Origin of the sequence: Rhodococcus globerulus NBRC 14531, assembly GCF_001894805.1 — a bacterium.
GTDB lineage: Bacteria > Actinomycetota > Actinomycetes > Mycobacteriales > Mycobacteriaceae > Rhodococcus_F > Rhodococcus_F globerula.
On sequence record NZ_BCWX01000001.1, the window covers coordinates 56,213 to 286,898 of the forward strand.

At 62.7% G+C, this 230,686-nt stretch carries 179 protein-coding genes and 2 pseudogenes (2 of these 181 cut by a window edge); 81 read left to right on the plus strand and 100 right to left on the minus strand.

The window, feature by feature from the left end; genetic code table 11:
- A protein-coding gene (locus RG2_RS00290) for an AMP-binding protein (protein ID WP_033231756.1) crosses the window boundary here: on the minus strand, positions 1 to 429 show its 5' portion. The gene continues 1,104 nt to the left of window position 1, outside the view; only the first 429 of its 1,533 coding nucleotides appear in the window; its start codon is at positions 427 to 429; its stop codon lies off the left edge, out of view.
- A 90-nt stretch (positions 430 to 519) separates the two neighbouring features.
- On the opposite strand from RG2_RS00290, the gene RG2_RS00295 reads away from it, so the two are divergent.
- Both RG2_RS00295 and RG2_RS00300 read left to right on the plus strand, forming a co-directional pair.
- Positions 520 to 1,284, plus strand: coding sequence for an enoyl-CoA hydratase/isomerase family protein (locus tag RG2_RS00295; protein WP_045064706.1), 765 nt, complete (start codon positions 520 to 522; stop codon positions 1,282 to 1,284).
- Positions 1,285 to 1,346: 62 nt separating this feature from the next.
- Positions 1,347 to 2,981: an FAD-dependent oxidoreductase gene (locus RG2_RS00300; protein WP_033231857.1), complete on the plus strand. Its 1,635-nt coding sequence runs from the start codon at positions 1,347 to 1,349 to the stop codon at positions 2,979 to 2,981.
- Positions 2,982 to 2,987: 6 nt separating this feature from the next.
- On the opposite strand, the gene RG2_RS00305 is transcribed toward RG2_RS00300, so the two are convergent.
- The 3 genes from RG2_RS00305 to RG2_RS00315 all read right to left on the minus strand — a co-directional run bounded on the left by RG2_RS00305 (position 2,988) and on the right by RG2_RS00315 (position 5,117).
- Entirely contained in the window at positions 2,988 to 3,608 is a 621-nt protein-coding gene (locus tag RG2_RS00305; RefSeq protein ID WP_033231754.1) for a superoxide dismutase, read from the minus strand.
- The gene (locus RG2_RS00310; protein ID WP_051730287.1) at positions 3,605 to 4,162 is read right to left on the minus strand and encodes a flavin reductase family protein; all 558 of its coding nucleotides are present in this window, start codon (positions 4,160 to 4,162) and stop codon (positions 3,605 to 3,607) included. Before RG2_RS00310 ends, RG2_RS00305 begins: the two co-directional genes overlap by 4 nt.
- A 109-nt stretch (positions 4,163 to 4,271) precedes the next feature.
- On the minus strand, positions 4,272 to 5,117 hold the full coding sequence (locus RG2_RS00315; RefSeq protein ID WP_033231753.1) for an LLM class F420-dependent oxidoreductase: 846 nt from the start codon (positions 5,115 to 5,117) through the stop codon (positions 4,272 to 4,274).
- Positions 5,118 to 5,329: 212 nt separating this feature from the next.
- Between RG2_RS00315 and RG2_RS00320 the strand changes: the two genes are divergently transcribed.
- Positions 5,330 to 5,557, plus strand: a complete 228-nt coding sequence (locus RG2_RS00320; RefSeq protein WP_033231855.1) for a hypothetical protein — start codon at positions 5,330 to 5,332, stop codon at positions 5,555 to 5,557.
- A 3-nt stretch (positions 5,558 to 5,560) separates the two neighbouring features.
- Here the strand turns inward: RG2_RS00320 and RG2_RS00325 are convergent, their stop codons facing one another.
- The 3 genes from RG2_RS00325 to RG2_RS00335 all read right to left on the minus strand — a co-directional run bounded on the left by RG2_RS00325 (position 5,561) and on the right by RG2_RS00335 (position 7,772).
- On the minus strand, positions 5,561 to 6,079 hold the full coding sequence (locus RG2_RS00325) for a GNAT family N-acetyltransferase (protein WP_033231752.1): 519 nt from the start codon (positions 6,077 to 6,079) through the stop codon (positions 5,561 to 5,563).
- A gap of 107 nt (positions 6,080 to 6,186) precedes the next feature.
- Positions 6,187 to 7,158 carry a hypothetical protein gene (locus tag RG2_RS00330; RefSeq protein ID WP_033231751.1) on the minus strand — a complete coding sequence of 324 codons (972 nt, stop codon included), beginning with the start codon at positions 7,156 to 7,158 and terminating at the stop codon, positions 6,187 to 6,189.
- A 2-nt stretch (positions 7,159 to 7,160) separates the two neighbouring features.
- Positions 7,161 to 7,772, minus strand: coding sequence for a hypothetical protein (locus RG2_RS00335; RefSeq protein WP_133637935.1), 612 nt, complete (start codon positions 7,770 to 7,772; stop codon positions 7,161 to 7,163).
- 110 nt (positions 7,773 to 7,882) lie between these two features.
- Here RG2_RS00335 and RG2_RS00340 point away from each other — a divergent pair, with 110 nt between their 5' ends.
- Positions 7,883 to 8,263: a DUF1801 domain-containing protein gene (locus tag RG2_RS00340; RefSeq protein ID WP_033231749.1), complete on the plus strand. Its 381-nt coding sequence runs from the start codon at positions 7,883 to 7,885 to the stop codon at positions 8,261 to 8,263.
- Positions 8,264 to 8,268: 5 nt separating this feature from the next.
- Here RG2_RS00340 and RG2_RS00345 read toward each other — a convergent pair whose 3' ends face one another.
- The gene (locus RG2_RS00345; RefSeq protein ID WP_033231748.1) at positions 8,269 to 9,336 is read right to left on the minus strand and encodes an alpha/beta hydrolase; all 1,068 of its coding nucleotides are present in this window, start codon (positions 9,334 to 9,336) and stop codon (positions 8,269 to 8,271) included.
- Between the two features lie 127 nt (positions 9,337 to 9,463).
- Between RG2_RS00345 and RG2_RS00350 the strand changes: the two genes are divergently transcribed.
- The 4 genes from RG2_RS00350 to RG2_RS00365 are packed head-to-tail and all read left to right on the plus strand — an operon-like array spanning position 9,464 to position 12,428.
- Positions 9,464 to 10,384 (plus strand): tyrosine-protein phosphatase, encoded by a 921-nt coding sequence (locus RG2_RS00350; protein WP_051730286.1) that lies wholly within the window; start codon positions 9,464 to 9,466, stop codon positions 10,382 to 10,384.
- A 33-nt stretch (positions 10,385 to 10,417) separates the two neighbouring features.
- Entirely contained in the window at positions 10,418 to 11,182 is a 765-nt protein-coding gene (locus RG2_RS00355; RefSeq protein WP_033231747.1) for an MBL fold metallo-hydrolase, read from the plus strand.
- Positions 11,179 to 11,835 (plus strand): alpha/beta hydrolase family protein, encoded by a 657-nt coding sequence (locus RG2_RS00360; protein ID WP_033231746.1) that lies wholly within the window; start codon positions 11,179 to 11,181, stop codon positions 11,833 to 11,835. Before RG2_RS00355 ends, RG2_RS00360 begins: the two co-directional genes overlap by 4 nt.
- 41 nt (positions 11,836 to 11,876) lie before the next feature.
- Positions 11,877 to 12,428, plus strand: a complete 552-nt coding sequence (locus tag RG2_RS00365) for an SRPBCC family protein (protein WP_033231745.1) — start codon at positions 11,877 to 11,879, stop codon at positions 12,426 to 12,428.
- Here RG2_RS00365 and RG2_RS00370 read toward each other — a convergent pair.
- The gene (locus RG2_RS00370; protein ID WP_033231744.1) at positions 12,395 to 13,453 is read right to left on the minus strand and encodes a LacI family DNA-binding transcriptional regulator; all 1,059 of its coding nucleotides are present in this window, start codon (positions 13,451 to 13,453) and stop codon (positions 12,395 to 12,397) included. The two genes, RG2_RS00365 and RG2_RS00370, sit on opposite strands and share 34 nt — an antisense overlap.
- A 135-nt stretch (positions 13,454 to 13,588) precedes the next feature.
- Between RG2_RS00370 and RG2_RS00375 the strand changes: the two genes are divergently transcribed.
- Both RG2_RS00375 and RG2_RS00380 read left to right on the plus strand, forming a co-directional pair.
- Positions 13,589 to 14,761 carry an acyl-CoA dehydrogenase family protein gene (locus tag RG2_RS00375; protein ID WP_033231743.1) on the plus strand — a complete coding sequence of 391 codons (1,173 nt, stop codon included), beginning with the start codon at positions 13,589 to 13,591 and terminating at the stop codon, positions 14,759 to 14,761.
- Positions 14,758 to 15,906 carry a CaiB/BaiF CoA transferase family protein gene (locus tag RG2_RS00380; RefSeq protein ID WP_033231742.1) on the plus strand — a complete coding sequence of 383 codons (1,149 nt, stop codon included), beginning with the start codon at positions 14,758 to 14,760 and terminating at the stop codon, positions 15,904 to 15,906. Before RG2_RS00375 ends, RG2_RS00380 begins: the two co-directional genes overlap by 4 nt.
- Here RG2_RS00380 and RG2_RS00385 read toward each other — a convergent pair.
- Positions 15,875 to 16,873: an NADP-dependent oxidoreductase gene (locus RG2_RS00385; RefSeq protein WP_033231741.1), complete on the minus strand. Its 999-nt coding sequence runs from the start codon at positions 16,871 to 16,873 to the stop codon at positions 15,875 to 15,877. The two genes, RG2_RS00380 and RG2_RS00385, sit on opposite strands and share 32 nt — an antisense overlap.
- A 112-nt stretch (positions 16,874 to 16,985) precedes the next feature.
- Here RG2_RS00385 and RG2_RS00390 point away from each other — a divergent pair, with 112 nt between their 5' ends.
- The gene (locus RG2_RS00390; protein WP_033231740.1) at positions 16,986 to 17,888 is read left to right on the plus strand and encodes an alpha/beta fold hydrolase; all 903 of its coding nucleotides are present in this window, start codon (positions 16,986 to 16,988) and stop codon (positions 17,886 to 17,888) included.
- Here the strand turns inward: RG2_RS00390 and RG2_RS00395 are convergent.
- On the minus strand, positions 17,885 to 18,481 hold the full coding sequence (locus RG2_RS00395) for a phosphoribosylanthranilate isomerase (protein WP_033231739.1): 597 nt from the start codon (positions 18,479 to 18,481) through the stop codon (positions 17,885 to 17,887). The genes RG2_RS00390 and RG2_RS00395 overlap by 4 nt on opposite strands.
- Before the next feature lie 109 nt (positions 18,482 to 18,590).
- Between RG2_RS00395 and RG2_RS00400 the strand changes: the two genes are divergently transcribed.
- The gene (locus RG2_RS00400) at positions 18,591 to 19,892 is read left to right on the plus strand and encodes an alpha/beta hydrolase (protein WP_033231738.1); all 1,302 of its coding nucleotides are present in this window, start codon (positions 18,591 to 18,593) and stop codon (positions 19,890 to 19,892) included.
- Between the two features lie 103 nt (positions 19,893 to 19,995).
- Complete coding sequence (locus RG2_RS00405; protein ID WP_033231737.1) at positions 19,996 to 21,225, plus strand: acyl-CoA dehydrogenase family protein; 1,230 nt, start codon at positions 19,996 to 19,998, stop codon at positions 21,223 to 21,225.
- Here RG2_RS00405 and RG2_RS00410 read toward each other — a convergent pair.
- From RG2_RS00410 to abmR, 3 genes are all read right to left on the minus strand, one after another.
- Positions 21,222 to 22,013: an alpha/beta fold hydrolase gene (locus tag RG2_RS00410; protein WP_033231736.1), complete on the minus strand. Its 792-nt coding sequence runs from the start codon at positions 22,011 to 22,013 to the stop codon at positions 21,222 to 21,224. The two genes, RG2_RS00405 and RG2_RS00410, sit on opposite strands and share 4 nt — an antisense overlap.
- Positions 22,014 to 22,043: 30 nt before the next feature.
- The gene (locus tag RG2_RS00415; RefSeq protein WP_033231735.1) at positions 22,044 to 23,651 is read right to left on the minus strand and encodes an ABC-F family ATP-binding cassette domain-containing protein; all 1,608 of its coding nucleotides are present in this window, start codon (positions 23,649 to 23,651) and stop codon (positions 22,044 to 22,046) included.
- A 181-nt stretch (positions 23,652 to 23,832) separates the two neighbouring features.
- On the minus strand, positions 23,833 to 24,387 hold the full coding sequence (abmR, locus tag RG2_RS00420; RefSeq protein ID WP_033231734.1) for an ATP-binding transcription factor AbmR: 555 nt from the start codon (positions 24,385 to 24,387) through the stop codon (positions 23,833 to 23,835).
- 86 nt (positions 24,388 to 24,473) lie between these two features.
- Between abmR and RG2_RS00425 the strand changes: the two genes are divergently transcribed.
- From RG2_RS00425 to RG2_RS00445, 5 genes are all read left to right on the plus strand, one after another.
- Complete coding sequence (locus RG2_RS00425; protein ID WP_033231733.1) at positions 24,474 to 26,279, plus strand: penicillin-binding transpeptidase domain-containing protein; 1,806 nt, start codon at positions 24,474 to 24,476, stop codon at positions 26,277 to 26,279.
- 107 nt (positions 26,280 to 26,386) lie between these two features.
- Entirely contained in the window at positions 26,387 to 28,066 is a 1,680-nt protein-coding gene (locus RG2_RS00430) for an NTF2-like N-terminal transpeptidase domain-containing protein (protein ID WP_033231732.1), read from the plus strand.
- A gap of 81 nt (positions 28,067 to 28,147) precedes the next feature.
- Positions 28,148 to 29,050, plus strand: a complete 903-nt coding sequence (locus RG2_RS00435; protein WP_033231731.1) for an LLM class F420-dependent oxidoreductase — start codon at positions 28,148 to 28,150, stop codon at positions 29,048 to 29,050.
- Entirely contained in the window at positions 29,047 to 29,907 is an 861-nt protein-coding gene (locus RG2_RS00440) for an SDR family NAD(P)-dependent oxidoreductase (protein WP_033231730.1), read from the plus strand. Before RG2_RS00435 ends, RG2_RS00440 begins: the two co-directional genes overlap by 4 nt.
- A gap of 45 nt (positions 29,908 to 29,952) precedes the next feature.
- Positions 29,953 to 30,690, plus strand: coding sequence for a sulfite exporter TauE/SafE family protein (locus tag RG2_RS00445; protein WP_033231729.1), 738 nt, complete (start codon positions 29,953 to 29,955; stop codon positions 30,688 to 30,690).
- Positions 30,691 to 30,710: 20 nt separating this feature from the next.
- Here the strand turns inward: RG2_RS00445 and RG2_RS00450 are convergent, their stop codons facing one another.
- The 4 genes from RG2_RS00450 to RG2_RS00465 all read right to left on the minus strand — a co-directional run bounded on the left by RG2_RS00450 (position 30,711) and on the right by RG2_RS00465 (position 35,069).
- Positions 30,711 to 32,183, minus strand: coding sequence for a peptide MFS transporter (locus RG2_RS00450; protein ID WP_033231728.1), 1,473 nt, complete (start codon positions 32,181 to 32,183; stop codon positions 30,711 to 30,713).
- Positions 32,184 to 32,240: 57 nt separating this feature from the next.
- The gene (locus tag RG2_RS00455) at positions 32,241 to 32,618 is read right to left on the minus strand and encodes a DUF3054 domain-containing protein (RefSeq protein WP_033231727.1); all 378 of its coding nucleotides are present in this window, start codon (positions 32,616 to 32,618) and stop codon (positions 32,241 to 32,243) included.
- A 71-nt stretch (positions 32,619 to 32,689) separates the two neighbouring features.
- Complete coding sequence (locus tag RG2_RS00460) at positions 32,690 to 33,244, minus strand: YceI family protein (protein ID WP_033231726.1); 555 nt, start codon at positions 33,242 to 33,244, stop codon at positions 32,690 to 32,692.
- A 28-nt stretch (positions 33,245 to 33,272) separates the two neighbouring features.
- Positions 33,273 to 35,069 (minus strand): 2-isopropylmalate synthase, encoded by a 1,797-nt coding sequence (locus RG2_RS00465; RefSeq protein WP_080711613.1) that lies wholly within the window; start codon positions 35,067 to 35,069, stop codon positions 33,273 to 33,275.
- Between the two features lie 165 nt (positions 35,070 to 35,234).
- Between RG2_RS00465 and RG2_RS00470 the strand changes: the two genes are divergently transcribed.
- Complete coding sequence (locus RG2_RS00470; RefSeq protein WP_080711612.1) at positions 35,235 to 35,915, plus strand: FadR/GntR family transcriptional regulator; 681 nt, start codon at positions 35,235 to 35,237, stop codon at positions 35,913 to 35,915.
- On the opposite strand, the gene RG2_RS00475 is transcribed toward RG2_RS00470, so the two are convergent.
- Both RG2_RS00475 and RG2_RS00480 read right to left on the minus strand, forming a co-directional pair.
- The gene (locus RG2_RS00475) at positions 35,912 to 37,018 is read right to left on the minus strand and encodes a lysylphosphatidylglycerol synthase transmembrane domain-containing protein (protein ID WP_051730285.1); all 1,107 of its coding nucleotides are present in this window, start codon (positions 37,016 to 37,018) and stop codon (positions 35,912 to 35,914) included. The genes RG2_RS00470 and RG2_RS00475 overlap by 4 nt on opposite strands.
- Positions 37,019 to 37,027: 9 nt before the next feature.
- Positions 37,028 to 38,506, minus strand: a complete 1,479-nt coding sequence (locus RG2_RS00480) for an adenylate/guanylate cyclase domain-containing protein (RefSeq protein ID WP_033231724.1) — start codon at positions 38,504 to 38,506, stop codon at positions 37,028 to 37,030.
- Between the two features lie 224 nt (positions 38,507 to 38,730).
- Between RG2_RS00480 and RG2_RS00485 the strand changes: the two genes are divergently transcribed.
- From RG2_RS00485 to RG2_RS00505, 5 genes are all read left to right on the plus strand, one after another.
- On the plus strand, positions 38,731 to 39,924 hold the full coding sequence (locus tag RG2_RS00485; RefSeq protein WP_033231723.1) for an AI-2E family transporter: 1,194 nt from the start codon (positions 38,731 to 38,733) through the stop codon (positions 39,922 to 39,924).
- Entirely contained in the window at positions 39,917 to 41,122 is a 1,206-nt protein-coding gene (macS, locus tag RG2_RS00490; RefSeq protein ID WP_033231722.1) for a MacS family sensor histidine kinase, read from the plus strand. The genes RG2_RS00485 and macS overlap by 8 nt, the downstream gene beginning before the upstream one ends.
- Before the next feature lie 28 nt (positions 41,123 to 41,150).
- Positions 41,151 to 41,783: a response regulator gene (locus tag RG2_RS00495; RefSeq protein ID WP_051730303.1), complete on the plus strand. Its 633-nt coding sequence runs from the start codon at positions 41,151 to 41,153 to the stop codon at positions 41,781 to 41,783.
- Positions 41,784 to 41,822: 39 nt separating this feature from the next.
- Entirely contained in the window at positions 41,823 to 42,560 is a 738-nt protein-coding gene (locus RG2_RS00500) for a DUF1707 SHOCT-like domain-containing protein (protein ID WP_033231720.1), read from the plus strand.
- Between the two features lie 86 nt (positions 42,561 to 42,646).
- Entirely contained in the window at positions 42,647 to 44,494 is a 1,848-nt protein-coding gene (locus RG2_RS00505) for a DUF2339 domain-containing protein (RefSeq protein WP_033231719.1), read from the plus strand.
- Here RG2_RS00505 and RG2_RS00510 read toward each other — a convergent pair.
- From RG2_RS00510 to trmB, 3 genes are read right to left on the minus strand one after another with little or no spacing between them, the layout of a single operon-like run.
- Complete coding sequence (locus RG2_RS00510; RefSeq protein WP_033231718.1) at positions 44,469 to 47,375, minus strand: MMPL family transporter; 2,907 nt, start codon at positions 47,373 to 47,375, stop codon at positions 44,469 to 44,471. The genes RG2_RS00505 and RG2_RS00510 overlap by 26 nt on opposite strands.
- A 10-nt stretch (positions 47,376 to 47,385) precedes the next feature.
- Entirely contained in the window at positions 47,386 to 48,093 is a 708-nt protein-coding gene (locus tag RG2_RS00515) for an NYN domain-containing protein (protein ID WP_033231717.1), read from the minus strand.
- Complete coding sequence (trmB, locus tag RG2_RS00520) at positions 48,090 to 48,848, minus strand: tRNA (guanosine(46)-N7)-methyltransferase TrmB (protein WP_033231716.1); 759 nt, start codon at positions 48,846 to 48,848, stop codon at positions 48,090 to 48,092. Before trmB ends, RG2_RS00515 begins: the two co-directional genes overlap by 4 nt.
- Positions 48,849 to 49,020: 172 nt before the next feature.
- Here trmB and RG2_RS00525 point away from each other — a divergent pair, with 172 nt between their 5' ends.
- The 6 genes from RG2_RS00525 to epsC all read left to right on the plus strand — a co-directional run bounded on the left by RG2_RS00525 (position 49,021) and on the right by epsC (position 55,704).
- Entirely contained in the window at positions 49,021 to 49,965 is a 945-nt protein-coding gene (locus RG2_RS00525; protein ID WP_230590007.1) for a hypothetical protein, read from the plus strand.
- A complete protein-coding gene (locus RG2_RS00530) occupies positions 49,962 to 51,317 on the plus strand; it encodes a GTPase Era family protein (RefSeq protein WP_033231715.1) in 1,356 nt (451 codons plus the stop codon). Before RG2_RS00525 ends, RG2_RS00530 begins: the two co-directional genes overlap by 4 nt.
- A 122-nt stretch (positions 51,318 to 51,439) precedes the next feature.
- A complete protein-coding gene (locus tag RG2_RS00535) occupies positions 51,440 to 51,805 on the plus strand; it encodes a DUF6802 family protein (RefSeq protein WP_051730283.1) in 366 nt (121 codons plus the stop codon).
- Between the two features lie 352 nt (positions 51,806 to 52,157).
- On the plus strand, positions 52,158 to 53,987 hold the full coding sequence (locus tag RG2_RS00540; protein ID WP_033231714.1) for a phosphoenolpyruvate carboxykinase (GTP): 1,830 nt from the start codon (positions 52,158 to 52,160) through the stop codon (positions 53,985 to 53,987).
- Between the two features lie 197 nt (positions 53,988 to 54,184).
- A complete protein-coding gene (cysK, locus tag RG2_RS00545; protein ID WP_033231713.1) occupies positions 54,185 to 55,120 on the plus strand; it encodes a cysteine synthase A in 936 nt (311 codons plus the stop codon).
- Positions 55,121 to 55,125: 5 nt separating this feature from the next.
- Positions 55,126 to 55,704, plus strand: a complete 579-nt coding sequence (gene epsC / locus RG2_RS00550) for a serine O-acetyltransferase EpsC (RefSeq protein WP_033231712.1) — start codon at positions 55,126 to 55,128, stop codon at positions 55,702 to 55,704.
- Positions 55,705 to 55,762: 58 nt separating this feature from the next.
- Here the strand turns inward: epsC and RG2_RS00555 are convergent, their stop codons facing one another.
- The 7 genes from RG2_RS00555 to RG2_RS00585 form a co-directional block, all read right to left on the minus strand.
- Positions 55,763 to 56,071, minus strand: a complete 309-nt coding sequence (locus tag RG2_RS00555) for a hypothetical protein (RefSeq protein WP_033231711.1) — start codon at positions 56,069 to 56,071, stop codon at positions 55,763 to 55,765.
- Between the two features lie 16 nt (positions 56,072 to 56,087).
- Entirely contained in the window at positions 56,088 to 57,035 is a 948-nt protein-coding gene (locus RG2_RS00560; RefSeq protein ID WP_033231710.1) for a cation diffusion facilitator family transporter, read from the minus strand.
- A gap of 119 nt (positions 57,036 to 57,154) precedes the next feature.
- On the minus strand, positions 57,155 to 58,603 hold the full coding sequence (locus tag RG2_RS00565) for an aldehyde dehydrogenase (protein ID WP_033231709.1): 1,449 nt from the start codon (positions 58,601 to 58,603) through the stop codon (positions 57,155 to 57,157).
- Positions 58,603 to 59,760 carry an Rv3169 family protein gene (locus RG2_RS00570; protein ID WP_033231708.1) on the minus strand — a complete coding sequence of 386 codons (1,158 nt, stop codon included), beginning with the start codon at positions 59,758 to 59,760 and terminating at the stop codon, positions 58,603 to 58,605. Before RG2_RS00570 ends, RG2_RS00565 begins: the two co-directional genes overlap by 1 nt.
- Before the next feature lie 2 nt (positions 59,761 to 59,762).
- Positions 59,763 to 60,926, minus strand: coding sequence for a phosphotransferase family protein (locus RG2_RS00575; protein ID WP_033231707.1), 1,164 nt, complete (start codon positions 60,924 to 60,926; stop codon positions 59,763 to 59,765).
- Between the two features lie 133 nt (positions 60,927 to 61,059).
- Positions 61,060 to 61,950 (minus strand): ROK family protein, encoded by an 891-nt coding sequence (locus RG2_RS00580; RefSeq protein ID WP_072782238.1) that lies wholly within the window; start codon positions 61,948 to 61,950, stop codon positions 61,060 to 61,062.
- A gap of 1 nt (position 61,951) precedes the next feature.
- Positions 61,952 to 62,758: a class I SAM-dependent methyltransferase gene (locus tag RG2_RS00585; protein WP_051730282.1), complete on the minus strand. Its 807-nt coding sequence runs from the start codon at positions 62,756 to 62,758 to the stop codon at positions 61,952 to 61,954.
- Between the two features lie 153 nt (positions 62,759 to 62,911).
- Here RG2_RS00585 and RG2_RS00590 point away from each other — a divergent pair, with 153 nt between their 5' ends.
- On the plus strand, positions 62,912 to 64,132 hold the full coding sequence (locus tag RG2_RS00590) for a glycosyltransferase family 4 protein (RefSeq protein WP_033231706.1): 1,221 nt from the start codon (positions 62,912 to 62,914) through the stop codon (positions 64,130 to 64,132).
- On the opposite strand, the gene RG2_RS00595 is transcribed toward RG2_RS00590, so the two are convergent.
- The gene (locus RG2_RS00595; protein ID WP_033231705.1) at positions 64,073 to 65,806 is read right to left on the minus strand and encodes an MmpA family trehalose lipid delivery protein; all 1,734 of its coding nucleotides are present in this window, start codon (positions 65,804 to 65,806) and stop codon (positions 64,073 to 64,075) included. The genes RG2_RS00590 and RG2_RS00595 overlap by 60 nt on opposite strands.
- A gap of 33 nt (positions 65,807 to 65,839) precedes the next feature.
- Between RG2_RS00595 and RG2_RS00600 the strand changes: the two genes are divergently transcribed.
- Positions 65,840 to 67,036 (plus strand): polysaccharide biosynthesis protein, encoded by a 1,197-nt coding sequence (locus tag RG2_RS00600; protein WP_033231704.1) that lies wholly within the window; start codon positions 65,840 to 65,842, stop codon positions 67,034 to 67,036.
- A gap of 104 nt (positions 67,037 to 67,140) precedes the next feature.
- On the opposite strand, the gene pgfA is transcribed toward RG2_RS00600, so the two are convergent.
- Positions 67,141 to 68,265: a cell envelope lipid trafficking protein PgfA gene (gene pgfA, locus RG2_RS00605; protein WP_033231703.1), complete on the minus strand. Its 1,125-nt coding sequence runs from the start codon at positions 68,263 to 68,265 to the stop codon at positions 67,141 to 67,143.
- 219 nt (positions 68,266 to 68,484) lie between these two features.
- On the opposite strand from pgfA, the pseudogene RG2_RS00610 reads away from it, so the two are divergent.
- Positions 68,485 to 69,531 (plus strand): annotated as a pseudogene (locus tag RG2_RS00610) (acyltransferase family protein); the annotation flags it as partial.
- A 23-nt stretch (positions 69,532 to 69,554) separates the two neighbouring features.
- Here the strand turns inward: RG2_RS00610 and RG2_RS32595 are convergent.
- The 4 genes from RG2_RS32595 to RG2_RS00630 all read right to left on the minus strand — a co-directional run bounded on the left by RG2_RS32595 (position 69,555) and on the right by RG2_RS00630 (position 75,782).
- The gene (locus RG2_RS32595) at positions 69,555 to 73,853 is read right to left on the minus strand and encodes an alpha-(1->3)-arabinofuranosyltransferase (protein WP_033231701.1); all 4,299 of its coding nucleotides are present in this window, start codon (positions 73,851 to 73,853) and stop codon (positions 69,555 to 69,557) included.
- Positions 73,854 to 73,899: 46 nt separating this feature from the next.
- Complete coding sequence (locus RG2_RS00620) at positions 73,900 to 74,073, minus strand: DUF2613 domain-containing protein (protein WP_072782243.1); 174 nt, start codon at positions 74,071 to 74,073, stop codon at positions 73,900 to 73,902.
- A 118-nt stretch (positions 74,074 to 74,191) separates the two neighbouring features.
- Positions 74,192 to 75,280, minus strand: coding sequence for an isochorismate synthase (locus tag RG2_RS00625; RefSeq protein ID WP_033231700.1), 1,089 nt, complete (start codon positions 75,278 to 75,280; stop codon positions 74,192 to 74,194).
- Between the two features lie 34 nt (positions 75,281 to 75,314).
- The gene (locus RG2_RS00630; RefSeq protein WP_033231847.1) at positions 75,315 to 75,782 is read right to left on the minus strand and encodes a universal stress protein; all 468 of its coding nucleotides are present in this window, start codon (positions 75,780 to 75,782) and stop codon (positions 75,315 to 75,317) included.
- A 102-nt stretch (positions 75,783 to 75,884) separates the two neighbouring features.
- On the opposite strand from RG2_RS00630, the gene RG2_RS00635 reads away from it, so the two are divergent.
- The gene (locus RG2_RS00635; protein ID WP_033231846.1) at positions 75,885 to 77,066 is read left to right on the plus strand and encodes a glycoside hydrolase family 3 N-terminal domain-containing protein; all 1,182 of its coding nucleotides are present in this window, start codon (positions 75,885 to 75,887) and stop codon (positions 77,064 to 77,066) included.
- A 71-nt stretch (positions 77,067 to 77,137) separates the two neighbouring features.
- A complete protein-coding gene (locus RG2_RS00640) occupies positions 77,138 to 77,737 on the plus strand; it encodes a TetR/AcrR family transcriptional regulator (protein ID WP_033231699.1) in 600 nt (199 codons plus the stop codon).
- 89 nt (positions 77,738 to 77,826) lie between these two features.
- Here RG2_RS00640 and RG2_RS00645 read toward each other — a convergent pair whose 3' ends face one another.
- Positions 77,827 to 78,690 carry a MaoC/PaaZ C-terminal domain-containing protein gene (locus RG2_RS00645; protein WP_033231698.1) on the minus strand — a complete coding sequence of 288 codons (864 nt, stop codon included), beginning with the start codon at positions 78,688 to 78,690 and terminating at the stop codon, positions 77,827 to 77,829.
- Complete coding sequence (locus RG2_RS00650; RefSeq protein WP_033231697.1) at positions 78,690 to 80,036, minus strand: 3-oxoacyl-ACP reductase; 1,347 nt, start codon at positions 80,034 to 80,036, stop codon at positions 78,690 to 78,692. The genes RG2_RS00645 and RG2_RS00650 overlap by 1 nt, the downstream gene beginning before the upstream one ends.
- Before the next feature lie 131 nt (positions 80,037 to 80,167).
- Between RG2_RS00650 and RG2_RS00655 the strand changes: the two genes are divergently transcribed.
- Together RG2_RS00655 and RG2_RS00660 are read left to right on the plus strand one after the other, a co-directional pair.
- Positions 80,168 to 81,511, plus strand: coding sequence for an acetyl-CoA C-acetyltransferase (locus RG2_RS00655; protein WP_033231696.1), 1,344 nt, complete (start codon positions 80,168 to 80,170; stop codon positions 81,509 to 81,511).
- A gap of 284 nt (positions 81,512 to 81,795) precedes the next feature.
- Positions 81,796 to 83,898 carry a VanW family protein gene (locus RG2_RS00660; RefSeq protein WP_051730281.1) on the plus strand — a complete coding sequence of 701 codons (2,103 nt, stop codon included), beginning with the start codon at positions 81,796 to 81,798 and terminating at the stop codon, positions 83,896 to 83,898.
- A 7-nt stretch (positions 83,899 to 83,905) separates the two neighbouring features.
- Here RG2_RS00660 and RG2_RS00665 read toward each other — a convergent pair whose 3' ends face one another.
- Positions 83,906 to 84,889 (minus strand): LLM class F420-dependent oxidoreductase, encoded by a 984-nt coding sequence (locus RG2_RS00665; RefSeq protein ID WP_033231695.1) that lies wholly within the window; start codon positions 84,887 to 84,889, stop codon positions 83,906 to 83,908.
- A gap of 93 nt (positions 84,890 to 84,982) precedes the next feature.
- Here RG2_RS00665 and RG2_RS00670 point away from each other — a divergent pair, with 93 nt between their 5' ends.
- The 3 genes from RG2_RS00670 to RG2_RS32135 are packed head-to-tail and all read left to right on the plus strand — an operon-like array spanning position 84,983 to position 89,360.
- The gene (locus RG2_RS00670; RefSeq protein ID WP_072782368.1) at positions 84,983 to 87,541 is read left to right on the plus strand and encodes an AMP-binding protein; all 2,559 of its coding nucleotides are present in this window, start codon (positions 84,983 to 84,985) and stop codon (positions 87,539 to 87,541) included.
- A complete protein-coding gene (locus RG2_RS32130) occupies positions 87,538 to 88,470 on the plus strand; it encodes a glycosyltransferase (protein WP_033231693.1) in 933 nt (310 codons plus the stop codon). The genes RG2_RS00670 and RG2_RS32130 overlap by 4 nt, the downstream gene beginning before the upstream one ends.
- Positions 88,467 to 89,360 (plus strand): glycosyltransferase family 2 protein, encoded by an 894-nt coding sequence (locus tag RG2_RS32135; RefSeq protein ID WP_033231692.1) that lies wholly within the window; start codon positions 88,467 to 88,469, stop codon positions 89,358 to 89,360. The genes RG2_RS32130 and RG2_RS32135 overlap by 4 nt, the downstream gene beginning before the upstream one ends.
- Before the next feature lies 1 nt (position 89,361).
- On the opposite strand, the gene RG2_RS00685 is transcribed toward RG2_RS32135, so the two are convergent.
- Genes RG2_RS00685 through RG2_RS00695 form a run of 3 tightly spaced genes read right to left on the minus strand, consistent with a single transcriptional unit; the run spans position 89,362 to position 92,007 of the window.
- Positions 89,362 to 90,237 (minus strand): ABC transporter permease, encoded by an 876-nt coding sequence (locus RG2_RS00685; RefSeq protein WP_033231844.1) that lies wholly within the window; start codon positions 90,235 to 90,237, stop codon positions 89,362 to 89,364.
- Positions 90,234 to 91,049, minus strand: a complete 816-nt coding sequence (locus tag RG2_RS00690; protein ID WP_371851287.1) for an ABC transporter permease — start codon at positions 91,047 to 91,049, stop codon at positions 90,234 to 90,236. Before RG2_RS00690 ends, RG2_RS00685 begins: the two co-directional genes overlap by 4 nt.
- Positions 91,042 to 92,007: a daunorubicin resistance protein DrrA family ABC transporter ATP-binding protein gene (locus RG2_RS00695; protein WP_033231690.1), complete on the minus strand. Its 966-nt coding sequence runs from the start codon at positions 92,005 to 92,007 to the stop codon at positions 91,042 to 91,044. Before RG2_RS00695 ends, RG2_RS00690 begins: the two co-directional genes overlap by 8 nt.
- 259 nt (positions 92,008 to 92,266) lie before the next feature.
- Between RG2_RS00695 and RG2_RS00700 the strand changes: the two genes are divergently transcribed.
- Positions 92,267 to 109,534 (plus strand): non-ribosomal peptide synthetase, encoded by a 17,268-nt coding sequence (locus RG2_RS00700; protein ID WP_051730279.1) that lies wholly within the window; start codon positions 92,267 to 92,269, stop codon positions 109,532 to 109,534.
- Positions 109,531 to 110,442, plus strand: a complete 912-nt coding sequence (locus RG2_RS00705; protein ID WP_051730278.1) for a glycosyltransferase family 2 protein — start codon at positions 109,531 to 109,533, stop codon at positions 110,440 to 110,442. Before RG2_RS00700 ends, RG2_RS00705 begins: the two co-directional genes overlap by 4 nt.
- 3 nt (positions 110,443 to 110,445) lie before the next feature.
- On the opposite strand, the gene RG2_RS00710 is transcribed toward RG2_RS00705, so the two are convergent.
- From RG2_RS00710 to RG2_RS00750, 9 genes are all read right to left on the minus strand, one after another.
- Positions 110,446 to 111,336 carry a glycosyltransferase family 2 protein gene (locus RG2_RS00710; RefSeq protein ID WP_033231689.1) on the minus strand — a complete coding sequence of 297 codons (891 nt, stop codon included), beginning with the start codon at positions 111,334 to 111,336 and terminating at the stop codon, positions 110,446 to 110,448.
- Between the two features lie 116 nt (positions 111,337 to 111,452).
- Positions 111,453 to 111,941, minus strand: a complete 489-nt coding sequence (locus tag RG2_RS00715) for a hypothetical protein (RefSeq protein WP_033231688.1) — start codon at positions 111,939 to 111,941, stop codon at positions 111,453 to 111,455.
- Positions 111,938 to 112,165: a helix-turn-helix transcriptional regulator gene (locus tag RG2_RS00720; RefSeq protein ID WP_033231687.1), complete on the minus strand. Its 228-nt coding sequence runs from the start codon at positions 112,163 to 112,165 to the stop codon at positions 111,938 to 111,940. The genes RG2_RS00715 and RG2_RS00720 overlap by 4 nt, the downstream gene beginning before the upstream one ends.
- Before the next feature lie 52 nt (positions 112,166 to 112,217).
- Positions 112,218 to 114,230 (minus strand): YhgE/Pip domain-containing protein, encoded by a 2,013-nt coding sequence (locus RG2_RS00725; protein ID WP_033231686.1) that lies wholly within the window; start codon positions 114,228 to 114,230, stop codon positions 112,218 to 112,220.
- Positions 114,231 to 114,235: 5 nt separating this feature from the next.
- On the minus strand, positions 114,236 to 114,967 hold the full coding sequence (locus RG2_RS00730; protein WP_033231685.1) for an ATP-binding cassette domain-containing protein: 732 nt from the start codon (positions 114,965 to 114,967) through the stop codon (positions 114,236 to 114,238).
- 184 nt (positions 114,968 to 115,151) lie between these two features.
- Positions 115,152 to 116,987 (minus strand): acyl-CoA dehydrogenase, encoded by a 1,836-nt coding sequence (locus RG2_RS00735; RefSeq protein ID WP_033231684.1) that lies wholly within the window; start codon positions 116,985 to 116,987, stop codon positions 115,152 to 115,154.
- A gap of 98 nt (positions 116,988 to 117,085) precedes the next feature.
- The gene (locus RG2_RS00740; protein ID WP_033231683.1) at positions 117,086 to 117,694 is read right to left on the minus strand and encodes a class I SAM-dependent methyltransferase; all 609 of its coding nucleotides are present in this window, start codon (positions 117,692 to 117,694) and stop codon (positions 117,086 to 117,088) included.
- Positions 117,695 to 117,715: 21 nt separating this feature from the next.
- Positions 117,716 to 120,172, minus strand: a complete 2,457-nt coding sequence (locus RG2_RS00745) for an ABC transporter permease (RefSeq protein WP_230590006.1) — start codon at positions 120,170 to 120,172, stop codon at positions 117,716 to 117,718.
- Positions 120,173 to 120,174: 2 nt separating this feature from the next.
- Entirely contained in the window at positions 120,175 to 120,969 is a 795-nt protein-coding gene (locus tag RG2_RS00750) for an ABC transporter ATP-binding protein (RefSeq protein WP_033231681.1), read from the minus strand.
- 109 nt (positions 120,970 to 121,078) lie between these two features.
- On the opposite strand from RG2_RS00750, the gene RG2_RS00755 reads away from it, so the two are divergent.
- The 3 genes from RG2_RS00755 to RG2_RS00765 all read left to right on the plus strand — a co-directional run bounded on the left by RG2_RS00755 (position 121,079) and on the right by RG2_RS00765 (position 124,124).
- Positions 121,079 to 122,305 (plus strand): sensor histidine kinase, encoded by a 1,227-nt coding sequence (locus tag RG2_RS00755; RefSeq protein ID WP_080711609.1) that lies wholly within the window; start codon positions 121,079 to 121,081, stop codon positions 122,303 to 122,305.
- The gene (locus RG2_RS00760) at positions 122,293 to 122,934 is read left to right on the plus strand and encodes a response regulator transcription factor (protein WP_033231679.1); all 642 of its coding nucleotides are present in this window, start codon (positions 122,293 to 122,295) and stop codon (positions 122,932 to 122,934) included. The genes RG2_RS00755 and RG2_RS00760 overlap by 13 nt, the downstream gene beginning before the upstream one ends.
- A gap of 161 nt (positions 122,935 to 123,095) precedes the next feature.
- The gene (locus tag RG2_RS00765) at positions 123,096 to 124,124 is read left to right on the plus strand and encodes a beta-ketoacyl-ACP synthase III (protein WP_033231678.1); all 1,029 of its coding nucleotides are present in this window, start codon (positions 123,096 to 123,098) and stop codon (positions 124,122 to 124,124) included.
- A 66-nt stretch (positions 124,125 to 124,190) separates the two neighbouring features.
- On the opposite strand, the gene RG2_RS00770 is transcribed toward RG2_RS00765, so the two are convergent.
- The 3 genes from RG2_RS00770 to RG2_RS00780 all read right to left on the minus strand — a co-directional run bounded on the left by RG2_RS00770 (position 124,191) and on the right by RG2_RS00780 (position 127,435).
- Positions 124,191 to 125,345 (minus strand): alkaline phosphatase family protein, encoded by a 1,155-nt coding sequence (locus RG2_RS00770; RefSeq protein ID WP_033231677.1) that lies wholly within the window; start codon positions 125,343 to 125,345, stop codon positions 124,191 to 124,193.
- Positions 125,346 to 125,474: 129 nt separating this feature from the next.
- Complete coding sequence (locus RG2_RS00775; RefSeq protein WP_033231841.1) at positions 125,475 to 126,233, minus strand: VOC family protein; 759 nt, start codon at positions 126,231 to 126,233, stop codon at positions 125,475 to 125,477.
- A 47-nt stretch (positions 126,234 to 126,280) separates the two neighbouring features.
- A complete protein-coding gene (locus tag RG2_RS00780; protein WP_033231676.1) occupies positions 126,281 to 127,435 on the minus strand; it encodes a M20 family metallopeptidase in 1,155 nt (384 codons plus the stop codon).
- 70 nt (positions 127,436 to 127,505) lie between these two features.
- Between RG2_RS00780 and RG2_RS00785 the strand changes: the two genes are divergently transcribed.
- Positions 127,506 to 128,516: an Lrp/AsnC family transcriptional regulator gene (locus tag RG2_RS00785; RefSeq protein ID WP_033231675.1), complete on the plus strand. Its 1,011-nt coding sequence runs from the start codon at positions 127,506 to 127,508 to the stop codon at positions 128,514 to 128,516.
- On the opposite strand, the gene RG2_RS00790 is transcribed toward RG2_RS00785, so the two are convergent.
- On the minus strand, positions 128,506 to 129,450 hold the full coding sequence (locus RG2_RS00790) for an alpha/beta fold hydrolase (protein WP_051730277.1): 945 nt from the start codon (positions 129,448 to 129,450) through the stop codon (positions 128,506 to 128,508). The genes RG2_RS00785 and RG2_RS00790 overlap by 11 nt on opposite strands.
- A 363-nt stretch (positions 129,451 to 129,813) precedes the next feature.
- Positions 129,814 to 130,575, minus strand: coding sequence for an SDR family NAD(P)-dependent oxidoreductase (locus RG2_RS00800; RefSeq protein ID WP_033231674.1), 762 nt, complete (start codon positions 130,573 to 130,575; stop codon positions 129,814 to 129,816).
- A gap of 205 nt (positions 130,576 to 130,780) precedes the next feature.
- On the opposite strand from RG2_RS00800, the gene RG2_RS31665 reads away from it, so the two are divergent.
- Positions 130,781 to 130,927 (plus strand): hypothetical protein, encoded by a 147-nt coding sequence (locus RG2_RS31665; protein ID WP_155276676.1) that lies wholly within the window; start codon positions 130,781 to 130,783, stop codon positions 130,925 to 130,927.
- 96 nt (positions 130,928 to 131,023) lie between these two features.
- On the opposite strand, the gene RG2_RS00805 is transcribed toward RG2_RS31665, so the two are convergent.
- Entirely contained in the window at positions 131,024 to 131,845 is an 822-nt protein-coding gene (locus tag RG2_RS00805; RefSeq protein WP_033231838.1) for a glycosyltransferase family 92 protein, read from the minus strand.
- A 93-nt stretch (positions 131,846 to 131,938) separates the two neighbouring features.
- Between RG2_RS00805 and RG2_RS00810 the strand changes: the two genes are divergently transcribed.
- Both RG2_RS00810 and RG2_RS00815 read left to right on the plus strand, forming a co-directional pair.
- Positions 131,939 to 133,171 (plus strand): cytochrome P450, encoded by a 1,233-nt coding sequence (locus tag RG2_RS00810; protein ID WP_033231673.1) that lies wholly within the window; start codon positions 131,939 to 131,941, stop codon positions 133,169 to 133,171.
- Complete coding sequence (locus tag RG2_RS00815) at positions 133,168 to 133,716, plus strand: TetR/AcrR family transcriptional regulator (protein ID WP_033231672.1); 549 nt, start codon at positions 133,168 to 133,170, stop codon at positions 133,714 to 133,716. Before RG2_RS00810 ends, RG2_RS00815 begins: the two co-directional genes overlap by 4 nt.
- A gap of 10 nt (positions 133,717 to 133,726) precedes the next feature.
- Here the strand turns inward: RG2_RS00815 and RG2_RS00820 are convergent, their stop codons facing one another.
- From RG2_RS00820 to RG2_RS00835, 4 genes are read right to left on the minus strand one after another with little or no spacing between them, the layout of a single operon-like run.
- Positions 133,727 to 134,107, minus strand: coding sequence for an SdpI family protein (locus RG2_RS00820; RefSeq protein WP_033231671.1), 381 nt, complete (start codon positions 134,105 to 134,107; stop codon positions 133,727 to 133,729).
- Between the two features lie 13 nt (positions 134,108 to 134,120).
- Positions 134,121 to 134,741, minus strand: a complete 621-nt coding sequence (locus RG2_RS00825; RefSeq protein WP_033231670.1) for an L-threonylcarbamoyladenylate synthase — start codon at positions 134,739 to 134,741, stop codon at positions 134,121 to 134,123.
- 14 nt (positions 134,742 to 134,755) lie between these two features.
- Positions 134,756 to 135,154: a MerR family transcriptional regulator gene (locus RG2_RS00830; protein WP_033231837.1), complete on the minus strand. Its 399-nt coding sequence runs from the start codon at positions 135,152 to 135,154 to the stop codon at positions 134,756 to 134,758.
- Between the two features lie 16 nt (positions 135,155 to 135,170).
- Positions 135,171 to 136,673 carry a SulP family inorganic anion transporter gene (locus tag RG2_RS00835; RefSeq protein WP_033231669.1) on the minus strand — a complete coding sequence of 501 codons (1,503 nt, stop codon included), beginning with the start codon at positions 136,671 to 136,673 and terminating at the stop codon, positions 135,171 to 135,173.
- 100 nt (positions 136,674 to 136,773) lie between these two features.
- Between RG2_RS00835 and RG2_RS00840 the strand changes: the two genes are divergently transcribed.
- Complete coding sequence (locus RG2_RS00840; protein ID WP_051730275.1) at positions 136,774 to 137,070, plus strand: hypothetical protein; 297 nt, start codon at positions 136,774 to 136,776, stop codon at positions 137,068 to 137,070.
- 20 nt (positions 137,071 to 137,090) lie between these two features.
- Here RG2_RS00840 and RG2_RS00845 read toward each other — a convergent pair whose 3' ends face one another.
- Positions 137,091 to 138,041 (minus strand): GmrSD restriction endonuclease domain-containing protein, encoded by a 951-nt coding sequence (locus RG2_RS00845; RefSeq protein WP_033231668.1) that lies wholly within the window; start codon positions 138,039 to 138,041, stop codon positions 137,091 to 137,093.
- A 229-nt stretch (positions 138,042 to 138,270) separates the two neighbouring features.
- Entirely contained in the window at positions 138,271 to 138,639 is a 369-nt protein-coding gene (locus tag RG2_RS32140) for a hypothetical protein (RefSeq protein ID WP_207787497.1), read from the minus strand.
- Positions 138,640 to 139,275: 636 nt separating this feature from the next.
- On the opposite strand from RG2_RS32140, the gene RG2_RS00855 reads away from it, so the two are divergent.
- On the plus strand, positions 139,276 to 139,665 hold the full coding sequence (locus RG2_RS00855) for a hypothetical protein (RefSeq protein ID WP_033231666.1): 390 nt from the start codon (positions 139,276 to 139,278) through the stop codon (positions 139,663 to 139,665).
- A gap of 20 nt (positions 139,666 to 139,685) precedes the next feature.
- Here the strand turns inward: RG2_RS00855 and RG2_RS00860 are convergent, their stop codons facing one another.
- Together RG2_RS00860 and RG2_RS00865 are read right to left on the minus strand one after the other, a co-directional pair.
- Positions 139,686 to 140,609, minus strand: a complete 924-nt coding sequence (locus tag RG2_RS00860; protein ID WP_033231665.1) for a DUF2797 domain-containing protein — start codon at positions 140,607 to 140,609, stop codon at positions 139,686 to 139,688.
- 71 nt (positions 140,610 to 140,680) lie between these two features.
- Positions 140,681 to 141,445: an SDR family NAD(P)-dependent oxidoreductase gene (locus tag RG2_RS00865; RefSeq protein WP_033231664.1), complete on the minus strand. Its 765-nt coding sequence runs from the start codon at positions 141,443 to 141,445 to the stop codon at positions 140,681 to 140,683.
- Positions 141,446 to 141,560: 115 nt separating this feature from the next.
- Between RG2_RS00865 and RG2_RS00870 the strand changes: the two genes are divergently transcribed.
- Positions 141,561 to 142,688, plus strand: a complete 1,128-nt coding sequence (locus tag RG2_RS00870) for a GIY-YIG nuclease family protein (RefSeq protein WP_033231663.1) — start codon at positions 141,561 to 141,563, stop codon at positions 142,686 to 142,688.
- A 58-nt stretch (positions 142,689 to 142,746) separates the two neighbouring features.
- On the opposite strand, the gene RG2_RS00875 is transcribed toward RG2_RS00870, so the two are convergent.
- The 4 genes from RG2_RS00875 to RG2_RS00890 all read right to left on the minus strand — a co-directional run bounded on the left by RG2_RS00875 (position 142,747) and on the right by RG2_RS00890 (position 146,541).
- On the minus strand, positions 142,747 to 143,949 hold the full coding sequence (locus RG2_RS00875) for a Dyp-type peroxidase (RefSeq protein WP_033231662.1): 1,203 nt from the start codon (positions 143,947 to 143,949) through the stop codon (positions 142,747 to 142,749).
- A complete protein-coding gene (locus tag RG2_RS00880) occupies positions 143,942 to 144,442 on the minus strand; it encodes a copper chaperone PCu(A)C (RefSeq protein WP_033231661.1) in 501 nt (166 codons plus the stop codon). Before RG2_RS00880 ends, RG2_RS00875 begins: the two co-directional genes overlap by 8 nt.
- A 22-nt stretch (positions 144,443 to 144,464) precedes the next feature.
- On the minus strand, positions 144,465 to 145,895 hold the full coding sequence (locus RG2_RS00885; protein ID WP_033231660.1) for a PepSY-associated TM helix domain-containing protein: 1,431 nt from the start codon (positions 145,893 to 145,895) through the stop codon (positions 144,465 to 144,467).
- A gap of 115 nt (positions 145,896 to 146,010) precedes the next feature.
- Positions 146,011 to 146,541, minus strand: coding sequence for a hypothetical protein (locus RG2_RS00890; protein WP_033231659.1), 531 nt, complete (start codon positions 146,539 to 146,541; stop codon positions 146,011 to 146,013).
- Between the two features lie 322 nt (positions 146,542 to 146,863).
- On the opposite strand from RG2_RS00890, the gene RG2_RS00895 reads away from it, so the two are divergent.
- Entirely contained in the window at positions 146,864 to 148,045 is a 1,182-nt protein-coding gene (locus tag RG2_RS00895; protein WP_033231658.1) for a MinD/ParA family ATP-binding protein, read from the plus strand.
- A 9-nt stretch (positions 148,046 to 148,054) separates the two neighbouring features.
- Here RG2_RS00895 and RG2_RS00900 read toward each other — a convergent pair whose 3' ends face one another.
- On the minus strand, positions 148,055 to 149,089 hold the full coding sequence (locus RG2_RS00900) for a baeRF2 domain-containing protein (protein ID WP_033231657.1): 1,035 nt from the start codon (positions 149,087 to 149,089) through the stop codon (positions 148,055 to 148,057).
- 147 nt (positions 149,090 to 149,236) lie between these two features.
- On the opposite strand from RG2_RS00900, the gene RG2_RS00905 reads away from it, so the two are divergent.
- Complete coding sequence (locus RG2_RS00905; RefSeq protein ID WP_051730274.1) at positions 149,237 to 149,578, plus strand: hypothetical protein; 342 nt, start codon at positions 149,237 to 149,239, stop codon at positions 149,576 to 149,578.
- A 174-nt stretch (positions 149,579 to 149,752) separates the two neighbouring features.
- On the opposite strand, the gene RG2_RS00910 is transcribed toward RG2_RS00905, so the two are convergent.
- On the minus strand, positions 149,753 to 149,956 hold the full coding sequence (locus RG2_RS00910; RefSeq protein WP_033231655.1) for a hypothetical protein: 204 nt from the start codon (positions 149,954 to 149,956) through the stop codon (positions 149,753 to 149,755).
- A gap of 149 nt (positions 149,957 to 150,105) precedes the next feature.
- Between RG2_RS00910 and RG2_RS31670 the strand changes: the two genes are divergently transcribed.
- Positions 150,106 to 150,261, plus strand: coding sequence for a DUF6131 family protein (locus tag RG2_RS31670; RefSeq protein ID WP_092803415.1), 156 nt, complete (start codon positions 150,106 to 150,108; stop codon positions 150,259 to 150,261).
- 350 nt (positions 150,262 to 150,611) lie between these two features.
- Positions 150,612 to 151,394 (plus strand): SDR family NAD(P)-dependent oxidoreductase, encoded by a 783-nt coding sequence (locus tag RG2_RS00915; protein ID WP_033231653.1) that lies wholly within the window; start codon positions 150,612 to 150,614, stop codon positions 151,392 to 151,394.
- Between the two features lie 7 nt (positions 151,395 to 151,401).
- On the opposite strand, the gene RG2_RS00920 is transcribed toward RG2_RS00915, so the two are convergent.
- Positions 151,402 to 152,298: a class I SAM-dependent methyltransferase gene (locus tag RG2_RS00920; protein WP_033231652.1), complete on the minus strand. Its 897-nt coding sequence runs from the start codon at positions 152,296 to 152,298 to the stop codon at positions 151,402 to 151,404.
- A gap of 202 nt (positions 152,299 to 152,500) precedes the next feature.
- On the opposite strand from RG2_RS00920, the gene RG2_RS00925 reads away from it, so the two are divergent.
- On the plus strand, positions 152,501 to 152,971 hold the full coding sequence (locus RG2_RS00925) for a sigma factor-like helix-turn-helix DNA-binding protein (RefSeq protein WP_051730273.1): 471 nt from the start codon (positions 152,501 to 152,503) through the stop codon (positions 152,969 to 152,971).
- A 6-nt stretch (positions 152,972 to 152,977) separates the two neighbouring features.
- Here the strand turns inward: RG2_RS00925 and RG2_RS00930 are convergent, their stop codons facing one another.
- Complete coding sequence (locus RG2_RS00930; protein ID WP_051730300.1) at positions 152,978 to 154,621, minus strand: (2,3-dihydroxybenzoyl)adenylate synthase; 1,644 nt, start codon at positions 154,619 to 154,621, stop codon at positions 152,978 to 152,980.
- A gap of 62 nt (positions 154,622 to 154,683) precedes the next feature.
- On the opposite strand from RG2_RS00930, the gene RG2_RS00935 reads away from it, so the two are divergent.
- The 3 genes from RG2_RS00935 to panD are packed head-to-tail and all read left to right on the plus strand — an operon-like array spanning position 154,684 to position 156,558.
- Positions 154,684 to 155,439: a 2,3-dihydro-2,3-dihydroxybenzoate dehydrogenase gene (locus RG2_RS00935; protein WP_033231651.1), complete on the plus strand. Its 756-nt coding sequence runs from the start codon at positions 154,684 to 154,686 to the stop codon at positions 155,437 to 155,439.
- 41 nt (positions 155,440 to 155,480) lie between these two features.
- The gene (locus tag RG2_RS00940; RefSeq protein ID WP_033231650.1) at positions 155,481 to 156,146 is read left to right on the plus strand and encodes an isochorismatase family protein; all 666 of its coding nucleotides are present in this window, start codon (positions 155,481 to 155,483) and stop codon (positions 156,144 to 156,146) included.
- 4 nt (positions 156,147 to 156,150) lie between these two features.
- On the plus strand, positions 156,151 to 156,558 hold the full coding sequence (gene panD, locus RG2_RS00945) for an aspartate 1-decarboxylase (RefSeq protein WP_033231649.1): 408 nt from the start codon (positions 156,151 to 156,153) through the stop codon (positions 156,556 to 156,558).
- 13 nt (positions 156,559 to 156,571) lie between these two features.
- Here the strand turns inward: panD and RG2_RS00950 are convergent, their stop codons facing one another.
- Complete coding sequence (locus RG2_RS00950) at positions 156,572 to 157,447, minus strand: siderophore-interacting protein (RefSeq protein ID WP_033231648.1); 876 nt, start codon at positions 157,445 to 157,447, stop codon at positions 156,572 to 156,574.
- Between the two features lie 144 nt (positions 157,448 to 157,591).
- Between RG2_RS00950 and RG2_RS00955 the strand changes: the two are divergent.
- From RG2_RS00955 to RG2_RS00990, 8 genes and pseudogenes are all read left to right on the plus strand, one after another.
- Positions 157,592 to 166,942: pseudogene (locus RG2_RS00955) on the plus strand (amino acid adenylation domain-containing protein); the annotation flags it as partial.
- A 1,388-nt stretch (positions 166,943 to 168,330) separates the two neighbouring features.
- A complete protein-coding gene (locus RG2_RS00960) occupies positions 168,331 to 180,420 on the plus strand; it encodes a non-ribosomal peptide synthetase (RefSeq protein WP_051730271.1) in 12,090 nt (4,029 codons plus the stop codon).
- Positions 180,417 to 181,469 (plus strand): ABC transporter substrate-binding protein, encoded by a 1,053-nt coding sequence (locus RG2_RS00965; protein ID WP_033231647.1) that lies wholly within the window; start codon positions 180,417 to 180,419, stop codon positions 181,467 to 181,469. Before RG2_RS00960 ends, RG2_RS00965 begins: the two co-directional genes overlap by 4 nt.
- Positions 181,470 to 181,471: 2 nt before the next feature.
- A complete protein-coding gene (gene entS / locus RG2_RS00970) occupies positions 181,472 to 182,755 on the plus strand; it encodes an enterobactin transporter EntS (protein WP_051730270.1) in 1,284 nt (427 codons plus the stop codon).
- A complete protein-coding gene (locus RG2_RS00975) occupies positions 182,752 to 182,982 on the plus strand; it encodes a phosphopantetheine-binding protein (protein WP_033231646.1) in 231 nt (76 codons plus the stop codon). Before entS ends, RG2_RS00975 begins: the two co-directional genes overlap by 4 nt.
- The gene (locus RG2_RS00980) at positions 182,972 to 183,994 is read left to right on the plus strand and encodes an endonuclease/exonuclease/phosphatase family protein (protein ID WP_230590004.1); all 1,023 of its coding nucleotides are present in this window, start codon (positions 182,972 to 182,974) and stop codon (positions 183,992 to 183,994) included. Before RG2_RS00975 ends, RG2_RS00980 begins: the two co-directional genes overlap by 11 nt.
- Before the next feature lie 71 nt (positions 183,995 to 184,065).
- Complete coding sequence (locus tag RG2_RS00985) at positions 184,066 to 185,040, plus strand: glycosyltransferase family 2 protein (RefSeq protein WP_116538784.1); 975 nt, start codon at positions 184,066 to 184,068, stop codon at positions 185,038 to 185,040.
- 8 nt (positions 185,041 to 185,048) lie between these two features.
- Positions 185,049 to 185,945, plus strand: a complete 897-nt coding sequence (locus tag RG2_RS00990; RefSeq protein WP_051730269.1) for a glycosyltransferase family 2 protein — start codon at positions 185,049 to 185,051, stop codon at positions 185,943 to 185,945.
- Here RG2_RS00990 and RG2_RS00995 read toward each other — a convergent pair.
- From RG2_RS00995 to RG2_RS01020, 6 genes are all read right to left on the minus strand, one after another.
- Positions 185,942 to 187,282, minus strand: a complete 1,341-nt coding sequence (locus RG2_RS00995) for a lipopolysaccharide biosynthesis protein (protein ID WP_051730268.1) — start codon at positions 187,280 to 187,282, stop codon at positions 185,942 to 185,944. The genes RG2_RS00990 and RG2_RS00995 overlap by 4 nt on opposite strands.
- A complete protein-coding gene (locus RG2_RS01000; protein ID WP_051730267.1) occupies positions 187,279 to 188,169 on the minus strand; it encodes a beta-1,6-N-acetylglucosaminyltransferase in 891 nt (296 codons plus the stop codon). Before RG2_RS01000 ends, RG2_RS00995 begins: the two co-directional genes overlap by 4 nt.
- Positions 188,166 to 190,694, minus strand: coding sequence for a non-ribosomal peptide synthetase (locus RG2_RS01005; protein ID WP_033231643.1), 2,529 nt, complete (start codon positions 190,692 to 190,694; stop codon positions 188,166 to 188,168). The genes RG2_RS01000 and RG2_RS01005 overlap by 4 nt, the downstream gene beginning before the upstream one ends.
- Positions 190,687 to 191,829 carry an LLM class flavin-dependent oxidoreductase gene (locus RG2_RS01010; RefSeq protein WP_033231642.1) on the minus strand — a complete coding sequence of 381 codons (1,143 nt, stop codon included), beginning with the start codon at positions 191,827 to 191,829 and terminating at the stop codon, positions 190,687 to 190,689. The genes RG2_RS01005 and RG2_RS01010 overlap by 8 nt, the downstream gene beginning before the upstream one ends.
- Positions 191,830 to 191,834: 5 nt before the next feature.
- A complete protein-coding gene (locus tag RG2_RS01015) occupies positions 191,835 to 193,019 on the minus strand; it encodes a 3-dehydroquinate synthase II family protein (RefSeq protein ID WP_033231641.1) in 1,185 nt (394 codons plus the stop codon).
- 66 nt (positions 193,020 to 193,085) lie between these two features.
- Positions 193,086 to 193,922, minus strand: a complete 837-nt coding sequence (locus tag RG2_RS01020) for a 2-amino-3,7-dideoxy-D-threo-hept-6-ulosonate synthase (protein ID WP_033231827.1) — start codon at positions 193,920 to 193,922, stop codon at positions 193,086 to 193,088.
- A gap of 77 nt (positions 193,923 to 193,999) precedes the next feature.
- Between RG2_RS01020 and RG2_RS01025 the strand changes: the two genes are divergently transcribed.
- On the plus strand, positions 194,000 to 194,842 hold the full coding sequence (locus tag RG2_RS01025) for an arylamine N-acetyltransferase family protein (RefSeq protein ID WP_051730265.1): 843 nt from the start codon (positions 194,000 to 194,002) through the stop codon (positions 194,840 to 194,842).
- A gap of 41 nt (positions 194,843 to 194,883) precedes the next feature.
- On the opposite strand, the gene RG2_RS01030 is transcribed toward RG2_RS01025, so the two are convergent.
- Positions 194,884 to 196,071, minus strand: coding sequence for a 4-hydroxybenzoate 3-monooxygenase (locus tag RG2_RS01030; protein WP_033231640.1), 1,188 nt, complete (start codon positions 196,069 to 196,071; stop codon positions 194,884 to 194,886).
- Positions 196,072 to 196,380: 309 nt separating this feature from the next.
- On the opposite strand from RG2_RS01030, the gene RG2_RS01035 reads away from it, so the two are divergent.
- Positions 196,381 to 197,187, plus strand: a complete 807-nt coding sequence (locus tag RG2_RS01035; RefSeq protein ID WP_230590013.1) for a glycosyltransferase family 2 protein — start codon at positions 196,381 to 196,383, stop codon at positions 197,185 to 197,187.
- On the plus strand, positions 197,184 to 198,527 hold the full coding sequence (locus tag RG2_RS01040) for a lipopolysaccharide biosynthesis protein (RefSeq protein ID WP_230590003.1): 1,344 nt from the start codon (positions 197,184 to 197,186) through the stop codon (positions 198,525 to 198,527). Before RG2_RS01035 ends, RG2_RS01040 begins: the two co-directional genes overlap by 4 nt.
- Here RG2_RS01040 and RG2_RS01045 read toward each other — a convergent pair.
- From RG2_RS01045 to RG2_RS01080, 8 genes are all read right to left on the minus strand, one after another.
- Complete coding sequence (locus tag RG2_RS01045) at positions 198,512 to 199,417, minus strand: glycoside hydrolase family 16 protein (protein ID WP_033231639.1); 906 nt, start codon at positions 199,415 to 199,417, stop codon at positions 198,512 to 198,514. The two genes, RG2_RS01040 and RG2_RS01045, sit on opposite strands and share 16 nt — an antisense overlap.
- On the minus strand, positions 199,414 to 199,611 hold the full coding sequence (locus tag RG2_RS01050; protein ID WP_033231638.1) for a hypothetical protein: 198 nt from the start codon (positions 199,609 to 199,611) through the stop codon (positions 199,414 to 199,416). Before RG2_RS01050 ends, RG2_RS01045 begins: the two co-directional genes overlap by 4 nt.
- A complete protein-coding gene (locus tag RG2_RS01055; RefSeq protein ID WP_230590001.1) occupies positions 199,608 to 201,893 on the minus strand; it encodes a hypothetical protein in 2,286 nt (761 codons plus the stop codon). The genes RG2_RS01050 and RG2_RS01055 overlap by 4 nt, the downstream gene beginning before the upstream one ends.
- A complete protein-coding gene (locus tag RG2_RS01060; protein WP_033231637.1) occupies positions 201,890 to 203,905 on the minus strand; it encodes a glycosyltransferase family 2 protein in 2,016 nt (671 codons plus the stop codon). The genes RG2_RS01055 and RG2_RS01060 overlap by 4 nt, the downstream gene beginning before the upstream one ends.
- A gap of 98 nt (positions 203,906 to 204,003) precedes the next feature.
- Positions 204,004 to 205,245, minus strand: a complete 1,242-nt coding sequence (locus RG2_RS01065) for a hypothetical protein (RefSeq protein ID WP_033231636.1) — start codon at positions 205,243 to 205,245, stop codon at positions 204,004 to 204,006.
- A gap of 3 nt (positions 205,246 to 205,248) precedes the next feature.
- Positions 205,249 to 206,241: an NAD-dependent epimerase/dehydratase family protein gene (locus RG2_RS01070; protein ID WP_051730264.1), complete on the minus strand. Its 993-nt coding sequence runs from the start codon at positions 206,239 to 206,241 to the stop codon at positions 205,249 to 205,251.
- A gap of 126 nt (positions 206,242 to 206,367) precedes the next feature.
- Positions 206,368 to 207,264, minus strand: coding sequence for a glycoside hydrolase family 16 protein (locus tag RG2_RS01075; RefSeq protein WP_080711608.1), 897 nt, complete (start codon positions 207,262 to 207,264; stop codon positions 206,368 to 206,370).
- Between the two features lie 321 nt (positions 207,265 to 207,585).
- Positions 207,586 to 209,046 (minus strand): MFS transporter, encoded by a 1,461-nt coding sequence (locus tag RG2_RS01080; RefSeq protein ID WP_033231635.1) that lies wholly within the window; start codon positions 209,044 to 209,046, stop codon positions 207,586 to 207,588.
- A gap of 160 nt (positions 209,047 to 209,206) precedes the next feature.
- Between RG2_RS01080 and RG2_RS01085 the strand changes: the two genes are divergently transcribed.
- From RG2_RS01085 to RG2_RS01095, 3 genes are all read left to right on the plus strand, one after another.
- Positions 209,207 to 209,881, plus strand: a complete 675-nt coding sequence (locus tag RG2_RS01085; RefSeq protein ID WP_116538785.1) for a TetR/AcrR family transcriptional regulator — start codon at positions 209,207 to 209,209, stop codon at positions 209,879 to 209,881.
- Positions 209,882 to 210,045: 164 nt separating this feature from the next.
- Complete coding sequence (locus RG2_RS01090) at positions 210,046 to 211,434, plus strand: HNH endonuclease signature motif containing protein (RefSeq protein WP_033231633.1); 1,389 nt, start codon at positions 210,046 to 210,048, stop codon at positions 211,432 to 211,434.
- A gap of 161 nt (positions 211,435 to 211,595) precedes the next feature.
- Positions 211,596 to 212,369 carry a class I SAM-dependent methyltransferase gene (locus tag RG2_RS01095; RefSeq protein WP_116103544.1) on the plus strand — a complete coding sequence of 258 codons (774 nt, stop codon included), beginning with the start codon at positions 211,596 to 211,598 and terminating at the stop codon, positions 212,367 to 212,369.
- Between the two features lie 4 nt (positions 212,370 to 212,373).
- Here RG2_RS01095 and RG2_RS31215 read toward each other — a convergent pair whose 3' ends face one another.
- Positions 212,374 to 212,700, minus strand: coding sequence for a gas vesicle protein K (locus tag RG2_RS31215; RefSeq protein ID WP_080711607.1), 327 nt, complete (start codon positions 212,698 to 212,700; stop codon positions 212,374 to 212,376).
- A 119-nt stretch (positions 212,701 to 212,819) separates the two neighbouring features.
- Between RG2_RS31215 and RG2_RS01105 the strand changes: the two genes are divergently transcribed.
- Positions 212,820 to 214,433, plus strand: a complete 1,614-nt coding sequence (locus tag RG2_RS01105) for an amidohydrolase (RefSeq protein ID WP_033231632.1) — start codon at positions 212,820 to 212,822, stop codon at positions 214,431 to 214,433.
- A gap of 43 nt (positions 214,434 to 214,476) precedes the next feature.
- On the opposite strand, the gene RG2_RS01110 is transcribed toward RG2_RS01105, so the two are convergent.
- A complete protein-coding gene (locus RG2_RS01110) occupies positions 214,477 to 215,124 on the minus strand; it encodes a TetR/AcrR family transcriptional regulator (protein WP_033231631.1) in 648 nt (215 codons plus the stop codon).
- A gap of 159 nt (positions 215,125 to 215,283) precedes the next feature.
- On the opposite strand from RG2_RS01110, the gene RG2_RS01115 reads away from it, so the two are divergent.
- From RG2_RS01115 to RG2_RS01135, 5 genes are all read left to right on the plus strand, one after another.
- Positions 215,284 to 216,783, plus strand: coding sequence for an APC family permease (locus RG2_RS01115; RefSeq protein ID WP_033231630.1), 1,500 nt, complete (start codon positions 215,284 to 215,286; stop codon positions 216,781 to 216,783).
- A 122-nt stretch (positions 216,784 to 216,905) separates the two neighbouring features.
- The gene (locus RG2_RS01120) at positions 216,906 to 217,415 is read left to right on the plus strand and encodes a putative immunity protein (protein WP_033231629.1); all 510 of its coding nucleotides are present in this window, start codon (positions 216,906 to 216,908) and stop codon (positions 217,413 to 217,415) included.
- Between the two features lie 85 nt (positions 217,416 to 217,500).
- Positions 217,501 to 218,697: a DUF6745 domain-containing protein gene (locus RG2_RS01125; protein WP_033231628.1), complete on the plus strand. Its 1,197-nt coding sequence runs from the start codon at positions 217,501 to 217,503 to the stop codon at positions 218,695 to 218,697.
- Positions 218,698 to 218,767: 70 nt separating this feature from the next.
- Positions 218,768 to 219,223 (plus strand): DUF8820 family protein, encoded by a 456-nt coding sequence (locus RG2_RS01130; protein ID WP_033231819.1) that lies wholly within the window; start codon positions 218,768 to 218,770, stop codon positions 219,221 to 219,223.
- Positions 219,224 to 219,256: 33 nt separating this feature from the next.
- Positions 219,257 to 219,931 carry a dihydrofolate reductase family protein gene (locus RG2_RS01135; RefSeq protein WP_230590000.1) on the plus strand — a complete coding sequence of 225 codons (675 nt, stop codon included), beginning with the start codon at positions 219,257 to 219,259 and terminating at the stop codon, positions 219,929 to 219,931.
- 25 nt (positions 219,932 to 219,956) lie between these two features.
- On the opposite strand, the gene RG2_RS01140 is transcribed toward RG2_RS01135, so the two are convergent.
- From RG2_RS01140 to RG2_RS01155, 4 genes are all read right to left on the minus strand, one after another.
- The gene (locus RG2_RS01140; protein WP_033231627.1) at positions 219,957 to 220,574 is read right to left on the minus strand and encodes a maleylpyruvate isomerase family mycothiol-dependent enzyme; all 618 of its coding nucleotides are present in this window, start codon (positions 220,572 to 220,574) and stop codon (positions 219,957 to 219,959) included.
- Between the two features lie 136 nt (positions 220,575 to 220,710).
- A complete protein-coding gene (locus tag RG2_RS01145; protein ID WP_033231626.1) occupies positions 220,711 to 222,081 on the minus strand; it encodes an HNH endonuclease signature motif containing protein in 1,371 nt (456 codons plus the stop codon).
- A 137-nt stretch (positions 222,082 to 222,218) separates the two neighbouring features.
- A complete protein-coding gene (locus tag RG2_RS01150) occupies positions 222,219 to 222,542 on the minus strand; it encodes a DUF1330 domain-containing protein (RefSeq protein ID WP_033231625.1) in 324 nt (107 codons plus the stop codon).
- Between the two features lie 166 nt (positions 222,543 to 222,708).
- Positions 222,709 to 223,548, minus strand: a complete 840-nt coding sequence (locus RG2_RS01155) for a helix-turn-helix domain-containing protein (protein ID WP_033231624.1) — start codon at positions 223,546 to 223,548, stop codon at positions 222,709 to 222,711.
- Positions 223,549 to 223,650: 102 nt separating this feature from the next.
- Here RG2_RS01155 and RG2_RS01160 point away from each other — a divergent pair, with 102 nt between their 5' ends.
- Complete coding sequence (locus RG2_RS01160) at positions 223,651 to 224,331, plus strand: SDR family NAD(P)-dependent oxidoreductase (RefSeq protein WP_033231817.1); 681 nt, start codon at positions 223,651 to 223,653, stop codon at positions 224,329 to 224,331.
- Between the two features lie 24 nt (positions 224,332 to 224,355).
- Here RG2_RS01160 and RG2_RS01165 read toward each other — a convergent pair whose 3' ends face one another.
- From RG2_RS01165 to RG2_RS01195, 5 genes are all read right to left on the minus strand, one after another.
- The gene (locus RG2_RS01165; RefSeq protein ID WP_051730263.1) at positions 224,356 to 225,330 is read right to left on the minus strand and encodes an HAD family hydrolase; all 975 of its coding nucleotides are present in this window, start codon (positions 225,328 to 225,330) and stop codon (positions 224,356 to 224,358) included.
- 42 nt (positions 225,331 to 225,372) lie between these two features.
- Complete coding sequence (locus RG2_RS01170; protein WP_033231623.1) at positions 225,373 to 227,730, minus strand: arylsulfatase; 2,358 nt, start codon at positions 227,728 to 227,730, stop codon at positions 225,373 to 225,375.
- Between the two features lie 370 nt (positions 227,731 to 228,100).
- On the minus strand, positions 228,101 to 229,021 hold the full coding sequence (locus RG2_RS01180) for a DUF6226 family protein (protein WP_230589999.1): 921 nt from the start codon (positions 229,019 to 229,021) through the stop codon (positions 228,101 to 228,103).
- Between the two features lie 36 nt (positions 229,022 to 229,057).
- Complete coding sequence (locus RG2_RS01185; protein WP_033231622.1) at positions 229,058 to 229,543, minus strand: nuclear transport factor 2 family protein; 486 nt, start codon at positions 229,541 to 229,543, stop codon at positions 229,058 to 229,060.
- A 357-nt stretch (positions 229,544 to 229,900) separates the two neighbouring features.
- Positions 229,901 to 230,686: the 3' portion of a PrsW family intramembrane metalloprotease gene (locus RG2_RS01195; protein WP_033231620.1), read on the minus strand. 411 nt of this gene lie beyond the right edge of the window; 786 of the gene's 1,197 nt are visible here — the last part of the coding sequence; its start codon lies off the right edge, out of view; the stop codon is at positions 229,901 to 229,903.

The following is a 230,686-nucleotide window of genomic DNA, read 5'->3' on the forward strand; positions in this document are numbered from 1 at the left end:
GTTCGCGCACAGATCCGGCTGGTACTCGGTGCGTCCGAACTTCTCGGCCGTGATGAAGACCTTCGGCTTCGTCTCGTCGAGGATGTAGGCAACTTCCTTGCGGCCGTAGAAGTGAACGATGGGAACAACCGTTGCGCCGAGGAAGGTCGAGGCCCAGAAGACCGCTGCTGCTTCCATCCAGTTCGGAAGCTGGAACGCGACGACATCACCCGCGCCGACGCCCCGTTCGCGCAGGCCGCCGGCCAACCTGCGTGCCACCAGGTCCACGTCGGCAAAAGTTCCGGTCCACGGACGGATCTTCGAGTGGATACGAAATTCGGTGTCGGGGGCGGCAGCGAGGCCTCGGGTGAGCATCGTGCCGATCGTGTCCTGAGTCCACCAACCCTCTTCGAGGTACCGGGTGGCAAGCGTGGTGGGAATGTGCCGCATATGAGCTCCAATGCAGGTAACCGGGCCGCTCCTAGGCCGAACTGCGGCACGAGACGGGAGCGGTCGAACTGGCTTCTGCCAGTCGTGAATATGTTATTCTCACAAAACAAGAATGCCAATATCGTAACGGAGAACATCTTGGTTATCGTTGAAATGGACGGCGAGTTGGCGATCATCACCATCGACCGTCCACAAGCACGCAATGCCATCGCGCCGGAAACGATGGACCAATTGGACGAGGCACTCGACTCGGTTCGCGGGGCCCGCGCCCTGGTGATCACCGGCGCTGGTGATCGTGCGTTTGTCTCCGGTGGCGATCTCAAGGAACTGGCCAAACTCCGGACGCTGGAACAGGCGGCGGACATGGCCCGGCGGATGCGGTCGATCTGTGACCGCATCGCACAATTCCCCGGACCCGTCATCGCTGCCTTGAACGGGCATGCGCTCGGCGGCGGCGCCGAAGTTGCCGTGGCGGCAGATATTCGAATTGCCGCGCACGACATCAAGATCGGCTTCAATCAGGTGAGTCTCGGAATCATGCCCGCGTGGGGTGGAGCCGAGCGGCTTGCCGCACTTGTCGGGCGCGGTCGGGCATTGATGCTGGCCGGTTCCGGAACGATCATGGGTGCTGCTGACGCGGAATCGCTCGGACTCGTCGATCGCGTCCTGCCCCGAGAATCCTTCGACGAGGGCTGGCGCTCACTGGCGAAGTCTCTTGCCAACGCTCCGGCCGAGAGCATCAAACGGGTGATGTCCGGGGTTGCTCCTCCCGAAGCCATCGACGCTTTTGCGCGCTTGTGGATTACCGACGAACACTGGGCAGCAGCAGACCGGGTTATGAACCGCAACAAGTGAACTGAAATCCTACGAGTGCGTGCGAATCGGTGCCGCACTTTCCGACCAGTTACGGACTCCACATGACTTTTGTGATCACTCAACGATGCTGCAACGACACCAGTTGCGTAGCGGTGTGCCCGGTCGACTGCATCCGTCCGCGGCCCGGAGACCCCGGATACACCACCGCTGAGATGCTGTACATCGATCCGGACACCTGCATCGACTGCGGGGCATGCGTCGACGCGTGTCCGGTGGATGCGATCTACTCCGAATACGATCTCAGTGAGTCGATGAGTCGGTACACGGAGATCAATGCGGCGTACTTCGAGCAGAATCCATTGGACACCGATGACGTTGCATTCCCCACTCCGCCGAAACGCCCGTCAGCGGATCTGCCTCGAATACGTGTTGCGATAGTCGGATCCGGTCCGGCAGCGTGCTACTGCGCTGCCGAACTGCTGGCGCGGGGATCAGTGGAGGTCGAGATGTTCGACCGCTTGCCCTCGCCTTGGGGGTTGGTGCGCAGTGGAGTTGCGCCGGATCATCAGGAAACCAAAGGCGTCGTGAGTGTCTTCGGATCTTCGTTCAAATCGGAGTCGTTTCAGTTCTACCTCGACGTCGAAGTGGGCAAGCATATTTCGCACGACGAGCTACTGCGGCACCATGATGCCGTGATCTATGCCGTTGGCGCCGCAACCGATCGCAAACTGGGCATCCCCGGAGAATCATTGCCCGGCAGTCATTCCGCGACGGAATTCGTGTCCTGGTACAACGGGCATCCGGACTTTTCGGATCGTGAATTCGACCTTTCGGGGGAGCGCGCGGTTATCGTCGGAAACGGCAACGTGGCACTCGATGTCGCGCGTGTTCTCACGTGCGATGTCGACGAACTCGCAAGAACCGACATTGCCGATCACACGCTGGATGCCCTGCGCAACAGCAATATCCGTGAGGTTGTTGTTCTCGGACGACGGGGCCCACTCCAGGCCGCGTACTCCGCCCCGGAGTTTCTCGCGCTGGGTCACCTGAACGGTGTCGACGTCGTGATCGACCAACAGGACGTCGTGCTGGACGCGGCAAGCGCAGCAGCCCTGGATGATCCCGATGCGCTGCTGTCCGACAAACTCAAAGTTGACCTTGCACGTGAGTACGCACAGAAGCCGGCGGACGGAGGCAATAAGCGAATCGTCTTCCGGTATCTCGTCGCGCCCACCGAACTGCAGGGCACCGACCGCGTCGAATCGGTGACGTTGGTGCACAACACACTTGACGACGACCTTGCGGCATCGGCGACCGAGAAGGTCGAGACACTGGAAGCGTCGCTTGTTCTGCGGTCGGTGGGTTATCGCGGCGAACCAGTCGCTGACGTTCCGTTCGACGAAGCACGGGGAATCATTCCCAACCATCAGGGCCGGGTGGACGGCGCGGTCGGCGTCTACACCAGCGGCTGGATCAAGCGGGGCCCGCGCGGTGTGATCGGCACCAACCGAGTCGACGCGAAGGAAACCGTCGCGCAACTACTGGCAGACTTCGACGCCGGATTGCTGACCGCGCCTGAACTCGACCGGACATCCTTGGTCGAACTGGTGACGGAACGTCAACCCGACATGATCGACAAGGCGGGGTGGGCGGCCCGGGACGCACAAGAGAAGGCGGCCGGTAAAGCTGCCGGCCGCCCTCGCATCAAGATCACTGCACGGACTGTAAGTCGTTAAGGGGGGTTACTTTCCGGAACCCAGGACCGACGTGGCGTCGGCGTAGCGCTGCGCCACGTCGTCCCAGTTGATGACATTCCAGTATGCCTTCACGTAGTCGGCCTTGACGTTCTTGTACTGAAGATAGAAGGCGTGCTCCCACATGTCGAGCATCAGGAGCGGGACAATGCCGATGCTGATGTTTCCCTGCTGATCTGTGAGCTGCTCGATGATCAGACGCTGACCGATCGTGTCGTAGGCCAGTACGGCCCAGCCGGAGCCCTGCAAAGTGGTTGCGACCGCGGAGAAGTGCGTCACGAACGCGTCGAATGACCCGAAATGTTCGTCGATGGCAGCAGCCAGTTCTCCTTCAGGTCGCTCACCACCGTTGGGGGAGAGGTTCTTCCAGAAGATCGAGTGATTGGTGTGGCCGCCGAGGTGGAAGGCGAGGTTCTTACTGAGTTGCGGAGCCTTGGCTGCGATCGTGCCGTCTTCTCGTGCGGCGGCCAACTGCTCGATTGCACTGTTTGCGCCGGCGACGTAGGTCGCGTGATGCTTGCTGTGGTGCAGCTCCATGATCTCGCCTGAGATGTGAGGTTCGAGGGCTGCGTAATCGTAATCGAGCTGGGGCAAGACGTATTCGGTCATTGTGGTGTGCCTTTCGATCGGTGATGAGTCGCTGGGGTGAGATGGTGGTACGCCCGGTTGTGGTAGACGAGTGGGGAGAGAGCACGCGTCGGCGCGATGACCTCGACAACTTCTGCCGTGACGATGAGCGCCGAACCACAAGCGGTGGCGCCGAGTGGGACCGCGCGGAGAGCATGCGCCGTTCCGTGTAGGAACGGTTCACCGGTCGACAGGAACGACCAGTCCATGTCCGCGCCGAATCGGACGGCGCCACGCGTGGCAAATGTTTCTGCCAGCTCTACATTGTCGGAATGCGCAAGGTGAACAAGGAAACTGGACGCGGCCGCGATCGCTGCAGCAGATCCTCGCAGGGATTGTAGTGAGAACGCGAGTACAGCGGGGTCGGCACTGATCGACATCACCGACGACGACGTAATCCCGACCGGGCCGTCTTCGCCGGCGGCAGTGATAATGGCGACGCCCGCAGGATGTCGACGGAAGGCATCGACAAAAGACTTACGAATCGACGGTTCCGGTATCGAATCGGTATGCGGTCCAACTAGTTCCGTCGTCACGTGAGAGTTCACCTTCCGCTACTCGGGTAATTCCGCCGATGCACGTGGCCTGTGCTGTATTGACGGTAAAACCTCGAGCGCGCTTGAGATCAAGGTGATGTGACGGGGTTCACCGTCCTAGCTTGGCGGCCAATCTCTTGATGTATTCCACAACGTCGGTGGGAGCGGCGTCCGGCGTGCCGAACATTGCCTCGGTAACTCCGATGCTCTCCCAGTGAGCGAGCTTGTCCGCCTCGGGCTTTCCGGCGAGGACAGTGATTTCAGGTTCGCCGACTCGACCGGCTTCGGACCAGATCTTGCGAAACAGCTCTACGTTTTCCTCGATCTCTTGCTGGATCGGCGTCGTGATCCAGCCGTCGGCGGACTGTGCGATCCACTTGAAGGTCTTTTCGCTCGCACCGGCGCCGAGGAGGATGGGTGGACGCGGTTTCTGTACGGGCTTGGGCCATGCCCAACTGGCCCCGTACTTCACGAACTGGCCCTCGTAGGATGCCTCGTCCTTCGACCAGAGTTCACCCATTGCTTCGAGGTATTCGCGCAGAGCCGTACGACGTTTGTTCGGGGGTACCCCGTGATCGGCGAGTTCCTCTGCATTCCAGCCGAATCCGACACCGAAGACAACACGTCCATCGGACAGGTGATCCAGCGAGGCGATGGTTTTTGCCAGAGTAATCGGATCATGTTCGAGGGGGAGTGCCACCGACGTGCCCAGGCGGATGGTGCTGGTGACCGATGCTGCAGTGCCGAGCGCAACCCAGGGGTCGAGGGTGCGCATGTAGCGGTCGTCCGGAAGTTCCGCGGATTTGGTCCCCGGATGGTCCGACGCCCGTGATGCCGGGATGTGCGTGTGCTCGGGAACGTAGAAGGCGTCGAACCCGGCAGCTTCGGCGGCAACGGCCGCATCAGCAGGGCGAATGCCGCGGTCGCTGGTGAACAAGCTGACTCCGTAGCGCACAGGCTTCTCCTTCGGTGGTCCGTCGAAAAACTGTAACTTGTTGCAGGTTCGTTCGGGGTGGTTTTGGGCCTTCGGCCCTGTGCGCCTTTCTGGTAGTCGGCGCTACCAAAAAGGCGCACGGGGCGAAGCCCTACCCTGCGCGTCTGCCGCTACATGGTCACGTCGATAATGTGAAGGAGAACGTGCAGGACACGAGGAACTAAGGAGTGGTCATGGCAACTGAGGTGGAGTCCGGTGACCTCGTACAGGCGGCCGACCATGCGGGTCCGTGGACGGTAGTCGAAGTCCGGCAGGGTATGGCGTTGCTCGAACATGGTGACGGGCACAGGCTGTCGTTACGGACGACCAGTCTGACTGTCGTGCGTAAGGGTGGCGGCAAGAAGATCGCTCCCGCCGAAGGTGCTTCCGACGAGGGCGTGTCACCGACACTGTTCGACTGACGGTCAGGGCATATCGAACGGTGCCGCGTATTTGAACGTGCCCACCTGATCTGGGGTGTGCGCAGACAGGGTGCGAATCTGGAAATGGGCACCCCATTCGGCTTCCGGTGATTCGACGCCCACCTTCGTGCTGGTCACAAACCCGAACCGTGGGTAGTACTCAGTGCTGCCCAGTAGCGCGAGCAACGGCACGTCCAGAGCGTCCGCTGCGCCGATGACCGCGTGCATCAACGCAGAGCCGACGCCGGACCGTTGGTTTTCGGGTGTCACTGCCAGCGGGCCTAGGCCCACAGCCTCCACCTCGCCGACCCATCCCCGGGTTCCGATGACGAAGCCGAGAATCTCGCCGTCTGCCTCGGCCACCAGGGACAACTTCGGCAGGTACTCGTCGGACGCAAAGAGTTGGCGCGTCAGTTCGATTTCGTACGGCGTTTCGCCCGGCGGTGCCTGATCCGCAAATGCAGCGTCGAGAAGTGAGTAGACGGCGTCACGGTCGGACGGGCATTCGCGGCGGATGTACATGGAGTACGAAGCTACCCGGGGTAGCTGCCGTCGTGCGACTCTATATTCCGCGTTCACCAACTATTTGGCTCGAAATACACAGTGATGCAATGGCTTTCTCAATGGCATCATCGCGACAGCAGTTCGGTGATCGATGTGGGTATCTGGCGGTATCCGCCGAATCTGATGCGTTGGCAACCGTCGAGTTCGGCAAGAACTTGGGTTCCCCCGGAGCCGTCAGCTCGACGGAGATCGATCGACGCCACCTGTTGCGCGATCAGATCGCACGGTGGGGCGATGGGTGCTGCGGCCGCGGCATGCATCAGCTCGGCACTGTCTGTCAAGGTCAGGCGGATATGCGGGGATTCCCGGCCCAGGTTGTAGCGGCATACCTGCAGTCGGCCGACGTCGTCGACGGGTGTGGCCAACGGACTGTCGAGAGGTGAGTATCCGGTGTTCTCGGAACGCACTGATCGCTCGACGTCGTCGGGGGTGGTGAGATCGAACAACGATCCGATCGACGTTGTGCAGATTCCCGGTTCGTCCGCCGATATGGCGTCGATCGGGTGCTGCTGACGGCTGACCTCATGCAAGGTGTCCAGCGTTTCGAGAGGTGCGTCCTGGAATCCGCACGGCGCTGACGGCCAAGCTGGACGAAATGCGTTACCCGACGCGTCGACGAACCACAGGCCGACGGGGACGATTTCCCGTATCGCGCAGTCAGCAGAGATGTTGTCGCGGAACCGGTGCGAGTCGGTTCGGAATGCTTCGGCTACTGCAGATACGTCGCCTTCAAGGCGAACCGCGTCGATAGTCAACCCACCGGCGGCGTTTTCCCCGCGTTCGCACCGGATGAGCGCTACCGGTTCGAAATCCGATGGCGGATAGCCGGGTTCGGTTGTTGGCGGGAATTGTGAATCCATCTGAGCGAGCCCGCTGAGCGGCACGGAGATATCGGGCGTAGTGCATTCCGCATGGTCGACTACGGACGCCACCGCAGGAGTGAACGAGACGCTATCGCCGCGCACGGAAAGGTACATCGCTGCCACTGCGAACACGCTCACCGCGACAATGAACGTGACAACCAGGAATTTGCGCATTCTCAGATCAGTCCGGCGCGTTCGAGGAATGCCTTGGCGGTTACCGCATTCGGAAAAACGGCGCTCGAGGTGATGTGGAGCCCGCTGTCGGAGTTGGCGTACTCCGTGGTGCTGACGGCGTCTCGATACTCGATGCGGGCGGCTGCGGTACGCGAGCGGTTCTCGGTGATGAGTTCGGGCCGCTCGTTCTCGCGCCAGTCGACGAGTGTTTTACCAGCTTCGGTCTGGTTCACCCAGGTGATGAATGCGATGTTGTAGTCGGTTGAGACGCTCTGGGCGAGAGCTGACCCGGAGTCGACCGTGCAGAGTAGGTACAAGTCGCCGGTCGAGTTGAGCGAGCCCGGCGAGCAGATGCTCGCCTCGGCAAGGGCCGGCGGGAACGTCCCGACGATGGCTTCGGCGCTGTTGTGGGTTCCACCATTCGTAGCGGTGAGTGATCCTGATGCGGTGCCGGCTTCACGGTTGTCACCGCCGAGTGAGAGGACCGCGGAGATGACTACGCCGACGGTGGCGACTCCCATGAGTGCGGACCGGACCAACAACCCGCTTCGCGTTTTCGCCGACAGGGTAGTTGCTACTCGCGTTCCGAGTGGTGCCATCGCTGCATTATTCATCACGAAATTCTGGATGCGGGCACACGCAACATATTTGCCGCACGGTGCAAAGACGATCGGGCATACTCGAGTGACTTGGAGCGAGTCGATCGTGGAGAGGGTGACCGACCATGAAGAAGGACGCAGCAGGGGGTACCCCCTCGGAATTGATCGACGCGAGGATCGAGGAACTCGGTGACTGGCGAGGGGAGATGCTCGCTCGGATCCGGACTTTGGTCAAGGAAGCCGACCCCGATGTGGTCGAGGAGTGGAAATGGCGTGGAGTTCCGGTGTGGGAACACGACGGCATTCTCTGCACCGGTGAGACGTACAAGAAGGCTGTGAAGGTGACGTTCTTCAAGGGGGCCGCATTGGATGACCCGACGGGAATGTTCAACTCCAGCCTCGAAGGCAACACCAGGCGCGCTATCGACTTCAACGAAGGCGACACCATCGACGAGAAAGCCTTCACGGCCCTCATTCACGCCGCGATTGCGCTCAATACGGCATAGGTGCTCTAGCTCAACAGTGCTCGGAGCATTCCGCCTATTTCGACAACCGCCGCACGCGATCGGGCACTGGGGCCGAGAACATTCACGAACCCGTGGATGAATCCGGGATAGCGCCGCGCGACAACGCGAACTCCGTTGTCGCGCAGCAGCTGTGCGTATGCTTCACCTTCGTCGCGCAGTGGATCGAATCCAGCTGTCACCACAATTGCCGGTGGAAGATCGTTGTGGCTTTGGGCACGCAATGGAGACACCCACGGGTCCAGCCGATCCGAGTTCTCGCCGAGGAAACTGCGCTCGTAGAAGTTCATATTTGCCTCGGTCAGAAAGAATCCTTCGCCGAACGTCGTTCGGGACGGCCTTCTCTCGTGAAAGTCGGTGGCCGGATAGATCAGCAACTGGGCTGCCGGTGACGGATATCCGTCATCGCGGGCGCGGAGTGAAACAACAGCCGACAGGTGTCCACCCGCGCTGTCGCCACCCACCGCAATGCGAGCAGGGTCGACGGCGAACTCGGCTGCCCGAGAAACAATATCAAGATACGACGCATAGGCGTCGTGTACCGGTGTGGGGAAAGGGAATTCGGGTGCAAGTCGATATTCGACAGCGACGATTCTGGCCCCTGAGGTTTCAGCCAACAGTCGGCACGGTGCGTCATGTGATTCGAGATCACCCTGAACCCAGCCGCCGCCGTGGAAGAACACCAGCAGTGCCCCGGACTCGTGGGTGGGCACGTAGAGGCGAGCGCGAAGTGGGCCGTCGGCGCCTTGTACGGAGATGTCTTCCGTGTGCGCCGACGCCGGTCGGCCGGCCATCAACATCGCCGTTCGCGTCAATTCGGCGCGCGCGGCGGAAAGTACATGTGGCTCCGACGACAGTGCGGGCCGTGGGCGTGCCTTGGCGAGAGTCAACAACATGTGCGCGTCGGCGTCGAGAGTGTGCCCGTCTCTGTGCACCGGCGGTCCGGTGATGCGGCGTTTTACGGCTGCAGGCAGTGCGAATGCTGCTGCGACCAGACCTGCTTCGGCGAGGCCCCGAACTGTGCGATCACTGGCGCTGTTCCACGATTCCGGCACGTGGCGCACACTACCAACCAATGTTCAAGAATAACGTTCTTCTTAATTGATATTGCATTTACGAATTCAAGAATTGAGATACCGTCACTGATGTCCGTGCAATGACGATGCTCGAAGGGAAACTTTGATGACAGGCTTGTCAGTAAGCACCACAGTTCGCAAAAATCGTTTGGCAGTCACGCTCGCAGTTGCTGGAGCCCTGGTTTTTGCGGGATCAACTGTCGCTGTTGCTGATCCGACGGGGGCGCTGGGATTCGGCTCGTCCGCTCTGGGGTCGAGTCAGGAGCTTGTGGCGCCGACACCCCGATTGGCGTCCGTCGACAATTTTCGGGATGTCGCGGGGGACGGTGCCGGATATCGGGGCGTCGGTGGAGTCCAGATGAATCGCGGCGTGTTCTACCGTTCGAATGCCTTGCTGCCAAACGATGCCGACCTCGCTGCTCTCGACGGGCTCGGAATCACGGCGGTGTACGACCTTCGGACCGAACCGGAGATTGTTGGCAAGGAAGATCGTCTGCCCGCCAAGGCGACTTACACCTGGTTGCCCACGTTGTCCGGCAATTTGGGCGGTATATCGGGCAAACTGAAGAGCCCAGCGGACGCGGTGGCCTTCATGCAAGATCTCAACCGATCTTTTGTAACGGACGCGGCGGTGCGAGCGAGTTTCGCGACGCTATTCAATTCTCTCGCAGATACGTCCGGTGCCCAGATCGTTCATTGCACCTCCGGAAAGGACCGCACCGGATGGACTTCGGCACTTTTGCAGTCCATGGTAGGAGTGCCGTGGGACACGATCATGGCGGACTACCTACTGACCAACGAGTACTCGCGCCTATCGATTGATCGTCAACTTGCGGGTGCTGCGGCGGCGAGTGGGCCGGAAATGGCAGCGATCTACTCTCCGATTCTGCACGTCGATGCGAGCTATCTCGAGGCTGGATTTGCGCAACTCGAAGCTGATTACGGCACTGTGTACAACTATCTGCTCACGGGCCTGAACCTGTCTCCGCAGACAATCGCTGTACTGGTGAACAAGCTCGTCGGCTGAGTTTCCGGGGCTCAATGCCGCAGACTGTCAATCATGAGTACCAAGGCATTGTCGATCACGCGGGTCGACAACACACACCTCGTTCAATGTGGGCACGCAAATTGGGTTCTCGTCGAGGAAGGCTCCGATCTCACTCTGATTGACGGTGGGTATCCCGCCAACGGCGGTGACGTTGAACGGTCGATCGAGCAGATCGGTCACAGCATCGGCGATGTGCGCGCCGTGCTTGTCACTCACGCCCATATCGATCACATCGGCGGGATCGCGGACATACTGACCCGCCACGACCTACCAGTATTGATGGACCCGTTGGAAGTACCGCATGCGCGACGCGAATACCTGCAGCAACTCGGGCCGGTCAAAGTTCCGTTACTGCTGTGGCGCCGGGGCGCGCCGAAGTGGCTGTTCGACGTGATCGGCGCCGGCGCGCTGAAGGGAGCGAAACTGCCTCAGGCACAGGCTTTTGCGGAGGGTAGCGCCTTGGATGTTCCCGGCCGTATCGTGCCGATTCCCACGCATGGGCATACCGATGGACACAGTGCGTACCTGATTCCCGGTGCCGGCGTCGTTGCTTCGGGTGACGCTCTGGTGACTGGCCATGCCACGTCCCGGCAGACGGGGCCGCAGTTCCTGGTGTGCCCGTTCAATCACCACCGGGAAGCAACGGACGAGGCGTTGGACGCCATTGCGGAAACCCCGGCCGGTGTCATTTTCCCGGGGCACGGGCCCGCGTACGAGGGGACGATGACGGCGGCAGTCGAGCAGGCCCGCGCGGGCCGGACAAGGATGCGACCATGACCACCTTCGAGACCGTCGACCGCGGTGAGCTGCAAGGATTCCTGCATCGGCCGGATACGGACCCGATCGCGACCGTGGCTCTGACACACGGCGCCGGAAGCAACTGCGACACGGTGCTCCTTCGCGCTGTTGCCGATGGTTTTGCCGAAGCCGGAGTGCAGGTTTTGCGATTCGATCTTGCCTACCGGGTGCGCCGCCCGAAGGGGCCACCGCACCCGTCCCGTGCCGCCGAAGACCGATCGGGAATCGCTGATGTTGTTGCGACACTGCGTAAGGACTACCCGAGCGATGGACCTCTACTTCTCGGTGGACATTCGTACGGTGGACGCCAGTCCTCGATGGCGGCGGCCGAGAACCCTGGTTTGGTGGATGGGCTGATCTTGCTGTCCTACCCATTGCATCCGCCGAAGAAGCCGGAGAAACTGCGCACCGAGCACCTTCCGGCACTGACCACCCCCACGGTGGTGGTCCACGGTTCGAAGGACGAATTCGCGACGACGGACGAGATGCAGTCGGCACTTGACTTGATCCCCGCAGCAACGACGTTGGTGGAGTTCGACGGCGCCAAACACGACCTCGGGGTGACCAAGTTTCCCGTGGTCGAACAGACTGTCGCGGCGGCATTCGGGCTCTTCGGAATCAGGCCACGCTGACGCCGGTTGCTCCAGTCGGTGGCACCTGGTGAGATCGAACAATGAGTGCCCAGCAATATCAGCCCAGTGCCCTGTCCGACGTGACGGTAACCGTCGACGGCGACGACACGGTTGTCACCTTCCCGAGAACGTTGCCTTATCCCGTGGATCAGGTGTGGGCGGCGGTGACCGATCCGGAAATGTTGGCCCAGTGGACTCCGTACACGGCTGATCGCAACTTGGGCAGCGTCGGCGAAGTGGTCATCGCCATGCTGTCTGAGGAAGGCGATCCGGAGATGTCGTTTCCGGCGTCCGTCCGCGTGGTCGACGAAGCTCGTCGACTCGAACACGAATGGGGCCCGGACGAATTGATCTGGGAGCTCACTCCGGTCGAGGGCGGAACCAGGGTGGTTCTGACGCAGCGTTCGCGCGCCGAAGGAATGGCGTCCGCGTTGGCGGCGGGGTGGCACCTGTGTTTCGACGTTCTCGACGGGCTGCTTGCCGGTTCGCCGTTCGGTCCGATCGTGGGAGCGAAGGCGCGCGAGTACGGCTGGGACGATCTCAACTCGCGCTACGCCCGTCAGTTGGGGATCGAGGAATCCGAAGTCTGGTAGCGCGTCGATGCCCGCACGATCAGTTCGACCGGCAGCTTTACAGATTCGACGCTCCGTCCTGCCATGAGGGCGAGCAGATTCTGCACCCCGGTTGCGCCGATCTTGCGGGCGGGTGAGCGAACCGTAGTCAGTGGAACCGGAAGTTGCGAGACCACGGGAATGTCGTTGTAGCCCACCAGCGCAAGGTCGTCCGGAATACTCAGTCCCAGATCGCGGGCAACACCGAGAACGCCGATGGCGATGGTGTCGCTGACGGTGAAGATGGCGTCGGGACGCGTCGGGGTGCTCAGCAGTTGTGTTGCTGCTCGAACGCCGCCCTCCACTTCGAAATCGGAGGCAACGATCCGGTGCGGCGGTAATTCCAGGCCTGCTTCGGCGAGTGCGTCGCGGAATCCGGCGACGCGTTCGCGCGAGGTGCTGGCGTGATCCGGCCCCGCGATCACGCCGAGGTCGCGATAGCCGCAGTCCAGCAGGTGTCTGCCCGCGAGGTACCCACCGCGGCGGTCGTCGCCGCTGACATAGGGGAGCCCGACGTCGATGTGGCGGTTGAGGAGCAGAACCGGGAGCGAACGGATGGGGAGCGAACTGACAAAATCGGTGCCGGGCAGGTGGATGCTGCTGAGCATGAGGCCGTCGACCTGACGGCTGATCAGGAACTCGACGGCTTTGCGCTGGGCATCGAGATCGTCGGGTGGGCTGGACAGCAGAACCGAATAACCGGCCGCAGTCGCGGCTTCCTCGATGCCGCCGAACATGGTGGCGACGACGCCATCGGTGAGTCTCGGCATGACCACACCGATCGTTGTGGTCTTGCGCGTTCGTAGACTTGCTGCCCACAGATTTGGCTGGTAGCCGAGTTCTTCGGCGACCTGGCGCACACGCTGAGCCGAGTCCGACCAGCCGTCGACGGGTTCGGGTTGGCGCAGGACGCGCGATGCCGTCGAGATGTGGACGCCCGCCTTGTCTGCGATCTCACGCAGCGTCGGTGGGCGTCCGCTGCTGCGGGTCGACGGGTCCGGCGACATCAACTCGGGGGCTCCTGAGACTCATTTCGGGGATTGACGTAATGCTAGGTCGGTCCCTACTCTAGGTGATGCAAACGATTGCACAATCGTTCTCGCATACCTGATGAATCCCGTACGTACATCCTTGGAGGCAACGTGAACACGCCGCAGTCCCTGTCCGAACTGTTTTCCATCGACACGCTGCTCGACGCCGAGGAAATCGCGATCCGCGACACGGTGCGCGCGATGGTCGACAGCCGTATCCGCCCGAACATCGGTCAGTGGTTCGAGGACGCGGCACTGCCGGTGCGCGAGTTGGCTCAGGAACTCGGATCGTTGGGTGTGCTGGGAATGCACCTCGAGGGATATGGCTGCGCCGGAACGAGTGCAACCGCCTACGGTCTGGCGTGCCAAGAACTCGAAGCCGTCGATTCAGGTATCCGCAGTCTGGTTTCCGTTCAGGGTTCGCTGGCGATGTTCGCGATTCACCACAATGGCAGCGAAGAGCAAAAGGAAGAGTGGCTTCCGCGGATGGCGGCGGGCACGGCCCTCGGCTGCTTCGGTCTCACGGAACCCGACTTCGGTTCCAATCCCGGCGGTATGCGCACCAACGCCAAGCGCGACGGTGACGACTGGATTCTGAACGGCACCAAGATGTGGATCACCAACGGATCCGTCGCTGACGTCGCCGTGGTCTGGGCGCGAACCGAGGACGGTGTGCGCGGATTTGTAGTTCCGACAAACACTCCCGGGTTCTCGGCCCCCGAAATCAAGAACAAGATGTCGCTGCGTGCGTCCGTTACCTCCGAACTCGTGCTCGAGGATGTACGACTGCCCGCGTCTGCGATGCTGCCCAAGGCCCGCGGACTGTCCGGGCCGCTCGGGTGCCTCAACGAGGCCAGGTTCGGCATCATCTTCGGCGCGATGGGCGCTGCCCGCGACTGCCTCGAAACTGCAATTGCCTACGCCCGCGATCGACAGGTTTTCGACAAGTCACTGGCGGCTTACCAGCTCACGCAGGCCAAGATCGCCGACATGGCAGTCGAATTGGGTAAGGGGCAGTTGCTCGCGATTCATCTCGGACGCCTCAAGGATGCCGGCACAGTACGTCCCGAGCAGGTCAGTACCGGCAAACTGAACAACGTGCGTGAAGCCATCAAGATTGCCCGACAGTGCCGAACGATCCTGGGCGCCAACGGCATCACCTTGGAGTATCCGGTCATCCGTCACGCCAACAATCTCGAATCCGTGCTCACGTACGAAGGCACCTCCGAGGTTCACCAGTTGGTGATCGGCCGGGCACTGACGGGTGAGGAAGCATTCCGGTGACAACGCCTGGCGCACTGGACGGACTGGTGATCGCCGACTTCGGCCGGGTACTCGCCGGACCGTACGCCACCATGATCCTGGCGGATCTCGGCGCCGAGGTGATCAAGATCGAGCGTCCCGGTGTTGGTGACGACACCCGCAGTTGGGGTCCACCGTGGGTGGGTGAGGAGTCGAGTTACTTTCTCTCCGTGAACCGCAACAAGAAGTCGGTAACCTTGGACTTGCGCGACGCTCAGGACCTGGAAGTTGCACAGGACCTGGTGCGCACGGCGGATGTTGTGGTGCAGAACTTCCTTCCCGGGACCATGGACCGGCTCGGATTGGGTTACGACGCTGCGCGAGAGATGAATCCGTCGATCGTGTACTGCTCGATCAGCGGATTCGGTGGAAACAACTCACTACCGGGATACGATTTGTTGATTCAGGCCGTCGGCGGGTTGATGAGCATCACCGGGCCGGACCCGCGCTCGCCTACCAAGGTCGGTGTTGCGGTGGTGGACGTCATCACCGGACTGCATGCCAGTGTCGGAATCCTTGCCGCGCTGCGTCATCGGGACCGGACGGGTGAAGGTCAACACGTCGAGGTCAATCTGTTGTCCTCCTTGCTGTCGGCACTGGTCAATCAGTCGTCCGGCTACGTCGCTGCCGGGGTGGTTCCGCAGGCGATGGGTAACCGTCACCCCAGTATCGCGCCCTACGCACTGTTCGACACGGCTGATCGGCAGCTCGTCTTGGCGGTGGGAAACGATCGTCAATTCGCTTCTCTGGTAGACGTTCTGGGAAGGCCTTCACTGGCGACCGACGCACGTTTTATGACCAACCGTGAGCGGGTTGCGCATCGCGAGGAACTGTTCGACGCGTTGACACTCGCGTTGGCGTCTCACACCGCCGACTACTGGTTCGAGAGATTGACGGCGCGCGGTGTTCCGTGCGGTCCACTCAACAACATTGCCGACGCGATGGCGCTGGCCGAACGCCTGAACCTCGATCCGGTTGCCACTATCGATGATCCGCGCCGTGCGGCACCGATCCGGCAGGTGGCCAATCCGATTCGGCTCAGCGCCACTCCGGCCACCTACCGCACCGCGCCGCCGCGCCTGGGGGAGGATTCGGCTACACCCGCAGAACCAGCTTTCCCGTGTTAGCCCCTGCGAAGAGGAGATTGAGGCTGTCACCAAACGCATCGATGCCACCGTCGACGATGTGTTCGCGAGCCGTCAACTGACCGCTCTTGATCCACTTCCCGATCTGTTCCTGGGCTTCGGAGTACCGATCGAGATAATCGAAAACCACGAATCCGGCCATGGTTGCCCGGTTTACGAGAAGCGACAGATAGTGCGACGGGCCCGGCTGCGGCTCGGTGGCGTTGTAGCCGGCAATGGCGCCGCAGATGACAACGCGAGCGCCCAGACGCAGGCGGGAGAGTGCGGCGTCGAGGATTTCACCGCCGACGTTGTCGAAGTACACGTCGATTCCGTCGGGCGCCGCAGCGCGTAGGGCCTTGTAGACGGATTCGTTCTTGTAGTCGATCGAGACGTCGAATCCGAGTTCGTCGGTGAGCCAGGCGCACTTCTCGGGGCCACCGGCGATGCCGATCACCTTGCAGCCGTGGATCTTTGCTATCTGGCCGACGAGACTGCCGACGGCACCAGCGGCGCCGGAAACGACCACGGTGTCGCCGTCTTTCAGCTTTCCGACCTCGAGGAGGCCGAAATAGGCTGTCACGCCAGGGAATCCGAGTGCGCCGAGCCAGGTGGGCATGGGTGCGATCGATTCGTCGACCCGCGTGACGTCGGTACCGTCGGAGAGTCCGTACTCGGCTGCGCCGAAAGCTCCGGCGACAACATCTCCGACCTTGAACTCGGGATGCTGAGTTTGCGTGACGTGGCCGACGCCGTGAGCGCGCATGACGGAACCGAGTTTCACCGGCGGAACATACGACTTGACGTCGTTGAGCCAACCACGCATAGCTGGGTCGAGCGAGAGGTATTCGACCTCGACGACAAACTCGCCCGGCCCGGCAACGGGGATGTCGGCGTCGACGTATTCCCAGGTGGAAGCGTCGGGGAGTCCCGTCGGTCGGGCGGCGAGGCGTACTTGGCGGTTCGGCATGTGTCCCTCTCGGTTGAACAATTGAACTTGAGACCGGATTCAATATAGGTGATGGTGTGGTTACAGGGGAAGGGCTCCGAAGGGATCGAGACGGGTGGGTTATGTTCAGGAAATGAGCAACACGAGCGTCGAAGAGGCGCAGCAGGCGCCGGAGTGGTTCACGAAGGCGTTGTCGACGCCCGCGGAAACAGGCTCGGTTGATGTCGAGGGTGTAGCCGTACGATTCCGCGCCTGGGGGCCCGTCGGGCCGGGAATCGTGCTGGTTCACGGCGGCGCCGCCCACAGTCGGTGGTGGGATCACATCGGCCCGCAGCTGGCTGCCGATCGCCGAGTTGTCGCACTCGACCTGACCGGGCACGGAGACAGCGGCACCCGGGAGAGTTACGGACTGGCGATGTGGGCGCGCGAGATTGTCGAGGCCGCGCGAGCCGGCGGGATCGAGGGAAAGCCGATCCTGGTGGGGCACAGCATGGGCGGGATCATCTCGTTCGTGGCCGCGGACCTCCACGGCGACGAACTCGGTGGTGTCGTCATCATCGATTCGCCGGTGCGGGCATTGACCCCGGAAGAAGAAGCCAGCCGAAAAGAAAACGCCTTCGGTCCGAAGAAGGTTTATCCGACTCGTGAGGACGCGAAGGCGCGCTTCCGCTTTGTTCCGGCACAAGACACCGGATTGCCGTGCATCCGAGACCACGTTGCCGAGACCTCGATGGAAGCCGTCGACGGTGGTTGGTCGTGGAAGTTCGATCCGAGAGTGTTTGTGCGCGAGGGTACGGGCAACGTCACCGATCACCGTCCACGTTGCCGCACAGCATATTTCCGAGCGGAGAACGGAATTGTCTCCGAGGAACTGATGGCCGACATCCGAATCCTGTTGGGACCGGAATCCATCGTCGCGGAGATTCCCGAGGCCGGCCACCATGTGATGATCGATCAGCCACTTCCGTTGGTAACCGGAGTGCGGACCGTGCTCGGGGCGTGGGCTGCGGCCGACAGATCGGCAGCTCCGATCTAGGCCCGCGCGGCTGCTACGAATCTCTCGATCAACGCGTGGTCTTTGACCCCGCGCGAGGACTCGACGCCACTGGACACGTCGACTCCCCAGGCTCCAGTGGCGTCCAGCGCGGCACGGACGTTGTCGGGGCCGAGACCGCCGGCCAGAATCCACTGGCCGGCGGGCCTGGACTGCTGCTGCGCCCAATCCCAGGCCACCCCGGAACCGGCATCGGCTCCGTCGATGAGGAGTTCGTCCTCGCCCAGGTCGAGGCTGTAGCCGTCGCGAACCCGGCCGGAGACGACGGCACGAATCACCGTGAGACCCGCGTCGTGTAGTTGCTTCACCTGCTCGGGTGCCTCGAGATCATGGACCTGGACATACTTCAGCCGGGTGGACTTGGCGATCTCGAGGATTTGTTCGAGCGGGTTACCGAGAAACACGCCGACAGCTCTGATGGTGTCGGGAACTCGGGCAATGAGGTCGGCCGCAAGCTCGGTGTCGACTTTGCGGACGCTCTCGGCAAAGACAAAACCAATGGCGTCGACGCCGAGCCGGACGGCGAGATCGACGGTATCGGCGTCGCGGAGGCCACAGATCTTGATGAAAGTCACCTGCTTCAGGGTACTAGCCGTACCCGAGAACCCCTCGATCGTGGCGAACCCTCGATTACGGCTCTAGGCTTTCGACGGACAGGCGTAGCGGCATTACGAGAGGCGACACGTGGACTGGCTCTACCGGACGAGTGTGATCTCTGGACCCGTGCCTGTGGTCCTGACGATTCTGGGCGTACTCGGCGGAGTGTGGTTGCTCAGCGGGAAGCCTCGGTGGTTCTACCGCTACGCGATCCCGGTGTGCGGTGTTGCCGCGCTGGTGATCATGGTGGCGGCATGGATTCTGGTGGAGAAGGTGATCGTGCCTTTCCCTGATCCGATTGCGATGTCGATCTACGTGTGGATCGGTTTTGCCGTGTACGGGCTGTTGCTTCTCGGCCCGCGCATCAAAGCCGGGGGCAGTATCGCTAGCGCAGTGCTGTCCGTGGTGGCAGCGCTGCTGATGGTGCTTACGGCCGCGGTACAGATCAACCTCGAATTCTCCGCATATCCGACCGTGGGAATTGTGTTGGGCCACGACGATTTCGACCGGATCGAGCTCGCGGACGTACCCGGTCCGACCGATCCTGTTATCAGCGGTGATCCCACGGATTCGGTCTGGAAAGCCCCGGAAGACATGCCGAATCGTGGCCGGGTGACGACTCTGCCTGTCCCCGGCACGATTTCGGGATTCAGTGCGCGCGACGCCGAGGTGTATCTGCCACCGTCGTACTTCACGAATCCTCGTCCGCTGCTTCCCGTTCTGGTTCTGATGGCCGGGCAACCCGGAAGCCCGCAGGACTGGCTGCAAGGCGGGAAGATCACCGCCACAATGGATTCCTTTGCCCGCGAGCATTCCGGGCTGTCGCCGATCGTCGTGATGACGGACGCCACCGGGACGCAGTTCGCCAATCCTTTGTGCACCGACTCGCCGGCAGGAAATGTGGCGACGTATCTCGCCAAGGATCTGCCCGCGGCAGTGACCTCGGCATTCCAGGTCGATACCGATCCCAAAGCCTGGGCCATCGGCGGACTCTCGTACGGCGGGACATGCTCGCTCCAGATGGCGACCAATTTCCCGGAAATCTACCCGACGTTCCTGGACTTCTCCGGGCAGGTCGAGCCATCGCTCGGTGATCGGCAAAGGACAGTCGATCAGATCTTCGGCGGCAACGAGGCCGCGTTCGAGAAGGTCAATCCGATGGACATCATGGCGAACCGGAAGTTCCCCGATTCTGCCGGCATCGTGGTGGTCGGAACCGACGACAACGACTTCAAGTCCGGGCAGCAGAAGATCTACGACGCGGCCAAGGCAGCGGGAATGAACGTCAAGTATCTGGAACTGCCCGGAGCCCACAGTTTTGTCGTGTGGTCGGCCGCTATGAAGCAGGAATTGGAGTGGCTATCGCAGCGGATGGGACTGATCGGCTGAGTTTCATCCACTCAGTTCTACCCCACCAATTGGAACGTGTTCTATATTCGGAGTGAGGCTGCTTTTCCGGCAGCCAACCGTTCAGCGAGTGGAGTGCACGCACATGTACGAGTGGTCCGACACCGACCTGATGTTCCGCGACGCCTTGCGGGGCTTTATCGACAAGGAGGTACGGCCTCACGTCGACGAACTCGAAAGCGGAGCGCTCCCGCCCTTCGACATCATCCGCAAGCTGTACGCGACCTTCGGTTTGGCCGACATGGCACGCGAGGGCCTCGAGAAATCATTTGCCCGTGAGCGTGGCGACGCACCAGTCGGTGACGGTGAGAAGGGCAGCGCCTTCAGCGGGGCCGGGAGCATGGGCGTCGTGCTCAACAGTGAACTGGCCGGCGTAAGCCTCGGCCTGGTCGCGTCGCTTGGCGTCAGCCTCGGGCTCGCGGCCGGAACGATCCGCAGCCGCGGCACCCTCGCTCAGAAGGAACGTTGGCTGCCCGGACTGGTCACCTTCGAGACCGTCGGCGCCTGGGCGATCACCGAACCCGACTCGGGATCCGACGCTTTCGGCGGCATGAAATCCTACGTTCGCCGCGATGGCGACGACTACATCCTCAACGGCAACAAGACGTTCATCACCAACGGACCGTACGCCGACGTCACCATCGTCTACGCCAAACTCGACGAAGGTGACGCCTCCGTCGACCGTCGTGACCGCAAGGTGCTCGCGTTCATCCTCGACAAGGGCATGGAAGGGTTCACCCAGAGCCCGCCCTTCAAGAAGATGGGCATGAACTCCTCACCCACCGGCGAGCTGTTCTTCGACAACGTCCGCATCACCAAGGACCGCCTGCTCGGCGAAACAGAGGACAGCGGAAAATCCGACGGAAAGTCCAGTGCCAAGGAAAGCTTTGCCGCCGAACGCATCGGCATCGCATCCCTGTCCCTCGGAATCATCAACGAATGCCACCGGCTCTGCATCGACTACGCGAAGTCCCGCAAACTGTGGGGCCGCGAAATCGGACAGTTCCAGCTCATCCAACTCAAGCTCGCCGAGATGGAAGTGGCTCGAATCAATGTGCAGAACATGGTCTTCAACGCGATCGAGCGAACCGCAGCAGGCGACAAGGTGACCCTGGCGGAGGCGTCGGCGATGAAGCTGTACTCCTCGCGCGCGGCAACCGAAGTTGCCATGGAGGCCGTCCAGTTGTTCGGCGGAAACGGCTACATGGCCGAGTATCGCGTCGAGCAGTTGGCTCGCGACGCGAAGTCGCTCATGATCTACGCCGGCAGCAACGAAATCCAGGTAACGCACATCGCAAAGGGACTGCTCGGCTAGTGCCGGCGCAGAAACGGAATCAACGACGCTAGAACGGCGTCAGACGCCACGACGGCGCTGGCGTGGTCGGTGCCGTCGATGACAGTCAACGAACAATCCGGGATCAGGGATGCGGCGTGCTCGGTATCGGGCCGCCGCTCCCGGTCTTTGGACCCGACGAACATCAATGTCGGAGTGATCATCTCGCGAAGCACGGTGTCGTCGATACCTGGTTCGACGTCGGACCGTCGCATGTACGCGGCCAGGGCGAGCGGATCGTTCCGACGAAACGCTGCCGCGGTCTGCGGATCAACCGGCCTGCCCCGCCTAGCGCCCCATCCGTCGAGAAAGCCCTCGATCCCACCCTGCTCGAGGGCGTCGACGCAGCCTGGGAAGAACAGTGCGTCGAACGCGCCGGTCATGGGTCGGCTGCTCCCACCGCCGACGGTCAACGACCGCACCCGTTCGGAGTGCTCGATTGCCAACGACAGTGTGGCGCGCCCACCGAACGAATACCCCAGGACGTGGGCGGGTTCGAACGGCGACTCGGTGTCGAGGATCTCGAGGAGATCGCCGACCACCAGATCCATCGCGTACGAATCGGGCGTGTGCGGCTTCTCGCTGCGACCGTGCCCGCGCATGTCGACCAGGATCATCCGGTACCGATCCTGCAGGGCTTTGACATAACCGAAGCCGCGCCAGATCGAATGTGACAGAGCACTGCCGTGAACCATCAGCAGGGGGATGCCCGTCCCCACAACCTGATACGCGATCCGGGTACCGTCAACGGGGTTTCTCGCGTCCTGCATCACCGATCCATTATGGACGTGTGAATGGCGTCATTGCCATTCGGGATCGATTTCCTGAATTCCGTTCTCGTCCATCCTGATCCATCGGGTGATGTTGATCTCCCGCAGAAACGGCAGATCGTGACTGACAACAACGAGTGCACCCCGGAAATCGTGAAGCGCTTGCGTGAGATGGGCAAGGCTGGGGAGATCCAGATTGTTGGTCGGCTCGTCCAGGATCAGGAGTTTGGGTGCGGGCTGCGCGAGGAGGATGGTCGCCAGCGCTGCCCGGAGACGTTCGCCGCCGGACAGGGCGGAGGCTGTCACGTCGGAATCTGTTCCACGAAAAAGGAATCGAGCCAGTTGGCCACGAATTTCCTCGCTGGTTGCGTGTGGCGCCGCCAGTGCAACGTTGTCCGCAATCGACAGATTTTCGTCGAACACGTCTAACCGCTGACGCAGTGCGCGGCAGGGAACAAATGGCTTTTTCTCCACCAGGGCGTCGAGAAGGGTTGTCTTCCCAATTCCGTTGGGCCCCACAATCGCGATCCGTTCGGGACCGGTGACATGCAGCGACACAATCTGGCCGCTGCGCAGCACGACATCCTCGAGCGTCACTACCTGCTGGCCCGGATGTACCTGTGTATCAGGAAGATCCAATCGTATTTCGCGATCGTCGCGAAGCAGCTTCTCCGCATCGGCAAGAGCGGACTTCGCGTCGTCGACCTTGCCGATATGGTTGACCGACAGTTTTCCCGCTGAAACTTCGGCTTTTCGCTTGCGGGTCTGCGCCAGGATCGGCGGTAGCCGCTTCTCGTCTTGAATCTTCTGGCCGTATCGCTTGCGCCGATCCAGTTTGGTTCGCGCCTCGATCAATTCGCGGTTCTGCTTTGCCAGATCGGTTTTGGCGTCGCGAACCGCAGCCAATGCGTTTTCCTGTTCCGCCGTTGTCGCCTCCTGGTACAGCGAGTAGTTGCCGCCGAATGTCCGAAGATTGCCGCGACGCAGTTCCACGGTGGATTCCATGCTGTTCAACAACTCCCGGTCGTGGCTCACCACCACGACGGTGCCGGGGAATTGTTGGACAGCGGCGTGAACCCGGGCGCGTGCCATCCGGTCCAGATTGTTGGTCGGCTCGTCCAGTAGCAGTACCTGCGGATTTTTCAGCAGGGTCGCGGTGAGGCCGAGGAGTACCGTCTCGCCACCGGACAGCGTGCCGACGGTGCGTCCCAAGGCTTCGATGTCGGGCACAACGCGTTCGAGTCCAAGGCGGTGCAGCGTCGAAATCGCGCGTTCCTCGATGTCCCAGTTGCCTTCGGCCACAGCGAAGTCTTTCTCTGTGCCCTCGCCGGATTCTATGCGGTGCAAGGCAATACGTAGATCACCGATATCCAGGATGTCGTCGACTCGAACATTCGGGTCGAGGGTGATGTCCTGGCGCAGATAGCCGATCTCGCCGGAAGCGTGGACGGAACCGGCATCGGGTGTCAATCGACCGGCGATCAGGCGCAACAGCGTGGACTTCCCGGATCCGTTCAATCCCACCAGACCGATTCGGCCGCTGGGGAACACAAAGCTCAGACCGGAGAAGACAGGCTCGCCGTCGGGCCAGGTGAACGTGAGGTCGGACAGAGACAGAGAGGAATGAGAGTGGGTCATGTGAACTCCAGAGGGTGCGGGGACCACCCGGCTCAGCCGCAACTGATGGGTGTGGATGCCTTCGCGTAATGAACCTCTAGATGAGCAACGGCCCGTTTCCTGTTCGTCGGGGATGATTCGACGTCGACGCTACTCGATGACCGTTGACGTAGGCAATCGAATTAACGTGTGATGTGCATCGTCAGATCTTCGGTCCCTCCGTCCGCAGATCGTCGACCTTCTTCATCGCGTCCCGCAGTTCCGCGAGCCACTGTTCGCTGTGCTGACCGGCCAGGCGGACAGTCCACTTGAGTGCGTCGGCCCGCGACCTGGCAACACCCGCATCCACCAACGTGTCGAGTACCTTGCGCTCGGGTTGACGCAATCGCGTCATCACCGGCACCGCGAGATGTGTGAACAGGACCGTCTTTTCGTCCAGTTTCACACCCCATGCCACCTTCCGGCCGTATCGGGCCTCGGCCTCGTCGGCGATGCGCATGCGATCGGCGCGCGTGGTTTCACGGAAGCGTGAGATACGACCTTCCGCTGCCGCAGACCCGCCCTCGACGGGTGGTAGTTCCCCGATGACAACGATCTCCTCGCGGTCCACCTGGACGTCGGCCGGGCCTGTGAACCAGGTGTCGGGGAGTCTGCCGGCAAACCAGTCGCCTGCATCACCCGCGTCGGGAACCGATGCTTGTTGCCAACCTCCGGGGCGTCCGAATCCGCGCTCGCCGGGGCCGTGTGAGTTCTTCATGACGTTCTCCTGAAAGTCGTCGGGAGCATTTATTGCTCTGATTACATGATTACACCGATATTCCGGCGTTCGCCACAATTTCGGGCATGATCGAGAAGGTGCGCCCATCGAGAGTTGATATTCGCCACCCGTTGATCCGAAAAATCACCGTGTTCACGGTGATCGGAGTAGCCGCCGCGAGTAGTATCGTCGCGTGCAGTAGTGGCCCTGACCAGCCGCGATCAGTGGCTGAGCAGTTCGCGACTGCTCTCACCGACGACGATGTGTCGGCGGCGGCAAACCTGACTACCGATCCCGCGGCGGCTTCCACCGCGATCACCGCCATGATTGACGGACTGGGGAAGGACGAGGGAACGTTCACGGTTTCCGAAGCCGAACAATCCGGCGATGACGCCGGCACCTTCACTCTCGATGCGGCCTGGAACTTCGGAGAAGGCCAGGACTGGACGTACTCGACACACGGGAACGCATCGGCCAGTGGTGATCAGTGGTTGATCGAGTGGGATCCGGCATTGCTCGCACCGGATCTGAGGGCGTCGACCACCCTGCGGTACACACCCACTACCGGTGCACCGCCGTCGGTTCTCGATTCGGCCGGGCAGCCCGTCATGGAGCAACAGGTGGTGACACTGGTCAATCTCGAGCCCACAGTTGATGCCGCTGCCGTGGCGGCGCTCATCTCCCCGATTGCCCCGACAATCACGGCGGATTCGTTACGCAGTGACCTCGCCGCGGCTGCCGGAAAACCGATCACTGCCATCACGCTTCGTGCGGAAGATCTTGCGCCCATTGAAGATCGGTTGGCTTCCCTGCCCGGAGTGACGCTTGCGCCACAGGCCCGGTTGCTGTCCGTCGACAAGGCTTTGACCTCGCCGACCTTCACCGGACTGAGCGACCTGTGGCGGGAAGGGCAGGACAAATCCGCCGGCTGGGCGGTGCAGATGGTGAAGGAGAACGGGTCGGCGACCACTATCGCCGGACAGGACGGCCCGGTTGCGCCGAATATCGCGACAACAATCGACCGCAACCTTCAACTGGGCGCGGAGAACGCACTCGCCGGGGTGACACAGCCTGCGGTGATCGTGGCGCTGCAACCGTCGTCCGGCGCTGTTCTGGCCGTGGCCCAGAACTCGGCCGCCGATGCTCAGGGGCCGATCGCGCTCACAGGTCTGTATCCGCCCGGTTCGACATTCAAAACCGTGACAACGTCGGCGGCGCTGCAAGCCGGGGTGGCGACCCCCGACACAATTCTGCCGTGTCCTGGCACCGAGAACGTCGAGGGACGACAGATCCCCAACGACGACGAATTCGATCTCGGCTCGGTGCCCCTGCACACCGCATTCGCGCATTCGTGCAACACGACGATGGCGCGCCTAGCCGTCGGTCTGCCTGCGGACGCACTGCACAATGCGGGACTGCAATTCGGATTAGGCGTCGACTACGTCACTCCCGGCCTGACGACGGTGACCGGAAACGTACCGGACGCGAACACTCCGGCCGAACGCGTCGAATCGGCGATCGGGCAGGGAACTGTCACTGCCACGCCGTTCGGGATGGCGTTGGTCGCGGCGTCGATCGCACACGGTGAAACGCCGACCCCGATGCTCGTGAAAGGGCAGCCAGGGGTTGCCGATCAGACCGCGGCGCCCACTCCCGCGGTGGTGACCGAACAGTTGCGGACCATGATGCGTGAGACCGTCACCGGTGGAACCGCGACGACTCTCGCTGACATCGACGGACTGTTGGGCAAGACCGGAACAGCCGAAGTTGACGGCGGTCCCGCGCATGGATGGTTTGTCGGAATCAAGGGAGATCTGGCGTTTGTGGTTTTTATCGCTGGGGCAGACAGCTCCGCTCCTGCAGTGCAGGTCGCGGGCACTTTTCTGCGGTGAAACCTGTTTTCGATTGCAGTTCGATGACACCGCCGTGGCTCAACCGTGACACGTTCGTAGGCATCCCGTGCTTGTTACGGCTGTGACAGAAGTGAAGAGTTGCACCAATGGGGCCCGGAGCACAGAAAAGCAGCCGTGGAAAATACGTCATTGCTTCGATAGCTGCTGTTGTCATGACAGTGGCACTCGCGTCGTGCGTCGTCGGGGGAGAAGAGGAAACTGACGCCGCGACGGTCGTCGAAGACTTTGTCACCGCACTCAACAATCACGACGTCGACGGAGCCGCCAACCTCACGTCGTACCCCAATGCCGCACGCGCATCCATTTCGCAGATGTTCGACGGATTGGAAGCACGTTCCACCGACTTCGACGTCGCCCAGGTCATCGACCTCGGTAGTGACTCCGGATTCTTCACTCTCGACGCGGCCTGGAACTTCGGCGAAGGCAAGGACTGGACATACCAGTCACAAGGTGAGGTCCGAGACCTCTCCGTCGGTTGGCGAGTGTCCTGGGATCCGTCGGTCATCGTCCCCGGCCTCGGCAGCGGACGCACCGTCGACTACACCCGGACCGACGCCGCTCCGCCCAAGGTGGTCGATGCAGGCGGGACTCTGCTCATGAACGAGCAGACCATCAATGCCATCACTCTCGACCCGGCATCCATGCCCGATCCAGTCGACTCGACGCGCCGGCTCGCGAAAGTCATCGAACCCGTCGCTCCGCTGGTGACCAGCGAATCGATGCTCGCTGATCTCGCGGCGCACCCGGGGCAGTCGATTACAGCAGTTCTCCTGCGCGACCCCGACTATCTGTACCTCGAAAGCGACTTCGCCATCCCCGGAGTTGTTGTCGTGAAGACGCCCAAGCTCATTGCGTCGGATCGCCGGATCAATTCGCCGCTCCTGGACCCGTTGCGTACCGCGTGGCAGGCAAACCGCGACGCCACCGCAGGTTGGGCGGTCAATCTTGTCGACCAAAACGGAGCAGCAGTCAAACAAGCCGGTTTCCAGGGACCTTCAGGACCCGACGTTGCCGCGACCATGGACTCGCACACACAACTCGCGGCAATCGAAGCTGTGGTGAGCGCTGGAACGCCGGCGGCGATAGTCGCGATCCGACCCTCGGACGGCGCGATTCTTGCTGCTGCACAGAACAATCAGGCCATCGAGCAGGGGCCGATCGCCTTCACCGGGCTTCGTCCGGCAGGCGGCGCGCTGGACCTCGTGCGGTTGGCTTCGTCGATGCAGAACGGCGTCGAGCCGCGCGCCGTGTCCGGCGAACAGCTGGCCGACACGGCGCGGCAACTCGGTCTGGGCAACGGATTCCACATCCCCAGCCTCGAGCAGCAGACGGCCACGTTTGCGTCGGATGGTTCCGGCGGAAACGAGTCGGTGAACAATATCGTGGCTAATCGGACATCCTCCGGTGCCGGTGAACCTCAGGTCACGCCATTCGGTATGGCTATGCTCGCGGCGTCCATTGCCCGCGGCAGTGCGCCGACGCCGATGATGGTGTTCGGTCAGCCCGCGACCGCCGATACCGCGGCGTCAGCGCTGCCGGAGGACGTGACCAACCGACTCCGTGATTCCATGCGCGGCGCGGGCGGCCTGGTCGGATACCCGGATCTGATCGCTGCCGGTGCGGCAAGTGGTGACGATCGCTGGTTCTTCGGATCACGTGGTGACCTGGCCTTTGCGGTCTTCGTCGCTGATGCCGACGGCAATGATCGGGCACAGCAGATGACGGAGAAGTTGTTCCAGGAGCTGGCAAAGCCTGCCGACAAATAGATGAGAGCGTGACTTTCAAATATGTAATCGCTATTCTCATCTCTGGAAGAGTATCTGCCAGAGAGGGCGCACTCGGTGACAATGCGATTCATCTACCACTACCCGGAAATAAGCGGTCTGGACGGAGACGTCCTCGATCCAGGGCCGTTGCGGGACGTGGCCGTTGCCGCTGAGCTGGCGGGATTCGACACGCTGTCTCTCAGCGAACACCCGATACCCGGCGCAAAATGGCTGGCCTCCGGCGGGCACCAGACGCTCGATCCATTTGTTGCCCTCGGCTACGTCGCCGCCGCAACCGAACGGTTGCGGTTGCTCACGTATCTGGCGGTGGCGCCGTACCGAAACCCCTTCCTGCTGGCAAAATCCGCGTCGACCCTCGACAAACTGTCCGGTGGCCGCCTCACGCTCGGACTCGGAACGGGATATCAGAAGAGCGAGTTCCATGCTCTCGGAATCGATTTCGACGAGCGCAACGAACTCTTCGACGAGGCGCTCGATGTGCTTCCGCTGCATTGGAGCGGTGAACCGTTCACGTATCGCGGCAAGCACTTCAGTGCCCTCGACGTCATCGCCCGGCCGAGGCCGATCCAGAATCCGATCCCCATCTGGATTGGCGGCAACTCCAAGCTGACTCGTCGCCGAGTAGCCGAGCGCGCACAGGGATGGATGCCGATGTCCGGTGGGGCAGAGTTGAGCGCTACCGCGCGAACACCCACGCTCGGATCGGTTGATCAGATCGGCGGCCACATCACCGAACTGCGAAATGCGGCGCTCGCCGCCGGACGCGCCGAGCCCATCGACGTTGTGTACTCCTATCACGGCGACGGGATACACACCCCGACAGTCGAATCTGACCGGCACCGCGAAGTATTCTCCGACCTCGAAAAATCAGGCGTCACCGCAGTGGTGGTTTCCGGTCCCATCGACGGTTTGGCCGCCACCGTCGAATTCCTCGAAGCGTTCGGGTCCACGTACCTGTCATGAGCACAGGATGGTTCGAAGATCGGGCCGGGTTGGACGGATGCGTAGCCGTCATCACCGGCGGCGCCGGTGGGCTCGGCAGTGCGATTGCCGCTGATCTTGCCGCGAACGGAGTGCGGCTTGCCGTCGTCGACATCGATGCAGAGGCCGTCGAGCGTCTGCGTAGTGAGTTGGCGGAGGGCGGATGCGACGCCGTCGTACATCACGGTGACGCGCGTGATCCGGACGAGTTGAACTTGTTGTTCGAGGCTGCTCACGAGCGGTGGGGCAGGCTCGACATCCTGGTCAACGTTGTCGGTGGCACCTTCCGAACACCATTTGCGGAATCGACACCGAAAGGGTGGGACGCGCTTTTGCGCACGAACTTCCATCACGTCCTACACGCGTGCTCCCTCGCGGTGCCGATGATGAAAAGCGGTGGGCGAGGCGGCAGCATCATCAACGTGACAACCATCGAAGCGCACCGCGCGGCGCCCGGTTTTGCCGTCTACTCTGCGGCAAAGGCTGCCGTCGAGCAGTTTTCGCGGACACTGGCCGTCGAACTGGCCCCGGACCGGATTCGCGTGAACAACGTTGCACCGGACTTCGTCCCGACGCCAAATCTTGCCCGATTCGGCAGTGGGGACCATTCGATGGCAACCCCGGTGGGGGCTCGGGTGGCCATACCGATGGGACGAGTCGGGCATGTCTCCGATGTCTCGAACAGCGTCGTCTTTCTTGCTTCCGGACTATCCACCTTCATCACCGGGACAACACTTCATCCCGACGGTGGAACATTGGCGTCGTCCGGGTGGTTCAACTGGCCGGACACGGGTTGGGCGAACTACGCACCGACGCGGTTCTTGGAGGGGCACGCGTAGACGCGTGGCGCGGGTGAGAATCCGCGCCCGGTAGGTTCATGAGCTGTGAACCTGCTCGATTTCCTCTTTCTTGTCGTAGCGGGATTCTTCAGCGGTCTAGTCGGCTTTGTCACCGGACTGGCGTCCATCGTGTCGTACCCGGCGCTGCTCAGTGTCGGGTTGTCGCCAGTCAGCGCCAATATGACCAACACCGTGGCACTGGTGGCCGTCGGAGTCGGTGCATTGGCGAACTCATCGCGCGAAGTTGCCGATACGGGACCCAAACTTGTTCGCTGGTCTCTGTATTCGGCTGCGGGCGGCATCATCGGTGCGTTGATTCTGTGGCTCGCACCGGAGGGTTCGTTCGAATCGGTTGTGCCGGCGATGGTTGCGTTTGCGGCGCTGGCACTGCTGCTTCAACCGAAGATTCGTGAACTCTCCGGGGGCGGCGACCGTCCGGGAATCTACTCGGCCGCCCTGTTTGCCGTGGCCGTGTACGGCGGGTATTTCGGCGCGGGTGCCGGCGTCATCTTTCTGGCGGCAACCCTCATCCTCACATCCGAAACGGTGTGGCGGGCCACAATTCTGAAGAGCTTCTTCCTCGGCATTGCGAATCTGGTTGCCGCCCTCATCTTCGCTTTTTCCGGGCAAGTGCACTGGGTGGCCGCGCTGGCCATGGCTCTCGGCGCATTGGTGGGTGGCTGGTGCGGGCCACCCGTCGTGAAGAAAATCCCGCCATCGGTACTGCGGGTGGCAGTAGCGATAGCGGGATTCGCTTTGGCGCTGTGGCTGTGGGTCAAATAGCGGGCAGGGTCAAATAGCGTTTACTGCACGCCTTGCATCAGCTTCTTGATCCACGGCGACGCGGCAGCAAGCACTACGCCGATTCCGATCGACGAGAATCCGATGATCAGGAAGAACGGCTTGCTGTCGTCTATGTCGAAATGACCGGCAAGGGTTCCGGCCATCGAGGATCCCAACGCGACGGACAGGAAGAACAACGCGACCATCTGCGTGTGGAAACGCTCCGGCGCCAGTTTGGTTGCGAGCGACAATCCGACGGGGGAGAGGAACAGCTCCGCAAACGTGAACAGCAGAAGGACTCCGGCCAGCCCGAGGAGCGGTGCACTGTTCGGACCGCCGCCGGTGATCGGAATGAAGGCGAGGAAAGCCAGGCCCATGATCCCGGTGCCGATTGCGAACTTGATGGGCGACGACGGCTGCCGTGGGCCGAGTTTGGTCCACATCGCCGCGAACACGCCTGCGAAGACGATGATGAACACGGGGTTGATGGACTGAACCCAGCTCGGCGGGAAGTCCCAGCCGAAGAGGTTGCGGTCCAGAAGCTTGTCCGAGATCAGCGGAACCGTCGTGAATTGCTGCTGGAACAGCGACCAGAAGGCAGCGCTGGCAATGAACATCGGGATGAACGCAAACACACGGCTGCGTTCGACCTTTGTGATCTGCTTGCTGGTCAACATCAGAAGGAAATATCCGACCGATGCAATGACAGTCAGACCGACCACAACGTCGGACATGTTGTCCGCGGTGATCAAACCGGTAATCGATGCGATGGCGACCACAACGATCGCAGCAACACCGATTCCGATGTAGAGGGTGCGCTTATCCGCGGGAAGCGGGTTGCCCGGTGCGGCGCCGATTCCGTGAAGGTGCTTGCGGCCCAACGTGTACTGGATAAGGCCGAGCGCCATGCCGACGGCCGCCAGAGCAAATCCGGCATGGAATCCCCAGGCATCCTGCACTGCGCCGGTCAGCAGCGGACCGACCAAACCGCCGATGTTGATGCCCATGTAGAAGATCGAGAAACCGGCGTCGCGGCGCTCGTCCGTCGGCGAATACAGATCGCCGACCAACGAGGTGGCGTTGGCCTTGAGGCCACCACTGCCGAAGGCCACCATGACAAGACCGATGCCAACGCCCCACAGACCGGGGAACACCGCCAACGCGATGTGGCCGGCCATGACCAGCGAAGCACTGTAGAAGAGCGTCCGCTCCGAACCGAGAAGGCGGTCGGCCACCCACGCACCGAGGATCGTGGACAGGTACACGGTGCCGCCGTACGCACCGACAATGCTTGTCGCGGCGGCCTGGCTGATACCGAGACCACCGTCGGCGACGGTGTAATACAGGTAATAGATCAGGATGCCTTGCATCCCGTAGAAGGAGAACCTCTCCCACATCTCCACGCCGAACAGATTGGCCAATGCAAACGGTTGGCCGAAGAAGCCCTTGTCTTCCTTCTCGGTCCGTTCGGCAGGCTCCGTAGTGTTACTCATCCGAAAAGTGTCCTACTTCGTAGCGCAATTCGGGTAGTTCCGGACCGCTCGACACGGTTACGACCTGGCACGGATTTTTGCGATGACCGGAACCAGTGCGCGCCACCCGAGTAGGAAAGCGCCGAGGACAAGCGTGGCGACCACGATGAAACTGAACTGCGTACCTTGACCGCTGAGCACTCGCAGGACCATGCCGATGACGACGGTGGAGAGCCATACGACTATGCCGGTGGGGAGTAGGAGAACGGCGTTGAACTTGTCGCGGTACAGCGCGAACGTGGCAGACCATCCGATTACCAGGCCGGTCAGGAACGGCCATGATGTCTTCGCCAGTCCGGCGAGCGCATTGGCTTCTTCGTGTGTACGGCGCCCTATCGCGCAAAAGATAATGACAAGAACGGCGTCGATCAGCAGGAATGGTGCGTACTTCTTCACCTGGTCACCATACGACTGTGCGCCTTTCCGGTAGTTGGCACTACCGGAAAGGCGCACGTGGCCGAAGGCCCTTATGCCTGCAGACCAGCCTCGATCTCGAGGGTGATGGTGATCTTGTCGCCGACAACTGCTCCGCCGCCTTCGAGGGGCATCTCGATGGAGATGTCGAAGTCCTTGCGGTTGATGACGGTGGTGGCTTCGAATCCGGCAACCGGGCCGTTGCCCATACCGGGGTTGACGCCGTTGAACTCGAGGTTCAGCTCGACCTCGCGGGTGACACCGTGGAGGGTGAAGTCGCCTGCGAGTACGAAGTCGCTGCCCTTGGCGCGCACTGCGGTGGACTTGAAGGTAGCCGTCGGGTACTTCTCGACGTCGAAGAAGTCAGCGGACTTGATGTGGCCGTCACGCTGCTCGTTCTTGGTGTTGATGGAGGCGACCGAGATTTCGGCTTCGACGGCCGGGGTGCCGTCCTCGGCAACCGTGATGGCGCCCGAGAACTCGTCGAACGTGCCGCGAACCTTGGACACCATGAGGTGACGAACCGAGAAGCCGACGGTCGAGTGGACCGTGTCGATAACCCAGGTTCCGGCGGTCAATGCGGGCAATGTGGTGGTAGCGGCGGTCATCGAAGCTCCTTGATAAGTAGTTGAATGTTCAATTGCTTGTAGGTTCAACTATGAACCCTCGGGAATTCTTCCGCAAGTTCATGTGACTGTCATCACATGTGTGGGAGGAAGCCGCGTAGACGGCATGAAGCGCCGACGCCGTGACGGACTGATGAACAGCCACTCCCCAGTGTTGGACTCCGTTGACCAGGGCTTCTGTGATGGTGACTGCCGAAGTTGCACTGGCCGGAGAATCCGAGTGGCCGGGAAGTGAATGCTGAGTGAGTGACAGAACTTCGACGCCGGTGCCGTTCTCGGTCAGGATTCGACTCAATGCCTCGACGGGTCCGGACGCGCTGGCCTCGGCGGTAATTTCCTTGCCGTCGCGATCGAGGACGACAAACAGACGATCACCATCTGAGCTGTGTTCCACCGAATATCGGCGCATTCCTCCGTTGTACCCGTACTCGCGCAGCAGGAGGTTCCACAGCTGGTCGGCGGTTATCTCGAGTCCGGAGCCGTCGGTTTCACGTTGAACTCGTGCCGCAAAATCGATTTGCAGGCGTCGGGGGAGTTCGACGCCGTATTCCGATGCCAGCAAGTAGGCGATGCCTCCCTTGCCTGACTGGCTGTTTACCCGGATCACTGCCTGGTAGTCACGACCGACGTCAGCGGGATCGATCGGCAGGTACGGCACTTCCCACGGCGCCTGCGACGGATCGATGCCAAGGATTTCGGCGCGCTCGTAGTGATGCGCAAACCCCTTCTTGATCGCGTCCTGGTGGGTTCCCGAGAATGCGGTGTACACCAGATCGCCGCCGTACGGGTGGCGCTCGTGCACCGGAATTCTGTTGCAGTACTCCACTGTTCGACGAATTTCGTCGATGTCGGTGAAGTCGATTCGCGGGTCGACGCCCTGCGCGTGGAGGTTCAGTCCGAGCGTCACCAGATCGACATTGCCGGTGCGCTCACCGTTACCGAACAGGCAGCCTTCGACCCGCTGAGCGCCGGCGAGTACTGCCAGTTCGGCGCACGCCACTCCGGTGCCACGATCGTTGTGCGGATGTACGGACAGGATTACCGAATCGCGTCGAGCGAGATTGTGGTGCATGTACTCGATCTGGTCCGCGTAGATGTTAGGAGTGGCGATTTCCACTGTGGCAGGCAGATTGTGGATGACCGGGCGATCTGGGCTCGCATCCCAGAGTTCGCTGAGGCTGTTGCAGATCTGCAGCACGTAGTCCGGTTCCGTCAGGTTGAAGACCTCGGGTGAGAACTCGAACCGCCACCCGTCGTGAGCGTCACCGCCGCGAGCGACATCCTCGGCGGCGCGAAAGATCATGCCGTGCAGTTCGTCTCGTTCCTTCCCCAGGACCACATCGCGCCAAGTTGGTGCAGTAGCGGTGTACATGTGAACTACCGCGTTCGGCAGTCCGGCGATGGATTGGTAGGTTCGCTCGATCAAATCTGTTCGGGCTGCGGTGAATACAACGATCGTGACATCGTCGGGAACCAGGTCGAGGTGCACCAGGTCGCGAACGAAGTCGAAGTCCGTCGCACTGGCGGACGGGTAGCCGACCTCGATTTCCTTGTAGCCGATCGCCACCATCAGTTCGAACATCCGGCGTTTGCGGGCCGGGTCCATCGGTTCGGCGAGGGCCTGGTTGCCGTCGCGCAGATCCACGGGAACCCACAGGGGCGCTTCGGTGGTGCGATTGGCCGGCCAGGTTCGATTGAATGCCGGAATGTCGACTCGATCCCACGCGGCGCGATAACGCGCGGACGGCATGGGGGAGGGTTTCTGGTTGTTCCAGGTGGTGCTCTGGTTGTTCCAGGTGGTGCTCATCGGGGGTTCTCCTGCGGGTCTTGGTGAGAGACCGGCCATGGCGGAACCCCGCGGAGGGGTGCCGGTCTTTTCAGGCCCCGCCGCGGCAGTCGAGAAGGAGTCCTCGGTAAGCCATGAGGGCTACACTAGAATGAAATCACTTATCAGACAACCTGAGGAGTTTCCGTGCCGCCGATGGTCGAACGCCGTCTACTCACCGATCAAGCCGCTGAGCTTCTTCGTGCTCGTATCATCGGTGGCGAATGGGCAGTCGGTGACAAACTTCCAGGTGAAACCACTCTGGCGGCGGAATTGGGTATCGGTCGTTCCACGATCCGCGAAGCCGTTCGCACCCTCGCCGGACTCGGCATGCTGGAATCGCGTCAGGGCGCCGGAGTGTTCTTGCGCAGTACAACTCCACCCGACCAGTGGCCTCGGGTCCTCGAATCAGAAGCCATCCTGCATGTAGTCGAAGTGCGCAACGCCGTCGAGGTGGAGGCAGCTGGATTGGCAGCCAAACGACGCGACGACACCGACATCGCAGAACTCAGGCGTGCGCTCGGCGGTAGGGCCGCGGCCGCGAATTCCGGTGATGCCGCCTTTGTCGACGCCGACATCGCGGTGCACCGCGCGGTGGTCGAGGCGGCGCACAATCCGGTTCTGTCTGAGTTGTTCGAAACGTTTGTCCCACGACTTCGGACTGCGTTGATCGAGCTGATCGGCGTCCTCGATCTCAATCCGCACAGCCAACCCGATGCCGACGAACACCGAATGTTGGTGGACGCCATCGAAGCCGGTGACGCGGAGGCTGCCGTGCGAATCAGCCGTGCCCATCTGGATGACATGGCAGCAGCGTTGCGACGCTAAACGCCGGGTTGTTCGCCGCGTTCGAAGTCGATGGTCATGTCGGCGTCGTCGCGATGCGTCGCTCGGAACGAAATCAGGAAGACGACCCACCCCACGAGCGCCACGAGTACAAGACTCACCATTCGGTAGACGAAGACCGCCGCGAGAGCTTGTGCGCCGGTCGCTCCGGCGATGGTGAGCGCAGTGATCAGTGCTGTGTCCACGTATCCCAAACCACCGGGCATCAGAGGAATACTCCCGACGGCCTTGGCTGCGGTGAATGCGATCAGCAAACCGGCAAACGAGGGGTGCGCACCCACAGCCCAACAGGCAAACCCGAGACAGGCGACGTCGGCAACACGATGGATCGCCGACCAGCCGAAAGCGATGACGGTATCGGTGCGCCCGAGTTCCACGGAATCGAGTTGAGTGAGAATCTCGGACCAGCGTGACACTCCACGGTCTGGATGATTACCGCGAAAGCTGTTGTACCGAGCAAGGACCCAGTGTCCTAGGCGTTCGAGGCTACCGGGGTTCTGGGCGATATATCGCAAGCCGACGAATAGAAGCGCCACGCAGATAATCGAGATGGTCAGCGTAACCGGACTGACCTTGGTGCCGAAAGCCAAAGCGCCGGTTGCGCCGAGAAGTGCCAGCGTTGCTGCGGCGATCACACCGCACATAGCCAATTGCCACGACGCGACAATGGGCGTCGCACCCCACTTGCGGGTCTGCTTGTATGTGAACGCAGTGGAGAACACCTGCCCCGCAGGCAATGTGAGCGCCATCGCGGTACTTGCGTAGATCACGGAGAGATTTTTCAGGTGGCCGGCCACCACACCGGCAGCATTGAGAAGCCGCTGCTGAACCGACGCGTATCCGCTGAGTGAGACGGCCTGGGCGGCGATGCAGGCCGCAACCCAACCCCAGTGGATTTCCGTCAGTGCCTGCCATGACTCATTGAGCTTTGGCCACAGCAGTGTCCCCTCGACAACCAGCAGAGTGATCAGCGCGAGCCCGAGAACATACTTCAGCCACCAGAATCGCCCACGAACCCGACCGGGCTCGGCGACGGACGGCGGGGGCCGTCTCAGTCGCCACGGGGTCTTTCCAGGCAGTGCCATCGATTCAGACTAACCAATCTGTTCTGGATCTACCTCGGGATATTTCTGTGGCCAGGCTAGATGAGTGAGCCGCCTGCGCCCACGAAGTTGAACCTGCTCGCCCAGTTCCCACTCGGCCTGCTCCTCCTCGTCCGCAAAATACAGCGCACTCGTCGACGCGAGGACTCTGCTGGGACGGAACTTCGCGAGCTCCGTCAAACGCGAGGCCTCGTTGACCGGGTCGCCGATCACGGTGTACTCGAAACGTTCCGCCGCACCGATATTTCCCGCGACCGCCAAACCTGCGCTCACACCGATACCGATGTCGAGGCCGGTGATCGCGTCGAGCTTGAACCGCAACTCGCGCGCAGCAGCCAGCGCAGCCGTCGGTGCGTCGGGTCGATCGAGGGGAGCGCCAAAGATCGCGAGCGCCGCATCGCCCATGAACTTGTTGACAAAGCCGTGGTGACGGTCGATCACGTCCACGACGATGCGGAAGAATTCGTTGAGCAATTCGACGACCTCGCCAGGCGGACGTTCAGCCGCAGCGCCCGTCGACCCGACCATGTCCACGAACAGAACCGCGACAAAGCGTGTTTCACCGCCCAGTTCCGTACCGAACTGCAAAGCGCGTCGAGCGACGTCCTCGCCGACATGTTGGCCGAACAACTGGCGCAGCAGACGACGTTCGTCCGACTCCTTCATCATGCGGTTGAACCCGACCTGCAGACGCCCGATCTCACTGCCGTCGAACACCTCGACACGAACGTCCGTCGCACCGCGCTGGACCCGCTCGATGGCGCGTCGAAGTTGGCGGATGGGGTCGGAGATCTGGCTGGCCGTCAGCATCGACAGCGCAAATGCCTGCACGATCGCCATGATCGAGATCAACAAGATCGCCCACGCCAACGAGTTGGGTGAGAACTCGAGATCAGTGGTGAGTTGGGTGGCGCACAGCAAGATGATGCCGGCGACGGGCATGAGCGTGCCCAATCCCCACGTCATTGCCAAACGGGTGCCGACGCCTGGAGCCATGGTCCGATCGAATTCGCCCTCGCTCAATGCGAGTGCAGCGACGGGACGCAGGATTCGCTCGCCGAGCATGTACGTGAACCCGAACGTCGTGGTCGCGGCCATGCAGACGGTGACAATCACCGCGATAGCCAACCCGGGCATCTCGTTGATCGTCAGAATGACGAAGATGATGCCGCCGAGGAACCAGAGAACAAGGTGGACGATGGCTTGGCGCAGCGGCGCATGCAGCGCTGCCATCTGTTCACTGCGCGTCGGGGGACCGCCGCGCAATCTCCACCGGATGACCTTGCGGAGCATCATGGCTGCCGCCGTCAGACTGACAACACCGGCAAACGCGAGGTAGATGCCGAACACCGCGAAGTTCCGGACATGATCGGCAACGATCGCGTCGGATTCCTCGATGGGGACGCCGTACCGCACAAAGGCAAAGACCAGCACCGCGCCGATCAGGTTGGCTGCGAGCATCGAAACCATATAGATGGGCCATCGACTGCGGATCGTCACCGCTATCGCTCTGTATGAAGCCCGCACAGCGTTCAATTTAGCTGGCCAGGGTCGAAGTACTGGTATGCGCGTCCCATTTGCGTCTGCCCACGGTTGTCGGCTCCGGCGGTTAGGCTCCCGAAGGGAACGCAGGATAAGGGGAATGCGGAGGGGATTCGGCCCATGAATGAGTTCGAGAATGAGTTCGAGCGGGAATGAACAAGCCCATCACGTCCGACGCGAAGTCGGTTCATCCCGGCGTGCGGATCGCAGCCGAGTGGTCGTGGCGCCTGATCGTGATCTTTGCCGGCTTGGCGGTCCTCGGATACGTCGTGCTGCGGCTCGAGACGGTGCTGATTCCCGTCGGCTTGGCGCTCCTGGCGTCGGCGCTGCTCATTCCGTTCGTAGACCGGATGCAAACGTGGGGCGTGCCGCGATCAGCTGCCGTTGTAGTGGTGTTGCTCGGTGCCCTCGGCATCGTTGCCGGAATCATGACGTTTGTGGTCGAGCAGTTCATCGACGGTCTTCCAGAGCTCACCGATCAATTTGCTGCCAGCGTCACACAAATCCAGAACTGGTTGACCAGCGGTCCGTTCCATTTCAGTGAGGACCAGATTCGCCAAGCGGGCGATTCCGTCGTCAAATCGGTGCAGTCCAATCGCGAAGAACTGACCAGTGGCGCGCTGACCACCGCGGCGGTTGTCACCGAGATCTTCACCGGCGCGCTGTTGACCTTCTTCACCCTGATCTTCTTCCTGTACGGCGGAGACCAGATCTGGGAGTTCGTCACCCGGATCGTTCCGCGCGATTCGAGGCGTCGGATCCGGATCGCGGGCGCCGCCGGCTTCGGTTCACTCATCGGATACGTACGCGCAACGGTTGCCGTCGCCGCAGCGGACGCCATCGGTATCGGCGCTGGCCTCGCGATTCTGGGAGTCCCGCTGGCGTTGCCCCTGGCATCGCTGGTGTTCATCGGCGCGTTCATCCCGATCGTCGGTGCTTTTCTCACGGGTTTTCTTGCAGTCCTCGTCGCCCTGGTCACCAAGGGATTCCTGACCGCCCTGATCGTGCTCGGCATCATCATCGGCGTCATGCAGCTCGAAGCGCACGTCATGCAGCCCCTGCTGCTCGGCCGCGCAGTCAGGCTCCACCCGCTGGCCGTGGTTCTCGCGATCACCGCGGGCATCGTCCTTGCCGGGATAGTCGGCGGGCTCCTCGCCGTACCGATCGTCGCGGTCCTCAACACGGCCATCCGCTCACTGCTCGCCGACGATCCCGACGCCGTGTACGCCCAACTGCACGTCGAAGATCCGGAGACACCGCTCTATCCGGCGGAACCCGACGAACCACGAACCGAACCGCGCATCGAAAATCCGATCCCACCCGACCAGGCCACCCACGATGACTGACCCGACCCGCCGACGCCGATTGCACTACCGGCCCACCGTCCGCGAAGCATCCGGAATAGACACCGACCCTGACGCACCGCTGTGGCGGGCCGCGCAGGCCTTTCGGCTGGTCACTCTGGTGTACGCGATCAGCTACCAGTTCGCTTCGGCGTCGGACTACACCAACGCACGTCTGAGTTGGTTCTTCGTCGCGCTCATGGCGGTGTGGTCCGGTGCCTCCGCAGTCATGTTGGCCGCTGAAACGGTCCCACGAAAATATGTCGTACTGGCAGATCAGCTGATCGTCATCGCGCTCATGGCGTCGACGAGGCTTGTGTCAGATCACGAGTGGTACCAAAATCACCAGACCCTACCGACGACGCTGTGGGCCACCAACGCCGTGATCTCGGCGGCGATCCTCGGCGGGCCGTGGCTCGGAATCGCATCAGGCGTTGTCATCTCCTCGGCCAGCGCGATCATTCGGGACCAGATCAATCTTGATCTCTGGCGCGACGCCACAGCCCCGGTCCTCGTATCAGTCGGCTTGGCGCTGGGCCTCGCCACCACCACCGCACGGCGCGCACATCGCCAACTCGAACAAGCCGTGCGCCTCGCCGCAGCCACCGAAGAACGCGAAAGACTCGCCCGTGAAGTCCACGACGGAGTACTCCAAGTTCTCGCGATGGTCCGAAGACGAGGCGCAGCCCTAGGCGGTGAAGCGGCCGAACTCGCAGAACTGGCCGGAGAGCAGGAAGTGGCACTGCGCATGCTCATCTCCGAACAGGGCTCAGGCGCAACCGCCGACACGGGAGGTCAGAGCGTCGACCTGTGCCCACTGCTCACCACTGGGGCGAGTGCGACGGTATCCGTCTCGACACCAGCCGACCCTGTCATCCTCGACCGAGACCGCGCCATCGAACTGGCCGCCATCGTCGACAACGCCCTGTCCAACGCAGCCCTCCACGCCGGCTCAGGCGCCAAGGTGTTCGTACTGCTCGAAGATCTACCGGGCGAGGTCATCGTCAGCATCCGCGACGACGGAGTCGGTATCCCCGACGGCCGGTTGGCCGAAGCCGAAGCCGAAGGCCGCATGGGAGTATCGAAGTCCATTCTCGGACGCGTCGCGCTGCTCGGCGGTACCGCGAGCCTGCACACCGGACCCGGAGAGGGCACAGAATGGGAAATCACGGTGCCGAAGGAAAGTAGTGGAAGTGACTGAGCAACAGGGTGTAGCAGGGGTGTCCGTCATGGTGGTCGACGATCACCCGATGTGGCGAGACGGAGTGTCCCGCGACCTCGAAGCAGCCGGATTCATCGTCGCAGCCACCGCAGACGGCGTCGAGCGTGCCCGAAACCGCGCCGCTGCAGTGACACCGGACGTTGTTCTCATGGACATGCACCTCCCCGACGGAAACGGAGCCGACGCAACTACTGCGGTGCTCGAAGTTTCGCCCCACAGCAAGATCCTTGTGCTGTCGGCGTCGTCGGAACGCGACGACGTACTGGACGCGATCAAGGCGGGAGCGTCCGGTTACCTGGTCAAGAGTGCTTCCGTCGACGAACTCCTGGGAGCCGTACGCGCAACCTACGACGGGCAAGCCGTCTTCACCCCTGGCCTTGCCGGACTGGTACTCGGTGAATACCGACGCATGTCCACCGCCCCCGCCGACGACCGTGCACCCGAGGTCCCGAAGCTCACCGAACGGGAGACCGAAGTGCTGCGACTGGTCGCGAAAGGGCTCAGCGCCAAGCAGATTGCGACCAGGCTCTCGCTGAGCCACCGAACCGTCGAAAACCACGTACAAGCCACGCTACGCAAACTTCAATTGGCCAACCGCGTCGAGTTGACGCGTTACGCAATCGAGCAGGGTCTTGATTGATATCCGGGAAAGTCTCGATTAACGCTTATCCTGGAAACCATGGAGGCCAGGAATCTACGCGTATCGGATGCAGAACGAGAGCATGTCGGCGAATTGCTGCAGAAAGCCGTCGGTCAGGGGATGCTCTCACTCGGTGAGTTCACCGAACGTATGGACACCGCGCTGGCTGCAAAGACCAGGGGCGAACTCAACGTCGTACTTGCCGATCTCCCGGGCATCACCTTGATCTCGGATTACGAGCCTCCCGCGTATCCCGCGTCGGCCGGCCAGTCCGGTTATCAGTATCCGGCGCCGGGTTACCAGCAGCCGCCGGTTCATCAGCAGGTTCAGTATCCGCAGCCGCAGCCGCAGCCGCAGCCCTATGCCGGACAGAGTGGGCCTCCGGCGGCCGGTGCCTACGGCGCAGCCAATGCCGCGATCATCCGCGGACGGATGTCGACAGTGACGCGTAACGGCGCGTGGATCGTCCCGCCGGCCGTTGTGATCGACACTCGAATGTCCAGTGTCACCGTCGATTTCACGCGTGCGGTCATGCAAACACAGATCGTGCATGTCTCGATCAACGACTATGCAAGCTCGATCTCGCTGATCGTCCCCGAAGAAGCCACGGTGGACATGAACGATGTCGAAGCCATCGGTGGCAGCGCTTCCAACAAGGTGCGGTCCGGGCCTCAGATGGGCCCGCTTCACGTAGTGGTGCACGGCAAGGTGCGCTTCGGTAGCGTCACTGCAAAGCATCCCTTCGGAACCACCTTTCGCAAGTTCCTTGGGTCCTAGATCGCCGGTGTGCTCACCGAAAGCCCCTATGTCGGTCGAGTAGTACTACTCATTCAATCGAGGATTGACTGAAGCAAGCTCGGTGTATGACCACACCAAGTTCTCCTGCCGTCGATCCGCGACTGGTGACCGCTCTGTCGGACGAGTGCGAAAGCATCGGACGGCAGTTGCGCCACATGGGGCAGAACCTGTCGATTCTGCAGACGCAGCTGACCACGATGCGGCCTGCAGCGCCGGCTGCGGCGCCCGTTCAGGTTCCCGCGTACGTTCCACAGCCGGCCCCGCAGCCGCAGTACCTGCGCCCGCCAAGTCCGCCAATGCAACCGAGTTCACCGAAGCAGCCCAGTGTGCCGTGGTGGCAACGTGACGGCGTGATCAGCCGACTCCTCGCGATTGCCGGGGTGGCAGTCACCTTGATCGGTGTTGTCATGCTGTTGGTTCTGGCAGCCCAGGCCGGTTTCTTCGGACCACCTCTTCGAGTGATCGGCGGAGCAGCCCTGTCCGGTGCCCTGATCTTCGCAGGGTTCCGGGTGTACGGACGCCCGGGCGGCCGGGTGGGAGCAATCGCGCTGGCGGCCACCGGATTTGCCGGTCTCTACCTCGATGTGATGGCAGCGTCGGTCCTGTACGGCTGGATCGTCTCGCCGCTGTCGATGGTGATTGCCTTCGGTATCGCTGCTGCCGGAGTCTCGGTGGCGGTCAGGTGGAACTCCGAACCTCTTGCGCTGCTGATCGTGCTCGGCGCGGCATTGGCAGCCCCCGCCTTGGCCGGCGCACTGACGTTGTCGCTCATCGGTTTTCTTGTTGCTCTCCAAGTGGCAGGGTTCTCCGCTCAACTCGGTCGCGACTGGAAATATCTTGGCATGGCTCGGACAGCGCCGGTTGTGATCGTATTGATCGCAGCAATCATCGGAGTGTCCCTCTTCGATGGAATGCAGGTTGATTCATCGGCATTGACGATCAGTGCGGTTGTTGTCTCCCTGATCGGACTGAGCGGCGCAGTTGCCTTGCAGTGGAAGGGATCACCGTCGCGTGACGGTGTTGCGGGCGCTTGGTCGAGCGCAACGTTCATTGTCGCAACGCTCCCACTGCTGGGAGTCGACGTACTCCTCGGTGATCAGATGGCCTCCCTGCTCTACGGCGTCATGGCTCTGGTGTTCCTGGTCGGTGCTGCAGCAGGCGCGGCATTGTCGACTCACCTGCGCATGGGTATCGCCGGTACCGGTGCAGTGGCTCTGCTGCTGTGCTGTGTTGCCGGGTCGCCGCAGTCGTTGACTGCTGCAGTTCTGCTTGCCGTCGCCACCGTCTTCATCGTGATCGCAGGTTCGACCGGATCACGTTTCGTCTGTGCGCTCGGATCCGTTTTTGCCGCAATCGGATTGATCGGATTCCTGGAATCCGCGTCGCCGTCCATGTTGATGACGTCCCGTGCCGCGTCTGCCCATCTCGATGCGCTGACGGCACTCACGAGCCTGACGGCGATCGGAGTGCTCGTGGCATTCGTGTGGGTCATGAGTCGATTGGCATTGGTCTCGAAGAACAACATCGCCGTCGCCTGGGCCATCAGCGGAATGGGTATCCTCTACGCCGCTACCTGCGCACTGGTTGCTTCGGGCATCGAGATATGGGGCGGCACAACAGGGTTTGTGTTCGGCCACAGTGCAGCAACGGTCGTATGGATGCTGGCCGCCACATCCGCACTCGTATTCGGGCTGAACAATCGCGAGCACGCACACACGATGCTGGGAACCGGCCTGACGCTGACCTGCGCAGCGCTGGCAAAACTCTTCCTGTTCGATCTCGCCACCTTGAGCGGACTGGTTCGCGGTGTCGCGTTCCTGGTGGTCGGGCTACTGCTCCTGCTTGTCGGGACGCGTTATGCACGCGCCTTCGGCAAGGCGGACCAGATCAACTCCGCTTCTGCCGCGCGATGAGCTCGCTGACGCTCACGGCATTACCGTCGTCGGGGCGGTGGCGTCCGCTGACTGCGTTGCCGGACGACGGACCGTTGGGCGTGGATTCAGACGCCGCGCCGGTGGTGGCCGCTCCGTTACTGCCCGCTCCGTTACTGCCTGCGCCGTTGGTTGAAGCACCATTGGTGCCGGCACCGTTTGTTGCTGCACCGTTTGTTGCTGCACCGTTTGTGGCTGCACCGTTTGTGGCTGCACCGTTGGTCGGTGCCGAAGTGCGGACGGCCGGCAATGGCCTCGATGCAGGTTGCGCCTCACCCGGGGTGCGCAGGTCCGACAACCAGCTTTCGATCGGTCGTTCAGTGGAAGCTGGTGTAGCGGGGGAGGTGCGGCGAGCGGTCGGAGCCGGTGTCGGTGTTGCCGTTGGTTCCGGCTTGGCCGCCTTGTACGTCGGGTTGGGGACTGGTGCTTCGATCAGGTCCTGCGGCGCACCGGCCGGTCGGTCGGTACTGCGGCGGCGGGGTGTCTCGCCGGGCGCGTATGTCCTGGGCGTTGGCGCCTTGACCGACATCTCGCTCAGGGGGATGGGCTCGGTGAGGGGATCGGGTTCGCGCTTGCCCCCGACCGGTGCTGGGGGCGGGAGTACCCGCGACGGCGCCGCAGCTTTTGCCTGCGCTGACTCGGTGATTTTTGCCTGGCCGGGTCCGGCGATCGCGCCGACGGGCGTGAGCTGGGGGACATCGACGAGCGCAAGTTCGTTGTCGAGGATCGGCTCGCCCAGTCCGATCTTCTCCTGGATTCGTTTCATCCAGGCCGGGGCCCACCAGCAGTCGTCGCCGAGCAGTTTCATCGTGGCGGGCACGAGGAACATGCGGATGAGCGTGGCGTCGATGACCAGGGCCGCGATCATGCCGTACGAGATGTACTTCATCATCACCAGTTCGGACAGGCCGAACGCGCCGGTCACCACGATGAGGATCAACGCCGCCGCGGTGATGATGCGGCCGGTGTGCGCTGTTCCGATGCGGATGGATTCGGTGGTGCTCGCACCCTGCGCGCGCGCTTCCACCATTCGTGAGAGCAGGAAGACTTCGTAGTCGGTGGAAAGCCCGTAGACGATCGCGATGATCAACACCAGAACTGGCGACATGATCGGGCCGGGTGTGAAGTTGAGCAGTTCGCTGCCGTGGCCGTCGATGAAGATCCACGTCAAAATGCCCAGCGTCGAACCCAGTCCGAGAGCGCTCATCAGAGCTGCCTTGATCGGCAGGACCAACGATCCGAAGGTCAGGAACATGAGCAGTGTGGTCAGCAAAATGACCGTGATGACCATCAGTGGTAGACGGTCGAGTAATGCGTCGACGCTGTCCTGCTCGATGGCGGGGGTGCCGCCGACAAGGACCGTCGTGCCTTCCGGCCAGTCCGCGGCGCGGAGGTAGTCGATGGTGGGGCGAGCTTCGTTGCGCTCGGTCAGGCCGGCTTTGAGGACGTTGACGCCGTCCTTGGTGGCCACTTCGGGGGTGAACTTCTCGACCAGGCCCGGTGCGTTGTTGGCGGTCTTCGCTATCTGGCCGAGCGCGGTGTTGTCTGCGCCCTGGATGACCAGACGGACAGGTTCGGTGCGGTTACCCGGGAAGAGTTCGTCGAACTCGGCTTGAGCTACGCGCGTGGGGCTGTCGGGCGGCAGGTACGTCTCGTTGATGCCACCGAACTTGATGCCGGTGAGCGGAATGATCATCAGAAGCAGTGCGGCCACGATCGGAACGGCAACCTTGAGCGGATGCCGCATCACGAACCTGGTGAGGTTGCCCCAGAAGCCGTTTTCGATTTCCTCGTTGGTCTTGGTCTGGCGAAGCCTCTTGAACGTCAACGCATCGATCCGTTTGCCCAGGATTCCGAGGATGGCAGGCAGGATCGTGACGGACGAAATGGCCGCAAGCATGACGGCCGCGATTGCGCCGTACGCAACGGATTTCAGGAAGCCCTGGGGGAACAGCAGAAGGCCGCCGAGGCTGACGGCAACCATGGTCGCCGAGAACATGACAGTGCGGCCTGCGGTCATGACCGTTCTGCGGACCGCCGTCGGCGTCTCGTGCCCTTCGGCGATTTCTTCACGGAAACGACTGACGATGAACAGCCCGTAGTCGATGGCCAGACCCAGCCCGACCAAGGACACCACGGGCGCGACAAACGCGTTGACCTCGGTGAAATTGGTGATCAGACGGATGATGCCGTTGGCACCGATGACGGTCAGGCCGCCCACGATCAGGGGCAGGGCAGCAGCGACGACGCCACCGAACACGAAGAAGAGCAGCACACCGACAGCAGGAATTGCGAGCATTTCCATGCGCTTGATGTCGTTGGCCATCGTGTCGTTCAACGAGTTCGCGACCGGTTGCAGACCGGCCAACTGCACGTTGACACCGTCGATGTAGAACTCGCTCTCGACATCGCGGAAGTTGTTGGACACCGCGGTGTCGTTGTCGCCGGCAATGGCCACGCTGGCAACGGCATGTTGCTTCGTCGGGTCTGCCAAGGCGGCGACGGAAAGTCCGTCACCGACCTTGAAGTACGAACCGTTGATCTTCATGATCTGATCCGGATGGTCCGAGACCAGTCGTTGCAGGCTGTCGATGACCTTCGCTTGGAACTCCGGGTCGTCGACGGTTTTTCCTTCGGGCGCTGTGTACAGCGCCAGAACGTCGCCGGCGGTGCTACGTCCGAACGTGCCGTCGGCGAGCTTTGCAGCCTCGACCGATTGTGACCCCGGATCGTCCCAGCCGCTCTGGCTGAGATGGTCCTGCAGGCTCATGCCGTACGCGGCAAGCCCGAGGAGCCCCGCCACCATGACAGCGATGACGGTGAAGCGGGCACGATAGACGATGCTTCCCCAGCTGGCGAACACTGATCAACTCCTACTCGGCAACACTTTTTCGCCCGATGAGCAGGGCGGAAAGCGGTCGGAACGGCTGCAACCAGGCGCCCTCGTCGGGCAAAGTATCCAGGCTTACCCGCGGCAGAGGCTCGCGGAAGACACCGGGAATGTCCTCGAGATCGACGAAGTCCAGGATGTCGGACGACACAGCCCAGCTGGCGTGCTCGCGGAATCCGAGTACCTGAACCGGAATGCCGGTCGCTGCGATGTCTTCCAACGGTTCGCGGAATGCTTGACCGTCGGCGGACGCGACCATGATTCCGGCCAGTCCCTCGCCGTACCGCAGAGCGATGTGCTCGAGCATGTCTGAATCGACATCGCTGTCCTCATCGACCTTCGGCTTGGCGAACACCGCAAAACCCACGTTACGCAACGCTTCGACCCATGGGCGCACAACGTCGGCGCTGCCCGTGGCGATGTTGGTGAAGACCGTTGCTTCGGGTTCGAGGTTGCCGGACTCACGCGCGGACAGTTCAGCGGTCCGTGACAGCAACCAACGTCCGAGTGCGTCGAATCGTGGCCGGTAGGCAGCGGTAGGTCGGCCGCCGAGGATGGCGCCGAGGCCCATGTCCAGGTTGGGGGCGTCCCACACCAGGAGAACCCGCTTGGGGTGGCGGGAGTCACGACCGAGGTCGAGGGGAGATCCTGACGACTCGAGGTCGTCGGATAACTGTTCGCTGACGCTCATGCTCTGATCTTCCCCCATATAAGCTCGGTAATTGCGCTTCCGACCTTATGGGCCTTGTCTTCGAACTTCGTGACTGGGCGCTCGTGGGTCATCGGTGATTCCCAGTCGAGAGCGCTCAAGAGCGGTTCGGCGTTTCCGGTTTCCTCGATCCACTCCGCGTATTCGGCGTGGTCGGTGGCAACGTGGAGGACTCCGCCTGGCTTGAGGCGATTGGCGATCAACGAGAACGTCGGGGCCTGCAACAGGCGACGCTTGTGATGGCGAGCCTTGGGCCACGGATCCGGGAAGAACACCCGAACACCCGTCAGCGACTCCGGGGCAATCATGTTTTCCAGTACGTCCATCGCGTCACCGCGCAGGACGCGGACGTTCGGGATCTCTTCGCGTTCGACCTGCTGAAGGAGTTGCGCGAGCCCGGGGCGGTAGACCTCGATGGCAATGAGATTGACGTGCGGTTCGGCTTTGGCCATCGCAGCGGTCGCGGTTCCGGTGCCCGATCCGATCTCGATGATCAGCGGGGCATCGCGTCCGAACCAGGCGGTCGAGTCGAGGGGAGTGTCGGACACATCGGCGCCGATAAGGGGCCACTGGCGGTCCCAGGACTTCTGCTGTGCGTCGGTCAGCGCACCCCTGCGCGAACGGAAACTTGTCACGCGCGGATGGAGACGGGAACCCTTGGAGTCTTCCGTCTCGCCCGCGTTCGGGGTTGGCAGTGCGTGCTGATCGGCTTCGTTCACGCGTCCATTGTCACGCATGACTGCCGTATAGCGCAGACGGGTCTGAAGTTCGAGTTGAGACTTTCTGGGAAAATTCCGGAGAACAGCCCGCGAAATCGGACAGCTGAGCGTGAGATGACCTGCCGGGAACAGCCGTGTCGTCGTAAACCTGACAGAATCTGCCCATCACGAAGGGGAACGTGGGGTGGGGATGAACACAGGGGAAAATGTGAAGGTGTGGGCTCGAATTGTGCCCGCAGTCTCACTCGACGACGCTTGCGCGCCGCCGATGGACGAGTTGCGACGGCTTGCCTACCGGTTGATGTCGATCGATCAGCACGCCGCGGAGGCGGTGCATTCGATAGTCGGATCGTTGACAGCACCGTTGCAGGTACTGGTTGCCGGTCGTAGCGGAGTCGGCCGGTCCGCGGTGACCACGTTGCTCGAGAGTGATGTCTTCGCGAGCCATCGAGTGGGAGGCGCGCCGGTTATTCCGACGGAGACGAGGGCGTTCGACGTGCCCGGTGCGATAGATCCGGATCTGAGTAGTCACTGCGTCGTGGTCGTCGTGGTCGACGCACTCCGAGACGCAGATCGACGCGCGGTCGGTCGCGCGTCCGATCACTGCCTTGCCGTTCTGAACAAATCCGACCACATCGGTGACGGGTGGGAGGATGCGCTCACGCGTGCAGCCGAGATTTCCGGTGAGCTCTCCGCCGTCACCGTTCCTCTGGTCGCGTTGACCGGACAAGGTCGAGAGGCGTTCTTCGGTGAGTTGTCGCCGCTACTCGAGATGTGGTGGTGGCGCAGAGTCGACGGAATTCGATCGATACTGGAGCGCGTTGCTGCCGGCGCCGAGGCGGCGGAGGTCGCCGGTGCCCGAGATGAGATCGAACAGTATCTACGGACCGATTCCGGTCTGATCTTTGCCGCGACGGGTGCGCTGGTGCGTCCGGAACTGCGTGGGTTTGTGGCAAGCGCACCGCCTGCGCCGACAACGGTCGAGGAAGCGCGCAGATGCGCTCAGTGGTGGGGCGGGCCGACGCAACGTGAACATCGCGCATGGGCCGACGCGATATCGCTGGTCCACCGGGCGTACGTCAGGCGGTGGGTGCTTCTCGGCGGCGAGCGAGAGCGGTCGGAGATGAGCGCGTGAGCGATGTAGCTTCCGTGCTGCCGGCGGCGGTCCATCCTGTGGTTCGGAGATGGAACCCAGCTGGGCTCTCTGGTGATGTCGATGTCGCTTGGGCTGATGAATCATCAAGTAATGCAAGTGTTTTTGTTCTCGGCTTGCCGCGATGTGGTCGCGAAGAGGTCGAAAGGCTCCTGAGCGTGGCGGGCGGGTACACGAGCGTCGATCACGCAAGCGATGCCATCATCGTGCTGCTGGTGGTCGACGCGGCAAGTGTGATCGGGCGGGAAGAGTTGGAACTGCTCGACGAGTCCGGAGTGGGAGGCTTGCCGTTTGTGGTTGTGATGACCAAGACGGATGTGAACCCGGACTGGGAATCGGTTCGCGACCGCGATCAGCTCATTCTTGCAGATCACAGTGGTGTTTACGGTGGGGCGGCAATCATCGTCCTGTCCGAGCATGGCGGTGTCGCACCGTTGTTCCACGCCGTCGACGCAGTTCGTCGATGCGCCGTATCTCAGCCTGGCGGCGGTGTGATCGCGGAAACCCGACGGATGATCGACCTCGAGGTCCGAAACCTGCGCGAGAGCGATCCCGGCGGCGAACTGCGTGCGGAGCGCAGCGAATTACTCACCGACCGTGACGGTCGACGTAGTGAACGACTTGCTCAGATGAGGACCAGGCTCCAGCGCGCGCGAGCCGAACTTTCGCAGCAGATCGCGGACGCCACTCGAACGACAGTGGCGTCGGCGCGCCTGTGGATCGACGAGTCCACCCGAAGCGAACTCGACAGTTTGCCGGCACGTCTGCAACACGAAGTCGAGAGCAACACAGTGGCTTTCGACGCTGCGATCGCCACAGCAGTCGGAATCGGCGAAACGGGTGTAAGCGTCGCACTCCCACATTTTCCCGACCACCCCGCGACACGGCCGCGTGGTAACGAAGAGCGCATCACCGTGTTGGTCGGTGCCTCGGCGGGGCTCGGTTTGGGGCGGATCGCGGTCATTCCGCTGGAGATGGTGCCGGCCCTGGACATCGCGAGCATTCCGGTAACTCTGGTGCTTGGCGCAACTGCGGCGTGGTGGTTGAGCCGCACGAGAGGCGTTGCGGCAGATCGGGCGCACGCGCGTGCGTGGCTGGCGGAAACGATGGCCACCGTCAGAGCGCAATGGGAGCAGCGCGTGCTGAACCGACTCCTTGACGCGGAAGTGGATCTCGGCAGCGCGATCCTGGCCGAGAGTCGAGAGCTGGTTGCGTCGGCGCAAGCGCGAATTGCGGAGATCGATGTCGAGCTCCGAGCACTGGGACAGGCACGTTCCGGACAATTGGCCGCCTGTGAACGTGACCTGGCAATTCTGAACGGTGCCGGGGCCTGAACGAGTTGTCCACAGGCCCGGATTTTTGTCGGTGACTGTCGACGGAAATCTGGTAGTACTGATGCATCTCGGTAGGGGTTGCCGGGAGAAGACACCAGCAAGATCAAGCACAGGGGGAAGTAATGGACGGATTTCTGATCACCGCCGACGTCGTCGACATGGGACGGTTCGACGTGCCGGCAGATCATCTACCGGCAGAGGGCATCGACCCGGCAACGTTCGGACCGGGTACGGGGACTGTCGACGTCGGTGATCTGACGACGACATTCGACGCATTCGATCTCGATGGCGACGGGATCGTCGACAGTCGCGTCGTGTCGCCGGACAACGATGCAGCTGCCATCGTCGTGGTGTCGGATTTCGATCGTGACGGCGCTGCCGACCGCGTGACGATGGTGGAGTCGGACGGAGACTTCGCGGCGTGGGAATGCCACCGAGACACGCACGGTGCGTTGGTGTGGGATCGCATCGATTCTGGCACTGTGTGACACCGAAAATAGGCACTGCGTGACACGCAAAATAGGCACTGAGTGACGTACCTGGAGGACTGTTCGCCTTGCGATCCGGGACCGTTTGCCTCTATTCGAAGCCGGGTACGCGTTGTGGATACACCATCTGAATCGTTTCTGTGACATTTCTGACCGCACCCGATTACCTGCAGGTGAACAGCCAGCGTTAACCTCAGTACATAGGACACCCGGCGTCCGTGAAATCCACGTGAGTGGATGACGCGGCTGGACCCCGTCGAGAGGGGGACACCGGGATCAACTGGTATCGGGGAGCTGCAGTTTGCATCCGGTGTCACGAGAACCCGGTTCCGGCTCACCCCAGGAGAGTTTGATGACCTCAGCGACCATTCCCGGTCTCAACGGAACTGACGGCACGCCCCCCACGCAGCACAAGGAACTGCTTGCATGGGTGCAAGAGGTTGCCGAACTCACCCAGCCCGCTCGCGTCGTCTTTGCGGACGGCTCGGACGAAGAGTGGGACCGGCTGACCGACAAGCTGGTCGAGGCAGGCACGTTCACGCGCCTCAACGACGAGAAGAAGCCGAACTCGTTCCTCGGTAATTCCGATCCTTCCGATGTGGCTCGCGTCGAATCGCGCACCTACATCTGCTCGAAGGAAGAAATCGACGCAGGCCCCACCAACAACTGGATGGACCCGTCGGAGATGCGCACCCTCATGGGTGACCTGTACCGCGGTTCCATGCGTGGACGCACCATGTACGTCGTGCCGTTCTGCATGGGTCCCCTCGACGCCGAGGATCCGAAGCTGGGTGTCGAGCTCACGGACTCCGAGTACGTCGTCGTCTCCATGCGCGTCATGACCCGCATGGGCAGCAAGGTTCTCGACAAGCTCGGCACCGACGGATTCTTCGTCAAGGCGCTGCACTCGTTGGGCGCTCCGCTCGCCGATGGCGAAGCCGATGTCGCGTGGCCGTGCAACGACACCAAGTACATCACTCACTTCCCCGAGGATCGTGAGATCTGGAGCTTCGGTTCCGGCTACGGCGGAAACGCTCTCCTCGGCAAGAAGTGCTACTCGCTGCGTATCGCTTCGGCAATGGCGCACGACGAGGGCTGGCTGGCCGAGCACATGCTCATCCTCAAGCTGATCTCCCCCGAGGACAAGGCCTACTACATCGCGGCGGCATTCCCGTCCGCCTGTGGCAAGACCAACCTCGCGATGATCCAGCCGACCATCCCCGGATGGCGTGCCGAGACTCTCGGTGACGACATCGCGTGGATGCGTTTCGGTGACGACGGACAGCTGTACGCCGTCAATCCCGAATTCGGTTTCTTCGGCGTGGCACCGGGCACCAACTGGTCCTCGAACCCCAACGCGATGCGCACCATCGACCAGGGCAACACGGTGTTCACCAACGTTGCACTGACCGACGACGGCGACGTCTGGTGGGAAGGCCTCGAAGGCGACCCGCAGCACCTGATCGACTGGAAGGGCAACGAGTGGACGCCTGAATCCGGTACGCAGGCCGCTCACCCCAACTCGCGTTACTGCACCCCGATGTCGCAGTGCCCGATCATGGCTCCCGAGTGGGACGACCCGAAGGGCGTGCCGATCTCGGCAATCCTGTTCGGTGGACGTCGTAAGACGACGGTTCCGCTGGTCACCGAGGCCCGCGACTGGCAGCACGGTGTCTTCATGGGTGCCACGGTCGGCTCTGAGCAGACCGCAGCAGCCGAAGGCCAGGTCGGTACGGTTCGCCGCGACCCGATGGCAATGCTTCCGTTCCTCGGCTACAACGTGGGCGACTACTTCCAGCACTGGATCGACCTCGGCAAGTCTGCCGACGAGTCCAAGCTGCCCAAGGTCTTCTACGTGAACTGGTTCCGCCGCGGCGACGACGGACGCTTCCTGTGGCCAGGCTTCGGCGAGAACTCTCGCGTCCTGAAGTGGATCGTCGAGCGTATCGAGCACAAGGCTGCCGGTATCGACACCCCGATCGGCGTCGTTCCCACGGGATCGGCACTCGACATCGACGGCTTGGACGTGTCGGACGCCGACATCACCGAGGCCCTCGCCGTGAACATCGACGAGTGGAAGGCCGAGATCCCGCTGATCGAGGAGTGGTTCGACTTCGTCGGCGAGAAGCTGCCCACCGGTATCCGTGACGAGTTCGAAGCTCTGAAGCAGCGCCTGGGCTGAGTCCCTCGCGATTCTGTTCTGCGTAACCCGAATGCCGCATCTGATCGAACAGATGCGGCATTCGGCATTCGAGGAGATTATTTTGGTAGTTCTCGGGTTTTTACCGGCCCGGTTGAGCTATAGGACACACCGAATGATGCAATAACGTCATTAACGAAACGACCCGGTCGACACTGCGGCCACATGGAGGTACGGAAATGACCGGTATTTACAACAACGTCACCGAATTGGTCGGGCGCACCCCGCTGGTGCGACTCAACCGCCTGACCGAGGGTCTGGACGCACAGGTTGTAGTGAAGCTCGAGTTCTACAATCCGGCCAACAGCGTCAAGGACCGGATCGGTGTTGCGATCATCGACGCTGCCGAGAAGTCCGGAGCACTCAAGCCCGGCGGAACCATCGTCGAGGGCACCAGTGGTAACACCGGTATCGCACTTGCCATGGTCGGCGCTGCTCGTGGCTACAAGGTCATCCTGACCATGCCGGAGACGATGTCCACCGAGCGTCGCGTCATGCTGCGTGCGTACGGCGCCGAGATCGTGCTGACCCCGGGCTCCGAGGGCATGGCCGGCGCAGTCGCCAAGGCCAAGGAAATTGTCGAGCAGACTGAAAACGCTGTCTCGGCCAGCCAGTTCGCAAACCCCGCCAACCCGGCCATCCACGAGGTGACGACCGGTGAAGAGGTCTGGGCCGACACTGACGGCGCCGTCGACATCTTCGTTTCCGGTATCGGCACCGGCGGCACCATCACCGGCGTCGGACGCACTCTCAAGAAGTACAAGCCCGAGGTCAAGATCGTCGGCGTCGAGCCCATCGATTCGCCGATCCTCAACGGTGGCCAGCCCGGCCCCCACAAAATCCAGGGAATCGGTGCGAACTTCGTACCCGAGATCCTCGATCGTGAAATCTACGACGAGATCATCGACGTCTCGTTCCCCGATTCCATCGAGGTCGCTCGCGCTCTCGGAACTCAGGAAGGCATCCTGGGTGGCATCTCGTCCGGCGCCATCGTGTGGGCCGCCCTCGAGTTGGCAAAGCGCCCCGAGAATGCGGGCAAGCTGATCGTGGCAGTTGTTTGCGACTTCGGTGAGCGTTACATCTCCACCCCGCTGTTCGAACACATCCGGGACTGAGATACGTGAGTATCCTCGGCGTCATTCGCGAGGACCTGCAGGCTGCGCGCGGTCAGGACCCCGCCGCGCGCAGCAATGTGGAGAATGCCCTCGTTTACTCAGGGCTGCATGCCATCTGGTCGCATCGGATCGCGCACAAGTTGTGGGCTGTGCCCGCTCTGCGCGGTCCGGCCCGGGTGTTGTCGCAGCTGACACGTTTTGCCACGGGCATCGAGATCCATCCCGGCGCGACCATCGGTCGACGGTTTTTCATCGACCACGGCATGGGCGTCGTGATCGGTGAGACGGCTGAGATCGGCAACGACGTCATGCTTTATCACGGTGTCACGCTCGGCGGCCGTTCACTCGAGCAGGTCAAGCGCCATCCGACGCTCGGCGATCGGGTCACGGTGGGCGCGGGCGCCAAGATCCTGGGACCGGTTGTCATCGGCGAAGGTAGTGCTATCGGCGCCAATGCTGTTGTGACGCGTGATGTTCCAGCCGATTCCATTGCGACGGGTATTCCGGCAGTGGCTCGGCCGCGGACCGCCAAGGAGAAGTTGGTGGATCCGAACAGCTACATCGATCCTGCGATGTACATCTGACTCTGTTCTGACGGTGGCCGCCCCTCGTTTCGACGGTGGGGCGGCCACCGGCGTCTTTTCAGACTCGCGTCAGGTGCCACCCGCGGCGCCCCATCAGCGCAGCCGTCAGAGCACCCAAACCTGCTCCGAGGAATGGGAAACTGGCAAGCAGGAACCAATTCCTCGACGCATTCGATTGAGAATCGAAGTAGAGGTTCAGAGACGATTCGTAATCCCGGTTCATCTGCACATTTGTTAGCGGTGCGTACCCTCCCTGGTACACGATCTCCTTGTCCGAACTGGTCATCACGTCGATCAGGACGCCCAACAAGGGAATTCCCCCGACGACAAATCCGAGGACCATCAGGACAACGACCAGAGCGCGCATCAAATGAGCGTATCGCTCAGGCGGTGATCGACGGTTCTTCCGGTGTCGAGAGTGTCAGGATCGCCCGTACGACGCGTGGGCTCTGCTCGAGTGTGCGCTCGAGGTCGCGCAGTGTGTGGGCTACTCGAGATTCGGCGTAGTCCCCGACGACATCGATGCTGGCAACCAGGTACACCTGCCGCGGCCCCAGGTATTCCATGCGCAGGAACGTGATTCGGTTGACGTCGGGTAGCTGTGTCAGTGCTTCGATGCCGGCGGCGCGCAGGGTCGGGGACGCTTCCTCGCCGACCAGGAAACGTCGGTTGCGGTCGATCAGAATCACCGCGATGACACCAAGCAGGATGCCCACGCAGATGGATCCGAGGGCGTCGGGGATCGGTGAACCAGTGATCTGGTGAAGCAGGACGCCCGCGAACGCGATGATCAAACCGATAAGTGCCGCAGCATCTTCGGCGAACACAGCCCGCGTGGTGGGGTCGGAAGTATTGAGAGCTTGCGTGAGAACATCGCTGTTGACGGCCGAAGCTTCTGCCCGCAATTGTTTGTAGGCCTGGCGGAACGAGATGCCTTCGAGGATGAAGGAGACGCCGAGGACTGCGTAGGCAACTCCGAAATCGGTGGCCGGTTCCGAATGGAACAGTTCCTGGATTCCGTGGGTGATCGACACTCCGGCACCAAGCGCAAAGAGTCCGAGGGCCGCGAACATCGACCAGATGTAGGCTTCGCGGCCGTAGCCGAGGGGTTGATCGCGATCGGGAACCCGCTTGGATCGTCGGTTTGCGATGAGGAGCAGGATCTCGTTGCCGGTGTCGGCCCACGAGTGGGTGGCCTCGGCAACCATCGACGCCGATCCGGTGACGATCGCGGCCGCTGTTTTTGCTCCGGCGATCAGCGCGTTTGCGGCAAAGGCCAGGACAACGGTGGTGGTGCTCTCGTCAGCCGATGCTTCCGTTTCGGTGGTCACGGAGCTAAGGCTAAGCCCGCTCGGACGGTTATGTCTGGGGAGTGAGCACAGCTTCTGTGAAGTGAGCACCCCTTCCGTCGTGCGGGAAGGGGTGCTCACTGTGCACAACGGGTGCTAACTCAGCTCGTGTATCCGGGTGGCATGAGCACGGACTTGGTCTCGCAGAAGGCTTCGAGGCCCTCAGGTCCGTTCTCGCGACCGATTCCGGAGTTCTTGTAACCGCCGAACGGTGAACCGGCGTCGAAGGCGTACCAGTTGATCGCGTAGGTGCCGGTGCGGATCTGCGCCGCGATCTCGAGGCCGTGATCGATATCGGTGGTCCAGACGGATCCGGCGAGGCCGTAGTCGGAATCGTTGGCGATCTTGACGGCCTCGTCCTCGGAGTCGTACGGAATCACCGACAGCACGGGTCCGAAGATCTCTTCGCGGGCAATGGTCATGGAGTTGTCGACGTCGGCGAAGATGGTCGGCTCGACGTACCAGCCCTTGTCGAGTCCGGCGGGACGACCGCCGCCGAGGACCAGTCGAGCGCCCTCTTCCTTGCCCTTGGCGATGTAGCCCTCGACGCGCTCGCGCTGCTTCTCGGAGATCAGCGGGCCGAGCTGCGCGGCCGGATCGGACGGATCGCCGACGGTCATGTAACCAGCCGCGGTCTTGAGGCCCTCGATGACCTCGTCGTAACGCGAACGGGGAGCGAGGATTCGGGTCTGCGCGACGCACGCCTGACCGGTGTTCATCAGGCCCGACATGACAAGCATCGGCATTCCGGCAGCGAGATCGGCGTCCTCGAGGATGATGGCGGCGGACTTGCCACCGAGTTCGAGGGAGCAGCGCTTGAGGTTCTGCGCGGCGATGGCGCCGATCTTGCGCCCGACCGCACTCGAGCCGGTGAAGGTGATCTTGTCGATGTCAGGATGCGAGACCAGGTATTCGCCGGTCTCGGCGCCGCCGGGAAGCACGGAGATGACGCCGGCGGGAACGCCTGCCTCAGCAAAGATTTCCGCGATCACGTGGACCGAGAGCGGTGACTCGGGGGCCGGCTTGAGCAGGACGGTGCAGCCGGCGAGCAGCGCGGGGGCCAGCTTGTTGATCGCGAGGAACAGCGGAACATTCCACGCGAGAACGGCAGCGACAACGCCGACGGGCTCGCGGGTGACCTTGGTCTGCCCGAAGACGCCGGTGCGCTTCTCTTCCCACGCGAACTTGTCGGCCAGTTCGGAGTAGAAACCGAGCGTCGCCATCGATGGGGTCTGCTGCATCATGCCGACCATGGCGGGCGGCTGGCCCATCTCGTTTGAGATGAGCTGGTTGAGATCTGCGCTGCGCTCTTCGAGGAGCTTGGCTGCCTTCGCGAGGATCGCACCGCGCTCGGAAGGGGTCGTCTTGGCCCACGGTCCGTTGTCGAAAGCGTTGCGCGCAGCGGAGACTGCGGCGTCGATGTCTGCCGGAGCGGCGACGGGACAGCTTCCGACGCGCTCCTCCGTTGCCGGTGAGAACACCTCGAGTACCTGGTCGGTGGCGGGGGCTACCCACTCGCCGCCGATGTAGAGCTTGTCGTAGTTCGTCATCACAATCTTTCCTCGGTGTTGTCGGTCTCGCGCTCTGGTGCCATATCGATGAAACTGGTGAAGCCGTAACGCTCGTGGGGTCCGATGGCAGCGACTTCGAAAAGGCCGGTGCCGTCGAAGGTCTGGTCACCCTCGGTGAGATGGAATTTGCTGAGATTGTCCACGGGGGAGAACATGCGCTGCATGGGTTCGAATTCGTGGACCTTGTGCCGTAGGCCTTGGACAACCAGTTCGCCTTGCCACATGCCGTGGCGCCAGTCCTGTTCGAGGCCGTACCCGGTGCCGATGCCGATGTGGTTGGCCAGCAACAGTTCACAGTCGACGGTCAGAACCTCACCGCTGGGCCGGTGGAAGGTGAGGGTAGCTCCGGTGACGTCGCGGGTGGCGGGGCAGAAGATCAGGTCGTGCTCGGGTCGGCCGAGCCATTCCGGATCGCGTCCTTCTTCCGGCCAGATTCGCATCGCTTCCTCGACGATGCGACGGCCTTGCTCGTCTTCCTGCATGATGACCGAGATGGTGAACTCGTCGAACTGCATGACGGAGTAGATCCAGAAGAAGTTCTGGATACCGTCGACGGCGCGTCGGCCGGGTGGCTCGGCTTCACCGACCGGCCGTACGCCCCAGGAGCGGTCACGATTTCCGCGCCAGGTATCGGGGTCGATCGAGATTTTTTCCCCGTCGACGGTGAGGTTGCCGGTCCACGTTCCGGTCTGCAGGAAACGGGACGTGTCGAAGGTGACGCGTTCGAGTTGGCGTCGAAAGTGCTTGGGCTCGAGCGCTGCCGGGATGGTGGCGTCGAAGGTGATGTCGAAGGAGAGATCGTATTCGCTGCTGGGTTCGAGGACGACACGAAGTTTCTGCAGGCCCTCCAGCACTTCGATGCGCAGTGGTCCGACCGTGGTGTCGGTGCGATCGGCGCCCAGGGCTTTCGACATGCGGGCCACGATGTGGTGATCCCCGTGGCGTAGGACGGCAAAACCGTCCATGACACCGAGATTGGGGTACTGGCCCAGACCGACGATGAGGAAGGTGTCGTTGTTGCCGGTGGGGTAGCAGTTGAAGTAGTAGCGGTCGTAGAAGTTTCGGTCCGAGGTGGCGACGTGGCGGACCGGTTCCGCGATCTGGTGAATGGGGTAATCGTCCATCGGCGACAACATGGTCAGTTCAACCTCTCCCAGTAAGTGCCGTCGAGCATCGCGGTGAGCGATGCGCGGTGCATGATCATGTCGTCGGGGTCTGCGGGTTGCTCAGCTTGACCGAAAGCTATGGCACGGGCCTGAATTCGCCACATGATGACGGCCTGGCGCAGCGCTGCGTACGTAACGTAGAACTCCAGATCGTGTGGTGTGTGACCGGTGATGTCGGCGTAAGTTGCCGCGATGTCCGGCAGTCGCAGGAAGTCGGGAAGACCGGGCAGGTTTGCCAACCCGGCAATGTCCTCGAAGAACCTGTGCAGGAGAGCCATCCAGCCCAGGTCCATCTCACGCGGGCCGAGAGTTGCCATTTCCCAGTCGAGTACGGCAACTGGTGCAAAGTCCTGGTACATGACGTTGCCGATGCGTGAGTCGCCCCAACAGAGCACGGCCGGTGAATCGTCGGCGGGATTGTGTGCTTCGACCCAGTCGAGTGCCCGCTCGATGAGTGGCGATCGGACGCCATCCTTGACGACCCACTCGTAGTATGCGCGCTGCTCGGCGATGTGCGCCGAGAATGCCTCTCGCGCAGTCGGTCCCGAACCAGGCAGTTGGAGGAAATCGAAGCGCTCGATCGGATTGTCGATGGCGTGCAATTGCGCCAGGACGTCGACCGAGTTCTGCTGGAGAGTCTTTCGCTGCGCCGGGGACGCTTCGGTGACCCACGATCCGAAGTTGTACGGCATGACGTCGGGAGGTACGTCACCGGAGATGCGCTCCATGACGAAGAACGGCGCACCCAACGCATCCGGGTCGGATTCGGACCAGTACACCGTCGGTACGGGCACCGCGGAGTGCTCGTGCACCTGCGCCATGGTGCGGAACTGGGATTCGAGGTCGTAGGTCGGAAACACCGGCATGGTGGTCTCTGCCGGGGCGACACGGGCGACCAGCGGATGATGATCGCCGTCCCAGGTCGCGTCGAAGAGGATGGTTTCGCTGGACATGCCGTTGGCTGCGGGCAGGGTGACATCGGCGACGGTCACGGTGGATCCGGCCGGCACCTTCCCGGCCATCCAGCGTTCCAGGCGTTCGCGGAGGTCTTCGGTGTCGCGGAGGGAATCACTTGGTCGGGCGACCTGTGCGTGATGCTCGGCTTCTGTCGAGGAAACATCGGGGCTCACGGTCACCTCCTTCCCGCTTGTGTCACGCGCAATGCCCGTAACGGTGTGAGTCAGAACACTAAAACACGTTACAGAAATTGGGAACAGGTGGCACCCGTTTAGTGGGACTCCCTGCGGATTTCTCGGAGAAGAACGCGTGTCAGATGGCGGCGACGAGCGACAGGAGCCCCGCGCCGGTCAGAGTTCCACGCTCACCCAACTCGGCGGAGACGATTCTTAGGTCCTCGATGAACGACAAACGGGCATGTCGGGCGGCCGATTCGCGGAGAGGGTCCCACAAGGTTGAGCCGGACTGGGAAAATCCGCCGCCCACCACCGCAAGATTTACATCCAGGAGTGCTGCAGCCGACGCGATGGCAACACCCAGCGCGGTTCCGGCACGGTGAAGCGCTGCCCGGGCGAGGGCGTCGCCGCGGTGGGCGTCGTCGGCAAGCTCGAGGCCGGTGGTGCCGGTCCACCCCTGACTGCGAGCCCAACGAACTGCTGCCGGACCACTCGCGACCGTCTCGAGGCAGCCGACGCCACCGCACGAGCAGGGTTCGTCGGCTCCAGGGACAACAAGGTGCCCGATGTGGCCGGCATTTCCCGTACGACCAGGTGCGATGCGACCGCCAAGGACAACTCCGCCGCCGACGCCGGTGGAGACGACCAGACTCAACAGGTCCAGGGTTCCGCGTCCGGCGCCGTGGTGATGTTCGGCCAGTGCGGCGGCAGCCCCGTCCATGGCAAGAGCGGTTCGAGCGCCCGGGAAAACCCTGCGTACCGCGTCCTGCAGGGGGAAGCCGCCAGCCCACTCGGAGATGTTGATGGGTGCCACAACACCGCCGACGGTATCGACCGGGCCGGCGCAGGCGATTCCGACGGCGTCAACCGCGCGTCCGTCGGCAACGTTCTGAAGTAATGCCGCGCAGGCTGCCCACGTATCCGTTTTCGGTGTGGGAACCGTGCGGAATTCGGGAACGCGCCCGTCCTCGGAAGCCAAACCGGCAGCCATCTTGGTGCCGCCGATGTCGAGGGCGAGGCGAATCACGTCAACGCTTCTCGAGGACCACAACGAGGTTGCTCACGAGGAATTCGCGAAGGCCGGGAACACGAACCATCCACCACGCCCAGGACGGGTGATATCGGGGGATCGCGGCGAGTAGTTCACCTTGGTCTGTTCCGCGGGCCCAGCGCAAACCGTCGGTGGCACCCACTTTGAACAGGGACTCTCCGTACTTGTTCTTCGGTTCGCGGCCGGTTGTGCGGCGGTACCGCTTGGCTGCGTATTCACCACCGAAAGCGTGCCACGGACCGGTCTCGTGCCCTCCGAACGGACCCCACCACAGGGTGTACGAGAGGACCATCAGTCCGCCGGGTTTGGTGACGCGCAGCATTTCCTCCGCCATGAGCCACGGCTCGCTGACGTGTTCCGCCACGTTCGAGGAGAAGCAGATATCGACCGACGAATCCCGAAAGGGCAACGCCAGGCCTGATCCGCGCACCGCGCCGCCGACGGTCAGGCCCGCGGCATGCATTTCCGACGGATCGGGTTCGACCGGGATGTAGCGGGCACCGGCAGCTTGGAACACTTCCGCGAAGTAGCCCGGTCCGCCGCCGACGTCGAGGACGGTGAGGCCGTCGAGCGTGTGACCGGTGTGACCTTCATGCAGGTCGGAGATCAATTCGACGGAATCGCGAGCGAGCGCGCCGTAGAAGATGTCAGGCGCGGTCTGCTCGTGGCGGAAGTCGCTGAGCAAGCCGACGGATCGTTTGAGGGTTGCCCGTCGGCCGAAAATGCGGGTCACTGCGGGCTTGGTCACGAGAATCAACTTTAGCGACTGCGACTTCTGCTCCATGAACACCGTCAATTTCACTGTGAGGAGCGCGGCAATACGGACGCGGAAACAGTTAGGGTGTTCCGCAGGGTTACCGACCGGTCAGGGTGGGCATCCCCCGCAGGACCACTCGCATCCGCGCCGGTCACCGACGAGCTCTAGGGAGTAACGCACGTGCACGAGGTTCTGTTGCTCTGTTGGCGTGACACCGGGCATCCGCAGGGCGGCGGAAGTGAGCGGTACCTCGAACAGGTCGGAACCCAGTTGGCGGCGCGCGGAATCAAGGTGACTCTGCGGACGGCGTCGTACCCGGGTGCGCCCGCCGCCGAGTATCGAGACGGCATCACCATCAGTCGTTCCGGCGGACGTTTCAGCGTGTACCCGCGGGCACTGGCCGCGATTGCGGCCGGACGCCTCGGGTTCGGTTCCCTGAAAGGCCTTCACCCCGACGCCGTGGTCGACACGCAGAACGGGATTCCCTTCTTCTCGAAGATGGTGGCCGGTGCGCCGGTCACGCTGCTCGTGCACCATTGCCACCGCGAACAGTGGCCGGTGGCAGGCACACTCGTCGGACGGATCGGGTGGTGGGTGGAATCGCGCCTGTCGCCGAAGCGTCACAGCGACAACCAGTATTTGACGGTGTCACTACCCTCGGCAGAGGAACTGGTGGATCTGGGGGTCGACCGCGATCGAATTGCCGTGGTGCGCAACGGAGCTGATCGTCTTCCGATGGGCGTCGACGCGGGTGGTTCGATCACCCGGGCGATCCGGCCTACCATGTCGGTGCTCTCGCGGTTGGTGCCGCACAAGCAGATCGAAGACGCGCTCGAAGCGGTTGCGACACTTCGCCCGACGCAGCCCGAACTTCACCTCGACGTCATCGGCGGCGGTTGGTGGGAGCAGAACCTGCGTGATCGCGCTGCCGAACTCGGGATCGGCGACGCGGTGACATTCCACGGGCACGTCGACGAGTCCCGCAAACATGAACTGTTGGCGCAGTCCTGGATTCACCTCATGCCGTCCCGCAAGGAAGGGTGGGGCCTCGCCGTCATCGAGGCCGCGCAACACGGAGTTCCGACTGTTGGTTACCGCAGTTCCAAGGGGTTGACCGATTCCATCGTCGACGGCGTGACGGGTCTTCTGGTAGGCGGCGAAAGTGTCGGCGACGGCGATGTGGCGGAATTGACGCAGGCTGCAGGCACCCTGTTGCAGGATCACGAACTGCGGACGGTGCTCGGTGAGAAAGCTCGGGTGTGGTCGAGCGAATTCTCGTGGGAACAAACGGGAACCGGTGTTTTCGAGGTTTTGTCGGCCACGACGGTCGGACAGCGCGTTTCAGGTCTTGTCACGTCGCGCGAGTCGAATCCGGTTCTGGTTCAGTCCGAGCACGAGTAGAGCCGCAACGCCCGTCATCACCCAGGCGATGTGGGCGAGCGCGACGATGATCCGGGCAGATGCCGAAGCCTGGTGCAGTGCAACATCTCCGGGCACCCGGTACAGCTCGAGATAGTTGTCTGCGAACACTCTCTCGAGGTTGCGCAGCGCCGCGTCGTCGGATCGGCCAGGAGTGTCGAGTTCCACCAGCACCCAGCCGACGCCAAGGGCCGCGAGTTCGGTGCTGCTTCCGCCCGTGAGGAGGAGTTCCTCGATCTGGGCGGCGCGTGTTCCCTCGCCGCCGACAGAGCCACCGGCCACGATCAGTTCGCCGGTCTGCAGTACATCTAGCGGGAGAAATCGCGGAGCCGGATCGAGAACCGGAGCGTCACCGGTGTAGGAGAAGGCTCGAAACATTCCGGTGGGAAGCACTGCCACATCACCGGTTTCGCCTCGCAACTGCTCGGCGACAACGGTCCAGGACTGCGGATACTGCACCGGTTTCAGAGCCCCGCCGACGCCCCACGCGAGGTCGGGCAGAGCCATGACCGTCACGACAACAGCGGCGATCGACCACGTAGGGCGCGGAAGCGTGAAGCGTCGCTGTGCCCACATCACGCCCGCTGCCGCGGACAGTCCGTAGAACGGCGCCGCCAGCGCCACCCATTTCTGTGAATCGCGGAGCAGGCCTGCGCCGGAGAAGTATTCGACCGACCAGCGACCAACACCCAGGCCCCACGGTGTCGCGCCGAGTGCCGGGGCCAGGACCGCGACGAGTGCCAGCACTCCCAGGGCGGTGACCACAGGATTGCGACGCCGTCGCCACAGCGCGGGGATACCGCTGAGCACCACGATCAGCAGAAGTAGCGTCCCTACCGCCGCGAAGAGTGTTGTGCGAGAGTCCGGGACGGCAGCGGAGTTCCAGACGCCGCTCAGCCCGGCGACGCTGCCGAGCGTTCCGAGGCCCGGTTCCGCGCGGGCGGCAAAGGCTGCCACACCGGCGGGATCGGAACCGTCGGCGGCGCCGCTCGACAGAAGTGTTGCCGCGAGCCACGGCGAGGCAGTGATCAGGAAGAGCGCGAGGACGCCGCTGACGCGTCGTAGAACCGACGTTCGCCCGCCCGGGGAGGCTACGGCCACCAACGCGATGGTCAATCCCAGGAGCGCGCCGGTAGGTGTCAGGCCCGCGAATGCCAGCGATGCGGCCAATGCCCACCAGGCGCCGGGCTGAGCGCGTCGAACCCCGATGCCCGCGATCACGATCCACGGCAAAGCGCCGTACCCGGCCAACAGGCTCCAATGTCCTTGCAGCAGACGCTCGGCCACATACGGGTTCCACAGCATGACCGTTGACGCCACCAACTGCGGCCCGAGCCCGGCTGTCGGCAGCAGGGCTCGGACCAAGCGGGCAGCGCCCCACCCCGCCAGCCACAGTGCGGCGAGGAGTAGCGCCTTCACCACCAACCCGCCGTCGACAACCGTGCTCAATGCCGCGATCAGCGCATCCTGCGGCACGGCCCGGGCGGCGGCGTCGGTGAGCCCGAGGGCGGAGTCGGTGAGGTACGACCGGGGAGTGCTGACAGCGTCGCGCAGCAGTAGATAACCGGGACCGAGCAGTGGTCCGAGGATCAACAATGTCAACGCCAGGCTGTACACCGCGGCCACGACGCTGTGGTGTTTCGGCCGCACTGTCATGACGGGCACGATACGTGGTGCATCATTGGTCGCATGGCCCGCCAACCTCTTGATCGTTCCGCTGCGGCCGGGGTCAGTATGGTGTTGGCCGGTTCGATGACGGCAAATGTTGCGTCGTATCTGCTGGCCTGGTTGGCAAGTCGCTGGTTGGGTCCGGCGGGCTACGGAGAATTCGCCAGTCTTCTCGCCGCGCAGTTGGTGCTGGCCGTGCCGGCGTTGGCGCTGCAAACAGTGGTCGCCCGAGAGGCTGTGCGCGGCAAGAGCGCTGACACATTGCGATCGCTCGGGTACAGATGCGCAGCGATCGTGGCTGTTCTGGCGGTGGTGCTGACCCCGGCGATGGCGTGGCTACTCGACACCGGAATAGTTGCAGCGTTCTCGGCTCTTGTGACGGCGCCGATGCTGGTGCTGCTGGCGACGGAGCAGGGATTGTTGCAGGGGCACGGCCGGTTTGGCGTGCTCAGCGCAGTCCTGGCCGGTGCGGGTGTGATGAAAGTTCTTCCCGCAGTGGCAGTCCTGGCGCTGGGCGGAGCTGCGGCCGCAGCGTTGGTGGCGAGCGCGGCCGGAACGGCGGTTCTGGTCGCGGTTGTCCGGGTGCTTGACCGCACGGCGCCGGTGAGCGAGAACAAAGCAGTGCGGATCGGTGTTGTATCCGTGCTCGCCGCCTCCCAGGTTCAGCTCGCCCTGATTGCGTTGTCGTCGCTGGACCTGCTTGTCGTGCGCGTGGTTCTGAGCGAATACGACGCGGGTGTGTACGCACTGGGCGCCGTCGCGACCAAAGCCGCGTTCTGGCTGCCACAAGCGGTTGGTGTTGTCCTGTACCCGAAGATGGCCAATCCAGCCCAATCGGCGCAGGCCGTTCGCACAGCTTTGGCTGTGTTGGTGGGAATCGGGGCTGTGCTGGTGCTCGGCGCGGCCCTCGCCGGTCCGTTGGTACCGATCCTGGTGGGCGACGCCTACGCTGCCGTGGCACCGATGCTGTGGGCCTTTGCATTGCACGGTGCCGTCCTTGCAGTGCTGCAGTGCGCCCTGCTGTCCGCAATCGCGTCGGAACGCACGAGAGTCGCCGTGCTGGCCTGGATCGGATTGGCCGTCGAGGCCGTCGTGATGCTCCTGTGGGCAACGACGCCGGGGCAGTTGATCGGGACAGCGGTTGTCGTGGCGTCGGTGACGGCGGTGGCGGTCTCTGTTGCTGCAGTGCGCAGCGCAGACCGGGCAAGCGCGAGCTAGCAACCCCTGTAGCTAGCAACCCCTGTATGAAGCGAGCACCCCTTCCGACTAGCTGGAAGGGGTGCTCGCTTCATACAACCTGTGCCAGGTTCACTGGCGACGTGCTATTCCTTGCGCAGATCCGGGCGCGGGATCACCTGGGTGTCGTCGTTGGTCCAGTCGTGTTCGCCGGGAGCGGGGGTACCTGCTCCGCTCGGAGACTGGCCACCGCCGCCGTGTGCAGGCGCCGGGGTTCCGCCCTTACCGCCGCGCACACCGAGGAAGATGCCGGCGATCAGAGCGATCACGCCGAGGACGCCGGCGACGATCGGAACGGTGCGGCCGACAAGGTTGAGCGTGTCCATGCCGTCCTGCGCCTGTTGGATCTGGTACTCGATGGTCTCTTCGTCGAACGGCAGCGTGACGTTGAGGACGTCGACGTCGACGGAGTTCTTGTTGCGGCCGTAGTACTGGTGCAGCTGCTCCTGGCCCTTGATGACAACACCGGTCTTGGGCTCGACCCACAGGTCACGGACGTTGGTGTACCAGCGTGTCATCGTGACGGGGGTGGAGCCGCCGGGAACGCCCCAGGTGTCGGCAGGCAAGGTGAGCTTGTTCGTGGGGGAGTTGACGACCTTGGACAGGTCGACGGGCTCGATGGTCTGGTTGAAGTGGTAGACCTTCATGCCGTTGATCTCGGTCTCTTCGACGAAGTTGATGTCGTAGTTCGCGCGAGCGTTGAGATCGAAGTAGGGGTAGGTCTGCTGCTCCGTGTTGAACGGGAACTTGTACTGCAGACCCTCGCGGGAAACTTCTTCCGCCGGCTGATCAGCTGACGTCTGGATCGTTCCGACCGGATCGTTGGTCGGCATCGAGCTGACGCGGTCCAGGGTGACGGTGTCGACGGTTGCCGTCAGCAGGCCGCTCTCGCCCTGCTTGTCGGTGCGGATGACAGTCTGGCCGGCCTGGACGGTGATGTCGTCGGCGTTGGACGGTTCCTGCGTCGTGACGTAGCGCTGAGCAACGATCGGGACGTTCTTGTCGACCTGAGCTTTGCCGGCAAGTAGCGCGGCAGAGTTGAGGACGCTGCCGTTGCCCGTGGCGATCGTGGTGACCTCGAGGTCGAGCGGCGTCTTCTCCAACTTGCCGACCATGTAGGTGGGAATGAGAACAGCGATGGCCAAGAGGAAGGCGCCGAGACCTACCAGAATGCAAGGAAGTATCCGGCTCGACCCTGAGCGTTCCGCCATGCTGGGACTCCTACCCGTTAGTAGTTTAGACGTGGTGCAACCTGCACAATATGAGTTGTGCTGGCCGTATGGGGTCACAGTAGAACCCATGTGTGGCAGAACACTAACAGTCCAGCGGCCCGGTTTGTCGCATGAGGTGGCGATTTGGCCTCGCATTTTTTTACAGGGCGTCCGGATGGTTTAAGGCGAACGTGCCCCGGTGCACACTTATCCGTGATGATGAGTCCCGTGAATTCTTCCGCAGCCGTCCCGCCGCAGGCCCGTGGCTTCGTTCCGGCCTTGGACGGTATGCGAGGTTTGGCAGCGCTCGGGGTTCTGGTGACCCACGTCGCGTTCCAGACGGGCGAGGCTCAGTCGGGCGCGATCGGTCGGGCTTTCGGGCGGCTCGACCTGGCCGTTGCAGTGTTCTTTGCGCTGTCCGGGTTTCTGTTGTGGCGTCCGCATGCGGCCGCTGCCCGCGGAATCGGTCGGCCACAGGCCACCGTGCGGTACTGGATTTCCCGAGCGACGCGCATTCTTCCCGCGTACTGGGTGGCAGTGACGCTGATTCTCCTGTTCCTGCCAGGTGCAGGCGGTGGCTATCAGGTGTGGCTGGCGAACCTCGGCCTGGTGCAGGTCTTTGTTCCGCTCACCCTCACCGAGGGGCTCACTCAGATGTGGAGCCTGTCGGTCGAGGTGATGTTCTATCTGTTGCTGCCGTTGTTCGCGGTTCTCCTGGTACGCCTGCGCGGGAGCAGTGCCCGGTTCCGGATCCCACTTCTCACCGTTGTCTCGCTGATTGCTCTCAGTTGGGCGTTCCTGCCGATTCCCGCGCCGGATTTCATCCACCACGACAATTGGTTGCCGGGATACCTGCCGTGGTTCGGGGTCGGCATGGTGTTGGCCGAACTCGCCGTCGGAGATTCGACGTGGGTTCACCGTCTGGCGCACCGCCGGCTTCTGCTGACCGGTGTGGCGTTGGTGGCGTTTGTTCTCTCGTGCACCGACCTCGCCGGCCCGGAAGGTCTGGTACGTCCCGAACCTTGGCAGTTCGCCGTCAAGATCGCGCTCGGAGCAATCATCAGCTTTTCGTTGATCGCACCGTTGGTTCTGCGGGACGAGGCGCAGCACCGATTCCTGGCAAGTCCGTTTGCCTTGGCGATCGGTCGTTGGTCGTACGGAATCTTCATCTGGCATCTGGCGGTGCTCAATGCGGTGTTCCCGGTGTTCGGCATCGCGCCGTTCTCCGGCAGCTTCTTCTACGTACTTGCCTTGACGCTTGTTCTGAGTGTGGCTGTCGCGTCGGCCAGCTACGCCTTGGTGGAGGAACCTGCTCGTTTGGCAGTCAAGCGCTGGGAGAACCGTCGCCACATCGGTGAACCCGCAAATGGCAACGCCGCCAACCCCGTGACCACCAACGCCAGCAACATCACGAACTGAATCAGGAACGAATCGCCCACGTATCCGCCGGGTGCTCGCCATGGTCCTGTGGAAAGAAGCGTGATTCCGGCAATTGCTGCCACGCCGGCGGTGCCGACCAGAATTCGGGCTGTGCGATCCGGGCCGACTGCTCGCACGAGCGCCAGCGCGACGAGTGAGCACGCCACGAAGATCCCGGTTCCCACGACGCCGCCGATCACGGTGGCAGCCACAGCCACACCCAGCCACCCCGCTACGACGCTGTGCCACGGGCGCGGCGGCACGTTGGGCTTCGGTACACGCCGCACCGGAATCAGGGCAGCGAGGAACAGAGGGATCAGCAGCATCAGGCCGCCGAAGATGCCCAGGCGGTACCAGCGGTCGCTGGGGAAATCGAGGGTAATCGTTCCGGACGTGCCTGCGGGCACTATCCAGCCTTGCTGCCAACCGTTCACCACTACCGGAGTCAGCTCGGAACCGTCGGGCGCGGTAGCGATCCAGCCGATGCTGGTGCTTTCGGGGTTCACGATCAACTGATCGGTCGCCGATGCGGTGACGGCAAGTTCGCGATGGTTTTCTGTCCATGCTGTCGAGGTGAGAGCGCTCTGGCTCTGTAGTGGGAGGGGATCGGAGCCAACTGTCGTGAGATCCAGGTTGTCGACGGAGAACGCCGCTCCCGGCTCGACCGAGACCTCCGGCTGACCCGCTGGTAACAGTGCCGTTCCGGTGGGGCCGCACACGCTCACCACGATGGGAGCGCTGGTACGGAGCTCATGCGCCGTGGTCTCGATCGACGTCGGGAACTGTTGCCCGGCAATGGTGATCGTGGGACCGATACCGCACGGGACCGTGATCTGACGGTTATCGAGCCTGTTGTCGGTCTGTACGCCGGAATCGGCGACGACTGTGCCGTCCGCACCGATCACGCCGACTTCCGCAAACCCGGTGGGCTGTACCTGAGCGAAGCCGAGCGCGTTCTGATCGAGAACGGGATCCCAATCGGTGATGCTCAGGACGATCGTGTCGGTGACAAAGGGGGACAGGGGCACTCGCGTGTCGCCCTCCGGCAACTCGCGAACCTGAGGCCCGTTCCCGAGGTTGACGGCAACACTGGTGGGCGGTGACGGCAGGATTCCGACGCTGGGGGTGATATCCAGTGCTGTCACCAGTGTCGGTTCCGGAAGAGTCAGCGTGAGAGTCGGTTTCGGGCCACCCGGCTCGGTGGTGCTCTGCGGTGCCGACCACGTTGTCCGCGCGTCGCCGTCGGTGGCGGCAAAGGCTGAACCACGGGTGTCGCCGATGTCGCTCGAGCCTGATGCGGTGATGCGGCCGGGGACGGTGAGAAGTGAGTCCAGCTCGCTGCCCTGTCGGGCCCGAACCGTCAGTTCGGCTGTGACAGAAGTATTTTCCGGGACACTCAGAGTGCGCTGGAATCGACTCGGCTCCTCGGCAATCGCCATGAAGGCGTTGCTGCAGCGCACTCGATCGGCGCTGTCGGCGCAGGAATCTCGGCCCGGGAACTCCTGCGTCAGATTCCAGGACGTCACCGACGCGTCGTTGGGAACCGCTGGCAGCACGGTGTCGAACGTGATGGGCACGAATGTGGGCGCACTGCGGTCGGAGAAGTCCTCCACCGACAGTTCGCTGATGCCGAACTGTGTTCCCGCCGAGCCATTTTCGGTGTGCGTCGCTGTTACTCGCACCCAAGGTGTGGTGCCGCCCGGAATCGATACCGCGACGGGTTCACCCGGCCGGTCGACCTTGACAGCCTTGGTTCCGTTGGGAGTGGATATCTCGAGCCACTTGACCGGAGCGCCGATCGCAGCTGCACTGGTGGTCAGATGCAGTAGACCGCTCGAGATGGGAGTGTCGAAGTCGATCTGCAGCCACTGCCCCAACGCGCGCTCGATTCCGTTGCTGAACCATCCGGTGCCCGGATCGCCGTCCACCGTTGCGGCAGGGCTACTCGACGGCGAGGTCCCGCCAAGCTGGGTGGCGTCGGAGGCGCTACTGGAGACTGTGATCTCGGCGCCGTTCCAACGGCCTTGCACCAGCGGCGTATCGGTGACGGGGTAGTCGGGAACCAGGTTGTACGTGCGTCGCTCGCTGTCCGGTGTCCGCAGAGCCGAACTGTGATTGTCGACCTGTCCGAAATCGGTTTCACGGTCACGCGGTGTGTCGGTGACGGTGAGCGCATCGACCGGTAGTCCGGCCGCCGCGGCGTCGGCGGCAAAAACGACGGGACCGGTGCCGGGAAGTGTTCCACTTTCATGAAGGCGGAGAACGGCTTCCGGTCCGCCCTGAACCACGGGAACCTGATCGAGATCCACCGAGTACGGGCCGCTGAGCGCAGTGCTTCCGTCAGGCGGCGTGACCGCGAAGATCTCGATCGGTGAGTAGTCGGGTCGCAGGTCGCTGTCGGCCACCAGCCCGTCGATGGGCTCCGGGTGGACGTTCTCACCGAACTCGGCGACCTTCGTGATGCCGGGGGAACCGTCGACGGCTTGGTGAACGAGGAGCGGGCGGGCTGAGCGTGAGGTGTCGCCGTCGAGGTCGTTGCGCATCACGAGGTAGTGAATGCCCTGGCCGAGCAGAGTCTGCGCGAGACCGTCGGAGGGGCGACCGTCCGCGATCAGGCGCTGTACCGAATCGAGGGCGCGGATGGCGCCGGGCGGTGTCAGCGGGACGGAGTCTCGCACGGCCCACGGTGTGGTGGCCAGTGCTTGCAGCGGCTCGTCTCGGGTCAGTCCCCACACCTGGCTGCCGAACGGTGCTCCCGGGATGACAAGGGCGCGCTCGGCTTCGGAGCCGGGTGCGGTGTTGTCCTCGAGCCACTGCGCGGCTTCGGTCCAGTACGACGGCACCTCGGGGTACGCGCCGCGCGGTGCGAGTTTGCCGGTCCACGCCAAGGCGGTCGAGAGGGTGAGAGCCACCAGGATCAGGGACGTCAACGCCACCATCGGTTCGCGCTCGGGATGAGCGAAGGCGCGTCGCCACCGCGGCATCGGAACCGAACCGGGCAAGGGAACTTTTGCCAGGAGATGCGCGAGGCCGAGAACCAACGGCAGACGCACGAGTGGTTCGAGTTTGTGGACGTTGCGCAGCGGTGCGCCCGCGGAGTCCAGGAACAGGCGCACTTGATCGGAGATCGGGGAGCTGAGTTCGCCGACGTATCCCGCAGCCAAACCGGTGATGCCGACAAACAAGATGAGCGTCAGGCGTCCGCGGGCGGGCATCGACCGCATGCAGAGTCCGGCGAGTCCGGCGGCGGCAACCAGTCCGGTGGCGACAACGGCCGCCGGTTGGGTTACGAGGACCGCGCCTGCGATGCGTTCGGGTGAGACGAAGGGCGTCCAACTGTCCGTGCCGCGCAGGATCTCCGCGAGTGACGCCCATTGCGTCGTGACGCCGGCCGATTCGATGTAGTCGAGGAACGGTGGGCTGACCTTGCCGAGCAGCAGGAGCGGGACGATCCACCACAGCGTGCCCAGCGCAACAAACAGGGCCCACCACGCGGTGAAGGTCAGCCACGCCCGGTTGGGTTTGTGCGAGAGCCACCAGATGACGGCGACGAGGCAGGCCGCGGCGGTAGCGATGGCATTGATCGAACCCATGAGCGCAACGGCGAGGCCGGACTGGGCGGCCAATTTCCACTGTGCGCGTTTGTGGTAGTCCGGGCTACCGGAAAGGCGCACAGGGTGGAACGCCCAAATCACCGGCAACAGCACCCACGGCGCCAACATCATCGGCAGGGTTTCCGAGGAAATCGAGCCGAGAGTTGTCAGAACGCGCGGAGAGAGCGCAAACGCAACTGCGGCGAGGACACGAGAACTGCGGCTACCGACACCCAGCGCCTCGGCGACGCGGACGATGCCCCAGAACCCGGCAATCAGCAGCAGCGCCCACCAGATGCGCTGCGTGATCCACGGCGGGATGTGGGCGAGTTCGCCCAACGCAAAAAACGGCCCGTGCGGGAAAAAGTAACCGTAGGCCTGATTTTGCACCTGGCCAAGCGGGGCCTGACTACTCCACTGATGCGAAGCACGTTCGAGGAAGCCGAACGGATTCTGCGTCAGGTCGTACTTGGTGTCGGCGGTGATCAGCCCTGGCGACTGGAAAAAGGTGAGAAGAAACGCTACAACGGAGGCGCCGAACAGCCACCGCTTCGACAGAGGCTCTGCCGAAGGCACAATGGTGCCTTCGGCGGAAGAACGGGAACTCGCGAGGCCTGCGCTCTCAGCGGCTGCCGTACTCAACCTGGTTCAGGACGGAAGAATCGGCATTTCCGCTGCGGTCGATGTCGGGACGAGTGTTGTCCGCAGCTACAGCCGTGGCACCGAAGATTGCAGCAGCGCCCAGAACGACGCCGACGACAGCGCTGGCCACACCGGGGACAAGGAACTTCGTCATCGTGGATCTCCCAATAGGTCGTGTCGGTCGGCCGGGACTTACCGGTCCGTACGAACTGTTCGCGTCAAGGTATCACTCGCTGCCGAGAATTCGGACGATTGGCCCCGCAGCGGACTGATTAGTTTGTGTCCGAGACGCCCAGCGCCGTGAGCAATGTCCGCAATTTGGTGGTTGTCTCGTCCAATTCGTCCTGTGGGTCCGAATCTGCAACGATCCCGCCCCCTGCGCTTGCCCAGGCAGTTCGACCGTCGGCGCTGATTTCGGCGCATCGGATCGCGACCACCCAGTCGCCGTCGCCGGCGTTGTCGCACCACCCCACTGCGCCGCCGTAAAAGCGTCGCGGCTCCTCGGTCTCGCGGATGACGTTCAATGCCGCGCTGGTGGGTGTTCCGCACAGTGCGGGTGTCGGATGGAGCGCGATTGCCAACTCGAGGGCAGTGGTGGGGTCACGCAGAATGCCGCGGATCGGGCTGGCCAGGTGCCAGACCTCATGGGTACTGGTCAATTCTGGCGTCGACGGGATCGACAACTCACTGCACAGCGGGCCGAGGACGTCCCGAATCCAGTCGGTGACAAAGGCATGCTCGGCAAGATTCTTCGTCGAACTCAGAAGGCTGTCGCCGGCAACCCGATCCGCCTCGGTTTCAGCTGTCCGACGCGCGGATCCCGCGAGCGGACGGCAGGTCACGACATTTCCGCGTCGGCTCACAAGAACCTCGGGTGTCGCGCCGACCAGAGAGTGGCCGACGAAATCGGTTCCGGCAGCGCTGAGGTCGACGGCAAATGTATTTGCCGCGGGATTGAGCGTAGCCATCCGAGCCGCGAGTGCTGTTGGTGAGATGGGAGATTCGGCGCGAAGTTCGACGGTCCGAGCCGAGACCACCTTGCCCAGGTCGCCGTCACGCAGACGGGTGACCAGTTTCTCCACTCGTCGAAGGTGATCTGCCGGTGACGGAATTTCTCGCACTGCATGCGTGTGCGGCAAGTCCACTGAAGTGTCCGAACGCCACGCGCTGCCGGTAACGGTTACTTCGGCCGGTTCGTACAACGCCGTCGCTCCAGACGGGTCGAAGGGGAGAGCACCGACGATCAGAGTCGCCGAACCTTCCGACAATGCATGCGTCGCCGCGCCCGCGTCGTCGAAACTGCGTCGTACGCCGCGGGTGAGCACGCTGTGATCAGGCCGAGAGAGAACAAAACCGTCCATGGTGACTAGAACACTAGTCGCCTGGGACCGACGCTCACTTGCCAGGAGGGACGATCAACACCGGCCGATGACTGTGACGCAGAACATGATCCGCCACGCTGCTCTGCAACAACGAACGCAAACCGGTTGTGCCGCGAGTGCCGGTGACGATGATGTCGACGTCCAATTCGTCAGCAGTCTCCACGATTGCGGACCAGATGGCCGACCGGCATTCGGCACTACGGCCTTCGACGGTCAAACCGGCGGCCTCGGCCAATGCGACGCCTTCCGCGAGAGTTGCCTTGGCATCGGTGTACGCGATGTCCTCGACATCGTCGTCGGGAATCCACTCGGGCTGCATGACACCGGAGAGCCCGGACATCCGGGCGGCTTGGCGAACCATCGGCTCCCAGGCGGTGACAAGAATCGCGCGATTGGCGGACAGGAAACGTCCTGCGTACTCGACGGCACGTCGGGCGTTCTCGGAACCGTCGTACGCGATGAGCATCAGTCCTTGTGGCATCACGACCTCCTCGTCAGCGGGGAATCGGTTCACGTCCAGGTTACCTTCCTGCCGTGCCGGTGAGGGGAGTGTATGGGTACGGAGTCCGATACCGTCGTAGGAATGCGGATCAAGTTTGTGAAAACGGCAACCACTCTTGCCCTGTGTGGCGGATTGGTGGCGGGATGCTCGGGCGACGGAGGGGACGTGGCAGCGCCATCGACGTCAGCTGCGGCGAGTGTCACGTCCGACATCACGACAACATCGGAGACGTCCACCGCCCTCCCCGCACCTACCGTCTGCGGCAGCGATCTCCTGGCGTCGTTGTCCACCAGGCAGAAACTTGCCCAGCTCCTCAACGTCGGCGTGACCGGTACCGACGACGCATTGGCCATTGTGGCGAGCGAGCAGATCGGTGGCATCTTCGTCGGCAGCTGGACCGATCAGTCGATGCTGACCAATCGTGAAGTACCGCAAGTGGCTTCGGCGTCGAAGATTCCGTTGATGGTGACAATCGACGAGGAAGGTGGCCGGGTGTCCCGCGTCGAGGACATTCTCGGGCCCGATCCGTCGGCGCGTGAGACTGCCGAGACGATGACAGTGGAACAGACGTACCAGATGGCGCTCGAGCGGGGCCGGGGTCTGAAGGACCTCGGCATCACGGTCAATTACGCACCGGACGTCGATGTCAGCTCGCAGCCTGATAATTCGGTAATCGGTGACCGCTCGTACTCGGATGATCCTGCAACAGTGATCGCCTACGCCGGCGCCTATGCCCAGGGAATGCGCGACGCCGGAATCTTCCCGGTGATCAAACATTTCCCCGGACACGGGAGCGCATCCGGAGACTCGCACACCGGGGCGGTGACGACGCCTCCTCTGGAAGACCTGATGAACTCGGATCTTGTTCCCTTCCGGGAGTTGGTGAATACCGGTGTCGGCGTCATGATCGGTCACCTCGAGGTTCCTGGCCTGACAGAACCGGGTGTCCCGGCAAGTATCAGTCCGGCCGCGGTGTCGCTGCTTCGCGACGGAGTAGGTTACGGCGCAGCGCCGTTCACGGGGCCGATCTTCACCGACGACCTCAGCGGTATGCAGGCGATTACCGACCGCTACGATATTGCCGACGCGGTGCAGGCTGCACTGGTGGCAGGCGTGGACCAGGCTTTGTGGCTCACAACCGATGACGTACCGCGGGTGCTCGATCAGCTCGAAGGTGCCGTTGCGTCCGGTGCTTTGCCCCAGACCCGCGTGGACCAGGCTGTAGTGACGGTCGCACAGGCGAAGGGTGCTCTCACCTGCTGAGTCGAAGTGCGATTCGACGCCGGATCTTACCGTAGAGTAAGATAGATACTTACCCTGTGGTTGGAGGATACATGGCCGGTGGCACGAAGAGACTGCCACGCGCGGTACGCGAGCAGCAGATGCTCGACGCGGCCGTGGACGTGTTCTCCGACAGAGGTTTTCACGAAACCTCGATGGACGCCATTGCGGCAAAAGCAGAGATTTCCAAGCCGATGCTGTACCTGTACTACGGCTCCAAGGAAGAACTGTTTGCCGCGTGCATTCATCGTGAAGGTCTGCGTTTTGTCGAAGCCTTGGCTCCTGCAGGCGCACCTGATCTGTCGCCACGTGAGCAATTGCGTGCCGCTCTCGAAGGTTTCCTCGGATTTGTGGGGGCCAACCGAAAATCGTGGATGGTGCTCTACCGTCAGGCCGTCGGGCAGCAGGCTTTTGCGGGCACCGTGCAGACAAGTCGCGACCGGTTGATCGAACTGACAGCGCATCTGCTCGAGTCCAGCACCAAGGATCCGGATGCGTCTCACGACTTCGGGATCATCGCAATCGCCTTGGTCGGTGCCGGTGAGGCCGTGGCCGACCGCGTTGCCGGCGGAGAAATCGAAGTGGACGAGGCAGCCGATCTTCTCGAGTCCTTGGCGTGGCGCGGATTGTCGGGCAAGAAGAAGTCGGAATAGTCCCCAGCCACATCGAGCGAACGTACCTTTCAGCGCCTTGGATGCGCCGAAAGGTACGTTCGCTCAAATGGGGCGGGTGAAAACCAGGCTCAGCGCAGCGTCGCTGTGACGTGCGGGTAGCCCTTCTTCGGGTGCAGTAGCGCCAGATCCCAACCTTCGCCGACGCGATCGGCGTACGCGTTCAGTGTTGCAGGCAGCAGAATCGGCTTACCGAATCGCACGCTGTACGTGACCGTGTCGGCCACATCGCCTTCGACGGTTCGCAGCAGTGCTGCGGCGCTCCACATTCCGTGAGCGATGGTTTTCGGGAATCCGAAAGCCTTGGCGCCCAGGGACGAGACGTGGATGGGGTTGCGGTCCCCGGAAACGGATGCGTACTTGCTGATCGTGGTCTGGTCGACGCGGATGGTGGTCATCGGCATCGGCGGAACCTCGTCGGCCTTCGGTTCCGGTCGGGCTTCGCCGGACAGTGAGGTCTTCTGCTGATTGAGGAACGACGACGTCTGACGCCACACCAGTTCCCGCCCCACCCGAATTTCGGTGATCACGTCGATCAGCAGACCCTTGCGATGCTCGCGCAGGTTCTCGGCGTGCACCGAGAGATCAAGCGGTTCGCTCACGGAGATGGGGCGCAGTGATTCGATGACGTTCTCGGCGTGCACGGAACCGACTGCGGGGAAGGGGAATTCCTTCGACACCATCAGTTTCATCACCGTCGGGAATGCCAAGGTGAATGGGTAGGTGATCGGCAGTGAATCGCCGAATCTCAGACCCGTGACTCGGCAGTACGCGGCCAGATTGTCGGTGTCGACCTTCAATCCGGTGAGGGTGATTCTCTGCTGCGGCACCGAGCGCGAGTCCGACTTGTTCCACGGCATCAACCCGAGCACTGCGCGGGAGTAGATATCGAGGGTTTTGGGTTGCTCGGTGAGTGCGACGGTCTTGGCTGCCATCATGCTCCCAGGAGGCTCTGGCCGCACACGCGAACAACCTGTCCCGTAACGGCATTGGATGCCGGGCTGGCGAAGTAGGCGACCGTCTCGGCGACGTCGACGGTTTCGCCGCCCTGCAGCAGGGAGCTCATGCGGCGGCCGGCTTCGCGGGTCGCGAAGGGGATAGCTGCGGTCATGGCAGTTTCGATGAAGCCGGGTGCCACCGCGTTGATGGTGATGTTCTTCTGTGCCAGGACCGGAGCTTCGGCGTGGACGAGGCCGATGACGCCGGCCTTGGAGGTTCCGTAGTTGGTCTGGCCGCGGTTGCCGGCGATACCGGCGATGGAGGACACGTCGACGACGCGTCCGCCTTCCTTGAGTGCCCCCTTCGCGACAAGGTGCTCGGTGATCTTCTGCGGTGCAAGAAGATTGACGCCGATAACCATGTTCCAGCGGCCTTCGTCCATGTTGGCGAGGGTTTTGTCGCGGGTGATTCCGGCGTTGTGGACGATGATGTCGGCGCCGCCGTGACGCTCCAGCAGATGCGCCGCGAGGACCTCGGCTGCGTCGTCTGCCGTGACGTCGAGTGCGAGGGAGGTTCCGCCGACCTTGTTGGCGGTGGCCGAAAGTGCTTCTCCCGCAGCGGGGATGTCGGCGCAGATCACGTGCGCGCCGTCGCGGGCGAGGACCTCGGCGATGGTGGCGCCGATGCCGCGGGCCGCGCCGGTGACAACGGCTACCTTGCCGTCGAGCGGCTTGTCCCAGTTGGCCGGCGCAACGGAATCTTCATCTCCGACGACGATGACCTGGCCGTCGACAAATGCGGACTTGGCCGAAAGCAGAAAGCGCAGAGTCGATTCGACGCCCGAAAGGCCGGTGGATGCCTTGGGGGAGACGTAGACGAGCTGCGCGGTGGAGCCGCGCTTGATCTCCTTGCCGACGCTGCGGGTGAAGCCTTCGAGAGCTCGCTGCGCGACATGCTCGTCGACGCTCGACGTCTCTTCGGGCGTCGTGCCCAGTACAACAACGCGAGCGCATGATGCGAGATTGCGGATCACGGGCTGGAAGAACTCGAACAGCTGCTCGAGTTCGGTGACCTGTGTGATGCCGGTGGCGTCGAATACCAGCGCGCCGAAGGTGGTGTCGTGGGCCTGCGCGGCGGGGTAATCGGAGAGCAAGACGCGCAGAGGTTCTACGAGTCGGCCTTTACCGCCGATGAGGACCGGTCCGGCCAACGGCGGTTCCCCGGCTTTGTAGCGGCGCAGGTTCTCGGGCCTTGGCAGGCCTGCCTTCGACGCGATGAACGCGCCGGGGCCGGACGAGAGGAACTGTGAATAGAGGTCGGGAGCTCCCTTGCTGGCTGCCACGGTCCTACCTTCTGTCGTGTTTCGGTGTGCCTTGCGCCGTGTATCCGAATCGGATGTGGCGATAGACAAGTAACTTACTACTGAGTAAGAATAGTCTTCAACAGGTAATCGCACCATCCTTGGAGACGCAAGTGACCAGCAAAGCCCGTTCGAACGCACAATCCGCAGCCAAAACGACGCCGGCCGCAAAGCCTGCAGGTCAGCGCCGCCGCGTTGCCATCGTCGGTGGCAATCGCATTCCTTTCGCCCGTTCGGACAAGGCCTACGCGCAGGCGTCCAATCAGGACATGTTCACCGCCACGCTCGACGGACTGGTGAGCCGTTTCAACCTGCAGGGTGAGCAACTCGGCATGGTCGTCGGCGGCGCGGTCCTCAAGCACAGCCGTGATTTCAATCTCATCCGTGAGTCGGTTCTCGGGAGTGCGTTGAGCCCGTACACACCCGCGTACGACCTTCAGCAGGCCTGTGGCACCGGCCTGCAGTCAATCGTCGCAGTCGGCGACGCCATCTCGGCCGGGCGTATCGACTCAGGCATCGGCGGCGGTACCGACACCACGTCCGACGCCCCGATCGGCGTCAACGATCAGGCTCGTGAGTTCCTGCTGTCCCTCAACCGCGCGAAGTCGACGGGCGACCGCATCAAGCTTCTCGGCAACGTACGCGCCGGCATGCTCGGTCTCGAGATCCCGCGTAACGGCGAGCCGCGCACCGGAAAGTCGATGGGCGACCACGCTGCCATCACCGCCAAGGAATTCGGCGTAAAGCGCGAGGACCAGGACGAACTGGCCGCCGCCAGCCACAAGAACATGGCAGCCGCATACGACCGCGGATTCTTCGACGACCTCGTCACCCCGTTCCTGGGCCTGACCCGCGACGACAACCTCCGTCCCGGTTCGACCGTCGAGAAGCTGTCGACGCTCAAGCCCGTATTCGGCACCAAGCTCGGCGACGCCACCATGACGGCAGGCAACTCCACGCCGCTCACCGACGGCGCGTCGGCTGTGCTCCTCTCGACCGACGAGTGGGCAGCCGAGCGCAACCTCCCCGTCCTCGCACATCTCGTCGACTCGGAGACAGCAGCCGTCGATTACGTCCACGGCAAGGACGGCCTGCTGATGGCGCCGACGTACGCGATCCCGCGACTGTTGGCCCGCAACGGACTCACCTTGCAGGACTTCGACTACTACGAAATCCACGAGGCATTTGCCTCTGTTGTTCTCGCGACCCTGCAGGCTTTCGAGTCCGACGAGTACTGCAAGGAACGCCTGGGCCTCGACGGCGCATTGGGCTCGATCGATCGCAGCAAACTCAACGTCAACGGTTCGTCTTTGGCCGCCGGACACCCGTTTGCTGCGACTGGCGGACGCATTGTGGCGACTCTCGCAAAAATGCTTGCGGAGAAGGGTTCAGGGCGCGGTCTTATCTCGATTTGTGCAGCGGGCGGACAGGGCGTCACCGCAATCATCGAGCGGTAGTCCCGTGACTGGCAATTGCTGCGCTCACCTGCGGTAACAGCCGGTCTGGGGTGGTGAAGAAGGAGATCCGGTCGCGAGGGGTGACCGGATCTCCTTTTCTTTTTCGGACAAATTTCTGTGGCCTTGTAACGCTGACGGATAGCTACCGATATTCAAGACAGCCCCGTGCTGCTGCCTGACCCCCGACCTGGCAGCAACGCGGGGCTCTTGTATGTCCAGATACCCTGTTGAGTAGTGCTGGGTACGCGCCGCAGCCCCGGTCGATGCAGCGAGGAGTCAAACGAGTGAGTGACGCAGACGGTTCACCCCCGGAGAAAAACAACGGTGTGGACGGCTCCGACACTCCCGAGCGCTCCGCGTCGGATTCCGACACTCCCGAGCGCTCCGCGTCGGATTCGGAAGGATCAACGCCCGACCAAACAGCGCCGGATCAACCAGCTTCGGATCAACCAGCTTCGGATCAAGCACCTCAGGATCAGTCGGTTCCAGAGGAGCAAGCCCGGGGCGAGTCGGCTCCGGATGAATCGGCCAACGAGATCACGACCGTCATTCCGGTAGTTCCAGCTAACTCCGAGATTCCGACTGGCCCGGCTGTTCCGCCGACTGTTCCAACCGATACAGGGGTTCCGGCCGGCGCAGCGGAGCCGACCCAACAGTTCGAACCGGTTCTTCCGGCAGTCGCGCCCGAGCCTGTGGCAGTTGATCAGTCGCCCGCGTCGAAGAAGTGGGTCAAGCCCGCTCTGATTGTCGGCGGCATTTTTGCGGTCGCAGTTCTTGCATACGGAGTGGACGTGTTCACGTCGTCCGGAAACACGCCTCGGGGAACTCAGGTCGCCGGGATCGACATCGGTAACCGCTCGCCGGCCGACGCGGAGACAGTCCTGCGCGCGGAGTTGGCTCCGAAGCTCGTCGAACCCGTCACGGTGAGGGCGGACGATGTGGAATCCACGATCATTCCCGCGTCAGCCGGTATCGATGTGGACTGGTCGGCGACGTTGGCGGGCGTGAATGAGCAACCGCTCAATCCGATCACCCGGATCACCTCGTTCTTCAGCTCGCGTGAGGTGCCGGTGGTGTCGACGGTAGATCAGGCGGCATTGGACGCGTCGATGACGGTTGTCGCGGCCACCAGTGATCGCGCGCCGGTCGAAGGTGCTGTTGTCATTTCCGGTGGTGAAGCGTCTGGTGTGTCGCCGGTGGTTGGCCGCGCCCTCGATCTGCCCGGTGCGGCAGCAACATTCAGTGACGAGTGGTCCTCGGGCGACGTTGTCGACCTGCCTGTGGAAGACACCCCCGTGACGGTGACGCAGGCCGGTGTCGATCGTGCGTTGCAGGACGTTGCGCAGCCCGCTGTGTCCGGTGAGGTTGTAGTCAACGGCCGCGACGGCAAGGAAGCAACCGTCGGCGTCGACCAGATCGGTGAGATTCTGACGTTTGCTCCCGACGGTTCGGGCGGATTGGCGCCGCAGTACAACACAGAAGCTGCAGTGAAGATCTTGGCACCGCAATTGGTGTCGACGGAGGTTCAGCCCAAGGACGCGTCGATCACGTTGGCCGGCGGCGCACCGACTGTGGTTCCGGGTGTGGTCGGCGACCTGATCAACTGGCCGGAAACCGTGAAGGATCTGCCGGTTCTGCTCACCAGCACGGGTTCTCGGGCAACTCCGGCGGTGTATGCGCCGGTTCCACCGGCACTCACCACCGAGGGAGCCGAGGCTCTCGGCATCAAGGAAGTGATCGGTGAGTTCACCACCGGCGGCTTCGAGTACGCGTCCGGTGTGAACATCGCGTTGGCGGCGTCGGTGCTCGATGGTGCGATAGTCAAACCGGGAGAAACGTTCTCGTTCAACGAGTACACCGGACCTCGGGGCGCTGCCCAGGGGTATGTGGAATCGGGAATCATCAACAACGGTCGACCGGACAAAGCCGTCGGCGGCGGCATCAGCCAGCTGGCGACGACGCTCTACAACGCAACGTACTTCGCGGGGATGGAAGACGTCGCGCACACCGAGCACAGTTATTACATCTCGCGGTACCCGGAGGCCCGTGAGGCCACGATCTTCGACGGCGCGATCGACCTGCAGTTCCGCAACCCGTCGAAGACCGGTGTGATGATCCAGACGATCACGACGTCATCGAATGTGACAGTGAAGATCTGGGGAACGAAGACCGTCGACGTGGAGTCGATCACCGGTCCGCGTACGTCTCCCACATCGCCTAATACCGTGGTCCTCCCCAAGGGCGACGGATGTATCGCGTCCAGTGGCGCGCCCGGCTTCACGGCGAGTGATACCCGCGTGATCACCGATCACGCCACCGGCGCGCAGGTTTCCTCGAATACTCGCACCGTGAAATACGATCCGGTTCCGATCGTGAAGTGCGAGTAGGAAACTACTACTTACCGACCAGCGGGCCGAGTGTCCGCCCGGCCAGGTCGACGATTCCTGGCTCGTTGCCGTTGGTGATGAGGTTGATGACAACGCCGTCGATCCCGTGGTCGAGGATGCGCGTCTGAACCTGTTCGGCGACGTCGTCGGGGTTGCCGACGAAGTGACGCTCGGTGGCCTTGGCGACCACGTCGTCCGGCGCCGTGGTGATGTCGAGCCCGCGCTCGGCAAGGAATGTTCGCTGATGCGCGCGAGCCTTGTCGCCGTCCTCGTCGATCATCATGAACGTGAGGAAGCTGGTTTCGAGTGTGGTGCGGTCGCGTCCTTCTTCATCGCATCGGGCCGCAATGGCATCCATCTTGCGCGGCAGTTCGGACGGGTCGCAGATGATGTTGAGGTGGTCGGCGAAGCGCGCGGCGAGGGCAAACGTCTTTTTCTCGCCGCCGCCACCGAGCAGAATCGGCAGGTCGTCGCGGACGCGGGGTTCATTGATGGCTTCCTTGACGTGGTACCAGGTGCCGTCGAAGGTGGGGCGTTTGCCGCGGAGCATCGGTTCGATGATCTGCAGAGCCTCGTCGAGTTTCTGGAACCGTTCGGTGAAGGTGCCGAACTCGTAGCCGAAAGAATCGTGTTCGAGTTCGAACCAACCCGCTCCGATACCGAGGATGGCGCGACCACCACTCACTACATCGAGTGTGGTGACGGTCTTGGCGAGCATCGGCGGGTTTCGGTACGTATTGCCGGTAACGAGGGCGGACAGCTGAATGGTATCGGTGGCTGTCGCCAGCCCGGAGAGCGCTGAATACGCTTCGAGCATGGGCGCATCGGGGTCTCCGATGCCGGGCAGTTGGTAGAAGTGATCCATCACGAACGCGGTGTCGAAGCCGGCGGCTTCGGCTTCACGAGCTTGCGCGATGACGGTGGGGAAGAGGTCCTTGACCGGGCCACCGTAGCTGAAATTGGGCATTTGGTATCCGAGGCGAGTACTCACTCGTTCGACGCTACTCGCTGGGCCGCCGACATGAACTGCGAAAATGCTGTGAAAATTTCAGTAGGTTAGCCTTGCCTGGTGCATGCCGAGACGATGACTGCCAGATGGAACGCCGTCTGTGGCGATACCCCCGAGGCGGTTGCTGTGCGTACCCGTGATCGTGAGTTCACGTTTGCGCAGGCGCACGCGCTCTCGACAGCATGGGCACGCGCGTTGGTCGATTGTGAACCGGACACATCGCGTGCGATAGCGCTCGAGCCCGGCGCCGGCGCGGAATCTGTTGTCGCTGCGCTAGCGGTCATCGCTTCCGGACACCCGCTGATCATGCTCGATCCTCTACTGCCCGAGCAACGACGCACACATATCCTCTCGCTGACCGGCGCACTGCGCGTCGACGTGCCGATGCTGACCGAACTCCCGCAGGCTTCGCACGTCACACTGCCCGAGCCGAATGCGCAGGACACAGCGATTATCGTGTTCACGTCCGGTTCGACGGGGCAGCCGAAGGGCGTTCTGCACAGTCACGAGAATTGGATAAACCAGGCCTTCGAAGCGAAGGAAGCACTCGAGATCGGACCGGGTGATCGCGTCGGAATGCTGTTGCCGATGAGTTTCGGTGCCGGACTGGACGTGATCGTGATGTCGCTACTCAACGGCGCCGGCCTGTACTACTGGGATCCACGCACCGAGTCGACAACCGGGCTGGCCGAGTGGTTGTCCGAGTGCGGCGTCAGCACCGCACATTGCACTCCGTCGTTCCTGAGATCCTGGCTACCGGAGCTCACCTCCGGAGACACTCCGGCGCTTTCCTCGCTACGGGTTCTGACAACGTGCGGCGAGTCGATTCACAGCTCTGACGTGTCAGCTCTGCGGCCACACTTACGGCCGGATGCGTTGTACTGCAGCTGGTCCGGATCTTCCGAGACCGGGCACCTCGCGTTCAATCCGTACCCGAGTGATCGAGAGCTTCCAGGCGGTGTGGTCCCGGTCGGCCGTCCTGCGGCCAACAAGGACGTTCTGATTCTCGATGCGGATCAGAACCCCGTCGAGGTCGGGTGTATTGGCGAAATTTACGTTGTATCAAGGTATTTGGCTAACGGATACTACGGCGAAGACCAGTCTGGGGTGTCGAAATTTGCGGTGCAGGCCGACGGTTCGACGCGCTACCGGATGGGAGATCTCGGACGCTTCGACGAACACGGTGATCTGCATCTGTCCGGTCGCAGCGACGACGCGGTGAAGATCCGTGGCTACCTCGTCGAACCTGCCGAAGTGGAAGCGGCGTTGCGCTCCCTCGAATGGGTGTCCGACGCGGTCGTTGTCGCGGACAAGACTGTGCCACAACCGATTCTGATCGGCTATGTGGCAGTCGGCGGATCGGAGTGGACGCCGTCTGCCGCCGAGGTGCGCAGCGCGCTTGGGCAGCGAATCCCGGCGTGGATGGTGCCACGCGATATCGTTATTCTGGCGGCTTTGCCTCGCAACGAACGGGGAAAGGTGGATCGCGCCGGCCTTCCTCCCGTTCCGGTGCGCGGCGAACCGGTCCCATTGCGCGGCCCCACCGAGACGCTCCTCTCGTTCATCTGGCAACCGATTCTCGGTATCGAAGCGGTTGGACGAGACGAGGATTTCACGGCGCTCGGTGGTGATTCGCTTGCTGCGGCAAAGATGCTCGGCGAAGTGGCTGAACAGTTCTACATTCAGATCTCGTCGGCTGAGTTCTCGCAGGCGCCGACCATCGAGGGTTTGGCAAAACTGGTCGATTCCGCAGGCCGTCGCCGTTCGCCGGTTTCGGATTCCTCGTTGGTGCCGCTGCGAACCGACGGCAGCGAGCCGGCTCTCTTCCTCATTGCCGGTGGTGGAGCACCCGCTGCGGTCTTTGCTCATCTCGTGCGGGAAATGCGCAGTGGCGTACCGGTATACGGAATCCAATCTCACGGACTCGAGCACCGCGGTCGCGCGGATCGGACGATTGCTGCCGCTGCCGCCCGAGCCCTGCGTTCGATTCGGACGGTTCAACCACACGGTCCGTATCGGCTGGGGGGATACTCATTCGGTGGATTTGTCGCTCTCGAAATTGCGTCGTTACTCGAGCGCGCGGGCGAGCACGTCGAAATAGTTGTGCTGCTGGATGCGGTGCTCGACGGCGACGTGGCAGCGAAGGTGGGAGCACTCGGTAGCGCGCGCCTGCCGATCAGCAAGAGAGCGAAGTCCCGCACTGCGGCCGAACTGCCGCAGCGTGAGACACCGCAGGAGTACGTGCCGCAGAACGTGTTTGCTCGACTGTGGAGCAAGGTGTTGATGAATTCGTTGGTCGCGACTGCAGGCTTGTTCCGACTGCGAGCGTCGGCGCAATGGATCGTCTACTACGAGCTGAGCCGGCGCATGCTGGCGAAATACGAGCCGAGTCGGCACGTGGGCCGCGTTCAGGTGATCACCGCATCCGAACCGGGTGACATCGGGGACAGAGACGTGGCCGCCGAGTCGAAGCTATGGGCAGTCCTCGCGCCGGACGACCTGCACATCGAGAGTGTTCCCGGTGATCATCAGTCAATTCTGCGGCAGCCGTTTGTCATTCGCACGGCGGCAGTGGTGGACGCAGCTGTGTCCGGCCGGCAAGGCGCGAGTAATCTGGGGAACGAGAGGTCATGACAACAGCGGCTGTGGTCAGCAGTTTCAATCCGGCGGAAGGTTTGCTCGATACGTGCAGGGCTGTGCGTGAGCAAGTCGATGTTGTTGTCGTCGTGGACGACGGGTCCACAAAGGACGTGTCCGGTGTTCTCGGGCAGTGCCGCGCAGCGGGCTACGAAGTGATCGAGTTGGGCACCAATCGTGGGATTGCGCACGCCCTCAATCGTGGCATCGAGCGGGCTTTGGCCGGTGGCGCCGACCACGTGTTGACGCTGGATCAGGACACCGTTCTTTCGGACGGATATCTGCGTCGCATGTCCGAGCATCTCGAGTTGGCTCGGTCTCTCGGTCTGGATCGAACGATACTGGCTACCAGCACGATCAACGGCGAGGTGGCTCCGTTCTGGCATGCGGAAGGGGGACTGACGCTGGCCTTCGAGCCCATCCAGTCCGGCATGCTGTTGCCCCGGGAAGTGCTCGAGCACGTCGGACTGTTCGAAGAAGAACTGTTCATCGATTGTGTCGAGACCGAGTTCTATTTGCGGGCGCGCGCCAAGGGCGTCCATTCCTTGATCACGCCGGGCACCGACATCGAGCACGGCTTCGGGTCGCCGACCACCTGGGTTCCACCACGACCACTGCGCTTGGTGCTCGGTTCGGGACGTGGCGGGTTTACGTTCACGGAGGATGCGCCGTTCCGGCACTACTACATCGCGCGAAACCGCGCGATCATGTACGCGCGGTACTGGCGAACGGAACCGCTGTGGTGCATGGTTTCTGTGGCCAAGGACGTTCTCAGCCGTGGACGGGCAATGCTGTTCGGTACCGAGAGAATGGCCCGTACGTATCTGACTGTGCGCGGATTCTGGGGCGCCGCTCGCGGTGAACGAGGAAAGGTCCCCGGCGCTGTGTTGCGCCGTGCGGCAGTTCTGTCGAGATCTCGCTCGTGAGTGCACCGAAGAAACCCGAGTCGGTGGCCGTGATCATTCCGGTCCGCAACGGACGCGCGATGATCGACGTTCAACTCGATGCGTTGGCGGCACAGGATTACTCGGGTTCCTTCGAGGTGATCGTTGCCGACAACGGTTCCACCGACGGGCTTGCCGAGTATCTCACCGGGTATCCGAGAACCGAGGAGTTGGCACTGCGGCGGGTTGACGCCTCGGATCGCCCTGGCGCCGCGCACGCCCGCAATGTCGGCGCGCGTAGCACCTCTGCACAGTTTCTGGCGTTCTGCGACGGCGACGACCGGGTGCATTCGAACTGGCTGTCGGAGTTGGTCAGGGTAGCGGCCGAACATGACGCGGTAACCGGCACCGCCGAGATCGAGTCCATCAACAGTGAATTGGTGCAGTCCTGGCGGCAGATGCCGGATCGTCACGAGGGTTATTCGTTGTACCGTTTCCTGCCGGTTGGCCTCAGTGGAAGCTTCGGGATCTGGCGAGAAGCCTTCGAAGAGGTCGGCGGCTGGGATGAAACCTTCACCAGAGGCGGCGAAGACAGCGACATGTGCCTGCGGATCCAGTTGGCGGGCATGTCCTTCGGTCATTCCCCCGACGCGCAGATTGCCTATCGGCAGCGCGACACGTTGGCCGGGATCTGGCAGCAATCGGTGATGTGCGGTGAGGGCGATGTTCGGTTGTACGCCGAGTACCGCGGTTACGGGATGCCCAGGCGCAGTCAGCTCGCACTGGCAGACACCGTTGCCTATCTGATCCTGCGTAACCCGCTACTGCCACAGTTCATCTCGCGGGTACCCACCGGCCGTTGGCTCTTCCATGCCGGGAATCTGTGGGGGCGGATTGTCGGAAGTGTGCGCCACCGCGTGTACTACCTCTGAACTACTTGCGGGACGCTTTGCGGTAACCGATGACGGCAGGACGCAGAAACACCGCGAGGATACCGACGGACCACGCACAGGTCAGGAACATCGGGCGGGCGATCTCGCCGTTCAGCGCGAGGCCACGGATGGCATCGACTGCGCAGCTGAGTGGCTGGTACTCCACGACGGGCTGGAGCCACGTCGGGTAGGCGTCCACCGGAACGAATCCCGAGTTGAAGAACATCAGCAGATTGGTCGTGATCGCGATCCATTCGGTGATGGTCGACTTGTTCGTCAGCAGCGTGATCGCGGTGACCATGATCGAGAACGAGATACCGAAGAGCACCGCGACGCCCAGCATTCCGAGCAGACCGGGTATCCCGGTCTCGATGCGGAAGCCGATGAACGTTCCGACGACGAAGATCAGCACGGTGGTGACGAGGATCCGCACGACCTCGGCGCACAGACGCCCGAGCAGTGCCGACGACCGATGCACCGGCATCGTCCAGAACTTGTGGAGCATTCCGCCTGCCAGCTCGCGGCGCAGGCCGATTCCGCTGACGGAGGCACCGGCCATGGCTCCCACCAACGCAACCATCGGGACCATTCCGTACGAGCTGCTCACTCCGGTTCGTTCGGAGATCGATTCGCCCAGTACGAGTCGGAACATCAACACCATGAGCGCGGGATACAACAGCGACTGCGCCAAGGTGACCGGATCGCGTGACCACTTGATCAGGATTCGCTTGCACTGTTGTCCGCTCTGGACCGACAACGCGCGCAGTGAGGTCTCGTGATGGGCTTGATCACGCGGGCGAAAACCGAAGGGCGTCGCCGCGGTGTTCGACGGCGGTGCCGGTGGGGTGGATGCTTCCGTCGCTGTGGAATCGGTCATGATCGACGTGCCCCTGCCCATAGTGCCAACGGAACGAATACGGCAGCCAACCCTGCGGCCCACAGCAACGCGGGCGCCAGAGTCGGCCAGGTGAGTGTTCCGGTTGCCATGTCACGCATGGCAGCAGAGAAGTGCGAGATCGGCTGGTTGCGAGCGAATGGTCGGGCCCATTCGGGAAAACCGGATTCGGGAACAAAGCCGGTGGACAGCATTCCGAGGATCATCTGTGGCAGAACCAACGCCTGCCCGGATGCCTCCGGACTTTTCGAGAGCAATCCGATGGCGTCGGCGCCGAGCGAGAGAACGAGGCTGAACACCAAGGCAAACGCGCAGAAGTACAGGATATTTGCGCTTGGACCGACAAATCGGAAGCCGAGTACGTAGCCGTAGACGATCGAGGCGGAAAGCGAGACTGCCGAGCGCACCAGAGCGACGCTCATTCGTGCAGCCAGGGGGGTAAGAGGTCCGACCGGCATGGTCTGCAGTCGCTTACTCATACCTCGAACTGAGTCCATCGCCGAGCGTTGTGCCGCTGAGAGCGCGGTGAACGTCATTGCCTGCAGAACAATGATCGGCATGAGGAACTGGGCGTAGTCGAGACCGCGGTCCTCCATCACGATCCGCAGCGGCAGGTAGAAACCCAGTGCGAACACCAAAGGCGCGACGACAGCCGAGACGAATTCGCCTTCCGCCACCATCGATCGCAGTGATCGCTCGGTCAGGGTGAGCCATTGGGGGAGAAACGCCGGCCGGATGGGAGTGCGGGCGACGAATTCGGTTTCGGGAACTCGCAGTTCGGAGCGGTCAACCACGGCTGCTGTTTTCGTGATCGGTGAGCGTCATGAACACATCGTCGAGTGACGGCTTTCGCAATCCGATGTCGGTGAGTCGTATACCGGCATGACGAGTGCGAGCGATGACTTCGGCCATCAGGTCGACTCCGGACTCGGCAGGAATGGACAGCGTGCCGGCAGCCGTCGACGGATCGAACTCGTAAGACGGGGGAAGTAGATCTCCCAGCAGTTCGATGATGGCGGGTATCGCGCCCGGATCGACCGGCACGATTTCGCAATAGCGATCACCGATCTCGGCTTTGAGGCTGTCCGAGGTGCCTTCGGCAATGACGCGTCCCTTGTCGATCACGATGATGTTGTCGCTGAGAACGTCGGCTTCTTCGAGATATTGGGTGGTGAGGAGAGTGGTGATCCCAAGATCTTTGAGTGAGCCGATGAGCGACCACAGACCTTGTCGGCTGCGCGGATCGAGGCCTGTGGTGGGCTCGTCGAGAAAGACCACCAAGGGTTCTACGACAAGTCCGCAGGCGATGTCGAGTCGTCGGCGCATGCCACCCGAGTAGCCGTCGACCGTGCGCACGCCGGCTTCGGTCAGCTCGAATCGCTCGAGTAGATCGTCCGCACGTAGTTTTGCGGTGCGGCGACCGAGCCCCATCATCCTGCCGAAGAACATCAGGTTCTCGCGGCCGGTGAGAGTGGGGTCGATGGCTGCGTATTGGCCGGTCATCATGATCAACCCGCGCACCTGAGCGGCATCTGCCACGACGTCGAAGCCGGCGACAGTGGCGCGTCCGGAATCCGGGGTGAGCAGTGTGGACAGGACGTCGACGGTTGTGGTCTTGCCTGCGCCGTTGGGGCCCAGTATCCCGAGGATGCTGCCTCGTTCGACTTCGAAGGAGATTCCACGGAGTGCTTCGACGTCGCCGAATGACTTGGTGATGCCCTCGACGACGACGGCTTTGGGCTCTTCGGGCATTTGCTCTCCATGCGCTGTCGGTGGATCGAACCGACCTAGCACTTTGTCGATATCGGGTAAGTCCGGTGGCGTGCCGGCTCGCCGTGAACGAGCGTACAGACCAGGTTTCGCGTGGGATCCATCGAGTTGAGAGGATGTCACCTGATCTGTGCCGATCGCCACCGCGTCGATTCGCGAACGAAGCTATAGGTTAGCCTAAGCTTTTCTGCTTGCGTGTGCAGCGTGGTTTCGTGGATGTGTGAATTGGGGATGACGAGCGATGTCGGTAGTTGTTGGTGGCGCTCGGGATTTCTCGAATCTGCCGGCCGGGGCGTTCGAGCTGTCCGCAGCGCAGAAGAGTATCTGGTTCGCACAACATGCGGCCGGCTCCGTTCCGATCACGATTGCTCAGTACGTCGCGATCGACGGGGATCTCGACGCTGATCTGCTCACCGAGGCAGCCAGACACACCGCCCGTGAACTCGGAACGGCGATGATTCGTTTTGTCGCGGCTGAGCCGGTGCCGTATCAAGTCGTCGACGACACTCAGCGTGACGAACTGATCAGACTCGACTTGCGTTCCGAATTCGATCCCGAGGCCGCCGCTCAGGAGTGGATGCAGGACGAGTACAGCACGCCCATCGACATCGTTCGGGATCGATCGATCGAGGTGGCGCTGATTCGTGTCGCCGATCGCAGGCACTTCCTGTACGCCCGCATCCATCACATCGCGCTCGACGGTTTCGGCGCGAAGACACTTGTCGACAGAGTTGCCGAGCGCTACACAGCGGCGGTGGCCGGTCGTGAACCCAGGCCGAGCAAGGCGGTGCCGTTGCCGGAAATCGTCTCCGATGAACAGAAGTACCGACTGTCGAGCAGATTCCAGCTGGACGCGAAGCACTGGGCGGAGCGGCTACGCGACCTACCCGATCCGATCAGTCTGGCCGATCGAACCGGGACGCTCGACACCCACTCGAAGGTGGTCAGCGGAGCATTGCCCGCGGAGACGGCCACCGCGATCGACAGCGCAGCAGTGCGTCTGAGAGCGACGTTTTCATCGATAGCCGTCGCATCCACAGCGCTCTATTTCGCAAAGATGACCGGCAGCTCCGATGTAGTACTGAGCTTGCCGGTCTCGTCGCGAGTGAATGCTCTGTTGCGCAACTCGGGTGGGATGGTCTCCAACGTCGTTCCGATCCGATTGTCGGTCACCGCAACAACAACGGTTGCCGATCTGGTGGCGGATGCGTCGTTGGAGCTGACAGGCGCACTCCGTCATCAGCGGTATCGATTCGAAGATATGAGGCGGGACGCAGCCGATCGCGGGGAGATTCAATCCTCCGGCCGGCGTGGGCTTTTCGGACCGGCCGTCAACATCATGATGTTCGGCAACGAACTCACTTTCGGATCGATGACCGGACGATTGCACATTCTGTCGACCGGGCCGGTCGAGGACCTGTCGATCAACGTTTATCCCAGCGTCGCGGACCAGGAATCGCGCGTGGACTTCGAGGCCAACCCATCGTTGTACAGCCGCGCTGAGCTCGCGAATCACCACAGTCGCTTCCTGCAGTTACTGGATCGATTTGTCAACGCGCCCAGTGATCGGCGCGTCGCCGAGATTTCGCTTGTCGGAGAAGACGATCGGCGTGACCTGGTACCTGCGTACGGTCGACCCGCCCCGGAACCCACTCTGATGCAGAACGTCCTCACGGGCACCGTCAGCCGTCATCCGGACAGCCCCGCGATAGTTCACGGGGACGAGGTTCTGACCTACCGCGAAGTCGGCGCCCGCGCGAACAAGCTCACCCGGATGTTGCTGGCCCGCGGTGCCGGACCGGGAAGTTTTGTGCCAGTGGTGCTGCCGAGGGGGCCGCGACTGGTTGTCGCAGAACTGGCAGTGCTCCAGTCCGGAAGCGCATTCGTCCCCATCGATCCGGACCTTCCGACGGCCAGGATCGAAGCGACGATCGCCGATTGTGGCGCTGCCGTGGTGATCGCGGCCGGTCGGAACTGGCCGTATCACCCGATCACTGTGGATTTCGACGACGAGCTCGCGCGATCCGAATTCGCTTCCACCTCTGCGGCTCCGATCACCGACGCTGAGCGTCCTCGCATTCGGATCAGCGATGTGGCATACCTGATCTACACCTCCGGTTCGACCGGAAAGCCCAAAGGTGTGGCGATCACCCATTCCGGGATCGCGTCGTTCGCGGCCGAGCAACAGCATCGCTACGGTGTGAAACCGCACTCTCGCACATTGCAATTCGCGTCTCCCGGATTCGACGCATCCATCCTCGAGCTGATTCTCGCATTTGGAGCCGGGGCGGCAATGGTGATTGCACCCCCGTATCTCTACGGCGGTGAACAGCTCACCGATTTCCTGCGTGCCGAGCGAATCACGCACGCGTTCTTGACGCCTTCCGCGCTGGCCTCGGTGGAGCCCGAACAACTCCCGGACCTTGCTGTGGTCATTGTCGGTGGTGAAGCGTGTCCGCCGGAACTGGCAGCAAAATGGGCGCGCGGGCGCGCGATGTTCAACGCGTACGGACCGACCGAGTCGACAATCATGGCGACGGTTGCCGGACCGTTGGATCCTGGTGCACCCGTTGATATCGGTTATCCGATCACCGGTACGTCGGTGGTGGTGCTCGACAAGTTCCTGCAGCCGGTTCCTCGGGGCGTCACCGGCGAGCTGTATGTCAGTGGCAGGGGACTCGCCCGTGGTTACCATCGGAGACTATCCCTGACTGCCGCAACTTTTGTGGCAAACCCACTGGCGGCCAACGGTTCCCGGATCTATCGGACCGGAGACCTGGTGCAGTGGACACCCGAGGGTACGTTGCGTTATCTCGGGCGCGCCGACTTCCAGGTGAAAATCCGTGGTTTTCGCATCGAGTTGGGTGAGATCGACGCGGCGCTTACCAGCCACCGCGACGTGGAGTCGGCAATCACGATCACCTACGAAGGTGGGCCGTCCGGTGATTCCGCGTCGCTGGTCTCGTATCTGCTTCCCGTCTCCGGTCGGGAGATCGACACTGCCGGTGTCCTCGCACACGTGCAACCGCTCCTGGCGTCGCACATGATTCCCTCTGCGCTCATGGTGATCGATCGGATACCGCTCACCTCCGCCGGCAAGCTGGATCGGACGGCTCTGCCGGCGCCGGTGTGGAACCGGGCCCCGTATGTCGAACCCGCACCTGGTTTGGAATCACTGGTTGCTGCAACCTATTCCGAGTCAACCGGAGCAGACACCGTCGGAGCGCACGACGAATTTTTTGCGTTGGGTGGAAACTCACTGACAGCTACTCGGGTGGCGAGTGTGCTCGGGCGAGCGCTCGGCACCACAGTTGCTGTGCGATCGATTTTCGAAGCGCCGTCGGTGCGTGCGCTTGCCGACAAGCTCGCCGGTCTCACGCCGGAGGTCGGCCGACCCGCACTACGGCCCATGCCTCGAACCAGCCCGATCGGTGTTTCGCCCGCACAACACCGCATGTGGTTTCTCAATCAATTCGACACCGGCTCAGCTGCATACAACATTCCGGTGGCAGTTCGACTGTCGGGTGAACTCGATCATGTGGCTCTTGCCGGTGCATTCGGCGACGTGGTCGATCGACACGAGGTGCTGCGCACGAGCTATCCGGATTCACCGGACGGACCGATTCAGCGCATCGCTCCGATCAGCGACCAGGCGACGGGGCTACCGTTGCGGGAGGTCTCACGGGAAGATCTGGCCGGCGAACTCGAACGCGTCGCGCGTCGAGGGTTTGACGTTTCTTCCGAGATTCCCTTTCGCGCCGCCTTGTTCAAGGTCGGGCCGAGCGAACATGTACTGATCCTCGTCATCCACCACATCAGTGCCGACGGGTCCTCGACGGCGCCCCTGGCTCGCGATATCGCTCAGGCGTACCTGGCTCGGCTCGAGAACCGAGATCCAGGCTTCGAGCCCTTGCCGGTTCAGTACGCGGATTACACTCTCTGGCATCGAGAATTGATGGGCAGCGAACTCGATCCGCATTCGTTGTCGCGGACGCAGACCGAGTACTGGTCACGGCAACTGGGCGGCCTTCCGGTTCGGTTGGATCTGCCAAGCGACCGTGCTCGCCCAGCGCTTGTGTCGACCAGCGGGCAGGCGTTCTCCGGCTCGATCGACGCCGATCTGTTCGCACGGGTCTCGGCGCTGGCAGTACGCTCCGGTGCAACGGCTTTCATGGTCATGCACGCGGCGTTGGCCGTGCTGCTTGCCAGACTCAGTGCCACGTCCGACATCTCGGTGGGCACTCCCGTTGCAGGACGCGGCGATCCGGCTCTCGACGATCTTGTCGGCATGTTCGTCGGCACGGTGGTCTTACGTACCAAGGTGCATGCGCACGAGACGTTCTCGGCACTCCTCGACCAGGTTCGAGACGTAGACCTCGGGGCGTTCGCGAATGCCGACATACCGTTCGAGCGTTTGGTGGAACTACTCAACCCGGAGCGTTCGGCCGCACATCATCCACTTTTCCAAGTTGGATTCTCCTATCAGAATCTCAATTCCGGATCGTTGGTGCTCGACGGTCTCGACGCCGAGATCATCGATCTGCCGCTGGGCATTTCGAAGTTCGACCTGCACTTGACGTTGTCCGAGAAGACCAGCCCGACTGCGCCGACCGAGGTGCACATGCAGTGGGACTATGCCGACGCACTCTTCGACGAAGAAACTGTCGCCCGGTTCGCTCACAAGTTCGTGCACATCCTGGAATCCGTAGTCGCGCAGTCGGATCGGGTGATCGGCGATATCGATCTGACCACCGATCGATCGACGACCGTGATCGGTGCGCTCAACAACACGCGCCATGCTCTGCCGCCCACGACCCTTGCCGACCTGCTGTCCACTCAGGCAGGCACCACCCCCGAGGCGATTGCTCTTGTCACGGACACGATGTCGATGTCCTACGGCGAGTTCGCTTGCCAGGTCGAAAACCTGGCCAGGACGCTGATCTCGAAGGGGATCGGAACCGAGGATCGTGTTGCCGTCGCCATCGAGCGTTCGCCGGCCATGATGGTGGCACTCTGCGCGGTACTGCAATCGGGTGCCGCGTACGTACCCGTCGACCCGAGTGCTCCCACCGAACGGATTGCGCGGATTCTGTCCTCCGCGTCGCCCGTCTTGATGCTGACCGTAGAAGCGGTCCGTACCCAGTGTGAGGCTGCGGCCCGAGTCAGCCCGGTCGACGTCTTGGTGGTGGATAGCCAAGGCGTGCCCGCCGAGAGGTCTGGTCCGATCACGGACCGAGTCAGGATTCGCCCCCTGCGACCGGACAACACGGCGTACGTGATCTACACGTCGGGATCGACGGGAATGCCGAAGGGCGTCGCGGTTTCGCATTCGGCGGTAGTGAATCAACTGCTCTGGAAGCAGGATCGGTACCCGCTCGGCGGCACAGACACCGTGCTTCAGAAGACGCCGATCACGTTCGACCTGTCGGTGTGGGAACTGTTCTGGCCGTTGATCAGCGGCGCGCGGTTGGCGCTCGCCCGGCCGGACGGACATCGTGATCCGGAGTATGTCGCCACGGCGATGCGTGACTTCGAGGTCACGACAGCACATTTTGTTCCCTCGCTCCTCGACGCGTTTCTCGAATCCGGTGGCGGAGTGGATCAGCCGTCGCTGCGCCGTGTTCTGTGCATCGGTGAAGCGTTGCGTCCGCACACTGTTGTAGAACTTCGACGCAATCTCGACGTCGAGATTCACAACCTCTACGGACCGACCGAGGCAGCGGTGAGCGTCACTGCGTTCGACTGCGACGACGTGCAGGACGTCACCGTCCCGATCGGCACACCGGTGTGGAATACACAGCTGCTGGTGCTGGATTCGCGTCTGAAGCAGGTCCCGCTCGGCGTTCCCGGCGAGTTGTATCTCGGCGGTGCACAGTTGGCGTCGTGGTACGAGGGGCGGGCGGATCTGACCGCCGAACGATTTGTGGCGGGACCGTGGTCCGGAGAAGGACGACGGATGTACCGCACCGGTGACCTGGTTCGCCATCGTAAGAACGGCGTGCTGGAGTACCTGGGCCGTAATGATTCCCAGATCAAACTGCGGGGCCAGCGCATCGAACTGGGGGAGATCGAAGCGGCGCTCGGCCGAGATCGGCGTGTGCGTGCGTGCGCGGTCATCGTCCACGAGTGGCGGTCGGCTCCGGAATCGGCGTCCTTGGTGGCGTACATAGTTCCCGCAGAGGTCGCCACCTTCGACGGATCAGCCGTTCTTGCTGATCTCAAGGGCGTGCTGCCCGGCTACATGGTGCCCACTGTTCTCGAGGTTCTCGACTCGATCCCACTGAATGCGAACGGCAAAATCGATCGGCGGACTTTGCCGGAACCGACTCCGGTGCTTCGTGAATACCGCTCGCCGCAAGGGCACGTCGAACAGCAGGTTGCCGACATCATCGAGGAGATCCTCGGGATCGAGAACGTCGGACGAGCCGACAATTTCTTCGAGATCGGTGGAAACTCACTGGTCGCAACGAGGGTGACACACAAGCTGACGGGAGTGTTCTCCCGGGAGGTTCCGATCCGGGCGCTTTTCGAGGCTCCGACCGTTGCCGAGTTGGCCCATTGGATCGAGAGTGCGCCCCGCAGCTCGGCCGCCTTCGGTGTGCCGCCGCTGCCGCCACCGCCGCGTCCGGACATTGTGCCGCTGTCCGTAGCGCAGGAACGTATGTGGTTTCTCGGCCGGCTCGATCCGCAGTCGCCGGTGTACAACCTTCCGGTTGCCCTGGGTCTGGACGGCGATCTCGACCCGTCGGCCTTGGCGACGGCGATGTCGGACATCGTCGATCGTCACGAGGTGCTGCGGACCTACTACCCGGAGTTCGATGGTGTTGCCCGCCAGCATGTTCTCGACGCACCGTCGTGGATTTTGCAGCCGGCAGTCGACGTCGAACCGGAGAACGTGGGCGAGCTGATCGCGAAACTCGCCGGTCGGGGCTTCGATCTGACCCGCGAGGTACCGCTCCGTGGGGTTCTGCTCCGGATCGGTGACCATGCGCACGTTCTGGTGCTTGTGGTGCATCATATTGCGGCGGACGGTCTGTCGATGGGCCCCTTGATCCGTGATCTGATGGTCGCGTACTCGGCACGGGCCAACGGCAACGCGCCGGCGTGGTCGCCACTTCCGTTGCAGTATGCAGATTTTGCACTATGGCAGCGGAGTCTTGTATCCGATACCGCGACCGCTACCGGGCGCTTCGACGGGCAACTCGAATACTGGCAGTCGGCGTTGGCCGACCTACCAGCGGTGCTCGATCTGCCAATAGATCGGCCCCGCGGTCAGGTGCGCTCTGCCGAGGGCGACACAGTGCGGTTCCAGGTGAGCGGCGACGTGCACCAACTGTTGCGAGGGTTCGCTCGTTCGCGCCGCACAACTCTGTTTGCCGTAGTCCACTCTGTCGTCGCGGTTCTGTTGGCACGGTTGTCCGGTCAGGGCGACGTCGCGGTCGGTACGCCCGTTGCCGGACGTACCCATGAGTCGGTGGACAACCTCGTCGGAATGTTTGTCGGCACAGTGGTTCTGCGTACTGCCGTCGATCCGGACCTCTCGTTCGACGACCTCGTGGCGCAGGTGAGTCGCTCGGACATCGAGGCGATGAGTAACAGCGATGTTCCGTTCGAACAGGTTGTGGCCGCACTCGATCCACCGCGCTCGGGTTCATTTCACCCGCTTTTCCAGGTGATGCTGGCTTTTCAGGATGCGGTTCCCACAGAGATCGAATTGGCCGGGGTGAGAGCGCGTCCGATCCCGATCGATCTACCGGTGTCGCGTTTCGATCTACATCTGACTGTTGCGACGGATCCGGATCCGGAGCAGGCGCTCGACGTCCTGCTGACCTACGCCGTTGATATTTTCGACCGGGCGACGGCAGTGTCCATTGCGCAGCGATTCGCCGGGTTGCTTGCGACGTTGGTCGGCGATCCCGCCGCCGGGATCGGCTCGGCGGATATTCTCGGGCGCACCGAGCGAGAGTTGATCCTCGACAATTGGGGCAGTGGGCCGAAAACTGTTGTCGGAGTGCCCTGCACGTACTCCGAGTTGCTCGCAAAGCGAGCTGCACCGAGCAGCGACGCCGTGGCGTTGAGATCGGCGGATCAGGTACTGACCGAAGACGAATTCCGATCTCGGGTGAACAGCTTGGCCAGGCTGCTGATCGATCGCGGAATTGGTCCGGAAAAGATAGTGGCACTGGAACTTCCGCGCGGAATCGACCTTGTCGTGTCGGTGCACGCCGTGCTGGCCGCTGGTGGAGCCTATCTACCGGTGGATCCCGGCCTGCCTCGCCCGAGGATCGACGCGATGATGTCAGCTGCCGGTGCGACGCTGACGATCACCGAGGCGGTACTGGCTGAATTCGACACTGCGCATTACTCGTCCGATCCGATCGAGGATTGCGACCGCATGCGCCCGCTGCTCGGTGGACATCCGGCATACGTGATCTTCACGTCTGGTTCCACCGGTGAGCCGAAGGGCGTTGTGGTGTCGCATGAGAGTCTGGTCAACCGTCTGACATGGATGAGAGATGATTACTCCCTCGACCGAGAAGACGTGTTCCTGCTCAAGACACCGGTGACGTTCGACGTCTCGGTGTGGGAGCTGTTACTGCCTGCGGTGATCGGGGCAACGCTGGTGATCGCCTCGCCGGACGGCCACCGCGATCCGCGATATCTGGGGGAGTTGATCGACCGGTCACAGGTGACGGTGGTTCACTTCGTTCCTTCCATGCTGGATGCATTTGTCGGCTCTCATGTCGAGTGCGCACCCATGTTCCGGAGCCTGCGCATCGTATTCACCAGTGGCGAGGCACTGTCACTGACGAGCGCTGCCGCGCTTCACCGTTTGGCGCAGGTCGAGATGCACAACCTCTACGGCCCCACCGAGGCCGCTGTGGACGTCACCGCAGTCGAGGTGCCTCGCTCGGTGGCTCTAGACGGGCGGGAGATCTCGATAGGCTCCCCGGTAAGCGGCACCGCTGTTTACGTCCTGGATTCGCGATTGAATCCCGTCCCTGTCGGCGTGCGTGGAGAGTTGTATCTGGCGGGCGTTCAGTTGGCGCGGGGCTATGTCGGGCGGAGCGATCTGTCGGCCGGTCGCTTCCTCGCGAACCCGTTCGCCCCGGGCACACGGATGTACCGAACAGGCGACGTGGTCGCGTGGCGTGCTGACGGGACACTCGAATATCTGGGGCGCAGTGACTTCCAGGTGAAGCTGCGAGGTCAGCGACTGGAGCTGGGGGACATCGAGGCAGCCTTCGTCGGACTGCCGGGTGTTGCCGGTGCGGTGGCAAGGGTGTACGAAAATCCGGCGACCGGTGCCGAAATCGCTGCCTACGTGATGCTTACGGGTGACATCGTTCCCGACACGGCACAGCTCCTGGCGGATGTGCGGCAGACTTTGCCTGCGTACATGGTGCCCAGCTCGGTCACAGTGCTGAGCGAACTCCCACTCGGTTCTACCGGCAAGCTCGATCGCCGAGCCCTGCCGACGCCGGAACGGCCGATCGACCGAGTGGTTCTCGCACCGCGAAACGCGGCCGAAGCCGAGATCGCCGAGGTGTTCCGCGCGGTGCTGGGCCACGACGAGGTGAGCGTCGACCGGGACTTCTTCGATCTCGGCGGAAATTCGCTGGTGGCCAATCGCATAATCGGTGAGGTCAACGCACGGGTGGGCGCTGACCTCCGATTGCGCGATATTTTCGACAATCCGACAGTGGCCGGGCTGGCAGATGCACTCGCGCAGTTGCCTCGCCGCATCGAGGAGTCCGCGCGTCTGGGGGAGCTGGCTCGGCCGGAGCGGTTGCCGCTCTCGCCGGCTCAGCAGAGAATGTGGGTTCTGAACCGACTCGATCCCTCGTCGGCGGCCTACAACATCGCTGGGGCAGTAACGGTGAACAACGACCTGAACGTCGCGGCACTTGTTGCGGCGGTAGGTGATCTGGTGATCCGGCACGAGGTTCTGCGCACGGTGTATGTCGAGAGCGGCGACGGCGTCGCACAGGTCGTCCAGGAAGCGGACGCACCAGGTACCGACAGTGCGGCAGTCACTTTCGAGGACTTGAGCGATACCGGTTCCGAACAGCGCACCGCGCGGATTCGTGAGTTGATCTCGGGCAGCTTCGATATCACTGCTCGTGGGCCATTGCGGGTGCACTGCCTCCGTGTCGGTACAGACCGCCACACACTCGTTCTGGTACTGCATCATATTGCCGGAGACGGCGCATCGATACCGATCCTGTTGCGGGAACTGGTGCAGGCGTACGTTGCTCGAGTTTCGGGCGGCAGCCCGCAGTGGGCTCCGCTGGTGCATCAGTATGCCGATTACGTGTTGTGGAATCGTGCGGCGATCGGTGACCCACGCGATCCGCAGTCTGTTGCGGGGCAGCAGCTTGCATACTGGCGAGAAGCGCTTGCCGACGCTCCGGCCCTGCTCGAACTTCCGTGGGACAGGCCACGAACCGATCAGCCCACTCAGCGCGGAGCGCGGGTCAGTTGCCCTCTGACGCCGGCTGTCCGCGAAGGCTTGGCAGATCTCGCCCGAGCGCAGCAGGTTTCGATGTTCATGGTCGTGCACGCCGGTGTGGTGGCCTTGCTGTCCCAACTGGGCGCGGGGTCGGACATCGTTGTGGGGACACCGGTTTCGGGCCGAAACGACCCGCGTTTGGCCGATACGATCGGCATGTTCGTGGGAACGGTGGCGTTGCGTACGGCAGTTGATCCCGTTGCCTCGTTCGGCGAGCTTCTTGCCGTGGTGCGCGCACAAGATCTCGCGGCGCTGGCAAATGCAGACGTCGCGTTCGAGCACGTCGTGGAGGCCGTCGGAGTGTTGCCGACACGAAGCCACCACCCGGTGTTCCAGAGCACGGTCACGGTCGCCGAATCGGCTGCAGACCTGGTGCAGATTGCGACCGGCGATCTCGGCGGCGTCGAGGTGGAACCAATCGACACCGGTTCGGTGCGCTTCGACCTCGAGTGGAGCGCAACGTCAACGCTGGGTGTCTCGGGTGAACCTTCCGGGCTGGATCTGGAATTGGCCTATGCCACAGACCTGTTCGACGAGTCGACGGCTCAGAGCCTGGTAGATCGGCTCGCATGCGTGTTGAACGTGGTTGCGGCCGACGCAACGATTGCCGTGCGTTCGATCGATCTGCGACTTGCCACGGATCAATTTCCGGAGGCCGTGCCGTTCGACGGAACGCGGCTGACGTTGCCCGAGATCCTGGAGGGTGGGGTTTCGCTCGGCACGACGGCACTGATCGATCCTGACCGCGGCGACCAGTTGTCCTACGTCGAGTTGGACCGAGCGTCGAATATTCTGGCGCGCACATTGATTCGACGCGGTTTCGGTCCGGAATCCGTTGTCGCGATTTGTGTACCCCGCTCGTTCGACTACGTGATTGCGGTGTGGGCAGTAGCAAAGTCCGGGGCCGCGTTCCTTCCCGTCGATCCGAATTACCCGGCCGATCGCATCGTGCACATGCTCGAGGATTCGGGTACGACGCTAGTTATAGGGTCTGACGTGGAACGGGTTCTGCCGGCGAATCTTTCTGCTCGGATCGAGGTGTTGGACCTCGGTGATCTGCGGAGCCGGAGTGAGCCGGATGGTGCCCCGATCGTGGACAGCGACCGACGCTCCCCGATTCGTTTGTCCAACGTCGCATATCTGATCTACACGTCAGGCTCGACCGGCACGCCGAAAGCAGTAGCGGTCACTCACGGTGGCCTGTCCGCATTTGTGGAGGCGCAGAAGCACTACGGAGTCGATGCCCGTTCGCGCACTATGCAATTCGCGTCGACGAGCTTCGATGCCTCGGTACTCGAGTTGCTCTTGGCGTTCGGTGTGGGTGCGGCGATGGTTGTCGTCCCCGACGATGTGTACGGCGGCACAGAGCTGACGCAGCTCCTTCGCGAACAGCACGTCACTCACGCTTTTGTAACCCCGTCTGCGTTGGAGTCGATGGATGCGCAACACCTACCGGAACTGTCGGTGGTCATCGTCGGCGGTGACCAATGCGCCGAGGCTCTGGTTCGGACGTGGGGCGCCGGGCGACGGATGTACAACGCGTACGGACCTACCGAATCCACGGTGATGGCAACACAATGCGGTCCGATGGATCCGTCAGTGCCGGTGTCGATCGGCGCTCCCGTAGTGGGTACAACGGCCGTGGTGCGTGGGGACGGGCTTGTGCCGGTTCCACCGGGTATCGAGGGTGAGCTGTATCTGTCCGGCGCTGCGTTGGCCAGGGGTTATCACGGAAAACCAGGCCTGACGGCGTCCCGCTTCGTCGCGGACCCGGACGGCGCTCCGGGTTCTCGCACCTATCGAACGGGCGACCGGGTACGTGTGACGGGTTCGAACGCCGCTACTCGAGAGCACCGGTATTGCGGGCGCGGCGACGATCAGGTGAAGATCCGGGGTTACCGGATCGAATTGGGTGAGGTGGAGTCGGCCGTAGCGACTTATCCGAATGTCGCTGCTGCGGTGGCGATCGCCTACCGTGGTCCGCAAGCATCCGAACCGGTGCTGGTGGCGTATGTGCTCGCTCACCGAGGTGTCGAGATTGAACGTGCAGGATTGCGCGCACACCTCGCGGCACATCTGCCGACGTACATGCGTCCGGCATCGATTACGTTCATCGATTCGCTGCCTGTGACGCCGGCCGGAAAACTGGATCGAAAAGCCCTGCCTGAACCTGTTTTCGAGCAACGTGTGTACGTGGCGCCGCGAACCGATGACGAAATGGCACTGGCCGGCATCTTCGAAACAGTGACCGGCTCGGCAACCGTGGGTATTCACGACGGATTCTTCGAGATCGGCGGCAATTCCTTGCTTGCCACTCGATTGGTAGCCCGTGCAAACGAGGCATTCGACGCAGGGTTGAGTGTGCGTGATCTTTTCGACGCACCCACAGTGGCGGAGTTGGCGCCACGAATCACTCGGGGTGCTTCGACGCGTCCACCGCTGCGCGCGTTTGCACGTCCCGAACGCGTCCCGTTGTCGCTTGCGCAGCAGAGGATGTGGTTCCTCAATCGTTTCGATCCGACGTCGGCTACGGAGAACATTCCGATTGTGCTGCGTGTGACGGGTGACCTTGACGTGGTAGCGCTCGGGTCGGCGATCACAGATGTCGTAACACGGCACGAGGTGCTGCGGACGGTGTACCCGGATTCGGTGGCCGGTCCGTATCAGGACGTGCTGCCGCCGTCATCGCTCGACGCGGAGTTGCAAGCCGAGTGGACTCCGGAAACTTCTCTGCACGAGCGTATTCTGGTGTCGGCGAGAACACCCTTCGACGTCACCGCGAGGGTTCCGATCCATGTCGACCTGCTCCGGGTGGGTGGCCGAGATGCGGATGCGGTTCCTGTCCACGTACTGGTGCTGGTGGTTCACCACATCAGTGCCGACGGCTATTCGATGGCGCAGCTGGCGGCAGACACGATGACTGCGTACGCGGCTCGCATCAGCGGCTTCGCACCTACGTGGGAGCCACTCGAGATCCAGTACGCCGACTTCGCGATCTGGCAGCGAACGGTGCTCGGTGACGAGAAGGAATCGGGTTCGGTTGCTGCGCAACAACTCGGCTACTGGCGCGGGCAACTGAGTGGTGCCCCGGAAGTGCTCGATCTTCCCTGTGATCGTCCTAGGCCTGCACGGCAGTCGTTTGTGGGTGCCAGATATCAGTTCGAGGTGAACGCAGAACTGCACACTTCGCTGCGCGATCTTGCCGCTGCTCGAGGCGTTACGGTATTCATGCTCATGCACACCGCTTTGGCGGTGCTCCTCGGGCGACTTGCCGGCACCGATGACGTCACGATCGGAACTCCCGTCGCCGGCCGCGGCGAGCAGGCTCTTGATCCGGTGGTCGGTATGTTCGTCAATACCCTTGCGCTGCGGACGGTTTTGCCGCTGTCAACGAGTTTTTCCGATGCGGTCGACATGGTGCGAGAAGTGGATCTCGGTGCATTTGCCAACGCGGATATCCCCTTCGAACGGCTGGTGGAGGTACTGGAGCCGACGAGGACACAGGCTCATCATCCCCTGTTCCAGGTCGCACTCTCGTTCCAGAACCTTGGCGATATGACCTTTGCCTTGCCGGGACTGGAGGTGTCCGTCGTCGATCCGGATATCGAACTGGCGGAATTCGATCTCCATCTGACCCTGGTTCCCGGCGCAGACGGCGAATCGGGACCCATGGCGGCGCAAATTGTCTACGCCACCGACCTTTTCGATTCGGGTACCATCGCCGACTTTGCCGATCGCTACCTCCGGATCATCGATTCCGCAATCGATTCTGTGGACCTCCCTTGTGGAGATATCCCGCTGCTGTCGAGTGCGGATCATCGCCGCATCGACGGGATTGCCAGTGGTGGAACCGGGTTGGTGCACGGAGCTGTGACACTTGCTTCCGAGTTTCACGCACAGGTCAGGATCAGTCCGGACGCACCCGCGATCACCTCTGGCGATGAGACGCTGAGTTACGCGCAGATGCAGCAGCGGGTGTGCGCGCTGGCGCGGTATCTCGTCGAGCTCGGAGTTGGGCCGGAAACTCAGGTGGCAGTTGCTGTTCGGCGTTCGATCGACCAGGTGATCGCGATGTACGCGGTGGTCGAGGCGGGCGGCGCCTACGTGCCGGTGGAACTCACGCAGCCCACAGAGCGAGTTGCGCTCGTGTTGGACACGGCTGCACCCAGCGTGGTGGTGACCGCAGGTGGTGCGGACGGAGTGGGCAGTGGAAGTTGGGTGGAGGTCGACCTTCATACACTCGATCTGAGCGGTCATTCCACAGGTGCGATGACCGATGTCGAGCGCCGCGCGCCGTTGCGTGGTGATCACCCGGCATACGTGATTTTCACGTCCGGGTCGACGGGTGTACCCAAGGGCGTCGTGGTACCTCATGCCGCGGTGGTCAATCAGTTGCGCGGGATGCAGCAGGAATACCCGATGGACGCGTCGAGTGCTGTGCTCGTCAAGACGTCGGCAGGCTTCGATCTGTCGATCTGGGAGTACTGGTGGGCGCTGCACGTGGGTGCCAGACTCGTGCTGGCACCGCAGGACTCGCAATTCGAACCCGAGGTGTTGCTGTCGGTCATCGAGAAGGAGTCGATCACCGACGTACATCTTGTTCCTTCGATGTTGCTGATGCTTACCGCAGCGGCCGACACCGGATTCCCCGAATGCGTGCGGAATGTGCTGTGCATCGGTGAGGAATTGCCGGTATCACTTGCAGCGAGGTTCGGCGCTATATCCCCTGCGACCCTGCATAATCTCTACGGTCCCACCGAGGTAGCGGTAAGCGCCACTCGGCATCGGGTGTCCGGCGCCGACACCCGCGCGATACCTATCGGCCTGCCCGAACCGGGTGTGTCTGCGTACGTTCTGGACTCTCGTCTGCACCACGTTCCGGACGGAGTAGCGGGCGAGCTCTACTTGTCGGGAATTCAGTTGGCACGTGGATACCTGGGTCGTTCGGCGCTTACTGCCGAGCGCTTCGTGGCGGATCCGTTCGGTGCCCCGGGCGGTCGGCTCTACCGCACGGGCGACCTTGTCAGTCGTCGCCGCGACGGCTCGCTGACTTATCTGGGCCGCATCGACCTGCAGCTCAAGCTCCGTGGATTCCGCATCGAGTTGGGAGAGATCGAGTCCGCCCTGGCCGGCTATCCCGGTGTGGGAGAAGCAGTGGTGAGCGTCTACTCGCCGAACGGTGCCGACGCGCGACTCGTCGCCTACGTGAGCGCACCGAGTTCGGATCTGTTCGATCTCGAGGAGCTGGACAAACACCTTCGGTCCCGGCTGCCGGGATACATGGTGCCTTCCGTCGTCGAGGTGCTCGAGCAGTTGCCGCACAATGCAAACGGCAAAATCGACCGCGGCCGTCTGCCCGAGCCTCGAATCCCGCAGCGGGTGTTTGTTGCGCCCACGAATGCAACGGAACGATTGGTTGCTGCCACGGTTGCCGACGTGCTCGAACTCGAGAGCGTCAGCATGAATGACAACTTCTTCCAGGTCGGCGGAAACTCTTTGCTGGCAACACGAGTGGTTGCACGGCTGCGAGAGTCCGGTTCGGCAGAGATCGCGGTCCGGTCTGTCTTCGACGCGCAGACCGTCGCCGAACTGGCGGTTCTCGTCGGCGCCGCGGCGAGCAGTGCCGACCGTGGACCCGATTTGGTGAGGCGTCCGGCGGGCGCGGTAGTACCCCTGGCGCCTGCGCAGGAGCGGATCTGGGCGGCAAATCGCGCCCAGCAGGGCAGTGATTGGAATGTGCCGATTGCGTTGCGTCTACGGGGCAAGATCGACCACACGGTGCTGGCTGCAGCCGCTACCGATCTCTTGACCCGCCACGAATCGCTCCGCACGATCTATCCGCCGACGCCGGACGGACCCGTTCAGGTTGTCGTGCCAGTGGCCGACGTCTCCCTGGATCTGCAGCCGAAGCAGGTGTCGGAGTCGGAGTTGGCTGCGGTGCTGCACGGGTTCCTCTGGTCCGACTTCGACGTGACCACCGACCTTCCGTTCCGAATGCAAGTGCTGCAGTTGGGAACCGAGGAGTTTGTTCTCGCCATCGTTGTGCACCACATTTCCGCGGACGGGTATTCAATGGGGCCGCTGACGCGTGATGTTCTGATCGCGTATGCCTCACGTAGCGCCGGCCTCGAACCCTCGTGGCAGGAATTGCCGGTTCAATTCGGTGACTACTCGGTCTGGAAGCACAAGATTCTGGGTTCGGCGCTCGATCCGGACAGTGAACTGAATCGACAGGTTCGTCACTGGCAGAACGTTATCGGCCGGGAACCGCGTCCGATGCTTCGATCCGATCATCCCAGGCCGGCGGTGTGGCAGACGGCAGGCGAGACCGTCGAGTTCGACGTCGATTCGCAGTTGCATGCTGATTTGACGGCGTATGCGCACGACCGGGGTGTCAGTCTGTTCATGATTCTCCAAGCCGCGTTTGCCGTTCAACTGAGCGCCCTCGCCGAGAATCCCGACGTTCGGGTAGCGACGGCAAACGCCGGTCGTGGCGATCGGCTTCTCGACGACATGGTGGGTAACTTCGCCGAAGACGTACTCATGCGGATACACGTCGACAAGGGGATCGCGTTCGATGATGTTGTCGAGCAGGTTCGTTCGTCGTTGCTCGACGGTTTGGCTCATCCCGACATCTCGGGCCCGCGGTTGATCGAGGCGCTGGGCTTGCCGGAGTCGGAGTCGATGAATGTGCTCTTCCCTGCGACGATGATCCTCCAACGTGCCGAAGCCGGAATCGACATCGACGCCCATGGCCTGTCGGTTCGATCCGAGCCCTTCTCGAACTGTGTGGCGAAGCATGAATTGGAATACGCGATCACCGAACACTTCTCGGATAACGTGCCGAGTGGACTGACTGGAGCCCTGATCTATCCGGTGGCGTTACTGCGTCGCAGTAGTGCCGAACAGATAGTGCGGGACTACATCCGGATAGTGGAGTCGGTACTCTCGGCCGAAGGTCGTACTGTCGAGGAATTGGGGAGACAACTCACATGAGTAGCCATGTGGGGAGAAATTCGGCAAGGTCGGCAGGCTCAGCAGAATCCATCTCGGTGGTGATTGCAGCCTTCCACGCGTTGCCTCTCCTCGACGAGCAGTTGCATGCACTGGCGGGTCAGGACTTCGACGGCCGTTTCGAAGTGGTGATCAGCGACAACGCGGGTGAGTCCGCGCTGCGTACACATGTAGAGGGGCATCCGCTTCGCGATCAACTGACACTTCGCTGGGTCGATTCCTCGTCGGTGCCGGGAACGTCGTCCGCGCGTAACGTCGGTACGCGGGCGAGCCGGTATCCGTTTGTGGCGTACTGCGATCAGGACGATCGCGTCCATCCGGGGTGGCTCACCGCTATGGCGTCGGCGTCGGCGTCCTTCGATCTTGTTGGTGGCCCACTGGAGAAACACACCCTGAACGACCCGGTTGTGGCACGTTGGCGTGCGTTACCGGAACCTGACGAACTTCAAGTGCTCGGTCGTTTCCTACCGATCACCTTCGGCTGCAACCTCGGCATCTGGCGCGAGGTATTCGACGATATCGGGGGCTGGGACGAGAGCTATCCGGCAGCCGGAAGCGATGTCGAGTTCTGTTGGCGCGCGCAGATAAAGGGCTACACCTTGGGTAACAGCCCCGAAGCGATTGTCGCCTACCGCTTTCGGACGGGTATGCGCGAGTCGTGGCGTCAGGTGGTGAGTTACGCCGAGGAAGAAGCCAGAGTGGCGCGGCAGTACGACGCTCCTGGCCGCGCCTGGTACTGGCCGCTCGTGCATGCCGGTGTCGTGGTGGCATTGCTGCCGGTGTGGCCTTGGGCATGGTCACGTAGTCGTCGGGGCGAATGGGTATGGACCACCGGTAATCTGGTGGGCCGGATCAAAGGCAGTATCAAGTACCGCATCGTCTATCTCTGACTTTCAGAGGTAGTAGACACGGTTTTCGATGCTGCCACGGATGCGTCCGTAGAGATTGGCGAGGTGGAAGAGCCACATTCCCGTGGTGTTTCTCCGGACCTTCCTCGGAATCAAGGGATTTCGGAAGACAATGTAGGCAATCGTGTCAGCCAGCGCAATGGGCGATCGGCGAGGCATTCCGTGGTCGCGGAAACTCGCGTAGAGCTTGGCATCGGCACGTCCGCCCGCCACGTTCTGTCGCCAGTGTTCGAGGTACGAGTCACGCAGGCGGTAAGCGGTCACGGCGTCGGTGGCCTGTCCGAGAGTGAAGCCCCGCAATTGAAGTCGAACGCAGAACTCGAAGTCTTCACCGGAACCGGTGAATTCCTCGTCCCATCCACCGAGCTCGTCGATGAGGGACCGTGGCGCGGCAAAACTGCAGCCTGCAGTGACAGGGAGAAATCCGGGGATGTTCGGCAATGTGCCGCTTGTCGGAAGTGGGCGCCAGGAGGCGACGGCAGCAGAGTTGATCGACGCCGTTTCGAGTGTGCCGCCCACTGCGTCGTAGCGCGTGCATGCTTCCACCATCGCGCTGAGCCACCCGGAGTGGACGCGGTCGTCGGCGTCGGCGAATGCGATCAGCTCGCCCTTGGACTGTGCCACACCGGCATTGCGGGCGTGCGCCGCACCGGGCTTGTCGCTGCTGTCGATCAGCCGTAGCGCGAGCGCGGCCGCATGGGGATAGTTTTCCAGGTGCCGCCGAAGACCGTCGGTAGAACCGTTGTCGCTGACGATTACTTCGAAGCGGCCTACGTAATCCTGTGCGGCCAGCGCGTCCAGCTGTTCGTCGATCAGTTCGGTGGCGTTGTACGCGGGTATGACAACCGACACCAAGTCCGGGAGTGGGCTGGGCATCTGACCTCCGAATAGTGGGGACCCGAGCAGGTAGAGCCCGAGCGCGCCTCCACTCTATTCGGTTGCCGCGAACTTCTGGGCCGTCAGAAAAGATGGGCTGTCAGAAAGATGGGCGTTCAGAGAAGCTCGTCCGCCTCGTCGCGTAGGGCGGCGCGCCTCTGGTGGCGTTTTACACCCAGGACGGCAGCCGTGAGTCCGATGAGCGCACCGACTCCACCGCCGGCCCAGGTCGCGATTCCCTCGCCCGGCCGAGCCATCAGTTGTGCGACGACGCCGATCAGTGCGATCACGTAGACGGACCCGGCCACGAGTACTCGGGGCTCGAGACCCCTCATGCTCGCGTAGACATCGACATCGTGAGCCTGTGCGTAGCGCAGCACCACCATCGAACAGACAAACCACCCGATGATCAGTCCGAATGAAATCCACGCGCCGGTTCGTCCGGCAACCCACGGCAGAATCGCGGCGGCGATCAAAGCGATCCAGTACGCCAGTTGGAACCCGACCGCTGAGGCTTCGTTCCACACGTCGCGTTGGCGCTCGTCCTTGTAGAAGTCGTCGTCCAGATCGCCGACGAACCGCAGTGCCTTCATCATCGTGCTCATACTGTCTCCTCGGCATGTTCCGGTAGCGGGAAGAGTGTTTCGACGGTGGTTCCCAGCGCTCCTGCCAGCCGTATTGCCAGGTAGACACTGGGTGCGTAGTCACCGCGTTCGATGGAGACGATGCTCTGCCGACTCACCTGGCCAGCTGAGGCCAGCTGCGCCTGGGTGAGCCCAATGAGGCGTCGGTGCTCACGCACTCGGTTGTCTCCGGCTCTTTCGACCATGGAAAAAGTAAAGGACACTTGTCATTCAATGTCAAGTAGACTTGTCATAGCGCTACACCTCGATCGGCGGATGCAATCTATCCATCGTCCACTGCCGATTGCGCCGGGCGGCAAGCGAACTGGCGGTCAGTGATGCGATCAGAACCCCGCTGAGCACCGCGATGGACACCCAGAGCCTAGAGTCGATTCCGCCTACCGTGAGCTGGCGCAGACCGTTGACGGCGTACGTCATCGGATCGAACGGATGAATGATCTGGAAGGGTTTGGCTGTGGTTTCGACGGGATAGATTCCGCCGGCCGAAACCAGCTGCAACATCAGGAACGCCAGGGTGACAACGCGTCCGACGGACACACCGAATATCGCGTTGAAGGCTTGGATGAGTGCCATGTAGGCGCCCGTGATGAGAATGAGGAATCCGACGGTGCCCGCGATATGCGTGGCATGCAGTCCCACTCCGAAGTGCACCACCACGTACATGACGATCACCTGGCAGACGCCGATCAGCAGCGCCGGCCAGTACGACGCCAACACAACGCGCAGCGCTCCCAGTCCGTTGGCGATCGGGCGGTTCTGTAGTGGCTTGAGCAACATCCACGTGATGATGCCGCCCACGAACAATGCGAGAGGCAGGAAGAACGGAGCGAAACCGGTGCCGAAGGTGGCGGCTCGGTTCTTGTAGGTTTCCTGCAGTTCGACCGGACTGGAGAGCGTTTGCGCTGCCGCGGTGCGCTGCTCGTCAGTCCAACTCGGCACCTGCCCGGAGCCTTCGGTGAGCTTGGTGGCAAGTTCGGACGCGCCGGCCTGCAACTTCGGGGTTCCCTCGGCGAGCTGAGCAGCGCCGTCGGAGAGTTCGATACTGCCGTCGGTGAGCTGTACGAGACCACTGCTCAGTGTTTGGGCGCCGGCATTGACCTGTTGGCCTCCGTCGCGTAGCTGGACGAGTCCGCTGCGCAGTTCGCCGCCGCCGCCGACTGCCGCGCTCAGGCCGGCACGGAAGGTGCTCGACGGATCTCCGAGTTGATACGCGAGTTGCTGTGCGCCGCTTTTGAGCTCGGCCAGTTGTCCCATGGTGGATTCGCCGAACCCTTGGGTGCGCAGGATGTCCTGGGCGGGTGCCAACGCGTTGGCGATCTGCTGCGAAACGGGATCGGGATTCAGGCGCAGTGCTGCCACGGCTTGGCCCACCAACTGTGTTGCCTGAGCTTGCGTGTCGCCCAGAACATTCAGGGTGTCGACAACCTGGGTGACGCCGCCGCTGAGTTCTGTTGCGCCGTTGCCCAGTTGACCGGCACCCACATCGAGTTGTCCCAATCCGTCGGTGAGCGCCAGGATTCCACCGGTTGCGGTGTCGATTCCCGCCGATAGTTGCGCGGTACCGTCGGCAAGGGTGGCGGCGCCGTCGCGGGCGGTCACCATGTTGTCCGCCAAAGTCTTCGAGCCACTGGCAAGTTGGGCTGCGCCGTCGTTTGCGGTTGTCATGCCTGCGGAGAGTTGTTGTGCTCCGTCAGCGGCCTGTTTCAGCCCGGCGCCCGCGTCGGTGAGTCCCAGCAGCACGGTCTCGACGGATTGTGCGCCGATCGTGGCGCCCACCTGGTTGAGAATCTGCTGGGCGGCATTTTGGCCGATGATCGTGGCCAGGTAGTTGTTCACGTCGTTGAAGGCGAACTGCAACTGGGCTTTACGTGGGTTGTCGGACGTGGGCGACGCGACCGCTTCACTGAAATTCTCGGGCAGTGTCAACGAGAAGTAGTACGTGCCGTCCGAAACGCCCTGCGCTGCTTCGTCAGGGGAGACGAGGTGTAGGTCCAGTTCGCCGGAGTCGAGGAGGGCTTGGCTCACCTGGTCACCCGCGTTGAGTTCTTTCCCTTGAACCATGGCGCCGCGATCGATGTTGACCAGCGCGACCGGAACCTTGTTGACCTCGCCGAACGGATTCCAGAACGCCCACAAGTACATTGCGCCGTACAGCAGTGGCATGAGGATGATGGTGACGAGTGCGATTCGGGGCATGACTCCCCGGGAGAACCGCTTGAGTTCGGTTCCGAGTGACATTCCTGCAAGCATCGCCGCTACCTCGCGCCTTCTTGATCGGGATAGGTGACATCGTCGCGCAGAGTGAGCACATCGACCGGTGACCCTTCGGGCAGCGGATTCACCGTGGAGCAGATGACGGTCTGATATCGCCCGAGGTCGGCGAGTCGCTCCACCAGGTAGGCGCGCTCGTAATCGCGTCGTACCTGCTCGAGGTCGTCGATGACAAGCACCGCGGTCTTCTTGGTGTTCGCGACGGCGATCCGCAGCAGGGTGGCTTCGAGTTCACCGAGATCGCTGACGTATTGACCCAGACGCGGTAGTGGGTGATCGCCGAACACCGGCCCGCAGACGGCGGCGAGTTGCTCGTCACCGGCGCGGCCGATCAATTTGTACCATGGTGCATCCCAACGGATCTGCTCCGTGACGAGGTCGCGAACGGTGACCGACTGTGCCAGTTCGTCGATGTCCTCGAAACCGGCGATGGAGCAGATGTCGAAGATGTCGCGCGGGCGGGTACGTCCGAATACGCTCAGTGACCCGGAACTGGGCTTCAATCGCCCGCTCAGTGCCAGGAGCAGTGAGGTGCGTCCGGATCCGGCCGAGCCTTCGATGACGGTGACGCCGCCGGCCCCGATGTCGAGGTCTACCGGGCCGAATACCGGGCCCCACGGTCCGTCGAGGCGTAATCCCCGCGCTGTTACTGCTGTCTCGCGCGTGTACTCGGGCTGAGATTCGTACGCCTCGTGCGGAGCGGCCACGGCGATCACCTTTTCGGGTTGGAGTCGGCAGTGCTGGTTCAGCCAACCACAGACAACCCGAACTGGTGCCCCGAGTGGGCGGCCGATCGTGAAGGTTTTTGCTCGCTGCGCGAGTAAAAACCTTCACGATCAGCGAACTGAAACGGGTCCGGCCGCCGAGGGAAAACCCTCAGCGGCCGGACCCGTCAGTAAATCAGAATGCAGCTTCGTCGATCTCCATGATGTCGTTCTCCGTGTTGGCGATGATCTCGCGTGACGCGGTGAGCTCCGGCAGTACGTTCTTGGCGAAGAAGGACGCGATGGCGACCTTGCCCTCGTAGAACGCCTTGTCCTTGTCGGAAGCGCCGTTGTCCAGCGCTGCGATAGCGATCTCCGACTGGCGCAGCAGCTGCCAGCCGATGATCAGGTCGCCGACAGCCATCAGGAAGCGCACCGAGCCGAGTCCGACCTTGTACAGCTCGGAAGGCTGCTCCTGAGCGCCCATGAGGAACCCGGTGAGGGTTGCCGCCATGGTCTGGACGTCTTCGAGGGCGGTAGCAAGCAGTGCGCGTTCCGCCTTGAGGCGACCGTTGCCTGCTTCACTGTCGATGAACGTCTTGATCTGTCCGGCAATGTGAGCGAGGGCGACACCGCGGTCACGAGCGATCTTGCGGAAGAAGAAGTCCTGCGCCTGGATGGCGGTGGTTCCTTCGTACAGCGAGTCGATCTTGGAGTCGCGGATGTACTGCTCGATCGGGTAGTCCTGCAGGAATCCCGAGCCGCCGAGGGTCTGGAGGCTGTCGGTCAGGTACTGGTACGCGCGCTCGGAGCCGACGCCCTTGACGATGGGGAGCATGAGGTCGTTGACACGGAACGCGGTGTCCTTGTCGGCGCCCGAGACATGCTTGGCGACGATCTCGTCCTGGTGCGCCGCGGTGTAGAGGTACACCGCACGCAGGCCTTCGGCGTATGCCTTCTGCATCGCGAGGCTACGACGCACGTCGGGGTGGTGCGTGATGGTGACGCGCGGTGCGGCCTTGTTGGTCATCTGGGTGAGATCGGCACCCTGGACGCGCTGCTTTGCGTAGTCGAGAGCGTTGAGGTAGCCGGTGGAAAGGGTGGAGATAGCCTTGGTGCCCACCATCATTCGAGCGTGCTCGATGACGTCGAACATCTGCGCGATGCCGTTGTGAACCTCGCCGACCAGCCAGCCCTGGGCGGGGACGCCGTGGCCACCGAAGGTGAGCTCACACGTGGTGGATGCCTTGAGGCCCATCTTGTGCTCGACGTTGGTGACGAAGACGCCGTTGCGCTCGCCGAGTTCGTTGGTCTCGAAGTTGAAGTGCGTCTTCGGGACGAAGAACAGGCTCAGACCCTTGGTGCCGGGGCCGGCGCCTTCGGGGCGAGCGAGGACGAGGTGGAAGATGTTCTCGAACAGATCATCCGAGGTTGCGGACGTGATGAAGCGCTTGACACCTTCGATGTGCCAGGAGCCGTCGTCCTGCTTGATCGCCTTGGTGCGGCCGGCGCCGACGTCGGAGCCTGCGTCGGGCTCGGTGAGGACCATAGTGGCGCCCCAGCCGCGTTCGACAGCAGTGGCTGCCCAGCTCTTCTGCTCTTCGGTGCCGTTGTTGAACAGCACGTCGGCGAAGGAGGGGCCGGCCTGGTACATGAATGCGGCCGGCTGCGCGCCGAGGAGCATTTCGGCGATCGCCCACACGACCGTGCGGGGGACGGGAACGCCGCCGACCTCTTCACTCAGCCCCATGCGGAACCACTCGGCGTCCCACATGGTGCGGAAGGACTTCTTGAAGGATTCGGGAAGCTTCGCCTCGTGGGTCTCCGGGTCGAAGACAGGCGGGTTACGGTCGGCGTCGGCGAAGGACTCGGCGAGCGGTCCCTCAGCCAGTCGTGCGACCTCGGCCAGCATGCTGCGGACGGTGTCGGCATCGAGATCGCCCCAAGCGCCTTCGCTCAGTGGCTTTTCCAGTCCGAGTACCTCGAAGAGGTTGAACTCGAGGTCCCTGACGTTGCTCTTGTAATGGCCCATGTCTGCTTCTCCCAGTGAGGTGGTGCGGTCCAGCACTCCTAGTACCGCCCGAAGTTTATTACTCGTCGGTAACTTAATACATGTTACTAGTCGTTCTTTCAACTGCCAACATCGAATTTCCGTCCGATGACAAGTGCGTCGATCGCGATTCCCGTTTCGGTGTGTCTGTGCGGATTTCCGGCGATCTCGAAACTGAGCCGGTTTCCGAATTCTTCCATCAAATCCTCTGGCGTGTAGAGGATTTCGGGATCCTGTGGTCCGCCGACGCCGTAATCGACGTTGCTTCGGTCGTGACCCAAAATCATGAGGATTCCGTCAGGTTTCAGAGAATTTATGGCACGGTTCACAACCAACGTGCGCTGTGGTGCCGGCAGATGGAGGTACAGAACGAGCGCAAGATCGTAATTGTGGCCGTACTCGACCGTGGTGACGTCACCGCAGCGGTAGTCCAGTCGATCGACCACGGAGCGTGGGGATCGGGAGGCGATCGTGCGGGCCTTGTCGATCGCGACGGCCGAGTAGTCGATGCCGGTCACTTCCCAGCCTCGTGTTGCCAGCCACAACGCGTTGCGGCCCTCTCCGCAGGCCAGGTCCAATGCCTTGCCGTGGGGGAGGGCCGTCGCGTATTCCACCAGAAGCTCGTTCGGGGGAGCGCCCCAGACGAGTTCCGATCGTTCGTACTTCTTGTCCCAGTCGGCCGCGTCCATAAGTGACGACGGTAGTGGCACTCAGTTCTTGCGCAGTGCCGCCCGCGTCGGGACGGCGATCGACAGGAATCCCAAGGCGGCAGTGACGGCAACGATCGATCCGTAGACCGCCGGCGAGACGGTGGGTACCGGCGCGCCGGAGACGGCTATCGCGATCCCCACCAGTGGAGGTATGGCGATCAGCGTCCCGACCACAATGGCGATACCGACCACCATGACGGATTCGATCCGCATCATTGCGCGAACCTGACTGGTTCTGGCGCCCACGAGTTGCAGCAGGGCAAACTCTCGCGCGCGTTCCGCCGTGGCCGCGACCAAGGTGTTCACAACAGCGACAGCCAGATAACCGAGCAGAACCAGGACCGCGAGGATGCTCACCCAGGACTGCATCCGACGCTCGTCGGCGCCGGCGGCCCCGAACTGGTCCTGGTTCATTGCCGAGATAGAGGAGAAGGACTGCAGTGACTGCTGCACCTCATTGATGCGTCCAGGTTCGGCGCGCACCAGAACCGCGTCGATCAGCGCGTCGGTGGAGTGTGTCCGCAGCGTATCGACTGGCAGAGTGACGTCGCCGAAACCGAGTCCACGACCGTACTTCGCGACAACCAACGGATGTATCACCGTGCCGTCGCCGAGATGGAGATCGATGCGACCACCGACGCGGGCACCGAGGGCGAAGGCACCGTCGCTGCTCACGGCAACGGTGTCGTCGGTCAGATCGACCAAATCTCCCTCGATGACATCGAGGTCGAGAGTGGACGCGGCGTGAGCGGCGTCGATTCCTTGCGCGGAGATCGGGGTGACCGCTGCGCCGGCCTCGTCACCACTCGTCACCGGCAGGACCTGACTGCGGACGACGGGGTTGGCGGCGCTCACTCCCGGAATTGCCCTGACGGAATCGACGAGCGCGGGTGCGATGCCGGCCGGAGCGCCCACGATCAGATCTGCGGTCACTCCCTTGATCGACTGATCGGTTGCCTCCGCGGCGACGGTTGACTGGCTGAAGAACTGCACGGAGCCCAGGGCGATGGCCAGAGCGAGCGGCACGATGGCGGAGGAGAGCCGACGCGAGTGAGATTCGGCATTTGCGGCAGCCAGAACTCGCGGCGCTCGGGTGCTACGACGCAGTGGTCCGCCGACGGCCCGGATGATGGCGCGCACGAGCAGTGGGCCAAGCAAGGCGACGGAGAAGATCAGCAACAGCGCGCTGCTGCCCGCTCCGGCAGCTGCAGCCTCGCCGGGCAGGAACGCCGGGAGTGCGGACATACTCAGACCGAGGACGCCGAGCACGGCTCCGGTGACAATCCTGGGCCTACTCAATTCGGCTGGGCCGCGCTCGGATTCGCGCAGCGCCTCGGTAGGTTCGAGTTTTGCCGGGCGGCGGGCAGCCACCGCCGCTGCGCCCCGCGCGGTCAGAACGCAGATGACAAACGCGCTCAAAGCGGGAATCGGGCTGTATACCAAGGCAAAATCGGGAGGGATGACGCCGGCGCTCGCGAACTGTGCGCCCAGAACTTTCGCGAGCAGGAAGCCGGGGATCAGCCCGAGGGCGGCTGCGGCGGTAGCGACGAAGAGCACCTCGCGTCCGATCATCGTGTGAATCTGGCACGTGGTTGCGCCGATTGCGCGCAGCAGAGCAAATTCTCGACGGCGTGCGTTGATCGAGAGAGACAGCGTGCTGGACACGACAAACATGGCGACCATCAAAGCGAGACCCGCAAACGACGCGCAGAGCGCGATCAACTGGGTCCGCGCAGCACCGGCGTCGAGGAATTCGATGCCGCCACGCGCGGTGCCGGCCGAGATCTCAGCGTCGGTGCCGGACAGGGCCTCGCGGGCGAGAGCGGCCGCGTTCACGCCTTCGGGTGCGATCACACCGACGGCGGTGACCGAGCCGTGATGCGGCCACAACCGTTCGGCCTCCTGGTCTTCGAGGAAGACGAGTGCCGGACGGTCCGGTGATGCTTCCGAATCCGAATCGGCTGTGCCGACAACGGTGTACTCGTCCACTATCCCGCCGTGCGCCAGCGTGATTCGCTCACCGACGGCAGCGCCGGTGGTGGAGACAACTTCATTGCTGTTCTGCGGTGCGCGTCCTCCGGTCAGCGAATACGGTGCCAATTGCGCTGTACGCCAAGGATGTGCATCGAGTACGACGCCGTCGGCGGTGCTGACGGGGATGGAGATATCGGGAACGACGGTGGCATCGAGTGCATCGAGCTTGTGAACCACATCGCTATCGAGCAGAACCCGCTCGGCAAAGGGCTGATCGGCGTCTTCCTTGACCGCCAATGCCTGCGGCGCACTGACGACGGCATCGGCTCCGGCATACAGGTGCGGCGAGACTCCACCTCGCACTCCCGATTCCAGCAGAATGCCCAACGCGCAGGTGAGGAGGGCGGCGCAGAACACGGATACGAATACGGCGATGAAGCCGGAGCGATGTGCCTTCAGATGGGCAACGGTATGAGCTTTCACGGTCACCAGTCCCCGAGGTGCGTCATGCGCTCGGCGACCTGCGCCGGAGTGGGCCGGTCGATGTGCCCGACCAGTTTTCCGTCGGCCAGAAACAGCACTCGGTCGGCATACGACGCGGCAACGGGATCGTGGGTGACCATGACAACGGTCTGATCGAACTCGGCAGCGGTGTGGCGCAGAAGTTCCAAAACCTGCTTCGCGCTGCGTGAGTCGAGCGCGCCGGTGGGTTCGTCGGCAAAAAGCGCGTCGGGTCGAGTGGCGAGTGCTCGGGCGATGGCAACTCGTTGTTGTTGTCCGCCGGACAGTTCGGCGGGTGCGCGATTGCGCAACGCACCGAGTCCGACGGCCTCCAGAACGAAGGTCAGATAGTTTTTGTCGGCGGTGCGTCCGGCGAGGAGTAGGGGGAGTGTGACGTTCTGTTGCACGGTCAGCGCGCCGAGCAGGTTGTACGCCTGGAAGACAAAACCGACATGATCGCGTCGGAAGATGCTGCGGGCCTTCGGCTTCAGTCGTGACATGTCGGTGCCGCCCAGCCAGGTCGATCCGCTGGTCGGGCTGTCGAGACCGGCAGCGCAGTGCAGGAAGGTGCTCTTGCCGGAACCGGACGGGCCCATGACCGCGGTGAACGTGCTGCGGGGCAGGGTGAGGCTGACATTGTCGAGAGCAGTGACGCCGCCGCCCTTGCCGTAGACCTTGCCGTAGACCTTGCCGTAGACCTTGCTGACTCCCTCGAGACGAACAGCCGCAGTGGTCGCCGTCGGTGCCGGGGGATTGAGGGCCGCGTGTCGATTCTTCATGAAATAGACGCTAGGGAGATTCGGCGCGTCCCGACATCCTGCAGAGTCCCGAATCAATGGTGTAGCCAGCTGTAGTGGATCTGCGCGGTGAGTGCGGCATGCTGGGACGGTGAAGCAGAGGTTTCGGGCAGTGCGCTACGTGCTTGTCGAGGGTTGCGCCGGCGTGGTGTCCCTGGCTTTGGTGATAGCGGGCATGGTCCTGCTCTCGCTGTCGGTGCTGATCGTGGGGTGGGCGCTGGTTCCGTCGTACGTGCGTGTGTTGCGGTGGTGGGCGGATCTTGCCCGTGCTCGTTCGGCTCGCTACTCGGGTTCTGCTGTTCCCCATCGCTATCCGCCCATGCCGACCAATCCGGGGATCGGGGATCTGCGTCGACTGCTCACCGAACGGTCGACGCGACGCGACGGTGGCTGGTTGGTGCTCCATGCGATGGGAGCACCCGTTGCCGGACTTCTCACCGTCGCGTTGCCACTGGGCGCGCTCAATACCTTTGCGGTTCCGTTCTATTGGCAGGCGATGCCCGCCGACGAGCCGGTGTCCAATCCTTATCCCGTGACGTCGTGGTGGGGCGCGGCCGGCATGCCCGTCATCGGTGCCCTGTATTTGTTGTTGGCGTGGTGGCTGATTCCGGCGATGGCGCGGTGGCTCGCTCTGTTGGCGTCGTCTCTCCTTGCGGATGATGCCCGGGCGGATTTGTCGCGGCGGGTGAGCGAATTGACCGCAAGTCGTGCGGCGGCGTTGGACGCACACTCGGCAGAACTCAAACGTATCGAGCGGGATCTGCATGACGGTGCCCAGAATCGTCTGGTGGCGGTGGTGATGATGCTGGGAATGGCCGAGCGGGCCCTGGCGAACAATCCGGATCAGGCGCTTCCGCAGGTGCATCGGGCACAGGCAGCGGCCACGGAAGCGCTGAGCGAGCTACGGGCGCTTGTTCACGACATCTACCCGCCGATTCTCGACGAACTCGGTCTGGACGGTGCGGTGTCCGCTCTTGCAGGACGTTCAACCGTGCCCTGTGTGCTCGAGATCGAGAACCTACGACGCGCTCCGGCCGCGGTGGAGGCCGCTGCCTACTTCGTGGTGGCCGAGGCGCTGACCAACGTCGCCAAACACAGTGGAGCACACGCCGTCACTGTGCGAGCGGCCACGAAATCCGATCCTGAGACCATGACAATCGATGTTCTCGACAACGGACACGGCGGCGCGAGCGAGCGCCTCGGGGGCGGTCTCGCCGGCATCAGGCGTCGGGTCGAAGCATTCGAGGGAACTGTGGTCCTGGACAGTCCGGCCGGTGGGCCGACAACGATGAGGGTGGAACTGCCGTGCGGATACTGATTGCCGAGGACGATGCTTTGCTGCGTGAGGGACTGGCGCTGCTGTTGCGCGGGGAGGGCTACGAGGTCGTCGCGGTGCCGGACGCGGACCAGTTCCTGTCGGTGTTCGAGGAAACGGCCCCAGACGCCGGTGTCCTGGACGTGCGGATGCCGCCCACATTCACCAACGAGGGTCTGCGGGCCGCGATAGAGGTTCGCAAGGCACGGCCAGGCTTCCCCGTTCTGGTCCTCTCGGCGTACGTGGAGGACCGCTACGCCGGTGAGCTGCTCGCGGGTGGCGCAGGCGGTGTGGGATACCTCCTGAAGGAACGTGTCGGCAAGGTCGCCGAATTTGTCGACGCTCTCGAGCGGGTGATCGGCGGCGGAACCGTCATGGATCCCGAGGTGGTATCCCAACTGATGAGCCGTCGTCGCGCCGACGATCCCATTCGCGCACTCACTCCGCGGGAATCGGAAGTGCTCGGTTTAATGGCAGAAGGGTTGGGAAATCAGGAAATCGCGCAGAAACTGGTTGTCAGCGACACTGCTGTGAGCAAGCACATAGGAAATATCTTCGCGAAGCTCGGCCTGTCGACTTCCCAAAGCGGACATCGTCGGGTTCTGGCTGTTCTAGCCCATTTGCGGGCTTGACCGAACATCTGGACGGCGGACGCGCCGCAAGCGTAATGTGAGCCAGCCTCATGTTGTTGTCGTAACCTAACGGTGACCTGAGAGGCGTGGGCGTATGTCCGCTACGTAACGTGTGATCTCGGAAACGAGTCAAGCACCTGAAGCAACGAGGAGATCGATCAATGGGTAAGCCGATTGCCAGTGTGGCCGGAGGTCGGCAGTCCGTCCTTCTCGGGCTCGGCGTTCACCGCCCTGAGCGGGTTGTGACCAACGACGAGATCTGCGAGACGATCGATTCCACGGACGAGTGGATTCAGACCCGCACAGGCATCAAGTCGCGCCGCTTTGCCGGCGACGGCGAAGGCGTCGTCGCGATGTCTCTCGGTGCCGCACGTGGCGCCCTGGCTGCCAGTGGCATCGCTCCCGAGCAGATCGGCGCTGTCATCATCGCCACCTCCACCTACGACCTGCAGACGCCGCAGGCCGCATCGGTGATCGCTCACGAACTCGGTATGAACGGTCCGGCCGCATTCGACCTGGCTGCCGGCTGTGCCGGATTCAGCACCGCACTCGGTGTCGCCAACGACCTGATCCGCGGCGGAACTGCCGACTACGCACTTGTCGTCGGCGTCGACCGTATGAGTGACACCACCGAGCCGACCGACCGCAGTGTGCGCTTCATCTTCGGCGACGGCGCCGGCGCCGTCATCGTCGGTGTCAGTGACACCGTGGGAATCGGCCCCGTCGAGTGGGGTTCGGACGGAAGTCAGTCCGACGCCATCAAGCAGGAGCCGAGCTGGCTCGAGTTCATCGAGAAGCCCGAAGGCGCTCGGCCGTGGATCAAGATGGCCGGCACGGCCGTATTCCGTTGGGCTGCTTTCGAAATGGGCAAGGTTGCCACGCGCACGCTCGAGAAGTCGGGTCTGACCATCGATGACATCGACGCGTTTGTGCCGCACCAGGCCAACCAGCGCATCAACGAGGTCATCGCGCGCAGCATGAAGCTGCCCGAGGGATTCCCGGTCTCCAACGACATTGCCGAGACGGGCAACACGTCCGCAGCTTCGGTGCCGCTGGCCATGGAGCAGATGCTCCGCGACGGCCAGGTCAAGCCGGGCGACAAGGCCCTGTTGGTCGGCTTCGGTGCCGGACTGTCCTACGCCGGCCAGGTTGTCATCCTGCCGCCGCTCGGAACTGATCCGAACGCCTGATCTTCCTCACAGACGAGAGCCCGCGAACCGAACAGGTTCGCGGGCTCTCGTTATGTTTGGTTCGGCTCAGCGGGTCGGCGACGACAGTAGTGGGATCAGTAGTTCGTCCGGTGTGAGGGCGCCGTGCTGACCGGGCAGCCCGGCCAAGCCTGATTCCACCGAGCGGCGCACCACAGCAACATCGTCGGTGGCGATGGCGATGACGTCGCCGATTCGCCCGTGAAACGCGGAATGTACTGAGGGGCCGAATAATCCGGCGACAATGCCCTCGGCCCGTGTGCCGATCCACATCCGGTCGCCGAGTTCGGCTCGCCACCGCGCAGCCACGTCGGCTGCCGCACCTTCGCGGGTGTGGATGTGCCGGCAGCGTGGTTCGCCGGCGAGCGCGAGGACGTCTTTGGACAGGACCGGCGAGTTGTCGTAGTCGATCTTGTTCGCGTCGGTGATCTCGACCATTCCGTGGTCGGCGGTCACGATCAGAGTCACGTCCGGACCGAGAGCAGCGGCGAGTTGTTCGACAACACGATCGACCAGTGACAGTTGCTGGAGCCACGGCTCCGATTCAGGTCCGTACACATGCCCGAGGGCGTCGATCTCGCTGATATAGCAATACGTGAACGTGCGCTCCGCGGATTTTGCGACGGCAACCGTGCGAGCCACCAGATCGCCGTACGCCTGAATGCCGGCAAAAGCTGCACCGCGCATGCCCGCGCGAGTAAGTCCGCTGCCGTCGAACTTGGACGGGACAACCGTCGTCACAGTGATGCCTGCGGCCTGGGCCCGGTCGAACGTCGTGGCTTCCGGTTGAAGAACCTCGGGGACGATCGAATCGGCGTACGACTCTTTTTTCCCGGTGGGATGCCATCCGAGCCAGTTGAACACCGCATCGGCTTCCTCGACGTACGACTGGTAGCCGGTAATGCCGTGCGCGCCTGACGGGAGGCCGGTTCCCAGGGACACGATGCTGGTGGCCGTCGTCGTGGGAAATCCGGCGCGGATGGGGGAGCCCACCCAAGAGTTCAGGTACGGGGCATGCTCGGCATTGCGCGCCAGGAGATTGGCTCCCATACCGTCGACCAGCAAGATCACCGTTCTCTTGCTGGGTGGCAGATTCAGTCGATTGGCCTCGCCGGCAACTCCCAGCGAGGCGAGAATTGACGGCGCAAGGGTCGACAGTGTCGGTTGTGAGTACACATCGAGGAGAGGTGCGGGGGCGGGCATCCCATGAGATTAGGCGGTGAACGCCGAAAACTGCATACCTTCTGGGCATGCGTTCAAATTGGGGGCGAAGCCCCCGTGCGCCTTTTTGGTAGTCGGCGCTACCGGAAAGGCGCACAGGGCCGCAGGCCCTCAGCCCACGATGGTCGAAATACGGAACGCCGCCCCTAGTGGATCTGCGACACCCGCCAGGCGTCCGAACGGGGTGTCCTCAGGGGCCGCGATGACGCTGCCACCGAACTCGACGACCTTTGCGACCGCGGCATCGGTGTCGTCGGCGCCGAAGTACACCTGCCAGAACGACGGCACCTCCGTCGGCAGGAACGAACTGGCATCCATGACGCCGGCAATCGCGGGGCCGCCCAGCTTGGCCTGTGAATAGCGGAACTCGTCCGTGTCACCCATCGACTCGAACTGCCAGCCGAACACATCCGCGTAGAACGGCAGAGCCGCCGTGTAATTCTTCGACATCGTCTCGTGCCATACCGGAGCGCCGGGAACTCCGACCACACCGAATCCCTCATGCTGATCGGGCTGCCAGATTCCGATCACCGCACCGGCCGGATCGCCGACAATCGCCATGCTCCCCTGATCGCCGACCTGCATGGACGGCATCATGATCGTGCCGCCGGCAGCCTCCGCTTTGGCGGCCGAGGCAGCCGCGTCGGAGGACGAGATATAGGTGGTCCAGATGTTGCCGTACGGATTGCCCTCCTGCTGGGGGCCGAGACCGGCAATGGGCTGCCCGTCCTTGCTGAAGATGGCGTATCCGCCGTACTGCGGATCGTCGTTGCCGTCGACCTGCCAGCCGAACACGTTGGTGTAGAAGTTCTTCGCGACCTCGGTGTCCGAACTGGTGAGGTCGATCCAACAGGGAGTTCCGTCGAGCATGAGTTCCTCCTGGGCGTCGTTGTGGTGGTTGACGCTACCGAAAAGACTCACGGGGCGGCAGGTCCTTCAAGGAGCCGGGCACGCACCTCCGCATCCGTTGCACAGTCGATCGCCGTCCACGCCAGTCCCAGCGCGCCGTCCAGGACGGCTTTGTCGCCGGTCTCGGAGCGGCAGTACGCAGTGAACTCGGGCTGGTGATTGCCGGCGCCGTTGCATTCGATTCCGATGATGGGATGGATGGTGGGGATGCGGTGCGAGACATTGCCCATGTCCGTCGATCCGGCTGCCGGACCGTTGTAATCGAAGAACGTGCGACCGAGAGCCTCGAGGTTCTCCTGGTAGAGAACGCTCAACTGCTGATCCCACCGTGACTCCGCGTACGCGGGCGACGGTGACGTCATCGCGATGTCGCAACCCGTCGCGATGGCACCGGCGGTGAAGCACTGCTCCACCTTGGGCTGGGCTGCCTCGACGCCGCCCAGCGTTTCGGCTCGGACGGCGTACGTCCCGTGTGAACTACCGGGAATGACATTGGGTGCGACACCGGCGTCGCTGACGTAGCCGTGAACTTGAACGTCCTTCGGAAGATGCTGTCGCAGTAAACCGATGCTCACCTGGGCGACGGTGAACGCGTCGGCCGCGTTGACGGCGCCGACGGCAAACGACGCGTGCGAGGACACTCCGGTGTACTCGACGTCGAGGTGCGAGATGGCAAGCATGTTGGGGGCGCGCAGGTCTCCCGCGCCGGGGTGCACCATCATGGCGCAGTGCAGTGAATCGAAGATGCCCTCCTCGAGCATGACGACCTTTCCGCCGCCACCCTCTTCGGCGGGAGTTCCGAAGACGGCCACGGTGATTCCCAATTCGTCGGCCAACGGTGCGAGGAGCAATCCCGCGGTCACAGCGGCAGAGGCGATGATGTTGTGCCCGCAGGCATGTCCGATGTCCGGGAGCGCGTCGTACTCGGCAAACAGTCCGATCACGAGTTCGCCGTTGCCGTACGTAGCGGCGAGTGCGGTCGGGAGTCCGGCAACACCGCGCTCGACCGCAAAACCGGCACCCTCGAGCATGTCCGCGACGGCGGCCGACGCGTTGTATTCGGCAAACGCGAGTTCGGGATCTTCATGGATCTGGTGACTCAGTGCCAGTGCGGCATCGGAGATGGTGTCGAGGTGCTTGGCCGCGCGATCTTTTGTCGTCATCGTCTGAGACTGCGTTCGCGCTGGGATCTGCGGACCAAAATGCAGTATTTGTGTACTAATTTATCTCTTCATGCAGGATTCGATAGTTTTGGACGAGATCGATCTGCGAATCGTCCACGCGATGCAGGTACAGCCGCGCGCACCGTGGGCGTTGATCGGCAGCGTTGTCGGGGTTGATCCGGTGACCGCTGCGCGTCGGTGGAGATCTCTCACCGACTCGGGCACTGCCTGGATAGCGGCGTACCCGGCTGCCGACGCGGGATCGGTGTTGGCATTCCTCGACATCCGGTGCGAACCTCGATCACGCAAACGGATCGTCGACGAACTCGTGGCGCACGCGCATGTGATGAGCGTGAACGTTCACTCGGGTGGTTGCGCAGTCATGGCGGAAGCGTTGTTTGTCGGCACAGATGCGCTGGCTCGATACGTACTCGACGATCTGCAACTTCAGGACGGGGTGACCGACGTCGTGGTGCATCCTGTCACCAGGGTATTCACCGAGGGAAGCCGTTGGCGGCTGGGCACTCTCGAACCGTCCGGTGTTCGGACGTTGCGTGAATCAGGGGTGGCACCGCCGCCACTCGGCCGCCGACATCCGTTGGACCGGGCAACGGTCGCCGTGATCGACGTTCTCGGACGCAGACCGCGCGTGTCGGTGACCGAACTGGCTCATGAACTCGAGATCAGCACCTCGACGGCTCGTCGACGGCTGGGCCGCGCCCTGTCGCAGCACACTCTGTTGCGTTGTGAATTGGCGAGATTCGCGACGGGGCGGCCGATCCGGGTACTGTTCACGGCTCGGATTCCAGTGCTCGATGCGGAGCGTGCGGCGCGAATCCTACGGGCCCGGACGGAGATTCGTCTTGTTGTCGCCGTTGCCGGATCGAACAACCTCTTCTTTGCCGGGTGGTTTCGCGCACTGCCTGACCTCGCGGCACTCGAAGCGGACTTGGCTGCCCGGGCGCCGACGCTCGAAGTGGTGGACCGGCGAGTTGTTCTGGACACGCCAAAACTGATGGGGCACTTGCTCGATCGGGACGGCCGATCCATGGGTGTGGTTCCGGTGAGTGTCAGGTCGTGATCAGGCTCGTGTGCGAGAGCCAGGCCAGGACATGACGGTTGAACTCGTCGGGTAATTCCAGCTGGGGAGTGTGCCCGGTGTCGCCGAGGATGATCGTGGTCCAGTGCGGATGTGCTGCGGCGGCAGATCGTGCCGCCGCTACCGAGACGAGGCGATCGCGCTCGCCGTGCAGCAGGAGGGTGGGAGCACTGATGTCGCGCAATGCTTTTCGATACTTCTGTGGACGGGCCAACACGGTGAGCAGTGATCGTGCAGCTTGCAGGAAGTCTGCATCCTGAGTGGCGAATTCGCGCCTGATCTTCGCCAGGGCCGCGCCTGCTGTAGCCACCTCGGAGTCGGCGCGGGCTGGGTCGACGAAGCAGAGGTTGGTCATCTGCGTCGCCAACTGCTCGTCCGTCATCGTCCGTCGGCCAAGGCTCATTGCCCGTTCCCCCACATAGGGCAGCGCGTACACGAGGAATTGGGCAGCGATAACGGGGTCGGGGATCCGAATCGGTAGCGGCAGTGCCGGGTCGACCAATACCAGGCCGGCCACCGAATCAGGGCGGGCGGCGGTAGCGAGGGCAGATACCATTCCGCCCATCGAGTTGCCGAACAGAATGACCGGTTTCCCGACAACGTTGTCGATAAACCGGTTCAGGAGTGCAGCATTTGCCTGAATGTGTGTAGTGCGACCGAGAGCCTGTGTGAGGCCGAAGCCGGGCAGATCCACCGCGTAGACACGGGCGTGATTCGCCAGCGTGGGCGCCACCCGGACCCAGTTCAAATGCGAGCCGCCAAGTCCGTGAACCAGGACGATAGGTGTCGAGTCTTCCGGTCCACCGAAGTCTACCCAGTGCATGTCCCCGTCGAGGTCGGCGATGTTGCTGATTCCGCCCCACGGGGCACTGAGCGCAGTGTCGACGGCTTCCACGGCGGAACGGGGCAAAGTCATCCCTCCAGAATGCCCTGTATTTGTTGATCGTGTGAGTGCCCTGTGCCGTCGATCACGCAGTGTTGTAGCGGCGCCGAACGCCACTGGTCTATTGGACTGTGGCAGAAACGGTTTCGCAGTTGTCCGGTTTGCCCGATCTCATTTGGGTGCTTGTCACCGCAGACGCACCGTCCGGCATACTGGCAGCCATGTGGTGGATGGTCGGGTTAATCATTCTGACTGTTCTGAGCCTGTCGTCCGCTTTGGTGGCATTTGTATTTCACCGATCAACGGCTGAGGACAGGACATTGCTGGGTGATCGTAGTAAAAGCACAGTCGAACGGCCCTGAATCGGTAATCGATCCAGGGCCGTCCACAGTTCTGTCACCCCCAGCGGGACTGTCCACCGTCGAGCGGGATTGTGGCACCGGTCAGGTAGCCGGCGTCGGGTCCGACGAGGAACGCGACGGCAGTGCCGATGTCGTTTTCACAGTCACCGATGCGGCGCATCGGAATGCTGGCAACGAAGGCCGCTGCTTCCTCGGGGCGAGCCTCGGCCCACCGCTGCAAACCGGGCGACGACGCGTGTGGGGCGACAGCAAGAACACGAATCCCGTCCACACCCCACTCGCAGGCTGCTGCTCGCGTGAGCGCACGCACGGACTCCTTGACGGCCGCGTACCCGCCGTAGCCGCTGGCGTCCCAACGAACGGCCACCGAGCTGACCATGTTGATGATCGCGCCGCCGCCACGGGCCTTCATCGACGGGTAGCACGCCTGCATCGTGCGCAGAGTTGCCACGGGCCCGGACTCGAGTCCGGCAGCCAGCTTCTCGGGCGTCAGATCCAGAATGTTGCCCAAGGGGTTCAGGCTCGCGTTGTTGACGAGGATGTCGACGCCGCCGAACAGTTCGACGGTTCGGTCAACAGCAGCGGTGATTGAGTCTCCGTCGCTGACATCGGCCAGCACCGGCTCGGCGCGGCCACCACGGTCGGCGATTTCCTTGCACGTGTCCACGAGCTTCGATTCGGTGCGACCGACAACTGCAATGGACGCACCTTCCTTGGCCAGGGCAAATGCGACTCCCTGCCCAACACCTTGGCCAGCGCCTGTGATGAGCGCCACTTTTCCGTCCAATTTGCCCACTGTTGTTCTCCTGCTCGTCATTTAGCGGTCCCCGAATGGTTGCCTCCTCCGCGCAGTATTTCTCCTGGCTTCTTACTGGTCGGGATGTGATTTGCATCCCACTCAGTGGAACCGCTTTTAAAATCGGTCGTCTTACAGCTAGTGTGAGCGCCGTTACATACCCGGCGTGGGGCACACGCACACATTCCATGATGAGGAGATTGAAATGCCAACCACAGGTAGCATTGACGCCGATACCGCTAAGTTGCTCGGCGACCTGGCTAAGTACGCTTCGCCCATCGCAGGCCTCATCGGCGGCGTCGGCGCGATCCTCGGCCTCGCCGGACTGATCAACGCCGGCACCGGCTCCTGATCTGTTTCTGATCTGAATCTCCGGCCCGCGAACTGGCAACAGGTCGCGGGCCGGAGGTCTATCTACCGTTCCAATATCTGTGTCTTGCAGACACATTCATTGGAAGCGGGCCTGCGGAACTTCCAGACTTTCGGCAGTGTCCGGCCGGGTGTAATTCTCCTTCGGCGTGAGGTCGAGGACTGCCTCGCTGCCGCGGTAGTGACGGAACCAGAAGAGCGAGCGGTCCGGTGTGATGCGGGTGTCTTCCCCCGTGGTTTTCCAGTACCAGTGAATGTCGGCGTCGAGAACTTCCGACAGGCGAACGATGTTCTTGCAGCCGTACTCTTGCAGCCCTTGGCATGTGAGGCTTCGCAGTTCGCGTGGTTCGCCGCGGCTGGTCCAGCGTGATTCGTAGACCAGTGCGTCGAGTTGGATGCGGTGGCAGTCCTGTTCCGATGCAGCGTGCAGTAGGTCGTCCCAGTTCAATCCCGGTGCGTGCTGGAGGTATTCGTCGGCGTCGATGAAGGCGCTCCAGGCGACAGTAGTGCGAAATCTCGTGATGTAGTCGACGTATGCCTCGACCTGGCCGTGCACTATCCGGCCTTCCGCATTCCGGGGTTGCCATTCGACGACCGTGACCGGGAGGCCCTGCAGTTCGCGGCGAAATGCTGCTTGAACGTCACTGTCGGACAGTGTTTCGGTGTACGCGCCGTAGGAGTTTCCGCGCTTGTCGACGCTTCCTCCGTGCCACCGGTTCAGGCTGAATGCGCTGCTGCGCCGCGACGATCCAACGGAGCCGGTGTTGTCGTACAACACGATGTCCCATCCCTGTTCGATGTGGTGCACGCACCAATCGCGGATGAAGGGCAGGTGTTCGCGGGGGAGGAGGACTGCGACAACGGTGCGGGTCTTGCTGCTGGAACTGTGCTCCGTGCTCATGGCAACACGATAATGCGGCGGATGCATCCCATGAGCACCAAGCATTGAACACCAAGCATTGACATAATCGTGATTCTGTCTCATAGTCGAGGCATGACGTCATCTGTGTCACACTTGCCACGGTTTGTTCCGTCGACCGGGGAATCCTGGCGATCGCCCTGGGCGATGTACGACGCCTTGCGTGAGTACGACCCCGTTCATCATGTGGTCCCCGAGGCGCCCGGTGACGACTATTGGGTTCTCACGCGCCACGAGGATGTCTACAACGCAGCGCGGGATTACCAGACGTACTCGTCCGCCAAGGGTCTGACCACCGTCTACGGCGAGCTGGAACAGATAGGTATGCAGGACAATCCGCCTTTTGTGATGCAGGATCCGCCGGCTCAGTCGGAGTTTCGCCGCATGGTCTCCAAGGGATTCACGCCCCGCCAGGTGTCTGCCGTCGAGCCGATGGTTCGGGAGTTTGTGGTCGAGCGCATCGAGGCACTGAAAGCTCGCGGCGGCGGTGACATCGTCGTCGAACTTTTCAAGCCACTGCCGTCGATGGTTGTTGCGCACTACCTGGGGGTTCCGGAATCCGATCGCGACCAGTTCGACGGGTGGACGGAGGCGATCGTTGCGGCCAATTCTGCCGGGGGTGCGCTCGCCGCAGCAACAACGGCGCAGGCCGCGACCGGTGAGTTGATGATGTACTTCGCGTCGTTGGTCGAGCGACGCAAGGTGGAACCGGGCGACGATACGATCTCACACCTTCTGGCGGCAGGACTCGGCGAGGAGGGGGACATCAGTGGTTTGCTGTCGATCCTGGGATTTGCGTTCACCATGGTGGCAGGCGGAAACGACACCACAACAGGGATGTTGGGCGGTTCGGTGGCGATGCTGACCGAGCGAGTCGACCAGCGTCAGCTTCTGATCGACGATCCGGAACTGATCACCGACGCGGTCGAGGAACTGTTGCGACTCACGTCGCCGGTGCAGGGTCTTGCTCGAACCGTCACCCGCGATGTGAGCTTGGGCGGCAAGACTATTCCGGCCGGGCGCAAGGTGCTGTTGATGTACGGAGCAGCTAATCGTGACCCGTCGAAGTACGGCCCCGATGCCGGTGAACTCGATGTGCTGCGCAAACCGCAGAAGATCTTGACGTTCAGTCACGGAGCACATCACTGTCTGGGTGCGTCGGCTGCTCGTATGCAAGCACGAGTTGCGTTGGAAGAGTTGCTGGCTCGCATTCCCGACTTCCACGTCGACATCGACGCGATGACCTACGCACCGGGAAACTACGTCCGCCGTCCGCTGACGGCTCCGCTGTCGGTGAACGCGTCGTGAGCAGCGACTGGCTGGGGGACGGCCGGGCCATTGCTGCTGCCGAGAAGATTCTCGACAGCGCGGCATTGTTGTTTGTCGAGAAGGGCGTAGGCGCGGTGGGAATGGCTGAGATAGCCTCTGCTGCAGGTTGTTCCCGGGCCACTCTGTACCGCTATTTCGAGAATCGGCAGGCCCTGCACGTTGCGTTTGTTCACCGTGAGGCTCGCACGCTGGGTGCTGCCATTGCCACGACTGTTGCGCCGATCACCGATCCGCGCGAGCGACTCGAAACGGCGATTCTCTCGGCGGTGGCCGCGGTGCGCAGTACCCCGACCCTGGCGGTGTGGTTTTTGCCGGGCGATGCGAGTCTGGCCGGTGAGCTTGCGAATTCGTCGGAGGTCATCAACGGATTGGGCGCCGCGTTCCTCGGCAGCAGTGCCGACGCGGCTCAGGCGAAGTGGACGGTACGAGTCATTCTCTCGCTCCTCATGGTGCCTGGCGTCGACGCGCGTGACGAGCGGGCTCTGGTGAAGGCGTTTGTTGCCAGTGTCCTGATTCCCACCTAGGAGAGCGGATTCAGTTGCGGCACTGAATTTCTCGCGCGACCCTGTTGCCGGTCAGTGCGGCAGCCAGGATCGCGACCGTCACCGCGGCAAACACGACTGCGGCCGCCGTCGCAGAAGCAGCAGTCCCGACGCCGATCGTGATGGCGATGCCAAGCTGAACAGCAAAGCCGGCCAGCGCAATCCATGTTGCCCGCCGCAGCCCTGGGCGGGCGGCTTGATGGGCCTGCTGCCAAGCTTCGGGGCTCGACATGGTTGCTTTGGTGCGTATTCCCATCACGGAGTTCGGCTCGTCGCCGGGAAACTTCGCGATCAGCGATGCAACGGCCACCAGGGTTATGGTGCCGATCGACAATCCGAGTACAGCGCCGACCAGATCCTGAGATTGCGACATGAAATCGAAGCGCTTACTCGAAACGTGACGGGTCGCCGCCGCCGACGCGGACAACCTCCGGTGCACCGGACGAGAAGTCGACGACAGTTGTCGGTTCGGTGCCACAATCGCCCGAGTCGATAACGGCGTCGAGCTGGTTGTCGAGTTCTTCCTTGATCAGCCAACCATCCGTCATGGGTTCTTCTGCACCGGGCAATATCAGGGTGCTCGAGAGCAGCGGTTCGCCGAGTTCGTGCAAAAGGGCACGCACTACCGGATGGTTCGGGATTCGCACGCCGACGGTTTTCTTCTTCGGATGTGCAAGGCGCCGCGGCACTTCCTTGGTTGCGGGCAGGATGAACGTGTATTGCCCTGGCGTGGCAGCTTTTACAGCGCGAAACGCGGCGTTGTTCACATGCACGAAGTGGCCGAGCTGTGAGAAGTCCGCGCACACCAAGGTGAAATGGTGATCGGAGCGCAGCGCCCTGATGTCGCGAATCCGATCGACGCCACCGTGGTTGTCCATCCGGCTGCCCAAGGCGTAGCAGGAATCTGTCGGGTACGCGATGAGGGCATCGTCCCGAAGCATTGCGACGATCTGGCTGATCGCACGCGGCTGCGGGTCGTGCGGGTGGACATCGAAGTATCTGGCCATGTGTCCAGCCTAGTTCAGGGACGCAGCTGTGCCGGGAACTCTGCCGAAATCGGTGCTGCGAGCACTGCCGTCAACTCCTCGGCGTAGGCAAGCTGTTTGCGCAGGTGGTTGCAGCTGTCCTCGGCGCGCGTATGGCAGGCCGAGATGAATTCGGTTGCCGTGGTCCGCGATAGGGGATCAGCGGCGTCGTCGGCCAGGATCGACAAGGATTCGAGCAGCTGTTTCATCTCGTCCAGGGTGAATCCGAGTGGCTTCATCCGCCGAATCACGAGCAGGCGTTCGACGTCGGATTCGGTGTAGAGCCGGAAACCCCCGCCGCTGCGCTCGGATGGCGTCACCAACCCGACATCGTCGTAGTGGCGAATGGTTTTGATCGACAATTCGGTGCGCTCGGCAACCTGGCCGATCCTCATGGGCTTGTTTTCCATGTCAGTGACCTGCTCCCATCCGGCCGGACAAGTGGACGTGACGTTCCGCGGATGCGGCGTCCAGGCCGACGATCTCGACGTTCTTGCCACGAGCTGCATATTTTGTGGTGATCGCGTCCAGCGTAGCGACGGTGGACGCATCCCAGATATGGGCGCCGGAGAGATCGATGATCACGTTCTGCGGGTCGCCGGCGTAGTCGAACTGGTAGATCAGGTCATTGCTCGACGCGAAGAACAGTTCGCCGCGCACCGCGTAGACCCGCGTGTTCTCGTCGGGATGCGCAATGTCGACCACCTCGGTCAGATGAGCGACGCGACGGGCAAATATCACCATGGCTGTGATGACTCCGACGATGACGCCGTACGCGAGGTTTTCCGTCGCTACCGTGACGGCGACGGTCACGAGCATGACGATGGTCTCGCCAAGGGGCATGCGCCGCAGTGTTTTAGGATTGATGCTGTGCCAATCGAGGGTGCCGACGGACACCATGATCATCACTGCGACCAGAACAGCCATGGGGATCAAGGCCACCACATCGCCGAGGCCGACCACCAGGATCAGCAGGAACACTCCGGCCAGAAAGGTGGAAATCCGGGTTCGCGCTCCCGAGACCTTGACGTTGATCATCGTCTGTCCGATCATTGCGCAACCGCCCATGCCGCCGAAGATTCCGGTGACGATGTTGGCAACTCCCTGCCCCCAGCCCTCGCGAGTCTTGTTCGAGTGAGTGTCGGTGATGTCGTCGACAAGCTTTGCAGTCATCAATGATTCGAGAAGTCCGACCAATGCCATGGCCAGAGCAAACGGCGCGATGATCGAGAGCGTGTGCATCGTCAGTGGGACGTCGGGGAACATCAAAGTCGGCAAGCTCGACGGAAGTTCGCCCTCGTCACCGACATTGGGCACGTCGAACGAGAAGACGGCTGTTACCGCGGTCAGCACGACGATGGCCACCAGCGGCGCCGGGACAGCGGTGGTCAGTTTGGGGAGGAATATCAGAATCAGCATGGCGCACACAAGAAGTGGATAGACCAGCCACGGCACACCGATCAGGTGGGGAATTTGGGTGATGAAGATCAGGATCGCGAGTGCGTTGACAAATCCCACCATCACACTGCGCGGGATGAACCGCATCAGTTTTGCCACCCCGAGCAGACTCAGCACGATTTGCAGGACTCCGGCCAGCAGAACAGTGGCAATGAGGTAGTCGATGCCGTAGTCCCGCGTCAGGGGCGCTACAACCAGTGCAACTGCGCCTGTGGCTGCCGAGATCATCGCCGGTCGGCCACCGACAATCGCGATGGTGACGGCCATGGTGAACGACGCGAACAGACCCACCCGCGGATCCACACCGGCGATGATCGAGAACGAAATCGCCTCGGGGATAAGTGCCAGGGCAACAACGAGGCCGCCGAGCACTTCGGTTTTGAGGCGCCGGGGCGAGCGCAGCGCAGACCGTACGGTGCCGTCGTCGGCGGTGGTGTCGAGTGTGGTTGCAGCCATCAGGGTTCCGTCCTTACGAGATCGTCAGACCCTACCCTCCCGGGAGGGGAGAGTGTAAATCTGCTCGTCAGGGGCCAGGCTGCCGTGCGAGTATCGAACGATGAGCAAGGGAACCGTCTCGATCTGGAACGGCGAGCAAGGTTGGGGCGTGATCGAATCCGCTGATACCCCTGGCGGCTGCTGGGCCTTCTTCTCCCATATCTGGGCCGATGCGATGCCTGAACTGAAGCCCGGCCATTCGCGGATGATCCGTGGCGGATACAGGGAACTTTTTGTCGGTGAAACCGTCGACTTCACCTGGGAGATCACGCAGCAGGACGGCTACTCCTACCGCGCGATCAGCGTCACGCCGCAGCGGGAGCATCCTCAGTGGACGATCGAGGACACACCTGGCTGAGCGTTACTTCCCGCAGGCGGTTACTTCTCGCAGGCCACGCCGTCGCCGTCGCCGTCGAGGTGGGCACCGTAGCCGGGGTCACCGATACGTACGGGAGCTGCGCCCGCAGCTTTGGCCGCCGCGCAGTTCTTGAACGGCGCGGTCACCGCCGCTGCCGGAGCCGAGGTGACAATCGGCTTGGACGTGACAAGTGGCGGGGATGTGGCGGGCTGCACCGGAGCAGTTCCCGTGCAGTCCTGGAGGATTCCGGCGATGGTGTCGTGTTCGGCCTGGGTCACCCACAATCTGTACGCGGCTTTTACCTCGACCTGCGCAGCGACGTACTGGCAGCGGTATCCCCGGTTGGGCGGCAGCCACGACGAGGCGTCGGAATCGGATTTTTGTTGGTTGGCGGGACCGTCGACGGCTCGCAGGTTGCGTGGGTCGTTGGCGAGGTTGGTGCGCGTCTGCGTGTCGAGTTGTTGAGCGCCCTTCTGCCAGGCGTCGGACAGCGCTACGACGTGGTCGATCTGGACTGCTGACGACGTGTCTTGACCACGGGTGAAGGCAATCGTGGTGTTGGTGTACTGATCCTCGAGCGTTCCGGTCTGCACCGTGCACCGGTTGCCGTCCTTGTACGTGAGGGCAGTCAGGTCGCGGGCCAGGATGTCGTTACGGGTGTCGCAGCCGTTGTGGCCGAACTCGACGTCGACATCGTCGGTCCAGGCCGTGCCGAACAACGCGCGGTCGTATCCGGTTTTGGGGGCGCGTCCCTTGATCGGAATTTGCGCCAACAGTGTGGAAGCGGCGGATACAGCAGCATTGTCGCTCGTGAGCGCCGACGAGCTGGTGGTGACACCGGATCCGATACCTGAACCGAGACTGCCGGTTTCGGCGGCTGACGAGCTGGAACACCCTCCGAGGATCAGTGCGGCAACAAAGCCGATCGAAACAGCAGCTGCGCTGCGCCTGCTGATTGCCGTGCGTGACATGTGTCGAGAGCTCATTTCTGTTTAGAGACGAACTACAAGTATGTCATTCGCGACATTTCGGTCTGAAGCGGACGAAGTGGACCGAAACAGACCGAGCGAACGCACCTTTCGTCGCCTTGGATGCGCCGAGAGGTACGTTCGCTCTGAAACAGGGAGTCGGGCGGAGCGTCGAAGCAACACAAAGGCCCGGAAGTCGGTATCGACTTCCGGGCCTGTGGAACGAGTTTGTTCAGATCTCGATCTTGGGAGTCTGCTCACCCAGCTTGTGGCGAGCCAGTGCCAGGTTCGCGCGCGTGCGTTCGAGGACGAGGTACACGAAGAGTGTGGACATTCCGGGCGTCTCGATCACGCGGATGAGATGGTACTGGGTGGTCAGGGTGATCAGGATGCCTTCGAGGGTGTCGGTAATTCCCAGGTTACTCATCGTGCGGAGCTTTGCGCGCACAACTTCGGAGTTTCCGGCACCGGCGTATTCGAGGCTGAAGGACGGGTTTCCGGCCATGCCGAGAACCATGCCGCTGTCGGCGTCGACGACGGCTGCACCTGTGGCGCCGTCGATACGCATCAGTTCGCCGAGGACCTTGTCGATGTTGCTCATTGCTTCTCCTTTGTAGGGCGTGGGATAGGGCGCAGGGGAGCGCTGCGACTCCAGTTGATGCTTCGGCGGCGAAGTCATCGGTACATTCTTCGGCGGGGCTTGGGGGCGGGTTGGATCCAGCGCGCGAGGGGTTTGTCCTGCTTGCGCGTTTTGCGAAATAGGTCCGTAATGCGCAGATAGAGACACATTTATTGTTTCGGCCTCACCGATACGATCGGCGGTCAGCCACTCGCCGGCGGAACCGGAAAGGGGTGGCGGAACCACTGTCGGTGGGTCGAGCGGGGGCGGCTGAAGTTGCGGATACACCGGGGACGTCAGTGGCCGTTTGTACGGGATAGGTTGGCCCTCCGAATCGGATACGTTCGAGAACCACACGGCATACCCTGGGTCTTCGCGATCGAGGCTCGCCTCACGATCGTCGTCTTCTTCTCGGGATCCGCGCTTACGAAAGAGTCCCACAAGCCTCTACCCCTTTTGAGACGAATCTCTTCTACTGTACATCCCGCTCGAATCGAGTAGGAGACTGCGGAAACCCGCCCCTAGTTACCTTGCAGCTACGTAAGACTATCACGGTGTCGCGATCGGGGCCGGGGCTCTGCGGCTCGGCTGCCCAGTCAGCTCTGGCATTCTGAAGAGATGAAGAAAACGATTGTCGGGTTCATCGGAGCCTGTTCATTGATAGCGCTGGTGGCCTGCGGTTCCGACGGCGGGACGCCGACCGAAGTGGGGACTCTGACGTCCACTGCGCCGGCGACCGATACAGATGGCGTTACCGCTACCGAGGGCACCGCGGTAGCGGGGCTTCCGCGCACGTACGAGCAAGCCTGCAACGACGTCCTCAAGTTTCTCGACGGATATCAGCAGGCGATCGACGAATCAGGCGACGACATCGGACTGACCCGTGAGTCGCTGGCGAACGACATGCTGACGTCGGTGCAGGCTTACCCGGAATGGTCGACTCTGTCCGCCGACGAGCAGGCCGAGGTAACGCGCGGATTCGACGCAGCGGTCGCCGGAAGCTGCTGAAGGCAACCTTCACCCGACCGTCAGAACAGTGACTCCTGAATTGCGACGCCCGGAGAGTCGAAGTTGCCCACCGTGACGGTACGCCCGACCAGCGCCGAGATGTCTGCGACAAAGTGAGGGGATTCCGGGTCGGTATCGGTACGGAACAGTGCCACCGGCCCGGTCAGGCCTTCGAGGTACAGAGAGTGCTCACCCGATTCGAAGGAATGGGGATACATCAGCGCCGGGGTGGCGTCGAAAACGATCTGCGAGCAGGCCGGTGGTGTCCAGACCTCGGGCTGTTCGAAAATCTCGATGCCCTCGATTCCGGATCCGATGTAGGACAACTCTTCTCGGTTCGAGACAATGAACTGTTGCAACTCGTTGCGCAACGCAGCGGTGTCGATTCTGTTTGTCAGTGCCTCGAGTTTGCGGGATGTGCGGATCGCCTGGCTCAGGTGAAACTGCGTCGACACGTCAGCTTCGAGAGTTCGAATGTTGTAACCGTCCGTCGAACCGGCGACGTACAGGGCGGCTGCGGCGCCTTGCTCCGCGACGCGCGGGTACTTGCGGAACTGCGACGCCGTCCCCACCTTCATCCGGCCACCGGCGAAGATGTCGATATACAGCCATTGTGGCTGGGTGAGGTAGGTGCGCACATTCGGGTGAATGTGCGCACCGTTCACGTGAGCCTGGTGAACGCTTGTGAATCCTTCGCGATTTCTGCACCGGTCACATTGGCGTCCGCTGGTCACCTTCGCGCCTCGATCGCACGGGAGGTAACCGGGTCCGTCGGCCGTCATGTCGCGCCACCCGAGGCACCGCCGTCCCCGGCGCTCGTCCACAGAAAACCGGAATACCGACGTGTGCGTGAAGAACGTGGTGTCGCCGGTTGTGTCGTCGACGAGGCGGATACGAGGAGCTGCCGGATCCGACCATTCGATACCGCGCACGAGCAAGGTCATGATGGAAGTGCCGGTTCCTTTTTTCGGATGTACGAGGAACCACTGATGTTAGTGCGTCGGATATCAGTGCGTCAGCTGCCGGGCAACCCAGGGTAGTAGGTGCCTGCCGACCAACCGCCGTCTACGGCCAGCTCGGCTCCTGACATGTAACTTGCGTCGTCGCTGGCAGCGAAGGCCGTTACCCGGGCCACCTCGTCGGGGAGCCCGATTCGCCGCAGCGGAACCTGACCGTACGGCTTCTGCAGGTCGTCGCCCGTGCGGCCCATCGGGTTGCCCAGCTGGGTATCGACGCCACCGGGATGTACCGAGCAGACGCGGATGCCCGACGGTCCGAGTTCGAGTGCCTGAGTTTTGGTGAGTCCACGGACCGCCCATTTGCTGGCGGTGTAGGCGCTCAGGCCGTTCACTCCGCGCAAGCCGTCGACGGACGAAATGTTGACGATCACGCCACGCGCGGCTTTCTTCATCACGGGAACAACAGTCTTCGCGCCCAGCATTGCGCCGATGACGTTGACGGAGAACAACTTTTCGACGGCAGCGACGTCGATGTCCTCGACAGCGGCAAAGGCAAGCATGCCCGCATTGTTGATCAGGACGTCCACAGTGCCGAACTGGGAAGTCGTGTCTTCGACGAGGCTCACCCAATCGGATTCGCTGCTGACATCAAGATGGTGGAAGACGCCGCCGATATCGGCAGCGACCGCGGCGCCTTTCTCGTCGAGCACGTCGCCGATGACAACCGTCGCGCCTTCCGCTGCGAGGAGTCGGGCGGTTGCTTCTCCCATTCCCTGAGAACCGCCGGTGACGATCGCTACCTTGCCTACAAATCTGTTCATGCACCGATTCTGTGGCGGTAGCGCCGGGTCCGTATCGGGCAGTCCCGCTGGCCGGAAACGTCCCGATGACGTGCGACTGACCTCGGGCCTGCTTGTGATCGCCTAGGCTCGTGGCATGGCTATTGTCTGGACAGTTCCGCGTGGTATCAGCCCCACCCTGCTCGTAGCACCGTTGATCAAGGAGTTTCTCGCCGAGGGCGAAGGCACCCTCGACTCGAGGCTGAGCGCGGTCGGCATTGTGTGTGCCTCGCTCGAGAAGCAGGTCGGTCGCACGTTCACGTCGATCAGTTCGGCGTCGGCAGCCATCTTCTCGGGCGCCGCAGCATCGTCGAGTGTGCCCGATGCGCTCAGGCTCGCGGTGATGCGGACGCTGTCCACCGAGGTGCTCGTCCGTAAGCCGGCTCCACAACCGTTCTCCGAGAAGGTCGGAAAGCGCTTGGGAGAGTATGTGTTCGCGTTGCGTGACCCGCGTAACAACCAGGTGTTCCATGTCGGCCACGGCACCGGAAACCAGGTATTCGCTTCGGTTTTCGAGGCACTCGGTGAACTCGACAACCTCGAAGGAGCCTCCGGGTCAGCGGATACACCCGGAGTGACCGCTGCAAAAATTTCACGTATTCGCGAGATCTACGACGCCGGTTCGGCAGTCGAGCACTACGTTCTCATCCGCAGCGTATCCGGGGCGGATGCAAGCGGCACGGCAGACGCCGTGGTCAGCGGCATCGTGGAGACGCTGCGGATCAGTGAGGCGGGCGAGAACCTGACCAACCTTGCGGGTGAGGTCACTGACAAGGATCTGCGGGCAACCCGCGTCGAGGAAATCGCCCTTCGCTATTCGGCAGACCCGGCACCGGAATTGCCGACACCCAGTGTGGTGCTGCACGTTCCGGGTTCTGCTCGCGCCGGCGCCACCGCAGAAGAGATCTACGAACTCGCCCGCCAGGAATGGGCGGCCGGCGCCGCAGTGCGTGCCGAAGCCGGGATTCCTGTACTCGTCTTCGCGGACAGCGTCATTCGTGGCGCTTTCCGCGCGCAGTCGTGGGAGGTGTCCACTCGTAACGCCGACGGCAGCATGCTGTGGCGCTTCACCGGCGACGTCGACGAGGAGCTGGCGGCCAAGTACGTCGGCACCGAAATCACTCCGCACAACGTCGGACTCAAGAAGTGGCCGGTCAGCGGTTGGGTTACCCGACTGACCACCGCTCGCCCCGGGGCGGCGATGCCGGGTCCGCGTAAGAAGTAAGGTCCGCGTAAGAAGTAAGACGAGGTTGGGCTCCGGAGTTTTCGGAGCCCAACCTCGTCTATTTCAGTAGTCCACTGCCGAGGTAGTCGTTTTCCTCGCATCCGGGCGGAATGAGATAGACGGCCGAACCGATCGGCGTTGTCCACTCGTTGAGTGCGTCGAAGTCACTCAGTCGCTGCTGAACGGGCAGATACTGCGCCGCGATGTCCCGCTGGAACGCCGCGAAGATCAGCCCGGAGTTGGACGTTTCCTCGCCTTCCGGTGGGTCGTCGTAGTTGTAGGCACGACGGAAGAACTGCTCTCCCTCGTGCATTCGATGCGAGCGTGCGATGTGTGATCCCGGCGGAATGACCGGGATACCGAACCTGTCGGTAGCGGTGAAATCAGCCTCGTCGAACTCGTCGGTGCCGGTCAACGGAGCGCCGTTCGACAACGTGCGACCCATCGTGAGTTCACGCGCCGGTCGATCCAGTTCGTCCCACGTATCCATTTCCATGCGAATTCTCCGAAGCACCAACGACGTTCCCCCGGCTAACCACGGCTGATCGGCGCCGTCGCTCCATACGAGGGAGTCGAAATCCGTGGTTCCCGGCGCCGGGTTGACGGTACCGTCGACCTGGCCCATGAGGTTACGCATAGTTGTTCCCTCGGGCGCGGTTCCCCGTGCGCTGCGAAACCCTTTCTGCGTCCACCGAATTGAGGTCAGTGAGCGGGCGTTCTTGGTCAGTACCCGTACCGCATGCGCGACGGTGACGGGATCGTCGCTGCAGATCTGAAGGAGAAGATCCGTTGCGCCCCAGCGATCTTCGAGTCGGTCGATCGGGTAGCTCGGTAGCGGAGCGCACCACGCTGGTGCCCGATCCTGTAACCCCAGAGCGGTGAACAGTCCGGGCCCGTAGCCGACGGTGATCGTCAGCCTCGACGGATCAACCGCCAGTTCCTTCTCGGTATCGGCCAGAGCGGGCATTCCCGCAGTGAGGCGAGCAGCGTCGGCTGTCCACATCTTCATGATTCCGATGACGGCGGCCAGGTCGACTCCTGGTCGCAGATCGAAGCCGACAAAGGTGGCGTGTGCTTGCGGCGGGGTGCTGACGCCTCCCTGATGAACGCCGTGGAACGGAACGACGGCTTTACCCGGAGACGGTTCATCGGCCTGTGCCAGAGTTGCTGCACCCCACGTTGTTCCCGCGACCGCAAGCGCGGCAGCGCCACCTCCGAGGAGGCGCCGCCGGCTCAGTCGCAGGTTGCTGTTCTCAGCCACCGTGATTGGGGTCGTAGTTCTCCTGGTTACCGGAGAAGTCGCGGATCTGGGCTGTGAAGGTGGAACTGGAACCGTCGTCGTAGATCAGGGTGACGTCGGTTTCGGCGCCGGGGAGGAGTGGGCCGGCGAGTTCCATGAACATCAGATGATCGCCGCCTGGCGCAAGGCTGGCGGAACTGTTCGCGGGAACCCGAAAACCACCGTCCTTGGGGCGCATTGTCATTGTCCCGGCGTCTCCGGTCACAACTTCGTGCAGTTCGACGCGAGCGGACGCCGGACTGGTGGCCGAGACGACCCGTACGTCTTTGTCGCTGGAATTAACGAGCTCGGCAAAGGCCGCGCTCATGCCGCCCGGCGCGGCCTTGACCCATTGATCCTCGATCGTGATGGATTGTGCCGCTTCGGTTTCCTTGCCGGACTCCGATGAACAACCGGTCAGCGTCAGGGCTGCTGCCAACGCGGCGGCGGTGAACAGTGTGGTGCGAACAGACATGTGTATCTCCGTAGTTCGAGTATCAGGTGGTTGCGCGGCGTCGGAGTGCCGCGACGGAAAGGTCGATCAGGAGGAATGCGATCAGGCTGAGGCCGAGCAGCGGAACGAACCAGCCGATCAGGGCGGTGCAGGCGATCAGTGCAACAACGCTGATCGGAGCGAGTTTTCGGATGCCACCGCGTGTGGGTGCTCGGCCTACAGCCCACTCGGATCCTCGGATGGGTCGTCGACGCCACCACATGATGTAGCCGCGAATGACGATGCTCGCCAACGCAACGGCGAGTGCGGCGAGCGCGATCTGATTGGCGAGACCGAAGAGAAGTCCCATGTGCAGCTGGATTCCCCAGGCCGAGAGTTTTGCCGCGATAGGCCAATCCGCGAACCACAGCTCGTCGGTGACCTTCTGTGTTGCTCCGTCGATTGCAATGGTGTTGTTGCTCATAACCCAGGGCTGACGCGTCTGGGCGACGGTGAAAGCGGTGTGTGCATCAGCTGGGATCGACACCTCGACGGGGCCGGTGATGCCGTGATACCTGGCGATGCCGAGGACCGCGTCGACCCGTCCGACGTTCGTGTCCGTCAGAGTCCCGGTGGCGATCGGGGCCATGTCGTGACCGTCGTGTCCGCCGGACGGCTGCGCGGGAGCGCCGCCAAGTGTCTTGACCACCGAAGGGGTGGTCCAACTCAGTGCGGTTCTCATGTTGCTGACGTTCTCACCGGCGTATGTCGACCACGTGAGCCCGGTTGCCGAGAGAAACACCAGTGCTACTGCGATCCAGATGCCGACAACTCCGTGCCAGTTCAGGGTTCGGTTACGCCCGGCGGACGTTCGATCCAGGGTGAGCAGACGGGCGTTGCGAGAGGTTCGGTACCGGCGGAACCACAGGTAGACACCGCCGAGGGCAACCACCCACATCCACGACGCGGCCAGCTCGCTGTACAGGCGTCCCGGTTCGCCGAGATGAAGGTTGCGGTGGAGCTGGGAAATCCAGGTTCGGACCGGCAGCGAGCCGCTACTGCCGTACACGGTCAACTCGCCGACCGGTTGAGCGAGCACCGGGTCGACAAATACCGCGAGTCTCTCGGACTCGCCGAGAGACGGATCGGTGAACAGAACTCGGGTGGTTTCGCCGGCGGCAGGAGACGGGCGGATCGCTGAGACCGTCAAGTCCGGGCGGTACTGCTGAGCGGAGCGGATCTGATCGTTCAGTGATGCGAGCTGTCCGGTGCTGTCGGTTTGTAGGTAGTCGCTGTAGACAAATTTCTCGATGGTGGGTGCCACCGCGTAGAGGCCACCGCTCAACGCCGCGATGAGGATGAACGGTCCGATGAGAATTCCGGCGTAGAAATGCAGGCGCAGGATCAGGGGTCTGGCGCCGCCGGCCTTCTTCTTCGGAGGGGAACTGTCGTTGGAAGCGTGCGGCTGCGCGCGCTCCATTTCGGGTGCGGACATGCGTGTACTCGATCCCGCTGTGCGCCTTTCTTAACCGTCGGCGGTTGGTAAAGGCGCACAGCAATGGGGCGCACGGGATTTCGTGCGCAGAAAGGAAAGGGAAAGGAAAAGTGAGTTACACGAATGCCGGCGGGCCGCGCGTGCCCAGACCGGAGGTGAGAAGTTGCCGGAGAACAACTTTGGCGCGGTAGCGAGTGCGGACGGTGAGGGGTGAGTGCTGCGGCGCCCAGGGCCGCAGCAGGACTGCAACGATTGTTGCCACCGTGGACGCCGCAACGACGTAGCCGCGTTCGGCGCCGCGGATCGCCGCCGCGCAGACTCCGACCGCAGCGATATGAGCCGCGAGCATCGGGAGCGACGGAACAACGCCGTGCTGGTGGTCCGAGGCAATGGTCAGTGTTGTGTGGCCGATCGCCTGCCCGGCAGCAAGCATGAGAGCCAAGGCCGCGGTGGGCGAGCGACGAGTATCGATGGAAGCAACGACGGCGCCGACGCTCGCGCAGGCGAGGAGCAACAAGACCACCGCACTTTGCGACGGCGCCATGCCTCCGCCGCCGAGTGCGTGGGCGGCGAGGGATACCGCTCCGGACGTGCCGCCGACAAATCCGCCGCGCAACTGCGCGACATCAGCGAGGCGGGAGGTCATAGGTGCAAAGGATACAGGCACCTACTACCACGGTTAGTAGGTGCGCCGAAGTTGGACATTTGTTCGGTTGAGTGCCCGTTTTCTTTGCCCACACATTGCGGCAGGCGATTTCGGATGCGTTCTGGCGCAATACGTACCGGACAACTGGTATGCCGGTTGATTTGCTGGCGGATCGGGAGTTTCGAGGACCAAAGTCATCGAACTGTGTTGTGTAACAAATCGGCCCGCATTTGCGGTATCACCGACGGGCCGATGCGGCCCCGCAGTGATAGCGTCCCGACATGTGATGTCCGAATTGATTCGACCTTGACCTAGGAAAACGGTGCACAGCGATAACAACGGTTCGAATGGTGGATTCAAACAGAACGGTTCCGGAACAGCCGACACGGATGATCTGCTGAGCGGCTCTGACGATACCTACGCGAATTCGGTTCGAACCGTTACCTTTACGCCGCAGTTCGATCTACCGCAGAGCGACGAGGTTCCGGTCAAACCGCTTCCGAGTCAACGGATGCGGCAAGTGCGACGCGACGAGCCGGCCGATTTCCGAACCTCGACGCCACAAGCGATGACCTCCGTCGACGACCTGGACATCATCAAGCGCGCCAAACGTCCGCCCGAACACGGTTTCGGTGCTCTGCTGTTCAAGCTTTCGGGTGGGCGGATCAACACCGGGCAGTCGGCGGTGGAACTCGAACATCAGGCGCTGGTCCGTCGTGCTAATCGGACGGTGCGCGGCGTGTACAAGATCGCCTTCATCTCGCTCAAGGGTGGGGTTGGGAAGACGACGGCGGCAAAGACCGTCGGCTCCACGTTTGCGTCGATCCGTGGTGATCGGATTGTTGCGATCGACGCCAATCCTGATCTCGGTACCCTCGCCGATCGAGAACATCGCGAGCATCACTTGACGGTTCGTGATCTGTTGGCAGACAGTAATATTCGTACGTACAGTGATGTGCGGTACTACACGTCGCAAGGTGACAGCCGGTTGGAAATCCTTGCCAGCGAAGCGGATCCGGAAACATCGGAGTCGTTCAACGAGCAGGACTACCTCGACACGCTACGCATCCTCGAAGTGCACTACAACATTCTCATCACCGACTGTGGCACCGGCATCATGCATTCGGCGATGTACGGAATCCTCGACGAGGCTGACGCCTTGGTAGTAGTCAGTCCGACGGCTCAGGACGGAGCGCGCAGCGCAGCCGCCACGTTGAGTTGGCTGACCAAACACGGTTACGGCGACCTCGTGAGCCGGTCGGTGGTTGCGATCAACGCAACGCGGCCTGGATCGTCGTCGCTCGATCTGGACCAGCTCGAGGAAGTGTTTTCCCAGCGCGGAGTTCGGGCGGTCTGCACCCTCCCGTACGACGACCATCTCGGGGAGGGCGGGCCCATAGATCTGAAGTTGTTGAACAAACGCACTGCGCGTGCCTATCTCGAGTTGGTCGCCGCTATCGCCGACGGCTTCCCGGATTCGCAGGGGCGCCACGCGTCACGGTGACGGAGTACTTCACGGATGCCTCAATATCGCTCCGTATCCGTCTGCGAGAGTAAGGCGTTCGTCTACCTGAATCAGTTCGGCCCCGGTTCGGATCGCTAGATAGGGGAGTAGTCGATTCGCGGGTGCAAAGTGTGAATTACTGGATACTTCCTTGTCATCGGGATCGGTGAAGAGCAGAGTCTCGACCTTGCCCTGTTCCAGCGCATCGAGCACACGGGCAGTGCCGTCGACCGACAGTTCGGTGTCGCGGCCCTGACCGGCCATGAAGCGCTCGGTTTCGGTGTCCATACGCCTCAACCGCTCGGTATCGATGAGTTCGCGTATCGCCTTGGCTACTTCGGTCGGAGAAGAACCTGCTGCGCGTGATCCGCGTTCGATCTCCACAGTGCGTAGTGACGCCGGAAGATACTGCGCGAATGCTGTGCGCGACTGAACTTCGCCGATGATCAGCACCAATTGCACCTTGTGTTCGCGGGCCAGTTCGGCGGTGCGAGTTGCGGCTTGGGTCAAGTTCTTTCGCACGTTCTCCTGCGCCAGGGATTGAGTGTCGATATAGCGGTCGGGGCCACCCACTCGAGCTTTGTGTACCGGGAACCCGTCTCCGTCCACGGATTCGCCGTAGACATCTCGCCCGCGCGCATCGCGCACACACAGATCCGCGCCGGTGTGATCGACCTTGGCGAGGACAAACGGCTCGGTGTCGTGTCCATGTGCAACGAGCGGAATCAGGTAGGGCAATGAACCAACCGTCACGACGGTCGACGCCGTGGGTTCGAGCATGATGTCGTCGACCAGAACGGCATCGGGCGTGATCACCAGTGCGCGTCCGGCCCGGCCGGAAATTCCGTGATGATTGTCCTTCACACTGTCGAACTGTTCGATCAATGCATCTGGTGCTCCCTGTTTCGACAATTGATTGTGCATCGAACGCCACTCCAACTCGAAGCGCTCACGTGAGTTTTCACGATTGCGGACGTCCTCGAAGTACACCGAGGCAAACGGTCCTTCGCTCGAACCGACCTTCTTCAGTCGCGCAGCATGCATGGCGACTCCTCTCTGTAGTAGTCGTCGAATCTTGTTGCTCGTCTCTCCGCACGCGTACCCGCTCGAGGTTGATTCGACACGAGAGCTGGGTATCCAATGCGATTGGCCGCAGATTCACACGAGAGATTCCAGTGAAGGGAGCAGGTCATGTCGGCCCGGCGCTGTAACGCAGCGATGGATACCGAGAAACGGTGGTCGGATCCGGAGGAGTTCCGCAGGGCGGCGACCTTCACAGGTGTGGTGATCGGGCTCGCGCTTGCGGTTCTGTGTTCGCTGCTGCTGTTCGACCGGTCGTCAGGGCTCGGCACCCTGGCCTTCGCGCCGGCCGCTGTCTTCCTGATCGGTGGGCTGATTGCCTTTGTCCAGACGTATCGGGTGTGGAAACGGGGTGGGGTGTGGCCCATTTGGCAGGGGGCAGGGTGGGGCCTGATGGTGTTGATGCTGATCAGTTCCGGTTTCGGTGCGGGTGCTTATGGCCCGCCGCAATAAACTCCCCATTGGACTCGCACATTTGTTCGATTCTTGCTAGTGTTGCTCCCCGTGGGGATGGTGCAGTGGGAAGCCTGCATCACCCCCACGCCAGAACCCGGTGCCTGGCGCTGACTGCCTTCAGTGTCAGGCACCGCCTTTGGGTTGGCTGGCTTTGGGCGGGTGCGGCACTCGTCAGGAACTAGGTTGCGGCAGAGTGCAATCCGTAACCTTGGGGTTGACGCCGAAGTAGTTCAGGGGCCCCGCCACTACGGTCACGGCGATGGTGCCCACGCCGGCGCAGTTGGATGGAGAGTTGCTGTAGTAGCCTCGCTGGCCGGCCGCGATGGCACCGACAACAAGCCAGATCAACACGATCAAAGTCACGATCCGTCGCATGGAACCGCTCGATTCCTCAGCTGTGTGGCGCGGGGACTATCGAAATACCCGGTCAGGAGGGGTATGAAACGCAAGTGAGCGGGGTATTCGAAGGTAGAGTGCCGTCACTTCGCGTGTATGTGGCGGGCTTGTCGTCGAAAGAGACTGCCATGATTATTCTCGGAATTATCCTGCTGCTGATCGGATTTCTCTTGAATATTCCGATCTTGTGGACGATCGGTGTTGTCCTCTTGGTGATCGGGCTGATCTTGTTCGTGCTGGGCTCGACGGGGCGCGCGGTCGGTGGCCGACGGCACTGGTACTGAGCTGATTTGATCTGATTTGCGCGACCTGATCGATCTTAGCTGGGATATTCGCCAGATCGAGGACAGGCCCCACACCCTGTGGGAGTGCAGGACCTGCCTCCGATTGGTCTTGCCAACATCTCCATGAGCGTCAACGAGTCCCAGCACGCCGGAGCATGCGTCGAAAACAATACGGCGCATCGGACGTGTTTGCCAACGATTTACGGAGAAAATATTTCTGAGTTCATACTTTGGGATTTTGGTCCCTAAAGTGAGGATTGCACCTTACGGGCGCAAGGTTTATCCCCCGATCGCAGTGGAGACTCTACGGCCGAAGCCGGATTTCGACCGGTCGGACGGGAGCCGGTTCGATGGATCTACTGCTCAAAGGGAAGACCGCGATTGTCACCGGTGCCGGCAAGGGCATCGGTCTCGCGATCACCCAGGCATTGGTCGAAGAAGGAGCCCATGTGATCGCGGGTTCACGAACTCGCACGGCAGAAATCGAGAAACTCGAGACCGGCGACGGTGTCACGTTCCTTGCCGTCGACTTGGCGAGTGCGGACGGTCCGCCGGCATTGGCTGCCGCAGCCGCAGAGCGCGGCAGTATCGACATCCTGATCAACAACGTGGGCGCCGTGACGCCGCGGACCGAGGGATTTCTCAGCGTCACGGACGGCGACTGGGATGCGTCGCTGCGCGTGACGTTCATGTCCGCGGTGAGGATGATCCGGGCTGCCCTGCCGTCGATGGCGGTCGGCGGTGGGAGCATCGTGACGGTCAGTTCGGTGAATGCGTTCCTTCCGGACCCAGCGGTGATCGACTACAGCGCGGCAAAAGCCGCTTTGAGTAACCTGTGCAAATCGTTGTCGAAAGAGTTGGCTCCGCAAGGTATTCGGGTGAACACCGTGAGCCCAGGACCTGTGCGGACGGCGTTGTGGCTCGGGTCGGGCGGGGTAGCGTCGACGCTCGCCGGGGTCTCCGGACTCAGCGCCCAAGACATTGTGGACAGTGCAGCCGCAGGCTCGGAGACGGGCAGATTCACGTACCCGGAAGAAGTCGCGGATCTGGTGGTGTTTCTTGCCGGAGGCCGCGCCGCAAACATCACAGGCGCGGATTTTGTCATAGACGGCGGCTTGATCAAGACGCTCTGAGTCGGCGCTACTTCGTGGCCGTCAGATAGCCTGAGCGTTTCGACAAATCGGCAAGTTCCGGTGGAAGTTCCGGGATCGGTTGGCCGTACTCGTTTGCCAGTTCAAGGGTGTCGCGGCACTGAACCGACCAACCGCGGTCGGTCAACCACTGTTTGGGGTCGGCGCGCTGGTCGTCGTAGAACAATGCGGACAAGTCCAAGCCGCCGAATGGGTCTTTCTTGAAGTACTTTGCTCTGATGTCGGCGAATCGTTTGCCGTCCATTCCGGATGGGAAGTAGTTCAAGGCAAGTCGACTTCCTGGCGAGGAGAGTTCGTCGATTCTTTCGAACAGTGCGTCATGTGCGCTGCCGGGAAGATAGGCCAAAAGTCCCTCTGCCGACCATGCCGATGGCTTGGCGCGATCGAATCCTGACGCTTCGAGAGCGGCGGGCCAGTTTTCTCGCAGATCGACAGCCACCGTGTGACGGTCCGCTTTCGGTTCCGCTCTGTGTTCGGTGAGCACCTGATCTTTGAATTCCAGTACCCGCGGCTGATCGACTTCGAAAACCGCAGTGCCGGTGGGCCAGTTCAGTCGATAGGCCCGTGCATCCAATCCTGCTGCCAGGATGACTGATTGGGCGACTCCTGATCTGGCGGCGTCGAGAAAGAACTCGTCGAAGAATTTACTTCTGATGCCCATGCCAATGCCCATGAATCCGGACAGTGGGAGGTCTTCCAGCGATGACGGGTTGTCCAGTAGCGCGGTGAAGTGTGGTTCGCCCGCGGCCGCGACAAACCACGGCGCGTAGGAATCTTCGATCAGGGCGTGGGGGCGACGTGATTCTATGGCGCGAAATGCGGCCACTCCCAGCGCAGTCAGGCCGACACTGCTGACAATGTCCCAGGTATCGCCGTCGCTGCGCACGTTTTTGATCCTACGCTCGTGGTGGTTCCCAATTCGAGTGTCGGTATTTCTGTTGCAGTTCAAGGGGTTCGGTCTGCTTTAAGATTGCCAGGTGATTGGCAGACTCAGTGGAGGCGGCCGTCAGGGTTCGCGCTTTGACTAGGGAGTGTGGTCCGGGCGCAGTAGACGTAGGCCTAGCGCACAACAATCAGCAAGGAAGGCGATGACGAAGTTGCAACGCCCTGATGCACTCGATGGTCTGGAGGTTGCCGCACGACACGGTGGCGCCGCGTCGAAGGCGAGGCTGTATTGCGCTGTCCGGCCGTTGGCGGTGCGACGTGCTCGCGTCGAACTCGAGCCTCACGCAGCAGAATTAGTAGCCGACGCCGTGTGCCGTTCCGTCGTGAATTCGGTGCCGGGCCGGGCAGCGTCAGATGGTTCGCTCGTGCGTCTGGTGTACTCGACAACTCGTCGATTGATCGACCGAACGGACTCGAAATCCAGGATAGGACTGCCCGCCGATATCGAGGCTCTTCCTGAGCGGCTGCGAGAGGTGTTGATTTTGAGGTTGATCGTTGGCCTCGATGTCGACGACACCGCAGTTGTGCTCGGGCGAACACGCGCTCAGGTTCTGGTGGAACAACATCGGGCGTTGGCGATGCTGAGCGCCGTTGCCGCGGCCGCAGCGAGTTGAGTTGGATCAGCGAGCGGCGAGCATTCGACGCAGATCCTTACGGCTGGTTTTGCCGACGCCGGTCTCCGGGAATTCTTCGAGTACCTGCACCCGGTCTGGGATCTTCCAACTCGCCAGACCGCGCTCGCGAACAAAGGCTCGTATCTGGGCTGTTTTCGGCGGACTCGACGGGTCGGCGGCAAGGAGGAAGGCACACGTGCGTTCGCCGAGGTATTCGTCGGGAATGGCAACAACGATCGCGTCGCGTACCGAGGGGTGCGCCAGGAGGTGTTCTTCGAGTTCTTCGGCAGATACCTTCTCGCCGCCGCGGTTGATTCGGTCGACTGCGCGCCCGCAGACGGTGATGTTGCCGGCCGAATCAACTCGAACCACGTCGCCGGTGCGGTACCACCCGTCGGCGGTGAAGGAACGGGCATTGGCTGCGGGATTGTCGAAGTAGCCGCGAATTGTGTACGGGCCCTTGGTGAGCAGCTGACCTTCGGTGCCCGCGGGTACGTCGTTGTCGTTGTCGTCGACCACCCGGATCTGGTCGAAGGGGGACATGGGGCGGCCCTGCGTGGTGAGGACTACGTCGAGAGGATCTTCGTCGCGGGTGTAACACACCAGACCCTCGGCCATCCCGAACACTTGCTGGAGTCGTGCGCCCAACGCGGGGCCGATGCGGGCCGCCAACTCGTCGGGGCAGCGAGCGCCGCCGACCAGTACAGCTGTCAGAGTCGAGAGGTCGTGTGAGTGGCCACGTTCGGCTGTTTCGGTCCACAACCGGGCGAGCGGCGGAACGAGTCCCGTCATGGTCACTCCGGCGCGCTCGATCATCGCGAAGGCCGTGGTGGGACTTGGGGACGGGGTCAACGCCACAGTTCCACCGGCGGCGAGAGCTCCCAGGATTCCCGGCGAGCTCATCGGGAAGTTATGGGCTACCGGCAATGTCGCCAGATAGACCGTCGATGTTGTGACACCACAGATTTCATTGCTGCGCAGCACGCTGTAGAGGTAGTCGTCGTGGGTGCGGGGGATCAGTTTGGGGATGCCGGTGCTGCCGCCGGACAGCTGCAGAAACGCCACGGATCCCGGGTCTGCGGCGGCAAATTCGCGCGGTACGGCGCTCACCGCGTCGAAGTTCACGGTGCCGGCCGGTGCGTCCGATCCGGGATCTGGCAGGCACACAACGGTATTCAAGCTCGGGGTCGATGAAGCGACCTCGAGTGCCAGAGCGCCGTGGTCGAACCCGTCGATGTGGTGCGAGGTGATGACGGCGACGGCGCGTGAGGCGGCGGCCAGTGCAGTCAATTCCGAGGAACGATGCGCGGGGAGGCAGAACACGGGTACTGCGCCGATCCGGAAAAGCGCGAAGACCACGGCGACGAACTCGGCCTGGTTGGGCAGTTGGACCATCACCGGATGCTGGGCGGTGATGCCGAGATCGGCGAGTCCGGCAGCGAGGGCGTCCACGCGGGCGTCGAGCTCGGCGTACGTCCATGTCTGCTCGGCGTCGACGACTGCGACGGAGTGGGCATGGGCGGCCACGCTCTCGCGCAGAATCTGGTCGAAAGTCTTTCCGGCCCAGATTCCTTCACTGCGGTATCGGGCGGCGTCGTCTGCAGGCCACGGGGTGAAGGAGAGCTGAGGTGGTGACACTTCGGAAAGCATGTCTTCCTTCACTGGTGGTGGCCCGTCGGCGTGAACAATTTCGATAAGGATAGCCTAGGCTCATGGACGTGAAGGGTGTGACTGGGCGATCTGTCGTGATTACCGGTGCCGGCGGCGGTATCGGCGCGGCAACGGCGGCACTGTTCGAAGAGGCCGGAGCCACGGTCGCTCGGTGGGACCTTGCAGCTCCGACGGTACCCGTTGGCGGAATCGCGCTCGCGGTCGACGTGACGGATCGTCAGTCCGTCGAGCAGGCGTTTGCCGCGACAACCGATGCAATCGGAACGGTGTCGGTGCTGGTCCACACTGCGGGCGTGTTGCGGGCGGGTTCTGCGCTGACCGAGGACAACAACGACTGGGATGCGTGCATGGCCGTCAACGCGACGGGAACCATGAACGTCGCCCGCGAAGCGGCTCGCCGCTTTGTCGCTGCCGGTGCCGGCGTGATCACGGCAGTGGGGTCGAACGCGGCATCGACACCGCGCACGAACATGGCTGCCTACGGTGCGTCGAAGGCTGCGGCAACCGCCTACATGCGGAGCCTGGGTCTCGAGATCGCTCCGCACGGAATCCGCTGCAACATCATTTCTCCGGGATCGACGGACACTCCCATGCTTCGCGGAATGTGGGACGGTACAGACCAATCCGCCGGGGTGATCGCCGGTGACGCCGACGCCTATCGCCTCGGGATTCCGCTCGGCCGACTCGCGCAACCGGGTGACATCGCCGCCACGGCGTTGTTCCTCAGCTCGGACGCGGCCAGGCACATCACGATGCACGACCTCCGCGTCGACGGCGGCGCCACGCTCGACATGTGAAGTCCTCATACACAACCGATCGAACCAAATAGGAGCGCCCGATGGCCATCCCCCCCATTGCCGGCTACGTTCTGCCCCGCCGTGACGAGGTAACCGCGGACCGCGTCGACTGGCAACTCGACCCGTCGCGCTGCGCGCTCTTGATCCACGACATGCAGCGTTACTTCATCGACGCCTACAACGCCGGTGAGGAGCCCATCTCCACCGCGACCGCAAACATGGTGGCGATTCGTGACGCGTGTGTTCGGGCCGGGATTCCGGTTGTCTACACGATGCAGCCGGGTGATCAGCATCCGTCCAGGCGAGGCATCCTGGCCGATTTCTGGGGCGAAGGTATGACAACCGGCCGCGATACGGAGGTGATCGACGCGCTCACGCCCGGAGAGTCCGACATCGAGGTGACGAAGTGGCGATACTCGGCATTCCAGCGCACGGATTTGCGTCAGCTCCTCGCCCGTGTCGGCCGCGATCAGTTGATCGTGACCGGCGTGTACGCGCACATGGGCTGCATGCTCAGCGCGGCCGAGGCATTCATGAGTGACGTCGAGCCGTTCATGGTCTCGGATGCCACAGCAGACTTCTCGCGCGACGAGCATCTGATGGGATTGGAATACGTCGCGAAGCGTTGTGGCCGGGTGTTCACCGCGGCCGACGTACTGGGCGCGATCAGCGTGGACGAATCCGTCGCAGAGCTCAGTGGAGTGTAAGACCGTGAACCGCATCATGCTCTCCGGGAAGATTCACCGTGCCACCGTCACTCAGGCGGACCTGCACTACGTCGGATCCGTGACCATCGACCAGGACCTGATGGAAGCTGCCGATCTGCTCGAAGGTGAGCAGGTGCACATCGTCGACATCGACAACGGTGCACGGCTCGAGACCTACGCCATCACCGGCGAACGAGGTTCCGGGGTGATCGGCATCAACGGCGCTGCGGCACATCTGATCTCGCCCGGGCACTTGGTGATCATCATGTCGTACCGCCACGTCGACGACCGTGAGGCGAAGTCGCTGGTACCGCGGGTCGTCCATGTCGATACGAAGAACATGATTGTGGAACTGGGCTCGGACCCGGCGCAGCCGGTGCCCGGAGCCCGGGACCAGCTCGCCTCACGCTGACCCCGGTAGCGGGTCAGGCGTGCTCGCGCCTGCGGTTTTCGAGCGACTCCACAGCTTTGTCGCGCAGCGTCCGAACTCGGGCGAGGGGACCGTCGCCGACCTGCACCCGCCAGTAGCCCGATGCGTCGAGGAGATCCTTCGTCACGCCGAGTTGTTTTGCCGTCGCGCGCAATTCGCGCACGATGGATGCTTCACCCGCGATCCACATCCAGCCGGCGCCCGTGCTCGGACCGAGAGTGCGGGCAGCATCCGCCAACAGGCGGGCGTCCGAGATGCCGTCGCGGCGGTGCACCCACGTGACGCCGGGGAGTTCGCGCTGTTCCTCGGCGGGACCGTCGACGAGCACGGCAACGTACAGCGGCACCGAACCGTCGTGTTCCTCGACGTAACGTGCGATCGCCGGTAGCGCAGTCTCGTCACCGGCAAGCAGCCACCAGTCGGCGCCGATGGGCGGAATGGTCGACACCTTCGGGCCGGCCAGGTGCAGGGTGTCGCCGGGCTTCGCGTTGCGCGCCCAGTTACCGGCAATTCCGTGGCCGTGCAGTACGAAGTCGAGATCCAGTTCGCCGGCCTCGGCGTCGAAGCGGCGCACCGTGTAGGAGCGGGCAACCGGTGCCGGGCGCTTCGGCCAGTGCAGATGACCGTCATGCTGCTCGGGCAGCACCGGAGCTGCGGATCCCTCTTCGGGGAGGAAGATCTTCACGTAGTCGTCGGCACCCTCGGTGCGGAACTCGGCGACGGAGAATTCACCGGACTGGAAGGTTCCCAGTTGCTCGCCTCCGACCGTGATTCGGCGCATGCGCGGTGTGACCTCGACAGTTCGGAGGACCGTCAGCTCTCGCAGAACGATCGGCAGGTCGAGCCGTCGGGACGGGGTGGTAACCGGCATGAGCGAATTCCTCTCGCGAATGGACCTATCTATACCCAGGGTGTCAGACGGCGCCAACTCGCTCTCCAGTAGGGTAGGTAACCCTAACCCTTGGTGCGTTCGAGAGAGCGATCAGGGCTTGCAGGACTGCGAGGAGATCCAGTGGTGTCGAGGAAGCGTCTGGCGTTGACGGCTGCGCAGGCAGGGATGTGGTTCGCGCAACAACTCGACCCGCAGAACCCCACTTTTGTCACCGGTCAATGCATCGAGATCGTCGGCCCGCTCGACCCGTCCGTCCTCGCGCGCGCTGTGGATCGTGTGGTCGCGGAAACCCCGTCGCTCATGGCGAGGTTCGCCGTGGACTCCGGCGAGGTGTATCAGGAACTCGGCGCCTGGGAGTACCCCGGGACGGATGTTGTCGCACGTGAGAGCTTTGAGGTCGCGCTCACGGAGATGCGTGAACAGCTCCGGATGCCCCTCGATCCGAGCGCCGGTCCGGGATGCGTGGTCACTATTTTCACGCTAGGACCGTCGCACCACGCGTTGTTCTTCCGCGTCCACCACACGTTGATCGACGTCTACGGGTACAGCTTGCTCGGCCGCAGGATCGTCGCCGTTCACAATGCCGAGGTTCGGGGCAAGGAACCGCCGGCCAACCGCTTCGACCCACTCGAGGTGATCCTCGACCAGGACGCCGCTCGCGCGGATTCCGACGCTCAGAGCCTCGATCGGGACTTCTGGTCGGCCGAACTGCTCGGCGCCCAGGAGTCGGTGAGTCTCTCGCGGATCGCAAGCCCGCCCGCGTCGTCCGTTGCACGGACGCTTCAGTCCCACACCACGCTGATCTCCGCAGCATCGGCAGAGCGCATCACTGCCGCCGGACGCGTTGTCGAGGGAAGTTGGGCCGACGTCGTCACGGCTGCAGTGGCGGCGTACCTGGCACGTTCGAATGGCAGCCTCGACGTGACGCTCGGATTCCCGTCGATGAATCGTATGGGCACCGTTGCCGCAAAAGTTCTGACCACCGCAGTCAACGTCCTGCCATTGCGCATCGCGGTCGACCCGAATTCGAATCTCATCGACCTGGCTGCGGGCGTCCGCGCTGCGGTAAAGCGCACGGCCCCGCACGCCGCGTATCGCTCCGAGGCAATCCACCGGGACCTGCGACTGCCCGCGAGCAGCGCCGGCCCCGTCGGCCCGACGGTCAACATCAAGCCGTTCGGCGACACCCTGCGTTTCGACGGGGCCGGCGCGACAGTCCACTCATTGGCCCGTGGTCCTGTCCATGACATCGCCTTCATCGTGCGTCGTCTCGACGAGACCGGCGAGCTCGAGATTCAGATCGACGCCGACGCAGACCGCTACACGGGTGCGGAGCTCGCGCGCCATGCTTCGGCTCTCACCAAATTGCTCGAATCCGTCACCGCCGAGGGGACTGGCGCCGCGATTGCTCAGGTGTCGCTCCTCGAACCGGAAGCCCTGCAGATCCTCGCCGAATGGGGCGGGCGAGCAACAGCTTTCGATGACTACTGCCCTGACGTCATGGACCTGTTCGACGCCCAGGTCGACGAGCACGGTGACAATCTTGCTCTGGTTGCCGGCGCTGAACGGCTGAGCTATGCCGAATTGGCTGCGCGCGTCGACGCTTTGGCAGCCGAACTGTCCTCCCGCGGCGCCGGCCCGGAGTCGCTGGTCGCGCTGGCTCTGCCACGATGTGCGTCGGCCGTGGTTGCGCTCCTCGCGGTGCTGCGCTGCGGCGGTGCGTACATTCCGCTCGACCCGCAGTTCCCCTCGTCGCGACTCGAGTACATGCTTGACGACGCTCGGCCGGCGATCCTGCTGACCGCCGCGAGCTTCACCGATCGGATTTCGGTCCCAGAAGATACTGCCGTCGCAACAATCGCCGGTGACGAGATCAGTTGGTCGGCAGCAGCATCCAGCGCGGCGAGCGGGGCGCGTGTCGCGCCGGCCAACACCGCCTACGTCATCTACACCTCCGGTTCCACGGGAAACCCCAAGGGAGTGATGCTGGACCGCCGCGCCCTGGCACGGTTTGTCCGCTCGGCCACGGATCTCACGAGTATCGGCGCGCACACGCGGTTGCTCGCCCTGACTACTCTGTCCTTCGACATTGCGGTCCTCGAACTGTTTGTCCCGCTCACCGCGGGCGGATCGGTGATCCTCGCCGACGAGAATCAGGCCAAGGAACCGGCAGCCATTGCGGCACTGGTGAGTTCGGAGTCCGTCACGGCGGTGCAGGCGACTCCCTCGCAGTGGGGGACGGTGCTCGAACACGGCGTAACCGATCTGGCTGCAGTCGACGTCCTGGTGGGCGGTGAGGCCTTGCCCACCCGGACGGCGCAGCAGTTGAGTGAGCTGGCCCGTTCGGTGCAGAACATGTACGGACCCACCGAGGCCACGGTGTGGTGCACCAGCACCCCGGTTTTGCCGAACATCGACTGGACAGGCTCGATCGGCCGGCCGTTCGCGGGCACCGCCGCAGTGGTGCTGGATCGCTACCTGCAACCAGTCAATGTTGGCGCGATCGGCGAACTGTACGTTGCGGGAACACAACTCGCGCGCGGCTACCGCGGTCGACCTGACCTGACGGCAACCCGATTTGTGGCCGACCCGTTCGGACGCGGCCGGATGTACCGAACCGGCGACCTGGTGCGGTGGACCGAATCCGGTCAGCTCGAATACCTCGGCCGAGGCGACGATCAGGTGAAGGTGCGTGGGCACCGTATCGAACTCGGCGAGATCGAGACCGTGGCAGGGGAGTTCGACACAGTCGGTGCCTGCGTCGCGGTCGCTCGAAGCGACGGCAGTGGCACCGTTCATCTGGTCGCCTACGTCACGGCCGTGGAGAGCGCTCACGTCGATCTTCCGGCACTGCGAGCATTCATAGCCGATCGTCTACCCGCGTACATGGTGCCGTCGGCGATTGTCGTCATGGACGAGTTCCCGCTTACCCCCAACCTCAAGATCGACCGGAAGGCATTGCCGGCGCCGGACTTCGGGGATGCGGACACGGGGCGTTCAGCCGAGACGGCTGCGGAGATCGCACTGTCCGGCATGTTTGCCGACCTGCTGGGGCTCACCGTGGTGGGCGTCGATGCAGACTTCTTCACACTCGGCGGCACGTCGCTCTCCGCGACAAGACTCGTGGCCCGTCTCAAATCCGCACTCGGAGTGGAACTGTCGCTGCGTGACGTCTTCGATACGCCGACGGTGGCCGGACTGGCGCTACGGGTGGAATCCGCTGCGCCGGCTCGTCCCGCCATTGTGGCGCACGAGCGGACCGACATTGTGCCGCTGTCGTCGGCGCAGCAGTCGTTGTGGTTCGTTCACCAGACCCAGGGTCCATCCGCTACCTACAACATTCCGTTTGCGCTGCACCTGAACGGCGCAGTGGACGCGACAGCGCTGAAAAATGCGGTTGCGGCAGTTGTCGCCCGGCATCGGGTACTGCGCACGGTTGTCGTCGACATCGACGGTGTGGGGTTCGGTCGGGTACTCGATGCGGAGCCGGAGTTCACCGACAGTGAGGTCTCCGAGGTGGACGTGCAGTCCGCGCTGCTGACCGCGGCCTGTGTGCCGTTCGATCTCGAACATGACATTCCGGTACGGGCTCACCTGGTGCGGTCCGGCACCGACACCGCAGTCCTGCTGTTGGTCATTCACCACATCGCGGGTGACGAGTGGTCGGCCGGACCGATGCTCACCGATCTGGCAGCGGTCTACAACGGGGAGCAGCTGCCGGCCGAGCAGCCTCGAATTCAATACTCGGACTTCGCGATCTGGCAGCGCGAGTGCGCAGAAGATCCTGACCTGAGCGCGTCCACCGACCGGCAGCTCGCGTACTGGCGAGACCTGTTCTCCGGTGCCCCCGAAGAATTGCAGCTGCCGTACGACCGTGCTCGCCCAGCAGTGCCGACGTGGCGCGGCGGCGAGGTCTGGACCCACACCGGTGCAGGCGTGGTGCACGGACTGCGATCGGTGACCGAGAAGTCGGGCTCCACGATGTTCATGCTGGCGCAAGCGGCGGTCGCAGTTCTGCTGTCGAAACTCGGTGCCGGTGAGGACATCACGCTCGGTGCCCCGATTGCAGGCCGGGTGGACGGCAGCCTCGAAGATACCGTCGGATTCTTTGTCACTACGGTGGCGCAGCGGGTCGATCTGACCGGGCGCCCCTCGCTGGCCGAGGTGCTCTCACGCGTGCGACGCGGCGCCCTGGACGGGTTTGCGCACCAGGACGTCGCGTTCGAGCAGGTAGTCGACGCGGTGGGCGTGACACGATCTCTCGCCCGGCATCCCTTGTTCCAGACGATGGTTCAGCATCGCACACCGCACTCCGTACCCAGCTTCACCGGACTGGCGGTCAGCCCGTCGTACGTTTCCACGGGCACCGCGAAGTTCGACCTGACCTTCGAGTTCGTGGAACTTGCCGACGGACTCGACGTGCGGATCGAGTACGCGGAGGATCTTTTCGATCGGGTGACGGCAGAGACCATCGCGGTTCGCTTGCGCACGGTCCTCGAGCATTTTGCCACGGATACGGGCGCCGGCCTGCAGAGCGTGGACGTGTTGTTGCCGGCCGAACGAAATGCCCAGTCGGTCGAAGGTCACACAACCCGTCTGTTGCCCGAACTGCTGGACGACGCTGAACATGAGTTCGCCGATCACGTGGCCTTGATCTGTGGACCGGACGAGTACACGTACCGGGAGCTGGCTGATCGCTCGAACAGGTTGGCGCGGTTACTGATCCAGCGTGGTATCGGCACCGACGTGGTGGTGGGCATCGCCGTCGGGCGGAGCATCGAGTGTGTAGTTGCGCTCCGCGCCGTGATTGCCGCCGGCGCGGCGTACCTGCCGATCGATCCGTCGTATCCGCGTGCGCGCATCGAGTACATGCTCGCCGACGCCGATCCGGCGCTCGTGATTGTCGACGCCGATACCGTGCAGTGGATTCGGCCGGACTCGGAGGATGCGACCATCGCAGAACTCGAGGCCGCCGCTGCCGGCCTTCGCGGCGACCGGGTCGGCAGAGTCGTGTCGCCTGCCGCTGCGGCGTACGTCGTCTACACCTCCGGCTCCACCGGTCAGCCCAAGGGTGTGATGGGAACTGCAGGCGCACTGGCTAATCGCTTGGTCTGGCAGCGTGATCTCGTGCGCGCCGACGGATGGGCGGATGTTCGGTTGGCAAAGAGTTCGATGAGCTTCATCGACGGCTCCACCGAACTGCTGGCGGGGCTCCTGGCCGGTGCCCGCTTGGTTCTCGCAGATGACGCGGAGTCTCGTGATGCCGGCGCACTCGCAGATCTCATCGACCGGCACGGCGTGCGTCAGCTCACCGCGGTGCCGAGCCTGGCTGCGGCGCTGGCACAGTTCCGAGAAGAATCGGCACACCGGGTCTCGAGTTGGTTCCTCAGTGGTGAACCGCTCACTCGCGCAGTGATCGACTTGTTCGACGAGAAGAACACACGGGTGATCAACTCGTACGGATCCTCGGAGGTTGCCGGTGATGTGACCTTCTGGACGGCAACATCTTCCGCCAACCGAGTGCTGATCGGCGCTCCCGTTCCCGGAGTGGGTGCGCGGATACTCGACGCATACCTGCGCCCGGTGCCGGACGGGGTGACAGGTGAACTGTATGTCGAGGGCATCCAGGTTGCCCGCGGTTACCTCGGCCGACCGGAGTTGACCGCAACTCGGTTTGTCGCGGATCCGATGGGCAGCGGTGGACGGTTGTTCCGCACCGGAGATCTGGTGCGTCGCACTCGGTCCGGCGAACTCGACTTCGTTTCTCGCGCCGACGCTCAGATGAGTCTGCACGGATTCCGGATCGAACCCGGCGAGGTGGAGGCGGCGTTGGCTTCCCATCCATCCGTCGAACGAGCACTGGTTGTGGTGCGCGCGAGCGCGGCTGGGTCAGATCAGCTTGTCGGGTACGCGGTTCGGGCACCAGGCACCGCCGTGCCGGACGATTCCCAGTTGCGGGCGCATCTTCGGGACCTGCTGCCCGACTACATGATTCCCGCGGTATTCGTCGTTCTCGACGGCCTTCCCGTGCTACCCAACGGCAAGGTAGACCGCGACGCGCTCCCGGCGCCGGTACGCAGCGAGGGACGGCGAGAGGCGGCAACCGAACTGGAGCGGATCTACTGCGAGCTCCTTGCCGAACTCCTCGGCATCACCACCGTCGGCCCCGACGAGGACTTTTTTGCTCTGGGCGGCAACTCGTTGCTCGCCACCCGGTTGGCGTCGGCGATCCGCGCCCGCACCGGTCACGACGTGACGATCCGCGAGGTGTTCGACCTCCGTACCCCCGCCGAACTGGCTCGGGCAGCACAGATCGGGAAGGTCAGGCGGCCTGAACTGATTCGCCGGGATCACGGGGCAATCGTGCCGATGTCTGCCGCGCAGGGACGCCTGTGGTTCCTGTTCCAGCTCGAGGGCCCCAGCTCCACCTACAACATCCCGTACACCATGCATCTGCAGGGTTCAGTGGATCTGGATGCGTTGCGCGGTGCGCTGGCGCACGTTCTGAGCCAACACGAAACACTGCGCACGGTATTCACCGCCGAGTCCGGTGACGGCGAGGCTGGGCACATCGGCTACCAGGTGGTTCGTCCGATCAGCGAGTGCGAACTGCCGTTGGACGTTCTCGACGTGCTTCCAGCCCAACTGGAGTCGACACTCGCGCGGGAAGCCGCCTACACCTTCGACATCGCGCACGAACTGCCTGTGCGCGCTGTTCTGTTGCGCACCGGCACCGACGACGCGCACCTGATGGTGCTGGTGCATCACATCGCGGCCGACGAATGGTCTGCGCGTCCATTGGTGTCCGATCTGACCCGGGCGTACTCACACCTCGTGTCCGGCACAGCGGCGATGCCCGAACCACTACCGGTGCAGTACCGCGACTTCAGCGCGTGGCAACCCGAAGTCCTCGGTGAGGCAAGCGATCCCGAATCCGTGCTGGCCGGTCAGCTCGAGTATTGGACGGGTGCGCTTGCCGGGCAACCCGAAGAGCTTGCGCTACCCCGTGATCGGGCGCGCCCCGCGGTGTCGACGTACCGGGGATCAGCGGTTGCGTTCGATCTCGAGCCGCAAGTGCGGGCTTCTTTGGCGGCAATCGCCGCTGCCGGTGGGGCAACGATGTTCATGCTCACCCACGCCGCAGTTGCAGTCCTGTTGGCCGAACTCGGTGCCGGGGACGACATCGTCGTCGGTTCACCGGTTGCCGGGCGCTCCGATGCCGCGCTCGAACGGGTGGTGGGCTTTTTTGTCAACACCTTGGTGCTGCGCACCGATCTGTCGGGAGACCCGACCTTCGTGCAGTTCCTGGAGCGTGTTCGCGCTACGGACCTCGATGCCTATGCGCATCAGGATGTTCCGTTCGAGCAGTTGGTCGAGGCGATGGCCCCGGCCCGTTCCCTGTCCCGCCAGCCGCTGTTCCAGATCCTGGTGCAGTACCGCGATGCCGTGGACCGGATCGAGATGGCGGGCCTCGACGCGAGTCCGGTATTCCTCGAAACCGGAACGGCCAAATTCGACTTGACGTTCGACCTCGCGGAAACCGCCGACGGCGGGATCCGTGGTCGTATCGAGTACGCCACTGATCTCTTCGATCGGGGCACGGTTGACGCATTTGCCGGGCGATTGGTCCAGGTGCTGCGGCAGTGTGCGGCAAACCCGGAACTGCGGTTGTCCCAGCTCGATTCGATGACTCGGACAGACCGGGCGGCGATCGATTCTGCCGAGTCAGGCCGTATTGTGCCGCTTGACAGTTCGCTGACCTTGCCGGGCATGTTCGCTCGCCAGGTCGCGCTCACACCGGGCGCCGTCGCCATGATCGTCGACGAGAGCGGGGAGTCGCTGACCTACACCGAATTGGATCGGCGAACCGAGCGTCTCGCCGCGACGCTTCGTGGTGTGGTGCCGGTCGGTGGCGTTGTCGCCGTGGCGGTACGACGCAGTGCCGCACTGGTAGTCACGCTGCTGGCCATCCACCGCATCGGTGCCACCTATCTTCCGCTCGACGACAGCTACCCCGTGGATCGACTCGAGTACATGCTCGCGGACGCACGGCCGTCGTTGCTGGTGGTGGGCCCGGGTATCGAACCGTTGGACTGCCCCGCTCCGATGCTGGAGGTAGACGAGGGCGGTACTGCAACAACGCAATCGGACACGGCTACGGCCGTGGACACGGTTGTACATCCCGACAGCGCCGCGTACCTGCTCTACACGTCCGGATCAACCGGGCGGCCGAAGGGTGTTCTGGTCAGCCATCGCGCCGTGGTCAACCGGCTGTCGTGGATGCAAGACGAGTACCACCTCGGCAGCGACGACCGTGTGTTGCAGAAGACGCCGGCCGGGTTCGACGTGTCCGTGTGGGAGTTCTTCTGGCCCTTGATTACCGGAGCAACACTGGTGGTGGCTGCGCCGGACGGGCATCGCGATCCGCGCTACCTGCGCGACGTCGTCAAGCGACGTTCTGTCACCACAGCACACTTTGTGCCGTCGATGCTGGCTGCTTTCCTCGATCACGTGGCTGTGGAAACGGATCCTCGCCCGAAGTTGTCTCGGGTGCTGTGCAGCGGCGAAGCGCTCACGCCTGATCATCGGGATCGGTTCCACGCGTTGGTCGATGCGGAATTGCACAACTTGTACGGACCCACCGAGGCAGCGGTGGACGTGACGGCGTCGCACATCGTTCCCGCTGTCGACACGAACTGGGTGACAATCGGGCGTCCACTGTGGAATACCCGTGTACTTGTTCTGGACGCCCGGTTGCGGCGCGTTGCACCGGGAGTTGCGGGGGAGTTGTACCTCGGCGGTGTGCAGTTGGCGCGTGGCTACCACGACCGGGCGTCATTGACGTCGGAGCGATTTGTTGCCGATCCGTTCGGAGAGTTCGGCGAAAGGCTGTACCGCACCGGCGATCTGGTGCGGTGGCGCGAGTACGGCGACGATGGCCTGGCCCTCGAATACCTCGGCCGTACGGACGGTCAGGTCAAGCTGCGTGGGCTGCGTGTCGAACTGGGCGAAATCGAGAACGTGCTCACGTCGCATCCGACGCTGGCTCAATGCGCTGTTGTTGCGCGAGGCGGTCAGATCCACGCGTATGTCGTCCCGGTTCCGGATGCGACGATTGTCCCGGCCGAACTTGCCGCTTTTGCGTCGACGCTGCTGCCGGACTACATGGTTCCGACGGCCATGGTTGTGCTCGACACGCTGCCGCTGACGCCGAACGGGAAGCTGGATCGTCGGGCTCTCCCGGAGCCGGTTGCTCCCGACGAGTCGCAGCGGCGAGCGCCGGAGGGTCCTGAAGAGACCGCGATGTGCGAATTGTTCGCCGAGGCTCTGCGCGTCGACGCAGTGGGTGCCGATGACGATTTCTTCATGCTCGGCGGCGACAGCATCATCTCGATTCAGGTCGTGAACGCTGCCGGTCGGCGCGGAATTACGTTCGGGCCCAAGGAGATATTCCAATGGCGCACGCCCGCGGCGCTGGCCAAGGTCGTGGATTTCGGCGCGCCAGGCGACGCTGAGACCGCCCACAGCGGGCCGGTGGACCCGAGCGACGTGACGGGTTCGTTGGCATTGACACCGTTGGTGCATCGCGCCCGCGAATCCGGAGTCTCGCCCGCAGGTCTTGGTATCGCGCTGTCTGTCTCGACTCCCGCAGGAACTACCGTCGGCGACGTCGAGCAAGCCATGTCGGCACTACTGCAAGCGCACGATGCGTTGCGGTTACGACTGGCGCGGGTTGCGTCGGTTTTGTGGTCCCTCGAGACGGACGCTGATGTGGCTGCAGTCGTGCAGCATGTCGATTGCAGTGACCTCGGCGATGCCGATCTTGCCGTGCGTGCCGCGGCGGAGGCCACGGCGTTGATTGCCGAACTCGACCTGGAAAACGGCCGGACCGTGACGGCGCGCTGGCTCGATGCCGGCGAATCCCGCAGTGGAACCCTGGTTGTTGCCGTGCATGCGTTGGCGGCAGATCCGGCGTCGGTGGCGAAGCTGCGAGCGGATCTCGAAACGATATGGCGTGAGGGCGGCGGCGTGATGTCGCTTCGTCGTCCCGCCGCGACCGCGCACGGGTTCGCGGAGCGATTCAACGAGTTGGCGCAGGATCCGGCGTTGATGGGTGAACTGACGCACTGGTCGCAGGTTCTGGCACCGGGAGCCGAGTTGCGCCCGGGAGCGCCCGCGATTCTCACGGGTGGCCCGAGGGGGACATATCGGGCGACCCTGGAGGCGCGACTCGAAGGCGATATGGAAACGGCTGCGCTGGCCGCCCTCACCTACGGGTTGGCGAGGTGGCGCGCCGCGCCGGCCGAGTTGACCGTCGAACTCGAGCGTGACGTTCGCATTGCCGGTTCGGACGAACCAGACCCGTTGGCGACTGTGGGTCCCTTTGCCGCCGGGGTGCCGGTTCGGTTGCCGGCACTGGCCGTCTCGGTCACCCCAGAAGATGCGTTGGCGGCAGCGGCGGCCGCTCTGAGCGTCGTACCAGGCGGTATAGGCACGGGCTACGGCAAGTTGCGGTATCTCAATGCGCAAACCGCGCCCGTCTTTGCGATGTGGGGACGGCCGGAAGTGAGTGTCAGGGTGATCCGAGATGTCGAAAGTCGGGGTGTGGGAAATTCCGGCGACGAGCGCCGCGTCGACCCGCGCGTTCTCGATGTGACGGCTTACGTCACCGACGACGGGAGACTCGTGGAAATCCGGTTCGATTTCGACGCGACTCTCTTCGGTGAAGACGATGCACGAGCGATTGCCGCAGCGTTCGGGCAGGTCGAATTGAGTGCCGTTCCATAGTTTGGATAGGCTAACCAGCAGTTGTCCACGCTGGTGAGCCAACAGTGGATCTTGAAGTCTTGGAGAAAAATACAGTGCAGTCGGAATTCACGGTGACAGCGGCCCAACGCAGCATCTATTTCGGGCACCAGTTGGACTCGGTGGGTCACCTCTACAACACCGGTATCTACACCGAGACACTTGGTGAGGTCGACATCGATCGAGTGGTCGAGGCTTGCCGCTCTGTGCTGGATCAAGCCGAGACACTGCATGTGAACTTCGACGTGGATGCTCGCGGCGCTCTGGTGCAGATTGCGCGCGAGAGCCGCGACTGGGACTTGCCAGTCATCGACTTCCGCGCCGAGGCCGACCCGCGAGAGGCATCACTGCGGTGGATGCGCGAGCGGATGGAATCGCCGGTGGACCTGGCGACCGACCTGCTGTTCACCTTTGCCGTGCACCTCATCGACGGTGACACGATGCGGCTGTACCAGCAGTACCACCACATCATCAACGACGGCTACGGCATCGCGCTGGTTCTGAACAAGATCATGCGTGCATACGTCGAGGGCACCGCACCGGATTTGAGCGCAGAATGGGCGCTGGCAAGGTTCGTCGAGACCGATGTCGAATACACCTCCGGCACCACGATCGACGACGATCGCGACTACTGGATTGCCGAGTTGGGCGATCTTCCGACGTCGCCACGGTTGATCACCGTCGACCACCAACCGGCGCCCGGCGTCACGAGTGTGACTCTCACGCTCGACCTCGAACGCCGTCAGCGACTCGAGGAGTACGGCAAGGCACACGGACTGCGCTTGTCCTGGTTGGTGATTGCGCTGCTCGGCGGCTATGTCGCGCGAGCGACCGGCACCACCGACGTAGTGCTGAGCCTGCCAACCACGGCCCGCGGAACGCGTGAATTGCGGGCCGTGCCCGGCATGGTGGCCAGCGTGCTTCCGATGCGTATCGACGTCGGAGAGCAGGCCCGACTCGCGGATATCGCAACGAGCGCCGAGCAGAAGATGTGGAAACTGCTCAAGCACGGCCGTTACCGGGGCGAGGCGATCGGCCGCGAGTTGGCTGCCAAGAACCCGGATTGGCGGCCGCCGGGCATCGGCATCAACATCATGCCCAACTCGACCTCCCGTTTCACCATCGGTCGAGAGTCCAACGTGGAGATGCTTGCGTCCGGGCCGGTCGGTGAACTCGAGTTCATCGTGTTGCTGCACAAGTCGGGCCAACCGATCGAGATCGGGCTTCGCAGTCACCCGGACAATGCGCAGCGCTGCAACGAGATTGCCGACAGTCTCGGAGATTTCATCGACTCGTTCCTCGAGGCAGTCGACGAGTCCGTCTGGTCGTACGACGTCGACGGACTGGACGTCGTGGCTGCGGATCGTCCTCACGACGAGGACGGCGCGGGACCACTGACGTTGCTGCCGAGTCTCGCTGCCCGCCGTGACAACGGACAGCCTGTTGCCGGCACCCTGCGTGAGCACCGTATTACCGCTCCTGCGAATCTGACCCGGGAGCAGTTGGTCGACACGGTCGAGGCGATTGTCACTCATCACCACGGGTTGCGAGCGACTCTTACTGCGCCCGTGCCGGTGTTGTGGATGCTTGCCGTAGCCGAACCCGATGCGGTGAAGGCAGATTCACTGGTCGGTGATGATGTTGTTCCGGACCCCGCAACCGGTCGAGGGCTGTGTGTCTCCTGCTCGGCCGAGGGCGACCTGATCCTCACTGCCGCAGCAGGTTTGATCGACGACGTGTCCTGGAAGGTCGTCACGGAGGACTTTGCCACCGCGCTCCGGGCGGTGTCGAGGGGGCGAAAGGTCATGCTGCCGCCGGTGCCCACGTCGCTGAAGGCGCATGCTCGACGGTTTGCCGAGGAAGCGACATCGCCGAGCCGTCTGGCCGAGTTGGTCACCTGGACGTCGGTGCTGGGGCCGGGTGCAAATCTTGTGATGGCAACCGACACCGCGGGTGCACCGGCAGCCCGGACGGAGCTGCTGACGCCCGCTGAATATGACACTGCAACAACGCGAGTGCCGAGCCTGGTCAAGGGTGAACCGGCTGATGTATGGGCTGCGGCCACAGCGCTCGCAGTGTCCCGTTGGACGAAGCGCATCGCTGGTAGTGACGAACTTACCGTCGACGTGTGGCGCGACGGTCGTCAACCGTGGGGAGCCGGCGACGATGTCGACCTGAGCCGTACCGTCGGACCGCTCGGTTCCACGTCTCCGATTCGGTTGGTGCTGACCGACGATGCGCACAGCGCTCTACGGTCGGCCAAGGAACGAGCAAGGGCGGCAGGAGGTTCCGGTTGGCCGCTGCTGCGCTACGCCAACGTTCAGGCCGGACCTGCATTGGCAGCCTTGCCGAAGCCTCAGGTACTGGTGCGCACGGGCGGTGACCGCATCGGTCGGTACGCCCTCGACATCGCTGTGCATGCCGACCAGTCCGGTGGTGCCACGGTTGAGTTTGCATCCGACTTCGGAATCGACGACGCGGAATTGGCAACCCTGGCGGGCTTGTGGCGAGATGCGCTGCGCGAGTTGGTGGCGCTGGTGGAAGGTGGTGCGACGTTCGGGCTCACCCCGTCCGATCTGCGTCACATCGCACTCACCCAGAGCGAGATCGAACTCGTCGAATCCGTCAGCGACGTGGTGATCGAAGACATCTGGCCGCTCTCGCCGTTGCAGCGGGGATTGTTCTTCCAGTCGGTGTTCGATTCCGGCCAGGACATCTACACGGCACAGTTCTCACTGGACTTCGGCCATCGCATCGACGTGGCCAGGATGCGCGGCGCTGCAGCCTCGCTTCTGGACGAGAACCCTACGGTCCGAGCTGGATTCACCAACGACGGTCTGGGAGACCCGGTCCAGTTCATCGGAACCGGACTCGAAGTTCCCTTTGTCGAAGCCGACCTGTCGATGCTCTCTCCCGCCGAGCAGAAGACCGGTGCCGAGGAGTTGGCAGCCGCCGACCGCGCACGTCCGTTCGACCTCACCGCACCACCGTTGTGGCGCATGCTGCTCATCCACCTGGGCGACGGCATCGACCGTCTGGTGATCAACCGTGAGTTCATCCTGTGGGACGGCTGGTCGGGCGCACTGTTTGTCGACCAATTGCTGGCCCGTTACGCCGGTGATGCCGTACCAGCCGCCGGCGCTCAGTTCACCGACTATCTGACGTGGCTCGACTCCCGTGACCCAGGCGTTGCAGCGCAGGCGTGGCGACGGAACTTCGAGGGATTCGAGAACCCGACGCTGATCGCAGCCGGCGCCAAGGGCGGCGCCCCGGTGGTGCCTACCCGTATCGAGTCCTACGTGGACGCGGAACTGACTGCGGCACTGCGTGAGCAGGCCAGGCGCAGCGGAGTCACGCTGAACGCGTTGATGAATGCGGTCATGGGACTACTGCTGTCTGCGGAATCGGGCCGCACCGACGTGGTATTCGGTTCGACGGTGGCGGGCAGGCCGACCGAGATTGCCGGACTCGAGAGTGTGCTCGGCATGTTCCTCAACACCGTGCCCGTGCGAGTGACGCTGGTGCCAGGGGAAACCGTGTCGCAGCTGCTTCGGCGGATGCAGGACGAGTACGTCGAGCGGATGGAATGCGAGTACCTCGGGCTCGGCGAAATTCAGCGTGCCACTGGGCACACCGAACTATTCGACACCTTGTTCGTGTTGCAGAACTTCAAGAACGCGACCGAGATGGCGGCGCAGTCGGCCCGCCACGATATCGTTGCCGAGGACAGCCTCGACCATACGCATTACCCGCTGGCCGTGGTGGTCTCGCCCGGTGAGCAACTGCACGTCAAGATCGACTACCGTCACGACATCGTGGATGCCACCCGCGCTCACGCCTTGCACGAGCGGTTCATTACACTGCTGGAAACTGTTGCACACGACGGTGATCGGTTGGTCGCGGCCGTTCCTGCCCTCACCCCGACCGAATTGGGGCGTGCCGCGTTGTCCTGGGACGCGCCGCTACCCGCTGTCGAAGACGTCACGATCGCCGAGATGCTCATCGAGCGGGCCGCAACCATTCCGGACGAGGTTGCACTGGTATTCGGTGACGAGCGGGTCACCTATCAGGAACTGGCCGGCCGAGTCGAAGCACTTGCCCGCCAACTGATCATTCGCGGCGGCGGTCCGGAATCGGTAGTAGCGCTTGGCCTCCCGCGCACCGTCGATATGGTGGTTGCACTGTTTGCGGTGCTCCGCGCCGGTGCCGCCTACCTGCCGCTCGAACTCGACCAGCCGGACGACCGCCTCGCGACGGTGATCGAAGACGCCGAGCCGGTCCTGTTCGTGACCAATGCAGCTGCGGCGGCGCGATTGGGCCTCCCCGCTGATCGGTCGATTCTCCTTGGTGGAAGCAATGATTGGGATACCAGCCCGCTCACTGCGGCGGAGCTCGGTGCGTTTGCGCCGGGTCGCGTCGGGCGTCTCGATCACCCCGCCTACGTCATCTACACTTCCGGTTCGACCGGCAAGCCCAAGGGCGTTCTCACCCCGTACCGCGGCCTGACCAACATGCAGCGCAACCATCAGGAAAAGATCTTCGAGCCGGTTGTGGCCGCCGAGGGTGGGCGTCGACTTCGGGTGGCGCACACCGTCTCCTTCGCCTTCGACATGTCGTGGGAGGAGCTGCTCTGGCTCGTTGAGGGCCACGAGGTGCACATCTGCGACGAGGACCTGCGCCGCGATGCGAATGCGCTGGTCGACTACTGCGACCGGCAGCAGATCGACGTCGTCAACGTGACACCAACCTACGCAACGGCATTGCTGGCAGAGGGCCTGCTAGACCGCGAACCGATCGACGGCAACCGCACCGGGCATCGTCCGTCGCTGGTGCTGCTCGGCGGCGAAGCGGTCCCGGACTCGGTCTGGAATCGCTTGCGCGAGAGCGACGGAACGCTCGGGTACAACCTGTACGGGCCGACCGAGTACACGATCAACACCCTCGGCGCCGGCACTGACGACAGCGTCACACCCACCGTCGGAACTCCGATTCGTGCAACCAGGGGCTACATCCTCGACGCGTGGCTTCGTCCCGTCGTCGACGGAGTTGCCGGCGAGTTGTACATCGCCGGTGTCGGATTGGCGCGCGGCTATCTTGGCCGCACCGATCTGACCGCCGACCGCTTTGTTGCCGATCCGTTCGGCGGCGACCGCATGTACCGCACCGGAGACTTCGTCCGGTTGCGGCGCGACGGAAACCTCGACTACCTCGGTCGCATCGACGACCAGGTCAAGATTCGTGGTTACCGCGTCGAACTGCACGAGATCGAATCGGCCGTCGAATCACATCCTCTGGCGGCGTCCGCAGCGGTTGTTGCGGTGGAAGACCCGTTGGTCCCCGGTATGAAGCGTCTTGCCGGATACATGGTTGTGACGGATGATTCGGACCCGGACATCGTCGCCACCGTGCTCGCGTACCTGCGAGCAAAGCTGCCCGACTACATGGTGCCAAGCACTCTGCAGATCATCGACGCAATCCCCATGACGGTGAACGGCAAACTCGACGCCAAGGCGCTCCCGATGCCGGAGATTCGCACCGGGGCGTCGTCGCGGCCGCCGAAGAACGCAACAGAGCAGGCACTGTGCGACGTCTTCGCAGACCTGCTGGAACTCGATTCGGTTGGTGCCGAGGACGACTTCTTCGAACTTGGTGGGCATTCTATGATCGCGATGCGGGTGGTCTCGCGGGTGCGTGCGGAGTTCGACGTGCAGTTGACGATTCGGGATCTGTTCGAGGCTCGCACGCCGGCGCTGATTGCCGAACTGCTGCCGAGCGCGGCAAGTGCACAACCGTCGATTGTCGTGGGCAACCGGCCCGAGTTCGTGCCGCTGTCTGCAGCGCAGGAACGACTCTGGATGCTCGCGCAGCTTCAGGACGACAGCCTCAGTTACCACTACGCGCACGTGGCCCGGTTGGACGGCGCGCTGGACGAGGCCGCGTTGGCAGCGGCTCTGCAGGACGTGGTGGGGCGACACGAAAGTTTGCGCACCGTCATCGGAATCGTCGACGGAAATCCGTTCCAGCAGATCGTGGATGTCTCGGATGCGACCCGTCTCGAGATTGTCGACGCCGATGCGGAGACGGCGCAGGGCTTGGTGATCGAGCGGCTGACGGCCAACTTCGATCTCCGCACCGACGTACCGCTGCGTGTCACGTTGGTCCGGATCAGGCCCACCGAATACATCATTGTGTTGGTGCTCCATCACATCGCGACCGACGAATGGTCGGACGCGCCGTTGCTCGGTGACCTCACCCGCGCCTACCTGTCCCGGACACAGGGGCATGCTCCGGAGTGGGAGCCGCTGCCGGTGCAGTACGCGGATTACTCACTGTGGCAACACGATCTACTGTCGGGCGATCTGTCGGATCGCCAGCTCGGATTCTGGCGTGAGAGCCTTGCCGGACTGCCGGACGAGATAGTCCTGCCGACCAACCGTCTGCGCCCCGCTCAGCCCACTGGCACTGCAGGTAACGTCCAGATCACCCTGGGCTCTGAAGTCGTGCAGAAACTACGCGGCATTGCCGATGACCACCGCGGCACGATGTTCATGGTCCTGCACGCGGCTACAGCAGCAGTGCTCTCGCGACTGGGCGGTGGCAACGATATTGCGGTTGGTAGCCCGGTATCCGGTCGCTCGGACAGCGCGCTCGACAACCTGGTCGGGTTCTTTGTCAACACCGTTGTGCTGCGCACCGACCTGTCGGGAGATCCGACGTTCGGCGAGCTGGTGGACCGCACCCGCGACGCCGACCTCAGCGCGATGGACCACCAGGACATCCCGTTCCAGCGGGTGGTCGAGGAGTTGGCACCGCCACGCATCGAAGGCCGTAATCCGCTGTTCCAGGTGATGGTGAGCTATCTCCAACGCGCCGGAGTCCTTCCGGACTTCCTCGGTGTGCCCACTCGTTGGGAGCAATTGACCAACGTGCGTGCGAAGTTCGATCTCAACGTCACCTTTGTCGACGCGCCGGATACCGGTGAAGTGACCGTCATCGCCGAGTACGCCGAAGACCTTTTTGATCGTGAGCGGGTGGCGATGATCCTGGCCGTCCTGTCACGATTTGTCGATCAGGTTGCGGCCGCGCCGTCCTCGCGGGTCGGGGCTGTCGAATTGGTGGACGCCGGTGAGCGGGCGCACCGACTCGCGGTGGGCGTCGGACCCCGCGCCGCGGTCGAATCCGTGACGATCGGTGACCTTCTCTCGCGGCAGGCGGCGCTGTCGCCGACAGCCACGGCTCTGTCGGCCTTCGGCGAGCAGATCGACTACGCCCAGCTCGAGGCACGCTCGAACCGCTTGGCCCGCCTACTGATCGAAGACGGTGCCAGTCCCGGTGACGTGGTGGCCGTTGCGGTACCGCGTTCGGCAGATCTCATCGTGGCAATCCACGCGGTCGTGAAATCCGGTGCGGCGTACCTGCCGATCGACACGGGATTGCCGCCGTCACGTATCGAGTACATGCTCGGTGACGCTCGGCCGGTGCGTGTGCTCGCAACCAGCGCGGTATCCATTCCAGGCGGTGTTGCCCGGACCGATGTCGACGCACCGGTAGTGCAGGCCCGGTTGCAGGCGCTCAGTGGTGACGCGGTGACCGAGCGTCGTAGCACCCTGACCGCGGCTCACCCGGTGTATCTCATCTACACCTCCGGTTCCACCGGAAACCCCAAGGGCGTGTTGGTGTCCCACCAGTCCGTGGTCAACCGGTTGGCCTGGGTGCAAGCGGAATCACCCGTGGTGCCAACGGACCGCGTCGTTCTCAAGACACCGACCACCTTCGACGTCTCCGTCTGGGAGTTGTTCTGGCCCAGTGTGAACGGTGCAACCACCGTGATCGCAGGACCGGATACCCACCGGGATCCGGTGGCGCTGGTGCAGTTGCTGCGCGAGAACGACGTGACCATCGCGCACTTCGTTCCGGCCATGCTCGAAGAGGCACTCACCGAGCAGATATCCGCCGTGACGTCGTTGCGACGCGTCGTGTGCAGCGGTGAGGCGCTGCAGAATCGGACCGTCGCACGATTTGCTGCTGCGCTACCGGGCGTGCGACTCGACAATCTGTACGGGCCGACAGAGGCCGCCGTCGAGGTCACTCTGGCAGCAGACCTTGCTCGTGATTTGGAAGTCGACCCCGCCGGATCCTCCTCGATCGGTGGCCCGGGATCGAACGTGGAACTCTACGTTCTGGATTCGAGCCTGCAGCCGACTCCTGCCGGTGTGGCCGGCGAGCTGTACATCGGCGGAGTGCAGGTGGCGTACGGCTACCTGGGCCGGTCCGCGCTCACCGCGGATCGTTTTGTGGCCGATCCGTACGGCGATGCTGGTTCACGGCTGTACCGGACCGGTGACTTGGTTCGTTGGACCGAGAACGGAACCATCGAATTCCTCGGCCGCTTGGACGATCAGGTCAAGATCCGCGGTTTGCGCATCGAACTCGGTGAGGTCGAGACGATCCTCGAGGGACATCCCGACGTGACTCGGGCGGTCGCCGCGGTGCATCGAAACCCCGAGGGCGAAGCCGTACTGGTCGGCTACGTCATGACGGCGGTCGGCGTCGTGGTTGACGCGACGACGTTGCGTAATGCACTGAGCGGCTCGGTTCCCGATTACCTGATCCCGGCAATCGTGATTCCGGTCGACGAATTTCCGGTCAGCTTCAACGGAAAGCTGGATCGAAAGGCACTGCCGCGCCCCAGTTTCGAGAGCGCTGTGTCCGTGCGGAAGCCGCGCACGGACTTCGAACGCCAGGTGTGCGCGGTGTTCGCGTCGGCGCTCGGCCTGGAAACGGTGGGAATCGACGACGATTTCTTCTCGCTCGGCGGCCACTCGTTGACGGCCATTCGCCTGGTCAATGCGTTGCGCAGTGAACTGGGTGTCGAGCTTGCCGTGCGCAGTGTCTTCGAAGCACCGACGGTCGCGCAGTTGGCCGTGCTGGCTGCTGACGCCGCAAGCGGCATTCGATCGACACTGGGACGGCGGGAGCGTCCGGAACGTGTGCCGGTCTCGTTTGCCCAGCGGCGGATGTGGATCCTCGACCAGCTGGGCGTCGACGGCGGCGCGTACAACGTGCCGATCTCGTGGCGGGTGCCGGCATCGGTGGATGTTGCCGCGCTGGCGGCGGCAGTCCAGGACGTCGTTCTTCGACACGAAGCGCTCCGCACGGTGTTTCACTCTGCGCACGGCGAGCCGTACCAGGTGGTTGTGCCGGAGAATGCCGTTGACGTGCAGGTGCACCGGCACGCGGTGTCGGCCGTCGACGTCACCGAAGAAGTTGCGCACGCCTCGCGGTACAGCTTCGACCTCGAACGTGAGATTCCCGTGCGAGTGTCGGTGTTCGAGTTCGACAACGCGGGGGAGCCACACACCGTCGTTCTCTTGCTGATCCATCACATCGCGACGGACGAATGGTCGACCCGCGCGTTGCTGGGTGACCTGATGTCGGCCTACGCGTTGCGCCAGCTCGGCCAGAGCCCGGACTGGGCGCCGTTACCGATTCAGTACGCCGACTACACACTGTGGCAGCGGGAGATTCTCGGAGATCGCGAAGATCCGGAGAGTCTTGCCGCAGCACAGGAGATCTACTGGCGCAAGAACCTTGCGGGCTTGCCGGAAGAATTGTCACTGCCCTTCGACCGGACGCGGCCTGCCCGGACGAGCTACACCGGCGGCGCTGTGTACCTGGCCTGGGAACCTGAAGTGGTTGTGGGACTGCGAGCGTTGGCCCGTGAGCACAACGTGAGCATGTTCATGCTGGCGCAGGCAGCAGTGGCCGTACTTCTGCACAAGTCCGGTGCGGGCGTGGATATTCCGCTGGGAACCCCGGTTTCCGGACGCGGGGATGCACAACTCGAGGATCTGGTCGGGTTCTTCCTCAACACGGTGGTGCTGCGCACCGACCTGTCGGGCAATCCGACGCTCGCAGAACTGTTGAATCGAATCCGCGACAGCGATCTCGGTGCTTTCGAGCATCAGGACTTGCCGTTCGAGCAGGTAGTCGACTCGGTGCTGGGCGGCGGCGAACGGTCTCGATCGATGCATCCGCTGTTCCAGACCATGATCGTGTACTTGACGGAGCCCAACCCGGCCGAAAGCCTGGGCGCGGCAATGACGCCGGAGCCGATCGAGGTGGCGACAGCCAAGTTCGACCTGTCGTTCGACTTTGTCGAGTACGCGGGTACCGACACCGTGGTCGGCATGATCGAGTACAGCTCGGAACTCTTCGACCGCAGCACAGTCCAGCGGTTGGCTGACGGGCTGGCGCAGGTGCTGAAGGAGTTCACGGCGCTGTCCGCCGAGCGCAGGTTGTCCGAGATCGTAGCTGTTCCGGCTGCGGATCAGGAACTGATCGAGGCTGCGTGGGGTGTCAATCCGATTGTGGTGCCGACTCTTACGGCGGCGGATCTGTTCGACACGGCGGTGGCTCGCTACACCGACGAGACCGCATTGCTGGCCGCCGACGTGTCCTGGACCTTCGGAGAACTCGGTGCGCGGGTCAACCGGTTGGCGCGCGTGCTGATCGGACATGGCGTCGGCCCCGAGACTGTGGTGGCGCTGATGCTGCCGCGCTCGGCGGAGAGCGTCGTAGCGATCCTTGCGGTACTCACTGCCGGTGGCGCCTATGTCGCGTGTGATCCCGACGCTCCGGCAGGGCGGTTGGACGCGATCTTCGAAACCGTCTCGCCGGCAGTGACTCTGACGGTGGGAGCCTTTGTCGACCGGATTCCTGCCTCGCTGGTGCTGGCGATGGACAGCCTGGAGTTCGATGAGCTGCCCTCAACGCCGGTCACCAACGCGGATCGACTCGCACCACTGCAAGAGGATCATCCGGCATACATCGTGTTCACCTCCGGATCGACCGGTGTACCGAAAGCCGTTGTCGCGCCGCATCGTGGCCTGGTGACGCTGTTCCACAGTCATCGCGCGGACCTGTATGTCCCGACGCAGGAACGGGCGCAGCGAGATCGACTGCGAGTAGGACACGCGTGGTCGTTTGCGTTCGACGCGTCGTGGCAGCCTCAGCTGTGGCTGCTCGACGGCCACGCCCTGTGCGTTGTCGACGAGACGACACAGCGGGATCCGCGTCGCATGGTCGAACAAGCGCGAGAGCAGGAGTGGGACTTCGTCGAAGTGACGCCGTCGCACCTGGCTCAGCTGATCGACAACGGTCTGCTGGACGGGACCCGCGTGCCCGCATCACTGGGCTTCGGCGGCGAGGCCGTCTCGCAGCCGCTGTGGAATCTGTTGCGCGAGAAAGACGGAGTTGAGGCGTACAACCTGTACGGACCGAGTGAGAGTACCGTCGACGCGCTGGTTGCGCGGGTGTCGGACAGCACATCGCCCGTCGCGGGTCGGCCCGTCGGCAATACGCGTGCTCGTATTCTCGACGAGTGGTTGCGCCCCGTTCCGGTTGGCGTCGAAGGCGAGTTGTACCTGTCGGGCGACGGTGTGGTGCGCGGGTACCTCGGCGCACGCGCACGAACCGCGGAAAGGTTTGTGGCAGACCCATTTGCCGCCGACGGAACCCGGATGTATCGCACGGGCGACCGAGCCAAGTGGACGGCGTCGGGGCACATCCAGTATCGCGGTCGCACCGACGACCAGGTGAAGGTTCGTGGTTACCGCATCGAACCCGCGGAGATCGAGGCCTCGCTGCTCGCTACCGAAGGAATCGGTGCCGCACTGGTATTGGTCCGCGATGATATCGGTGCCCGGGCACTCGTGGCATACGTCGTGGCGGACGGGATCGAACCCGACAACGCGGGCTTGCGGCGGTCCTTGAGCGCGGTGTTGCCGGACTACATGATCCCGTCTGCATTTGTGGTTCTCGACGAGATACCGACGTTGCCGAACGGCAAGATCGATCGAGCGGCCCTGCCGCGTCCGGAGATCGCGCCCATCGGGGAGTATCGCGAACCGGTGACTGAGATCGAGAAGATCCTGTGCCGGGTGGTGGCGGAGCATGTCGGGCTCGATCAGGTGGGACTCGGCGACGACATTTTTGCGCTCGGCTGTGACAGCATCGGCGTGATGGCTGTGATGAGCAGGCTGCGTGAGGCGGGCTGCGAGGTGGAGGCCGCCCAGGTCTTTGCCGCCGGTTCGTTGGGCGAACTGGCAGAAGTACTAGCCCCAACTACGAAGGAAGCGGTATGAATTCTCGATGGAATCGCAGGATCGGTGCAGCGCTGGCCGCGGCAACCGTTCTGCTCGGTGTTACGGCGTGCGGGTCCGATTCAGGTACCACCGACGCCGACAAGCCCACCTCGGCGAGCGCCGACGCCGGCCAGTACCCGGTGACGGTGTCCGGCAAGTTCGGTGAGACGACCATCGAGTCCGCCCCGACCCGCGCGATGCCGCTTTCCCCGCAGGACGCAGACATTCTGCTCTCGCTCGGCGTCACGCCGATCGCGATTCCGGTGGATGCACAGAACCGTGCCGCGACCGGCGGCTCCGGAGTGTGGCCGTGGCAGGTAGAGGCATTCGGCGGAAAGACACCCGAAACCCTCGACATGGAAACGGGTGCCGGATCGATCACCGAGCAGCTGGCTGTGCTCGAGCCCGACATCATTGTCTCCACCGGTTTCTGGGGACTCGACCAGGCTGCGTACGGCCAGCTGAGCAAGCAGTTCCCGGTGGTCCACTTCGACACCAAGGCCAACGGCGAGCCGTGGCAGGACTCGACTCGTAAAGTTGCTGCCGCACTCGGTATCCCGGCCAAGGCTGAAGAGGTGATCGCGGCTGCCGAAGCGGATCTGGCCAAGGCACGCGCCGATAACCCGACGATCGCGGGCAAGACGTACAACGCGATCATCGGCGACACCGGCGGCCAGTTGTCGGTGCTGGCCTCCGACGAACGCGGTATCGGCCAGTTCCTCACCTCGCTCGGATTGGTCCTGAGCCCGTATGCCACGACGCTTCCCGTCGACGCGGACGGTCGGGGCATCCTGTCCTACGAGAATGTCGGAGACATGAACGCGGACGTGCTGTTTGTCGTCTCACCCACCGGAGACCTGGGTTACCTCACCAAGTTCGAGGGCTGGAACGCGTTGCCTGCCGTGCAGGACGGCGCCGTGGTGTCGCTGGCCCGTAACACCGGTCTGCCCAACGCCGTCGGATTCCCGTCGGCGCTCTCGCTCGGCTGGGCTACCGACCAGGTCATGCCGCTCATCTCCGACGCGGTCGCGAAGGGCGCAGCGGGCTAGCGATGAGCGAACGCGGAGTGCTACTCGACCTACGGCCGTTGCGCGAAAGCGCGCCGTTCCGGAGAGTGTTCATTGCACGTACCATCTCGATCTTCGGTATCGGGATGCTGATGGTCGGTGTGCCGATCCAGATGTACGCGCTCACGGAATCGTCCTTCATGGTCGGTCTCGTGGCAGCCGTCGAAGGCGGTGCGTCCATCGGCGGCATGGTGGTCGGCGGAATACTTGCCGACAAATACGACCGGAAGACCCTGATTCTGTTTGCGCGCACAGTATCCGGATTGACGTTTGTCGGGTTGGCTCTCAACGCGATGCTCGAGAATCCGTCGACGGTGGCAATCTTTGTGCTTGCCGTTGTCAACGGGCTTATCGGTTCGATCAGTATCGCAGCGCTCTTTGCCGTCATCCCCAGTCTTATCCCCAAGGACCAATTGGTGGGTGTCGGTGCGCTCAACGTGCTCAGCGCGCGGGCGGGCGCCGTGATTTCCCCGGCACTCGGCGGGTTGTTGATCGCGGCAACATCGGTGGCCTGGAACTACTGGGTTGCGGCCGCCGGAACCGTGATCACCATCGTGCTTCTCGCGGGATTACCGTCCATGATGCCACCGGTCCACGAGCACGAGTCCGGGCACGGCGAACCGCCGGTGTCCGTGACGGGCTTCATCTTCGGGCACCGCGTGGTAGGCGGTGTCATGGCAGTTGGTGTGATCGCGATGCTCGGCAGCGGTGTCCTCGTTCTGGTTCCCGGGTTCGTCGACGAACGATTCACGGGTGACTCGCGCGCGGTGGGCATGTTGTACGCGGCCGGCGCCATCGGTGCGGTGCTGGCCACCGTCACCAGCGGTTGGCTTGGCCGCCTTGCACATCCGGGCCGTGTGCTGATGGCGGCACTGGTTGCGGCCTTTGCCGTGCAAGCCCTGGTCGGCTTGGCCACAGGACTGGTAGTGGCTGTTCTCCTGCTGGTCGTGGTGGGTGCCGTCACCTCCGTTCAGGAAGTGCTCCGGTATTCGATCATCCAGACCCACACGCCGACAGCACTGCTGGGGCGAGTCAACGGATTGTGGGCGGCACAGGAAGTTGCCGGACTCTCGGTCGGTGCATTGATTGCCGGCGCATTCGGAGCAGCCTTCCTGCCGTCGACTGCTGTTGTCGTTTACAGCCTGACCCTCGGCGGTGTCGCATTACTGTCGACGGTGGTGCTCGGGTCACTACGGCGAGTAACCGGCGGGACCCCAGATCTGCAAACACCAGACCTTGAAACAGAACTCGAAAAGGAACACCGATGACCACTGCATTCACCCGCGAGCGCATCATCTCCGATCTTGCCGAGGTCCTCGATCTCCCCGTTGACGAGTTGACCGAAGACGTGAGCCTGATCGACCTTGGCCTGGATTCGGTGCGGCTGATGTCGTTGGTCGAGCGCTGGCGATTCGAGGGAGCGGCAATCGATTTCGTGGATCTGGCATCGGACCCGCAGGTGGGTGCCTGGCTCGAGGTAATGGGTGCCGAATAGCGGCGCGGTCGACCCAGCGTCCACCACGAGTTCTGTGACCGGCGGCCGCCGGATAGTTCGGCGGGCGGTATATCTCGCCGGAGCGGCCGCCGTCGGTGTGGCAGCGCTGGGCGTGATTGTTTTCTATGTCGGGCCTGAGTCCAACACGTTGATCATCGCGTCGTCGTTTGTTCCGCTGATGCTCGGTGTCGGTCTGTTGGGTCTGTTGGTACTGGCAGCAACACGATCGTGGCGGACTCTCGCCGTTGGGGTTGCAGTTGTGTTGGCGGGGGCGTTCACCCAGGCGCCGCTGTTTGTCTCGAACACGCCGGACACGGTTGCCGGAGAGGGAATCCGGGTGATGCAGGCGAATATCCGCCTGGGAGAGGCCGATCCGGATGCGTTGGTGGATCAGGTTCGCTCGCACTCGATCGACGTACTCACCATTCAGGAACTGACGGACTCAGCGGTGCAGCAGCTGGACACGCATGGTCTGGCTGCATTGCTTCCGTACCGGTTCGTCGAGCCGAAGGACGGCGGCGGTGGTACCGGAATCTACAGTCGCTTCCCGCTCACGGAGCAGGAGTCGTTGGGCCGTTTCGCGATGTCCAATCTCGTCGCAACAGCGGATATCGGTGACGGCCGCAGCGTGACGGTGGCCTCGGTGCACCCGATGCCGCCTTATCCGTCCCCTGCCTGGATGTGGGCGTCGGAGATGGGCAAGGTGAACGGATTGCTGCACGAGCAGGCGGCCGACGGCAAGCCGATGATTGTTGGCGGCGACTTCAATTCGACATACTCGCACAGCCGTTTTCGTGCGATCCTGACGGACGGTTTTACCGATGCCGCGGAACAGACGGGCGCGGGGTTTGTGATGACTTTCCCCGCCGACACGTGGTATCCGGCGTTGATCGGGATCGACCACATCGTGACGAACAGGGCGACAGTGACGCACTTCGAGCGGATCGAGATCGAGGGTTCGGATCACCATGGTCTGGTGGCGACGGTGACACCCCATTTTGACGGAACCTAGGTTATCCTAACTTTCTGTTGGTGTTTTCTATCGAGAGACCTGAGTGATCGGTGAACCGTAACCCTGCCGGTGTGAGTGTGGTTGTGCCGGTGTATCGGTGCTTGCCGTACGTGGAGAATTGCCTGCGTTCGGTGCTCGAGCAGACTCGCCCGATTACGCAGATCGTTCTGGTGGACGATCGCGGTGGGGACGAGTCCATGGCACGCGCGGAGTCCTATCTACGTTCGCGCGGAGTCGATTTCACCTCCGTGGTTCACGAGCGCAATGAGGGGTTGGGGCGCGCTCGCAATTCCGGTCTGGGTGCTGTGACCGAAGATCTCGTCTGGTTTCTCGACAGCGACGACGAGGCGGCACCTGATTTTGTCGAACGACTCGAGTCGGCGCTGATTACTGCCTCGGCCGACTTCGCCTGCACCAGAACAACTCGCGTCGACGAATCCGGTCGAGCCATCCAGATCGACGAGGCGCCGTTCGACGCGATGGTGGTGTCTGGCAAGGAGTTTGCGCGACGCCTGATTCTCGGGGACGCAAAAGCCTACGCATGCACCAAACTCTTCCGCCGCGAGTTACTGGGGGAGCGCACATGGGACGAGGGGCAGGGGTACGAGGACATGGCGCCCGTGTTGCGAATGTCGTTGGCTGCCGAGCGAGTTGCCCTGGTTGAGGAGCCGTTGTATCGGTATCTCTACCGTGAGGGCTCGATCAGTACCTCGCTCACCCCGCGTACGCTGGACTTGTTCAAAGTCGAACGCGACATCGACAGTGCACTGGGCGACCATTCTCTGAGCACGACGTGGGGCAATGAGATACGCGCCTTCCGCTACCGCGAGGTGCTGACGTCCGTGGCTCACGTGGCCATGCGCGCCCGCCACGCGTCGCCGACGCGGCCCGCACTCTACGACGAGGCGATTACCCGTGTGCGTCGGTCGATTTCGACGGACGACGTGATTCCGTTGGTACGCACCGGTCACCGCCGCGAGGCCTTGTTCGCGGTGATGGTGAAGTACACCCCAGGCCTGTACTCCGCGATTCTGAGACACCGATGAGGGCACCGATGAGCGCACCGCTGGTCACCGTCCTGATCCCCGCCTACAACGCCGGGCCCTACCTGCGCGAGGCGCTGGATTCGGTTCTTACACAGGATTTCCGTGACTTCGAACTACTCGTGATCGACGACGGGTCCACCGACAACACGGACGAGGTGCTCGCGTCGGTGTCCGATCCGCGACTGCGGGTGGTGCGCCAAGACAACACCGGACTGGTCGGTGCTCTGAACCGAGGTCTCGCGGAAGCACGGGGGCAGTTCCTGGCGCGGATGGACGCCGACGATCGGATGGGTGTCGGCCGGTTGTCCGCCCAATTGGCAGTGTTGACGGCTGATCCGTCGATAGTGTCGTGCGGTACCGATTACGAACTGTTCGGGGCAATGTCGGGCAGGGTTCGGATGCCGCGTTCGGATGCGGCCTGCCGCCAGAGGTTGTTGCTCGGCAGTTGTCACTGCGGCGCATCGGTCATGATCCGCAAGCCCATCCTGGACCGCAGTGGTCTCGAGTTCCGGACGGAGTTCGCTCACGCGGAGGACTACCGGATGTTCGCGGAACTCTCGGAGTTCGGTCGTCTCGCCAACGTGGCGATGATCGGATACGAGTACCGGATCTACCCCCACCAGGTCAGTGCCGTGCACGGGTCGCAGCAGCGGATTGCGCACCAGCGGATCGCTCGCGAGTACGCGGAGTCGATTGGCGTCCGGCCGCTTTCGGACGAGGCGCTGACTGCGCTGCTGTGGCCGCAGGTACCGGCGGGGCCGTTGCCCGTGGCGGCGGTGCGGGCGTTGGCGGACATCGCGCGCCCGGCTGCCTCTGTGGTGATACGACGCCCGGGCGTCGAGACCATCCGGTTCACCGGACGAAAAATAGTCGAGACGCTCGCGAAAGTGCGAGCAGCGCACTAGGTTCTTGCAGAATCCAGCACGTCAGGTTCCGGAATATCGAGGTCCTGAATGTTGAGGTGACGGGGGTCGGATTTCGCGACCACCGGGGTGGCCGAGAAGTCGACGACCGCACGGCGCAGTGGCACCGCGATCACTGCTATGGCGACCAACTGAGCACTCAGCGTTGCCAGTCCGGCCCCGATCAGGCCCAGCCGGGGAATCAAGACCAGTGCCAGCGACACTGTGGTGACGACGATGACGCACTGGACCGCCAACATGAGCCGGAGTCGTCGCAAGATCTGGGAGAGAAGGAAATAGACCACGACAACAGCTCCGGCTATCGAATCGAGCGCCATCACGAGGACGAGTGTTGTTGCCGCGTGGAAGTAGTCGGGACTGATCACGTACAAAACCAGTGGTCCACCGATCGCCAGCCCCGCAGCAGATACCGCGGTCACCACCGCGAGCATTCGCAACAACCGCCTCAGCAGGGCTTTACGGTCGGCATCGGGCGACGAGGCTTCGACGATGAACGACGAACCGACTCCGCTACGGAGTAATCCCACTGCCGAGCACATGGTCCAGGCCACGTTGAAATAGGCGTTTTGTTCGGCGCCCAACTGCGACACCACGATCAGTGGCAGCACAAGGGGCGTCACCGTGAGCACAAGCGTCATCGTGAAGAAGACGCCCTGGAATGCCCACAGTTCTCGCACCGGTGGCAGGTTTGGCGCGATTGCCTTCCGGCCACGCACACCGGTGCGCAGAATGTGAACCAGCGCAACCGCGGTGACGCCAAACGCCAGCACGCCCCAAGACCCGGTGAGGGCGAGGGTAGATCCGGTGCCCGCCAGTGCAACGATCGGAACGATCTTGAGTACCGACAGTGCAATGTTCTTGGCCGCAACACTCTTCGCCAGCCGCAGACCCGTCAGGATCGGGTCGGTCAGAGCGTAGATCGCCAGTGTCATCACCAACATCGGGAAGGCGACGCGCTCGGTCGTGTTGGTGAAGAGGCGTTCGTTGGTCGGATTGACCAGCAGGAAACCGCAACCGAGAAGAACGGCCACGGTGGCGGTCAGTGCCAGCCCGCCCAGGACCAGACGCGTCGAGGCGCGTCCGGCGACGGGAAGGAAACGTTGGTATGCACCGCCGAGCGACAGGCAGGACACCGATGCGAGCATGGTTGCCGTGCTGATGACCGCCGACGCGCGACCGACTTCTGCCGTGCTGAAGAAGCGTTCTGCCACTGCCCAATACACGAGGCCGAGTGCACCTGTTGCCACGGACGAGAGCATCAGCGCCGCGGCATTGGACTCGAGTCCAGCGCTCAGGCGACGGGTCGGCAAGCGGCTCATCGGAGAGAATCCGAGTTCACGGCAAAAGCGTCGATCAGCGCCGTCGAGGTCGTGTCGACCTTGCGGGCGAACAGTGCCCGTGACGCACGCAGTGTCGGTTCGTCGTCGATTCCGAGTACCCGCGGGCTCAGCGCAGTTCGATCAGACCAGTCGATGTGATGAAGCGCATGTACCGGGTCGGCGATGAATGCGTCGACGTCGGCGCACTGCTCCACGTCCTGAACGATCCGACGCGCGTGCGGCGCGGCTTTGAGGATCGAATGGAAAACTATCTCGTCGGAACACAGTGTGTGCCGATGGAAGTCGAGCCATCGCGGATGTTCCGCGATGAATCCGGTGACCTGATCCACTGCGCCGGCGGTCAGTGCCCACCACGTTGATCCCTGGTACAGCTCGATAGTCGGATCCACCTTCCGCGGAATGCGCCCGGACAGTCGCGCGCGAAGCGGGGACCTGTCGTCCGGAAAGTGTCGACGGTCCACCAGATGGGCGCGCTGCGCACCGGGGCCGGTCAGTCGCCAGTCAACTCGGATGAACTCGGTGGAACTCTGCCAGGCCGCCAGCACTTCCTCGATCGGCGCGATCATCAGATCGGAACCCGATAACAAGGCGTACCGCTGATACTCGTTGCGGGAGGATCGCGCGTGCTCGATCAATCGAAGAATCACGTGCACGACGCTCAGCCCGCCCCAGTTCACGGAGCGACGGTCGCGCAGATAGGTCACCCCGTCACTTTCCGGCACTACGGCCTCGAACGATGCGAGATCGGCTTTGGCGTCGATGTGGACATAGACGTCGATAGACGGGTGGCGCAGTGAATCAACGAGTGCGGCAAAGACTTCTGGCTGGTGATGCGCGATGACCAGAACTGCGGCCCGGAAGCTCACTTCAGCGCCTCGCGCACGAGTGCGGCAGTGTGCGCGACATACGGCGGTCGGAGCATACCGACATGATCGCCGGACACACGCTCCACCGAAACAACATGGGGTGCAACTCGAGTCCACCACGCGGGGTCATCCGGGTTGTCTTCTGCCATGACAACCGATACTGCGCCGTCCCACGGCTGCAAACGGTGCATGAGCGCGACGCGTCGACCCAGATCGTGGAATAGATCCCACTGCGTCTGTGCCGGGTACTGCCACAGTCCCGCCGTGAGTAACATGGCGCGAGTCTTCCACAGCGTGCGACGATCGGTGGGAGCAGGTTCGGACAAAGGGATCGACTGTTCACCCGAATCCGGTTCACTGCGAGACAGATCGAGAATTCCCGAACCCAGTGGTCCACTCAGGATCGTGTCGAGGCAGATCACCGCGTTGACGGTTTCGCCCTCGGCTTCGAGTAGACGCGCGACATCCATTGCGATCACACCACCGAGTGAGTGACCGACAAAGGTGTACGGGCCGTGCGGTTGTACCTGGCGGATCTCGCGCAGGTAGCGCTTCGCTGCTGAGCGCACCGTCCAATCGGGGAATCCGCGGCCTTCGAGTCCGTGGGCCTGGAGACCGTGCACCGTCCATTGAGGTCCGAGTTCCCTCGCCAGCGGCAGCAACGCCAGCGCGGTGGAACCTGCTCCGGCAAAGGCGAATAACGGGTCCCCGGTGCCGCCGGTCTGCAACGGCACCAGCACACGGGTGCGCAGCGTCGTACCTGTAGCGGCCTGCTCGAGATGTGCGGAAAACTGGTGCAGGGTCGGGAAGTTGGCCAACGTTGCCGACGACAGTTCGGCGCCGAACTTCTGGCCGGCACGGGTGAGCATCTGCTGAGTCTGCAGGGAATCGCCCCCGAGAGAGACGAAGTCGTCGTCCCGGCCGATCTGCTCGATCCCGAGGATCTCGGACCACAGTGCTGCCAGTTCGGACTCGACACCCACGGCGGGGGGAATTACGGCGGGCCTGGGGGAGGGCGCTGGAAGAGCGCCGCGGTCCACCTTGCCGCGTTCGTTGCGCGGTAGCGCCGGAAGCAGCATCAGATTGGCAGGAATCATCCAGTCAGGCAGAGTCTTTCGAAGATCTCGTCGCAAGTCTGCCGCAGACGGCGCGCGTGTAGCGGGATCTACGGCAACGTATCCGACCAGCACGGCGCCTGAGTCTGTTTGCCGAGCCAGCACAACGGCATCTTCGACAGCAGGTAGGCGTCGCAGTGCCGACTCCACTTCCGACGGCTCAACCAGGTAACCGCGCACCTTGACAGCGTCGTCGCTCCGGCCGACCAGATGCAGCAGTCCGTGCTGGTCGAATCGGCCCAGATCGCCCATCCGGAACGATCGTGTGCCGTCTGCTGCCCGGCCGAACTTCGTGATCTCTGCCGTAGCGGTGCCGTCTCGCTCGACAAAATAACCTTCGGAAAGATAGGGCGATTCGACGACGATTTCGCCGACCTCACCCGGCGCCACATCGGCGCCGTCGGGGCCGAGCAACCGCACCACTTTGTTGGCGGCCACTACGCCGACGGGAAGTACCCGGTCGGGAACGTCGCGGCCAGGGGGGAATTCGTTGAACGCGAGATTGCCGGTCTCGGAGGAACCCGACAGATTGCAGTACGAAGCAGTCGAACTGAGCAAGGTGCGGAGCCTGGTCACGTCGTCGCCGTGCACTGCCTCACCGCACGTGGTGACCAAGCGGAGACCGGTCAGTGTGGCGGTGCCGGCGCACACCTTCATGACTGCGCGCAGTAGTGAGGGGGTGGCGTGCAGCGTGGTCAGCATGTGGCTCGAAATCCACTGCGGGACTTCCTCGATACCTACTTCGCGGGGATCGAGAAAATGCAGTTCGCCACCGTTGAGTAGTGCGCTGAACACGACGTCGAGTCCGCCGCCGAAGCTGATCGGCAACGCCATTCCCAGCCGATCGCCCGAACCGATGCCGAGCGTGGCGTGAAAATCCGCCGCCTGGTTGAGCCACAGTCGGTGGCCCTGGCGGACTGCCTTCGGTGTACCGGTGGAACCGGATGTGAAAAGTAGTACTGCGCAGTCGCTCTCGCTGACAGCGGGCAGTGGCTGTTCGGGATGTCGGGGCAATGCAGCCAACTCGGCCGGGGAAATGCGAGCAGCACCCGAGCGCGTGAGAATGTTGTGGCGCCGATCCTCGGGCAGTTGCGAGTCGAGCAACACCAGCGGATGTCCCGAGAGAAGCACGGAGACAAGCGCGACGACGCAGTCGAGGCTGCAGGTGGTGTCGAGCGCAACGGGGCGTCGATCGCTACCGAGATGACCCACCAAGGCCCGGGCGTGGGCATCTGCAAGCGAGTGGAGCTCCCGATAGCTCAGACTGCTACCGCGGCAGACCACCGCGATGTTGTCAGGCACTGCGGTTGCAACGGATTCGAACCGTTCCCGCACCGAGGACCACGGCACCGGGAACGGTTCGTGTCCACTAGGAGCGAGGAAAGACTCGAATGTCGAAATATCAGACACCGGCAGTTGCTCCGAACGCAGCTGTCACGCCGAGCCTGGGGAAAAGCAGTTCGGCCGTGATTTCGGCCTCGCGGATGAGTGGCCACCCGGACAGGATCCAGATGTCGATGCCCACCCTTTCGCTCATCTCGAGCATGCGCGCGGCCACGTTGTCGGCACTGCCCACGAGGTAATTGCCGGTGCCCTTACCGGCGACGTCGAATGGTGGTTCGGCGCCGGACCACGTGGTCAGTCCGGCAGCCATGTTCGGGGCAAACTCGAGTTCCGATCGGGTGGGCAGGCGGCCGGCTCGCAGAGCGTCGATCCGGGCCTGCACCTGTGCGTCGTCGGAGGTGAGTTCCGCCAACGGCGGGAACCCGAAGCTGGTCAGATTGCGGTCTGCGGTGCTGAGCACCGATTCCGGTGAGGTCTGGGACAGCTGCCATTCGAACCGCTCCCAGGCCTCCTTTTCCGTTTCCCGGACGATGACGCTGGCCAATACTCCGAACTTCAGTTCGCGGCCCTTGTCGGATGCTGCTGCCCTGACCTTCGTGAACAGCGTCGACATCGCTTCAGCCGGGCTCATGAACATGAGGTAGGCGTCGAGAACCTCTGCCGCGTGCGAGATTCCGGCAGGGGAGGCCCCGGTACCCCAGACCGGAACCCCGTCAGGCTGACGGGGTCCGGCGATGGCCGGCTTGTATCGCGGACCGAGCTCGAAGTGCTCACCCGAGAACGCCTGCGCCTCATCGAGATAGAGTCGCTTGAACAACGGCCAGTACTCCTCGGACACGCCGTAGCGTTCGTCCTTGGAGTGAAATCGTCCGTAACGCGCCAACACCGGATCGGCTCCGTTGACCTGGTTGTAGATCAACCGGCCGCCGGAGTACTGATCGAAGACCTGTGCCTCCTCGGCAAGCAGCGCCGGCGGTTTGACTCCGGGATACTCGGGTACGACAAAGCGCAGCCGGTCGGTATCTGCGACAAGCGAAATCGGCTCGCGGGCCGTTGTCAACGCGCCGTAGTAGCCGAGTCGGTCGAGAGTGCGCGCCTGCTCACGCAGAGCGGAAAACGACGGCTCGAACCGGTGCCGCGGATCCCACGGCACCTCTCCGTCGTTAGCTCCGATGTACCAGAGGATCTCGGGAACGGACATCTTTCCTAGCGCTCGTCGCAGAATTCGGTGATCGGCAGGCCGACGTGGCGCGCCTCGGTGGGAACGTAGCCGAGCAGCTTGTCGCCCGGTTCCAGTTCGGTGACGTTGTTGACGCTGCCACCGGGTCCGAGCAGGCGCACGTGCCAATCGTCCTGCGCAATGACGTTGACGTTCTTGCCGTTCGGGGCAACTGCGGTGATCGAGATCAGCGGGCGCTTCTCGATCTTGACGCGGCCGATGCGTACTTCGCGAACACTGCCGTCGGAACGGACCGCGAGGATCGGCTGGCCCGCCTGAAGTTCGCTCACGTAGCGCGTGCGGTTGTCCGGAGCGAGGACGTAGGAGTGCACCGCGCCGGCGTTCCAGCGGAAGGGACGCGTCGGCATGTACGGCAGCGGGTGGGTCTCGCTGCAGGAGAGGAACATTCCGGTGGAGAACGAACCGATCAGGCAGCCTTCGTCCTTCTCGAGCAACGAGCAGGTGTCGATGCAGGCACGATCGCCCATGCCGATGTGCTCGACCTTCGTGACGACAAGCTCGGAGAGCTCCATCGACTCGATCTGGTGATCGACGATTCGCGCGATGCGGACGACGTCGTCGGCGCTACGAGGTGCGAGCAGGAGTCCGTCGGAGCCGTGCTCGAGGACCAGCTTCACGATTTCGGCGTCTTCGACGTCGGTAACCGTGGTGACCGTGCGTCCGCCGGAGTTCTCGGCTGCGGCGATGACGATCTCGAGGGGGATCTTGGTCGGGTCGGTGAACGTGAGGAGCGTCCACGGCACCTCACGGACAACCTCGCACGCCAGCTGCAGGGTCGGTGCGTCGGAAACGACAACGTGGACGCCGCGGTCAGGGGTGTGGCCGATGTTGGGGGACAACGCGTCCGCGCGGTCGGCGACCACGACGAGGTCAACTCCGTCGTACGGGAAGTCCTCTGCCAGTGGAGCGTCGACGCTCAGGATGCGGCGCACGGTGGGGGGAAGGCCGTCGAAGGTCTCGATCTTGTCCGAGAGGATGCCGTCGATGCGATGGTGCAATGCGGCTTGCACAATTGCCGGCAGCAAGCTCTGCTCGACCGAACGGACGTCGAGCCAGGCGAAGTGGCCTTCGCGGCTGATCGGTGTCCGTCGACTGTCCGTGCCGGCCCCCGTCGCCGGGAGGATCTGGTCGGTGACGATAGTGCTGTCCATAGTTGGACACGTTCCCTTCGTTGGTTGAACAAGCGCGCGTGCGTGCGAGGTGGTGAAAACTGAAGATCAGGCAATCTCGAGTTCGGACCGGGATGCCGATTCCTGTGGGGAGTGCATCATCCGGGCCAGTGCAGAGGCCACCGCGTACGGATTGCGTGCCTCGAATACATTACGGCCGAAGCTCAACCCGGCAACACCTGAGCTCAGTATTTCGGCGCCGAGCGCGAGTGCGTGCGCGTCGACGTCTTCGAGGGGCGGGCCGCCCGCGACGCAGATGGGCAGCGGGCAGGACTCGGCAACCTCACGCATGGATTCGGGGGTGCCGCTGTAGTCGAGCTTGACCAGGTCTGCACCGAGATCGGTAGCGATAGCCGCCAGGTGCTTCAGTTCCGCCGCGTCCGACGGGAGATCACCACGTAGGGGACCGCGCGCATACATCATGGCCAGCAAGGGAACTCCGAGTGTTTCGCATTCGTGGGAGACCTTGCCGAAATCCTGGAGTTGCTCGCGTTCGGTGGACGATCCGATATTGACGTGCACGCTGACCGCGTCGGCACCGATGCGTAGCGCGTCCTCGACGCCGCCGACAAGAACCTTCGAGTCGAGGTCCATGCTTCGGGTCGTTCCCGCTGAGAGATGGACTATCAATCCCATGCGCGCGAAGTGGGCAGGGTCGACGTGTTTGGCGCGGCCGCGATGGAGAACTACGGCATTGGTTCCGGCCTGCGCAAGAGTGTGGACCAACGAGTTCGCGTGGTCGGCCATGCCGAGTGGACCGACGGTGACCGAATGATCCAGCGGGACGACGAGAGTGCGCCCGGTAGCGTAGTCGCTGATCCGGGAGAGTCGGATGGACTTACCGCCCGAGGACTGCGACTTCGCATAGTTGGGTGATGTGAACACCGAGGTTCTCCAATCGGGCATCGAACGTGCGGCTGACGTTCTCGAGTGCCTCCGCAATATTAGGGTAGGCTACACAAATGGATTCCATCGGGGTAGAGGCAGTACTGCGATCTACACCACAAACACCGTCGGTAGCACCGCAAATGCGTCATATGCGCCGCGACGCCGACGTGATGTCGAGTGCGGAAATGCACTCGTATCTCCGCAGGGTCGCATTGCCCGACGATAGCCTGACGAGTCCCGTCGACGCGTCCTTGTTGCGACGCATCGCCGACGCTCAGTTGTCCCGAATCCCGTTCGAGAATCTCGACATTCACCGCAAACGCCCGGTCGAGGTCTCGGTAGCTGCGATCGAGGAGAAGCTGCTCCGGCGTGAGCGAGGTGGAATCTGCTACGAACTCAACGGCCTGCTCGCCCGCGCTCTCCGCACCGTCGGATTCGACGCACAGTTGGTCGGCGCAGCCGTCGTCACTCCGAACGGGCCGGGGCTTCCACTAGGCCACGTCGCAATCGTTGTCGGCTTCGCAGGCGAGACGTGGTTAGTCGACGTCGGGTTCGGTGGCGACGCGATAGTGCACCAGGTCGACGCCGGCGCAGTCGCCGGATGGGACGTGCGCTTTCCTTCCGGCGCGTCGTACCTGACGGACGCGACCACGAGGCCACTCGCAGATTTCGCGGCAATGGCGTGGTGGCACAGCACCTCCCCGCTGGCCCGCTTCACCAGCGGAATCGTGTGCTCCCTGACCGAGGGCAGTGTGCGAAAGACACTCTCCTGCAAACCTGACGAGCAGTACCTGCTAGCCGTTACGGACGGGGCGCTACGCAGTGCCCGCGACCTGGACGGAGACGAAGCACTTGCCGTACTGGCCGCGGAGTTCGGCATCCGGTTGCCCGAACTTCCGCGACCGGCTCGATTCTGAAATACCTGATCCGGTAACTGCCGTTATGCCGGATACTGCTGTTATGCCGGATACTGCCAGGGACTGGGGAATGGCAGGCCCAGGTAGACCTCGCCCAGTGCGGACTGCTCGTGCTCGGACTCCACCCACCTGGTCAGGCGAGCGCGTCGCAGCTGCCAATCCAATGGATCTGCGGACAGCGAGTGCAGTGTTTCGGTAAGCATTGCGGAGAAGTGCTGTGCCTTCCAGATACGTGGAAGGCAGGTGCTCGAGTATGCGTCGAGGTGCTCACTGCCGCCGGTCAGGTAAAACGCACCGAGTGCATAGGACAGCGTGACTGCGTCGGACACTGCAAGATTGAGACCCTTTGCGCCGGTGGGGGGAACAATGTGGGCGGCGTCGCCGAGTAGGAAAAGCCTTCCGTGTTGCATGGTTTCGCACACGTACGAGCGCAACGGGGCCAGTGATTTGTCGAAGATCTCGCCGCGCTCGAGTACCGGGAAATCGTCACTGGCGCTGCGGAGTGTCAGCTCGTCCCAGATGCGTTCGTCAGACCAGTCGCCCAGGTCGGTGTCCGCGGGAACCTGCAGGTACTGGCGGGTGATGTTCGGCCCGCGCATGCTGTGCACCGAGATGCCGTTCTCATGCGCGCAGTACATGCCCTCGGGGGTGGTGGGGGTGGTGTGCGCCAGGATGCCCAGCCACGCAACGGGATAGGTCCTCTCGAACTCTCGGACCGAGTCTGCGGGAAGGTGTGCGCGGCTCACCCCGTGGAATCCGTCGCAGCCGGCGACGAAGTCCGCGGTGATCTCGAGCAATCCCTCTGGTGTCTGGACCTGCAGGCGGGCGCCGTCGGTGGTGGTGTCGATCGAACGTACCGAGGCCTCGAAGAGTAGAGGCTCGCCGCCCCCGACCCGGTCCGCAACGAGGTCGGCAACCAGCTTCTGCTGCGGATAGACGGTGGCGTGGCCGCCGACGAGCCTGGTGAAGTCGAGATGATGTGTGGTTCGGTCGAACCGAACATAGAACCCGTTGTGCACCATGCCTTCGCGAGTGATTCCGTCACCCACGCCGATTTCGTGCATGAGATCGACGGTGGGTTGCTCGAGGATTCCCGCTCGGGTTCGTGTCTCGATGTATGTGCGGTCGTGACGTTCGAGGACGATGGAGGAAATACCCTGTCGGTGAAGCAAAGCGGCGAGAGTCAGTCCGGCGGGTCCGGCACCGATGATCGCAACCTGAGTGTGCACGTGTAAGTTCCTTTGTTTGTCTTCGAGCGTATTCGTTGTTGCAATACCGGATCACCCGCACCTCGGCCACTGGATGTTATGTGACTGTCGACACACAAGCCCTCTAGGGCTTTGCTAAGGCTTGCCTATCTTCTACTCTAAGGCATGCAGTTCGACGAACTGCATGACCTCCCGAATCCAGTTCTTGGAGAGGGACATTGTCTGGGTGTGAGCCAGTGGCCAACACATTCTCCAGGCATCGGACTGTCAATATGAGTGGAGACGATCGTCGTGAGTACTTCGATACCGACAGGTGGCCCGGCTGCTGACATCACCGGAGCGACACCGTCCGAACCGGCATCCGGTAAGGGCGGGAACCGTCCGACCGTCTCCGTCATCGTCCCGGCCATGAACGAGGCAAAAAATTTGCCCTTCGTTGCGTCGCGGATGCCTACGGATATCGATCAGATCGTCTTCGTCGACGGACATTCCACTGACGACACCGTAGCTGTGGCCCGTGAATTGTGGCCGGATGCAACATTTGTCGTGCAGACCCGTTCCGGTAAGGGCAACGCCCTGGCCTGTGGATTCGAGGCATCGACCGGCGACATCATCGTCACCATCGACGCCGACGGTTCGACCGACCCCGCTGAGATTCCCTTCTTCGTCGAGGCACTGGTCGGCGGGGCCGACCTCGCCAAGGGAAGCCGATTTGTCGGCCGCGGTGGAAGTTCCGACATCACCGGATTGCGCAACGTCGGTAACAAGGGCCTCAACGGCTTGGTCAACCTCATCTTCCGAACAAAGTTCTCCGATCTCTGCTACGGCTACAACGCCTTCTGGCGCAAGCACATCCCGCTGCTCGAACTGGCGCCGGTCGAGTACCAGCGCGCGCAGTGGGGCGACGGTTTCGAGATCGAAACCGTCATCAACGTCCGTCTTGCGACGAGCGGCCTCAACATCGTCGAGGTCGGCAGCTTCGAGGGTCCCCGGATCCACGGACGCAGCAACCTCAACGCCTACAGCGACGGCATGCGAGTGCTGCGCACCATCGGTCAGGAATGGCAGCACTGGCGCGAGACCAAGACCATCCAGAAGAAGACCGCACAGGCTGACGTCCGCGAACTGACGCTGTGACCGCCCCCTCCGGCGACACCGTCGTATCGCCGGAGGCGGCAATCGCAGGTGACCCCAGCACGGAGGGTCTCAGCACGGAAGGTCCCAGTGCTGAAGGCCACAGCCTCGAGCGAAACAGTCTGGCGCTTACCGTTTCAGCGCTCTTGACCGGTGTTGTGGGTCTTGTCTACTGGGCGATTCTCGGACGCCTCTACCCGGCCCGTGAGGTCGGTGCTGCCGCGGCCGTGATCACCACGGCAACCATGCTCTCGGCTTTTGGCAACTTCGGTATCGGTGGACTCTTCGAACGCTTCCTCCCGCTTGCCGGGCAGCGCTCCAAGTCGATGGTCGGGGCGGGATTTGCCGTCGGTGCGGTGGGCGGCCTTCTCCTGGGCGGCGGATTCCTGCTGCTTGGCCCGACGTCGGAGATGTTCCTCCATCCGTTCGAATACTGGCTCTTTCCGGTGGTCGTGGTGGTGTTCTCCACGTTTGCCATGCTAGACCACACCGCGGTGGCGTTCCGCGAAGCCGGTTGGGCCGCAGGGAAGAACGTCGCGCACGCGATTGTGAAGCTGGTGCTTGCCGCAGCATTGGCGTTTACCGCTTCACACCTCGCCATCATCTGGACGTGGACGGTACCGGCGCTGATCGCCGCACTTGTTCTGGGCGTGATGGTTGCCCGGCGGCTACGCACGCCCGACTACCAGAGCGCGGCGTCGCAGTTGCCGCCTCGGCGGGAGATCGGTAACTACCTGGCCGGTTCCTACGGCATCTACGTGGTCAGTGCGCTTGCGCCACTGCTGCTCCCACTGATCGTCGTATCGCGAATGGGTGCCGACGCCAACGCGTACTTTGCAATCTCCTGGTCCCTGGTCACCGCCGTACTGGTCTTGATGACCATGCTGCTGGGGCCGTACGTTGCCGCGTCGGCAAGTAGTGATCCGACGCGCCTGTACGGTCTGACCCTTCGATTCTTTGCGATACTCGGTGCTGTCGCGTTGAGTGGTGTGCTGCTGTTTGCAGTGATCGCGCCCGTGATGTTGGACATCGTCGGTAAGCCGTACGCGGAGCAGGGAACTCCGCTGCTCCGCCTGGCTGCGATTGCGCTGGTTCCCGCGACAATAGTGGCCGCGTACACCGCGGTTGCCCGTGTGCGTCGCCGCTTACGCCTGGCGGTGGCAGTGCAGATCTGCAATGCGGCACTGATTCTCGGACTCAGTCTGGCATTGATCGACGAGCACGGACTTGTCGCGTTGGGCTGGGCGTACATCGTGGCTGAGTCTGTGTCTGCCGTGATCCTTGTTGTGCCACTTACCCGTGCTGTTCTTGTTATGCGGAGTGAATCTCAGTCTGTGAACTGAATGGCATCCGGTGACGGATCGTAGTAACCGGATTTCTGCATCTTCTCCAACTCGTCGAAGTCTGCCGCATACACAGTGACCCAGTCCACCTGTACGGCAACGTTGTCCGGGCGCTGCTCCGAGAAGTCGGAGCACGGTGTCATGCCCCAGTCCTCACGACGTTCACACGCTCCGGCCTCGGCTTGCAGGCCGAGCCACATGGGGACGTCCGGAACCATTGTCTCCGAATGTGCTTCGGCCCAGACTTTGCCGTCGAGCAGGTAGCGGACGATGCCAGGTCCCCACTCGACCCCGACGGTGTGCCACTCGGAGAAATCTCCCCCCGTGGATACACCCTTTTTGTCGTTGGTGCCTTTGTCGTCGACCCAGTGCAGGAAGGCGGACATCTCGTCGCGCGTGCCGCTGACGCTTTCTGCGAAATCGATCTCCGGTGGCCACTTCTCGTTCTGTGGCCAGAGCAGCATGTGGTACGAGATGTCGTCGCTGTTGTCGGCGCGCATTCGGATCTCCCAGCGCCCGTACTGCTGAGTGACCGGATAATTCGACACCCCTCCGGTGATCCATCCCGAATCGGTTCGTTGCGAATTCAGGTGGAGCAGACCGTCGTCGACCTGAACCATCGACGCATCCCATGTGCTGTTCGGATTGCCGCCTGGCTGGCCGCTGTAGGTACCCCAGTCGGAACCGAGATCACAATCGTCGAAATCATCGCTGAAGATCTGCTTCCAACCTTGCAGGTCACCGCGAGGAAGTGACACGCCACCAGGTGAGGATTCGGGCGCGCAGGGGTTCTCGGCCGGCGAATCGGTCGCGATCGTGCACGAGGTACACGATGCGATGAGGGCGAGCGCCGCGATAGTTCCGGCAGCGCGAAGCCGTCGACGGCTCATACAGCCATTGCGATCAGTCGCACGAAAGTCAGAGTCGCAGCGGTGATCACACAGACGGCAAGCGCAAGGCTGATCAGTTGGGCCGCGTGTCCGCGGCCGATGCTGCCGGTGGCAGGAACCTCACGTTCACGCAGGATCACGCCGGCGACCAGGAGAACGCCGGCGGCCAGGAAGAAGAAGATCGCAACACTCATGGGGACTCGAATTCGATAGCGGGTGCGTCGACACGGCGCAGGATCGTGATGCTCGGCTTTTCGATCATCGGGACGTAGAGGCCACTGTCGATGATAGCGGCCAGTTCGGCGTCGAGGTACTCCTGGGTCATTCCCTGCTGCAGCAACGCCATTCCGATGCCCTGGCTCGTGACGTACACGTACATGGGGTTACGTGCCAGAGCGCAACCGCTGAGGTCGTTGGCGCAGTCGTAGCTGTCGACGAACATCATTCGCGGCCCGAGCGGGTCCAGCGTCCGTCGCACACCGTTCGTGTGAGACGCATGGCTCCACGTCATGATCGTGGTCGACGGCGGAACCGCGGCGACAAACTGATCCGATACCGTGACCTGATCGGTTGTCGACGCTTCGAATGCGGTGTTCAGTCCGCGGTTTGTGGTCAAGAGTAATCCCAGCGAGACCAATGCCAAGGTTGCAGCGGCCGCCCGAACCCCGTAGGACGGTCGTGTCTTGCGCGGCCGCGTGTGATTCGCCGACGAGACCGGGTTGAGTGCCTTGCGGATCTGGTTGCCCGCATGTGCGAGGGCGACGGCGGCAAAGGGAGCCAGGACCGGGGAGGCGAGAACGAAGCAACGGATGATCATCTCGCCGCCGTAGCTTTGCAGCAGGATAAGCGAGAACGGCGCTGCGGCAACAGCTCCTGCCACGAGCCAGGTTCGTCGGTGGCGTGAGAGCACCCAACCTGCAAAGCCAACCACGGCGAGTATCCCCGACGCACCCATACGCAGGTACTGCATCTGCTGGTACGTGGGATCTCCGGTAATGCGCTCGCCCACACCGCGGCCCACGGAATTGCCGACCTGCCCGATCTCGCTGAAGATCGACTGGAGGTGGCCGATCCAGAAGTCGGTGGCGCCGTAGCTGAACCATGCCGCGAACACCAGACCCGCTGCCAGCCACATGGTCCGGTAGCGCGTTGCTCCGAACAGTGAGAATGATGCGAGGACCACGATGACGAGGATCGGGGTGATCTGGTGGCTGACGGTGGTGGCGACGATGAGGAGTAGCAGAACCGCGCCCACCGCGAGTGTGCGGAGTGAATCGAAACCGGGAACGAACCCGGGGGTGCGCCGAGGCGCCGAGACGATGAATCGACCGATCCCGGAACCGATTACCGGAAGCGGTGAGCGTCGAAGCTGCCACAACAGCGTCGCGAGGATGGTGGTGTAGAAGATCGTCGCGACGGCCTGCGGGGCGAAGTAATCCTGCTGGTACCAGTTGAAGAGTTGGTAGATGACCACAGCCAGCCAGGCGAGCCGAACGCGGCCGGTGATGGCAATCGCGATAGCGTACAGCGGAAACGCCAGAAGTGCACCCATGTACAGCGGCGCCCACAGAAGCAGCACGGTCGCGTCGGGAACATCGGCGACCGTGATCAGATGTGCCCCGGCGGAGAAGAATCCGGCCCAACTGAATCGCGCGTCGATCGAGTTGGGAAGGGTGCCGCTCTGGGCAAGAATGTTGATGAATCCGCGATGCACAAACGCGACCGGCACGGTGGTCTCGCCGGTGGCTACCGGAACGAGCATCGTGGTGTAGAGGATCAGCATGACGGTGTTTGCGGCCATCAACACGTGGTCGATCACGCGTCGACGCAGCGTGTACGCGATTGTGCCGCAGAGCGTTACCAGTCCGAGCACGTAGATCGGCCCGATTTCGGTGACGATGCCGAAGTGGCCCGCCGCCGCGACATCCAACCTTGCGGCCGCGACCACGAACAGGATCAGGGCGATCAGCAGTGCACCGAAACCGATTGCCCGGCTCCGGTCGACATAGCGCAGGCGCTGGCGTTCGCCGTTCGGCAGTCGGAAGTCAGACGGCACAGTGCGCGAGGCGCCGGCGCAGAGTGCGAGTGCGAGGAGCACCAAGATGAACTGAGTGCGCAGCGGACTCCACCACGAGGCCACCATCGTCAGTTGACTGGCCAGGATGGTGACGGCCAACGACACCGACACGATCAGGGCAGCCGAGAGCGCGCGGCCTGGAATGCGTAGCGCAACAACGACGGGCAGTCCGGGAACCAGGGTCATACCGGCAAGCGCGATCAGCAGTCGGATCGGCGCGGGCACGAAGTCGGCGATGTCGGTAGCCACGGCGAGGTTGAGCACGAACATGGCAACCGCAACTGCCATGCCGATTCTCAGGCAGATGCGGGGATTCCACCCGTAGTGGGGGAGCGGTGATGCAGGCTTACCCGGCCGGAGATCGATGATGTCTGTGTCGGTGTCTATTTCGGTGCTCATCGGCCGGCACCGACCCGGCGCGCATTCAGGTGGCTACGGACGAAGAGGACCGGTCCTGCAAGGTAACCCAGGGCTTCGAGGATTCGCAGGTGCAGCGGCCAATCGGACGGGAAGTCGATGTTCTTCGTGGACGTCGGCGAGATCAGCATGTGGATACCCCGTGGGATACGCGTGAGGATCGGTCGCGGTGATCCAGACAGGACGAACTTGGTCAACGATGCCGCCATGCCGGTGCCGTAGCCGTAGCTTTGCACCCGAAGTTCCGGCATGTTGTCACGGTGGTAGTGCCGCACAACGGCGTTCGGGTTGTAGGCAATAGCCCAACCGTCGAGGAGTGCGGCGCGGAAAGCGTCGAGGTCCTCACCGCCGTGGGTGGGGGTGCCGGTGCCGAGACGCTCGTCGAATCCGCCGATCGAGTGCAGGGCAGTCGATCGGAACGCCATGTTGTTGCCCGATCCGCACTCGCCCGCTGTGTAGGGGAAGAACGGACCGTGCGGACCGTACTCGCCGAGGGTGTCGTCTGTGCCGAGCGCAGTCTCTTCGCGAGAGTTCATCGCCCAGAGCGTTGCTACCTCACCCTTGTCGAAGACCTTTGCTTCCTCGAACCAGGCTTGTTCCCTGGTGTTGGATTCTGTACCGAGCACCCGGCCGGTCACGACTCCGACTGAACTGGTGTTGTCGGCATGGAAGCTGGTGACAATGCCCGAGATCCACCCGGGATCGGGGACTGCGTCGTCGTCGGTGAAGGCGACGATGCGGCCCTTGGCGCTCTGATGTCCTTTGTTTCGGGCCGCCGAGACACCGGGGATGGGCTGTTCCAGGATCGACAGGCGGGGGTCGTCGATGTCGGCCAGAATCCGCGCGGCCTCACTTCGGTGGGGACGGTTGTCGACTACCAGCAGTTCGATATTGCGGTGGTCCTGCGCCAGCACGGTGTGGACGGTGTTGAGCAACGAATCGCGACCGACAGTGGGAATCACAACGGTGATCAACTCGTCGGCGGCGACGGGTGCTTCGACCGGTTTTTCCACTGGCGCTTGTACTTCCGAGCTGGTGGTGCGACGGCCTTGGCGAATGGCCGCGGCCGCAGTGGCTGATGCGGTGACAAACAATCCGAGGATCATGACAAGAATCCGGGACACCGCGCTGATGCCGTTGCCCGTTACCGCGCCGCGGAGGTAGCGGAGAACCCCGGTGGTCAGAGTACGAATGACAAAACTTCGTTCGGCTGCGAGCCCGGCCTTGCCGCCCACCATGTCGGACAGCACGGCCTTGGAGCGGCCCTCGTGGCGGCAGCGACTGATGAAGTAGCGCAAGGTACTACGGGTGCGGGGAACAAAGTGGTCGACGGCAAACTCCTCGATCCGCACAACCTTGGATCCCGGGAATTGCTGTCGTAGTTCAATTCCCATGAGGGTTTCCTCGCAGCCGGCCGGCACTGTTCCGACGCGGCCCAGGCGGTCGGAGAAACCGCCGATCTTCTGCAATTCGGCACGGCGGACAGCCATGGCGGCGCCGATCGGGTTGCGGATCTCGGCGCCGTCGGCGGCAAGCCCGCGGTAGTCGCAGCCCACGACCCAGCCGAACTCGTCCGGGAACCACGATGGCGGGGCTCCTGCTTCCCACTTGGCGTGTACCGCACCGCCGACAGCGATAACCGAAGCGTCCGCGAAGGCGCTGCGAACGCTGTCCAGGGCTCCAGGTCGGAGCACCGCGTCGTCGTCGACGAACGCGACCAACTCAGTCCGCGCTGCCGCGACACCGGTGTTGCGGGCGCCGGACAGGCCGCGGGTCGCCGCGTTCGGAATCACGGTGATGCCACTCGGGAAGGCGGAAATCAGATCTGCGTGGAGTGCGTCGTTGTGGTCCACGATCACAATCAGTTCGTCCGAGTCCGGGCGAAGCTGCGCCTGGGCGCTGCGGATGCCGGTGGACAGCTGATCCAGACGGTCGTGGGTGTAGCAGCAGATCAATACGGTGATCCCGGGGACCAGGTGGGTCTGCGCTGTCAAGACGTACTCCGACGGGGTCTAGGCGGGGTGCAACACCACCCCTGGAAGGGCAGCCTTACCTATGTTATCGGACGTCCATGGGCTCGGGGCACATCGGGTCAGTTAACAGAAGACAAATAGGCAATCGGATCGGTGGCAGCGCACTCCAGGGCCGACGTCACCACCGCCTGCGCAAACACGTTTCCGTGGAACGACGCCGTCGTCGCGAGCGCACCTTCCACGATTGCCCACGTGAGCGTTATGCCCTCTGGGCCGACAGGGTCGTTGTGCGCCGAGTAGAACGGTGACGCGTCGGTGAGCCACGGAACCTGACCTTGTCGCGGCACCGGGCCGATGCTCGAAAACAGCAGCTGGGCCTGGGGATCTCGAGGGCGACTGATCGGATATGCGCCGGAATTGTTGATTCGCAAGCCGATTCGGGTCCGCATCATGTTCAGGGCGAGGTTCGCAACGGGCCGGCCCGTTGCCACCGCCTCGGACGTGGCCTCGTGGATGCGGCCGGGCGTCGGGTTCGCCCCCAGATCGAATTCGAGTCCGGAGACGAAGTTTCCCAACGGAACTCGACCTGCCGCAAGGTAGCGTCTGGCATCGAGGGTCACAGTTGCAACGGGATTGATGGTGAGCCCGGCGTCGGCCAGCGCGCGGTGCAGCACCGAAGCGGTCAGGGCGTACATCGACACCGACGGAAGATTCCGGTCCCGCCACATGCGCAACGACCGAACGGTGTCGGGATCAGTGGTGACCACGGCAGCAGTGCGGGCGGGCGTCCACGGTTCCACCGGCCCGGACTGTGTGGGACGCGGCGTCCGATCGAGTGACCGACGCAGCGCCCAGCCGCGCCGTGGATCCGAACCGTAGGTGCGTAGCGCGGCAGTGGTGATCCCCGAGCGCGAGGCACGCGACGGTTGCCACACCTGAGGATCGGCGGGGTCGATCATGCCGAGGATGACTTCGTTCATCATGAGCGTCAGAGCGACCTCACCGAGACCGTGGTTGTGGTCGGTGCGGAGATAGTTCCCGGCCACTGTGACGGTTGTGGGGTGATCCTCTCGTGAGACGTTCGACGCCGTATCGAGCAGGTCCATCGGGGAGGTCGGCGGATCGAGCCGAACTACTTCGGGGGCACACGATTCGGGATCGAATGTCCACCGATTGCCGTGCGCTGACGGTCTGAGTCCGAGGCGTGTGTGTGGCCCTGCTTCGGCCATCGTGCGAAGTCGAGCGGCAATGGTGGCGTCGTCAGGGAGATGTACGGGGCCGATGACGGACGTGATCCGCGTCCGGCTGTGCATCACGTCCAGATGGCTGACGCGAAGAGATGCTTTGGGGGATGGCGGCATTTTTCAGACGAGCGTCGACGGTGCTGTATCGGAAGACGGTGCTGTATCGGACGACGCTGTATCAAGTTTCCGGAAGAAGTCGACGGTGCGGGCGATCCCCTCCGACAGTGACGTCGACGGGGTCCATCCCAATTCCGTGCGTGCCAGTGCGGCGTCGAGCGCGGACCGGCGAACATCCCCGAGTCGCGCGGGCATCCACGTGGGTTCTGCCGCGACGCCGGTGGCGTGCGCAAGCAATGCGTGTAGTTCGCGGTCGGACGTCTCCACTCCGGTTCCGATATTGAAGCGTTGTCCCGAGCCCGCGGTGCCCGATGCTGCGATCAGCGCCGTCACCACGTCCTCGACGAAGACGTAGTCCCGCGTATTTCCACCGTCGCCGAACAGGAAAGTGTTTCCGCCGGAAAGCATTTCGCGCGCGAAGATTGCGACGACGCCAGCCTCGCCGTGTGGATCCTGGCGGGGTCCGTACACGTTGGCCGGGGCGATGTGTGAGCAATCCAGACCGTGGAGTTGCCGGAAGCAGTTGAGGTAGTTCTCGGCGCTGATCTTGCTGCATGCGTAGGGCGAGAGCGGGTTGACCGGAGCGTGCTCGGAGACGGGCAGGTGTTCCGGTGATCCGTAGATGGAACCGCCGGACGACATGAACACGATCTTGCGAGCTTGTGCCGCGATCGCCGCAGATCCGATTTTCACAGTTCCGAGGATATTGGCGTCGGCGTCGTTGATCGGGTCGGCGACGCTGTGCCGCACGTCGATTTGCGCTGCGAGATGGAAAACCACTTCGGGAGCGAACGTCTCGAACAGCGGACCGATCTTGTCGTCCCGAATGTCGAGAACTTCGAGGTCGACATCTGCGGTCGCGAGCGCCGCGTCGAGGTTGTCTACCCGGCCGCGGCTCAGGTCGTCTATGACGAGCACTTGGTGACCGTCCTTGCGCAGGCGATCCACAAGCGTCGAGCCGATGAATCCAGCTCCTCCGGTAACCGCGGTGCGCACAGGTTTGCCTTCCCTTACTTTCGATGACTTTTGGGAGTCTAGGCAATCGGGTCCGAAAACGGGAATCTACGCCCATTGGGCTGGTCGAGGCACAGCTTTGTGCCTCGACCAGCTGTCAGGAAATTGTTACGCGCCGTCCCACGCGTGCACTGTCACCCAGTCGACGAGGAAATTGCCGCCGCCAAGAGCCGGGTAGAGGCTGGACTCGAGCTGGAGCTGCCAACGCATCGCGGTATCGGGGATTCCCCGCGTGGACTCGAGCAAGACCTTGTCGTCGAGCATGAATCGAACAACCGACGGGGTCCACTCGATCGTGACAACACGCCAATCCGCGTAGGTAGAGGTGTCGACATCGGAGAGTGCCTGGGAGTTCGCGTCCGCGCCGTCCTCGGCGTAGTGATGGAAACCGTAGATGGGTCCCGTCAGCGGGCCCTCCGGGAAGTTGATCTCGCCTTCTTCCGGCCATCCTTCGGAGTCCGGCCACAGCAGCATCGCCAACCGGTAACCGGTGATCGCCGGATGACTGACCTTGATGCGCGCCGAGTAGCGCCCGTACACCTGGGCCTGGCTGCTGCCGTTGATGACGGGGGACATGTTGGCTCCGGCACGGCGGCCGTCGACGTCGTGGAGGTAGTAGTCGAGTACGCCGTCGTGTGCGCTCACTACTTCGTCTGCGCGGTAAGGGTTCTTGTTGTACGTGTCGAGGTAGCACTCGGGGTACGTCCGCCAGCGTGTGTTCTCGGTTCCGGTGTAGACGATCTTGCCGGGGTTGTTGCACTCGTCGTTTGCGAAGCTACCGATCGGAGCATCGGTCGTGAAGTCGTCGACAAAGATTTCACGCCAACCGGGCAACGCTGCGCGCGGCGCTGCTTGCGTCCCGCTGACGCCACCACCGGACGAGCCGGCCGATCCGGTGAGTTGCGCTTGAGCGGTCGAGGGCAAGAGGATTCCGAGCACAGTCGCGGCGACGAGCGCCGCTGCGGCAGTGCTGCGGCGGCGAGACCGTTGGGTGGGCAAACGCATCTGACTTCTCCAAAGGGTTGAATGAGCGGCACGACGCACGGGTCGAACGACCAGTTTGCCGATCGCAGACCGTGGGTACTTTACTTACTCTTGGTCAGGAATGGGCACCTACCTCGAGCGCCTGCATGTTCTGGGAAATACCGAGACAGCCTCGGCTGCACTCAGAAGACTCTCAGAAACGTTGCGTAGGTTGGGTTTCGGCTCGTTGACGCCTCTGGGATGTTGACGTGACGGATGCTGCGGATATCTCGCAGCGAAAGAATACGAAAGCCGCCGCTACCTCATGGGTAGCGGCGGCTTTCGCACTGTGTCGGTGTCGGTTCAGTGAGCCGCTGCGGGTTCCGCGGGTACGTAGTCGGGAACGTCGCGGGCCGGGTTACGGAACTTCGGCAGGAATGCTGCCAGGAAAAGCGCGATGAGGGCCGATCCCGCGGCCAGGGCCATGATGACGCGGAACGCGTTCTCGGTCGGCAGCGTGGTGTCGCCGAGAGTCATTGTCATCTGAGCCAGGACGACGCCGGCGATTGCGCTGGCAAACGATGTGCCGAGTGCGCGCATCAGGGTGTTCAAGCTGTTGGCCGCACCGGTTTCCGAGGCGGGAACCGCACCCATGATGAGGGCTGGCATCGCGCCGTAAGCCATGCCCGTTCCTGCGCCGATGATGAGGGCGATCATGACGAGTTGCCAGATGGAGTGCAGCGCGAAGATACCGATGAGATATCCGATCGCAACGACGACTGCACCGATCATGAGTGTGATCTTGGGGCCGTGGGTGTTGGTGATCTTGGAGGAGACCGGCGCGATGAGCATCATGATGATGCCGGATGGGGCCATGACCAGACCGGCGATGAGCATCGACCCGCCGAGTCCGAAGCCGGTGGCTTCCGGCAGTTGGACAACCTGGGGGAACACCATGCTGGAGGCGAACATCGCGAATCCGAAGACGACGGAAGCGAGATTGGTCAGTAGTACTTGGCGACGCGCTGACACGCGCAGGTTGACCAGTGGCTTCGGGTTGCGCAGTTCCCACCAGGCGAAGATGGCGAATGCGATGACGGCGGCAGCGAGCATCGAGACTGTGAGTGCGCTCGCCCATCCCCAGGAATTGCCCTTGGAAATCGCCAGAAGCAGGGTGATGAGTGCGACCGAGAGTGTGAGGGCTCCGACGAAGTCGAATTTGCCGCCGGTGCGGACAGTCGATTCAGGCACGATGACCAGGATCAGACCCGTCACGATGGCGCCGAGGACTGCCGATGCCCAGAACAGAACGTGCCAGTTGGCGTATTCGGCGATCATAGCTGCGATCGGAAGTCCCAGTGCGCCACCGACTCCCATGGCTGCGCTCATCATCGCGACGGCGCCGGCCAGCTTCTTGGGCGGAAGCACGTCACGCATGATGCTGATACCTAGAGGGATGACACCAGCGGCGAGTCCCTGGAGGACGCGCCCAAAGACGAGTGGGACAACGCTCGAACTCATGGCACCCACAATCGAGCCGACCACCAGAAGTGCCAAGCTGATCAGGAGTAGGCGGCGTTTGCCGAACATGTCGCCCAACCGGCCCATCGTCGGGACGGCAACGGCTGAAGCGAGGAGGGTGGCGGTCACTACCCAGGCTGTGTCCGAGGCGGACGCGTTCAGGTATTCCGGAAGGTGCGGAATGATCGGGATGACCAGCGTTTGCATCAGCGAGACCACGATGCCGGCAAACGCCAGAATTGCTACTACGGCAGTAGTTGACGGCGGTGCGGCTTTACTGGGTTCAGAAGTGGATATCGACATTGGAAAGCTCCATCAGAGAAAAGTAAAGAAGTCTTGAATTAAGTCAACTGATTGAATAAAGTTAAAGCAGCTGACTGACTTCGCGCAAGCGCTGCGAGGTCGATGGTGATCAACGTCTCGGTGCGCACATAGTGCCGAGCACCTGACTGTGGCGGTAGATGTGGCAGCAAGAACTGAAGATGCGATCAGCGATTCGGGTACCTCGGCGGGCTCTCTTCGTTCCGTTGCAACCCGTGAGCGGATACTCGAAGTCGCGGAGCGGTTGTTTGCCGAGCACGGGATCTTTGCCGTCTCGAATCGTCAGGTGAGCGAGGCCGCTGGGCAGGGCAACAACGCCGCCGTCGGATATCACTTCGGTACAAAAATCGATCTGCTCCGTGCAATCGTGAACAAACATGCCGCGCCGATCGAGCAGAAGCGCAAGGAGTTGCTGGCCGACGTCAAAGGTTCGACAGATCTCCGTGACTGGATCACATGTCTGGTTCGAGCGTCCACTGATCATTACAACGAATTGACCGGACCCGCGTGGTATGCGCGGTTCAGTGTTCAGCTGATGGCCGATCCCACGCTGCGGGCCGTTGTCTACGAAGATGTTTCGTCATCGGAGCTCTTGCAAAAGATGCTCGGCGCGCTCGCCGCTTGTCTGCCCGACATGCCGGACGACGTTCGGCGCGCCCGCGGTGAAATGGCGCGGTATGTGATGCTGCACATGTGTGCCGAACGCGAAAGGCTCCTTGCCGGCGACGAATCGGTAGAGGTCTCGAACTGGGATGACTTCACGACAGATATCGTCGACGCGCTCGTCGGGCTCTGGAGTGCGCCGGTGACGCGCTGAAAGTTGTTGTCCCGGATCCGGTTGATCAATGTCACTGGCTGAGAATCTCTTTCGCCAGAGGTGGCCGCTGTGATCGTTCGTGTCTACGCGTGAAATGTGCCCGAAATATCCCTTGAATCGAATGTTTGTTCGAGTATACTTGTGTCAAGGGTGGGGAGGCCTTGATGACGACGGTTTGTGATTCAACTTTGGTGGGGGATGTTGTTGCCGGTTCGGCTGTGGGTGTGCGCGGCAGGTTGTGGCGGTTACGCCCAGCCGAGGTTCGGGACGTTGCAGTCTGTGTATCTGCGGAAATTCTTCGGTTGGAAGCGATTCGGGTTGCCGCAGTGGATGAGTTGGCGCTCAATCCGGACGAGCAGGTGCTCTGCTACCGCGGTGTGGGGCGCTGGTTGGCGGCGAACACGATGCTGCAGAACGCGGCGGGTAACAAGATCGCCGCTCTCGGTGCCGCGCTGCGAGGGTTTCCGGACATTAATGCTCAATTCGAGGCCGGTGACCTCTCGTTCGATCATGCGGCGATAATCGTGGCATTCTGCGAATCGCCACGAAAAGGTATGCCTGAGAACGCGTTACCGTCCTGCATGGCAACCCTTCTCGCTGCCGCGTCGGGTGTCGAGGCGACCACCATCAAACTGCGGTATGCGATTGCGGTTCTCGAGCGGATCTTCGAATCCGACGACACCCCACCCGGTGAGGACGACGACCTCAATGTCTTGCGGATTTCGCCGACGTTGAACGGTCGGGTCGCGATCAAGGGCGATTTCGACGCGTTGACCGGCGAAATGTTGTTGTCGGCGCTCTCGGGTCTGTCGATGCCGAAACCGGCTGCCGACGGAACCCCGGATCAGCGATCGACAGCCAAACGAACCGCCGACGCCTTCACCGAACTGATCCGTCGGTACCTCGACAATGCCATGACCGGTGTTGACGGTGGTCAGCGTCCGCATGTGAATGTGCATATCACCGCGAAAGACCTTGCCGAGCATCGGGAATGCGCCACCACGCGCAGCGATACCGCATCAGGTAGCGATGCCAATTTCGGCGATGCCGAGTTCTACGGCAGTGCATTCGATGACGACGAGCCTGATTTCGAAGATCTTGACGTCGGATACATGCCCTGGATGGGACCACTCAGCGTTAGCCTCACCCGGATGCTCGCCTGCGATTGCATGCTCTCGACCGTGTTGATGGACGGCAATGGCGCACCGTTGGATGCGACTCCACATAAGCGTCTCGTCACAGCAGAACAACGAACGGCGCTGATCGCCCGGGACAAAGGTTGCGCCTTCCCCAACTGCGACGCCGTACCCGCCTGGTGCGACGCCCACCACATAAAACCCTGGTCGGTGGGCGGTCCGACGGTAATGGACAACCTCACCCTCCTCTGCCGAAATCACCACCGATTGATCCACAGCACCAGCGGGTTCCGCGGGATCTGGGAAATCAAAATGGGCGATGATCACAAACCGTGGTTCATCCCACCGGCCGCGATCGACCCGAAACAACGACCCCGCCGCTCCACCACCCGCCAAGGCCCGGTCCACCGAGACTGAATCCGGCTGCGCCGGAAATGAATCCAGCGCCAAAGCTTCTCGTCGCCGGTCAAGACGGTGCGAAGCCAGCACGCACGTGCCAAGAATCTGCGCAAGGGTTTAGGGCTGGATGAGCAGGGCTACCCCTAAAGCTCAGGATGCCCTACGCGTAGGAGGAGTTTGTGACCGCCGACGGATCCCAACCGCCTCGCCAACCGAGCTCAGCCGATTTTGATGCGCTGTATCGCGGCGACTTCGATGCCTTTGCGCGCAATACGGAGTTGCCAGACGCCGCACAGCGCACCGAGCTCGACTTCGACCGAGTGCCATGGGATATCGGCGAAGCTCAACCGGTGGTTCGGAAACTCGAAGCTGACGGCCAGTTAGCGAGCGAAGTCCTTGATATTGGTTGTGGTCTGGGTGAAAACGCTCTGTTTCTTGCCGACCGTGGGTACCAGGTGTGTGCACTCGACGCCTCACCTACGGCGATTGGGATCGCACGCGAACGCGCCGGTCTGCGGGGACTCGAGAAGGCAGTGGATTTTGATGTTGCCGACGCCATGACGCTTGATGGATACGAGAATCGGTTCACCACTGTTCTCGACAGCGCGCTGTACCACTGCTTCCCGGAAGATCAGCGCCAACCGTATGCCGAGGCAGTACTACGAGCCTGCCGACCCCAAGCCCGGCTTCACCTGGTGTGCTTCTCGGATGAGGTTCCAGAGGAATTTCCTGGTCCTTATCGAATCAGTGAGGACAATCTGCGTCGAACGTTAGCCGACGCTGGTTGGATCGTCCGGCACCTCGAACGTACCACTTACACCACGGCGTTCACCCGCGGAGAGTTTGCGCGCCAAGCTAACTCGCCCTTGGCTGCTATCGTCGAAGGGCTGGGCTTCGATTCCCGCGACCGGCTTCTGGCTCCGGCGTGGCTGGCGACAGCAGAACATCCCTGAAAACTTATTTGTCGGCAAGAAATGGTCCGAGGGGGCCGAGATCGATGTTGAGGTCTTCGGGCGTCGGATCAAAATGCTCGCGCAACTCTTCCATCTTCTCCTCGAGCAACATCAGTGTGGTACCGATGCGTTCGACCTGCGCGTCGGACAGGTCGCCGACATCTTCTGGTGACACTGCTTGTGTTGCAAACAAATCCGACCGCACCGCGTCGTAGGGGCGGTCGGGGTGTGGTGTGAATTTGCGGCGCCGGTAGATCACGGCAAGGAAGGCCGTACCGGACGGTTGTCTGAGTGGCGTTGACGCATTGCCTCGCGTTTGACCCACACCCATCTACAGAAGAAATCGCCGTAAAGCACTCAAATCGCAACGTGGAAACTGCTATTGACGTCGATGAATCTGCCGTCTAAATTAATCGAATCAAATTCGATTAATGCATGGAGGTGCGGTAGGTGGAGGCCGAACTACTTTTTGTCGGAGGCACGATACGCACGGGGGATTCGGTCCAGACGGTCAGCGACGCGCTCGCTGTGGTCGGCGGTCGCGTGGTTGGACTGGGGGAGCAGGCTCGTGCATTGAAGTCGACGCGAACCGAAGTCATCGATTTGGAGGGTGGGGCACTACTGCCCTCGTTCGGCGACGGCCATGTTCACCCGTTGATGGGTGGCCTGGAAATGCGTGGTGCCAAGATTCGCGACTGCAACAGCATCGATGAGGTCTTGCAGGAGGTGCGTCGCTGGGCGGATGAGAACCCCGACGCCGAGTGCATCTTCGGTGAGGGCGTGTCGCCTACCCTCGCTCCGGGCGGTCGGTTCGATGCTCGCTGGCTCGACAGCGTGGTCGAGGACAGACCCGTCGTCCTGCGCACGATGGACTATCACACCGCGTGGGTCAACAGCGCTGCACTGCGAAGCGCCGGGTTGACGCGCGATACGCCGGATCCGGTCGGCGGAGAGATCGTGCGAACGTCGGACGGTGAGTTGCTCGGGACCCTACGTGAATGGGGAGCGATCAACCCGGTACTGGCATTATTGCCCGCCGTAACCCTCGATGCGGGAGTTGATTCGCTTGCGGCAGCATCGAAAATGCTTGCCGCAGCAGGTATCACCTGGGTGCAGGACGCGTGGACCGAACCAGGCGATGTCGAGATCTGGCTGGCCACCGCTGAAAGTGGGCGCCTGTCCACCCGGGTAAATCTTGCATTCCGAGCGACACCTGAGAGTTGGCAGGGCGACCTGCCGGCGTTTGTCGAAGCCCGGCAGAAGGTCGCAGAACGGGGTGGCGACGCAGTCAAGGCAGGAACGGTGAAGTTCTTTGCCGACGGTGTCATCGAGGCCGGAACGGCAGCGCTCCTCGCGCCGTACACGGATTGCCCGCATTCCCACGGAATCAGCAATTGGACAACCGATGAACTCGGTCGAGCTGCCGCTGAAGTGGACCGGTTGGGTTTTCAGATTCATATCCATGCCATCGGCGATGCAGGTGTACGCATGGCCCTCGATGCAATCGAATACGTCGATCGATGTAATGGCCCGCGTGATCGACGCGCCACTATCGCGCATCTCCAATTGGTTGATGGCAACGACCTGGACCGATTCACGTCATTGGGAGTGATCGCCAACTTTCAGCCGCTATGGGCCCAGCTCGACCCGCTGATGACGGAGCTGACCATTCCGCGGATCGGCGCCGACCGTGGTGACCGCCAATATCGCATCGGAACCCTCGCTGAGCGCGGCGCGCGGGTGGCGTTCGGCAGCGATTGGCCCATCACCGCCTTTGAACCGATCAAGGGAATTGCCACTGCGATTCACCGCCAGACGCCGGCTGGTATCCCGAGTGAAGGATGGCTGCCTCGCGAACGCGTCGGCCTCGATTGGGCCCTGGCAACATACTCGGCGGGCGTCGCCTATCAGGGATTCGAAGAGGACATGTGGGGTTGCCTTCGGCCGGGAATGCGAGCCGACATGATCCAGCTTCCGGTCGATCCCGGCCAACTTGGCTCCGCCAAGGAGCTCAGCGACCTGGTTGTCTCCCGAACGTGGTTGGGAGGTAAGCAAGTTCACTGAGCACTGCCTGTCATCGTGCATTGCCTGGATCTGCCACAGCGGCTCACGAGGAGGATGCTGGGCGCGCCGATACCTCGTGCACTTCCTCGAGGAGGCGTCGAAAGCCTGACAGCAGAGCCATCCAACCGAGTTCGAAGGCTTGCTCGGCTCTGGCTGGACCCTGCGGCGCCGCAGCAAGCGCCAGAGTCAGAGCGTCGTCGGGTGTTGTCGAGTCCGCTTCGATCATGACTTCCGGTGCCGCTGCATCCAGTGCGGCGCCGAGGAGAAAGTTCTCGGCAGCGGTGATGACCGCCAAGATGTGGTCGTCCGGGAATCCGGCTTTGCGGAGGCCTTCTGCGGGAGCGTAGTAGACCGATAGCGACGTGGGATCACGCACCGTCTCCGTAGCGAGGAGGCGGATCGAGGTGGGGTGTCTACTGAACGCGGATCGATACGATCGAGCCCATGCAGTAAACGCGTCGTCCCAGGTTAGGCGCTCGAACGCCGACCCGTCGATTTCCCGTACGACGCGGTTTCGAACGAGTTCCACCACGGCCGCGCGACCCTTTGCATGGTGATAGATGGATGACACCTGCACATTCAGGTGTTTTGCAAGATCAGGCATTTTGAAGTCGCCGTCACGATCGACGAGCGCGAGCGCTGCCTCCGCAATTCGTTCGCGGTCCAGACGTGCGATACGCGGTCTTCCCATCGTCCCCCCACCTCTCAAATCGAAGTTCATTCGATTATGCCCTTGTGGCGCCGGTCACAACGATCTACCATAATCGAAACTGATTCGATTAATTCTGGTTGCACCCATATCTGCCTGTTTCGGATAGTCGCCCCCTCGCCCTGACTGGAGAAGTTGCTCATGAAGAAAACTGCACCCGAACCCGCTCTGAAGCTGGAAGGAGGCGTCCTCGGCACCGCCGGCATCGTCTTCTTTGTCGTGGCGGCGGCGGCGCCATTACTGGTGATGGCAGGGGTTGCGCCTCTGGCCTTGAACATTGCCGGCATCGGGGCCCCCGGCGGATACATTTTGGCCGGGCTCGCGCTAGGAGTGTTCGCAATCGGCTTCACTGCGATGAGCAAGTACATCCACAATGCGGGCGCCTTCTACGCCTATATCTCCGTCGGGCTCGGCCCTCGGTGGGGCCTGGCCGCAGCGGTGCTTGCGCTGGTGTCCTACAACGCGCTCGAGATCGGAATCTTCGGGGCCCTAGGCTATTTCGCGCAGTCAACCATGGCGGACTTGGTTGGGCTGGATCTGCCGTGGGGAGTGTGGTCGTTACTCGGGGTTGCCTTGGTCTGGTTCCTCGGATCTCGATCGGTACATCTCGGCGCTCGGTTCCTGATCCTGTTGCTGACCGCGGAGACGGGGATTCTGGTGCTGCTCGCAGCCGCCGTTCTTTTTCAAGGCGGTGCCGGGGGAATTGATCTCGACTCCTTTGCGCCGTCTAACGTGTTCAGCCCCGGTCTCGGTGGGGTGCTGACCCTGGCCTTTGCTGCGTTCATCGGATTCGAAGCGACTGCCCTGTACCGGGAAGAAGCAAAAGATCCCGCTCGGACGGTTCCGCGGGCGACCTACATCGCGGTGGCATTCCTGGGTCTCTTCTACGCATTCATGGTGTGGATCATCATCCAGGCGTACGGACCGGATCAGGCTCTCGAGCTAGCAGCTAACGATCCCGCCGGTATGTACTTCAACGCCATCGAGCACTACGTCGGAGGTTGGGCGAGTACCCTCATGGAGCTGTTGATCATCACGAGCATTCTCGCCAGCCTGCTCGCGTTCCACAACGCAATCACCCGCTACGTCTTTGCGCTTTCGCGCGAACGTGTATTGCCCCAGTTCCTGGGCAAACTACACCCGGTCTACAAGTCCCCCTATGTGGCCAGTGCGGTACAGAGTCTCCTGGCGATGGTGGTAATCGTCGTGTTCGTAGTCGTCGGCGCCGACCCTTACCTCGAGCTCCTGCTGTGGGTGAACTCGCCCGGTATCGTCGGCATCGTCGTGCTACAGGTCATGGCGGCCGCAGCAGTTATCGCATTCTTCTGGAACGATCGTCGCGGGCATTCGGCCTGGAGGGTGCTCGTAGCTCCCGTGTCCGCACTTCTGATGTTGACTTATGCAACGTATTTGATTGTGGACCAGATGGAGTTGATTACTGCCGCTGGAACCGCAGTGAACGTGGTGCTCGTCGCCGTCACGCCTGTGAGCCTGGCTGTCGGTTGGCTTCTCGGTATCCGGCTTTCACGACGCGACCCGGCGCAACTCTCGAGGCTGGGTACCACTGACGTCGACGCCGAACCGTCGACGGAGTCTGACGGCGTGAGCAATTCTTCCACCTCGCCTGGTCCAGTAACGTAGAGCCGTCCGAGCAATTGTCTCCGAGCAATTGTCTCCGAGCAATTGTCAAGGGCGGCAAAGTCTCTGCCGAGTTCCCCAGGAAGCAGTGTTCGGCCAGCGCGAGCAGATGGAGCGTACGAACCATGATCCTCCCGAAGGTCCGGGATCCGCGCTTCGTGACGATCCGTCGTGGTGGGACCCTCACAGATTCCGATCACCACCTCCTCGCTCTCTGGGCGGCATCGTGCGCCGAGCACGTCCTTCACCTTTTCGAGTCGGTTCAGCCGCAGGATCCGCGGCCGCGTGAAGCGATCGAGGGTGCGCGAGCCTGGGTGCGGGGTGAGGTCACGATGATGCAAGCTCGCGCTGCGGGCGGTCATGCAATGGGCGCGGCTCGGGACCTGCGTGGGCCGGCGCGGCATGCTGCGTACGCTGCCGGACAGGCCGGAGCCGTCGCACACGTCGCCGCGCACGAACTTGGTGCTGCCGCCTACGCGATCAAGGCCGCACGTGCTGTTGCGACGGAAGACGAGGAGGCTGCGGGCCGACTCGAGTGCCAGTGGCAGCGCGACCAGCTCCCGGTATCGATTCGTGAGTTGGTACTTGATGACCAGCGGCTACGGAATGACATCTGCTGGTCGGTGTTCGGCTGATGAGGTACCGGCCTTGCGTTCCGCGCTTCCTCGTGTCACCCTCGATAACTATGACTACACGAAAGGCCGACACCGCCACCATCGCGTGAGCGCCGCGCCGATGTACTCGGTGTCGCGACACCGAGCATCATTCACCAGCAACGTTGATGCTGTGCGGAACGAGTGGCTGGAACACGGTCTCTGCGCACGCCCCTCCGACCGCGACACTGCAGAATGGGCTGTCGCGCAACTGTATCGGCGATCAGGATTTCCGGAACCGGAGTTCCTCTGGGTTCCGTCGCCCCCAGCTGGATCAGATCTGATTGTGGCCGAAGGCTTGTCGATGTCGTTGGACAGCAACCGACTTCGCTGCGCCTCCGCCCGCATTGCGAGCATGTTTTCGGACTTACGCGGCCGTATGGATGCGCACATCGAGCGTCGAAGATCAGACTTGCCGAACGAACGCTGGGGGATCGACACTGCACGTACTCAGTCTCCCGAGGATGCGGTTCGGCTGGGAATCAGCCCCGATCGGATCATGAGAGCAGCTGTCTGGGACTCGTTGCACACCACACTATTCGACGGGGTTGCGGCTGCGATACGGACGATGTCGACTCCCGTCCCGGGAAGCGTGACGTGGTACGGACAGCAGGAAGCTCATCGAATCGCCTACTACGACGCGTACCGTCGATGTGGTCTTGCTTCTTTCCGTTCCGACGATGACGAACTACTCGACATTCACACCGCTCTGGCTGGTGCAACCGGATGGTGGTGGGCGTTCGACACCATATGCGTCATGTCGGAAAGGCCCACCGTCCTGCATACCGAACCCACACCGGGCCGAGTGCACAACGAACGTCGGTTGCATCATTCGGATTCTCCAGCAATTGAATTCGGCGACGGACACCGCGTCTACGTTCAGCATGGGACGATTGTTCCCAGCTGGGTAGTTCTCGATCCGACGGCCGAACGCATTGCGGACGAACGGAATATCGAGGTCCGCCGCTGTGCGATCGAGCGCATCGGATGGGACACCTACATCGATACGGCTGGACTCGCACTGATCGACCGAGTCGATGATCCCGGCAATGCCGGGCACACGCTACAACTCTATGCATCGCCCGACGGCTGGGGACGCAGCGGTCGAATCCTGCTTGCAGTCAACGGCTCTCCTGAACGTGACGGACGGCGTCGTCGTTACGGGCTCTACGTCCCTGGATGGTTCTCATCAGCCCTTGACGCTGCAGGATGGACCTACGGCATAGCCGGCGTCGACTACGCCCGACTCGTTCGTCGGACCTGACCCAACCGCGAATACAAAATTCTGAACACTAATTTCCGAACATCCAACTATGAACTCCCAGGTGGCTCATATGAATTCGACCATGACATTGTCCGCGCTCACTGCCCTCACGGGCCTCGATGTTTTCGACTATCTCGACCGAGAAGTATCCATACCCGTCGTTGACGGCTTGCAGGCACAAGGTGATCTCATCGTGGTCCCGTATTCGCTTGTCGCCAACATCGTCTCGCCCGCAGCGTGGACGAGGTCGGTGAACGTACCACTCTCCGGAGTGGAATTGCTACGCAGTGCGGCGGGCGGGAATCCGCACAGCCTGGTCGCCGACGAAGGTGTGTGCACGTGGTCGTCGCCGGTGAGAGATTCCCGGGGTCTTGCTTTAGGCATCCTTGATACCCACGGGACTGCTTATCTCATCCACCCAGAGCATGGCGCCACTGGAATCGCGCCAGGCCGCTATGTCATCGGACGGCAGCGAGAGCGGGGCGCCGGACGGGCGATCAATGGGATGCAACTCGTCGCAGATTGACGCCCCGGACCCCGTCCGAGCAAGCTGAGGTCAGTGACATTTGAGGATGTCCGTGAACGCTCGATGGTGGAGAAGGGGACTGCGACCATGAAACTGACGACCATCACTAATATTTCCCTCGACGGCGTTATGCAGGGGCTCGGCGGGGCGGATGAGGACCGCAGAGGCGGATTCGAGCGTGGCGGATGGGCGCTGCCACTGTTCGGCAAAGACATCGAGGGTACGGCGTTCATCAAGGACGTCTACCAGCGCGCCGACGCCTTCCTGTTCGGCCGGCGGACCTACGAGATCTTCGCCGGGTACTGGGGAGTGATGGAAGATTCGGGTAACCCCATTGCAACGGCATTGAACACGCGGCCCAAGTACGTGGCATCGACAACGCTCACCGAACCGGGTTGGGCGAATACGACCGTACTCTCCGGCGACCTTGCGACGGCTATCCGCGAGCTGAAAGCCAAGCCTGGGGGTGAGTTGCAGGTACACGGCAGCGGCAACCTCGTTCGCTGGCTGTTCGACAACCGGCTCGTCGACGAGATCACCCTGCTCATCTATCCCATGATCATCGGCCAGGGCACGCGGCTATTCCCCGAGTCGGGACCGGATATCGCACTGGACCTGGTCGACTCGCAAGTCACGTCAAAGGGCGTGACAATTCAGGTTTACCGGCCCACCGGGCGACCGGAGTATGCCACCGCTATCGCCGACTGAAGCACGCTCCATTGGTGTTGAAGCGTCAGTTGCCGTCGTGAAACATGCGGGCGCGGAGAACATCAACGCCATCGCCGTCAAGATCGTCGAGCACCGATGCCCTCCCGACCATTGCGAGGGCCAGCGCCTCCGCTCGCCCGTGGACTTCTGGTCCGGTGCCGCGTTCCCAGGGGAGATCGGAAGCAGTGAACCGGAGGCCCTTGGTGAATCGACGCGGCTGTGCAAAGGGATCGGGTCGATCGAGTACAAGTCGTAGACGCTCCGGATCGATCGTTCGAGGTAACCCGAGCGGTCGCCTGATGTCCTGCTGGTGCACAACATGGTCGGAAAGGGTGAGGCGTGGGGCATATCTTGCGAACCAACTCGTGGTCGCGGAAGCTGCGAGACGATCGACGAGGATGTCTGTCGGCACGTCATTCTGGGCGGTGACGTAGCGTTCGTTGACACGGTTAGCGGATAGATTGTGCAGCGCTGCAAGGAAATAGCGAGGCATCGTAACGGAATCCATCGACACATGTATCGCAACGTCGCGCACCGACCAGTGTCCGCAGAGTGACGGCGTTGACCATTGATCAGGGCTCAGGGTCTCGAGTAGTGTGACCAGCTCCCGACGTTCAGCGAGGATGTGAGCCTTTACGTTCATCTCCGCACGGTAGCTCGATCTCTAGGATTATGGCGACGAAGACATGTTTCTGGCGCGGGACATGCGTGTGGGCTTCGCATCGTCTGGCTGGTGATGCGAAGCTCTCACACGGTATGCAGTTCCGGCAGAGCCGGATTCAGTCTCGATGCACTGGGCCTTGGCGGGTGGTGGAGCGGCGGCGTCGTTGTTTTGGGTCAATCGCGGCTGGTGGGATGAACCACGGTTTGTGATCATCGCCCATTTTGATTTCCCAGATGCCGCGGAATCCGCTGGTGCTGTGGATCAACCGGTGGTGGTTACGGCAGAGGAGGGTGAGGTTGTCCATCACCGTCGGACCGCCCACTGACCAGGGTTTTATATGGTGCGCGTCGCACCACGCCGGTACGGCATCACAGTTAGGGAAGGCGCAGCCTTTGTCCCGGGCGATCAGCGCCGTACGTTGTTCCGGTGTGACGAGGCGTTTGTGCGGCGTTGCATCGAGCGGTGCGCCGTTGCCGTCCATCAGGACGGTGGAGAGCATGCAATCGCAGGCGAGCATCCGGGTCAGGCTCACACTGAGCGGCCCCATCCACGGCATGTACCCCACATCAAGATCCTCGACATCAGGCTCATCGTCATCGAAGGCACTGCCATAGAACTCGCCATCATCCGATGCGGTTTCGCTGCGCATGGTGGCGCATTCCCGATGCTCGGCAAGGTCTTTCGCGGTGATGTGCACGTTCACGTGCGGACGCTGACCGCCGTCGACACCGGTCATGGCATTGTCGAGGTACCGGCGGATCAGTTCAGTGAAGGCGTCGGCGGTTCGTTTGGCAGCTGATCGCTGATCCGGGGTTCCGTCCGCTGCTGGTTTCGGCATCGACAAACCCGAGAGAGCCGACAACAGCATTTCGCCGGTCAACGCGTCGAATTCACCCTTGATCGCGACCCGTCCGTTAAGCGTCGGCGAAATCCGCAAGACGTTGAGGTCGTCGTCCTCACCGGGTGGGGTGTCGTCGGATTCGAAGATCCGCTCGAGAACCGCAATCGCGTAGCGGAGTTTGATGGTGGTCGCTTCCACGCCGGATGCCGCGGCGAGAAGGGTTTTCATGCAGGACGGTAACGCCCTGTCGGGCATGCCTTTTGGTGGGGATTCGCAGAACGCGGCAATTATTGCCGCATGATCGAGCGAGAGGTCGCCGGCCTCGAATTGGGCAGTAATGTCCGGGAATGCCCGCAGTGCGGCACCGAGGGCGGCAATTTTGTTGCCGGCTGCGTTCTGCAACATCGTATTCGCCGCCAACCACCGACCCAAACCTCGATAACACAGCACCTGCTCATCAGGATTGAGCGCCAACGCATCTACTGCGGCAACCCGAATCGCTTCCAACCGAAGAATTTCCGCAGACACACTAACGGCAACGTCCCGAACATCGGCCGGTCGCAACCGCCACAACCTGCCACGCACACCCGTCGCGGAACCGGCTACAACATCCTCCACCGAAACAAAATCGTTCACCGTAGTCATCAAGGCCTCCCCACCCTTGACCCAATTATACTCGAACGTCTATTCGAATCAATAGGCATATCGGGCACATTCGATTTGCATCGAGTGCGGCTCGGGGAACTCGAGTAAGTCTGCAGGGGAATAGGTTTGAGATTCGGTCAGATCAGGATGTCGGTTGCTCGGTGGTTTTGGTTTACGCCTTCGAAAAAGGCCACGGTGCCAGTCGAGTTATTGATTCGAAGCGGAGCGATAGCTTGGTAGGCGTCCGATGTATACCAGTGTTGGGCCGCAGCGGACGTGGGGAATCGGAGGATGATGAGATCGCCTGACCACTGTCCCTCGCGGACGTCAGGCAAGCCTCCGTGGATGATGAAGCGGCCCTCGAACGGTGTGAGGGTGCTGTCGATGCGTTGGAGGTATTCGGTGATGTCGTCTCCCATGGCGACGTTGTTGAGGATGCCAACTACGTAGCTTTCAGTCATGTCTGGTTCCTGCCTCTCGGAGGAGCGCGTGTATAACTAATCGTTTGTCTCTCAGTAAGGTTCAGCTAGATTCGCTCTGGAATCGAGTGTTGCAGGAGCAACGGCGCCGCGTCGATTACCTCAGGGGTAATGTGCCGCCCTACGTATGAGTGTGTCGCCGTGTTCGTCAGTGATGCGTCAGGTCCTGCAATCCGGCGACACGAAGCAGATCGAGCTTGGCTGCGTCGGCGGATCCGGGCGCGACTGTGTAGACGACGATCCGCAGGTCGCCGCTACCGGGCGCGCTGAGAACATCGCAGTCAACGGTGATGTCGCCAACAGTGCGGGTATGCACTGTCTTTCGGCTGGACCGGTGCAGGGCTACGTGTGCTTGCTCCCAATGCGCTGCAAACTCGTCGGATTCGGAAAGGAGGCGGTCGACGAGGTCCCTGAGCGGTGCGTCGTCGGGATAGCGCCCCACTGCGGATCTCAAGTCCGCGACCAGATCCGCTCTGAATTCGTCTTCTCCGACGGCGGTATGAGTGACACGTGTGTTCTCCTCGGTGAAAACCCGCCAGACAAGATTGTGCTTAAACCCGGCCAACAGTGAGGGATCGCCGAGCAGTGCTGCCCAGAGCGGATTCCACAACAGGAGGTCATGCGCGGCGCTGAAGACGCCGACCGGCACGTCGCCGAGACGGTCCACGATCCGCTGGACGCTCGGACCCACGTGGCGCGGCAATGAGGCAGGCGTCGGAGTAGCGACTCCGGCGACTCGATACAGGTGGTCGCGCTCTTCGTCGGTCAGTCGCAATGCCCGCGCGAGCGCGCCGAGCAGTTGCGCCGAGGGATTGGTTGCCCGGCCTTGCTCGAGGCGCACGATGTAGTCGACGCTGACTCCGGCGAGCATCGCGAGCTCTTCCCGGCGAAGCCCTCGGGCACGCCGACCTGTACCTGGAGGCAGACCGACGTGCTCAGGCTGCACACGGTCACGCCAGGCGCGCAGCACACTTGCGAACTCGTCCATGCCCTCATCCTGCTCGCTGTTGGCGCGTAGTGGGTAGTACTGCTGGTCCCACCGTCGATCGGTGCCTGGTGCGCGCACCGAAGTTGAGCGAGCGTTGTGGACATGACTACGACACTTATTTCAGGAGCCAACCGCAGCCTCGGCCTGGAGACCGCGCGACGGCTCATCGACGCCGGCCACACCGTCTACGCCGGGATGCGGGATCTGGCTTCAGCTGCCGAGGTGCAGAACGTCGGCGCTCACCCGGTCCAACTCGACGTCACGGATCAGCGCAGCATCGAGGCGGCGCTCGCGCAGCTGCCCGAGCTCGACGTTCTGGTAAACAACGCCGGCGTCCTCGGCAGGTCGTTCGGCGTCGACGACCTCGACGCCGACGCCATGCGGGAAGTATTCGACACGAATGTCTTCGGCGTCGTGCGTCTTACGCAGGCCGCGCTTCCGTTATTGAGACGCTCGTCGAACCCGGTGATCGTCAATGTCGCCTCAGGAGTCGGCTTCGCCCGTTCGCTAGCCACCCCTGGTACGGATGAGCACTTTGTGCGGGCCGTGCCGTATGCGAGCTCGAAGGCGGCCGTGATCGCTTTGACGCTCCAATACGCGAAGAACCTGCCGGACTTTCGGGTCAATGCCAGCGATCCGGGCTACACCAGTACCGACTTCAACGGCCACCGTGGACACCAGACCATCACCGAAGGCACTGATGCGACGGTGATGTTGGCCCAACTAGGCACCGGTGGACCCACCGGAAAGTTCTTCAACCGCAATGGCGATATCGACTACTGAACTATGCCGTTGAGCGCCCTACGGTCAGCTCGGGAACACGGCACTCCAGTCGTTCTCGATGCTCGCTATGGTCCAACCCCGGGCATCCGCGAGATCGAATGCCTGCTCGGCGCCCTCCCGATATGCGAACTCGCGACGTGAATCATCGTGCTGTACAAGTATTTGCAACGATGGGAGGTCCGCTCGCTCCGAGAACTGCAACATCGGGATATCGCCGTTGCTGTTCCCCGCGGCGAGGAGCGGCCGTCTCCCGATACGGCTCCAGATTCGGACCGGCTTCTCGGGGCCGTCGACCAATACGTCCAATGCGGGTTTATGGACGAGCGTGCCGCCGCGGCCGTCGGCCTTCCATACCAGCGACGCGCTGCTACCGATGACTCGCTGACGGGGCACCCCGTACACGTCCAGGCTGATCGGCCGCATGAAGTCACGCCCACCGCCGGAGACGATGTAGTTGTGGAACTCGTTCGTCTCGAGGTACCGGAGCAACTCGATCATCGGCACGTAGCCACATGTCAGATAGGTACGTCCTAGGGTGGGATGGTCTGTCGTGCGCAAGAATTGGTCAGCCAGCGTCTCGAATTCTTCCACGGTGATGTCGGTGTACGCCATCAGCACCCCTTTGGCGAACACCTTCACCCCACTGTTGTCGCCGTGGTAGTGACCGGTGATGACACTGCTGAACCAGCCGTAGTCGCGGGTGACGGCGGCGAGCCACGGTTGGCGGGTGCCCAGAGCGGGATCCTCCTCAGTCATGACCACGAGGCGGCGCAGGATGAAGTCGAGCTGAATGGGCATCGGTTTCTCACACCACAGCGTTCCGTCGTTGTCGAACACCGCGATTCGCTCTTCGGCGGGGACGGCCCCCGGACCTCCGGGATCCGTCACCCGCCCGACGAACTCCAGGATTGCTTGCTTACTCGGACCCTCGTGCCAGCTGGGGAGCGGATCACCGATCTGTCCGCCGGTGTCCAGATCGGATCGAACGTGTTCGGGCATAACCTGATTCCTCCTCGATGTTGCCACCACACGATGGTCCTGCTATTCGCGGGAAAGCATGGCCGCGGCTTCGCGTTCGAGGTCGACGTAGGGTTCTCCACTGACGTCTACGACGATCCGGTTCAGGGAGCCGCCGGTGAACGCCCATGGTGCGGTGCCCGGGTAGTCATCGGTGACGGGTTCCCCGATGGCGCGACCGGCGCTGAGACCTTCGCCTGCGATGCTGAACTTGCCTGGCTGAGTTCGGATTCGGCCCTCGCCGACCTTCCGGTCACCGTAGAACAGGCCGAGGGTGCCGTGGGCCGTGCCAGGCGGATCCTCACCGTCCTTGTCGAATGTGGCGGCCAGGATCAGGTTCTCGCCGGTCGGCAGATCCTCGGTGGCGACGATCCGCTGCTGTTCGCTGCCGAGGAAGTTGTAGACGTAGTGCAGGCGGTTGTCCTTGACATAGAGGGAGTGGCCGCCGAAGCGGCTGCCGTGCGAGAAGAGCACCCCGGATGCCCCTGGGTTCGGGAGATCGACCAACGCGCCGATCGAGTAGGAGCGATTGCGAATGTTGACGGCAACGGACTCGGGGACCTCGGCGCCACCCGCCCGGTAGATGTAGCGGTTACGCGGAGCCGCAAGCTGCGGGCGAGGGGTGGTGAGGATCTCGACAGCCGAGCGGTCGTCGAGCGGAAATGCCTGGTTGGCGCCGGCTTCGTGGAACCACAGGCCCACCAGCTCGGCGAGCCTCCCGGGCTCCTCGGCGGCGAGGTCGTGCAGCTCGGATCTGTCGATCTGGGTGTGGTAGAGCTCCCAAGTGTCCTCGGGGAACCGGCCCCAGCCACTGATCGCCGGGTGGGTGGTGACGGCCTTCCAGCCGTCGTGCCAGATGCCTCGGGTGCCGAGCATCGAGTAGAACTGAGTGTGTTTGGCTGTCGGGATGGTGGCAGCGTCGAAGCTGTAGCGCATGCTCACGCCCTGCAACGGATGCTGGGTGTAACCCTTCACGGCGTCGGGCAGTTCGAGTCCGAGGCAGTCCAACACGGTCGGAACCAGATCGATGGCGTGGTGGTACTGATCACGGGTTTCTCCTCGGGCGGCAATCCCGGCCGGCCACGAGATGATGCACGGGTCGCAGGTTCCGCCGTTGAACGAGTATCGCTTCCACATCTTGAACGGGGCATTGAAGCCCATCGCCCACCCGTTCGGGTAGTGGTTGTAGGTCTTGGTACTGCCGAGTTCGTCCAGCATGGAGAGGTTTTCAGCAAGATCGTCCGGCACGCCATTAGCGATTTTGTTCTCGTTTACCGAGCCGTTCGGACCTCCCTCGCCACTGGCGCCGTTGTCGGAGACCAGCATGATGATGGTGTTGTCGAGTTGCTCGACCTGTTCGAGGTAGTCCAGTAGTCGGCCGATCTGGTTGTCGCAGTGGGACAAGAAACCCGCATATACCTCTGCCATCCGGGCGAACAGTCGCTTCTCGTCGGCGGAGAGGGTATCCCAGGGGCGGGTGAAATCCAGAGGCGGGAATGGCTGCCCGTCCGGACCGGTGCGCGTGTCGGGAGTGCCGATCGGATTGAGCGGCGGTAGCTCGGTGTCGGCAGGGACAAGGCCCATTTCCTTCTGCCTGGCCAGGATCTGCTCGCGCATCGCCTCGTAGCCGTCGTCGAACCGGCCTCGGTAGCGGTCGGCCCACTCACGCGGTACTTGGTGCGGGGCGTGCGCGCAGCCCGGGGCGTAGTAGAGGAAAACCGGCCGTTCGGGAGCGATCGCCTTGACGTCGTCGAAGTACTGAATGGCTTTGTCGGTGATGTCGACGCTGAAGTGGTAGCCCTCCTCCGGTGTGGCCGGTTGCTGTACGGGGTGGTTGTCGTGGATCAGGTCGGGATACCACTGGTTGGTCTCGGCGCCGAGGAAGCCGTAGAAGCGGTCGAATCCGCGGCCGATCGGCCAATTATGTTTGGTGGAAGCGAGATTCATCTCGTCCTCGGCGCACAGGTGCCACTTGCCGACCATTGCAGTGCTGAAACCCTGCTCGACGAGGACCTCGGCGAGTGTGGCGCACTGCGGTGGAATGTGCCCGTTTGCGCTCGGAAATCCGATGGCCGCTTCACTGATGCAGGCCATCCCGTTGGTTGTGTGATTACGGCCCGTCAGCAGACAGGACCGAGTCGGCGAGCACAGGGCTGTGGTGTGCCACTGCCCGTAGCGCAGTCCGCGTGCAGCGATCTTGTCGATGTTCGGCGTCTCAATCGGGCCTCCGTAACAGCCGAGCGCGCCGAATCCGACGTCGTCGAGGACGATGTACAGCACGTTCGGTGAGCCTGGCGGTGCTTTAGGCTGCTCGTACGGGCCCCAGTCCGGGACGGAGTCTCGTATGTCGAGGTTGACCACGCCCCTGAATGCCTTGGCCATTGTCTGCTCCTCATGTCGGGTTCCCCCACCTATCCACTACACCACCATCACCCCGACGTGAACAGGGCTTGTAATCTCCCGTTACTTGAACAGCCTGCCCGCCGTGAGTCGCGTGGAGCGAGACGGATCTTCGTCAGCCGCGATTCATGCTGGGCTGCATGAGAATTGGTCAAGCCACTAGGGATGCTGGTTTCGCTTTCTCGGCTGACGATGAAACCTGCGCCGCGCAGGCTTCCCAGGCGCGCGTGAAGTTCGCGATTGGACCATGCTTCTGTGGACTGGCCGAAGTGTTCGATATCCGGGCGCATGCAATAACCCTGATTCGGGCCGGGGCCAGAGCCCCGAACTCGAGGTGGGTCATCTTCCGTTTCTATTCGTCTGTGCGCCAGTAGATTTGCGATGCACCCGCAACGCCAGGCTTGCGTAAGAGTCGACGGAAGCCCTCCCGGGCAGCAGTTCCGAACACCGTTCGCGGGAATGGGGGATCGGGGTGCGCAGTCCTGATCTGGGACGCCAGCGGGCGTGCCGTCCAGTTCGCGGGCCACGGTGCGGCTGTGAATTCTGTAGGTCCGTCGAGATTCTGGACCGTGCTGCCTCGGGTACCAAAGGATGTGCGAACTGAGGAGTAATTACCGGCAACGTCGACGTGGAGCGAGCCGTCGACGACAGACAGCACCCATGTGTCGATTTCCTCGAGCAGCGTGGCGGACCCGCTGTCACACCCGTCGCAGGCACAGTCGGGAATCGATGCCAAGCACACCGCCGGATCGCCTGCGCTGATCGAGATGTTGAACGGATGGTTGGAGTCCACCGGAGTGTGCGTAGTCAAAATCAGTGGGACGGCGCCGTCGGCGGTAGGTTCGAGAACGGTGTCGGCTCCGCCGGAATCGAAAGGGCGAAGCGCCCACCGCACAGGTGATGCTTCTCGCGCCCAGCCCCGGTCGAGGAGAACCGTTGTCCACGCCTGCACTCTCGCGACCACGATCAGGTACTTCTCCGGGTTGGTGGAACGCTCGTAGTCTGCCTCGGCCCGATCGGGACCATCCTTGTACGGGTTCGGCCACTCAGGAGTGTGTGCGCCGGTGAGGGCGAATTGCTCGTCGACATCGTCGAGTAGTTCGCAGATCTCTCGCGAGAGCACCGAAGTGCTCTCGCCCCAGCCGGTTTCGTGCATGCTGCGGACGCCGTCGTTGCATCGCTCCCACCATGACCTTGCCGGATCTGTAGCCATCGCATGGACATTACCCGTCGACAGGCTTTTCACGCGCCCGCTCAGCGCGGTGCCAGTCATTGTGGCGACGCTATCTTTGACAGCCGAGAATTTTGATCAGTTGCCGGCTCGGGCAAGCAGGTCGCGTGCGGGAGAACTTCCGTCGAGTAGCCGGGTCGTGCGCTGCTTGATCTTCCACTCGCCCTCCGTCTTGACGAGATCGAACCGGTTCGCCGCGACACGCCACACGCGGAAGGAATCCTCGCCTTCGTTGCGCCGTAACAATTGGGAATGGCCCGTCGCAGTAGCCTTGTCTCCGTCGACGACGATGTTGAGCGGGGCGAGAATATGGCCGCAACCGGTGTTGATGTAGTCCTGGTGTGGTGTGGTGCGGACCATCTCGGCGATCTCGGCGCGACCGTTCAGGGTACGAATATCGATGTCGTACACCGCATCCTCAGTCCACATCGCACCGACCTTGTCCGCCTCTCCGGCGTCGACGGCGGGACCGTATGCCGTCACGAGTTTCTGGATCGCAATCTCGTCTTCGAGTATTTGCACTCGTTCGAGGAGTGAGTGGACCAGCGCGGTGATATCGGTCATCGGGTCTCCTTGGTGTGGTTAGTGTTGCGGCCGACCTCGGGTAGTACATGCACGCGTGTCAGCGAATTCGATGTTGCGGTCCGGACAGTAGCAATGGCAGCGCTCGACTGTGTGGTCGATGTCGGAGACCGGGACGGGGTCGGAGTCAATGGTCTATCCCGACAAGTATTTGTCTTTCTACGTCCCGGTGAATGGACAAGGTATTACCGAGCCGCCGAGTTCGGTGTACGTCAGAGCTATTCACTTGGTAGGGAACATCATTGAGAACCACGAGTGGTCCTGCCTGCGGATAGAGCTGGGCGCCTGATCAATGTGATTGATCAGGCGCCCAGATTGTTGCGGCACAACCCGCCGTTCCTACGCGGAGCTAGTCCCCACCGAGGACTGCGAGCCTGCGGCAATTCCGTGTCGGAGGCGAGTGATCTCGTTGCGTGCTTCGACAACTTCGGGACTGTCGAGACCCTTGCTGACAGCGAGGTCCCCACACAGATCCAATGCAGCGCGAACGATATGACGTCGTTGGCGTCGCTCGGGGCGGGTCTGTGCGGCTCTGACGTAAGCGCGCTGTTGTCGCCACCCACCGGCAGCAGTAACTTCGTCGTCGGTCAACACTCCGGATTCGATTTCCGGAGCGAGAACATCACGGACGAAATGGGACTCGCGTGGGTGCGCCCAGACAAATGCGATCCACAATGCCGTCAAGGCGAAGATGATGTCGCCGACCATGACGACCAACACGATGGATGAGTTGCCGCCGGCGAGTGCCAGCATCGAGTCCCATACGCCGTGAATCAGAATCGGGGCCACGATCAACGCCAGCCCGCGTCTGATTTTGCGAGGTTGTGCCGGGGTGCCGATCAGATAAATGACTCCGGCACAGAACAGTGCGGTGAAGAGAGGATGCGAAACGATGTCGGAGTATGCGCGAAGCGCAATGGAACCGATCAGCCCGTCGGTCTGGTGCGCGCCGAAACCTTGTGTCGCACCGACAACCGAGTACAAGAAGTCCTCGCTGGTTTGAAATCCCAGGCCGATGAACGCGCCGAGTAGCAGTCCGTCGGTTGCGGTGCGGACCAGTCGCGGCGCAAGAGCGAGGAGGACAACAATGCCGATGCCTTTCGCGGTTTCCTCCACGAACGGCGC

Coding starts and splice junctions, on each gene's coding strand:
- RG2_RS00810 (WP_033231673.1), top strand. CDS start 131,939: ATGACGTCATCTGTGTCACACTTGCCACGGTTTGTTCCGTCGACCGGG.
- RG2_RS00500 (WP_033231720.1), top strand. CDS start 41,823: ATGGAGGCCAGGAATCTACGCGTATCGGATGCAGAACGAGAGCATGTC.
- RG2_RS00565 (WP_033231709.1), bottom strand. CDS start 58,603: ATGACGAACTACGACAAGCTCTACATCGGCGGCGAGTGGGTAGCCCCC.
- RG2_RS00390 (WP_033231740.1), top strand. CDS start 16,986: ATGAGCAACACGAGCGTCGAAGAGGCGCAGCAGGCGCCGGAGTGGTTC.
- RG2_RS00335 (WP_133637935.1), bottom strand. CDS start 7,772: ATGAATAATGCAGCGATGGCACCACTCGGAACGCGAGTAGCAACTACC.
- RG2_RS00415 (WP_033231735.1), bottom strand. CDS start 23,651: ATGACCCACTCTCATTCCTCTCTGTCTCTGTCCGACCTCACGTTCACC.
- RG2_RS00360 (WP_033231746.1), top strand. CDS start 11,179: ATGACCACCTTCGAGACCGTCGACCGCGGTGAGCTGCAAGGATTCCTG.
- RG2_RS00990 (WP_051730269.1), top strand. CDS start 185,049: ATGAGCGCACCGCTGGTCACCGTCCTGATCCCCGCCTACAACGCCGGG.
- RG2_RS00635 (WP_033231846.1), top strand. CDS start 75,885: ATGCGGATCAAGTTTGTGAAAACGGCAACCACTCTTGCCCTGTGTGGC.
- RG2_RS01080 (WP_033231635.1), bottom strand. CDS start 209,046: ATGTCGATATCCACTTCTGAACCCAGTAAAGCCGCACCGCCGTCAACT.
- RG2_RS00820 (WP_033231671.1), bottom strand. CDS start 134,107: ATGTCGCAATCTCAGGATCTGGTCGGCGCTGTACTCGGATTGTCGATC.
- RG2_RS00995 (WP_051730268.1), bottom strand. CDS start 187,282: ATGAGCCGCTTGCCGACCCGTCGCCTGAGCGCTGGACTCGAGTCCAAT.
- RG2_RS00425 (WP_033231733.1), top strand. CDS start 24,474: ATGATCGAGAAGGTGCGCCCATCGAGAGTTGATATTCGCCACCCGTTG.
- RG2_RS00305 (WP_033231754.1), bottom strand. CDS start 3,608: ATGACCGAATACGTCTTGCCCCAGCTCGATTACGATTACGCAGCCCTC.
- RG2_RS00685 (WP_033231844.1), bottom strand. CDS start 90,237: ATGACCGATTCCACAGCGACGGAAGCATCCACCCCACCGGCACCGCCG.
- RG2_RS00900 (WP_033231657.1), bottom strand. CDS start 149,089: ATGCATGCTGCGCGACTGAAGAAGGTCGGTTCGAGCGAAGGACCGTTT.
- RG2_RS00330 (WP_033231751.1), bottom strand. CDS start 7,158: ATGCGCAAATTCCTGGTTGTCACGTTCATTGTCGCGGTGAGCGTGTTC.
- RG2_RS00385 (WP_033231741.1), bottom strand. CDS start 16,873: ATGCCGAACCGCCAAGTACGCCTCGCCGCCCGACCGACGGGACTCCCC.
- RG2_RS00835 (WP_033231669.1), bottom strand. CDS start 136,673: ATGGCTGCAACCACACTCGACACCACCGCCGACGACGGCACCGTACGG.
- RG2_RS01140 (WP_033231627.1), bottom strand. CDS start 220,574: ATGAACGTAAAGGCTCACATCCTCGCTGAACGTCGGGAGCTGGTCACA.
- RG2_RS00940 (WP_033231650.1), top strand. CDS start 155,481: ATGGCCATCCCCCCCATTGCCGGCTACGTTCTGCCCCGCCGTGACGAG.
- RG2_RS01025 (WP_051730265.1), top strand. CDS start 194,000: ATGGATTCCATCGGGGTAGAGGCAGTACTGCGATCTACACCACAAACA.
- RG2_RS00840 (WP_051730275.1), top strand. CDS start 136,774: ATGAGCAAGGGAACCGTCTCGATCTGGAACGGCGAGCAAGGTTGGGGC.
- RG2_RS00430 (WP_033231732.1), top strand. CDS start 26,387: ATGGGGCCCGGAGCACAGAAAAGCAGCCGTGGAAAATACGTCATTGCT.
- RG2_RS00855 (WP_033231666.1), top strand. CDS start 139,276: ATGAAGAAAACGATTGTCGGGTTCATCGGAGCCTGTTCATTGATAGCG.
- RG2_RS31670 (WP_092803415.1), top strand. CDS start 150,106: ATGATTATTCTCGGAATTATCCTGCTGCTGATCGGATTTCTCTTGAAT.
- RG2_RS01010 (WP_033231642.1), bottom strand. CDS start 191,829: ATGTCCGTTCCCGAGATCCTCTGGTACATCGGAGCTAACGACGGAGAG.
- RG2_RS32140 (WP_207787497.1), bottom strand. CDS start 138,639: ATGAGCAACATCGACAAGGTCCTCGGCGAACTGATGCGTATCGACGGC.
- RG2_RS31215 (WP_080711607.1), bottom strand. CDS start 212,700: ATGGGTGTGGGTCAAACGCGAGGCAATGCGTCAACGCCACTCAGACAA.
- RG2_RS00885 (WP_033231660.1), bottom strand. CDS start 145,895: ATGTCCGCACCCGAAATGGAGCGCGCGCAGCCGCACGCTTCCAACGAC.
- RG2_RS00705 (WP_051730278.1), top strand. CDS start 109,531: ATGAGTAGCCATGTGGGGAGAAATTCGGCAAGGTCGGCAGGCTCAGCA.
- RG2_RS00750 (WP_033231681.1), bottom strand. CDS start 120,969: ATGAAGAATCGACACGCGGCCCTCAATCCCCCGGCACCGACGGCGACC.
- RG2_RS00790 (WP_051730277.1), bottom strand. CDS start 129,450: ATGACTTTGCCCCGTTCCGCCGTGGAAGCCGTCGACACTGCGCTCAGT.
- RG2_RS00785 (WP_033231675.1), top strand. CDS start 127,506: ATGCAGGATTCGATAGTTTTGGACGAGATCGATCTGCGAATCGTCCAC.
- RG2_RS00405 (WP_033231737.1), top strand. CDS start 19,996: ATGTACGAGTGGTCCGACACCGACCTGATGTTCCGCGACGCCTTGCGG.
- RG2_RS01090 (WP_033231633.1), top strand. CDS start 210,046: ATGACGACGGTTTGTGATTCAACTTTGGTGGGGGATGTTGTTGCCGGT.
- RG2_RS00435 (WP_033231731.1), top strand. CDS start 28,148: ATGCGATTCATCTACCACTACCCGGAAATAAGCGGTCTGGACGGAGAC.
- RG2_RS00870 (WP_033231663.1), top strand. CDS start 141,561: ATGGCTATTGTCTGGACAGTTCCGCGTGGTATCAGCCCCACCCTGCTC.
- trmB (WP_033231716.1), bottom strand. CDS start 48,848: ATGCGTGACAATGGACGCGTGAACGAAGCCGATCAGCACGCACTGCCA.
- RG2_RS01160 (WP_033231817.1), top strand. CDS start 223,651: ATGACTACGACACTTATTTCAGGAGCCAACCGCAGCCTCGGCCTGGAG.
- RG2_RS01165 (WP_051730263.1), bottom strand. CDS start 225,330: ATGCCCGAACACGTTCGATCCGATCTGGACACCGGCGGACAGATCGGT.
- RG2_RS01045 (WP_033231639.1), bottom strand. CDS start 199,417: ATGAGCCGTCGACGGCTTCGCGCTGCCGGAACTATCGCGGCGCTCGCC.
- RG2_RS00480 (WP_033231724.1), bottom strand. CDS start 38,506: ATGGTTTCGATGCTCGCAGCCAACCTGATCGGCGCGGTGCTGGTCTTT.
- RG2_RS00540 (WP_033231714.1), top strand. CDS start 52,158: ATGACCTCAGCGACCATTCCCGGTCTCAACGGAACTGACGGCACGCCC.
- RG2_RS00485 (WP_033231723.1), top strand. CDS start 38,731: ATGAACAAGCCCATCACGTCCGACGCGAAGTCGGTTCATCCCGGCGTG.
- RG2_RS00710 (WP_033231689.1), bottom strand. CDS start 111,336: ATGCCCAGCCCACTCCCGGACTTGGTGTCGGTTGTCATACCCGCGTAC.
- RG2_RS00860 (WP_033231665.1), bottom strand. CDS start 140,609: ATGACCTTGCTCGTGCGCGGTATCGAATGGTCGGATCCGGCAGCTCCT.
- entS (WP_051730270.1), top strand. CDS start 181,472: ATGAGCGAACGCGGAGTGCTACTCGACCTACGGCCGTTGCGCGAAAGC.
- RG2_RS00440 (WP_033231730.1), top strand. CDS start 29,047: ATGAGCACAGGATGGTTCGAAGATCGGGCCGGGTTGGACGGATGCGTA.
- RG2_RS00465 (WP_080711613.1), bottom strand. CDS start 35,069: ATGAGCACCACCTGGAACAACCAGAGCACCACCTGGAACAACCAGAAA.
- RG2_RS00845 (WP_033231668.1), bottom strand. CDS start 138,041: ATGTCACGCACGGCAATCAGCAGGCGCAGCGCAGCTGCTGTTTCGATC.
- RG2_RS00700 (WP_051730279.1), top strand. CDS start 92,267: ATGTCGGTAGTTGTTGGTGGCGCTCGGGATTTCTCGAATCTGCCGGCC.
- RG2_RS00880 (WP_033231661.1), bottom strand. CDS start 144,442: ATGTCTGTTCGCACCACACTGTTCACCGCCGCCGCGTTGGCAGCAGCC.
- RG2_RS00535 (WP_051730283.1), top strand. CDS start 51,440: ATGGACGGATTTCTGATCACCGCCGACGTCGTCGACATGGGACGGTTC.
- RG2_RS00630 (WP_033231847.1), bottom strand. CDS start 75,782: ATGCCACAAGGACTGATGCTCATCGCGTACGACGGTTCCGAGAACGCC.
- RG2_RS00340 (WP_033231749.1), top strand. CDS start 7,883: ATGAAGAAGGACGCAGCAGGGGGTACCCCCTCGGAATTGATCGACGCG.
- RG2_RS00570 (WP_033231708.1), bottom strand. CDS start 59,760: ATGTTGTCGCCGATGGACGATTACCCCATTCACCAGATCGCGGAACCG.
- RG2_RS00410 (WP_033231736.1), bottom strand. CDS start 22,013: ATGCAGGACGCGAGAAACCCCGTTGACGGTACCCGGATCGCGTATCAG.
- RG2_RS00770 (WP_033231677.1), bottom strand. CDS start 125,345: ATGCCCGCCCCCGCACCTCTCCTCGATGTGTACTCACAACCGACACTG.
- abmR (WP_033231734.1), bottom strand. CDS start 24,387: ATGAAGAACTCACACGGCCCCGGCGAGCGCGGATTCGGACGCCCCGGA.
- RG2_RS00460 (WP_033231726.1), bottom strand. CDS start 33,244: ATGACCGCCGCTACCACCACATTGCCCGCATTGACCGCCGGAACCTGG.
- RG2_RS00780 (WP_033231676.1), bottom strand. CDS start 127,435: ATGACGACAAAAGATCGCGCGGCCAAGCACCTCGACACCATCTCCGAT.
- RG2_RS00905 (WP_051730274.1), top strand. CDS start 149,237: ATGTCGGCCCGGCGCTGTAACGCAGCGATGGATACCGAGAAACGGTGG.
- cysK (WP_033231713.1), top strand. CDS start 54,185: ATGACCGGTATTTACAACAACGTCACCGAATTGGTCGGGCGCACCCCG.
- RG2_RS01170 (WP_033231623.1), bottom strand. CDS start 227,730: ATGGCCAAGGCATTCAGGGGCGTGGTCAACCTCGACATACGAGACTCC.
- RG2_RS00825 (WP_033231670.1), bottom strand. CDS start 134,741: ATGGCCAGATACTTCGATGTCCACCCGCACGACCCGCAGCCGCGTGCG.
- RG2_RS31665 (WP_155276676.1), top strand. CDS start 130,781: ATGCCAACCACAGGTAGCATTGACGCCGATACCGCTAAGTTGCTCGGC.
- RG2_RS00320 (WP_033231855.1), top strand. CDS start 5,330: ATGGCAACTGAGGTGGAGTCCGGTGACCTCGTACAGGCGGCCGACCAT.
- RG2_RS00620 (WP_072782243.1), bottom strand. CDS start 74,073: ATGACGAAGTTCCTTGTCCCCGGTGTGGCCAGCGCTGTCGTCGGCGTC.
- RG2_RS00350 (WP_051730286.1), top strand. CDS start 9,464: ATGACAGGCTTGTCAGTAAGCACCACAGTTCGCAAAAATCGTTTGGCA.
- RG2_RS00735 (WP_033231684.1), bottom strand. CDS start 116,987: ATGGGCCATTACAAGAGCAACGTCAGGGACCTCGAGTTCAACCTCTTC.
- RG2_RS00365 (WP_033231745.1), top strand. CDS start 11,877: ATGAGTGCCCAGCAATATCAGCCCAGTGCCCTGTCCGACGTGACGGTA.
- RG2_RS00370 (WP_033231744.1), bottom strand. CDS start 13,453: ATGTCGCCGGACCCGTCGACCCGCAGCAGCGGACGCCCACCGACGCTG.
- RG2_RS00935 (WP_033231651.1), top strand. CDS start 154,684: ATGGACGTGAAGGGTGTGACTGGGCGATCTGTCGTGATTACCGGTGCC.
- RG2_RS00625 (WP_033231700.1), bottom strand. CDS start 75,280: ATGGACGGTTTTGTTCTCTCTCGGCCTGATCACAGCGTGCTCACCCGC.
- RG2_RS00595 (WP_033231705.1), bottom strand. CDS start 65,806: ATGACAGTGCGGCCGAAACACCACAGCGTCGTGGCCGCGGTGTACAGC.
- RG2_RS00965 (WP_033231647.1), top strand. CDS start 180,417: ATGAATTCTCGATGGAATCGCAGGATCGGTGCAGCGCTGGCCGCGGCA.
- RG2_RS00505 (WP_033231719.1), top strand. CDS start 42,647: ATGACCACACCAAGTTCTCCTGCCGTCGATCCGCGACTGGTGACCGCT.
- RG2_RS01115 (WP_033231630.1), top strand. CDS start 215,284: ATGAAGAAAACTGCACCCGAACCCGCTCTGAAGCTGGAAGGAGGCGTC.
- RG2_RS01015 (WP_033231641.1), bottom strand. CDS start 193,019: ATGGACAGCACTATCGTCACCGACCAGATCCTCCCGGCGACGGGGGCC.
- RG2_RS00585 (WP_051730282.1), bottom strand. CDS start 62,758: ATGGAGCAGAAGTCGCAGTCGCTAAAGTTGATTCTCGTGACCAAGCCC.
- macS (WP_033231722.1), top strand. CDS start 39,917: ATGACTGACCCGACCCGCCGACGCCGATTGCACTACCGGCCCACCGTC.
- RG2_RS01075 (WP_080711608.1), bottom strand. CDS start 207,264: ATGCGTTTGCCCACCCAACGGTCTCGCCGCCGCAGCACTGCCGCAGCG.
- RG2_RS00495 (WP_051730303.1), top strand. CDS start 41,151: ATGGTGGTCGACGATCACCCGATGTGGCGAGACGGAGTGTCCCGCGAC.
- RG2_RS01185 (WP_033231622.1), bottom strand. CDS start 229,543: ATGACCGATATCACCGCGCTGGTCCACTCACTCCTCGAACGAGTGCAA.
- RG2_RS00515 (WP_033231717.1), bottom strand. CDS start 48,093: ATGAGCGTCAGCGAACAGTTATCCGACGACCTCGAGTCGTCAGGATCT.
- RG2_RS00765 (WP_033231678.1), top strand. CDS start 123,096: ATGGGTAAGCCGATTGCCAGTGTGGCCGGAGGTCGGCAGTCCGTCCTT.
- RG2_RS00950 (WP_033231648.1), bottom strand. CDS start 157,447: ATGCCGGTTACCACCCCGTCCCGACGGCTCGACCTGCCGATCGTTCTG.
- RG2_RS01130 (WP_033231819.1), top strand. CDS start 218,768: ATGAATTCGACCATGACATTGTCCGCGCTCACTGCCCTCACGGGCCTC.
- RG2_RS01055 (WP_230590001.1), bottom strand. CDS start 201,893: ATGAGCACCGAAATAGACACCGACACAGACATCATCGATCTCCGGCCG.
- RG2_RS00910 (WP_033231655.1), bottom strand. CDS start 149,956: ATGCGACGGATCGTGACTTTGATCGTGTTGATCTGGCTTGTTGTCGGT.
- RG2_RS00600 (WP_033231704.1), top strand. CDS start 65,840: ATGGCCCGCCAACCTCTTGATCGTTCCGCTGCGGCCGGGGTCAGTATG.
- RG2_RS00450 (WP_033231728.1), bottom strand. CDS start 32,183: ATGAGTAACACTACGGAGCCTGCCGAACGGACCGAGAAGGAAGACAAG.
- RG2_RS01065 (WP_033231636.1), bottom strand. CDS start 205,245: ATGCCGCCATCCCCCAAAGCATCTCTTCGCGTCAGCCATCTGGACGTG.
- RG2_RS00865 (WP_033231664.1), bottom strand. CDS start 141,445: ATGAACAGATTTGTAGGCAAGGTAGCGATCGTCACCGGCGGTTCTCAG.
- RG2_RS00890 (WP_033231659.1), bottom strand. CDS start 146,541: ATGACCTCCCGCCTCGCTGATGTCGCGCAGTTGCGCGGCGGATTTGTC.
- RG2_RS01145 (WP_033231626.1), bottom strand. CDS start 222,081: ATGACTACGGTGAACGATTTTGTTTCGGTGGAGGATGTTGTAGCCGGT.
- RG2_RS00830 (WP_033231837.1), bottom strand. CDS start 135,154: ATGAGGATCGGCCAGGTTGCCGAGCGCACCGAATTGTCGATCAAAACC.
- RG2_RS00975 (WP_033231646.1), top strand. CDS start 182,752: ATGACCACTGCATTCACCCGCGAGCGCATCATCTCCGATCTTGCCGAG.
- RG2_RS01120 (WP_033231629.1), top strand. CDS start 216,906: ATGATCCTCCCGAAGGTCCGGGATCCGCGCTTCGTGACGATCCGTCGT.
- RG2_RS00725 (WP_033231686.1), bottom strand. CDS start 114,230: ATGCTTGCAGGAATGTCACTCGGAACCGAACTCAAGCGGTTCTCCCGG.
- RG2_RS00740 (WP_033231683.1), bottom strand. CDS start 117,694: ATGGACGCGGCCGACTGGGACAAGAAGTACGAACGATCGGAACTCGTC.
- RG2_RS01180 (WP_230589999.1), bottom strand. CDS start 229,021: ATGACTGGCACCGCGCTGAGCGGGCGCGTGAAAAGCCTGTCGACGGGT.
- RG2_RS00300 (WP_033231857.1), top strand. CDS start 1,347: ATGACTTTTGTGATCACTCAACGATGCTGCAACGACACCAGTTGCGTA.
- pgfA (WP_033231703.1), bottom strand. CDS start 68,265: ATGGCGGAACGCTCAGGGTCGAGCCGGATACTTCCTTGCATTCTGGTA.
- RG2_RS00930 (WP_051730300.1), bottom strand. CDS start 154,621: ATGCTTTCCGAAGTGTCACCACCTCAGCTCTCCTTCACCCCGTGGCCT.
- RG2_RS00915 (WP_033231653.1), top strand. CDS start 150,612: ATGGATCTACTGCTCAAAGGGAAGACCGCGATTGTCACCGGTGCCGGC.
- RG2_RS00805 (WP_033231838.1), bottom strand. CDS start 131,845: ATGAGCACGGAGCACAGTTCCAGCAGCAAGACCCGCACCGTTGTCGCA.
- RG2_RS01155 (WP_033231624.1), bottom strand. CDS start 223,548: ATGGACGAGTTCGCAAGTGTGCTGCGCGCCTGGCGTGACCGTGTGCAG.
- RG2_RS00525 (WP_230590007.1), top strand. CDS start 49,021: ATGAACACAGGGGAAAATGTGAAGGTGTGGGCTCGAATTGTGCCCGCA.
- RG2_RS01150 (WP_033231625.1), bottom strand. CDS start 222,542: ATGACTGAAAGCTACGTAGTTGGCATCCTCAACAACGTCGCCATGGGA.
- RG2_RS00640 (WP_033231699.1), top strand. CDS start 77,138: ATGGCCGGTGGCACGAAGAGACTGCCACGCGCGGTACGCGAGCAGCAG.
- RG2_RS00670 (WP_072782368.1), top strand. CDS start 84,983: ATGACTGCCAGATGGAACGCCGTCTGTGGCGATACCCCCGAGGCGGTT.
- RG2_RS00295 (WP_045064706.1), top strand. CDS start 520: ATGTTATTCTCACAAAACAAGAATGCCAATATCGTAACGGAGAACATC.
- RG2_RS00325 (WP_033231752.1), bottom strand. CDS start 6,079: ATGTACATCCGCCGCGAATGCCCGTCCGACCGTGACGCCGTCTACTCA.
- RG2_RS01050 (WP_033231638.1), bottom strand. CDS start 199,611: ATGAGTGTTGCGATCTTCTTCTTCCTGGCCGCCGGCGTTCTCCTGGTC.
- RG2_RS00645 (WP_033231698.1), bottom strand. CDS start 78,690: ATGGCAGCCAAGACCGTCGCACTCACCGAGCAACCCAAAACCCTCGAT.
- RG2_RS00555 (WP_033231711.1), bottom strand. CDS start 56,071: ATGCGCGCTCTGGTCGTTGTCCTGATGGTCCTCGGATTTGTCGTCGGG.
- RG2_RS00715 (WP_033231688.1), bottom strand. CDS start 111,941: ATGAGCACGATGATGAAGGCACTGCGGTTCGTCGGCGATCTGGACGAC.
- RG2_RS00720 (WP_033231687.1), bottom strand. CDS start 112,165: ATGGTCGAAAGAGCCGGAGACAACCGAGTGCGTGAGCACCGACGCCTC.
- RG2_RS00925 (WP_051730273.1), top strand. CDS start 152,501: ATGACGAAGTTGCAACGCCCTGATGCACTCGATGGTCTGGAGGTTGCC.
- RG2_RS00695 (WP_033231690.1), bottom strand. CDS start 92,007: ATGCCCGAAGAGCCCAAAGCCGTCGTCGTCGAGGGCATCACCAAGTCA.
- RG2_RS00355 (WP_033231747.1), top strand. CDS start 10,418: ATGAGTACCAAGGCATTGTCGATCACGCGGGTCGACAACACACACCTC.
- RG2_RS32130 (WP_033231693.1), top strand. CDS start 87,538: ATGACAACAGCGGCTGTGGTCAGCAGTTTCAATCCGGCGGAAGGTTTG.
- RG2_RS00775 (WP_033231841.1), bottom strand. CDS start 126,233: ATGCTCGACGGAACTCCCTGTTGGATCGACCTCACCAGTTCGGACACC.
- RG2_RS00475 (WP_051730285.1), bottom strand. CDS start 37,018: ATGGCACTGCCTGGAAAGACCCCGTGGCGACTGAGACGGCCCCCGCCG.
- RG2_RS01110 (WP_033231631.1), bottom strand. CDS start 215,124: ATGGGAAGACCGCGTATCGCACGTCTGGACCGCGAACGAATTGCGGAG.